The organism is Stutzerimonas xanthomarina DSM 18231 (genome assembly GCF_900129835.1).
Taxonomy (GTDB): Bacteria; Pseudomonadota; Gammaproteobacteria; order Pseudomonadales; family Pseudomonadaceae; genus Stutzerimonas; species Stutzerimonas xanthomarina.
This window is the reverse complement of record NZ_FQXA01000001.1, coordinates 1-230686: the sequence shown is the minus strand read 5'-3', so window position 1 is coordinate 230686 and position 230686 is coordinate 1. Positions and strand designations below refer to the sequence as shown.

General features: G+C 60.1%; 211 protein-coding genes, 3 tRNA genes, 1 other RNA gene and 3 pseudogenes (1 of these 218 cut by a window edge). 115 read left to right on the top strand and 103 right to left on the bottom strand.

All coding sequences use genetic code 11. From position 1 onward, the window contains the following. The 7 genes from rpsF to BUE09_RS01045 form a co-directional block, all read left to right on the top strand. Positions 1-178 carry the 3' end of a 30S ribosomal protein S6 gene (rpsF, locus tag BUE09_RS01075; RefSeq protein ID WP_073298879.1) on the top strand. Its footprint begins 245 nt before the window's first position, so the window shows 178 of its 423 coding nt (coding positions 246-423); the start codon falls outside the window, past its left edge; its stop codon occupies positions 176-178. 28 nt (positions 179-206) lie between these two features. Next, a complete protein-coding gene (gene rpsR, locus BUE09_RS01070) occupies positions 207-437 on the top strand; it encodes a 30S ribosomal protein S18 (protein ID WP_019340128.1) in 231 nt (76 codons plus the stop codon). A 34-nt stretch (positions 438-471) separates the two neighbouring features. After that, a complete protein-coding gene (locus BUE09_RS01065) occupies positions 472-1365 on the top strand; it encodes a YybS family protein (RefSeq protein WP_073298878.1) in 894 nt (297 codons plus the stop codon). 20 nt (positions 1366-1385) lie between these two features. After that, complete coding sequence (rplI, locus tag BUE09_RS01060) at positions 1386-1832, top strand: 50S ribosomal protein L9 (RefSeq protein ID WP_073298877.1); 447 nt, start codon at positions 1386-1388, stop codon at positions 1830-1832. Positions 1833-1942: 110 nt separating this feature from the next. Further along, a complete protein-coding gene (gene dnaB, locus BUE09_RS01055; protein ID WP_019340131.1) occupies positions 1943-3337 on the top strand; it encodes a replicative DNA helicase in 1395 nt (464 codons plus the stop codon). 80 nt (positions 3338-3417) lie between these two features. Next, a complete protein-coding gene (alr, locus tag BUE09_RS01050) occupies positions 3418-4497 on the top strand; it encodes an alanine racemase (protein ID WP_073298876.1) in 1080 nt (359 codons plus the stop codon). Positions 4498-4607: 110 nt separating this feature from the next. Further along, positions 4608-6899: a YgiQ family radical SAM protein gene (locus BUE09_RS01045; protein ID WP_073298875.1), complete on the top strand. Its 2292-nt coding sequence runs from the start codon at positions 4608-4610 to the stop codon at positions 6897-6899. 49 nt (positions 6900-6948) lie between these two features. On the opposite strand, the gene BUE09_RS20740 is transcribed toward BUE09_RS01045, so the two are convergent. Both BUE09_RS20740 and BUE09_RS01035 read right to left on the bottom strand, forming a co-directional pair. Beyond that, positions 6949-8913 carry a methyl-accepting chemotaxis protein gene (locus BUE09_RS20740; protein WP_073298874.1) on the bottom strand — a complete coding sequence of 655 codons (1965 nt, stop codon included), beginning with the start codon at positions 8911-8913 and terminating at the stop codon, positions 6949-6951. Between the two features lie 47 nt (positions 8914-8960). Further along, positions 8961-10574 carry a GGDEF domain-containing response regulator gene (locus tag BUE09_RS01035; RefSeq protein WP_073298873.1) on the bottom strand — a complete coding sequence of 538 codons (1614 nt, stop codon included), beginning with the start codon at positions 10572-10574 and terminating at the stop codon, positions 8961-8963. A 217-nt stretch (positions 10575-10791) separates the two neighbouring features. On the opposite strand from BUE09_RS01035, the gene BUE09_RS01030 reads away from it, so the two are divergent. Then, positions 10792-11847 carry a DUF2333 family protein gene (locus BUE09_RS01030; protein WP_073298872.1) on the top strand — a complete coding sequence of 352 codons (1056 nt, stop codon included), beginning with the start codon at positions 10792-10794 and terminating at the stop codon, positions 11845-11847. A gap of 101 nt (positions 11848-11948) precedes the next feature. Here BUE09_RS01030 and BUE09_RS01025 read toward each other — a convergent pair whose 3' ends face one another. The 4 genes from BUE09_RS01025 to BUE09_RS01010 all read right to left on the bottom strand — a co-directional run bounded on the left by BUE09_RS01025 (position 11949) and on the right by BUE09_RS01010 (position 16282). Then, positions 11949-13289 (bottom strand): sigma-54-dependent transcriptional regulator, encoded by a 1341-nt coding sequence (locus BUE09_RS01025; RefSeq protein WP_073298871.1) that lies wholly within the window; start codon positions 13287-13289, stop codon positions 11949-11951. 109 nt (positions 13290-13398) lie between these two features. Next, a complete protein-coding gene (locus tag BUE09_RS01020; RefSeq protein WP_073298870.1) occupies positions 13399-14991 on the bottom strand; it encodes a sensor histidine kinase in 1593 nt (530 codons plus the stop codon). Next, positions 14981-15220, bottom strand: coding sequence for a PP0621 family protein (locus BUE09_RS01015; protein WP_073298869.1), 240 nt, complete (start codon positions 15218-15220; stop codon positions 14981-14983). Before BUE09_RS01015 ends, BUE09_RS01020 begins: the two co-directional genes overlap by 11 nt. A gap of 60 nt (positions 15221-15280) precedes the next feature. Beyond that, positions 15281-16282 (bottom strand): outer membrane protein assembly factor BamD, encoded by a 1002-nt coding sequence (locus tag BUE09_RS01010; protein ID WP_073298868.1) that lies wholly within the window; start codon positions 16280-16282, stop codon positions 15281-15283. A 288-nt stretch (positions 16283-16570) separates the two neighbouring features. Between BUE09_RS01010 and rluD the strand changes: the two genes are divergently transcribed. The 6 genes from rluD (at position 16571) to BUE09_RS00980 (ending at position 21467) form a co-directional block, all read left to right on the top strand. Beyond that, a complete protein-coding gene (gene rluD / locus BUE09_RS01005) occupies positions 16571-17545 on the top strand; it encodes a 23S rRNA pseudouridine(1911/1915/1917) synthase RluD (protein ID WP_073298867.1) in 975 nt (324 codons plus the stop codon). Continuing rightward, positions 17542-18276, top strand: coding sequence for a peptidoglycan editing factor PgeF (pgeF, locus tag BUE09_RS01000; RefSeq protein ID WP_073298866.1), 735 nt, complete (start codon positions 17542-17544; stop codon positions 18274-18276). Before rluD ends, pgeF begins: the two co-directional genes overlap by 4 nt. 179 nt (positions 18277-18455) lie before the next feature. After that, the gene (clpB, locus tag BUE09_RS00995; protein WP_073298865.1) at positions 18456-21020 is read left to right on the top strand and encodes an ATP-dependent chaperone ClpB; all 2565 of its coding nucleotides are present in this window, start codon (positions 18456-18458) and stop codon (positions 21018-21020) included. Between the two features lie 204 nt (positions 21021-21224). Next, positions 21225-21300: transfer RNA gene (locus tag BUE09_RS00990), tRNA-Asn, on the top strand. 9 nt (positions 21301-21309) lie between these two features. Further along, a tRNA-Pro gene (locus tag BUE09_RS00985) sits at positions 21310-21386 on the top strand. 5 nt (positions 21387-21391) lie between these two features. Then, positions 21392-21467 (top strand) — tRNA-Lys (locus BUE09_RS00980). Between the two features lie 163 nt (positions 21468-21630). Here the strand turns inward: BUE09_RS00980 and BUE09_RS00975 are convergent. The 3 genes from BUE09_RS00975 to BUE09_RS00965 form a co-directional block, all read right to left on the bottom strand. Beyond that, positions 21631-22926, bottom strand: a complete 1296-nt coding sequence (locus BUE09_RS00975) for an NAD(P)/FAD-dependent oxidoreductase (protein WP_073298864.1) — start codon at positions 22924-22926, stop codon at positions 21631-21633. 59 nt (positions 22927-22985) lie between these two features. Then, positions 22986-23159, bottom strand: a complete 174-nt coding sequence (locus tag BUE09_RS00970) for a DUF3094 family protein (protein WP_073298863.1) — start codon at positions 23157-23159, stop codon at positions 22986-22988. 161 nt (positions 23160-23320) lie between these two features. Then, on the bottom strand, positions 23321-25609 hold the full coding sequence (locus BUE09_RS00965; RefSeq protein WP_073298862.1) for a DUF1631 domain-containing protein: 2289 nt from the start codon (positions 25607-25609) through the stop codon (positions 23321-23323). Positions 25610-25944: 335 nt separating this feature from the next. Here BUE09_RS00965 and nadC point away from each other — a divergent pair, with 335 nt between their 5' ends. Beyond that, a complete protein-coding gene (nadC, locus tag BUE09_RS00960; RefSeq protein WP_073298861.1) occupies positions 25945-26793 on the top strand; it encodes a carboxylating nicotinate-nucleotide diphosphorylase in 849 nt (282 codons plus the stop codon). A gap of 38 nt (positions 26794-26831) precedes the next feature. On the opposite strand, the gene BUE09_RS00955 is transcribed toward nadC, so the two are convergent. Beyond that, positions 26832-27263, bottom strand: a complete 432-nt coding sequence (locus tag BUE09_RS00955) for a Z-ring associated ZapG family protein (protein WP_073299456.1) — start codon at positions 27261-27263, stop codon at positions 26832-26834. A gap of 246 nt (positions 27264-27509) precedes the next feature. On the opposite strand from BUE09_RS00955, the gene BUE09_RS00950 reads away from it, so the two are divergent. The 3 genes from BUE09_RS00950 (at position 27510) to zapE (ending at position 30852) form a co-directional block, all read left to right on the top strand. Continuing rightward, positions 27510-28145, top strand: coding sequence for an alpha/beta hydrolase (locus tag BUE09_RS00950; protein WP_073298860.1), 636 nt, complete (start codon positions 27510-27512; stop codon positions 28143-28145). Between the two features lie 105 nt (positions 28146-28250). Beyond that, the gene (locus BUE09_RS00945) at positions 28251-29609 is read left to right on the top strand and encodes a tryptophan--tRNA ligase (protein WP_073298859.1); all 1359 of its coding nucleotides are present in this window, start codon (positions 28251-28253) and stop codon (positions 29607-29609) included. 148 nt (positions 29610-29757) lie between these two features. Further along, positions 29758-30852, top strand: coding sequence for a cell division protein ZapE (zapE, locus tag BUE09_RS00940; RefSeq protein ID WP_073298858.1), 1095 nt, complete (start codon positions 29758-29760; stop codon positions 30850-30852). Positions 30853-31044: 192 nt separating this feature from the next. On the opposite strand, the gene BUE09_RS00935 is transcribed toward zapE, so the two are convergent. Then, complete coding sequence (locus BUE09_RS00935) at positions 31045-32037, bottom strand: GlxA family transcriptional regulator (RefSeq protein WP_073298857.1); 993 nt, start codon at positions 32035-32037, stop codon at positions 31045-31047. Positions 32038-32202: 165 nt separating this feature from the next. Between BUE09_RS00935 and nfi the strand changes: the two genes are divergently transcribed. The 4 genes from nfi to BUE09_RS00915 all read left to right on the top strand — a co-directional run bounded on the left by nfi (position 32203) and on the right by BUE09_RS00915 (position 36665). Beyond that, entirely contained in the window at positions 32203-32928 is a 726-nt protein-coding gene (gene nfi, locus BUE09_RS00930) for a deoxyribonuclease V (protein ID WP_073298856.1), read from the top strand. A gap of 69 nt (positions 32929-32997) precedes the next feature. Further along, complete coding sequence (gene ampD, locus BUE09_RS00925; protein ID WP_073298855.1) at positions 32998-33549, top strand: 1,6-anhydro-N-acetylmuramyl-L-alanine amidase AmpD; 552 nt, start codon at positions 32998-33000, stop codon at positions 33547-33549. A 23-nt stretch (positions 33550-33572) separates the two neighbouring features. Beyond that, positions 33573-34409, top strand: a complete 837-nt coding sequence (gene ampE, locus BUE09_RS00920; RefSeq protein ID WP_073298854.1) for a regulatory signaling modulator protein AmpE — start codon at positions 33573-33575, stop codon at positions 34407-34409. A 225-nt stretch (positions 34410-34634) separates the two neighbouring features. Further along, positions 34635-36665, top strand: coding sequence for a methyl-accepting chemotaxis protein (locus BUE09_RS00915; protein WP_073298853.1), 2031 nt, complete (start codon positions 34635-34637; stop codon positions 36663-36665). A 47-nt stretch (positions 36666-36712) separates the two neighbouring features. On the opposite strand, the gene BUE09_RS00910 is transcribed toward BUE09_RS00915, so the two are convergent. From BUE09_RS00910 to ada, 3 genes are read right to left on the bottom strand one after another with little or no spacing between them, the layout of a single operon-like run. After that, entirely contained in the window at positions 36713-37492 is a 780-nt protein-coding gene (locus BUE09_RS00910) for a TatD family hydrolase (protein WP_073298852.1), read from the bottom strand. 31 nt (positions 37493-37523) lie between these two features. Beyond that, a complete protein-coding gene (locus BUE09_RS00905; protein WP_073298851.1) occupies positions 37524-37769 on the bottom strand; it encodes a hypothetical protein in 246 nt (81 codons plus the stop codon). 51 nt (positions 37770-37820) lie between these two features. Next, a complete protein-coding gene (ada, locus tag BUE09_RS00900; protein ID WP_073298850.1) occupies positions 37821-38858 on the bottom strand; it encodes a bifunctional DNA-binding transcriptional regulator/O6-methylguanine-DNA methyltransferase Ada in 1038 nt (345 codons plus the stop codon). Positions 38859-39016: 158 nt separating this feature from the next. Here ada and BUE09_RS00895 point away from each other — a divergent pair, with 158 nt between their 5' ends. Beyond that, positions 39017-39907 carry a PA4780 family RIO1-like protein kinase gene (locus tag BUE09_RS00895; RefSeq protein WP_073298849.1) on the top strand — a complete coding sequence of 297 codons (891 nt, stop codon included), beginning with the start codon at positions 39017-39019 and terminating at the stop codon, positions 39905-39907. 294 nt (positions 39908-40201) lie between these two features. Further along, entirely contained in the window at positions 40202-40669 is a 468-nt protein-coding gene (bfr, locus tag BUE09_RS00890) for a bacterioferritin (RefSeq protein WP_073298848.1), read from the top strand. 67 nt (positions 40670-40736) lie between these two features. On the opposite strand, the gene cueR is transcribed toward bfr, so the two are convergent. Then, the gene (gene cueR / locus BUE09_RS00885; RefSeq protein ID WP_073299455.1) at positions 40737-41162 is read right to left on the bottom strand and encodes a Cu(I)-responsive transcriptional regulator; all 426 of its coding nucleotides are present in this window, start codon (positions 41160-41162) and stop codon (positions 40737-40739) included. 95 nt (positions 41163-41257) lie between these two features. Next, positions 41258-43639, bottom strand: a complete 2382-nt coding sequence (locus BUE09_RS00880) for a heavy metal translocating P-type ATPase (RefSeq protein WP_073298847.1) — start codon at positions 43637-43639, stop codon at positions 41258-41260. 154 nt (positions 43640-43793) lie between these two features. Between BUE09_RS00880 and BUE09_RS00875 the strand changes: the two genes are divergently transcribed. Continuing rightward, positions 43794-43985: a heavy-metal-associated domain-containing protein gene (locus BUE09_RS00875; RefSeq protein WP_073298846.1), complete on the top strand. Its 192-nt coding sequence runs from the start codon at positions 43794-43796 to the stop codon at positions 43983-43985. A gap of 36 nt (positions 43986-44021) precedes the next feature. Here BUE09_RS00875 and BUE09_RS00870 read toward each other — a convergent pair whose 3' ends face one another. Next, the gene (locus tag BUE09_RS00870; RefSeq protein WP_073298845.1) at positions 44022-44651 is read right to left on the bottom strand and encodes a TetR family transcriptional regulator; all 630 of its coding nucleotides are present in this window, start codon (positions 44649-44651) and stop codon (positions 44022-44024) included. Between the two features lie 207 nt (positions 44652-44858). On the opposite strand from BUE09_RS00870, the gene BUE09_RS00865 reads away from it, so the two are divergent. After that, positions 44859-46052: a Bcr/CflA family multidrug efflux MFS transporter gene (locus tag BUE09_RS00865; RefSeq protein ID WP_073298844.1), complete on the top strand. Its 1194-nt coding sequence runs from the start codon at positions 44859-44861 to the stop codon at positions 46050-46052. 16 nt (positions 46053-46068) lie between these two features. Here the strand turns inward: BUE09_RS00865 and BUE09_RS00860 are convergent, their stop codons facing one another. After that, a complete protein-coding gene (locus tag BUE09_RS00860) occupies positions 46069-47082 on the bottom strand; it encodes a zinc-binding alcohol dehydrogenase family protein (RefSeq protein ID WP_073298843.1) in 1014 nt (337 codons plus the stop codon). Positions 47083-47189: 107 nt separating this feature from the next. On the opposite strand from BUE09_RS00860, the gene BUE09_RS00855 reads away from it, so the two are divergent. Further along, positions 47190-48107: a LysR family transcriptional regulator gene (locus tag BUE09_RS00855; protein ID WP_073298842.1), complete on the top strand. Its 918-nt coding sequence runs from the start codon at positions 47190-47192 to the stop codon at positions 48105-48107. Positions 48108-48135: 28 nt separating this feature from the next. Here BUE09_RS00855 and BUE09_RS00850 read toward each other — a convergent pair whose 3' ends face one another. From BUE09_RS00850 to BUE09_RS00840, 3 genes are all read right to left on the bottom strand, one after another. Next, complete coding sequence (locus BUE09_RS00850) at positions 48136-49086, bottom strand: adenosine deaminase (RefSeq protein ID WP_073298841.1); 951 nt, start codon at positions 49084-49086, stop codon at positions 48136-48138. A gap of 521 nt (positions 49087-49607) precedes the next feature. Continuing rightward, complete coding sequence (locus BUE09_RS00845) at positions 49608-49892, bottom strand: hypothetical protein (RefSeq protein ID WP_073298840.1); 285 nt, start codon at positions 49890-49892, stop codon at positions 49608-49610. A gap of 151 nt (positions 49893-50043) precedes the next feature. Further along, the gene (locus BUE09_RS00840; RefSeq protein ID WP_073298839.1) at positions 50044-50634 is read right to left on the bottom strand and encodes an IMPACT family protein; all 591 of its coding nucleotides are present in this window, start codon (positions 50632-50634) and stop codon (positions 50044-50046) included. A 218-nt stretch (positions 50635-50852) separates the two neighbouring features. Between BUE09_RS00840 and BUE09_RS00835 the strand changes: the two genes are divergently transcribed. Then, the gene (locus tag BUE09_RS00835; RefSeq protein ID WP_073298838.1) at positions 50853-51182 is read left to right on the top strand and encodes a four-helix bundle copper-binding protein; all 330 of its coding nucleotides are present in this window, start codon (positions 50853-50855) and stop codon (positions 51180-51182) included. A 225-nt stretch (positions 51183-51407) separates the two neighbouring features. On the opposite strand, the gene zigA is transcribed toward BUE09_RS00835, so the two are convergent. The 3 genes from zigA to BUE09_RS00820 form a co-directional block, all read right to left on the bottom strand. Further along, a complete protein-coding gene (zigA, locus tag BUE09_RS00830; RefSeq protein ID WP_073298837.1) occupies positions 51408-52610 on the bottom strand; it encodes a zinc metallochaperone GTPase ZigA in 1203 nt (400 codons plus the stop codon). 9 nt (positions 52611-52619) lie between these two features. Continuing rightward, positions 52620-53024 carry an RNA polymerase-binding protein DksA gene (gene dksA / locus BUE09_RS00825; protein ID WP_073298836.1) on the bottom strand — a complete coding sequence of 135 codons (405 nt, stop codon included), beginning with the start codon at positions 53022-53024 and terminating at the stop codon, positions 52620-52622. Positions 53025-53438: 414 nt separating this feature from the next. Continuing rightward, positions 53439-54248 carry a helix-turn-helix transcriptional regulator gene (locus BUE09_RS00820; RefSeq protein WP_073298835.1) on the bottom strand — a complete coding sequence of 270 codons (810 nt, stop codon included), beginning with the start codon at positions 54246-54248 and terminating at the stop codon, positions 53439-53441. 88 nt (positions 54249-54336) lie between these two features. Here BUE09_RS00820 and BUE09_RS00815 point away from each other — a divergent pair, with 88 nt between their 5' ends. Further along, on the top strand, positions 54337-54795 hold the full coding sequence (locus BUE09_RS00815; RefSeq protein ID WP_073298834.1) for a carboxymuconolactone decarboxylase family protein: 459 nt from the start codon (positions 54337-54339) through the stop codon (positions 54793-54795). 219 nt (positions 54796-55014) lie between these two features. On the opposite strand, the gene BUE09_RS00810 is transcribed toward BUE09_RS00815, so the two are convergent. From BUE09_RS00810 to BUE09_RS00795, 4 genes are all read right to left on the bottom strand, one after another. Continuing rightward, a complete protein-coding gene (locus BUE09_RS00810) occupies positions 55015-57243 on the bottom strand; it encodes an esterase-like activity of phytase family protein (protein ID WP_073298833.1) in 2229 nt (742 codons plus the stop codon). Positions 57244-57416: 173 nt separating this feature from the next. Beyond that, positions 57417-58541, bottom strand: coding sequence for a PQQ-dependent sugar dehydrogenase (locus BUE09_RS00805; protein WP_073299454.1), 1125 nt, complete (start codon positions 58539-58541; stop codon positions 57417-57419). Positions 58542-58648: 107 nt separating this feature from the next. Next, positions 58649-59941, bottom strand: coding sequence for a PQQ-dependent sugar dehydrogenase (locus tag BUE09_RS00800; RefSeq protein ID WP_073298832.1), 1293 nt, complete (start codon positions 59939-59941; stop codon positions 58649-58651). Then, positions 59938-60387: a DUF2231 domain-containing protein gene (locus BUE09_RS00795; protein WP_073298831.1), complete on the bottom strand. Its 450-nt coding sequence runs from the start codon at positions 60385-60387 to the stop codon at positions 59938-59940. The genes BUE09_RS00800 and BUE09_RS00795 overlap by 4 nt, the downstream gene beginning before the upstream one ends. Before the next feature lie 1025 nt (positions 60388-61412). Between BUE09_RS00795 and BUE09_RS00790 the strand changes: the two genes are divergently transcribed. The 4 genes from BUE09_RS00790 to galE all read left to right on the top strand — a co-directional run bounded on the left by BUE09_RS00790 (position 61413) and on the right by galE (position 67252). Beyond that, complete coding sequence (locus BUE09_RS00790) at positions 61413-63587, top strand: polysaccharide biosynthesis tyrosine autokinase (protein WP_073298830.1); 2175 nt, start codon at positions 61413-61415, stop codon at positions 63585-63587. Between the two features lie 45 nt (positions 63588-63632). After that, positions 63633-64895 carry an MATE family efflux transporter gene (locus tag BUE09_RS00785; protein WP_073298829.1) on the top strand — a complete coding sequence of 421 codons (1263 nt, stop codon included), beginning with the start codon at positions 63633-63635 and terminating at the stop codon, positions 64893-64895. 281 nt (positions 64896-65176) lie between these two features. After that, the gene (locus BUE09_RS00780) at positions 65177-66076 is read left to right on the top strand and encodes a WecB/TagA/CpsF family glycosyltransferase (RefSeq protein ID WP_083380784.1); all 900 of its coding nucleotides are present in this window, start codon (positions 65177-65179) and stop codon (positions 66074-66076) included. 120 nt (positions 66077-66196) lie between these two features. Then, on the top strand, positions 66197-67252 hold the full coding sequence (gene galE, locus BUE09_RS00775) for a UDP-glucose 4-epimerase GalE (RefSeq protein ID WP_073298827.1): 1056 nt from the start codon (positions 66197-66199) through the stop codon (positions 67250-67252). Positions 67253-67294: 42 nt separating this feature from the next. Here galE and BUE09_RS00770 read toward each other — a convergent pair whose 3' ends face one another. Next, positions 67295-68887: a cellulase family glycosylhydrolase gene (locus BUE09_RS00770; RefSeq protein WP_073298826.1), complete on the bottom strand. Its 1593-nt coding sequence runs from the start codon at positions 68885-68887 to the stop codon at positions 67295-67297. Between the two features lie 452 nt (positions 68888-69339). On the opposite strand from BUE09_RS00770, the gene BUE09_RS00765 reads away from it, so the two are divergent. The 5 genes and pseudogenes from BUE09_RS00765 to BUE09_RS20545 all read left to right on the top strand — a co-directional run. Further along, positions 69340-70518 (top strand): cellulase family glycosylhydrolase, encoded by a 1179-nt coding sequence (locus BUE09_RS00765; RefSeq protein ID WP_073298825.1) that lies wholly within the window; start codon positions 69340-69342, stop codon positions 70516-70518. Positions 70519-70785: 267 nt separating this feature from the next. Continuing rightward, on the top strand, positions 70786-71919 hold the full coding sequence (locus tag BUE09_RS00760) for a hypothetical protein (RefSeq protein ID WP_073298824.1): 1134 nt from the start codon (positions 70786-70788) through the stop codon (positions 71917-71919). A gap of 59 nt (positions 71920-71978) precedes the next feature. Continuing rightward, positions 71979-73250, top strand: a complete 1272-nt coding sequence (locus tag BUE09_RS00755; RefSeq protein WP_073298823.1) for a glycosyltransferase family 4 protein — start codon at positions 71979-71981, stop codon at positions 73248-73250. A 79-nt stretch (positions 73251-73329) separates the two neighbouring features. After that, positions 73330-74148, top strand: a complete 819-nt coding sequence (locus BUE09_RS00750) for a glycosyltransferase family 32 protein (RefSeq protein ID WP_073298822.1) — start codon at positions 73330-73332, stop codon at positions 74146-74148. A gap of 65 nt (positions 74149-74213) precedes the next feature. After that, positions 74214-74478 (top strand): annotated as a pseudogene (locus BUE09_RS20545) (IS3 family transposase); the annotation flags it as partial. A 417-nt stretch (positions 74479-74895) separates the two neighbouring features. On the opposite strand, the gene BUE09_RS00745 reads toward BUE09_RS20545, so the two are convergent. The 3 genes and pseudogenes from BUE09_RS00745 to BUE09_RS00735 all read right to left on the bottom strand — a co-directional run bounded on the left by BUE09_RS00745 (position 74896) and on the right by BUE09_RS00735 (position 78877). Next, positions 74896-77034 (bottom strand): TonB-dependent siderophore receptor, encoded by a 2139-nt coding sequence (locus BUE09_RS00745; protein WP_073298821.1) that lies wholly within the window; start codon positions 77032-77034, stop codon positions 74896-74898. Between the two features lie 549 nt (positions 77035-77583). Then, a pseudogene (locus BUE09_RS00740) lies at positions 77584-77952 on the bottom strand (hypothetical protein); the annotation flags it as partial. A gap of 103 nt (positions 77953-78055) precedes the next feature. Continuing rightward, positions 78056-78877 carry an NYN domain-containing protein gene (locus BUE09_RS00735; RefSeq protein ID WP_073298819.1) on the bottom strand — a complete coding sequence of 274 codons (822 nt, stop codon included), beginning with the start codon at positions 78875-78877 and terminating at the stop codon, positions 78056-78058. 228 nt (positions 78878-79105) lie between these two features. Here BUE09_RS00735 and BUE09_RS00730 point away from each other — a divergent pair, with 228 nt between their 5' ends. Beyond that, on the top strand, positions 79106-80518 hold the full coding sequence (locus tag BUE09_RS00730; protein ID WP_073298818.1) for an alanine/glycine:cation symporter family protein: 1413 nt from the start codon (positions 79106-79108) through the stop codon (positions 80516-80518). A gap of 55 nt (positions 80519-80573) precedes the next feature. Here the strand turns inward: BUE09_RS00730 and BUE09_RS00725 are convergent, their stop codons facing one another. From BUE09_RS00725 to BUE09_RS00710, 4 genes are all read right to left on the bottom strand, one after another. Continuing rightward, positions 80574-81680 (bottom strand): catalase family protein, encoded by a 1107-nt coding sequence (locus BUE09_RS00725; protein ID WP_073298817.1) that lies wholly within the window; start codon positions 81678-81680, stop codon positions 80574-80576. A gap of 168 nt (positions 81681-81848) precedes the next feature. Continuing rightward, on the bottom strand, positions 81849-82307 hold the full coding sequence (locus BUE09_RS00720) for a DUF2214 family protein (RefSeq protein ID WP_073298816.1): 459 nt from the start codon (positions 82305-82307) through the stop codon (positions 81849-81851). 18 nt (positions 82308-82325) lie between these two features. Then, positions 82326-83708: an MATE family efflux transporter gene (locus BUE09_RS00715; protein WP_073298815.1), complete on the bottom strand. Its 1383-nt coding sequence runs from the start codon at positions 83706-83708 to the stop codon at positions 82326-82328. Between the two features lie 116 nt (positions 83709-83824). Then, positions 83825-84118: a hypothetical protein gene (locus tag BUE09_RS00710; protein WP_073298814.1), complete on the bottom strand. Its 294-nt coding sequence runs from the start codon at positions 84116-84118 to the stop codon at positions 83825-83827. Positions 84119-84326: 208 nt separating this feature from the next. Here BUE09_RS00710 and BUE09_RS00705 point away from each other — a divergent pair, with 208 nt between their 5' ends. Beyond that, on the top strand, positions 84327-85262 hold the full coding sequence (locus BUE09_RS00705) for an SdiA-regulated domain-containing protein (RefSeq protein ID WP_073298813.1): 936 nt from the start codon (positions 84327-84329) through the stop codon (positions 85260-85262). 20 nt (positions 85263-85282) lie between these two features. On the opposite strand, the gene BUE09_RS00700 is transcribed toward BUE09_RS00705, so the two are convergent. The 6 genes from BUE09_RS00700 to cra form a co-directional block, all read right to left on the bottom strand. Then, positions 85283-85732: a DMT family transporter gene (locus tag BUE09_RS00700; protein WP_073298812.1), complete on the bottom strand. Its 450-nt coding sequence runs from the start codon at positions 85730-85732 to the stop codon at positions 85283-85285. Between the two features lie 70 nt (positions 85733-85802). Further along, a complete protein-coding gene (locus BUE09_RS00695; RefSeq protein ID WP_073298811.1) occupies positions 85803-86363 on the bottom strand; it encodes a DUF4136 domain-containing protein in 561 nt (186 codons plus the stop codon). 30 nt (positions 86364-86393) lie between these two features. After that, entirely contained in the window at positions 86394-87023 is a 630-nt protein-coding gene (locus BUE09_RS00690) for a DUF4136 domain-containing protein (RefSeq protein WP_073298810.1), read from the bottom strand. Positions 87024-87041: 18 nt separating this feature from the next. After that, a complete protein-coding gene (locus BUE09_RS00685) occupies positions 87042-87791 on the bottom strand; it encodes a methyltransferase domain-containing protein (RefSeq protein ID WP_073298809.1) in 750 nt (249 codons plus the stop codon). Then, positions 87788-88093, bottom strand: coding sequence for a nucleotide pyrophosphohydrolase (locus BUE09_RS00680; RefSeq protein WP_073298808.1), 306 nt, complete (start codon positions 88091-88093; stop codon positions 87788-87790). Before BUE09_RS00680 ends, BUE09_RS00685 begins: the two co-directional genes overlap by 4 nt. A 289-nt stretch (positions 88094-88382) precedes the next feature. After that, positions 88383-89372, bottom strand: coding sequence for a catabolite repressor/activator (cra, locus tag BUE09_RS00675; protein WP_073298807.1), 990 nt, complete (start codon positions 89370-89372; stop codon positions 88383-88385). Positions 89373-89628: 256 nt separating this feature from the next. On the opposite strand from cra, the gene ptsP reads away from it, so the two are divergent. The 4 genes from ptsP (at position 89629) to BUE09_RS00655 (ending at position 97727) form a co-directional block, all read left to right on the top strand. Beyond that, positions 89629-92508 carry a phosphoenolpyruvate--protein phosphotransferase gene (gene ptsP / locus BUE09_RS00670; RefSeq protein ID WP_073298806.1) on the top strand — a complete coding sequence of 960 codons (2880 nt, stop codon included), beginning with the start codon at positions 89629-89631 and terminating at the stop codon, positions 92506-92508. After that, positions 92508-93446 carry a 1-phosphofructokinase gene (pfkB, locus tag BUE09_RS00665; RefSeq protein ID WP_073298805.1) on the top strand — a complete coding sequence of 313 codons (939 nt, stop codon included), beginning with the start codon at positions 92508-92510 and terminating at the stop codon, positions 93444-93446. The genes ptsP and pfkB overlap by 1 nt, the downstream gene beginning before the upstream one ends. A gap of 20 nt (positions 93447-93466) precedes the next feature. Then, on the top strand, positions 93467-95206 hold the full coding sequence (locus BUE09_RS00660) for a PTS fructose-like transporter subunit IIB (RefSeq protein WP_073298804.1): 1740 nt from the start codon (positions 93467-93469) through the stop codon (positions 95204-95206). A gap of 130 nt (positions 95207-95336) precedes the next feature. Beyond that, positions 95337-97727 carry a membrane-bound PQQ-dependent dehydrogenase, glucose/quinate/shikimate family gene (locus tag BUE09_RS00655; protein WP_073298803.1) on the top strand — a complete coding sequence of 797 codons (2391 nt, stop codon included), beginning with the start codon at positions 95337-95339 and terminating at the stop codon, positions 97725-97727. Between the two features lie 322 nt (positions 97728-98049). Here BUE09_RS00655 and BUE09_RS00650 read toward each other — a convergent pair whose 3' ends face one another. Continuing rightward, entirely contained in the window at positions 98050-98457 is a 408-nt protein-coding gene (locus BUE09_RS00650; protein ID WP_073298802.1) for an endonuclease domain-containing protein, read from the bottom strand. A 112-nt stretch (positions 98458-98569) separates the two neighbouring features. After that, positions 98570-100153: a peptide chain release factor 3 gene (locus BUE09_RS00645; RefSeq protein ID WP_073298801.1), complete on the bottom strand. Its 1584-nt coding sequence runs from the start codon at positions 100151-100153 to the stop codon at positions 98570-98572. A gap of 520 nt (positions 100154-100673) precedes the next feature. Between BUE09_RS00645 and BUE09_RS00640 the strand changes: the two genes are divergently transcribed. Continuing rightward, positions 100674-101837, top strand: a complete 1164-nt coding sequence (locus BUE09_RS00640) for a type III PLP-dependent enzyme (RefSeq protein ID WP_073298800.1) — start codon at positions 100674-100676, stop codon at positions 101835-101837. Between the two features lie 186 nt (positions 101838-102023). Here the strand turns inward: BUE09_RS00640 and BUE09_RS00635 are convergent, their stop codons facing one another. The 6 genes from BUE09_RS00635 to BUE09_RS00610 form a co-directional block, all read right to left on the bottom strand. After that, positions 102024-103586, bottom strand: coding sequence for a sulfite reductase subunit alpha (locus BUE09_RS00635; RefSeq protein WP_083380777.1), 1563 nt, complete (start codon positions 103584-103586; stop codon positions 102024-102026). Between the two features lie 105 nt (positions 103587-103691). Further along, complete coding sequence (locus BUE09_RS00630; RefSeq protein ID WP_073298799.1) at positions 103692-104567, bottom strand: DUF4198 domain-containing protein; 876 nt, start codon at positions 104565-104567, stop codon at positions 103692-103694. Between the two features lie 16 nt (positions 104568-104583). Then, the gene (locus tag BUE09_RS00625) at positions 104584-105093 is read right to left on the bottom strand and encodes a DUF2271 domain-containing protein (protein WP_073298798.1); all 510 of its coding nucleotides are present in this window, start codon (positions 105091-105093) and stop codon (positions 104584-104586) included. A 9-nt stretch (positions 105094-105102) separates the two neighbouring features. Then, positions 105103-105696 (bottom strand): PepSY-associated TM helix domain-containing protein, encoded by a 594-nt coding sequence (locus tag BUE09_RS00620; RefSeq protein ID WP_073298797.1) that lies wholly within the window; start codon positions 105694-105696, stop codon positions 105103-105105. A gap of 150 nt (positions 105697-105846) precedes the next feature. Continuing rightward, on the bottom strand, positions 105847-108063 hold the full coding sequence (locus tag BUE09_RS00615) for a TonB-dependent receptor domain-containing protein (protein WP_073298796.1): 2217 nt from the start codon (positions 108061-108063) through the stop codon (positions 105847-105849). A 354-nt stretch (positions 108064-108417) separates the two neighbouring features. Continuing rightward, positions 108418-109110, bottom strand: a complete 693-nt coding sequence (locus tag BUE09_RS00610; protein WP_073298795.1) for an SIMPL domain-containing protein — start codon at positions 109108-109110, stop codon at positions 108418-108420. Positions 109111-109260: 150 nt separating this feature from the next. Between BUE09_RS00610 and BUE09_RS00605 the strand changes: the two genes are divergently transcribed. From BUE09_RS00605 to BUE09_RS00595, 3 genes are all read left to right on the top strand, one after another. Further along, on the top strand, positions 109261-110517 hold the full coding sequence (locus BUE09_RS00605) for an ATP-binding protein (RefSeq protein ID WP_073298794.1): 1257 nt from the start codon (positions 109261-109263) through the stop codon (positions 110515-110517). Positions 110518-110549: 32 nt separating this feature from the next. Further along, positions 110550-111110 (top strand): response regulator transcription factor, encoded by a 561-nt coding sequence (locus BUE09_RS00600; protein WP_073298793.1) that lies wholly within the window; start codon positions 110550-110552, stop codon positions 111108-111110. Between the two features lie 142 nt (positions 111111-111252). After that, positions 111253-112194, top strand: coding sequence for an AEC family transporter (locus tag BUE09_RS00595; protein WP_073298792.1), 942 nt, complete (start codon positions 111253-111255; stop codon positions 112192-112194). A 17-nt stretch (positions 112195-112211) separates the two neighbouring features. Here the strand turns inward: BUE09_RS00595 and BUE09_RS00590 are convergent, their stop codons facing one another. From BUE09_RS00590 to gatC, 6 genes are all read right to left on the bottom strand, one after another. Continuing rightward, positions 112212-113303, bottom strand: coding sequence for a calcium/sodium antiporter (locus BUE09_RS00590; protein ID WP_073298791.1), 1092 nt, complete (start codon positions 113301-113303; stop codon positions 112212-112214). A gap of 37 nt (positions 113304-113340) precedes the next feature. Continuing rightward, complete coding sequence (locus BUE09_RS00585) at positions 113341-114423, bottom strand: calcium/sodium antiporter (protein WP_073298790.1); 1083 nt, start codon at positions 114421-114423, stop codon at positions 113341-113343. Positions 114424-114452: 29 nt separating this feature from the next. Next, positions 114453-114833, bottom strand: a complete 381-nt coding sequence (locus BUE09_RS00580) for a septal ring lytic transglycosylase RlpA family protein (protein WP_019342596.1) — start codon at positions 114831-114833, stop codon at positions 114453-114455. A gap of 152 nt (positions 114834-114985) precedes the next feature. Beyond that, positions 114986-116431 (bottom strand): Asp-tRNA(Asn)/Glu-tRNA(Gln) amidotransferase subunit GatB, encoded by a 1446-nt coding sequence (gene gatB, locus BUE09_RS00575; protein ID WP_073298789.1) that lies wholly within the window; start codon positions 116429-116431, stop codon positions 114986-114988. Between the two features lie 10 nt (positions 116432-116441). Beyond that, entirely contained in the window at positions 116442-117893 is a 1452-nt protein-coding gene (gene gatA, locus BUE09_RS00570) for an Asp-tRNA(Asn)/Glu-tRNA(Gln) amidotransferase subunit GatA (RefSeq protein WP_073299452.1), read from the bottom strand. 14 nt (positions 117894-117907) lie between these two features. Then, entirely contained in the window at positions 117908-118195 is a 288-nt protein-coding gene (gatC, locus tag BUE09_RS00565; protein ID WP_073298788.1) for an Asp-tRNA(Asn)/Glu-tRNA(Gln) amidotransferase subunit GatC, read from the bottom strand. Between the two features lie 303 nt (positions 118196-118498). On the opposite strand from gatC, the gene mreB reads away from it, so the two are divergent. From mreB to tldD, 8 genes are all read left to right on the top strand, one after another. Continuing rightward, complete coding sequence (gene mreB, locus BUE09_RS00560) at positions 118499-119536, top strand: rod shape-determining protein MreB (RefSeq protein ID WP_019342600.1); 1038 nt, start codon at positions 118499-118501, stop codon at positions 119534-119536. A 97-nt stretch (positions 119537-119633) separates the two neighbouring features. After that, positions 119634-120650 (top strand): rod shape-determining protein MreC, encoded by a 1017-nt coding sequence (gene mreC, locus BUE09_RS00555; RefSeq protein WP_073298787.1) that lies wholly within the window; start codon positions 119634-119636, stop codon positions 120648-120650. Further along, positions 120647-121135 (top strand): rod shape-determining protein MreD, encoded by a 489-nt coding sequence (mreD, locus tag BUE09_RS00550; RefSeq protein WP_073298786.1) that lies wholly within the window; start codon positions 120647-120649, stop codon positions 121133-121135. The genes mreC and mreD overlap by 4 nt, the downstream gene beginning before the upstream one ends. A 79-nt stretch (positions 121136-121214) precedes the next feature. Next, entirely contained in the window at positions 121215-121805 is a 591-nt protein-coding gene (locus BUE09_RS00545) for a Maf family protein (RefSeq protein WP_073298785.1), read from the top strand. Between the two features lie 89 nt (positions 121806-121894). After that, positions 121895-123352 carry a ribonuclease G gene (gene rng / locus BUE09_RS00540; RefSeq protein WP_073298784.1) on the top strand — a complete coding sequence of 486 codons (1458 nt, stop codon included), beginning with the start codon at positions 121895-121897 and terminating at the stop codon, positions 123350-123352. Positions 123353-123401: 49 nt separating this feature from the next. Then, the gene (locus BUE09_RS00535; protein WP_073298783.1) at positions 123402-127202 is read left to right on the top strand and encodes a YhdP family protein; all 3801 of its coding nucleotides are present in this window, start codon (positions 123402-123404) and stop codon (positions 127200-127202) included. A 44-nt stretch (positions 127203-127246) separates the two neighbouring features. Then, the gene (locus BUE09_RS00530; protein WP_073298782.1) at positions 127247-128092 is read left to right on the top strand and encodes a carbon-nitrogen hydrolase family protein; all 846 of its coding nucleotides are present in this window, start codon (positions 127247-127249) and stop codon (positions 128090-128092) included. Positions 128093-128094: 2 nt separating this feature from the next. Next, positions 128095-129537: a metalloprotease TldD gene (gene tldD, locus BUE09_RS00525; RefSeq protein ID WP_073298781.1), complete on the top strand. Its 1443-nt coding sequence runs from the start codon at positions 128095-128097 to the stop codon at positions 129535-129537. 38 nt (positions 129538-129575) lie between these two features. Here tldD and yjgA read toward each other — a convergent pair whose 3' ends face one another. Then, complete coding sequence (yjgA, locus tag BUE09_RS00520; RefSeq protein ID WP_019342608.1) at positions 129576-130097, bottom strand: ribosome biogenesis factor YjgA; 522 nt, start codon at positions 130095-130097, stop codon at positions 129576-129578. Positions 130098-130203: 106 nt separating this feature from the next. Here yjgA and pmbA point away from each other — a divergent pair, with 106 nt between their 5' ends. Beyond that, a complete protein-coding gene (gene pmbA, locus BUE09_RS00515) occupies positions 130204-131550 on the top strand; it encodes a metalloprotease PmbA (protein WP_073298780.1) in 1347 nt (448 codons plus the stop codon). A gap of 166 nt (positions 131551-131716) precedes the next feature. Here pmbA and BUE09_RS00510 read toward each other — a convergent pair whose 3' ends face one another. The 10 genes from BUE09_RS00510 to BUE09_RS00465 form a co-directional block, all read right to left on the bottom strand. Then, on the bottom strand, positions 131717-131989 hold the full coding sequence (locus BUE09_RS00510) for an HPr family phosphocarrier protein (RefSeq protein ID WP_073298779.1): 273 nt from the start codon (positions 131987-131989) through the stop codon (positions 131717-131719). A gap of 8 nt (positions 131990-131997) precedes the next feature. Then, positions 131998-132855 carry an RNase adapter RapZ gene (rapZ, locus tag BUE09_RS00505; protein ID WP_073298778.1) on the bottom strand — a complete coding sequence of 286 codons (858 nt, stop codon included), beginning with the start codon at positions 132853-132855 and terminating at the stop codon, positions 131998-132000. 131 nt (positions 132856-132986) lie between these two features. Further along, on the bottom strand, positions 132987-133451 hold the full coding sequence (ptsN, locus tag BUE09_RS00500) for a PTS IIA-like nitrogen regulatory protein PtsN (protein ID WP_073298777.1): 465 nt from the start codon (positions 133449-133451) through the stop codon (positions 132987-132989). 6 nt (positions 133452-133457) lie between these two features. Then, complete coding sequence (gene hpf, locus BUE09_RS00495; RefSeq protein WP_019342613.1) at positions 133458-133766, bottom strand: ribosome hibernation-promoting factor, HPF/YfiA family; 309 nt, start codon at positions 133764-133766, stop codon at positions 133458-133460. A 77-nt stretch (positions 133767-133843) separates the two neighbouring features. After that, complete coding sequence (locus tag BUE09_RS00490; RefSeq protein WP_073298776.1) at positions 133844-135361, bottom strand: RNA polymerase factor sigma-54; 1518 nt, start codon at positions 135359-135361, stop codon at positions 133844-133846. Positions 135362-135506: 145 nt separating this feature from the next. Beyond that, positions 135507-136232, bottom strand: a complete 726-nt coding sequence (gene lptB / locus BUE09_RS00485) for an LPS export ABC transporter ATP-binding protein (protein ID WP_073298775.1) — start codon at positions 136230-136232, stop codon at positions 135507-135509. Next, the gene (gene lptA / locus BUE09_RS00480) at positions 136232-136777 is read right to left on the bottom strand and encodes a lipopolysaccharide transport periplasmic protein LptA (protein WP_073298774.1); all 546 of its coding nucleotides are present in this window, start codon (positions 136775-136777) and stop codon (positions 136232-136234) included. Before lptA ends, lptB begins: the two co-directional genes overlap by 1 nt. Further along, on the bottom strand, positions 136764-137336 hold the full coding sequence (gene lptC, locus BUE09_RS00475) for an LPS export ABC transporter periplasmic protein LptC (protein ID WP_073298773.1): 573 nt from the start codon (positions 137334-137336) through the stop codon (positions 136764-136766). Before lptC ends, lptA begins: the two co-directional genes overlap by 14 nt. Positions 137337-137344: 8 nt before the next feature. Further along, positions 137345-137866 (bottom strand): KdsC family phosphatase, encoded by a 522-nt coding sequence (locus BUE09_RS00470; protein ID WP_073298772.1) that lies wholly within the window; start codon positions 137864-137866, stop codon positions 137345-137347. After that, positions 137867-138841 carry a KpsF/GutQ family sugar-phosphate isomerase gene (locus BUE09_RS00465; RefSeq protein ID WP_073298771.1) on the bottom strand — a complete coding sequence of 325 codons (975 nt, stop codon included), beginning with the start codon at positions 138839-138841 and terminating at the stop codon, positions 137867-137869. Positions 138842-139099: 258 nt separating this feature from the next. Here BUE09_RS00465 and BUE09_RS00460 point away from each other — a divergent pair, with 258 nt between their 5' ends. From BUE09_RS00460 to hisC, 11 genes are all read left to right on the top strand, one after another. Next, positions 139100-139915 (top strand): ATP-binding cassette domain-containing protein, encoded by an 816-nt coding sequence (locus tag BUE09_RS00460; RefSeq protein WP_073298770.1) that lies wholly within the window; start codon positions 139100-139102, stop codon positions 139913-139915. Next, positions 139908-140705, top strand: a complete 798-nt coding sequence (gene mlaE, locus BUE09_RS00455) for a lipid asymmetry maintenance ABC transporter permease subunit MlaE (RefSeq protein ID WP_073298769.1) — start codon at positions 139908-139910, stop codon at positions 140703-140705. Before BUE09_RS00460 ends, mlaE begins: the two co-directional genes overlap by 8 nt. Continuing rightward, a complete protein-coding gene (gene mlaD, locus BUE09_RS00450; protein WP_073298768.1) occupies positions 140705-141163 on the top strand; it encodes an outer membrane lipid asymmetry maintenance protein MlaD in 459 nt (152 codons plus the stop codon). The genes mlaE and mlaD overlap by 1 nt, the downstream gene beginning before the upstream one ends. Before the next feature lie 11 nt (positions 141164-141174). Then, positions 141175-141825 (top strand): MlaC/ttg2D family ABC transporter substrate-binding protein, encoded by a 651-nt coding sequence (locus BUE09_RS00445; RefSeq protein ID WP_073298767.1) that lies wholly within the window; start codon positions 141175-141177, stop codon positions 141823-141825. Next, the gene (locus BUE09_RS00440) at positions 141818-142144 is read left to right on the top strand and encodes an STAS domain-containing protein (protein ID WP_073298766.1); all 327 of its coding nucleotides are present in this window, start codon (positions 141818-141820) and stop codon (positions 142142-142144) included. Before BUE09_RS00445 ends, BUE09_RS00440 begins: the two co-directional genes overlap by 8 nt. Further along, positions 142144-142626 carry a phosphate-starvation-inducible protein PsiE gene (locus tag BUE09_RS00435; protein WP_073298765.1) on the top strand — a complete coding sequence of 161 codons (483 nt, stop codon included), beginning with the start codon at positions 142144-142146 and terminating at the stop codon, positions 142624-142626. Before BUE09_RS00440 ends, BUE09_RS00435 begins: the two co-directional genes overlap by 1 nt. Before the next feature lie 99 nt (positions 142627-142725). Further along, positions 142726-142965, top strand: a complete 240-nt coding sequence (locus tag BUE09_RS00430) for a BolA family protein (RefSeq protein ID WP_073298764.1) — start codon at positions 142726-142728, stop codon at positions 142963-142965. Positions 142966-143067: 102 nt separating this feature from the next. After that, the gene (gene murA, locus BUE09_RS00425) at positions 143068-144333 is read left to right on the top strand and encodes a UDP-N-acetylglucosamine 1-carboxyvinyltransferase (protein ID WP_073298763.1); all 1266 of its coding nucleotides are present in this window, start codon (positions 143068-143070) and stop codon (positions 144331-144333) included. Between the two features lie 108 nt (positions 144334-144441). Then, entirely contained in the window at positions 144442-145071 is a 630-nt protein-coding gene (hisG, locus tag BUE09_RS00420) for an ATP phosphoribosyltransferase (protein WP_073298762.1), read from the top strand. 134 nt (positions 145072-145205) lie between these two features. Continuing rightward, a complete protein-coding gene (gene hisD, locus BUE09_RS00415) occupies positions 145206-146516 on the top strand; it encodes a histidinol dehydrogenase (protein ID WP_073298761.1) in 1311 nt (436 codons plus the stop codon). A 195-nt stretch (positions 146517-146711) separates the two neighbouring features. Next, positions 146712-147767, top strand: a complete 1056-nt coding sequence (gene hisC / locus BUE09_RS00410; RefSeq protein ID WP_073298760.1) for a histidinol-phosphate transaminase — start codon at positions 146712-146714, stop codon at positions 147765-147767. Positions 147768-147978: 211 nt separating this feature from the next. On the opposite strand, the gene algW is transcribed toward hisC, so the two are convergent. After that, positions 147979-149136: a Do family serine endopeptidase AlgW gene (gene algW, locus BUE09_RS00405; protein ID WP_073298759.1), complete on the bottom strand. Its 1158-nt coding sequence runs from the start codon at positions 149134-149136 to the stop codon at positions 147979-147981. Between the two features lie 213 nt (positions 149137-149349). On the opposite strand from algW, the gene BUE09_RS00400 reads away from it, so the two are divergent. From BUE09_RS00400 to cysN, 3 genes are all read left to right on the top strand, one after another. Then, positions 149350-150108 (top strand): Nif3-like dinuclear metal center hexameric protein, encoded by a 759-nt coding sequence (locus BUE09_RS00400; RefSeq protein WP_073298758.1) that lies wholly within the window; start codon positions 149350-149352, stop codon positions 150106-150108. Between the two features lie 180 nt (positions 150109-150288). After that, complete coding sequence (gene cysD, locus BUE09_RS00395; RefSeq protein WP_073298757.1) at positions 150289-151206, top strand: sulfate adenylyltransferase subunit CysD; 918 nt, start codon at positions 150289-150291, stop codon at positions 151204-151206. Positions 151207-151218: 12 nt separating this feature from the next. Then, positions 151219-153117 carry a sulfate adenylyltransferase subunit CysN gene (cysN, locus tag BUE09_RS00390; RefSeq protein WP_073298756.1) on the top strand — a complete coding sequence of 633 codons (1899 nt, stop codon included), beginning with the start codon at positions 151219-151221 and terminating at the stop codon, positions 153115-153117. A 152-nt stretch (positions 153118-153269) separates the two neighbouring features. Here cysN and BUE09_RS00385 read toward each other — a convergent pair whose 3' ends face one another. The 6 genes from BUE09_RS00385 to BUE09_RS20735 all read right to left on the bottom strand — a co-directional run bounded on the left by BUE09_RS00385 (position 153270) and on the right by BUE09_RS20735 (position 157421). Beyond that, a complete protein-coding gene (locus BUE09_RS00385) occupies positions 153270-153707 on the bottom strand; it encodes a YtoQ family protein (RefSeq protein ID WP_073298755.1) in 438 nt (145 codons plus the stop codon). Positions 153708-153898: 191 nt separating this feature from the next. Next, on the bottom strand, positions 153899-154795 hold the full coding sequence (locus BUE09_RS00380) for an ABC transporter ATP-binding protein (RefSeq protein WP_073298754.1): 897 nt from the start codon (positions 154793-154795) through the stop codon (positions 153899-153901). After that, positions 154792-155628: a tetratricopeptide repeat protein gene (locus tag BUE09_RS00375; protein WP_073298753.1), complete on the bottom strand. Its 837-nt coding sequence runs from the start codon at positions 155626-155628 to the stop codon at positions 154792-154794. Before BUE09_RS00375 ends, BUE09_RS00380 begins: the two co-directional genes overlap by 4 nt. Position 155629: 1 nt before the next feature. Then, a complete protein-coding gene (locus BUE09_RS00370) occupies positions 155630-156439 on the bottom strand; it encodes an ABC transporter permease subunit (protein WP_167369762.1) in 810 nt (269 codons plus the stop codon). Positions 156440-156755: 316 nt separating this feature from the next. After that, complete coding sequence (locus BUE09_RS20055) at positions 156756-157202, bottom strand: hypothetical protein (protein ID WP_143164606.1); 447 nt, start codon at positions 157200-157202, stop codon at positions 156756-156758. A gap of 33 nt (positions 157203-157235) precedes the next feature. Continuing rightward, the gene (locus tag BUE09_RS20735; protein WP_073298752.1) at positions 157236-157421 is read right to left on the bottom strand and encodes a type IV pilin protein; all 186 of its coding nucleotides are present in this window, start codon (positions 157419-157421) and stop codon (positions 157236-157238) included. Positions 157422-157923: 502 nt separating this feature from the next. Here BUE09_RS20735 and pilB point away from each other — a divergent pair. From pilB to yacG, 5 genes are all read left to right on the top strand, one after another. After that, positions 157924-159630: a type IV-A pilus assembly ATPase PilB gene (pilB, locus tag BUE09_RS00360; RefSeq protein ID WP_073298751.1), complete on the top strand. Its 1707-nt coding sequence runs from the start codon at positions 157924-157926 to the stop codon at positions 159628-159630. 2 nt (positions 159631-159632) lie between these two features. After that, positions 159633-160853: a type II secretion system F family protein gene (locus BUE09_RS00355; RefSeq protein ID WP_073298750.1), complete on the top strand. Its 1221-nt coding sequence runs from the start codon at positions 159633-159635 to the stop codon at positions 160851-160853. Positions 160854-160857: 4 nt separating this feature from the next. Further along, positions 160858-161721, top strand: coding sequence for a prepilin peptidase (locus BUE09_RS00350; protein WP_073298749.1), 864 nt, complete (start codon positions 160858-160860; stop codon positions 161719-161721). Between the two features lie 305 nt (positions 161722-162026). Next, entirely contained in the window at positions 162027-162635 is a 609-nt protein-coding gene (gene coaE, locus BUE09_RS00345) for a dephospho-CoA kinase (RefSeq protein WP_073298748.1), read from the top strand. Beyond that, positions 162632-162829: a DNA gyrase inhibitor YacG gene (yacG, locus tag BUE09_RS00340; protein WP_045424782.1), complete on the top strand. Its 198-nt coding sequence runs from the start codon at positions 162632-162634 to the stop codon at positions 162827-162829. Before coaE ends, yacG begins: the two co-directional genes overlap by 4 nt. Positions 162830-162870: 41 nt before the next feature. Here yacG and BUE09_RS00335 read toward each other — a convergent pair whose 3' ends face one another. Further along, positions 162871-163563: an energy-coupling factor ABC transporter permease gene (locus BUE09_RS00335; RefSeq protein ID WP_073298747.1), complete on the bottom strand. Its 693-nt coding sequence runs from the start codon at positions 163561-163563 to the stop codon at positions 162871-162873. A 92-nt stretch (positions 163564-163655) separates the two neighbouring features. Continuing rightward, on the bottom strand, positions 163656-164693 hold the full coding sequence (locus BUE09_RS00330; protein WP_073298746.1) for an NADP(H)-dependent aldo-keto reductase: 1038 nt from the start codon (positions 164691-164693) through the stop codon (positions 163656-163658). A 398-nt stretch (positions 164694-165091) separates the two neighbouring features. Here BUE09_RS00330 and rplM point away from each other — a divergent pair, with 398 nt between their 5' ends. The 7 genes from rplM to BUE09_RS00295 all read left to right on the top strand — a co-directional run bounded on the left by rplM (position 165092) and on the right by BUE09_RS00295 (position 169936). Further along, on the top strand, positions 165092-165520 hold the full coding sequence (gene rplM / locus BUE09_RS00325; protein WP_019342644.1) for a 50S ribosomal protein L13: 429 nt from the start codon (positions 165092-165094) through the stop codon (positions 165518-165520). Between the two features lie 14 nt (positions 165521-165534). Continuing rightward, positions 165535-165927: a 30S ribosomal protein S9 gene (rpsI, locus tag BUE09_RS00320; RefSeq protein ID WP_021209313.1), complete on the top strand. Its 393-nt coding sequence runs from the start codon at positions 165535-165537 to the stop codon at positions 165925-165927. 264 nt (positions 165928-166191) lie between these two features. Next, positions 166192-166785: a ubiquinol-cytochrome c reductase iron-sulfur subunit gene (gene petA / locus BUE09_RS00315; protein ID WP_073298745.1), complete on the top strand. Its 594-nt coding sequence runs from the start codon at positions 166192-166194 to the stop codon at positions 166783-166785. Next, positions 166785-167996 carry a cytochrome b gene (locus BUE09_RS00310; protein WP_073298744.1) on the top strand — a complete coding sequence of 404 codons (1212 nt, stop codon included), beginning with the start codon at positions 166785-166787 and terminating at the stop codon, positions 167994-167996. The genes petA and BUE09_RS00310 overlap by 1 nt, the downstream gene beginning before the upstream one ends. Then, positions 167996-168805 (top strand): cytochrome c1, encoded by an 810-nt coding sequence (locus BUE09_RS00305; RefSeq protein WP_073298743.1) that lies wholly within the window; start codon positions 167996-167998, stop codon positions 168803-168805. Before BUE09_RS00310 ends, BUE09_RS00305 begins: the two co-directional genes overlap by 1 nt. An 86-nt stretch (positions 168806-168891) precedes the next feature. Then, positions 168892-169509, top strand: a complete 618-nt coding sequence (locus BUE09_RS00300) for a glutathione S-transferase N-terminal domain-containing protein (protein ID WP_073298742.1) — start codon at positions 168892-168894, stop codon at positions 169507-169509. 13 nt (positions 169510-169522) lie between these two features. Continuing rightward, positions 169523-169936 (top strand): ClpXP protease specificity-enhancing factor, encoded by a 414-nt coding sequence (locus tag BUE09_RS00295; RefSeq protein ID WP_073298741.1) that lies wholly within the window; start codon positions 169523-169525, stop codon positions 169934-169936. A 115-nt stretch (positions 169937-170051) separates the two neighbouring features. On the opposite strand, the gene BUE09_RS00290 is transcribed toward BUE09_RS00295, so the two are convergent. The 4 genes from BUE09_RS00290 to BUE09_RS00275 form a co-directional block, all read right to left on the bottom strand. Next, positions 170052-170630, bottom strand: coding sequence for a BON domain-containing protein (locus tag BUE09_RS00290; RefSeq protein WP_073298740.1), 579 nt, complete (start codon positions 170628-170630; stop codon positions 170052-170054). Continuing rightward, positions 170627-171220 (bottom strand): phosphoheptose isomerase, encoded by a 594-nt coding sequence (locus BUE09_RS00285; protein ID WP_019342652.1) that lies wholly within the window; start codon positions 171218-171220, stop codon positions 170627-170629. Before BUE09_RS00285 ends, BUE09_RS00290 begins: the two co-directional genes overlap by 4 nt. A 109-nt stretch (positions 171221-171329) precedes the next feature. Then, complete coding sequence (locus BUE09_RS00280) at positions 171330-171698, bottom strand: YraN family protein (RefSeq protein WP_073298739.1); 369 nt, start codon at positions 171696-171698, stop codon at positions 171330-171332. Then, positions 171695-173461 carry a penicillin-binding protein activator gene (locus BUE09_RS00275; RefSeq protein ID WP_073298738.1) on the bottom strand — a complete coding sequence of 589 codons (1767 nt, stop codon included), beginning with the start codon at positions 173459-173461 and terminating at the stop codon, positions 171695-171697. Before BUE09_RS00275 ends, BUE09_RS00280 begins: the two co-directional genes overlap by 4 nt. Before the next feature lie 91 nt (positions 173462-173552). Here BUE09_RS00275 and rsmI point away from each other — a divergent pair, with 91 nt between their 5' ends. The 18 genes from rsmI (at position 173553) to lpxC (ending at position 192945) form a co-directional block, all read left to right on the top strand. Then, positions 173553-174458 (top strand): 16S rRNA (cytidine(1402)-2'-O)-methyltransferase, encoded by a 906-nt coding sequence (gene rsmI / locus BUE09_RS00270; protein ID WP_167369761.1) that lies wholly within the window; start codon positions 173553-173555, stop codon positions 174456-174458. A 93-nt stretch (positions 174459-174551) separates the two neighbouring features. Further along, an RNA gene (rnpB, locus tag BUE09_RS00265) (RNase P RNA component class A) lies at positions 174552-174910 on the top strand. A 292-nt stretch (positions 174911-175202) separates the two neighbouring features. Further along, positions 175203-175658 carry a division/cell wall cluster transcriptional repressor MraZ gene (gene mraZ, locus BUE09_RS00260; RefSeq protein WP_046164246.1) on the top strand — a complete coding sequence of 152 codons (456 nt, stop codon included), beginning with the start codon at positions 175203-175205 and terminating at the stop codon, positions 175656-175658. Beyond that, on the top strand, positions 175655-176602 hold the full coding sequence (gene rsmH / locus BUE09_RS00255; protein ID WP_073298736.1) for a 16S rRNA (cytosine(1402)-N(4))-methyltransferase RsmH: 948 nt from the start codon (positions 175655-175657) through the stop codon (positions 176600-176602). Before mraZ ends, rsmH begins: the two co-directional genes overlap by 4 nt. Positions 176603-176619: 17 nt before the next feature. Continuing rightward, the gene (gene ftsL / locus BUE09_RS00250) at positions 176620-176889 is read left to right on the top strand and encodes a cell division protein FtsL (protein WP_303622969.1); all 270 of its coding nucleotides are present in this window, start codon (positions 176620-176622) and stop codon (positions 176887-176889) included. After that, the gene (locus tag BUE09_RS00245) at positions 176886-178616 is read left to right on the top strand and encodes a peptidoglycan D,D-transpeptidase FtsI family protein (protein WP_073298734.1); all 1731 of its coding nucleotides are present in this window, start codon (positions 176886-176888) and stop codon (positions 178614-178616) included. The genes ftsL and BUE09_RS00245 overlap by 4 nt, the downstream gene beginning before the upstream one ends. Further along, positions 178616-180079 (top strand): UDP-N-acetylmuramoyl-L-alanyl-D-glutamate--2,6-diaminopimelate ligase, encoded by a 1464-nt coding sequence (locus tag BUE09_RS00240; protein WP_073298733.1) that lies wholly within the window; start codon positions 178616-178618, stop codon positions 180077-180079. Before BUE09_RS00245 ends, BUE09_RS00240 begins: the two co-directional genes overlap by 1 nt. After that, positions 180072-181448, top strand: a complete 1377-nt coding sequence (locus BUE09_RS00235; protein WP_073298732.1) for a UDP-N-acetylmuramoyl-tripeptide--D-alanyl-D-alanine ligase — start codon at positions 180072-180074, stop codon at positions 181446-181448. Before BUE09_RS00240 ends, BUE09_RS00235 begins: the two co-directional genes overlap by 8 nt. Then, positions 181448-182530 (top strand): phospho-N-acetylmuramoyl-pentapeptide-transferase, encoded by a 1083-nt coding sequence (mraY, locus tag BUE09_RS00230; protein WP_073298731.1) that lies wholly within the window; start codon positions 181448-181450, stop codon positions 182528-182530. Before BUE09_RS00235 ends, mraY begins: the two co-directional genes overlap by 1 nt. Before the next feature lie 6 nt (positions 182531-182536). Beyond that, positions 182537-183880 (top strand): UDP-N-acetylmuramoyl-L-alanine--D-glutamate ligase, encoded by a 1344-nt coding sequence (murD, locus tag BUE09_RS00225; RefSeq protein ID WP_073298730.1) that lies wholly within the window; start codon positions 182537-182539, stop codon positions 183878-183880. After that, positions 183880-185112 (top strand): putative lipid II flippase FtsW, encoded by a 1233-nt coding sequence (gene ftsW / locus BUE09_RS00220; protein WP_073298729.1) that lies wholly within the window; start codon positions 183880-183882, stop codon positions 185110-185112. The genes murD and ftsW overlap by 1 nt, the downstream gene beginning before the upstream one ends. Beyond that, complete coding sequence (murG, locus tag BUE09_RS00215; protein ID WP_073298728.1) at positions 185102-186172, top strand: undecaprenyldiphospho-muramoylpentapeptide beta-N-acetylglucosaminyltransferase; 1071 nt, start codon at positions 185102-185104, stop codon at positions 186170-186172. Before ftsW ends, murG begins: the two co-directional genes overlap by 11 nt. Then, positions 186165-187625, top strand: a complete 1461-nt coding sequence (gene murC, locus BUE09_RS00210) for a UDP-N-acetylmuramate--L-alanine ligase (RefSeq protein ID WP_073298727.1) — start codon at positions 186165-186167, stop codon at positions 187623-187625. Before murG ends, murC begins: the two co-directional genes overlap by 8 nt. Beyond that, positions 187622-188566, top strand: a complete 945-nt coding sequence (locus BUE09_RS00205) for a D-alanine--D-alanine ligase (RefSeq protein ID WP_073298726.1) — start codon at positions 187622-187624, stop codon at positions 188564-188566. The genes murC and BUE09_RS00205 overlap by 4 nt, the downstream gene beginning before the upstream one ends. A 3-nt stretch (positions 188567-188569) precedes the next feature. Then, on the top strand, positions 188570-189427 hold the full coding sequence (locus BUE09_RS00200) for a cell division protein FtsQ/DivIB (protein ID WP_073298725.1): 858 nt from the start codon (positions 188570-188572) through the stop codon (positions 189425-189427). Positions 189428-189439: 12 nt separating this feature from the next. Next, complete coding sequence (gene ftsA, locus BUE09_RS00195) at positions 189440-190687, top strand: cell division protein FtsA (RefSeq protein ID WP_073298724.1); 1248 nt, start codon at positions 189440-189442, stop codon at positions 190685-190687. Positions 190688-190734: 47 nt separating this feature from the next. Continuing rightward, positions 190735-191922: a cell division protein FtsZ gene (gene ftsZ, locus BUE09_RS00190; RefSeq protein ID WP_073298723.1), complete on the top strand. Its 1188-nt coding sequence runs from the start codon at positions 190735-190737 to the stop codon at positions 191920-191922. A 111-nt stretch (positions 191923-192033) separates the two neighbouring features. Then, a complete protein-coding gene (gene lpxC, locus BUE09_RS00185; protein ID WP_019342671.1) occupies positions 192034-192945 on the top strand; it encodes a UDP-3-O-acyl-N-acetylglucosamine deacetylase in 912 nt (303 codons plus the stop codon). A gap of 81 nt (positions 192946-193026) precedes the next feature. Here the strand turns inward: lpxC and BUE09_RS00180 are convergent, their stop codons facing one another. The 3 genes from BUE09_RS00180 to BUE09_RS00175 form a co-directional block, all read right to left on the bottom strand. Next, entirely contained in the window at positions 193027-193560 is a 534-nt protein-coding gene (locus BUE09_RS00180) for a ferritin-like domain-containing protein (protein WP_073299450.1), read from the bottom strand. Between the two features lie 105 nt (positions 193561-193665). After that, positions 193666-193797: a hypothetical protein gene (locus BUE09_RS20730; protein WP_254980778.1), complete on the bottom strand. Its 132-nt coding sequence runs from the start codon at positions 193795-193797 to the stop codon at positions 193666-193668. An 11-nt stretch (positions 193798-193808) separates the two neighbouring features. Continuing rightward, positions 193809-194207, bottom strand: a complete 399-nt coding sequence (locus BUE09_RS00175) for a Rho termination factor N-terminal domain-containing protein (protein WP_073298722.1) — start codon at positions 194205-194207, stop codon at positions 193809-193811. Positions 194208-194582: 375 nt separating this feature from the next. Here BUE09_RS00175 and rfbD point away from each other — a divergent pair, with 375 nt between their 5' ends. Together rfbD and BUE09_RS00165 are read left to right on the top strand one after the other, a co-directional pair. Next, entirely contained in the window at positions 194583-195506 is a 924-nt protein-coding gene (rfbD, locus tag BUE09_RS00170; protein ID WP_073298721.1) for a dTDP-4-dehydrorhamnose reductase, read from the top strand. Between the two features lie 134 nt (positions 195507-195640). Continuing rightward, a complete protein-coding gene (locus BUE09_RS00165) occupies positions 195641-196540 on the top strand; it encodes an AEC family transporter (RefSeq protein WP_073298720.1) in 900 nt (299 codons plus the stop codon). Between the two features lie 9 nt (positions 196541-196549). Here BUE09_RS00165 and BUE09_RS00160 read toward each other — a convergent pair whose 3' ends face one another. From BUE09_RS00160 to BUE09_RS00095, 14 genes are all read right to left on the bottom strand, one after another. Next, a complete protein-coding gene (locus tag BUE09_RS00160; RefSeq protein ID WP_073298719.1) occupies positions 196550-197296 on the bottom strand; it encodes a VC0807 family protein in 747 nt (248 codons plus the stop codon). A gap of 88 nt (positions 197297-197384) precedes the next feature. Then, a complete protein-coding gene (locus tag BUE09_RS00155; RefSeq protein WP_073298718.1) occupies positions 197385-198335 on the bottom strand; it encodes a lysylphosphatidylglycerol synthase transmembrane domain-containing protein in 951 nt (316 codons plus the stop codon). A 172-nt stretch (positions 198336-198507) separates the two neighbouring features. Continuing rightward, positions 198508-201297, bottom strand: a complete 2790-nt coding sequence (locus BUE09_RS00150) for a hybrid sensor histidine kinase/response regulator (RefSeq protein ID WP_073298717.1) — start codon at positions 201295-201297, stop codon at positions 198508-198510. 115 nt (positions 201298-201412) lie between these two features. Continuing rightward, on the bottom strand, positions 201413-202702 hold the full coding sequence (gene purD, locus BUE09_RS00145) for a phosphoribosylamine--glycine ligase (RefSeq protein ID WP_073298716.1): 1290 nt from the start codon (positions 202700-202702) through the stop codon (positions 201413-201415). 109 nt (positions 202703-202811) lie between these two features. Continuing rightward, a complete protein-coding gene (purH, locus tag BUE09_RS00140; protein WP_073298715.1) occupies positions 202812-204416 on the bottom strand; it encodes a bifunctional phosphoribosylaminoimidazolecarboxamide formyltransferase/IMP cyclohydrolase in 1605 nt (534 codons plus the stop codon). An 83-nt stretch (positions 204417-204499) separates the two neighbouring features. Further along, a complete protein-coding gene (fis, locus tag BUE09_RS00135; protein WP_073298714.1) occupies positions 204500-204820 on the bottom strand; it encodes a DNA-binding transcriptional regulator Fis in 321 nt (106 codons plus the stop codon). Then, a complete protein-coding gene (gene dusB / locus BUE09_RS00130) occupies positions 204817-205830 on the bottom strand; it encodes a tRNA dihydrouridine synthase DusB (protein ID WP_073298713.1) in 1014 nt (337 codons plus the stop codon). The genes fis and dusB overlap by 4 nt, the downstream gene beginning before the upstream one ends. A gap of 200 nt (positions 205831-206030) precedes the next feature. Next, on the bottom strand, positions 206031-207332 hold the full coding sequence (locus tag BUE09_RS00125) for a DUF3426 domain-containing protein (protein WP_073298712.1): 1302 nt from the start codon (positions 207330-207332) through the stop codon (positions 206031-206033). A gap of 95 nt (positions 207333-207427) precedes the next feature. After that, complete coding sequence (gene prmA, locus BUE09_RS00120; RefSeq protein WP_073298711.1) at positions 207428-208309, bottom strand: 50S ribosomal protein L11 methyltransferase; 882 nt, start codon at positions 208307-208309, stop codon at positions 207428-207430. Between the two features lie 142 nt (positions 208310-208451). After that, positions 208452-209801 (bottom strand): acetyl-CoA carboxylase biotin carboxylase subunit, encoded by a 1350-nt coding sequence (gene accC / locus BUE09_RS00115; RefSeq protein ID WP_073298710.1) that lies wholly within the window; start codon positions 209799-209801, stop codon positions 208452-208454. A gap of 17 nt (positions 209802-209818) precedes the next feature. Continuing rightward, positions 209819-210274 carry an acetyl-CoA carboxylase biotin carboxyl carrier protein gene (accB, locus tag BUE09_RS00110; RefSeq protein WP_073298709.1) on the bottom strand — a complete coding sequence of 152 codons (456 nt, stop codon included), beginning with the start codon at positions 210272-210274 and terminating at the stop codon, positions 209819-209821. A 79-nt stretch (positions 210275-210353) separates the two neighbouring features. Beyond that, positions 210354-210797 (bottom strand): type II 3-dehydroquinate dehydratase, encoded by a 444-nt coding sequence (gene aroQ / locus BUE09_RS00105; RefSeq protein WP_073298708.1) that lies wholly within the window; start codon positions 210795-210797, stop codon positions 210354-210356. A gap of 152 nt (positions 210798-210949) precedes the next feature. After that, complete coding sequence (locus tag BUE09_RS00100; RefSeq protein WP_073298707.1) at positions 210950-212731, bottom strand: protein-disulfide reductase DsbD; 1782 nt, start codon at positions 212729-212731, stop codon at positions 210950-210952. Positions 212732-212802: 71 nt separating this feature from the next. Beyond that, a complete protein-coding gene (locus BUE09_RS00095) occupies positions 212803-213126 on the bottom strand; it encodes a Rieske (2Fe-2S) protein (RefSeq protein ID WP_073298706.1) in 324 nt (107 codons plus the stop codon). A 130-nt stretch (positions 213127-213256) separates the two neighbouring features. On the opposite strand from BUE09_RS00095, the gene BUE09_RS00090 reads away from it, so the two are divergent. The 3 genes from BUE09_RS00090 to BUE09_RS00080 are packed head-to-tail and all read left to right on the top strand — an operon-like array spanning position 213257 to position 215956. Next, the gene (locus BUE09_RS00090; RefSeq protein ID WP_073298705.1) at positions 213257-214294 is read left to right on the top strand and encodes a FecCD family ABC transporter permease; all 1038 of its coding nucleotides are present in this window, start codon (positions 213257-213259) and stop codon (positions 214292-214294) included. Then, positions 214294-215061: a heme ABC transporter ATP-binding protein gene (locus BUE09_RS00085; RefSeq protein ID WP_073298704.1), complete on the top strand. Its 768-nt coding sequence runs from the start codon at positions 214294-214296 to the stop codon at positions 215059-215061. Before BUE09_RS00090 ends, BUE09_RS00085 begins: the two co-directional genes overlap by 1 nt. A 10-nt stretch (positions 215062-215071) precedes the next feature. Continuing rightward, positions 215072-215956, top strand: coding sequence for a ChaN family lipoprotein (locus BUE09_RS00080; protein WP_073298703.1), 885 nt, complete (start codon positions 215072-215074; stop codon positions 215954-215956). Positions 215957-216193: 237 nt separating this feature from the next. Here BUE09_RS00080 and BUE09_RS00075 read toward each other — a convergent pair whose 3' ends face one another. The 4 genes from BUE09_RS00075 to BUE09_RS00060 form a co-directional block, all read right to left on the bottom strand. Beyond that, a complete protein-coding gene (locus tag BUE09_RS00075; RefSeq protein WP_073298702.1) occupies positions 216194-216991 on the bottom strand; it encodes a Crp/Fnr family transcriptional regulator in 798 nt (265 codons plus the stop codon). Positions 216992-217096: 105 nt separating this feature from the next. Continuing rightward, the gene (locus BUE09_RS00070; RefSeq protein WP_073298701.1) at positions 217097-217369 is read right to left on the bottom strand and encodes a TfoX/Sxy family protein; all 273 of its coding nucleotides are present in this window, start codon (positions 217367-217369) and stop codon (positions 217097-217099) included. 8 nt (positions 217370-217377) lie between these two features. Next, positions 217378-218130: a class I SAM-dependent methyltransferase gene (locus BUE09_RS00065; protein ID WP_073298700.1), complete on the bottom strand. Its 753-nt coding sequence runs from the start codon at positions 218128-218130 to the stop codon at positions 217378-217380. A gap of 134 nt (positions 218131-218264) precedes the next feature. Further along, complete coding sequence (locus BUE09_RS00060; protein WP_073298699.1) at positions 218265-219827, bottom strand: bifunctional aminoglycoside phosphotransferase/ATP-binding protein; 1563 nt, start codon at positions 219825-219827, stop codon at positions 218265-218267. A gap of 156 nt (positions 219828-219983) precedes the next feature. Here BUE09_RS00060 and mrcB point away from each other — a divergent pair, with 156 nt between their 5' ends. The 3 genes from mrcB to BUE09_RS00045 are packed head-to-tail and all read left to right on the top strand — an operon-like array spanning position 219984 to position 223396. Continuing rightward, entirely contained in the window at positions 219984-222296 is a 2313-nt protein-coding gene (gene mrcB, locus BUE09_RS00055) for a penicillin-binding protein 1B (protein ID WP_073298698.1), read from the top strand. 54 nt (positions 222297-222350) lie between these two features. After that, entirely contained in the window at positions 222351-223064 is a 714-nt protein-coding gene (locus BUE09_RS00050; protein ID WP_073299449.1) for a tetratricopeptide repeat protein, read from the top strand. Further along, positions 223064-223396 carry a YqcC family protein gene (locus tag BUE09_RS00045; RefSeq protein WP_073298697.1) on the top strand — a complete coding sequence of 111 codons (333 nt, stop codon included), beginning with the start codon at positions 223064-223066 and terminating at the stop codon, positions 223394-223396. The genes BUE09_RS00050 and BUE09_RS00045 overlap by 1 nt, the downstream gene beginning before the upstream one ends. A 38-nt stretch (positions 223397-223434) precedes the next feature. Here the strand turns inward: BUE09_RS00045 and BUE09_RS00040 are convergent, their stop codons facing one another. Continuing rightward, positions 223435-223866 carry a DUF4124 domain-containing protein gene (locus BUE09_RS00040; protein WP_073298696.1) on the bottom strand — a complete coding sequence of 144 codons (432 nt, stop codon included), beginning with the start codon at positions 223864-223866 and terminating at the stop codon, positions 223435-223437. Between the two features lie 403 nt (positions 223867-224269). On the opposite strand from BUE09_RS00040, the gene BUE09_RS00035 reads away from it, so the two are divergent. The 6 genes from BUE09_RS00035 (at position 224270) to msrQ (ending at position 230240) form a co-directional block, all read left to right on the top strand. Next, the gene (locus BUE09_RS00035) at positions 224270-225994 is read left to right on the top strand and encodes an acetolactate synthase 3 large subunit (RefSeq protein WP_073298695.1); all 1725 of its coding nucleotides are present in this window, start codon (positions 224270-224272) and stop codon (positions 225992-225994) included. A 2-nt stretch (positions 225995-225996) separates the two neighbouring features. Next, complete coding sequence (gene ilvN / locus BUE09_RS00030) at positions 225997-226488, top strand: acetolactate synthase small subunit (protein WP_073298694.1); 492 nt, start codon at positions 225997-225999, stop codon at positions 226486-226488. 46 nt (positions 226489-226534) lie between these two features. Continuing rightward, positions 226535-227551 (top strand): ketol-acid reductoisomerase, encoded by a 1017-nt coding sequence (gene ilvC / locus BUE09_RS00025; RefSeq protein ID WP_019342704.1) that lies wholly within the window; start codon positions 226535-226537, stop codon positions 227549-227551. Positions 227552-227700: 149 nt separating this feature from the next. Beyond that, positions 227701-228534 (top strand): CDP-diacylglycerol--serine O-phosphatidyltransferase, encoded by an 834-nt coding sequence (gene pssA, locus BUE09_RS00020; RefSeq protein ID WP_073298693.1) that lies wholly within the window; start codon positions 227701-227703, stop codon positions 228532-228534. A 60-nt stretch (positions 228535-228594) separates the two neighbouring features. Further along, a complete protein-coding gene (gene msrP / locus BUE09_RS00015; RefSeq protein WP_073298692.1) occupies positions 228595-229602 on the top strand; it encodes a protein-methionine-sulfoxide reductase catalytic subunit MsrP in 1008 nt (335 codons plus the stop codon). Next, positions 229602-230240, top strand: a complete 639-nt coding sequence (msrQ, locus tag BUE09_RS00010) for a protein-methionine-sulfoxide reductase heme-binding subunit MsrQ (protein ID WP_073298691.1) — start codon at positions 229602-229604, stop codon at positions 230238-230240. The genes msrP and msrQ overlap by 1 nt, the downstream gene beginning before the upstream one ends. 211 nt (positions 230241-230451) lie before the next feature. Here the strand turns inward: msrQ and BUE09_RS20535 are convergent. Then, positions 230452-230686, bottom strand: a pseudogene (locus BUE09_RS20535) (hypothetical protein); the annotation flags it as partial.

Here is a 230686-nt window from a genome sequence, read left to right as displayed (position 1 = left end):
CGCTGTCATCCGTAATCTGGTCATTCGTCGCGATGAAGCCGAGACTGAACAGTCCGAGATGCTGAAGGCTGAGGAAAACCGTAGCGAGCGCCGTGAGCGTCGTGATCGCCCTGAATCTGACTCTGCCAATGAAAATGACAGTGACAGCGACAGCCGCGACAACAACGCTGACGAGTAATCCACGGACCTATTGAGGAGCCTATTTCATGGCACGTTTTTTCCGTCGTCGTAAGTTCTGCCGTTTTACTGCAGAAAACGTGAAAGAGATCGACTACAAGGATCTCAACACGCTGAAGGCCTACATTTCCGAAACCGGCAAGATCGTACCTAGCCGTATCACCGGAACCAAAGCACGCTATCAGCGCCAGCTGGCTACCGCTATCAAGCGCGCCCGCTTCCTGGCCCTGCTGCCCTATACCGACAGCCACGGCCGTTAATCGAACTGTTGGACAGACGTAAAGGATAAATCGCATGCGCGCCCTGGCTGAGTTCATCATGCGCGGCCGTATGCAGGCAATTGTTGTAGTGGCTGGCTCTGCCGCGCTGCCCATGTTGTTCTGGCTGTCTGCTGCGGCAGGAAGCCTGGTGTTGCTGCGTCGCGGGTTGAATGACGCGCTAGGCGTAGTGGTCTGGGCTTTATTGCCCGCCCTGGTCTGGTGGTACTTCGGTGATCCGCGGACGTTGCTGGTACTGCTGGGATCGTTCGGATTGGCGCTGCTGTTGCGCAGCCAGAGTTCCTGGTCTCGTGTGATGTTGTGCAGCGTTGGGCTCGGGGTGTTGTACGCCTGGGCGCTGGGAATGGTTTTCGGCGAACCCATTGCGGCACTCGCTACCGAGTTGCAGAAAGTGCTGCCTGACATGCTGTCGGATGCCTATCAGCAGCTTTCGGCAGAAGAGCAGGCGCGGTTGGGAGCATTGCTGGCTCCGGTCCTGACCGGTTTGTTGGCAGGGCTACTGCAGATCACCACGCTGCTCAGTCTGATGCTCGGACGGTACTGGCAAGCGTTGTTGTACAACCCGGGTGGCTTCGGTCTCGAGTTCCGGTCGCTGCGTTTTACAGCGTTGCCTGCGGTGGTGTTGTTGATGGGCATGCTGCTGGGGCCAAGTCTCGGTGTGCAGGTCGCGATGCTGGCACCGTTGTGCAGTGTTCCGCTGGTTTTTGCGGGTATCGCGCTGATGCACGGGCTGGTGGCAAAGAATCGGATGTCTCGGTTCTGGCTGGTGGGGCTCTACGTCACGCTGGTGCTGTTCATGCAATTGATTTATCCGTTACTGGCCGTTATGGCCATTGTCGACAGCTTGTTTGATTTTCGCGGTCGGGCATCTCGTGATGATGATGCGGGACCTGCGAACGGTGAAGGTTAAGTTAAAGAGGTAAGACTCAAATGGAAGTCATCCTGCTGGAAAAAGTCGCAAACCTGGGCAACCTGGGCGACAAGGTAAACGTCAAGTCTGGTTACGGCCGCAACTACCTGCTGCCGCAGCGCAAGGCTACTGCTGCAACTGCGACCAACATTGCCGAGTTCGAAGCTCGCCGTGCTGATCTGGAAAAAGCTGCTGCCGAGCGTAAGGCTTCTGCCGAAACTCGCGCTGCTCAGCTGGCCGAACTGGAAGTCACCATCACCGCTACCGCCGGCGATGAGGGCAAGCTGTTCGGTTCCATCGGCACTCACGACATCGCCGATGCACTGACCGCCTCTGGCGTTGAAGTGGCTAAGAGCGAAGTTCGTCTGCCGAACGGCACCATCCGCCAGGTTGGTGAGTACGACGTAGCTGTGCACCTGCACACCGACGTCGAAGCGACCGTCAAGCTGATCGTCATCGCTGGCTGATAGCGGCTATCGTCTGGCACCTCTGGTGCCTGACGGTTACCATCGGGCACGTTTCCACGCGAGTGGGACGTGCCCTTTGTTTTTCTGAATGCCAACGAATTCCGAGTGCCATGAACGACATCAGTGTGCCCCAGCAGTACGACCTGGAAACCGCAGCGCTCAAGGTGCCGCCACATTCCATCGAGGCCGAACAGGCCGTGCTGGGCGGCTTGATGCTGGACAACAATGCTTGGGAGCGCGTGCTGGATCAGGTCTCGGATGGTGATTTCTATCGCCATGATCACCGACTGATCTTCCGCGCCATTTTCACCCTTGCCGAGCGAAACTCTCCGTTCGACGTCGTGACACTCTCCGAGCAGCTGGATAAAGAAGGGCATCTGCCGCAGGTCGGTGGGCTGGCCTATCTGGGTGAACTTGCCAAGAACATCCCGTCTGTGGCCAACATCAAGGCCTACGCGCAGATCATTCGTGAGCGTGCGACATTGCGTCAGCTGATCGGCATCAGCAACGAAATCGCCGACAGCGCTTATGCGCCACAGGGGCGCACGGGCGACGAGATCCTCGACGAAGCCGAACGGATGATCTTCCAGATTGCCGAAGCGCGCCCCAATACCGGTGGGCCGATAGGGATCAATGACATTCTAGTCAAGGCCATCGACCGGATTGACTCGCTGTTCAATGCGGGCGAGGACATTACCGGGCTTTCGACCGGCTTTGCCGATCTGGATGAGGCTACCAGCGGCCTACAGCCGGCAGATCTGATCATCGTGGCCGGCCGTCCTTCGATGGGCAAAACGACCTTCGCGATGAACCTGGTGGAGAATGCTGCCTTGCGTTCCGACAAGGCAATCCTGGTGTTCTCGCTGGAAATGCCCGCCGACTCCATCGTGATTCGTATGCTGGCCTCCCTCGGTCGAATCGATCAGACCAAGGTGCGAACCGGTAAGCTCAGCGACGACGACTGGCCGCGGCTGACCTCGGCAGTCAACCTGCTCAACGATCGCAAACTGTTCATCGATGATACGGCCGGTATCTCGCCTTCGGAAATGCGCGCGCGTACACGACGTCTGGCTCGAGAGCATGGCGAAATTGGCATGATCATGGTCGACTACCTGCAGCTGATGCAGATTCCCGGTTCCAGTGGCGACAACCGGACCAACGAGATTTCCGAAATCTCCCGCTCGCTGAAAGGTCTGGCCAAGGAGTTCAACTGCCCGGTGATTGCACTGTCGCAGCTCAACCGTTCCTTGGAGCAACGGCCCAACAAGCGGCCAATCAACTCGGATCTTCGTGAATCAGGGGCCATCGAGCAGGACGCCGACATCATCATGTTCGTCTACCGAGACGAGGTGTATCACCCTGAAACGGAGTACAAGGGCGTTGCCGAAATCATCATCGGCAAGCAGCGTAACGGTCCGATCGGCACCACACGTCTGGCCTTCCTCGGTAAATACTCCCGATTCGAAAACCTGGCGCCCGGCAGTTATCAATTCGATGACGAGTAACCGGCAGGCGCATACCCGCTTGCGGGCCTGACGGAAAGCGCCGGACAATAACGGCTCACTCCTGTCCTGAAGGGCTTTCCATGCGTCCCCTGGTTGCTACGGTCGATCTTGCAGCGCTTCGTCACAACTATCAGCTAGCCAAACAGTGCGCTCCACGGCGTAAAGCTTTCGCCGTGGTCAAGGCGAATGCCTATGGGCACGGTGCGCCCGCAGCGGTCGAATGCCTGCGCGGATTGGCAGACGGCTTCGCCGTAGCATCGCTGGAAGAGGCGGAGCAGGTTCGGTCGGTCGACGCGAGCGCAAGGCTGTTGCTGCTCGAAGGCTGCTTCGAACCGAACGAGTATGCCGCGGCGGCCGCGCTTGGATTGGACGTTACCATTCAAGGCGAGGCTCAGCTGGACGCACTATTGGCGGCGGACATCGAGCGGCCGCTGAATCTGTGGCTGAAGCTCGACTCCGGCATGCACCGCTTAGGCTTCAGCGCCGATGCGTTGCGTCGCGCCCACGCCCGCCTGCAAGGGGCTCATCAAGTTGCAGAGCTCAACCTGATGAGCCATTTCGCCTGCGCCGACGAGCGGGGGAATCCGCTCAACGAGGCGCAGCTGGAGCAGTTCTCCGGTTTGCTGGATCTCGCGTTCGACAATCGCTCCTTCGCCAACTCCGCCGCCGTATTGACCCTGTCTGCTGCGCACATGGATTGGCTGCGCCCCGGGATCATGCTCTACGGCGCTTCGCCTTTCGCCGAGCTGAGCGCTAAAACCCTGGGCCTGAAGCCCGTGATGACGCTGACTGCTTCGATCATCGCGATCCGCGATGTTGAGGCTGGTGCGAGTGTTGGCTACGGCGCTGGTTGGGTCGCTCAGAGGGCGTCGCGTATCGCCACGGTCAGCTGTGGTTATGCCGATGGGTATCCACGTACGGCACCGCCCGGCACCTGCGTCTCGATCCTTGGGCAACGGGCGCCGCTGGCTGGCCGGGTGTCGATGGACATGCTCGCTGTCGACATCACCGATCTGCCGCCGGCGGGCCTTGGCGATGCAGTGGAGTTATGGGGCAACGAGATTCCCATCGACGAGCTGGCGCAGGCCTGCGGCACCATCGGTTACGAGCTGCTGACCAAGGTGACCCAGCGGGTGCCGCGGCGTTATATCAACGGCTGAGCACCGTTTCGCCTGCGCGGCGATGATAAAAGCCGACCAGCGTGGTCGGCCTTCCTGATCATTTTTTGTGCTATATTCCGCGCCCGTTTACGTTGCCCCGGTTTCTAGCCATGCACGCCGCCAAGCCCCTTTTCGATTATCCCAAGTACTGGGCCGAGTGTTTCGGTCCGGCGCCATTCCTGCCGATGAGCAGGGAGGAGATGGATCAGCTCGGCTGGGATTCGTGCGATATGATCATCGTGACTGGGGATGCCTATGTCGACCATCCGTCGTTTGGCATGGCTATCATCGGACGCTTGCTCGAAGCGCAAGGGTTTCGCGTTGGCATCATCAGCCAGCCGGACTGGCAGAGCAAAGCCGATTTTATGAAGCTCGGTCAGCCAAATCTGTTTTTTGGCATCGCCGCGGGCAACATGGACTCGATGATCAATCGCTACACGGCTGATCGCAAGATTCGATCGGACGACGCCTACACCGCGGGTGGCGAGGCGGGTAAGCGACCCGACCGGGCGAGCCTGGTCTACAGCCAGCGCTGCAAGGAAGCTTACAAACATGTGCCCGTTGTGCTCGGCGGCATCGAAGGTTCGCTACGTCGCATCGCGCACTACGATTACTGGTCAGATAAGGTGCGCCGTTCGATTCTCATGGACGCGACGGCGGATATTCTTCTCTATGGCAATGCCGAGCGTGCCATCGTTGAGGTAGCCCAGCGCCTGGCGCGCGGCGAGTCTATCGAGCAGATAACCGATGTGCGCGGCACGGCGTTCGTGCGCAAGGATTCGCCTGAAGGCTGGTTCGAGATCGATTCGACTCGTATCGACCGGCCCGGCAAGATCGACAAAATCGTCAACCCTTACGTTAATACCCAGGACCAGCAAGCCTGCGCGATTGAGCAGGAGAAGGGCGCGCAGCTGGCGGACGATCCCAACGAGTCCAAGGTGGTGCAGCTGTTGCCCAGCCCCAAGATCGAGCGCGACAGGACCGTGATCCGTCTGCCGTCGTTCGAAAAGGTGCGTAACGATCCAGCGCTCTATGCCCACGCCAACCGTGTTCTGCACCTGGAGACCAACCCCGGCAATGCCCGCGCGCTGGTGCAGCGTCACGATGACCGCGAGCTGTGGCTAAACCCACCGCCGATTCCGCTGACCACCGAGGAAATGGATTACGTGTTCGCCGCGCCCTACGCGCGCGTGCCGCACCCGGCATACGGCGGGGCGAAGATCCCGGCATACGAAATGATCCGCTTCTCGGTCAATATCATGCGCGGCTGTTTCGGTGGTTGTACCTTCTGCTCGATCACCGAGCATGAGGGGCGCATCATCCAGAGCCGGTCTCACGAGTCGATCCTGCATGAGATCGAGGAGATGAGAAGCGTGCCGGGATTCACCGGCGTGGTTTCCGACCTGGGCGGTCCGACCGCCAACATGTACCGTCTGGCCTGCAAGAGTCACGACATCGAGAAGCATTGCCGCAAACCGTCCTGTGTATATCCCGGCATCTGCGAAAACCTCAATACCGACCACAGCTCGCTGATCGAGCTGTACCGCAAGGCGCGTGCTCTTCCCGGGGTGAAAAAGATCCTGATCGCCTCAGGCCTGCGCTACGACCTCGCGGTCGAGTCGCCCGAGTACGTCAAGGAACTGGTCACCCACCATGTTGGCGGTTACCTGAAGATCGCGCCCGAACATACCGAGCGCGGCCCACTGGACAAGATGATGAAGCCGGGGATCGGCAGCTACGACCGGTTCAAGCGGATGTTCGAGAAGTATTCGAAGGAAGCGGGCAAGGAGCAGTACCTGATTCCGTACTTCATCGCTGCGCACCCGGGCACCACGGATGAAGACATGATGAACCTGGCGCTGTGGCTTAAGGCCAACGGTTTCCGCGCCGATCAGGTGCAGGCCTTCTACCCGTCGCCGATGGCCTCGGCCACCGCGATGTACCACACCGGCAAGAACCCGTTGCGCAAGGTCACCTACAAGAGTGAGGGCGTGACCATCGTCAAAAGCGAGGAACAGCGCCGGCTGCACAAGGCTTTTCTGCGCTACCACGATCCGAGGGGCTGGCCAATTTTGCGCGAGGCGTTGATCCGCATGGGGCGCGCCGATCTGATCGGCAACGGCAAAAATCAGCTGATCCCGGCGCACCAACCGGCGGTTGAAGGTTATCAGAGCGCGCGGCGCAAGAATTCAACGCCGGCTGGCAGCAAGAAGGCAGGCCAGGGCGGCAAAATCCTTACCCAGCACAACGGCTTGCCTCCGCGCAGTCACGATGGCAACGCATGGGACAAACGCGAGGAGGCCAAGGCGGCCGCTGAAGCGAGGCGTAAGGCTGCCGTTGGCGGCGGCAAGCCTGGCGGAAAGGGGCGTAAGCCTTCTCAGCGTCCCGCGGTCCCTCGCTGACCGATAGCTGGCGTCCAGCCGGAGGCGCCAGCGTTTGTATAAGCTGTGATCAGCCTCTGAACGCTAGAGTCGCCTGGTCCAGTTCGTTGGCCAGCTGCAGCATCTGCCCGCTCTGTTCGCGGCCACGGCTGATGTGCGCCAGGTTGCTGTCGCCGAGCTGATGGATACGTTCGCTGTGACTACGGATTTCGCTGACCGCTTCGCTCTGCTGGGCGGTGGCCAGCGCGATCTGTGCGGCCATCTGCTCAATGGAACCAATGGTGGTCACGATCTGATTCAGCGCCGAATCTTCCGTCTCGGCCAGCTGGGCTGTTTCTTCGGCGTGATTGACCTGGGTGCGCATGGCTTGGACCGATTGATGTGCAGCGGTCTGCAGGCCCCCGATTAGCAGCTGGATCTCTTCGGTGGCTCCGCTGGTGCGCTGCGCCAGGGTGCGTACCTCGTCTGCAACAACCGCAAACCCTCGGCCTTGCTCGCCAGCTCTCGCAGCTTCGATCGCTGCATTCAGTGCAAGCAGGTTGGTCTGTTCTGCGATCGAGCGGATGACAGTCAGTACCTTGCCGATCGTTCCGGTTTCCTCAGCCAGGCGTTCGATGGCCAAGGCGTTGCTCTGCACTTCGCTAACCAGACCGTGCAGTCCGGTCAGGCTTCTGCCGATGACCTGCTGTCCCTGGGTTACGGCGTGGCTTGCAGCGCGGCCGGCCTCGGCCGTCTGGTCTGCGCTGGTAGCGACATCCTGGATGGTGGCTTCCAATTCACCCAGCGCGTCCCGGATTTGCGCGGTGTCGCTGTTCTGGCGGCTGGCACCTTGGTGCAGATCATTGCTCATGTCCGCGAGGCTCCGACTATTGCCGGTCACCTCTTGTGCATGTTGGCGCAGCGTGCCGACAAGCGTGAGCAGGTAGTTGCGTAGCTGGTTGAGCGACGTGCCGATTTCGACCAGCTCAGGCGTTTTTGAGCGAATATCGATAGGTCTTTCGAAATCGCCGCCGGCCCAAGCGGAGAGCGCCGGAGCCAGTTGCCCAAGCGAGCGTGTGAGTTGGCGCTGCAAGCGATCAATGGCAAGTGCGACCATTAGAATCAACGCGATGATAGTGCCCTGAATCAGCCGTACTTCTGCTTGGATACGGCCATGTTCTGCGCGGATCTCTGGCTCCAGGTCGTCGAGTGCCACTTGTAGGGATGCGACTTTCTGCTCGGTGCTGTCCATCAGTTTCTGGCGTTGCTCGATCAGTCCGCGTGTGCGTTGCAGTTCTCCCGGATATCGCTTCAGCAGGCTGGAGAGGTCGCGCTTGAAGGCGATACCTTGATCTTCAGCTGTCTGCGCTGGGGCTTGCTCGTCGAGGTCCAAGAGCGCAGCGAAAGTGCTTGCACCGGATTTTTGCGCACTCGTAACGCCGAGCAGTGGCAGGGCTTGTAGCGTTTGCGCTTCGTTCGTTATTGCTTGCAGCGCTTGCTCTACCTCAGCCGCCAACTCGCCGTTGCCGCTAGCGGTCAGCTTGGCTCTCGCGTGGCTGAGGCGAAGCAGTTGTCGACTTGATTCGAACAATGGCTGTTGATAAAGAGTGACGGCTTCATGCTGTCCTTGCGCGGCATAGCGATGTAGCTGCTCCAGTACGCCTGCTATCTCACGCTCAGCCTGCAGTAGCAGGCCTAAAGGATCTCCGGCCAGCTTGCCTGCGGCGAGCAGCTCGGTAGCGGCGAACTGGTGGAGCTGTTCCAGGCTCGGCTGCAGACGATTGGCGAACGGGCCGGGAAGGCCACTCACGTCTGCCTCAAGCCCCTCTAGCGCAGTCAGGGCCGCATTGTGTCGTAGGGCGTCGCCACTGCTCAGGTATTCGTGGATATTGTCGGCGACCTGATGCTGAAAACGCTGGGAAAGGCTCAGGTACTGACCCATTAGCTGGTACGGGCGCTCCAGCGCACGCTCCGACCACCAAAGCGTTGCGCCCAGGGCAAAGCAGATGGCGACGAGCAGCAAGGTGTTGAGGGTAGTAAGGGACTTCAGGCGCATCCTGGCCTCCGGAGATTCTGGAGGCTAGAAGATATGGCTATTTGATGTCAGTCCTGTGACGGCCGGAACCACTCCACCCGATTTCTGCCGGCACGTTTAGCGGAGTAGAGCGCTTCGTCTGCCTGCTGAGTGAGCGATTTGATTTCTGCGTCCGGTGTGAACTCGGCGATGCCGCAGCTAAACGTGCAAGACAAGTCGAAGGGTTGTGCTGGATAGCGGATTTCGGCAAAGCGTTCACGAATCTCGTCCAGCACCTTTACGGCGTTCTGCACCGTGGTGTCGGGCATGACCACCGCAAATTCCTCACCCCCATAGCGGCCTATGTGGTCGGTCTTGCGCAGGCGCTGTTTGAGAAACAGGGCGAGGCTCTTGATTACCCTGTCTCCCATTGGGTGGCCGTAGGTGTCGTTGACCTTCTTGAAATGGTCGATATCGATCATGGCGAAACACAGCGGTTGCCCGTCCCTGCGGGCACGTGAGCTGGCGTCTTCGAGCAACTGCAGGCTGTGTGTATGGTTGTATAGGCCGGTCAGGCTGTCTCGCACAATTCTGGCCTTCAGGCTGCGGGCCCGCTCGGCGCGGGTGCGGACTGTCGCAATCAGATGGCTGGGTTTGATCGGTTTGGTCAGAAAATCATCGCCGCCTTCGTTCATGGCGTCGAGCTGCTTGTCGAGATCGTCTTCGGCCGAGAGATAAATGATGGGTACGCTGACGTAGCGCTCGTGCTGCCGGATCACTTTGGCCAGTTCAGTACCCATGCATTCGGGCATGTACATGTCGAGGATGATCAGATCCGGCTGGAATTCAGCCAGATAATTGATCGCCTGGATCGGCTCATTGAGCGTCTGGGTGATGATCCCCGCATTGTTCAGAACCCGCTCGGTGTGGGTCGCCTGGGCACGCGAGTCATCAATGATCAGAACGCGGAACGGTTCGTAATGGGCGGTACGGGTGAAAATCTCGATCTTTTCCAGCAGGCATGAAGCATCGATAGTGCCGGTAAAGAACTCGAGCCCGCCGGCGCGCACGGCCGCCAGTCGCATCGGCGTGTCGGTTTCCTGATGGCTGAAGAAGATCAACGGCAGCTTTTCTTCCAGCCCTTGCTGAATGCGCTCTGCGAGCTGTAGGCCCTCACCGGGGCCATTGAAGTCCACGTCCATGACGATCGCAGCCGGGTGCCGCTCATGCATTGCTGCGCGGAATTCGCTATCACTGGCGAAAGCCTGCGCATTCATGCTGAAGAACTCGAGCTGGCGAACCACGTGCCGAGCGCGCTGATTGTCTCCCAGTGCGATGTAGACGGGTTTGCTCAAAGGCGGTACATAGGCGGACTGCCCGCGCGGGTCGCCGTGACGCAGGCCGGTGCGTGCCAGACGATAGACCAGTTGACTGAGCGTGGCGATGGTGTTGCTAGACAGTCGTCCGCGATTGTCGCTGATATCGCCCAGGCAATCTTCGATGCCAATCGCGAGCAGTTGATGTTCAGTTTGATCGAAGCGCTCGGCGAATTTTCGCAAACGCTGATTGGCATCAGCCAGCGCAGACCGGCAGCTGTCATTCCATTCGCTGCGTTGCAGCTGTTGCCAGACTTCGAGTACCTCCCGCGCCTGGTGGATGACCCGTTGGGCGAAGTGCTGCTTGAGTTCTTCCTGGTCCGACATGTCCGGTTCCCTGGCCCGCTACGGCAGTGCTCTCAGAGCCCACTGTGGTGGCTCAATGCTACCACCTATCAGTTTCAGCGAAGGTTCTGGATAGGCGGCCTGGTTCTCATTATGAGGCTTGCTTTCGACCGGCTGCGTTATAGTGGTTCACATGCCGCACGCTCTGCGTGATCGGCGATCGCATCTTTGAAACTTATGACGAGAAGGACAGACGCCCATGTTGGATTGGAAGAATCGCTTCGGCCGCCTCGGCTTATCGGGAAACTCAGCCAGAGCGGATCGGTCGACTCGCAATCCGCTACTGCTGGGGCTTGCCCTGTTAATCGGGCTCTACCTGCTCGTAGCCCTTTTGATCGGATGGTACTGGAGCTCCGAACCTGACCGATTCCCAGTACAGCAGCAGGTGCGGGAAGCAGCCGAAGCAGCCCAGCAGCAGATCGTCAATGGCTACACCACGGTTGAAACCCTTAAGCAGGTTGCGGGCACCTTGCTTGACAAGCCAGGCGGCTATCTGAGTAACGACATCGCTCCGCCCGGTCTGTGGCTGGACAACATGCCAAGCTGGGAATACGGCGTGCTGGTTCAGGTTCGCGATCTCAGTCGTGCCCTTCGCAAGGATTTTGCGCGTTCGCAATCCCAGTCGACCGAAGATCCGGATTTGTCAAAAGCCGAACCGCTGTTCAACTTCGACAATCGCAGCTGGGCTCTGCCGGCCAGCGAATCGGAGTACCGCAACGGCACCCGTTACCTTGATCGCTACCTGGCGCGTTTGAGCGATCCGAATGCGAAAGCCCAGTTCTATTCGCGTGCCGACAATCTGAATAACTGGCTTGGAGATGTCGGGACTCGACTCGGATCTTTGTCCCAGCGGCTGTCCGCTAGCGTCGGTCGCGTGCGTTTGGATGCGCAGCTGGTGCCGGAGCTTGAGCGTGATGGTGTCCGTCAGGTGGTTGAAGAAGAGCGCGTCGAGACGTCCTGGATGCAAATCGATAACGTGTTCTATGAGGCGCGGGGACAAGCGTGGGCTTTGTCGCACCTGCTGCGCGCCATTGAAGTGGACTTTGCCGACGTGCTGGCGAAGAAGAACGCGGCGATCAGCGTCAGGCAGATCATTCGTGAGCTGGAAGCTGCACAGGAGCCATTGTGGAGCCCAATGGTGCTCAACGGTAGCGGCTATGGAGTGCTCGCCAACCACTCACTGGTAATGGCCAATTACATTTCGCGTGCTAACGCGGCGGTTATCGACCTGCGTAATCTGCTGTCGCAAGGTTAGTCGGTAGCAGCCAGCCTGAAGCCATAGGCTTCAGGTCAGCGCAAAGAGGTTCGGCGGTGCCTGCTGAACGTGGTCAGCGCCGACCCGCTTCCAGCTTTAGCTCAATCCAGTCCGAGCTTCTTCAGCCGATACCGCATGGAGCGGAACGACAACCCCAGCCGTTGGGCGGCGGCGGTGCGATTCCAGCGGGTTTCTTCAAGCGCCTGCATGATCAGTTTGCGCTCGACCTCTTCGAGGTGGTCTTCAAGATTGTCGATCTGCGCCAGGCTTGCTTCGCCATTCTCCGGCATCCCTGGCGTGTCGGACAGACGCAGGTCGCTGGGTTTGATTTCTTCGCCTTCACAGAGCGTGTAGGCACGCTCAAGCATGTTTTCCAGCTCGCGCACGTTGCCGGGGAAGCGGTAACTCTGCAGCTTTGCCAGTGCATCGGGCTGTAGCCTGGCCGGCGTGTCGCCGCATTCCTGGGCGAGGCGGCGCAGCATTACCTCGGCCAACTGGGGAATATCCTCACGGCGTTCGCGCAAGGGCGGTACGCGCAACTCGATGACGTTCAGTCGATAGTAGAGATCCTGACGAAAGCGTCCTGCGGCGACTTCGCTGGCCAGATCCTTGTGGGTGGCGCAGAGAATCCGCACATCAACCACGACTTCCTTCGCGCCGCCAACTGAGCGCACGGCCTTTTCCTGGATGGCTCGCAGCAGTTTCACCTGCATCGGCAGCGGAAGGTCGGCCACTTCGTCGAGAAACAGCGTGCCGCCATTGGCCGCCTGGAACAGACCTGGTTTGTCTTCCATCGCGCCGGTGAAACTGCCTTTCTTATGTCCGAAGAACTCGCTTTCCATCAACTCTGAGGGAATCGCGCCGCAGTTGACTGGAACGAAGGGTTGTTCATGACGCGGCCCTTGTTCGTGGATCAGCCGCGCGACCAGTTCCTTGCCGCTGCCGGATTCGCCGCTGATATAGACCGGTGCCTGGCTGCGCGCCAGTTTGCCGATCTGCTTGCGCAATACATTCATCGGTGGTGATGCGCCAAGCAGACGACTGTCGACCGTCAGTTCGTTGGGATTCGGTGTACGCAATCGCAGTGCAGTATTGACCAGCTCGCGGAGACGGCCGAGGTCCACCGGCTTGGTGAGAAAGTCAAAAGCCCCAGCCTTGAGCGCCCCGATCGCGGTGTCAAGACTGCCATAGGCTGTAATCATCGCCACTGGTAGCTGCGGGTACTGCTGCTGGATGAACTGCACCAGTTCCAAACCGCATCCGTCGGGCAGGCGCATATCGGTGAGGCAGAGGTCGTAATGCTCACGTGCCAGGCACTCGCGCGCCTCTTTAAGATTGCGCGCGCTGCGGGTGTCCAGTTTCATGCGTCCGAGGGTGATCTCCAGGAGTTCACGGATATCGGGTTCGTCATCGATGATCAGCGCTTTCTGGCGGGCGGTCATGGTCTCGGTCTTTGAGAGAGAGGGTGTGGGATACGCAATGTTAACGCCACGGTGCCTGCCTTGTACCCCCACATGGCCGATGTGTGACCCGTTGCGTCTTACGCAAAGCTCAGCTCAGCTTGCGTGGATGCGCAAAGACGATCCGAAAGCAGCTTCCGCCCTCGTCTCGCTCACGGTAATCCAGCCGTGCCTGATTGCTTTCGCAGAGCTCTCGAGAGATATACAGCCCAAGACCCGTGCCCTTGTTTTCTGTGGTGAAGAACGGCTCAAAGATGTTCTGCACTTGTTCTGCTGGCACACCTGCGCCATCGTCGAGCACCTCCAGCACGGGCAAGTCACTCGCCTCGTCACGAAAGACTTTTAGCCACACCTGTGCTTCGCCGTGTTTCTGGCCGCTGTAGCGCAGGCCGTTCTGCACTAGATTGGTCAGCACTTGAATCAGCTGATTTGGGTCCATGCGGGTCTGCAGAGAACTGCCTTGAGTCTCCACGTGGACAACCTGCTGAGGCGGCAGTGTCTGGCGATATTCGCTGGCGAACCGATGCACCCAGTATTTCAGATCCAGCAGTTGCGGTTCGGCCTGGCGACGGCGCGACAGCTGCAGCACATTTTCGATGACCAGATTCATGCGCCGCGAATGATCCTGGATGATCTGGCTAAGGCGCAAATCTGCAGGGTCCAACACATCTGATTCCTGCAGCAGCTGGGCAGCATGGCTGATCGCACCGAGCGGGTTGCGGATCTCGTGGGCAATGCTGGCGGTCAGTCGGCCAAGCGACGCGAGTTTCAGCTGCTGGGCCTTCTGCGCGATCTGCGAGATATCTTCAAGAAATACCAGGGTGTCCTGCTTCATGCCGTGCTGCAGCGTAGCGAAGCTGGGCTGCAGCGTGGCGCCGTCGGGTGTGGCTTTGAAGTTGCGCGGACGGAGGGTGGGGTTCTCGTGCCAGCGTTGCAGGCCTTTGACAATTTCCGGACAGCGTGGCGCCAGCCGTTCTCCGGTCAGGGATGCTTGTCCGAGCAGTTCGAGGGCACCCTGATTAGCAAGCAGCACGCGTTCTTGAGAGTCGAGGACAAGGATGCCGGTGCGCATGCGTTGCAGAATCTGGGCGTTCAAGGCTTCGAGATTGGCGACCTCTTCGGCGCGCTGGCGGGCAAGGGTTTCGCTGACCTGCAGCCGTCTGGTCAGGCCCTGCACCAGTAGCGCGGCGGCGAAGCACAGCGTGCCAAGCGCGGCGGCCTGGATATACTGACTGCTCGCCGCGCTGTCGCTTAAGCTGAGGTAGAACGTCAGATAGATGAGGCCGGTTGCAGCGACTGCGGCGATGAAAAAGCCGACACGGCCGTGCAGCAGGATGTTCGCAATGGCAACCGCGACGATCAGCAGGTTGCCGATGCCACTCGGCGTACCGCCCGCGAAGTAGAACAGGGCGGCCAGCAGGGTGACGTCCAGAAACGCGAGCGCCACCACCGGCAGTTCCCGCTTGGGATTCTGCAGCAACACGGCAGCGAAGATGTTGAGGGTCAGGTAGAGCCAGGCGCCGTAGTAGAACGCCGAGGGGTTGATCATGCGCATCAGCTCGCTGTGCAGATCGCTGCTGATCAGCAGAACCAGCACCAAGCCGATTACGACACGATAAAGATGATAAAGCCGAAGGATTCGTCGACCGGTGTAACCGAAAAACGTCAGGCGTTCAGTTCCCACCCGACTTGCTGTCCTGTTCCAGATGCGCCTGGCTGCAATACCAACGGTCACTGCTCTGCAGTGCTTGCTCACGTGGCAGGTGTACGCCGCATTGAACACAGCGAACGGTCATGACGGTGGTCTGTTGCGGTTTATTAACGGCAGCGGACTTGCTGCTGGTTACGCGGCGCCAAAGCCAGAACGCTGCCGCAATCAGGACGATCCAGAACAACAGTCGAAACAGGCCCATATCTCTACTTCCTGGCTAAGCCGTGCGGGCCTGCCGTTCTGGCAGGCTGCGGTTGGACACTCAGTCGAACAGGCCGAAGGTTAGATAGCTCCACCAGGAACGGTCTTGCTCTTCGTTGGCAGCTTCGGCTTCCGCTTCCCGTAACACAGGGCGCAGTTCATCCGGGAGATCCTGTGCGGCATTTTCATACTGACGCACCACATCGCGGTTGGATTGCGAGCGGTCCGGAGCTTTATTCTCGGTATTGATCAGGCCAAGTGTGGCGCGGGACAGCCAGCTGCGGTTATCGGCCTCCTCCTGGCGTGGCACGAACTCGCCGTCTTCCAGGCTGGGGTGTTGCGGGTAGTTCAGCTTGAGCGTTTCCAGGCTGGTGCCGGCAAGGTCGTCGAGTCCGAGGCGCTGATAGGCTTCGGTCATGACGGCCAGACCGTCACCGACTGCGGGCGTACCCTGGAAGTTTTCCACAACATAGCGACCACGGTTGGCGGCAGCTACGTAGGCCTGACGACGAAGGTAATAGTCAGCAACATGGATTTCGTTCGCCGCCAGCAGGTTACGCAGGTAAACCATCCGTGCCTTGGCATCCGGGGAGTAACGGCTGTTTGGAAAGCGGGTGGTCAGCTGGGCAAATTCGTTGAAGGAGTCGCGTGCAGCGCCGGGGTCACGCTTGGTCATGTCCAGCGGCAGGAAACGCGCCAGCAAACCGCGGTCCTGGTCGAAGGACGCCAGACCCTTCAGGTAGTAGGCGTAGTCGACACTGGGATGCTGCGGATGCAGGCGGATGAACCGTTCGGCAGAGGAACGAGCGGCTTCCGGCTCGGTGTTGCGGTAATAAGCGTAGATCAGCTCAAGCTGCGCCTGTTCGGCGAAACGGCCGAACGGATAGCGGGATTCCAGTGCCTTCAGTTTGTTGATCGCGCTGGTGAAGCTCTTATTGTCCAGGTCGGCTTGTGCCTGCCGGTACAGTTCCGCTTCGCCGAGGTTTTCACTGATGGTTTCGTTGGACGAACAGGCAGCGGTAAGGGCGAAAATGGCGATCAGCAGCAGGTGTTTCACTTGCATGGCGGCTTGCGTCCCTGTGACGGCTGGCTGTCTTGCGCTGAGCCGTCCTGTTATGATGGGCGCCCCGGCTGGCCGGGACAAAGACGCGGTATTTAAACACAAGCGTGTTGCTGAAACCAAAGGCTGCACCCGTGTCGCTGTCGAGGGGCTGCTCAGGCTGAGGATCTGCCCGTAGGCGTCCTGCCTGCCGACCTGGTCACATCCCCCTTCCTCATGTAGCGGCTTATCGCCTGTCGCAACCGGCCGAACCGCACGGTTGCCTCTCCAACTATTGAAGCGCCCTTAATTATGTCCACGATCACCACCCAGGCCATTCATCTCCGCGCCGAGGTGCCATTTGAGCTCGGCGGGCAGCGCCTCGATCAAATCGCCGCACAGCTGTTCTCTGAGCATTCCCGTTCACGTCTCGCTGCCTGGATCAAAGAGGGTCAGCTCACCGTTGACGGTATGGCGCTACGGCCTCGCGATACCGTGCATGCGGGTGCTGTTCTGGAGCTTTCTGCCGAGCAGCAGGCGCAGGGTGAGTGGGTGGCGCAGGACATTCCGCTGGATATCGTTTTCGAAGATGAGCACATCCTGGTGCTGAATAAACCGTCCGGGCTGGTGGTGCATCCAGCCGCCGGGCACGCCGACGGCACCCTGCTCAATGCCTTGCTGCATCATGTCCCGGATCTGATTAACGTGCCGCGTGCCGGCATCGTCCATCGCCTGGACAAGGACACCACCGGCCTGATGGTGGTGGCCAAGACGCTGCAGGCGCAGACGCGTCTGGTTGAGCAGTTGCAGGCGCGCAGCGTCAGTCGTATCTACGAGGCTATCGTCATCGGTGTAATCATCACCGGGGGAACCGTAAATGCAGCCATTGGTCGGCATGGCCAGCAGCGTCAACGCATGGCAGTGGTCGAAGGTGGCAAGCCAGCTGTGAGTCATTATCGGGTGCTCGAGCGCTTCCGGTCGCACACGCATGTTCGGGTCAAGCTTGAAACCGGACGTACGCACCAGATCCGGGTGCATATGACGCATATCGGTTATCCGTTGGTGGGTGACCCACTTTATAGCGGGCGTTTTCGTATCCCGCCGGCAGCGAACCCAACCATGGTGCAAACGCTGCGGGATTTCCCGCGGCAGGCATTGCATGCACGCTTTCTGGAGTTGAATCATCCAGTCAGCGGCGAGCGGCTGAAATGGGAATCGCCGTTGCCGGATGATTTCGTCTGGCTGCTGACACTGTTGCAGCAGGATCGCGAGGCGTTTAGCGGGTGAGCGACTGGCCAGAAGGCTGGATCCGTCCCGACTGGCCCGCGCCTCGGCGTGTGAGGGCGTGCGTCACCACGCGCAGCGGTGGCGTGAGTCAAGCGCCGTTCGATGGCTTCAACCTGGGCGATCACGTAGGCGATGTGCCCGAGCGGGTGTCGGCAAATCGGCAGGACCTGCAGCGGCTGCTCGGTTGCGAACCTGCCTGGATGAGCCAAGTCCATTCATGTAGCGCCGTTGAAGCCGATCCGGGTAGTTGCCCTACAGCCGACGCCAGCTGGACGGGCAAGGCAGGTATTGCTTGTGCGGTACTGACTGCCGACTGCTTGCCGGTATTGTTCTGCAACCTCGACGGCACTCGTGTTGCGGCTGCACATGCAGGATGGCGCGGGCTGGCTGCTGGCGTGCTGGAGGCCACAGTGTCGGCCATGGCGGTGCCTGGCGCGCAATTGATCGCCTGGCTCGGTCCGGCGATAGGACCCGCGGCATTCGAGGTGGGCGGCGAGGTGCGTGAGGCGTTCACGTCGCGCCACCCGGTTTGTTCCGATGCCTTTACCCCCAGTCACAATGCGGGTCGCTTCATGGCGGACATCTACCAGCTCGCTCGAATCCGTCTGGCTGCCTGCGGCATTACGGCTGTGTTCGGCGGCGGTTTCTGTACTGTCGGCGATCCCCGTTTCTACTCCTATCGCCGTGCCGCCTGCACCGGACGTTTCGCCAGCCTGATCTGGCTGGTCTGAGTCCGAACCTCCCGGCTTCGGCGCCTCGCATCTGGCCTGCGTTAAACCAACGACATGACCTGCGTCAAGGTCGAACGGCTTGAATCTCCAACAATCAACCTCATCTAAGGTCCATCTCGCAGGCTTTTGTTCGTAGCGCGGTTCAGTGCACGGCCTGCCTTACCTAGAAAGGTGATTACATGCGTATCGATCGTTTGACCAGCAAGCTGCAGCTTGCGCTTTCCGATGCCCAGTCCATTGCTGTTGGTTTCGATCATTCGTCCATCGAGCCCTTGCATCTGATGCAGGCGCTGCTTGAGCAGCAGGGAGGTTCGATCAAACCGCTGCTGATGCAGGTGGGCTTCGACATCAATGGGTTGCGCCAGGCGTTGACCAAAGAGCTTGACCAGTTGCCGAAACTGCAGAACCCGACCGGTGACATGAACATGTCTCAGGATCTGGCGCGACTGCTCAATCAGGCTGATCGTCTCGCGCAGCAAAAGGGTGACCAATACATATCCAGTGAGCTGGTGCTACTCGCTGCTTTGGATAACAGCAGTCGCCTGGGCAAGTTGTTGCTGGATCAGGGTGTGACCAAAAAAGCGCTGGAAAACGCCATCAGCAATCTACGCGGTGGCGAGGCCGTCAACGACCCCAATGCCGAGGAGTCGCGGCAAGCGCTGGACAAGTACACCGTGGACATGACCAAGCGCGCCGAGGACGGCAAGCTCGACCCGGTGATCGGTCGCGATGACGAGATCCGCCGGACCATTCAAGTGTTGCAGCGGCGCACCAAGAACAACCCGGTACTGATTGGCGAGCCAGGCGTAGGCAAGACCGCCATAGTCGAGGGCTTGGCGCAGCGCATCGTCAACGGTGAGGTGCCAGATGGGCTCAAGGACAAGCGTCTGCTAGCGCTGGACATGGGTTCGCTGATCGCTGGGGCCAAGTTCCGCGGTGAGTTCGAAGAGCGTCTGAAGGCGGTGCTCAACGAGTTGGGCAAGCAGGAAGGGCGCGTCATCCTGTTCATCGACGAGCTGCATACCATGGTCGGAGCCGGCAAGGCCGAAGGCGCGATGGACGCCGGCAACATGCTCAAGCCTGCCCTGGCGCGCGGTGAATTGCATTGCGTCGGGGCGACCACTCTTGATGAGTACCGCCAGTACATTGAGAAGGACGCTGCGCTAGAGCGTCGCTTTCAGCGCGTGCAGGTCGATGAGCCAAGCGAAGAAGATACCATCGCCATTCTGCGGGGCCTGAAAGAGCGCTATGAAGTGCACCACGGGGTCTCCATCACCGACGGTGCGATCATTGCCGCGGCGAAGTTATCGCACCGCTATATCACCGATCGGCAGTTGCCGGACAAGGCCATCGACCTGATTGATGAGGCGGCCAGCCGCATTCGCATGGAGATCGACTCCAAGCCGGAGGAGCTTGATCGTCTGGATCGACGCCTGATCCAGTTGAAGATCGAGCGCGAAGCACTAAAGAACGAAGACGACGAGGCGACCCGTAAGCGTTTGGCCAAGCTCGACGAGGAAATCGTCAAGCTGGAACGCGAATATGCCGACCTTGAAGAGATCTGGAAGTCGGAGAAAGCCGAAGTGCAAGGCTCCGCCCAGATGCAGCAGAAGATCGAGCAGGCCAAGGCCGATCTCGAAGCTGCGCGGCGTAAGGGCGACCTGGCGCGTATGGCCGAGCTGCAATACGGCATCATCCCAGACCTCGAGCGCAGCCTGCAGATGGTCGATCAACACGGCAAGACCGAGAACCAGCTGCTGCGTAACAAGGTAACGGATGAGGAGATCGCCGAAGTCGTCTCGAAGTGGACGGGTATTCCGGTGTCGAAAATGCTCGAAGGCGAGCGCGAGAAGCTGCTGAAAATGGAAGGCCTGTTGCACCAGCGCGTGATAGGGCAGCACGAGGCGGTTGTCTCGGTGGCCAATGCGGTTCGTCGATCACGGGCCGGGCTGGCTGATCCGAATCGCCCCAGCGGTTCCTTTCTGTTCCTCGGTCCGACCGGGGTTGGCAAGACCGAGTTGTGCAAGGCCTTGGCCGAGTTCCTCTTCGACACCGAGGAGGCGATGATCCGTATCGATATGTCGGAGTTCATGGAGAAGCATTCTGTTGCGCGCCTGATTGGGGCGCCACCGGGCTACGTGGGCTACGAGGAGGGCGGCTACCTGACCGAGGCCGTGCGCCGCAAGCCCTACTCGGTGGTTCTGCTCGACGAAGTGGAGAAGGCGCACCCTGACGTGTTCAATATCCTGCTGCAGGTGCTTGAGGACGGGCGTCTGACTGACAGTCATGGGCGGACCGTGGATTTCCGCAATACGGTGATTGTCATGACTTCGAACCTGGGGTCGACGCAGATTCAAGAGCTGGTAGGCGATCCTGATGCGCAGCGCGCAGCGGTCATGGATGCGGTGAGTCATCACTTCCGGCCGGAGTTCATTAACCGTATCGACGAAGTGGTGGTCTTCGATCCGCTGGCCCGCGATCAGATCGCTGGCATCGCCCGCATCCAGCTGAGTCGCCTGCAGCAACGATTGGCCGAGCGTGAGCTGAGTCTGGAACTGAGTGACGAGGCCATGGATAAGCTGGTTGCAGTGGGTTATGACCCGGTCTACGGCGCGCGTCCGTTGAAACGAGCCATTCAGCGCTGGATCGAGAATCCGCTGGCGCAGCAGATACTCTCTGGGGCGTTCGAGCCGGGTTCGAGTATCTCGGGGAGCGTGCAAGGTGACGAGATTATCTTCGCCTGATTTACGCGGTGCCGGCGCGTTCTTTCGGAGCGTTGCCGGCGGCTCCGACTCCAGTGGAGCGGGTAGCGCTGCTGCGTCGTGCAAATCATTGTAGTAAATCGCATTTTTTCTGTTGACAGCCGCGCCGAGAACCGTAAAATGGCGCGCCTCTGAGGGGGGAAAGCAAGCGGTAACGCAGACCACCTGAAGAGCTGGAAATGAAGTTCCGCGATAGCTCAGTCGGTAGAGCAAATGACTGTTAATCATTGGGTCCCAGGTTCGAGTCCTGGTCGCGGAGCCAAAATCCAATCGGGGTATAGCGCAGTCCGGTAGCGCGCCTGCTTTGGGAGCAGGATGTCGGGAGTTCGAATCCCCCTACCCCGACCATTTTTGGGTCGTTAGCTCAGTTGGTAGAGCAGTTGGCTTTTAACCAATTGGTCGTAGGTTCGAATCCCACACGACCCACCAAAATCGTCTCGCAAGAGGCGTGAGAAACCGGGAGATCCGCAAGGATCTCCCGGTTTTTTTTTGCCTTGAGGTTTCTCTGCGCGTTTGCAGGCCTCGTATCGCTAAAACTGGTCGTTAGCCCAGCGCCTCTCGTGGTGAGCTGCGCTGGCGCTGTTTGCGTCAGTTAATGCAGCTTGAGGCGCGGTACTGTGCTGGTGCTGAGTTTGTCTCCAATCATCATCAGGCCCGTACGCGCGACGCCGTACAGCGCGATCTGATGCATCCGATATAGGGAAACGTAGAACATCCGTGCCAACCACCCTTCCAGCATCACGTTGCCGGTGAGATTGCCCATCAGATTGCCTACTGCAGAGAACGTCGACAACGATATTAGGGAGCCGTAATCGCGATAGCGGTAAATGGGCAGGTCCTTGCCCTCCAGTCGCCGGGCGATCGATTTGGCGAGCAGCGATGCTTGCTGATGCGCCGCCTGCGCTCGCGGGGGCACGTTGCGATCACTGTCAGGTTGCGGGCATGCAGCGCAATCGCCGAAGGCGAAGATGTTCTCGTCCCGAGTGGTTTGCAGGGTGGAGAGCACCTGCAGCTGGTTGATCCGATTGCTTTCCAGTCCGTCTATGTCTTTCAGAAAGCTTGGCGCTCGGATGCCGGCAGCCCAGACTTTCAATGTGGCTGAGACAAAGTTGCCATCCTTGGTATGCAAGCCTTCATCCGTCACCTCGCTTACTGCGGCGTCAGTGAGTACGGTGACGCCCAGATCTTTGAGCGTTTGGTGCACCGGCTGGCTGATTCGCTCCGGCAGTGCGGGCAGTACTCGTGGGCCAGCTTCAATGAGTGTGATGTGGACGTTTTCTGGCTTGATGCCGTTCAGCCCGTAGGCGGCCAGCTCGCGTGCGGCGTGGTGAAGCTCGGCGGCAAGCTCGACCCCTGTGGCGCCGGCGCCGACAATCGCCATGTTGATGGTGCTTTGATGGCCTTCAGCGGCATGGGCGCGCATGTAGTGGCTTAGCAGTAGGCGGTGGAAACGCTCTGCTTGTTCACGTGTGTCGAGAAAGATGCAGTGCTCGGCGGCGCCCTTGGTGCCGAAATCGTTGGTCGTACTGCCGACCGCGATCACCAGCGTGTCGTAGCTCAGCGTGCGAGCCGGCACCAGTTCGATCCCGTGTTCATCGAGCGAGGCGGCAAGATGGACGCAGTTGCGCTCGCGGTCCAGGCCGCTCATACGGCCCATCTGGAATTCGAAGTGGTTCCACTTCGCCTGTGCCACATAGTTGAGCTCGTCAGCGGACGAGTTCAGCGAGCCGGCGGCCACTTCGTGCAGTAAGGGTTTCCAGATATGCGTCAGGTTGGCGTCGATCAAGGTGATACGCGCCTTGCCACGCTTGCCCAGGGTTCTACCCAGGCGGGTGGCAAGCTCCAGGCCGCCGGCGCCGCCGCCGACGATTACGATGCGATGTGTCATGGAATGAACTCATAAGGCTTTACGGAATTCGGCTCGGCGCCTGGCGGCAATCGTAGCGGTCATAGGACCAGGCGGCTCAGGAGGCGGCTCAGCAGGCCCAGGCCAAGAACCACCGCCAGAACCAGCGCAAGGAGCAGCCAGGGCCGAAAAGGCCGGCGCTCGACTTGGTGCTGAGGCGCGCTGAGGTAGCGATCAACGCGTTCCTGGTCTTCAGGTTTCAGGCGGCTGGACATACGCACCTCGAAAAGGGGATGCAGGCATTCTAGCGGCGCGAGGGCAAAAGCCAAGCGTGACGACATCGGTGCATTGGCTCAGGTTTGGCGGGGTCGATAGTCGGTGCGGGGTGCTCATGACGATTAGCTAGGTTAGAGGAGGGGCGAGTACCCCTCTTGATCTAGCGCCCGTTGTTGTTTTTCAGACTACGGAGATTGCCGATCACCGATTCCAGCGCCCGATCAAAGAGCAAGGCATCATTGAGCAGGCGGATGGCGTCACGACGGAATTCTATTGCGAGGCCCATGCGGGTTTTTTCCAGAACCTTCATGCCGGTACGGTTGACGAAAATGTACTTGCCTGTGGGCTTGATCACTGCGGCGAGCTTGCAGCGGAGCTTGTGCTCTTCGTCTTCCTGAAACTCGACCCAACTGCCGACTCGCAGGTTGTCGACCTGCGTCAGTGCTTCGTCGTTGTCGTCGAGGTTGATTTCCGGCTCATGTTCGCGGGTTTCACCAGGGGCGAGTAGAACAATCTCCTCGTTGACTTCGACCATCGCCTGGCTCGCCGCCTCGTTGGCAATATCTTCGCGCGGTGGCAGCTCCAGCTTCTGTTCGGCTGCGGTATCGCTGTGATCGAGCAATTCGCCGGCTGGTGCAGGTTTGGTTGGCTGGTTGAGCTGCTGCAGGGTTTGCACATGCAGCGCTTCGAGTCGGGTAAAGAAGTCGCTGGTGGAGAAAGGGTCGAACGCCGCACTGACCAGGCCTTCACGGAGGTTCTTCAGCAGGCTTGGAACCAGCTCCAGCAATTGTGCTCTCGATTCGAGGTCCTCGTGCGGTGCAACGCTCCAGATCAGATCATCCATGGTGGCCAGCGCGGCCTGCCATTGTTCCGACTGGGTGCCGTGTTTCAGGCACGTAAGCAGCAGAACCTTGCTCCACGCCTCTTGCAACAGTCGAACAACCACCTCGGGCAGTGTTTTGCCGAGCAGTCGCTGATTGAGTGCATGCTCGACCTCCTGGCGGGCCATTTCGGCCCTAGCGCGGCCTTCCTCGGCGTCCCGCGTACGCTGCTCCAGCAGCTCGCTTCGGCGCCGCTCGTCGCCAGTGAACGCGAGGAAATCAGCGAGCAGTTCGGAGAAGATGGCGGGATCATCAACGAAGTCGTTCAGTAGGCGAGCCACAATCTGCTCGATCTTCTGGTAAAGGCTGTCGCGTTGGACTTCATCCTGATCGGCCCAGCCCATTGCGGCTGAGGCGATCTCGTTAAGCAGGCGTCTGGCCGGGTGGCTGCCGCGGCTGAAGAAGGTCTTGTCCAGGACTGCGACTTTCAGGACGGGGATCTGCAGCCGTCCAATCAATGCCTTGAATGAGTCGGGTAGGGTGCGGTCGTCGAGAATGAACTCGAACAGCATCGACACCAGATTAATAACATCCTCGTCGACTTCGCCGACGACACGTGATTTGCCGCTCCTGGTACTGACGCGATGCAGCAATTGCTCGAGTTGGCCCTGCAAGTCGAATTCATCGACCTGCAGCGGAGCACGTGACTGCAAATGCGAGAGCAGCCGCATCAGATCGTTGCTGGATATCGGGATGGCGTCGCTGGGCAGGTTGCGTGCCGGCAGCGCACTTCCGCGCAGTTCTGAAAGCAATGCCTGCAGGCTTCCGAAGGCTTCCTGAACGCCACTATCAACGTAAGAGGATGGTTCGCTGAATTCCGCGCCGGACCTTGAAAGGCTGTTTCCTGACGTGGCTGGGCGGCTCGAGCGGCGTGGCTGCGCTGATTGCAACTCCGGCAGAACGTTCGCCGCCACCAGTACCTGGTTGGATTCGGCATAAAGCTGCTCAAGATCTGTCAGCACGTAGCGCTCGAACAGCTTGAGAATGATCAGCTTGACCTTGATCTCAACGCCCAGGCTTCGGCAGGCCTCGAGAAAGTACTGGCAGAGTTGCTGGGGACCCAGTGGGGTGTTCTTGTCGTCCAGTTTCTTGCTCACCAGCACATTCATGCGTGTGGTGAGGTGGCTGAGTGGCTGGCTGGCGCGGCTCATGACTTTGGCGACCATGGTGTCGATTGCAACCGACTCTTCCAGTTCGTCGTTCTGCACCAGCGCCAGGCTTTCAAAGGATGCTTCCTGCGGCGCCGGCTTGCCAATTTCGTACTGGTTGAGCTTGGAAAAAGATTCGAAAACCTGTTGCAGGAAGCTGCGCTCGATCCCGCGGCGCTTCATGCGCAGGTCGCGCATGGCTTCAAAAAAAGCGTTCTGTTCCGCATTACTGGTGGCGCGATCGGCAATCTCGAAAAGCGAGTCGTCAGCGTTGTCGAACAGTGTCTGCAGCGCCAAACGCAGTTGCTGAGCGGCTTTGTCGCGCACACTGATGAGTGCGACAGGAAGTCTGCCTGCCGCTGAGGTCTGCTTTTGCTCAGGGGCAGCCTTGAGGTGCACCACATTCGCATCAGTTCGCATGGATCGCTCCGGTCGCCTGCTTTGAAGGCGCTCAAACAACACTTGTCAGGCCGCTGATAGTGAATAGCGGGAAACGGCTAGTAAAGTAGTGGCAGATAGCCATTTACATGGCGCCAATCTATCGTCTGATTATAGGCGTCTTGTTCGGCAATGAACTCTGGGTTGTGTCTTGGACATGAAGCAGCTCACAGATGCTCCCCGGAATTCGTTCGAGCGGTAGAAAACCCTGCAAACGTGAGGGGTAAATCCTTTTCCGCCTCATACGTTCCCTTCTTTCGCCGCTGCGACAGATCAATGCGCGCCGTATACTTTCGCTAATTAAATGGGAGCCCTTCGTGACCAATCTCACTCTTGCGGATCTTTCCGCCGAAATTGAATCCAATGTCCGTCGCGCGCTGGTCGAAGACCTTGGCGCCGGTGATATCACTGCGCAGTTGATTCCAGCAGAGCGCCTTGCCCAGGCGAAGATCATCACCCGCGAGGCGGCTGTCATCAGTGGCACGGCCTGGGTCGATGCCGTGTTCCGGCAGCTTGATCCGCGGGTAGCTGTGCACTGGCAGGTAGCCGATGGCGAACAGGTTGCCGCTGACCGTGTACTTTTTCAGCTGGAAGGGCCCGCACGTGCGCTGCTAAGTGGCGAACGCACCGCGCTGAATTTCCTGCAGACCTTGTCAGGGGTTGCGACCCGTTGCCGACAGTATGCCGACCTCGTTGAAGGCACCGGTGTGCAGTTGCTCGATACGCGCAAGACTATTCCCGGGTTGCGTCTGGCACAGAAGTACGCTGTCACCTGTGGCGGTTGCCATAACCATCGACTCGGTCTTTACGACGCGTTTCTGATCAAGGAAAACCACATCGCTGCCTGTGGCGGGATTGCCGAAGCCGTTACGGCCGCGCATCGCATTGCTCCGGGCAAGCCCGTAGAAGTTGAAGTCGAGAGCCTTGAAGAGCTGGAGCAGGCGCTACGTGCGGGCGCCGATGTCGTGATGCTTGATGAATTGAGTCTGGCTGACATGCGCGCAGCGGTAGGCATGGCAGCGGGACGAGCGAAGCTGGAGGCGTCCGGAGGAATTGATGACGGTACGCTGCGCGCGATTGCAGAGACAGGTGTGGACTATGTTTCGATCGGCGCTTTGACCAAGCATGTGCGGGCGGTCGATCTGTCCATGCGCTTGACGCAATAGCGCAATAACGAGGCGGCACCGAGTGCCGCCGACCAGGCTCAGTGCTTGCTCTTCAGCCCGAAGTTTTCGTGCAGCGTACCGGGCACGTCCGCGTCCTTGAGCGCGTAATCCTTCGGCGGCTCGGTGAACGTCGGTGAACTGAGACGTTCGCGATGACTGTGGTTTTCCTCGCTATGCAGCGCCGCGAGCAAGCGCTGGCGAGTCTGCTCGTCGAGCGCCAGCTTGTCCGCACCCTCTGACAGGTGATCCTGCATGTCCTGATAGCTGTTGGTCAGCTTGCGCAACAAGCTGGCCGTAGTATTGAAATGGGTAACCACTTCGCTTTGATAGGTATCCAGGCGCTCCTGCAGATCGTCCACCTGGCGCTGCGTGCTATTAGGTGCGCTGTTCCGCGCAATCAGGTAACCAATGACGATGCCGACGATCACGCCGACGATCGGGAGCAACCAGGTCGCGAAGGTCTGTTCCACGAATACTTCCTCTATAAAAACGGCTGTGCTGTTCAGCAGCGAAACCTTGCGCTGGCGGTCGGGCAGGGCGACTGTCGGGCCGGGACGCAGCTGCTTTCCGCGGGCTGCACCGCCTGATGCGGTGGTTTTTCCACGGCTTGATACGTTAACGTCTCGTTCCTGCCCTGTATACCGCAACTCGATCCGGCGATCACCACGCAGGTGCAAGCAAGACGAGTCAACTAGCCCCAAGGTCACGGAGTTATTTTGTTGAAACGTGAAAACCCCATATCCATAGAGGGTCCGGCCGGCGTGCTGGAGGGCCTGTATTTCGATCAGCCCGAAGCATGCGGACTGGCGTTGATCTGTCACCCCAACCCGGTCAAGGGTGGGACCATGCTCAACAAGGTGGTTTCGACCTTGCAGCGCACGGCTCGCGACGCAGGCTATGCCACGCTTCGGTTCAACTTCCGCGGCGTTGGCGGCAGTGCTGGCAGCCATGACATGAATACTGGAGAGGTCGGCGACGCCGAGGCCGCGCTGCGCTGGTTGCAGGCGCAGCACCCGGAGCTGCCGCTGACGCTGTTGGGTTTTTCCTTCGGTGGCTTCGTCGCTGCGGCGCTAGCGGGTCGGGTCGAAGCGCGTGGTGAACCCTTGGATCGTTTGATCCTGGTCGCACCGGCGGTCTCGCGCCTGGAAGATCAGCCATTGGCCGAACGCTGTGAGTTGACCATCATCCAGCCCGATGATGATGAGGTTATCGAGCCAGCCTCCGTGCATGCATTCTCCGCGGGGCTCCAGCGTCCCCACGAGCTGTTGAAAGTGGCAGAATGCGGGCACTTTTTCCATGGCAAGCTGGTGGAGCTGAAAGAGCTGGTCGCGCCACGATTGGGTCAGGTGTGAGCTGACCTGCTGCGCATACCGTGTCGCGAACTGCCCTGGCCTCTCTGCCTTTCAACAAACTGCCAGCTGGCTCGCCGTTTGCGTCGACTGAATCGAGAACAACGTATGAAAACCCGAATCCTGACCGGTATCACGACTACCGGCACGCCCCATCTGGGCAACTATGCCGGCGCCATCCGACCGGCTATCGTGGCCAGCCGGGAAGCCGATGCCGATTCCTTCTACTTTCTTGCCGATTATCATGCGCTGATCAAGTGCGACGACCCGCTGCGCATCCAGCAGTCGCGTCTGGAAATCGCTGCCACATGGCTGGCCTGTGGACTTGATGCCGAACGGGTTACGTTCTATCGGCAATCTGACATCCCCGAGATCCCCGAGCTGACCTGGTTGCTGACCTGCGTCGCTGGCAAAGGCCTGCTGAACCGAGCCCATGCCTACAAGGCATCGGTAGACAAGAATGTCGAGCTGGGTGAGGACCCGGATGCGGGTATCACCATGGGACTGTTCAGCTATCCCGTGTTGATGGCGGCCGACATTCTCATGTTCAACGCACACAAGGTGCCGGTCGGGCGTGATCAGATTCAGCATGTGGAAATGGCGCGTGACATCGGCCAGCGCTTCAACCACCTGTTTGGCAAGGGCAAGGAGCTGTTCACCCTTCCCGCTGCGGTAATCGAGGAAGGTGTGGCGACGCTGCCCGGGCTCGATGGGCGCAAGATGTCCAAGAGCTACGACAACACTATCCCGTTGTTTGCCAGCGCCAAGCAGCTCAAGAGCACGATTGCGCGCATCGTGACTGACTCGAAGTTGCCCGGTGAGCCGAAAGATCCAGACAACTCTCACCTGTTCACGATTTACCAGGCGTTCGCCAGCCCGGCGCAGCTGGCTGAGTTTCGCGCAGAATTGTTCGACGGCCTGGCCTGGGGCGAGGCCAAGCAGCGTCTGTTCGATCTGCTTGATTGCGAGCTCGGCGAGGCGCGCGAGCGCTATCACGCTCTGATGCAGCGCCCCGGAGAGCTGGAGGATATCCTTCAGGCCGGCGCCGCCAAGGCAAGGAAGGTCGCCACGCCGTTCCTCGGTGAACTGCGGGAGTCGGTGGGGCTGCGCAACTTCCGCAGCGAAGTGGCCAGTGCCGCACCGGTGAAGAAAAAAGGCGGCAAGGCTGCTCGCTTCGCCAGCTTCCGCGAAACTGACGGCAGTTTCCGTTTCCGGTTTTTTGCTGCCGACGGTGAAGAGTTGCTGCTGTCACGGCCGTTCAGCGATCCCAAGACCGTTGGCTCGCTCAGCCAACGGCTAGTAGCGCAAGGCGTGGATGCGCTGGAACTCCGAGCCGATGAAGGAAATCAATTCACGTTGTGGCTGGCTGGTGAATGTATCGCTGACAGCCCCAGCTACGCCGATGAACAGACTCTCGAAGCCGCCATGCTGCGCCTGCGTCAGGCATTGGCGACACTTGCTGCGTAATTCCCGCAGTGGATGGGCCGATACAGTGTAGTCGGCGCGTCCCTGCTGATCTCATGCGAGGCTCCCGCGATTGAACGACCTGCGTAAATTGCCAACCACCGAGGGCGCGGCTAAAGTGTCGGCCCCGTTTCACTACCCAGACCCCGCCATGACCCCTCTTGAGCGCTATCAGGCAGACCTGAAACGTCCTGACTTCTTCCACGATGCCGCCCAGGAAACCGCGGTGCGTCATCTGCAGCGTCTGTATGACGACCTGATCACCGATGACCGCAACAAGTCCGGGCTGCTCGGCAAGCTGTTCGGCAAGAAGAACCCGGAACCGGTGAAAGGGCTGTACTTCTGGGGCGGCGTTGGTCGCGGTAAGACCTATCTGGTCGACACCTTCTTCGATGCGCTGCCATTCGAGCAGAAGACCCGTACGCACTTTCACCGTTTCATGAAACGCGTGCACGAAGAGATGCGTACGCTCAAGGGCGAGAAGAACCCACTGACCATCATCGGCAAGCGCTTTGCGGATGAGTCGCGAGTGATCTGTTTCGATGAGTTCTTCGTCTCGGATATTACCGACGCGATGATTCTCGCGACACTGCTCGAAGAACTGTTCAAGAACGGTGTCAGCCTGGTCGCAACCTCCAACATCGTGCCGGACGGTCTCTACAAGGATGGCCTGCAACGTGCACGCTTCCTGCCGGCGATTGAGTTGTTAAAAAAACACACCGAAATCGTCAACGTCGACAGCGGCATCGATTACCGTCTGCGCGCGCTGGAGCAAGCCGAGCTCTATCACTTTCCGCTCGATGCCGATGCCGAGAAAAGTCTGGAGAAGAGCTTCCGCAGTCTGCTGGCCGAGCAGTGCCGGATTCAGGAAAACGAAGCGCTAATGATCGAGAACCGCGAGATCGTCGCGCGCAAAGTGGCCAGTGGCGTGGCTTGGTTCGAGTTTCGCGAACTCTGCGATGGCCCGCGTAGCCAGAACGACTACATCGAGCTGGGCAAGATCTTCGATGCAGTACTGGTTTCCAACATCGAGCGGATGGACGTCTCCAAAGACGACATGGCGCGTCGCTTCATCAACATGGTGGACGAGTTCTACGACCGTAACGTCAAGTTGATCCTTTCCGCTGAAGTCGAGCTCAAGGACTTATACGCCGGCGGACGTCTGGAATTTGAATTCCAGCGCACCCTGAGCCGCCTGCTCGAGATGCAGTCACACGAATATCTGGCGCGTCCGCACAAGCCCTGATGCCGTTAAACCGACAGGCGCGCTGAAGGCTGGAAGGCTGAACGAAAAAAACCACGACGTGTCGGGTGAAACCGCCGAGTTCGCTCCCAGCTCCCAGTGAAGTAGGGCGGGGGAAACCCGCCGCGTGCGCTGGGGAAAGCGACATGGGCGTTCCAAATATTTGCCCGGGCAGGAGCGGACGCTGTCCTTCCTTCAGCTGCTCTTATGCCGGTACTGTTGCCGATATTGATTGGGTGACAATTCGGTGTGCTGACGGAACAGCCGGGCAAAGAAGCTCGCGTCGTCGTAACCCACTTCGTAGCTGATGGTCTTGATGCTTTTGCGGGTGGTGGAGAGCAGGTTCTTCGCCGTTTCGATGCGCAATCGCTGGAGATAGTGCAGGGGCTTGTCGCCAGTCGCCGTTTGAAACCGTCGCATGAAGTTGCGGATGCTCATGCCGTGATCGCGCGCCACGTCTTCGAAACGAAATTTCTCCGCAAAATGCTCCTCGAGCCATTCCTGAATTTGCAGGACGCGGGTATCCAGGTGCAGCTTCTGTCCGCCAAAACCAATTCTCCCTGGGCTGTAGTTGCGTCGGACCTCGAACAGAATGTCCCGCGCCATGCCCTGAGCGATATGTGCGCCGCAAAAGCGTTCGACCAGATGGATATACAGGTCACAGGCTGATGTGGTGCCACCCGCACAGTAAAGATTGTCGCTGTCGGTCAGATGCTTTTCCTGGGTGAACAGCACACGCGGAAAGCGTGCGACAAATTCCTGAGCGAAACGCCAATGGGTCGTGCCTTCGCGGCCGTCGAGCAACCCGGCTTCAGCCATCCAGAAGGCCCCGCTGGCCTCGCCGCAGATAGCGCTGCCGGCCGCATGCCGCTCCTGTAACCAGCGTGACACCTGCGGATAGCGTTGGCTGATCGCGTCAAAGTCGCCCCAGAACGCCGGCAGAATCACGGCGTCTGCGTCATCCAGGGCGCTGTCCACCTCAATGCACGGTCCGCTGAATGTACTGACCGAGCGCCCGTCCGGGCTGACCAATGAGGTCTCGAAGGCTGGGTTGAGATCGAGCCCCAGCTGTTTGCCGTAGCGCAAGCTGGCCATGTGGAAGAAGTCTTTGGCATGCAACAGGGTGGATGCGAACACACCGTCTGTGGCCAGAATGCTGATACGTTTCAATGGAGGGGCGGTGAGCATGCGTGGTCAGGCTGTTCCAGTTGTTATTGTTGGGCTGATGAGGGTGAAACTGCCGCGGTTCGGCGGGAGCGTCTTATTTTTTTACCTGACTGTCCAGTCCCAATCTAGGATGGATCGTGGAACCGCACGTACGGTTGACCGTCTGATCAGGCAAAGAGGGGCACCATGACCGCACATACACCACTACCTCGTGCCGACTTTCGCGGCTGGGATGGAAACACCGCCGCCGCGCGCGAGATCCAGAACCAGCTGGCTGGCAAGGTTGTACTGACCGACGACTTCGGTCCGTTAAAGCTGATCGCCGGCGTCGATGTCGGCTTCGAAGACGGTGGCAAGATTACCCGTGCCGCTGCGGTTCTTCTCGATGCCGAAACCCTCGAGCCGCTGGCACAGGCGCTGGCACGGATTCCGACCTGCATGCCCTACATTCCGGGGCTGTTGTCGTTTCGTGAATTGCCCGCCGTGCTGCAAGCACTCGAATCCCTCGATCAGACGCCCGATCTGATTTTTTCTGATGGGCATGGCATCGCACATCCGCGCTACCTCGGCATTGCGGCTCATCTGGGGGTTGTTACCGGCCTGCCGACTATCGGCGTGGCAAAAAAAATTCTTACCGGCCTGCATCAGCCGCTCGGCGAGCAGCGTGGCGAACAGGTTGATCTTGTAGACAAGACCGGCAGGATTATCGGTACCGTGCTGCGCAGCAAAGACAAGGTACGCCCGTTGATTATTTCACCGGGCAACCGCGTCAGTCTGGAAACCGCACCGCAACTGGTCATGCGGTATGTCACCCGCTATCGCCTGCCTGAACCGACGCGCCTGGCCGACCGCCTGGCTTCGCGTCGGGATGAGAAGCGCGCGGCTCCTCAGCAGGTGATGAATCTGGAATAACCTGGCTGCTTGCAGCGGGGCGGCTGCAAGCGCTAGCCTGCAAGCCCCGCTCAATCAGGTTTCGCCGCGATGCAGTTGGATCATGCGACAGGATGGTGCCGAGGCATTAGCCATTGCCCTTCGCCCAACTTCAACCCGCGTCCGGATGGCGAGATTTCCCTGCTGGTCATTCACAACATCAGTCTGCCACCGGGCCAGTTTGGAACCGGAAAAGTCCAGCAGTTCTTCCAGAACTGTCTGCCCTGTGACGAGCATCCCTTCTTTGCCGAAATAGCGAACCTGCAGGTGTCCGCGCACTTCCTGATCGAACGTGACGGCGCGATTACGCAATTCGTCTCCTGCCTTCATCGCGCGTGGCACGCCGGTGTGTCGTGCTTCGGTGATCGGCAAAGCTGCAACGATTTCTCGCTTGGCATCGAGCTGGAGGGTACTGACGAAATGCCATTCAGCGAAGCCCAGTACGACAGTCTGACTTCTCTGTGCCGCCTGCTTCAGCAAGCCTATCCGGCAATCACGCCGGAGCGGGTCTGTGGCCATAGCGATATCGCGCCGGGTCGCAAGACCGACCCCGGTCCCGCATTCGATTGGCAGCGTTTGCGCGCGGCCTCGATCGTTGCCTGAACGACCCTGACAGGATTCGATAGATGATTTTTCTCGTGGTGTTCCTGGCGCTCGTCATCGATAAGCTTACCGATTGGCGGCGAGTGGTACAGGATGACCAGCCTTGGCTGCGCTTGCTGGCGCGCATCGAGGGCGGTGCCCAGGCCAGACATGGGCCATGGCTGAGCCTGTTCTTTCTGGTGCTGCTGCCTGTGCTGTTGCTTGGCATGCTGTTGCTGGCGCTCGAGCCGCTGGCCTATGGCTGGCTAAGCCTGCCCTTGCATCTGCTGGTGCTGCTCTACAGCCTTGGTCGCGGCCAGAGCAAGCGCGAGCTCGGGCCGTTCCGCGATGCCTGGCGTCGTGGCGATGACGAAGCCGCTGCGCTGGTCGCCGAACGTGATCTGGGGCTCAGTGCGACGGATGCTCCGGGCCTGCTGCGTGCTGTGGAAGCACAGCTGCTCTGGCGCAGCCATCAAGGGTTCTTTGCGGTGATCTTCTGGTACGTGCTGCTCGGCCCCGTGGCCGCGCTTGCCTACAGGCTGCTGGGATTGACCCTGGAACACGCCAAGTCTGGGGCCGTGCGCGAGCGGGCCGGGCAGTTCAGGCATGCCTTCGACTGGCTACCGGTGCGTGTGCTGTCAGCCAGCTTTGGCTTGGTCGGCAATTTCGTCGCGGCCAATCGCGCCATCCTTGATGACTTGTTGCACTGGGGCGTGCCTGCCTCGCAGCTATTGGCCAAGGTCGGTCCGGTCGCGGCCGATCTGGATGAATCCTACGTCGGAGAGGCCGGCGTCGTTCGGCTCGATAGCCTTGCCGCCTTGCTGGTGCGCGCACGTATCCTCTGGTACGCAGCGATCGCGCTGTGGATTCTGTTTCTCTAACGCGTCGATAACGCTCAGCGTCAGCCGCGGACGTCCTGCATAAGTGTGGTGGATATGCCGGAATCGGCGTGTCTTCTGCCAGTTGCCGGGGTGGCACTCTGCCATTACCTTAAGTTACACAAGCCGCGTCCGATATCCCGTATAAGTTTTCTCGCACCATTCTCTGACGAGCCCTGTCGCAGCCTCGACGCTGCCGGCAATACAACAAAAATTGGGAGACGTCTTTTGAAAAGTCTGTTGTATCCGGCTATCGCCCTGATGAACCGTCTGAGCTTCGGCATGAAGTTCAGCCTGATCAGCGTGCTCTTTTTCGTCCCCATGCTGTTGACCAACTTCTATCTGGTACGCGACTCGTACCGAGAGTTTGTCGGCACACGTACGGAGCTGCGCAGCCTTGAGCTGCTGGGCACGGCATTGCAACTGCGCCGGGAAATGGAAGACTGGAAAGATCTGGTCGAGATCGAAGGCATCATCGGCCAGACCGGTGAAGTGCAGGCGTTGGTAACGCGCCTGGCCAATGCGGAACGAGAACTTTCCGCCCGGATGCAGAGCCTGACACCGGTCAGCGACAACCCCGAGCAGGTCGCTGAATTCAACCAACGGCGGGATGAACTGGACGCCGCGCTGCGTGAGGCACAATCGCAGCAGTCGCTGCAGGCCAAGGCTGCGATGGCCCGTGCCTTGCTGGGCAAGGCCCAGGTAATGATCAAGCTGATCGCTAGCCAGTCGGGCTTGAGCCAGGACAGTCAGCGCGACGTACGGCTGCTCTCCGAACTTCTGACTTCGGCGACGCCATCCATCACCGCTGCGCTTGGTGAAGGTCGGGCGGTGGGCTCCTATACCTTCGGCCAGGGTTACCTGAACTCCGATGCCAGCAACAAGCTGGACGACCTCTTGCTTGAGCTGGAGAAGCAGCAGGCGCAGTACGCTGCTCAGCTGCAGGATGTGCTGGGCAGCAGCCCTGCCGCGCAGCGCCAACTGGATGGTCAGGCGAAGGCCAGCCGCGACTCGCTGCAGTCGAGCAGCGACATCTTCCAGGATCAGGTGATCATGGCCGAAGCCCTGGATCAGCCCTGGGATAAATTCTACGACCTGATCAGCGCCGAGATGGCGAAGACCTACGCGCTCAATGACGCCATCCTCAGTTTTCTCGATGACGAGCTCGAACAGCGCCTCGAGCAGAAGCAATTGCTGATGGTGCTGCTGCTGATCGCGCTGGCGTTGGTCTTTGGGCTCGTCGTTTACCTGTACAGCGCGTTCTACATATCGACCCGTGCGTCGTTGCGCAGCCTTGGCGCGACCATGGATAAAGTCGCCGCCGGTGACATGACGGCACGTTTCAAGGTGCAAAGCCGCGACGAACTGGGTGAGCTGGGCCAGGTGTTCAACGAGACGGTATCGAAGATCCGCGAACTTATCGAGCGCGTCGGGCAGACGGTGGGCGAGGTGGAGCGTCAGGCTTCGCGCGTCGAAACCGTTTCTGGCGAGAGCAACCAGACGGTGTCCGAGCAGCGCGGGCAGATCGAGCAGGTTGCCACGGCAATGAACGAGATGTCAGCCACTGCGCAGGAAGTCGCCAGCAGCGCCGAAGCCGCAGTGGGCAGCGCGCAGAGCGTCAACGACGAAACCGTCAGCGGTCGCACTCTGGTCGAAGCGCAGGTAAGCGGCATCGGTCTGCTAGCGGCAGAGATCGAACAGTCGGTCACTGTGATCAATCAGCTGGCAAGCGACAGCAAAGCCATCAGCCAGGTGCTGGATGTCATCAAGGGCGTGGCCGAGCAGACCAACCTGTTGGCGCTCAATGCCGCAATCGAGGCGGCACGCGCAGGTGAACAGGGCCGCGGCTTCGCTGTTGTGGCAGACGAAGTGCGCAGCCTGGCCAAGCGCACACAGCAGTCGACCGAGGAGATCGAGCAGATGATTGGCCGCCTGCAGGGCGGGGTCGGCGCGGCGGTCAAGACCATGCACTCCAGCCATTCGATGGCAGAAGAGACCGTAAGCCAGTCGGCACAGGTTCAGCAGGCGCTTGAGAACATCCTTGGTGCGGTCGGTGTCATCGTCGATCAGAACCAGCAGATCGCTGCGGCCGCGGAGCAGCAGACCGCTGTCGCCCACGACATCGATCGCAACATTGTCTCGATCAATGAGGCTGGGCAGCGCACCGCGGAAGGCGCCGGCCACACCGAGCAGGCGAGTCGCGAACTTACCGAACTGGTTGGCCGTCTGCAGCAATTGATCGGGGCGTTCCGCGTCTGATTCTTTTCTCGGCTCAATCGAGAAACGAATCAGAGCAGATCGATCAGTCAATTCCAGCCAAATAATTCGCAGCTGTTGCGATAGCTCGACTCGGCCAGTTCCTCGGGACTGATGCCGCGAAGTTCGGCCAGTTCACGGCAGATGTCCGGAAGGAATTCCGGGCTGTTGCGCTGGCCAGCGTGGCTGTGGGGAGTGATGTCAGGTGCGTCGGTTTCCAGGACAATGCTGTCGAGTGGCAGCTGCTGCAGCACCCGGTGCATTCGATGCGCCTGAGGCCAGGTTCCTGCGCCGCCCAGTCCAAGTTTGAAACCCAGCTTGATGTACTCGCGAGCCTCTTCCCAGCTGCCGCTGAAGGCGTGGGCGATACCGGTGCGCTTGAGTTTGTGGCGCTTGAGCGTGGCGATCATCTCGGCGTGAGCGCGGCGAACATGCAGCAGCACTGGCAACTCGAATTCGTTAGCCAGTTCGAGCTGCGCTTCGAGTAGCTGCTGCTGGCGATCCTTGTCCGGGTCCTCGATGTAGTAATCGAGGCCTATTTCCCCGATGGCGCAGAGCTTGTCCTCGCCTCGCAACCGCTGCAGCCAGTCACGCAAGGCGTCGATGTGTTCCGGTCGATGATCCTGCAGGAAAACCGGGTGCAGCCCCAGGGCGGCGTACACGGCTGGCTGCTCCAGCGCCATCTGCCAGACTCGGTACCAGTTCGCCTGATGCACGCCGAGCACCAGGATCCGTTCGACACCTACGCTGGCGCAGCGGGCCAGCACCTCACCGCGGTCGGCATCGAAGGGGGCGAAGTCGAGGTGGGTGTGAGTGTCGATCAAGGGCACGGCAGTTGCCTCCTTTTTACGGCGGTGTGGTTCAACGGTGCGATTCTTCTTCGATCTGGATGTTGCTCACGCCCAGCTCGGCCATCCGACTGTGCTCGCTGGCGCGTTCCGGGATTTCCCAGGGCGCGTCGACGCTGGCGCGGGGTTCCTTGACGTGATGCAACAGGATCTCCAGTTCGGCCTGCTCAATGGCAGGTGCCTCGAAGGCGCTCATCGCCAATGACGCAGGCTCGCCATTGATCAGGTAGTGGATGCGGTAGCGCTTCAGTTCGGTCATGGCTGGGCTCTTTTGGGGTGGCATGTCCTGCATGCGACCACTGAAACCTCCTCAGGCTCCCGATTCATCACGCTCCGATTCGAGCAGCGCGCCCTTACGTTCGACGCCCCAGCGATAGCCGGTTAGCGCCTGGTTAGCTCCGACCACGCGATGGCAGGGCACCAAGAGGCCGACGGGGTTGCTGGCACATGCCCGGGCGACCGCGCGCGCGTGGCTGCCGAGCTCGGTGGCCAGCTCGCCGTAGCGGCGGGTCTCGCCCGACGGAATCTGCTGCAGCGCCCGCCACACCTGTTGTTGAAAGGCGGTGCCGCGCAAGTCCAGGGGCAACTGTGCAGCTCGGCTCGGCTCTTTCAACTGAGCCACGATCCTGTCTAGCCACTCGCCCAGTCCTGTCTGATCAGGTGTCAGCTCGGCCGCCGAGAAACGCGAATGAAGCTCGTCAAGCAGGGCTTGTTCTTCATCGCCGAACAGCAGCGCGCAAACGCCTTTGTCGCTCGCGGCGATCAGCAGCAATCCGAGCGGGCATGGGCTGATGGCATATCGCAAGGTTTCGCCCGCTGCCTTTCGCCTGCGCTGGGCTGGGCTGAGTGCCGCGGCGTTTTGATAGGCACCACGCGTGCTGCCGTACCCCGCATCAAGGGCTGCGCCAAGTACCGATTCGGCAGCGGGTAGCTGCATTTCCAGCCGCGCGCGCCGACGTGCGGCTGCCCAGGCGCGCGGCGTCATACCGGTGCGAGTCTTGAAGGCCCGTGCCAGGTGCGAAGAAGACAGGCCGATGCGCCCAGCCAGTTGATCCAGCGTTATCGGCTCGTCGCTTTCATCGAGCAAGCGACAGGCGGCGATGACCAGTTCATCGAGCTGCTCGGCCAGGCTCTGACCCTGCGGCGAACAGCGACGACAAGCGCGAAAGCCGGCGGCTTCCGCCTCACTGACATGCTGGAAGAAACTCACGCCGTCACGCCGCGGGCGACGCGCCGGACAGCTCGGTCGGCAGAATATGCGTGTCGAGTGCACGGCAAACACGAAGCGGCCATCGAAGCTCGCGTCGCGGTCGCTGAGCGCTTGCCAGCAGTGATCAAAATCGAGCATCACAGTGCTCCCTGGGTGAATGGTTCGGATTGTCCGCCGTGGCCGGTTCCATTGCCAATCCACAGTGCGCTTTCAAACTTGCGAGTGAGCATGGAAGCCTGCTGACGATTGCCGTAACCTGCAGATCTGCATAGCCAAAAAGGGTCTGTAAGCCGCTGATGAAAACGCCAAAACGACTCGAGCCGTTGGTCGAGGATGGGCTGATCGACGAAGTGTTGCGCCCGCTCATGAGCGGCAAGGAGGCAGCAGTCTATGTAGTGCGCTGTGGTGAAGAACTGCGTTGCGCCAAGGTGTACAAGGAAGCCAACAACCGCAGCTTCAGGCAGGCTGTCAAATATCAGGAAGGCCGCAAGGTTCGCAGCAGCCGCGATGCCCGCGCCATGGCCAAGGGTTCCAAACACGGGCGCAAGGAAAAAGAGGAAAACTGGCAGAACGCCGAAGTGGCCGCCTTGTTCAGGCTGGCAGACGCTGGCGTGCGCGTGCCCAAGCCGTACGACTTCCTCGATGGCGTGCTGTTGATGGAAATGATCTCGGGCGAGGATGGCGATGCTGCACCGCGCCTGAATGATGTCGATCTGCACCCTGACGATGCGCGTGAATTCCATGCCTTCATGATCGGCGAAGTGGTGAAGATGCTTTGCGCCGGCCTGGTTCACGGTGACCTGTCCGAATTCAACGTGCTGCTTGACGAGCACGGCCCGGTCATCATCGACCTACCTCAAGCGGTGGATGCGGCTGGCAATAACCATGCGTTTGAAATGCTCGAACGGGACGTTGGCAACATGTCGGCCTACTTCGGGCAGTTTGCGCCAGAGCTAAAGTTTACCCGCTACGCCAAGGAAATGTGGGCGCTGTATGAGGACGGCAAGCTGACGCCGGATTCCGAGCTGACTGGGGAATTTGCCGAGCCGGAAGATGCCGCCGATCTCGACGCGGTCATGCGCGAAATCAAGGCGACACTTGCCGATCAGGCGCGCAAGGAAGCGCTACGCAATGCCACGGATGAGCCCAGCGACGAACCGCCGACGCCGCCATGGATGCGTAACTGATCTCATCGACCGGCAGCCTAGGCGTCGTTACGAAGAGACGTTTCGCAGGAGCCAACGTGCTCGCGACCATGGCTCCGCCTGGCGCTCGGTGGGTGGCGGCGAGCAAGATGTCGCGATATTACGGGGCGCTGCGACAGGTTCAACAGAACTACGCTCTGGCTCGGGAATTCGGCCTATGCTGAAGCAACCTCGGGTCAGCCGGTGTTGCTGCGGAAAGGGGGCCGCGGTCAATCAGCCGCGGATTGGGCGTATCATTGCCCGGCGTTCAAACGTCAGGGGCAGGAGAGAGTCACAATGCAAGGTCAGCCACAGGTCATCGAATATCTGAAAGAACTGCTACGTGGGGAGCTGGCCGCGCGTGATCAGTATTTCCTGCACTCGCGGATGTATGCCGACTGGGGATTTACCAAGCTCTACGAGCGGATTAACCACGAGATGGAGGAGGAAACCGAGCACGCCGATGCGCTGCTCAAACGCATCCTGTTCCTCGAAGGCACCCCGGACATGACGCCTGAAGCAATTCATCCAGGCCAGACCGTCCCCGAGATGCTGCGCGCCGATCTGGCACTTGAATACAAGGTGCGCGAAGCCCTGGCCAAGGGCATCACTCTGGCCGAGCAGCACGACGATTATCAGACGCGTGAAATGCTTGAGTTGCAGCTGCTGGACACCGAAGAAGATCACGCCTACTGGCTGGAGCAGCAGCTCGGCATGATCGACCGCATCGGGCTGCAAAACTACCTGCAATCGCAGGCCAGCTGATTGATCATGAGGCCCGGCGCGATGCCTGGCCTTGTGTTTCCTTGGTGGACAAGCGGTGGTGCCCCGTTCAGCTGCGCTTATGGGGTGCACTCGACGAGCAGCACCCACCGGATTCCAAGTCCTTGAGGATGGGACAGTCCGGCCGGTCATCACCGTGGCAGGTGTCGACCAGTTCCTGCAGGGTGTCGCGTAACCCCACCAGTTCGGCAATCTTCTGATTGAGCGCTTCGATATGCGCACCAGCGACAGCTTTAACATCGGCGCTGGCGCGCTGGCGGTCCTGCCAGAGCCTGAGCAACTTGCTCACTTCTTCCAACGAGAAGCCCATATCCCGCGAGCGCTTGATGAACGCGAGGCGGTGCAGGTCTTCCTCTCCATAGTGGCGGTAGCCGTTGGCGCTGCGTCCGGCAGGCGAGATCAGGTCGATGGACTCGTAGTAGCGAATCATCTTGGCTGACAATCCGCTTTTTTTTGCTGCTTGGCCGATGTTCATGCTGAGGTCCAAGGGTGTCGGGTTGCAATTGTCGTTCGAAGAGGCCTTGGTGCCGCTGCACTCAACCGCAGGGCGGGCTGACCGCGGCACACCCATCATTCCTCCGGCTTCCAGCGCTTGAGCAGCAGCGCGTTGCTGACCACGCTGACACTCGACAAAGCCATCGCCGCGCCTGCCACGACCGGACTGAGAAAACCGAAGGCTGCCAGCGGAATGCCCACCAGGTTGTAGATGAACGCCCAGAACAGGTTCTGCTGAATCTTGCGATAGGTGCGGCGGCTGATCTCCAGCGCAGCCGGCACCAGCCTGGGATCACCGCGCATCAGAGTGATCCCCGCCGCATGCATGGCGACATCCGTGCCGCCGCCCATGGCGATGCCGACATCGGCGGCGGCCAAGGCTGGGGCGTCGTTGATGCCGTCGCCGACCATCGCCACCACCGCGCCGCCTTTTTTCAACTCGGCAACCGTGGCCGCCTTGTCCGCCGGCAGCACTTCGGCATGCACGCTGTCGATCTGCAGCGCCTCGGCCACCACGCGAGCGCTGCCGCGGTTGTCACCGGTGATCAGATGGCTGCGAATATGCCGTGCATTGAGGGCGGTGATGGCGTCCGCAGCGCCGTCCTTGAGGCTGTCACCAAAGGCAAACAGGCCAAGCACATGCGGTTGAGGTGCCGTTTCGATCAGCCAGGACAGCGTGCGGCCTTCGCTTTCCCAGGCTTCGGCTTTGCCCGCCAGCTCGCCCGGCTGCAGGCCGCTGTCGTCCAGCAGCCGGTGGTTGCCCAGCGCCAGCGAGCGGCCGTCGAGGTCGCCGGCGATGCCGCGCCCGGTGAGCGACTGGCTCCGATCCACGTTGGCTACTGTCAAGTCTTGCTCCGCGCAGCGGTCCAGCACCGCCTGCGCTAGCGGGTGTTCGCTGCCGCGTTGCAGTGCACCGGCCTGTTGCAACAGCGCGGATTCGTTACCATCGACCGCATGCAGATGAACGATGCGCGGTTTGCCCGAAGTCAAGGTTCCGGTCTTGTCGAAGGCGACCGCCGTCACGGAATGGGCGACCTCCAGCGCTTCAGCGTCCTTGATCAGAATGCCGTGGCGTGCGGCGACACCAGTGCCGGCCATGATCGCAGCGGGCGTCGCGAGCCCGAGTGCACAGGGACAGGCAATGACCAGCACGGCAACCGCGTTGATCAGTGCGACTTCAGCCGGCGCGCCGACAAACAGCCATCCCGCCAGGGTTAGCAGGGCGATGACTAGCACCGCCGGGACGAATACCTGGCTGACTTTGTCCACCAGCTTCTGAATAGGTGCCTTGGCCGCCTGGGCGTCTTCGACCAGGCGGATGATGCGTGCCAGCACCGTTTCGCCGCCCAGTGCCGTTGTGCGTACCAGCAACCGGCCTTCACCGTTGATCGCGCCGCCGGTGATGCTGTCACCCGGCGCCTTCGCTACCGGCAGGCTTTCGCCGCTGATCAGGGCTTCGTCGGCCTGGCTTTCGCCTTCGACCACTTCGCCGTCTACCGGGAAGCGCTCGCCAGGCTTGACCAGTACCAGATCGTCCAACCGCAGCGCGGCGATGGCGACATCCTCTTCACGGCCGTCGACAACGCGTACCGCACGATCCGGCCTGAGCGCTTCCAGTGCCCGGATAGCGGCGCTGGTCTGGCGCTTGGCGCGGCTTTCGAGGTACTTGCCCAGCAGGACGAGCGCGATTACCACAGCGGACGCTTCGAAATACAGATGCGGCATCTGCCCAGCCTCTGCGGCCCACCACTGGTAGAGGCTTAGGCCATAGCCTGCGCTGGTGCCGATCGCGACCAGCAGATCCATGTTGCCAGTGCCGGCCCGTACGGCCTTCCAGCCTGCCACATAGAAACGCGCACCAACAATGAACTGCACCGGTGTAGCGAGCACGAACTGCATCCAGGGCGGCAACATCCAGTGCAGCCCCAGCAGGTCGCCAAACATCGGGATGACGAGCGGCGCGGCCAACAGTAGCGCCGCGATCACGGCCCAGCGTTCACGGCGCAGCCGGCTTTCGCTCCGGTCAGTGGCGGGCTCACTATCGCTGCTGATCTGGGCCTGATAGCCAGCGGCTTCCACTGCCGCGACCAGTACCGCCGAATCAATCGCACCGAGCACCTCGATACGGGCGCGTTCGTTGGCTAGATTCACCGAGGCGCTGCGCACGCCTGGCACTTTCAATAGCGCTCGTTCAACGCGGCCGACGCAGCTGGCGCAGGTCATGCCTTCGATAGCCAGCTCCAGAGTTTGCACCGGCACGCCGTAACCGGCTTTTTCTATCGCCTGCACCAGCCTGGCGAGATCGGCGTCGTCGGCTTCCACCCGCACCTGCTCAGCGGCAAGGTTTACAGTCGCGCTGGCGACGCCGGGCACCTTGAGCAGGGCGCGCTCGACCCGTCCGGCGCAGCTGGCGCAGGTCATGCCGGCGATTGGCAGGGTGTAGGTTGCACTGTTCATCGGTTGCTCCGGATTGGCTGATGTGTCGATACTCAACCTTCACCTAATGGCAAGGTCAAGTCGAGCCATGAAGTGTCGCAGCCAAGCTATTGACCTTCCCGGTGTGGCAAGGTTGAGCATGACCATCGCGGTTTCAAACGGACAGGAGATTTAGATGCAGACATTCAATGTGAAAGGCATGACCTGCGCCCATTGCCAGCGCGCGGTGACTCAAGCAATCCAGTCGCGAGATGGCGCTGCCAAGGTAGACGTGGATCTGGATGCGGGTGTGGTGCGGGTCGACAGCAGTCTCGACGAAGCAACGATCAGCGCGGCAATCAAGGAGGAAGGCTACGAGGTTCGGTAGCTGACCCGCGGCAGCGCTTGCTGCCGCGCCTTCGCTTCATTCGGAGGCTGGGCTCCCCCAGTCCTTCACCAGACCACGGAAAACCGGATCGATCAGTGCGGCGCAATCCTTTTCGGGATCGAACAGGGTCGGGTCACGTGTCCAGTCACTGAACAGCCCTAAGATCAATGCGTGCAGCGTTCGCGCGGCCAGACGGGGCGTCACGCCCGGGTACAGGTTCGCGGCGGCGCTTTCCAGCAGCTTCTCGCACAGGTCGATAAACAGATTGATGAACGCATGGTGGCGTTCTTCGGCTTCGCGGAGTTCATCAGTGAATTCGCAGCGGTGCAGGAGGATCGTCATGACCCGACGTTTCTGTTCGTCCCGGCCCAATGCGCTGATTCCCTCAACGCAGAGCTCACGCAACACCCGCAGCGGTTGCTGCTGGGTGCAACTGCACAAGCGCTCGGCCATCTGCTCCGGTGGGAGGCGAACCTGGTTGAGCATTTCGTGAAACAGGTGCGCCTTGTTCTGGAAGTGCCAGTAGACAGCGCCGCGCGTCACGCCGGCATCCCGCGCGATCTGGTCGAGGCTGGTATGGGCCACGCCTTTGTCCAGAAACAGGCGCTCGGCGGAAGCGAGCAGAGCTACACGGGTCTTTTCGGCGTCTTCTTTGGTTCTTCGCATGTGAGGGCTACGGCAGCCTGACGCTGCATGAATAAGGGCCTTGGCGGCGGGCGATGCGGAGTTCGTCCTTCAACTTCTGCAACTTCTGATGTTTACAATCGTCTGTGTATGTAACAGCATCTCAGCTTCTCTGTAAACGTTCGATCTCGGCCGCCGCTTCGCTGCGCGTCGACGTTTCGGCTTTTTCCGCTTCGCGAGTTTTTGTTCATGCCCCTTCCGATTCTGCTCATTCTGGGCGCGCTTAGTGCCTTCGGCCCGCTGGCCATCGATTTCTATCTGCCCGCATTTCCCGCGATGGCACGTGCTTTTGGCACGGATGTGGAGCACGTACAGCTGTCGCTGGCGGCCTACTTCATCGGCTTGGCTCTCGGTCAGTTGGTCTACGGGCCGCTGGCGGATCGGTATGGACGGCGCTGGCCGCTGCTTGCGGGCGTGACGTTGTTTACCCTGGCATCGCTGGCGTGCGCGTTCGCTCCGTCGCTGGACTTGTTGATCGCGGCGCGTTTTATCCAGGCGCTGGGTGGCTGCGCCGGCATCGTGGTGACCCGCGCGGTGGTGCGTGACTGGTGCGATCCGGTGCAGGGCGCCAAAGTTTTTTCCCAGTTGATGCTGGTGATGGGGCTGGCACCGATCCTTGCGCCGCTGGCAGGCGGGCTGCTGATGAACGCGTTCGGCTGGCAGGCGATCTTCGTCTCGCTGACGGTTTTCAGCGCGCTGTGCGGCGTTGCGGTCGCGCTGCGGCTGCCGGAAACCTTATCGGCCGATGCACCCAGACACGCCTTGCGCGGAACACTTGGCCGCTACGTCACGTTGTTTCGTGACCGCGAATTCATCGCCTTTGCGCTGGCCGGCGGTGTAGCGATGGCCGGAATGTTTGCCTATATCGCCGGTTCACCCTTCGTCTTCATCGAGCTCTACGGCGTTCCGGCCGAGCACTACGGCTGGCTGTTCGGTAGCAATGCGGCAGGATTCATCCTCATCTCGCAGATCAATGCAAGGTTGTTGCGTCTGCGCGGCCCGGGTTTCTGGCTGCGGCGCCTGGTCTGGCTCTACTTCGCCTGCGGCGCGGCGTTGCTGTTGATTGCGCTGAGCAAGCCGGAGGCGCTGTGGCCGTTGTTGATTCCCTTGTTTGCCGGCCTGGCGAGCCTTGGCAGCATCCTGCCCAACGCGACCGCCTGCGCCATGGCGAAGCAGGGCAAGCAGGCAGGCTTGGCGTCGGCGTTGATGGGCAGCATGCAGTTCTGTGTCGCCGCCTTCGCATCGGCAGCTGTGGGGTGGATGCACAACGGCACAGCCGTACCGATGGCCTCGGCCATTACCGTGTGTGCTGGCCTGGCGGCGTGCCTGGCCTGGTATACCGGCCAGAGCAGCCTATCGCGCAGCGAGACCGCCTCGTCCTGAGGCGGTCCCGCATCCGTCAGAATCCTTCGAGGACGATCTTGCCTTTGGCCTTGCCGCTCTCGATGAAGGCATGGGCGCGGCGCAGATTCTCGGCGTTGATGGTGCCGTAGTGCTCACCCAGGGTGGTCCTGAGCACGCCGGTGTCGATCAGCTCCGCGACCCGGTTGAGCAGTTGGTGCTGCGCAATCATGTCAGGCGTCTGGAACAGCGAACGGGTGTACATGAACTCCCAGTGCAGCGACAGGCTCTTGCGCTTGAGCAGGCTGATGTCGAGGCTCGCCGGGTCATCGATCAACGCCAGGCGACCTTGTGGCCGCAGCGCTTCGACAATCTGCGGCAGGTGCGTATCGGTATGGGTCAGGCTCGCGACGTGGGTCACGTCATTGATGCCCAGACGCTGCAGCTCGGCGGCCAGCGGCTGGCTGTGATCGATCACTTCATGCGCGCCCAGTTCGCGCACCCAGGCTTGGGTATCGCTGCGCGAAGCTGTGCCGATGACCTGGAGCCCGGTCAGCTGACGCGCCAGCTGCGTGAGGATCGAGCCGACCCCACCTGCTGCGCCAATGACGAGCAGGCGCTGATCGCGGTCTTGCTTTCCTTCGCCTATCTGCAAGCGTTCGAACAGCAGCTCCCACGCGGTGATCGAGGTCAGCGGCAAGGCTGCTGCATCGGCAAACCCAAGGGTGGCTGGCTTGCGCCCGACGATGCGCTCATCGACGAGGTGCAGTTCGCTGTTGGCACCCGGGCGATCCAGCGCGCCGGCGTAGAACACTTCATCGCCGGGCTGAAACAGGCTGACGTCACTGCCCACCGCGCGCACCACACCGGCGACATCCCAGCCGAGCACCTGATGCCCGCCGGCCTCCGGCTGCACCCGCATGCGGATCTTGGTATCCACCGGGTTCACCGAAATGGCGCAGACCTCGACTAGCAGGTCGCGCGGGCCGGGCGTGGGCTCGGGCAGTTCGATATCCAGCAGTGAACGCGGATCGTCGATGGACAGGCATTGTTGGTAGCCGATGGCTTTCATCGTGGGTCTCCTTCTAGAACTGAGCATTCAATACCGCCATGTTCGGCTTTCGCGCTGCGATGAAAAACCGCATATTTCGCAGAGACTCTTTCAACGGAATATTGAAAATGCTGCGCAGCGATGACCTGCAGGTATTCGTGCTGACCGCTGAACTGGGGAGTCTGTCGGCCGCTGCTCGGCAGCTGGAATTGTCGCCGGCGGTTGCCAGCGCGGCGCTCAAGCGACTGGAAGTGCAATTGGGCTGTCGTTTGCTGGTGCGTTCGACCCGGAGCCTGAGACTGACCGACGACGGCGAGGCCTATCTGCCCCACGCGCGTTCAGCCTTGCAGAGTCTGATCGAGGGTCAACAGCTGCTAGCGGGCGGTAAAGCGAGCATCAGCGGCACGCTGCAGCTGTCGGCACCGTCAGACTTCGGCCGCAATGTGCTCCTTCCCTGGCTGGACGAGTTTCAGCTGCAGCACCCACGTTTAAGCCTTCGGCTGTTATTGGCCGATCGCAACGCCGATCTGTTTCGACAGCCGGTCGATGTCGCGCTGCGCTACGGACTGCCGGAAGACTCCAGCCTGGTGGCGCTATCGGTAGCTGCAACAAACAGGCGAGTGCTGTGCGCCTCGCCGGGCTACCTCGGCGTACACGGATCGCCGCGCTCGCTTGCCGAACTTGCCGACCATAACTGCTTGCGCTTCATGCTGGCGGGACGGGTGCACGAACGCTGGTGTTTCAGTGACGGTCGCCGTCAGTTGGAACAAGCGGTCAGTGGGGATCGCATCAGCGATGACGCCGATGTGGTGCGGCGCTGGGCGCTGACGGGGCAGGGTGTGGTGTACAAATCCTGGCTGGACATCGCTCAGGATGTGCAGATGGGGCGATTAGTCGTGCTGCTGCCGGAGCTGCTGGGCGAGCCGGCGCCACTGAACCTGATCTGCGCCCATCGTGCGCATCTGGGCGAGCGGGTGCGGCTGTTGCGCGAACATTTGGTCGAGCGTTGCCAGGTGCTGATGCAGCTGGCTCCTTTTTCGAGTTAACGGGCCGCGCGGCGGCGGCCCCTATCGATCACTTGGCCAAACGTGCGTCGAGGCTGTTCTGCGCCAAACGGCGCGCCTGTTCTTCGGTCATCCCCAGGCTTTCATGCAGAGCCATGAAGTTTTCGGTGACGTAGCCGCCGAAATAGGCCGGGTCGTCCGAGTTCACTGTCACCTTCACGCCTTGCTCCAGCATCTGCAAAATGTTGTGCTGGCTCATGTCATCGAACACGCGAAGCTTGGTGTTGGACAGTGGGCAGACGGTGAGTGGGATCTGCTCGTCAATCAGGCGCTGGATCAGTTTGGGGTCTTCCGCTGCACGCACGCCGTGGTCGATGCGGCTGACCTTGAGCAGGTCCAGCGCTTCCCAGATGTATGCCGGCGGGCCTTCCTCACCGGCATGAGCCACGGCGAGGAAGCCTTCGGCACGGGCCTTGGCAAAGACGCGCTCGAACTTGCTCGGCGGATGACCCATTTCTGAACTGTCCAGCCCGACCGCAAAGAACGCATCGCGGAACGGCATCGCCTGTTCCAGCGTCTTGAATGCTGCTTCCTCTGGCAGGTGGCGCAAAAAACTCAGGATCAGTCCGCTGCTGATACCGAGCAACTCGCGCCCGTCAGCCAGGGCGTCGCTGATGCCGCGCATGGCGACTTCGAACGGGATACCGCGTTCAGTGTGGGTTTGGGGATCATAGAAGGGCTCGGTGTGGACGACGTTTTGCTCTTCGCACTTCTGCAGGTAAGCCCATGTCAGGTCGTAAAAATCCTGCTCGGTGCGCAGCACGTCCGCCCCGGCGTAATAAAGATCGAGAAATTCCTGCAGGTTGCCGAAGTTGTAAGCGCTGCGCAGCGCATCGACGTTGTCCCAGGGGAGAACGATCTTGTTGCGTTCGGCCAGGCGGAACAGAAGCTCCGGTTCGAGCGAGCCTTCGAGATGCAGATGAAGCTCGGCTTTAGGCAAGGCGTTGAGCCAGTCGTACATGGGGAACCCCCGTCTGGAAAAATTGCATTTAATCATGTTGGGCGAATTGACCCCAACGTCAACTATCAGCAGCCAACAGATCACCCGTTGCGCTGTGCCGCTCGCTTGCTAACCGCTCGGCTTGTTCAAAAAGTGAGCAAATTGCCCCAGGCGAGACCAGACGGGCCTGACAGTCGTCAGCCCAACGGTTATCCACAAACTTGTCCACGGTGATTGCGGATAACCAGATGGATCAATAGTGGCGATTTGAAATCGCAGCTCTGGCGTTCTTGGAATGGTAAAAAAGCTCGAAAAATCAGTAGCTTTAGTAGCCGACGGTGGCCGCCTTATGGCGTTGGTTAAAAAATGAGCGACTTCGCCGAGGCCGCGCCAGGGCTGGGGTTGTCGGTTTGCTCACGTTGTTATCCACAATTTAATGCACATAAACGGTGGAAAACCTGGCGGCAAAAAAAACCGCGCTTTGCTGTCGCAAGCGCGGCCTTTAAAGGAGACGCGCCGTCAGGGCACGCCTCGACTACTTATCAGTTCTGCGGCGCTGGTGCGGGTGCGCTTGGCTCTACCGGCTCACCGACATCAGGCTCATCGTCCTCAGGCATGGTCACGTCGACATCAGGCACGGTGATAACCTTCTCCTTGGAACCAACATCCACTTCTGGCGCATCGACGTCATACTCCGGCATGTTGCCGCCTTCGACTTCCACGTCAGGGAGCGAACCTTCTTCGGTTTTTTCGACATCGCAACCGGCCATGCCCAAGGTGGTCAGCAGCACGGCACCGGGGATCAGCCACTTGTATTTGCTTTTCATTCGTCAGACTCCTGTTCGCAGCGGAATGCGTGTCTGGGCACTTCCACTCGATTGTGTTGGGGTGCATGCGCACGAGTGCGCCCGACCCAACGGCAAGTGCCGCTGTTATAGGGACTTCTCTGGTATCGCGCAGTTCAACAGTGAGCGAAGCTCAAGGGTCAAGCAGGTGCAGTTTTGAGCGGCCGCGGCTGATATCGGACAGCAATTTCTGCACCTGCGGTTGTTGCGCCGCGGGGAAGGCCAGTTGCAGCTCGGCACCTTCAGAATCGAAGATTTCGCTTTCGATCAGCGCGTCATAGTCGCTCAGGCGCGACTTGAGCAGCGCCAGTTCGGCAAAGCGGCAGTGACAGCTGCAGCGAACCCTGGCGACCAGTTCCACGCGTTCGCCTGCCTGCAGGCATTTCGCGGCGGAACCGCCGTAGGCACGGGCCAGCCCGCCGGTACCCAACTGAATGCCGCCGAACCAGCGAATCACCACCACGACCACCTGGTCGCAGTCCTGCCCTTCGATGGCGGTCAACATAGGACGGCCGGCCGTTCCGCCGGGCTCGCCATCATCGCTGAAGCGGTACTGACTGCCCAGCTTCCACGCCCAGCAGTTGTGCGTGGCGCTGGCATCGCTGACTTCCTGGATGAACGCCTGAGCCTCTTCGGGACTGGACACCGGCGCAGCCTTGGCAAGAAAGCGGCTCTTGCGGATGGTTTCCTGATATTCGCAAGGCGTGGCGAGGGTGGAGGTCATGTGCATCGCGAACTGGCAAAGGGATGACGAATTGTAGCGGCAGCGGTCGCCGCGTGGGATCAGATCCGCAACGCCTGTGAGTGCTTGTGAGGTGCCCGTGGGGTGAGAGCGCCGTTGGGTCGATCGAACTGAACTTAGAACGGCGTGACTGGCACGAACTGTATGAGAGGGCGAGCGGCCCTCACCGATTAGCCAACATCGACCCTGGAGGAATCCCAATGCTCAATTCCAAGTACGAGGCTTGCATCCAGGCCTGTTCCAATTGCGCCATCGTGTGTGAAACCTGCGCCGCATCCTGCTTGCGGGAAGATGACGTGAAAATGATGGCGCGCTGTATCGAGCTGGACCGCGACTGCGCCGACCTTTGCGCACTCGCCGCCACGCTGATGACACGCGACAGTACGTTGGCCAAAGAGATGTGCCGTATCTGTGCCCAGGCCTGCCGTGAATGCGGTGAAGAATGTGGCAAACATCAGATGGACCACTGCCAGGCCTGCGCCGAAGCCTGTCGCAAATGTGCTGAAGAATGCGAAAAAATGGCTGCCTGACACTTGCCGTTCGGTCCAAAGGGTCGCGCAGCCACAGCTGCCGGCCCTTTTTCAGGCCAGCCAATCAAGCGTCAAAAGCGGCTGGGCGACACCAGCCAAGCAAGGCGGCAGTTCATGCTGCCAGGCTGCCAAGTTGATGCCGTCCTGTAGCACGTCGCTCAGCACCGCTGGTGTTTTTGCCGCATGCTTGTCGTGGGTTGGCAGTGACCGCAGAAAGCGCCAGCATCACGTGACTTCCTGATACCAGGGACCGAACGGGTCCGGCATCCGCAACCAGTGCTCCGAACCGAGATTCCATTCCGGATCGCTGAGGAGGCAGGCGTCCAACTCCGCACGCAGTTGGGCGAAGTCGATGTTCTGTCCGATGAAAACCAGCTCCTGCCGGCAGTCGCCGCTGTCTTCATGCCACTTCAGGCGGATCGCTGCCCGCGACTCCTCATCAACCGGCCACTGGTCCTCCGCTGTGAAACGCCACCAACGCCCGGCATAGTCGTAGCGCATCAACCCGCCGGCTTGAGACCAGCTACCGGCCTCCTGTGGGCGGCTCGCCAGCCAGAAGTAACCCTTTGAGCGCAGCAGACGGCCGTTGGTCCATTCGCGACTGAGGAAGTCGTGAAACCGTTGCGGATGGAAGGGACGCCGGGCGAGATAGCCGGTGGACGCAATACCGTATTGCTCCGTCTCGGGCGCGTGCTCGCCGCGCATCTCCTTGAGCCAACCCGGTGCCTGGGCAGCTCGCTCGAAATCGAAGCGACTGGTATCGAGGATCTTCGCCAGCGCTACGTTGCCCATGCTCATGGGCAGAATTTCGGCGTGGGTGTTCAGGCGGCTCAGGATCGCGCTCAGCTCCTCGCGCTCGGCGCTGGATATCAGGTCGATCTTGCTGATCAGGATGACGTCAGCGAACTCCACTTGCTCGATCAGCAGCTCTGTAATCGAGCGCTCGTCGTCGTCACCCAGGGTTTCGCCACGGCTCGCCAGACTTTCCGCCTCATGGAAGTCGCGCAGGAAATTGACCCCGTCGACCACCGTGACCATGGTGTCCAGCCTCGCCAGGTCGGCGAGGCTCTGACCTTGCTCGTCGCGAAAGGTGAAGGTCTCGGCCACTGGCAGCGGCTCGGAGATGCCGGTGGACTCGATCAGCAGATAGTCGAAACGGCCTGCTCGCGCCAGCTTGCCGACCTCTTCGAGCAGGTCCTCGCGCAAGGTGCAACAGATGCAGCCGTTGCTCATCTCGACCAGCTTTTCTTCGGCGCGGTTGAGGCTGACGTCGCGCTGGACTTCGCCGCCATCGATGTTGATTTCGCTCATATCGTTGACGATCACCGCCACGCGGAGGCCGTCGCGGTTCTTCAGGATATGATTCAGCAGCGTGCTTTTGCCGGCGCCCAGAAAGCCGGACAGCACGGTGACGGGGAGGCGATTCATGGCGTTCTCTCAGGCGGTTCGTTGGTGTTTTTCGCGTTGTTCCTGACGCTCTTTGGCTTCGATGCACAGAGTCGTGGTGGGGCGTAGCAAAAGCCGTTTCAGCCCGATGGGCTCGCCGGTTTCGGCGCACCAGCCGTAATCACCTTGGGCGAGGCTGTCCAGCGAGTCGTCGATCTTGTCGAGCAGTTTCTTTTCCCGTTCCAGCAGCCTCAGCTGCCATTGGCGTTGTTCTTCAGCCGTGCCGACATCGGATGAATCGCTGCTGGGCTCTTGTTCGCGCAATTGTTGGAACTCGTCAGCGATACGGACCTGCAGTTCGGTGCGCTGACGCAGCAGCAGGTCCCGGAAGAATGCTTGCTGGGCTTCGTTCATGTAGGCATCGGCGGGTTGGGCTAGGAGTTCGGCTTGGGTCATGGTGGAGGGTACGGTAAGTGGTTAAATAATAGTTATAACATAACAATAACATGACACCGCTGCGATCAGCGAGTGCAACTAAACAACGCCCGAATAGATGGAGTTGCGCTCGCCAGAAATCCATGAGGCGGAGGTAAGGCTTGGACGTCGGGGTTGGGGTTAACAGGCGTCCAGTGGCTAGCGCCGAGCAGATCGGCCGTGGCGCTGGATCAATAGCCCACCCCGAGGCAGGCGATTAGCCGGCTGCGCAGCTTGTACTCCAGCGGCTCGGCAATGTGTGCGGGCAAGAACGTGCCGACCATATGCCGGTGGGTTATCTGGCTATTGGTATATCGACCTAGCCTTTCGCCATGTATCGCCAATGGGATGGCGTTCACGACCAGAATCACCGAGCCGAGGTGGTTCGGTGGCGCATCATCCGGGTTTTGTAGTCTCTATTGCACGAAGTCGGTACTGGCCCGGCGTCATTCCGACCACCGATTTGAAGTCGTGGATGAAATGAGCCTGATCGGCGTAACCGCAGCTCAGTGCCGTGTCCAGTAGCGACCCACCGATCCGTAGCTCACCGCGTACCAGCGCCACGCGCTGAATTCGACTGAACTGCTTGGGCGTCAGCCCGACCTGATGACGAAAGAGTCGCTCCAACTGCCGCTGGCCTAGCGGGACTGCCTGCATCAGATCGGACAGCCGCGCGCGCCCCTGGTGGGCCGCGATCTGGCTCAGCAACTGCAGCGCAGGAGATCGCCTCGTCTGCGCATCGTTCAGCCGTGCCAGCAACTCGCGCTCTACCAGCCTCTGCTGCGCATCCCGATCCAACTCTGTCAGTGCGTCACTCAAGCCCGCCAGCCCTAGGCCAGGCCCATCGTCGAGATGGACGCCTGATAGCTCATCCAACCCCACACCGAAAAAGGCTGAACCCATACCGGGACGAAAACGCACCCCCATCAGCTTTACCCGAGCGGCGAGTTGCAAGCGGCTGCTGGTCAATTGCGGCCCAGCGATCAATGCCGCAGCGCTGTGAGCGGCGCCATCGAGTTGCAAGGGCTCGGCAAAATTGAAGATCAGGCCACAGCCGCCATCCGGATGCAGCAGCTGGGCGTCAGGTGCGGCGGCAGAATCACCGTCAAGCCACCAGAAACGCTGCACGTAAGCGGCTAGCGCCGGGCTGGGTGGCCGGGCGGCGAAGCCTGAAATACGGGGCTCGCGCTCGTGCAGTGAGGGCATGGTGGCCGTGCTCAAGATGTCGAATTTCTACAATAGTGCGTCTCAGCGGCTATGTAGGCTAGACCCATCCAAACCGAGGAGACACCCCATGCGCATGAACTACCAAGCCGCTGCTCCAGATGCCATCAAGGCCATGTTGGGCCTTGAAACTTACCTGGCGCGCCAGAGCCGCAGTGAAGACGGTATCGACAAGCCATTGATGGAGCTTGTGAAGATTCGCGTCTCGCAGATCAACCGCTGTGCATTCTGCATCGACATGCACACCAAGGATGCCCGCGCCAGCGGCGAAACCGAGCAGCGCATCTATGCCTTGAGCGCCTGGCGGGAGACGCCGTTTTTCACTGACCGTGAGCGCGCCGCGTTGGCCTGGGCCGAGGCCAATACGCTGCTGCCAAACGGGGTTGAGCAAGCCCTGTTCGACGAGGTGCGCCAGCAGTTTTCCGAGGCGCAGTTGACCAACCTCACGCTGGCGATAGCGACCATCAACGCCTGGAACCGTTTTGGTGTGTCCTTCGCACCGGTGCCGGGCAGCTACCAGCCGGCTTGAACCACAGGCCCGAGCGGTCTGTGGCGGCAAATTCATTGCTTGCTTGGTTGCATCAGCCTGACAAGCCTCGCCAGCAGCTGCCTCTGCCCGGTCGAGGCACTCAGCGTTGCGCTCTGCCTCGTCACGCCGTCGCAGCAGCGCGCTTGCTGACGATAGATCAAGAAGCTGTCCAGACACGGGCGCCGCAACCGCAGCGCCCGTGTCCGGTCGCTTTGCTTGCTACGGCGCAACCGCACCAAGCCGCATGAAGCGCGTCTCGCCGCTGGCATCCTCCACGCCATCGTTATCAGTGACGACGAACAGACGGCCCTGATTATCGACCGCAGCGCCTTCGACCTTGTCCAGCACCCAGCCTCCGGTGCTCTGCAGGTCGGGCAGCAGATCGCGCTCCAGCCGCTTGCTCACCAATGGGAAACGTTGGCCTTCGGCTACGGGCTGCACGCCGTTCAGATCGATGCGGTACAAGCGTTTGACCTTGGCGGCAGGGCCTTGCTGGTTGTCGCGTTCAATGACCAGGAACTGGCCGTTGTCGATGGCCGTCAGCTCGGACAAGCCGACCCAGCCGCCTCCGACAGGCGGGTCGAGCGGGTAATGGACGAAGCCCCATTCGCCGTTGGTCGGATTGAACACGCCGATGCGGGCCTTGCCGGCCGTGTCGTTCTTCCACTCGCGTTGAAAGGCCACATACACGCGGCTGGCGGTGCCTTCACCAGCCACCGCAATGCCCTCGAAACCGTTGCTGGTCTGCTGGGCCGCTACGTCTGCCGGTAGCGCATATTCATTCAGCACCTCGCCGTTGGCATTCGTGTGGATCAGCAGGTTCGGCTTGGCTTTGCCGTTGCCTTCCGAGGCCAGCCAGAAGTCGCCATTGCCGGCCTGGGCGATGCCCTCGAGGTCATAATCGACGGTCTTGCCGGCATTGCGCAGCTCGATCTGCCCATCAATGACGGCCGGCGTCTTGCTCGTATCGACATTGAAGATCCGCGAGGCGTTGTAGTAGCTGTCTGGGACGGCGTAGAGCCGGTTATTCTGCGTATGGTCCGCGACCATCCCGCTGAGCGCGCTCCAAGGAATTAGCTGGCTGTCCGGCGAGCGGATCTCCGGATAGGACGATGCCTTGGCGCCGAACTGGTAGATCGAAATGGTCGAGCGATAGCCGTCCTCGGCCGAGTCTTCCTCACTGCTGACCACCAGTAAGTTGCGCGCCGGGATCGGCAGGATGCCTTCGGGGCCCATGCCGGCCGGTAACAACTGATGCATCACGGGTGCCCACGGACGCGCCATGTCGTACACGGCTACCGCATTGCCGCGCTCGCTGCCGACGAACAGGAAGTCCTGCTTGCGGAAGCTGCCCGAGGCGATCCCTTCCGGCTCGATACCCTTGTTCTCCGAGCGGTTCTCTGGGTAGTGCCCGGCGCGGATGAAGGCGTGCTCCATCGACACGTCGGCGTCATGCCAGACCTGGCCGTTGTAGTCGAACAGGGTGAAGCCGCGGCTGCCGCCTTCTTCCCCGTTTGCATCTTCATAGTCGCCTTCGTTGGCGGTGGCCAGCAGCGGGCCAACCCAGGCGATGGAATCCGGTTCGCGGCGTTTGCCTTTGAGGGCGCCCACCGACTCGATGCGGTCATTCTCTTCCACGTCCACGCCGTTCAGATCAACCTGGCCGGCGCTGAAATGGCGCAGGACCCGGCCGCGGCGCAGGTCGACCAGCACGATGTGGTTGTTTTCCTGCAAGGTCACGGCGGCAACATCCTGATCATTGATGCTGACGTACTCAGGCTCGGGATCGTTCGGCGCCACCTCGGTCAGGCCGGTCAGACTCACGTCTCGGGTGCTCCAGCGCGATGGCTGGCCCTTGAGGTCGACGATGCGCAGGAAGCCGCCCGGAAGCTGTGGAAGCAGGCCATCGTTCAGGTCTTCGTCGCGCTCGTTCTCGATCGCCACTGCGGCGTAACGGCCCCTTGGGCTAATCGCGATGGAATCCGGCTGGCCGCCCATGGGCAGCGTGGCGACGCGCTTGGGCTGTGCCGGGTTACGGATGTCGAACACCGCGAGCACGCCGTCGGGCTGGGCGACACTGAGGGAGGTATTGACAGCCACGAGTGCAAAGTGATGATGCACGGCGACCGAGGTCGGCTCGCCTTCAAGCTTGACGAAGCCTGCAGGCTTCGGCGATTTCGGGTCTTGAATGTCGACCAGACCGATCCGCTCGCCGGGACTATCGGTGTAAATCAGCGTACGGCCATCGCGGCTGACGGCAGTGATTTCAGCGACGGTCTGTTTCGAGGCATCTTCATCGGCGCCGAGGTTGCGGTACACCGGAAACGTCGCGATCCGCTCAAAGTATTCCGCGTTGCGCGACGAGACAGCCTCTGAGGCAAGCGGCAGTAGGGCCAGTGTCAACGCAGTGGAAAGCGCGGTGCGGGTCAGACGGGTCGGTGTTTTCATGCGAGCCTCGGGCGATTGGCGATTTGGATTCAGCCAAAACACGCTAGGCGGGGAGTGTTACGAGGGCGTGACGGGGTTGCGCGGGTGGCGAAGATTGAATCTTTTGATGGATAGAGGCGGCGTAACAGCGTGTTCAGCCTGTCTCGCCGGTTCCGCCTCCTAACCTGTATTGCCTATTTCGGACTGAGCTCCAGCAAACGGCCGCCATCCCCGTCTTCCAGCAGCCAGATGCTGCCGTCCGGACCTTGTTCGACTTCGCGAATGCGTGCGCCCATGTCGTAGCGTGCGGCCTCGCTGGCCGCTTCGCCGTTCAAGGTCACGCGCACCAGGGCCTCGGCCGACAGGCCACCGATAAACGCATCACCTTTCCAGTCGGCAAACCGGTCGCCGTCATAGATGATCATGCCGGCAGGGGAGATCACCGGTGTCCAGGAGATCTTGGGCGCTATGAATTCGGGGCGCGTATCGTGATCGGGAATCGGGCGGCCCCCGTAGTGGTCGCCGTTGGAGACTTCGGGATAACCGTAGTTGCCGGCTTTCTGGATCAGGTTGAATTCGTCGCCGCCTTCCGGGCCCATCTCGTGTTCCCACAGCCGACCCTGGTCGTCGAAGGCGATCCCCAGCGGGTTGCGGTGCCCCAGCGACCAGATCTGCGCGGTTACACCTCCCTTGTCGGCAAAGGGATTGTCATCCGGCACGCTGCCATCAGCGTTCAGGCGCAGGATCTTGCCCATGGTGCTTTCCATGTCCTGCGCAGGCTTGAATTTCTGGCGCTCGCCAGAGGAGATCCAGAGCTTGCCGTCCGGGCCGAATGCGAGACGGTGTCCGTAGTGGCCTTTGCCAGAAACCTTCGGCGTTTGTTGCCAGATTACTTGTGTATCGGAAAGTGAGCCGCCATCGGCGCCCAATTCGAGCTTAGCGCGGGCGACCGCTGCGCCCCGGTTGTCACCGTCGCCATGCTCGGCATAGCTGAGATAGATGATGTTGTTCTGGGCAAAATCCGGATGGAGGACGACATCGCCGAACCCTCCCTGGCCGCCATAGGCCACCTCCGGTACACCATCGATTGCCTGGACCTTGCCGGTCTTCACATCGACGCGCTTGAGTGCGCCGCGTTTTTCGGTAACGAGCGCAGTGCCGTCCGGCAAAAAGGTCATGGCCCAGGGTTCGGAAAAGCTGGCTCGCGGTGTGGCGCTGAACGGCCATTGGTCCTGCTCAATGGCTGCGGGCGCTGCACCCGCGAGCGATGCGGCCCCAATAGCTATGGCGCTGACGATATGTAACGAAAGTCGCTTCATAACCATCTTTTCTCCAAAAGTCAGGCCCCGGCGCTACTGCGCTGGAGCCTTGCGGTTAACGCTGGAGCTGTTCCGGACGCAACAGCCAGCGTGGCCGAGCATCCGTGTTATTGCGTTGGAGCCACGCGCCACACAATGTTGGCCAGGTCGTCAGCAACGATCAGCGCGCCCCTTGGGTCGACCGTTACCCCCACTGGCCGACCATGTGTTCCTTCGGCTGTGCGAAAGTCCGTCATGAAATCAACGGGCTCGCCCGAGGGTTTTCCATTCCTGAACGGAACGAAGACCACCTGATAGCCGGACGGCTGCGCGCGGTTCCAGCTGCCGTGCTCCCCAACGAACACACCTTCGGCGAACCTCTCACCCATGACCGATGAGGAGAAGTCCACACCGAGCGCGGCGACGTGCGGGCCGAGCGCATAGTCCGGCTTGATTGCGGTGGCGACCAGATCGGGTTTCTGTGGCCGAACGCGATCATCGACGTGCTGGCCCCAGTAGCTGTAAGGCCAGCCGTAGAAGCCGTCTTCGCGTATCGAAGTCAGGTAATCAGGGACCAGATTCGGGCCGAGTTCGTCACGTTCGTTCACCACGGCCCACAGCTGGTCCGTACCGGGCCGTATCGTCAGCGCCGTCGGGTTACGCACACCCGTCGCGTAGGGCTTGTGAGCCCCCGTCTCTGCGTCGACCTGCCAGATCACAGCGCGGTCGACTTCAGCCTCCATTCCGCGCTCGGTAATGTTGCTGTTGGAGCCGATGCCGACATAGAGGTACTGCCCATCGGGGCTGACAGTCAGCGCCTTGGTCCAGTGATGATTGATCTCGCGCGGGAGGTCCGTGACCTTGACCGGCTCACCGCTGGCCTCGGTCTGGCCCTCCTGATACTCGAAGCGCACCAGCGCATCCTGATTGGCGACATAGAGATTGCCATCGTGGAAGGCCAGGCCATACGGCGCGTTGAGGTTGTCAGCGAACACTTTCTGCAACTCATACACACCATCACCATCGGCATCGCGCAGCAACGTCAGACGGTCGCCGCTTTTGACGGAAGTGGTGCCCTTGGACTTGATATAGCCGGCGATCACATCCTTCGGCCTGAGCTTGGGCGCGTTGCCGCCCATGCCTTCGGCGACGATGATGTCCCCGTTCGGCAGCACCAGGGTCTGCCGCGGGACCTGCAGATCGGTCGCGATCGCGCTGACGGTGTAACCCTCTGGGACGGTCGGCTTCTTATCGCCCCAGCCGACAGGGTCGGCAATCGTCATGCTGGGCAATAATCCGCGCTCGGGATCGACGAGCTTGGGGTTTTCCCCTTTCACCAAGGCGATGTCCTCATCCGCACCGCCGCACGCGCTCAATAACAGCGCCATGGTCAGCGCGCTTAACAGGCTTGCGTATTTCATGCTTCACCTCCCGAACGCAGATTGGTAAAGCCAAGCCAGGTCGCCGCGCAGACCAGGAGGGTCACGATCACCGAAAGAATCAGGCCTGATGGCATGCTCGCCCAGGCGTCTTTGGCGTGCACGAGCGCATTAAAAAAACCCAGCACCCAGGTAGCGGCCAGGAGCATCAGATAGATCAGTGGCCGCCCTTTCTTGTGGGTAGCTTTGACCAGATTGACCAGCGCGAAGAGGATCGCCAATCCGCAGAAAACCAGGCCGCCAGCAATCAGCCACGACGCGAAATTGGTCCACTGGATTTCATAAGTCTGGAAGTAGGCGATATCACTTAGCAGGCCGCCAAGAAACAGCGGAACGGTGCCCGCGAGCAACGTCGCGTGAACCGGGTTCGGTACATGACGGGAGATACTGTGTGTCGTGTGGTGCGTGCTGTGGGTGATAACGGTCACGGGGGCATCCTCATCGCTGGGAGACCCAGGCCTGATGCGTCGCGCGGATGCGCCTGCTGCCTGGCTCGCTCTGACTGTGCATAAATGGGGATCGTGCCGTTGGGGGGGAAGTTCACTTCGGTTGGTCTTGATTGGCGCGTCTCGAGGCGCATGTGCGTGCTGATCCGCCTGTTAGGTGGCACGCAACCGTATCAGGCTCGCAAGGATTTTTTACGGCTGACGAGTCCAGCTCAGGCAGGCGCTCAGCGAGTGCGTTCGATAATCCAAAAAGTTTCTTCGCTTGTTTTATCGGTAATTAATCCCCAATTTTCTGTGTCTCTTTCAGAGTTCTGGCGATTCTGCAGGGCGTCACGAAAAATTTCTCTAGTTCACTAATAATATTAGTTTCGTGAGTCTATTCGAATTAATCATGGTTCTTTGCGGTAGTATTAATCAGTGCATGAATACTCGCTCTAAAGATTGATTGTTTGGTTTTCCTCTGTTGTTATTCTTCCGCGGGCTGAAAAAGCGTGCACAAAATTGAAACATTATTATTGAAAGATGCACCTTCCTGGCCGCCATTGGCCAATGGCAGTGGCTCTGCAAGGCAGGATTTATAAGGTTCTGGAGTTGGCATTGCACCTGCATGATATTGTTTGAGTTAGGCTGAGGTTGGCGCCTCTTTAATGAAGTGCGGCGCGAATAAAATGTGACGTTTCCCTATTGAGTCGGTCGTGTTTAGACGGGCCCTGCGGTAGCTATGCAATTAGCCTATTGACCCTGAATAGGCAGGTATCCCAAATTCTTTCCTCTAGCGTCCGGATTTTCATAGCGGGTTGTATGTCGAGCTGGCTCGATTCTGACAAGTAATGTCGGAGCGTTGTTTTCGCATATCGATAGCCGGCGAAGATAATTTCTTTGATATCGCAATAAGCGTTTCGTTTGTTTTTAACTGTCCGCGCCGTAACTAGGTCGCGGTCTGGCGGTAGCCTTGCCTGGAAAAGGGCAAATGAACGTTAGTGGCTGGGTTGAAAAAGGAACCTTCTATGCGTACGGAAAACTCTTCAAACAGGAGTGAAGAAGATGGACAGGAAATCAACCCGGTTCAGATACTCGCCATCGTTATAGATAACTGGCGGTTCATAGCGCTCATTACAGGCCTTTTTGGAGCCCTGGCGCTAGCCTATGCGCTGTCTGCGAGACCTTTGTTTGAAGCGGTATCGATGCTTGAGGTCGAGCCGAAGAGCCCCGGCGCTGCGAGCTTCTCCGAGCGTCACGAAAGTGTGGCACTTAATGTCCCGCCCGCCATTGCTCAGACGCATGTGATGAAATCTGCAGCCGTACTCGGAGCGGCAGTGGACGCCTTGCAGCTGGATATCTCGGTTCGGCCGAAGGCAATCCCAATCATCGGTGAGTTTCTTTCACGCCATTTCATATTCGATGCAAACCGAGATGAGCTGCCGCGTATCGAGTTACTGGATGTACCCAAGGTGTTGCGCGATAAGCCGCTCAGGCTGCTGGTCGGTCAGGATGACGCATTTCAGTTGTTAGATCCGAGGGGGCGCGAGCTGCTGTCCGGCATCGCCCCGCATGGGGCACAAAGTTCCGACGATGACGTGCAGTTAAAAATCAGTCGGCTCGACGCCGAGCCAGGCAGCGAATTCGTATTGACGAAGGAGCCGCGCCTGGCAGCGTTGCTGCGACTGCAAAACCAACTGCAGATTGACGAAGTGGAGGAGGGCTCAGGCATCTTTGTCCTCTCGATCACGGATGCCGATCCAGAGCGAGCGGTCAACATTCTTGCCGAAGTGATGAAAGCCTACGTGGCGCAGAACATTGAGCGCGCTGCGGCTGATGCCAGCAGCGGATTGGAATTCCTCACCACAGAGTTGCCCGCCATGCGGGCAAAGCTCGAACAATCGGAACTGGCTCTGAACCGCTTCCAAACACAGGCGGGTTCTGTCGACATCAGTCTTGAGATCGAGGGCAATCTGAATCAGCTGGTCGCGCTCGATTCGAAAATCTCGGTCCTGCGGCTGCAGCAGACGGAGCTAGCGAGTCGCTTTACCAGCGAACATCCGGCTTATCAGACGCTGGTCAACCAGATCGAGAGCCTGACGCTCGAGCAGCAGTCATTGTCCAGGAAAATTGGCACCCTTCCCGAAACCCAGCAGGAGCTGGTGCGTTTGAGCCGCGACGTTAAGGTTAACAATGAGATCTATCTGTTGATGTTGAACCGCGCCCAGGAGCTGGAAGTGATGCGCAACGGGATCGCCGGTAACGTCCATGTGCTTGACCAACCTGTAGCGGATACCATCAGCCCGGCCTGGCCAAATCGCAAGCTGGTCGTGTTGGGCGGTCTGGTTGTCGGTTTCGGTCTGGCGTTAGCGATTGTCTTTATTCGCCGCAAGCTCTACCCGAGCATTGAGAGCATCGATGAGATCGAGCGGCTGGGGTTGCCGGTCCTTGCGGCAGTGCCGATGTTTTCGGCAAAGCAGCTTGAAGGTGTTTTGGGCGACGGTGCGCCGGCGAAACAACCGGCGGTGTTGATGGGCGCAAATGATCCATGCACGGAGGCCCTACGCAGCCTGCGTACCTGCCTGCGTTTGTCCCTGCCGAACCGCCGCAACAACCTGATCATGCTCAGCGGTCCAAGTCCGGCCGTGGGAAAAAGTTTTATCTCGTTAAACTTTGCTGTCCTGGCCGCCCGTGCCGGGCAGCGGGTGTTACTCATCGATGCAGACATGCGGCGTGGGCACCTGCACGAAGCGTTAGCGCTAAGCGAGGAAAATGGCTTCGCTGAAGTGCTGCAAAACCAGAGCAGCGTGACGGCGGCGATCCGCCCAACCGCAGTCGAGAATCTTTCTTTCCTGCCGCGTGGCAAGCCCCCGCTGTGGCCTGCTGAACTGTTGCTCGAGCCGGTCTTGGAGAACGTTTTACAGCGCGTCGGCGAGCTTTTCGATCTGGTTGTAATCGACACGCCACCCCTGCTAGCTGTATCCGATGCGTTGATCATCGGTCAGCACACTGGAATCAATTTGATGGTGTTGCGCTTCGATTTTACTGCTGCACGCGAAGTTGAACTCGTCTTGCGCCGCTTCGAGCAGAACAATACGGAGTTGCATGGAGCGATCTTCAACTCAGTGGAAGAGCGGACGTCCACGCGGTATGGGTACAGCAAGAGCTGCTACCGGCTGGACTACCGCACAGTGCACTCCTGATCGCGCCGGTTGCCCGTCGCTACGCTGGTGAGTCATGGAGGTCTAATGAAGAAATTGTTTGCACGAGGCGCGCAATGGAATTGGGCGCTGCTCGACCAAGCGCTGGTCAGCGGCACCAATTTCCTCATGGGTGTGCTGCTGGTGCGCTACCTCGGTTTCGAGCAATACGGGTTGTTTGTGCTCGCTTGGATGGCGGTGCAGTTCGTCATGGGCGTGCAGAACGCACTGATTGTTTCGCCGATGATGTCCATCGCGCCAAAGTTGAGTGGCGCCAGGCGCAGCGGCTACTACGCCGCGACTCTCAGACTGCAAACGCTGCTGATAGCACTTGCCGCCTTACTGGTCGGGGCGCTGTCATTGATTCCGACCGTTTATCGGCCGCAGTGGCTTGCTGATGGTGCCACTCTGCCTTTGGTCAGCTGCATGGTCTTCCTGCAACTACAGGATTTTCTGCGGCGCAATCTTTTCTCGCGGCTTGCATCGCAGCGGGCGTTCTATGTCGACCTGATTGCCTACGGCGCACAACTGCCGTTAATGGTCATGGTGGTGGTAGTGTATCCGTCATTCCAGGCGGCCCTATTGAGTATCGTCGCGGCCATGCTGGTGTCGATCCTGGTGGGCGGACGCTGGCTGCCTCGAGCTGAAGGGCAGGCGCTGAATACCCGCGACGTGGCCGTTAGACATTGGCGTTCGTCGCGGTGGTTGCTGGGCTCAACACTGTTGCAGTGGCTGTCCGACAACTATTTCCTAATCATCGCTGGCGTCGTGCTGGGCCCGGCTGCGGTCGGAGCGATCCGGGGCGCGCAGAACTTGTTGGCGTTGACTCATATCTTCTTCCTCGGGCTGGAAAACGTGGTGCCGGGCGAGGCCAGTCAACGCTTTCATCACGACGGCATCCCTGCACTGCGTGGCTATCTGGTGAGGATCAGCCTGGTGCTGCTGGCCAGTACGGGGCTTGTCGCGGCGCTGGCGGCCCAATTTTCCAGGCCCTTGCTGAACCTCGCCTATGGTGCCGCCGATCCGATCAGCGTCGAGGCGCTGGGCTGGTACGTCCCGATCTACCTGCTGGTGGCGCTTGCTTTGCCGCTGCGCGCAGGGCTGCGGACGCTGGAGCAAACGCGGGCAATCTTCTTCGCCTATGTGCTGGGTACCGTCTTCGCCCTGCTTGCCGCTCGAACGCTGGTAACAGACTTCGGAGTGGCTGGCGTGATGTTTGGCATCCTGGTCAATCAGGTGGTGATGATAATCGTACTGACAACTTCTCTGGGGCTGGCTTGTCGCAGCGCACGTCCGGCCCTGGAGCACTGATAGCGAGTACTACCCACGCTCGCCTGTAACTCCCTTCTTCCATTGCGCGGAAACCTGCTCGACAACTGACTGTAGCGACGACTGATTGAGTTCATCGTCGGTTAGCCAGGCGTGCGTGTGTCTGCACGCCCCCGCTTTGTCGCTACCGCCAGCACCTCGCCCGGACAGGGCTGATCGATTTCCAACGCAGACGCTTCCTGGCGTGACTCTAGTTGTGTCCGACCGGCTGGTACCTGCCTGGACGCTTGCCATGTGCATCTACAACGCAGAGGGATACCTTCATGGGAAAACAACAGTCGCCCGACGGATCCGTATGTTCGGTGATCGGCCTTCCGATAAACGCACTGAGCTGGCATACGGCATTGTCTCTTCTGGCGCAATGGTCAAGTCGACGTGAAAGCCGATACGTGTGCATTTGCAATGTGCATTCATTAGTGACCGCACGCGGCGACGCGGCGTTCGCCAAGGTCATTCACGAGGCGGATATGGCGACGCCCGACGGTGCGCCGCTGGCCTGGATGTTGCGCCGGCTGGGCATGGTTCGGCAGGAACGAATTAACGGCCCGGACCTGATGTGGCGGTACTGTGCGGAAGCGGCCCATCGCGATGAGTCGCTCTTTCTGTTCGGCGGCCGGCAGGAGACGCTTGACGCGCTGCAGCGCGTGTTGCTGCAGAACTTCCCGTCGCTGCGTATTGCTGGCGCCTACTCGCCACCATATCGACCGCTTAGCCAGGAAGAAGACGATGCAATCGTGACCCTCATTAATGCATCGGGTGCCGGCACTGTCTGGGTCGGTTTGGGCTGCCCCAAGCAGGAGTTGTGGATGGCGGCGCACCAGGGTCGGATTCAGGCCGCGATGATCGGTGTGGGGGCTGCTTTTGATTACCACGCCGGAACCATCAGGCGAGCACCCATGTGGATGCAACGCGGCGGCCTGGAATGGTTTCACCGTCTGTGCAGTGAGCCGAGGCGTTTATGGAAGCGCTATTTCGTCACCAACTCGCTGTTCATCGTCTATGCAGGTCGCCAACTGCTGGGGCTTCTTCCTGCCGCGTCGATTGCGCCGACGCCGGCACCGGCATCAGGGGCGGTTGACCTAGAGCACAAGGCCCGGGAGTGGAAGTTTGCCTTGGGAAACATGCTGTGGGTTGTGCATTTCTCGCGTGTCCGACGGCATTGACCTCACCGACCCGTATTGCCAGCGCCCCGGGGCGAACGTGGTTGTCAGCCGAGGCGGTCATAGCTTTTGCGTTTCACTCAGGTCGCCGAGCCGGCGACACAGCTGGGAAAAGGACTAACGATGAGAGAGACCATACTCGTAACAGGAGGAGCCGGCTATATCGGCTCTCATACCACTCTGGTGCTCATGCTTGCCGGCTATGAAGTAGTAGTGTTGGACAGCCTGTGCAACAGCTCGGCCGAGTCGCTGCACCGGATCGCCACGCTTTGCGGCCGGACGCCCATATTCGTGCACGGCGATATCCGTAACGCTGCCCTGCTGGATAGCCTTTTCGCCTGTTACCCGATTACTGCAGTGCTGCACTTTGCCGGCCTCAAGGCTGTTGGCGAAAGCGTACGCAAGCCGCTTGAATATTACGCGGCCAATGTCGGTGGCAGTGGCGAGCTTTATCAAGCCATGGCTCGGGCGGGGGTTTATCGCCTGGTGTTCAGTTCTTCCGCTACGGTTTATGGCGACGCCAGCCAGATGCCGCTACGCGAAACTACCCCTACCAACTGGCCTACCAACCCTTATGGGCGGTCCAAGCTGATCGTTGAAGAAATGCTGCGTGACCTGGCTGCATGCGACCCGCGCTGGAGCATCGCCCTGTTGCGCTATTTCAACCCGATTGGTGCCCATGAAAGCGGCTTGATCGGTGATGACCCCAATGGCGTACCCAGCAATCTGCTGCCCTACCTCAGCCAAGTGGCAGTCGGTCGGCTGGCGGAGCTTTCAGTCTTTGGCGACAACTACCCGACCCGAGACGGCACCGGCGTACGGGACTACATCCATGTCATGGATCTGGCCGAAGGCCACGTCAAAACGTTGGATGCCCTGCGCGATCGCCGCGGGGTCTCAGTCTGGAATTTAGGCACTGGCGTCGGCCAGAGCGTTCTGGAAGTCATCGCAGCCTTTGAGCGTGCTAGCCAGCGCGCCATACCATACCGAGTGGTCGCTCGACGGCCCGGTGATGTAGCCGAGTGCTGGGCCGACCCGTCGCTCTCGGCTCTGGAGCTTGGCTGGAAAGCCAAGCGTGGTCTTGATCAGATGATGCGTGATGCTTGGCGCTGGCAGTCCGCCAACCCCAACGGCTATGCCTGTTCCGTCGAGGCTGCGGTTGCTGTTGAGGCTGGCTAATAATGCAGGAGTGGATTTGCAGTTGCCCCAGCGCCGCGTCTGTTAGTGACCAGTTACTGGCGGGCCTAATTGTAGAGGCTGGCTACCAAATAGCGCCTCTGTCAGTTCAGGGATAAGGCGGTCGCCGTGTTCGCCTACTGAGTTCTGCTGAAATAGGTTGAAGTCACCGAAGGCCTGATGCACGACCCAACCAGCGAACTGGTTCGCCTGGGTTTGCTCGCGGATCTTGCGCATGAAGTGCGCGCGTGAGGCTACGTCTTTCAGTGCAGGGGTTCCGTTGTAGTTGAACTCGGAGACGACGCCAAATTCACCGGCGATGATCCGTTTGGGGTTGGTACCGCTCGAAACCACCCAACGTTGTAGCTCGGACCAGTCCTCCCAGCGCGAACCATTGTCATACCACAGGTCATTGATCAGTCGGCTGTAACGAGCGATCTCCGATTTTTTCCGTTCTGAACTCAAGTGCGGATCCGCATTCACGCGGGCGCTGACGTCTGCGACCATCTGCGTCTGGCCGCCGACATAACGGGTGATTGGCATCGGGACGTTATACAGATGAGGTTGGCTGCCAATGCCCTGGTGAGTGAACTCGCCCGGTGCGTAGGGGTGAAAGGAGAACATGGTGTTGGCGTCGAAGTCGCTCAGGTTGAAGCGATTCAGTGCGCCATGCCAGCCGGCCTCCGGCTGCAGAATGATGGTCATGTCCGGAGCTTTGGAGCGGCATGCGGAGTGCCAGCCCGGTGCAGCCGAGCGGTAGTAGCCCGGCGTGAGATGCTCTCCCGGTGGTTCGTTGAGCATTTCAAGCGCCACCTGCTGCTTCGGGAAATAGCTGCCCATGGCTGAGCACAGCGTATTGAGAGCGTCATGAAAGCGCACTCGGCTGGCAGGATCATTGACCACGGCGATGCGTTCTTCCCAAGTCGAGGCCCAGGCAACCTGAACGCGGAAGCCGGTTTGTGCGGCCCGATCGATATAGCCGATCCAGCGCGACAGAGTGGCCTCCATGCTGACCGGCGGGGCCAAAAATTCTTCCAGCGAAATCCAGACCCGCAAGGTGTTGAAGCCGGCCGCCGATAGTGCGGTCAGGCGCGTCTGGGTCATGCCGTAGGCGGGCGCTTCCCAGTCATTCACTGGCGGTGTGATGTCGATGCCCTTGATGTCGCCTCGGGCCATGAACGCGGGGTTGGCTTGGGTGATCGTCGTCGAAGTATCTGCTGTAGCAGGGGGGGCGGACCCGCTGCGCGGCGCTGGCACTGTGCTTACCGTGTTTGGGGAGCCGACCTTGTTGCCGTCCAGAAGCCCGCCCTTGACGTAAATGCTGAGGTTGCTACCGACCCGGAACACTTTACTGATCTCGCGCAACTGCCCATCGGCGAAGCGCAGATGCACGCCGGGTTTGAATGCGTCGATGCTCGCCTGAGTGGCAGGAACCGAAAGCCCCGCATATTGGCGCCAGATACCCCGCAAGAAATCTTTGCTGGTGAAAGAGTTGATCTTTGAAACATACGCGGTTTCCGTCGAAACCGAAGTGGCTGCGTGAGCCTGAGTAAGTGCCAGGGGGGTGCAGCACAGGACAGCTGACGCAACGGACAGCAGCAGCGCCCGACGCGTCTGGTTGGAAAGAGTGTTAAGCATGATGGCTCTCAGCGACCTAATACTTCCAAGCGTATGCCGTGGAAAAGTAGCGGGAGTGGATAACAGGGTGTGCGAATCGGAACGGCAATTAGTTCAGTTGATATAACTAGAAATAAGGTTCTCCTGAAGAAACCCTGTGCGGGTTTGGCTTTGGTCGTTTGCGGGCTTGAGAATAGTTGCATTTAAGTCTGTTAGGAATATCCGCAAATTCCCTTGACCACCAGCCTGGTAACAGCTTTAGACCATGCGCCACTGTTTTGATATTCCGTAAGAATTAAGCCTAACGGTGTGTTTAGAGATTTCAGATAAAAATCATGTGTTCGGACGTCATCGAAAGATGGCACTTGAATATCACTTAATTTCCGACGATTGGTGATGCGCCAGCACGTTCAGAGTTTCGTTTCATCAGCACGGTTTCCAACTTCTTATTAATGCGCCTTAGAAACCGAACCATGTTGGCTTTCCGAGAATATGCATACGCCCTGGTCTCGCTGCTCATAAACGTACCGGTCGCCGTTGCGGACACCAGTGAACCTGCATTTACCCGTAGCGGGCCTATCAAGGGAATCGGAGTCAGTCCGCCGATTAGCAACTGGGAAGCGCCCGCCTATGGCCTGACTCAGGCACGGCTGGACGCCCTGGAGCAGGCTGGGTTCAACACGCTGAGGATCTGGATCTCGCTGGAAGAATTCCTGGCCCCGCCGGTCAGTATGGAGGCCAGCCTTTCGCGCTGGACCGGCTATATCAGTCGCGCGGCAGAAACCGGTTTCCGGGTACAGGTTTCCTGGGCTTCTACCTGGGAGCAGCGCATTGCAGTGATTAACGAGCCGACGACAGGTGCGCGCTTTGAGAGGGCTCTCGGTACCCTGTGCGGCGCCCTTCACGGATCATTTTCGGAAGAGCAGGTTGCGCTGGAGATGCTTAACGAGCCTCCGGGCGAACAGCTGGCACCGAGCTATTACACCTCAGTTGCGCCGGGTTGGTATTCGGCCTGCCGCTCCAAGGCACCGAACCTGACCATCATTCTACAACCGGAAGCCGGCTGGCATGGCGCGCTCGGGTACTTCAACCTGAGCCACTACGATGCCAACACCATGTTCGCTTTCCATCCTTACGCACCGGGCGAGTTCACTCATCAGGGCACCGGCAGCCAGCCGCACCTGTACAACGTTCCAATGCCGATTACCCGCTACGCTGGCGGCAAGATGCAGATGCTGGCGGACGTCAGCGCGCGCATAGAAGCGGATACAACGCTGACGCCCGAGCGCAAGGTCGAAGAAATCAGCCGTTACGGGCGCATCATCGATCACCTGTGGTGGAACGATGGAGCGCGCTGGGAGGACTGGACAGAGTTGCAACGTTGGGTTGATTCGAGCGGGATCAATCCCAGGCGGATCATCGCCGGGGAATTCGGCGTTGTTTCCGAGTTCAACTACAACGGAACCCCCGCACTGCCGGATGTCTCTTCACGCGCCTACTTCATGCACAAGATCCGCGTGCAGACTGAGGCAAACAATTTCGCCGGTTGGGTCGTACATCAGGCGTTTGGCGACTTCAACCTGTTCCAGCAAACCTCAGTGGGTGAGCACGGCGAGCACCTTATTCCCGAACTCGTCGAGGCGCTGTTTTAGGGGCGCCGGTGGCTGTTGGTGTGCTTTCCGATGCAGCGGCGGAATGCGTTGAAATATCGCTATTGCGACGGAACGAAGCGCAGCTAGGCAGGACCAAGCTGCGTATGGCACGGACAAGCTTTTGCCCGTAGCTGCTCCGAAGCTACGAGCACCCTGGCACTGGCTTTGCCTGAATGCCATCTGGTTACGGACCAGCCGGGAAAAACCTGGACGGCACATCCGGAAACGGATGTCGGTGCATTGATGCACGACTGAGAGCGCTCAACGATGAAGAAGCTCGGCTACCTGGTAGCACTGTGCCCGATCGGGTTCATTGACTCCGTGATCGCGTTGCGGATCTCTCTGCTACTTTTGTTGCTTTCCGTGGTTATCAACAGGCGTTTGTCGCTGGTTGACTGGCTGCTGATCGGTCTGCTCGGTATCACGGCCTATTCCTGGCTGACGGTAAATGGCTATGAGCGCAGCTTCATCGCGCCGCAGATTTCGTCCTACTTTGTGTTTCTGTTCAGCCTGCGGTTCTTCTACGTCTGTCGCGATGATCTGCTGAACTTCATCACTAATCTGCCGCTGTTCCACTATCTGCTTCTGTGCGTTGTTTACCTCGTTGTTCAGGTCAAGGTCGGCTACACCTACGAAGTTGGCGTATTGGAAGCCTTCATGCTGATTCGCCTGGCGCTCCAGGCGCGCCAGCGCGGCTTGATGTTGGCGATGCTGCTGGCTTATCTGGTGCTGATGTTTCTCATCTCGACCCGCACAACGCCTTTGGGTATCGCTCTGCTGGTTGCCGGCTGCTGTCTCCTGAAACCGCCGAAGCCGGCGCTCAAGGCGATTGTCTTGAGTGTGATCTTGCTAACGCCAGTGGCGGGTTTCTTTCTGATGGGCCTGGATCTGTCTACCAGCATGGCGGATGTCGATGACAACGCGGAGATCCGCCTGGAAATGCTCAAGGGCGCCAGCTCGATGATTGGTGTTGCCGACTTCCTGCATGGGATCGGATTTGGCGGCCCCTATCGCGACGTGAGCTTCGAATATGCCTTCTGGCATCCGCTGCTCGATACACGATTTCTCGCGCATCAGGTGTCTAATCACAACTCGTTGTTCGACGTGTTCTTTCGCTTTGGGATCTTCGTTTACGCACTGTTTGCCGTTGTGTTCCTGCGCGTCATCTGGCTAGACAAGACGACCAACCATTACGTCTACGCCCTGTTGTTCGTCACCCTGTTCTCGCTATCGGTGAATGCGTATCTGGACTCAACGCGTCTATCGCATGCCTTCGCCGCTTTCATTATCGGACTTATGCTTCTGATACCGCGCAGGATCTTGCGGCACCAGCGCGCGCCCAATGCCGCAGTGGTGCGGGTTCGTTCGCGCACTGCTGATGTTGCGAAGTCGCCAGGCTGACAACTCTCCTAACGCTCACCCGCTGAATTCTCATCCGCATGTCAGTACAGGAAGTGCCCATGAAAGATTGCGTTTTGATTTCCGCGTTTGCCTGCGACCCGTCCATGGGTTCAGAGCCCTACGTAGGTTGGAACTGGCTCAAACAGATCCTGACTGTCTCCGACGGAAATGTCGTGCTACTCACTCGCCGGATGCATGAGCGGCCAGTGCGCGAGGCGCTCGAACCGACCAGCCGCGCGCGTCTGGATATCGTTGCTTTCGATTTGCCCGGCTGTGCCGGTATGGCTCACCACCACAGCCTGATGAAGCCGTACTACGTGTTCTGGCAAGTAGCCGCATTGTTTGTCGTGCTGGTCTACCAGCTGCGTCATCGTTCGCTCGCGGTGATACAACAGTGCACGTACAACGTGGTGGATATGCCTGGGTTGCTATGGCTGGTACCTGGAACGCGGTTCATCTGGGGGCCAGTGGGTGGTGGTCAGATACCACCTGCCTGGGCGAAACCGCTCTATGGGCGGGGTTGGATCAAGCAGCGCTGGCGCACGCTGATGAAACGCACGTTGCGGTTCAACCCGTATATCTGCCTAGCATCGTACTGCTCATCGTCAATCCTGGTGGCCAACCAGGACACCCTCGAGATGCTGCCTCGCTTCGCGCACCGCAAATGCATCAAGACGCTTGAAACAGCGGTGAGCGGCGTAACCGCTAGCCCTGCGGCTCAGGAGTTGAAGGAAAGTTTCACGTTGCTCTGGGTCGGTCGGCTGGAGCCCCGCAAGGCTCTCAAGCTGTTGCTCGACGCCATCGCACAGATCAAGGCAGATCAGCCTCAGGCTTACGAGCGATTGCGGATCAAGGTACTCGGTACTGGGCCGGATGCGCAGAAGACTCAGGTGGAAGTAGCTGCGCTAGGGTTGGCCGGCAAAGTCGAGTTGCTCGGCGCGCTGCCTTTCGCCGAGGTCCAGCCGCTCTACGAGGGCGCTGACCTTTTCGTCTTCACCAGCGTTCAGGATACCTCCGGTAACGTGCTGCTCGAATCGCTGGCCAGCGGCCTGCCAGCTATAGCGCTCAATCACCAGGGCCCCCGAGAAATCCTGCAAAACGGGGGCGGACGGTTGATCGATGCGCACTCCTATAACGAGGCGGTCAGAGAGTTTGCACGCGCCATACTTGAGCTGATGGATGCGCCGCAATTGCTCAAAGCATACGCACAGGCGGGACTGGAGAATATTCAGAAGCATTGCCTGTGGGAGCAGAAGGGAGAATTGTTCCGTACGCTGCTGGATGCGCGCGGCAAGTCTGCGAAAAGCCATCTCGCCTCAGATCAAGCTTGAGCGAACGCCTCAGGTTTCCTCGTATTTCTGCTCGCGCTACGGGCGCGGGCGATCTATCTAATGCATGAAGGAGGCGAATATGATTCCAAAGATCATTCATTACGTCTGGATCGGCGATGCGCCAAAGAATGAGCTGCTTCTGCGCTGCATCGAGAGCTGGAAAAAATATCTGCCGGACTACGAATTCAAGGAATGGGGCAACTCGCAAATCGACGGAATCGACATTCCCTATGTCCGTCAGGCGCTGGAACACCGCAAGTGGGCGTTCGCATCGGACTACATGAGGTTGTACGCACTGCACCGCTATGGCGGCTTTTACTTCGACTCCGATCTAGAAGTCACAGCCGATATAGAGCCGTTCCGCGAACATGACTTTGTTGCTGGCTTCGAGGAGTATCAGGGCAACCGGTATCCGATGTCGGCGTTCATCGGCGCGGTTCCTAATAACGCAATTATTGGTGATCTGCTAGCCGAGTATGCGTCGCTGAGTCTAGTGGATCGCAACGGCAATCTCGACCTTACGGCCAATACCAAACGCATGACGCTGTATTACGCGCGCAGGTTCGGCCTGAAAAAGCCCTATAAGACCGATGAGCCAACCGCGTTAGATAGTTGCTCGTTTATCTATCCGGTTCATTACTTTTGCACGCCTGCGCCGCACAAAAAAAACTTCACCATTCACCATTTCAACGGTTCGTGGCTGGACGGCTATGCGCGACGCAATGTTCTAAACATGTCCGGCTATACGCTGTGCGTTTTCAAGGACCGCAAAAAGGCCAATCGCAGCTTGCCCCTCACCTACAACGAAAGCTTGGCAATGATGCTGCCGCTTGGCTTCGACCTGAGACTGGCGCTCCTGCGCAAAGGCACGTCCCGGCAACCTTTTAAAGTGTGCTGATCACATCCAAGGAAGCTGAACCGCCCTGCTTTCCCAGAGGCTCTGACTCTTGGCAGGGTAGGGCCATGAACACAACGACGAAGCATTCCCAAGAAGTCCATGAGCGAGCGGTTCGACCAGTACTGGAGCATCAAGACCACCATGAGTCGGAGCGTGAAGCGATCTGGTCTATTTCTGCCAAGATCGGTTCTTACTGCCGAAACGTTGCGCAGCTGAGTGCGTCGAGCGTGATAGCGGTAAGCGTGAACGCCAGACCAGCAGCGAACGCGAGCGGAGACCCTGGAGCGAGAAATACGTGAGCGGCGCCAGGCCAACGAGATCCGGCAGCGTGATCCATCAATGGCCGCGGCGTCAGTGCGCGTTGTTTAGCTACGCCCAGCGCCTGCTGAGGCTGGCGTTGGGCTCTCAGTAGGTAGCGTGTCGATTCCTGTGACAGTGCTGGTCGAAACCATCTATGGCTTCAAAAGGTCGAGGTGAGCCATCGCCATGCGTCGCAGAGCGGGAGGCCGTGGAGCTAGCAACGCCGAAATGGTTGGACTGGTCTAATCCCTGAGGACGATTAGAGCCCACCGGGAACGTTCCGCCGGCATCAGACGAAGTGAACTCCTATCAGCAACTGACCGAGTCCGCCCAAGCTGCATGACTCACGCCAAAGAGCTTTCGGAATTTCCCGGCGGTTCAATGTGTCGTGACGCGGCCCTCTCGGGACGTGCTTGAACCACGTCCCGATATCTGGGCGAGGCGTGGTTACAGCTCGATGGAAATGCCGGCCTGCAGGGTGCGCAGGGCGCCCGGGTAGGCCCAGATGTTCCAGGCGCGCTCTTCGTATTCCTCGTCGAACACGTTGTCGAGGTTGAGGTTGAGGCGAATGCGGTTGGTGAGCGGGTAGTAGGCCAGCAGATCGACCACGGTGTAGGCGCCCATGTCGTAGGCAGTGTTCGAAGTGCTGCCCTTGCGTGAACTGACGTACTTCACGCCAACCCCAAGGCCCAGCCCATCCAGAGCGCCGTTGTCGAACTCGTAGGTGTCGAGCAGGTTGAAGCTGTGCTCCGGTACGTTGGCCAGGCGGCTGCCCACCGGCACGGCGGCGCTGTTGCTCTCGGTGACTTCCGCGTCAACGTAGGCGTAGCCGCCGATCACGCGCCATTGCGGCGTGATGTTGCCGGCGACGCTGAGGTCGAAGCCGCGGCTGCGGATCTCGCCTGCAGCCACCTGGAAGGCCTGGGAGCCAACGTTTGCCGGATCAGCCGTCAGCACGTTCTCCTTGGTGATGTGGAACAGTGCGGCGGTCACGCTCAGATTGTGTTCGGGCAGGTCGTACTTGATGCCGGTCTCGTAGGCGACGCCTTCTTCCGGGTCGAACGCCTGGCTGCTGCGGTCGGCGCCACGGTTGGGCTTGAACGAGCGGGAGGCGTTGGCGTAAACGGCCAACGCTTCGGTCAGGTCGAAGATTGCGCCAATGCGCGGCGACACGGCGTTATGCGCCTGCTCCCAGCTGCCAGCAGCCGAAAGCTTGTTGATGTAGTTCTGCTCGAAGCGTTCCAGGCGCGCGCCCAGCTGCAGGGTGAAACGGTCGGTCAGTTCGACCTGATCCTGCATATAGAAGGCATAGGACTTCAGGTCTTCGTCGTCCCAGTAGTTGGGGCCGACAATCACCGGGAGTGGCTGGCCATAGACCGGCTCGTAGATGTCGATTGGGAAGTCGCCCACGCCACCCGCGGAACGGTCGATTCGGGAGTTGTAGTTAAAGTCGTCGTACTCGATGCCGGTCAGCAGCGTATGCATGAAGCCCAGAGCGCTGAACCGGCCTTCGAGGTTGGCCTGAACGGCGGTATCGTTCCATTCCAGCCGTCGTTCGCTGTAATTGCGCCCCACGGTGCGGCCGTCAGCGGCCAGGCCATTGTTCTCCACGGCGCCACCGTCCAGGCTGCCGTCGAGGTATTGCGTGCCGCCGCGCAGGGTCCATTGGTCATCCAGCAGGTGCTCGATTCGCAGCTGGGTCATGGCGTTTTCATTGGTGAACTTGCCAGCGCTTTCCTCACCGAGAAAGCGCTCACGCGGCAACTGGCCTTGCTGGCCGCCGTAGCGCGTCACACCGCGGTCGAGCGGGTGACGGTTGTGCAGGTAGTCACCTTCCAGAATGATCGCGGTGGCGTCGCTGAGGTCCCAGCGCAGCACCGGGGCAAGGTTGTAGCGTTCGCTTTCGACATGATCGCGAAAGCTGTCAGCGCCTTCAGCCACAACGTTGAAGCGATAGGTGAATTCGGCCTGCTCGTCCAGTGCGCCGGTGGTGTCCAGCGTGCCGCGGCGCAGCCCCTCGGTATTGAACTGAGTGCCCAGCACCGTGCGGCGCTCGGCCTGCGGTTGCTTGCTGACAATGTTGAAGGTGCCGCCGGGGTCGCCCCGCCCATACAGCATCGAAGCCGGGCCGCGCAGGACCTCGATTCGCTCGATAGTGGCGGTGTCCGGCATGTTGGGGTAGCCGCGGTTGATGGCGAAACCGTTGCGGTAGAACTCCTGGGAGCTGAAGCCGCGTACCAGGAATTCGGTCAGGCCCTGGCCGCCGAAGTTGTTGCCGCGCTCGACGCCGCCGGCGTAGTCCAGTGCATCTTCCAGACGCGTGGCGCCAATGTCTTCCACGACCTGTCCCGGCACTACGCTGATCGACTGCGGAATTTCGTGTATCGGCGTGTCGGTGCGCGTCGCGCTGACCGAGCGGGTTGCTCGATAGCCGTCCACCGGACCGTCGCCGCGCTCGGCCCCAGTGGTGGTGACTTCCATCTGCTCAAGCGCGATGGGCTCGTTGTTTGATTCCGGTTGTTCGGCAGCGTAAGCGGTGGAAGCGAGTGCCTGTAGCGAGAGCACAGACACGAGAAGTCGACGCATTGCGGCAGTTCCTTTTGAAGGCTTCGAGCGGAGGGGCGCAGATGCTATAGATGTTGATAATTATTATCAATTGAGTCGTTCGAGTGTGTCGTTAGTCGTGCTGGTTTTGCCGTTATCGACAGCCATTGCGGCGCCGCTCAGCGCGGCGATGGTGCTGGGCAGGTTTTGTCGAGGCGGACAATTAGGGGCGCAGGCAGGGCGGCATGCTGCGCGCATTAGACGAGCAGCCGGAACTCAGGGAGCGTCGTTGCGCTCGAGTGAGGCTCTTTTTGAGCCTGGGAGAGGCGGGTTACAAACGCTCGGTGGACAGACTTTCTGTTATCGAGGCGTCGCCGTCGCCCATTGATTGCCGTGAGGATGCGCCACTCCTGCTAGGCGCATCGCAACGGCCTACTCGGATCAGCGATCCCGGCTCTCGCCCCCGCGGGACCGCGTCGAGTCGGCTGGCGTTTCAGAGTCGGGCATCGTCGAGGATTCGGTATGGGGTTGGGTCTCGTCAGTGGGCTCGGCTTCAGGCTCGCTGGACGGTACGACTGTTGGCGCTCCGATGCTTTGCGAGGCGCCGCGGCAGGTCAGCTCGGCAAACGGCTGGTCAGGCGAGTACTCGCCTGGCACCCGCTCTACCCGCTGAGTGTTGGGGCTTACGGTGAAGACGGGCGGGGCGGAGGTGTCGGCACGTGCATCCTCGGACACGTGGAATTCGCAGGTCACGGTGTCACCGGTATTGTTCATTACCTTCACCGCGCGTATGCCGACCAGCTCGCCACCCGCCTCGGTAGTCGAGGTCGGCACGCCCATGGCGCTGACCTCGATATCCAGGCCGTTCAGGTGTGTAATCACGTCGGGCTTGGGTGTCTGGGCAAGCGCAACAGGTGCGCAAAGGGCTAAGCCTAGGGTCGTGAGCAGTGCCTTGGTCATGGAAACCTCCTTGAGTCGATGACTGCTTAGAAGGGTTCGAGGGGTGAGGGTTCGGTCTGCTCTCCGATTTGCTTGACCCTTGCTTCGCAACAGCGGTTGAGCGCTACTTCTGTGGCTTCAGATTGCGCGCATAAAGCGCTTTCCCGCCGGTGGAGGTGGTGCCTCTGGCCTCCAGCTCGAAGCGTTTGGAATGGGATTTGATCAGGTCGCTGAGTTTCTTGAAGCCATACAGCCGCGGATCGAAGGCAGGGCGGAGCTTGCTGATGTTGGAGCCAAGCTCACCGAGCTGCACCCAGTCATCCTCGTCATCGGCAATGTCGCTAAGCACCTTGGCGATGAACTCCACCGGAGCCTTTTGCGCTTTGACGCCTTTCTCGCTGGTTTTGGCCTCGTCGGACTTTTCTGCAGGCTCCGGCGCGGGCGTCTTGTCCCCGTTGCTTGGGGGCTCCTGTGAGGTCTTGGGTGCGTCGGCGCGAAGGATTTCGGTGTAGATGAACTTGTCGCAGGCTGAAACAAAGGGCGAGGGTGTTTTCTGTTCGCCAAAGCCGTAGACGGTCAGGCCTTCTTCACGGATGCGTGCGGCCAGACGGGTGAAATCGCTGTCGCTCGAGACCAGGCAGAAGCCGTCGAAGCGGCGCGTGTAGAGCAGGTCCATCGCGTCGATGATCAACGAGCTGTCGGTGGCGTTCTTGCCGGAGGTATAGGCGAACTGCTGAATCGGCTGAATCGAATAGTCCAACAGCACCTTCTTCCAGCTGCCGAGGTTAGGCTTGGTCCAGTCGCCGTAGATGCGCTTGACGCTGGCGACGCCGTATTTGGCAATTTCCTCGAACAAGCCTTCGACGATGGCGGCGGGGGCATTATCGGCGTCGATGAGTACAGCGAGATGGATCTGCTGACGGGTGTTGCTGGGCTTCGCGGCCATGGTTCGTCCCTGGATGGATAGGTGCCGACCATAGCGCCAGTTGCAACTTGGAACCAGGGTGGCGCTGCAGCGGTTGCGATAACAGGCTTTGCCGTTCCGATTGAACCCTCGTGGCCGAGTCGGTTCCGACCTTGCGTCCAGGCTGCTCGACGCGCTCTGGCTGGTACTACCCAGCGTAGCGACTAGAGTTAGCCGTACCCCTTACGTTTCTCACGAAAAGGCGCCTTCATGACTCCCATCGTCGACTTTCTCAACAACATCTTCTGGGGCTACATCCTTATCTATGGGCTGCTTGCGGTCGGTGTGTTCTTCACCATCCGCCTGGGCTTCCTGCAGTTTCTGCATTTTGGCGAAATGGTTCGGGCGATCAGAGGCGCGCGGCAAAGCGATGCGTCAGGTATTTCACCGTTCCAGGCGTTGTGTACCAGCCTCGCGTCGCGGGTTGGCACCGGTAACCTGGCCGGGGTAGCCGTTGCGCTTTACCTGGGCGGTGCCGGCGCGATCTTCTGGATGTGGGTTGTCGCGCTGGTGGGCATGGCCACGGCCTATGCAGAAAGCTCACTCGCGCAGCTGTACAAGGTGCGCGACGGGGAGGGGCAGTACCGGGGCGGTCCGGCGTTCTACATTGCCAAGGGTTTGAAGGCGCCATGGGCTGGCGGCGTGTTTTCAGTGGCGCTGATCATCTCGTTCGGGTTGGTGTTCAATGCGGTGCAGGCCAATTCCATTGCCGACGCCATGGAGGGCGCGTTTGGTGTCCCGAAACTCTGGGTTGGCATCGCCATCGCCATCCTCGCCGGGCTGGTGATCTTCGGTGGGCTGCGTTCCATCGCGCGTTTCGCCGAACTGGTGGTGCCGTTGATGGCGGGCCTGTACGTATTGATGGCGCTGATCGTGCTGGTGATGAACATCACCGAGGTGCCTGGCGTGCTGATGAGCATCGTCCGTAGCGCCTTTGGCCTCGAAGAAGCCGCCGGTGGAGTCGCCGGCTCGGTGACCGCGGCGATGCTCAATGGCATCAAGCGCGGCTTGTTCTCCAACGAAGCCGGCATGGGCTCGGCGCCCAACGTGGCGGCGACCGCGACGCCTGCGCCGCATCATCCATCCTCTCAAGGACTGGTGCAGGCGATGGGCGTATTCATCGACACCATCGTCATCTGCACCGCGACCGCGGTGATGATTCTTCTGTCGGGCGTCCTGGAACCCGGTTCGGGGGTGACCGGCACGCAGCTCACCCAGCAGGCAATGGAAAGCCACATCGGCGTGGCAGGGACCTACTTCATCGCCATCGCCATTCTGTTTTTCGCCTTTACCTCGATTGTCGCCAACTACGCCTATGCGGAGAACGCGCTGATCTTCCTGGGCGCCGGTAACAAGCTCGGGCTGACTCTGCTGCGCCTGGCGGCATTGGGAATGGTGATATGGGGCGCTTACGAGGCGGTCACGACCGTATTCAACGCGGCGGACGCGTCCATGGGGCTGATGGCAACGATCAACCTGATCGCAATTACGCTGCTCTCCGGCACGGTGGTGAAGCTGACCAAGGACTATATGGCGCAGATCAAAGCTGGCGAGGTGCCGACGTTCAAGGCCGCGGACTACCCGGAACTGAAAGCCAAGATCAACAACAATATCTGGCGCTGATGTGAAAACGCCCCGGCAGTCATGCCGGGGCGTCGGCGCGTTACGGCTCGGTGGGTCAGCTTGGTAGCCGGTCCAGTGTTTTTGGCTCATGCATCGGGCAGCCGTTGTGACGGGCGCGGAACTCGGATGACATCTCATAGGCCGGTTTGCGCGAGCGCATGACGCCGCCGAGTGGACGATGGGCCGCGAGACCGTGCCACGGGCTGAAGGACATCTGGTCATCCACCACCGCTGCGCGGGCTTCGCTCCAGGCCGATTGCGGCTGCACCTCGATCCGCGCCACCGTGACGTAAGGGCTGGCATCTTCCGGCCAGACGACGCTGGCGTCCTCGATAGGCATCTTCTCGATGTCGGTAGCCAGCTGCACACGTAACTCCCAGGTACCGCCGTTCTGGGCGAAATGGTCGTTGATCGCCTCGCGCAACCCGTTCGGCTTGTCCTTGAGGTCGACGTTCTGATCGGTCAGCGCCGTCAATTCCGGCGAGACGGGCACCACCGAGAGCTTGGCGAAGTAGCGGCCATAGAGCAGCGGAACCACGCTGTAATAGGTCTCCCCGAGCAGGTTGGTGGTGGGATGGCCGCCCATGCCTTTGAGCGTCGCGCTTTCGCCGCCGGCCTTTTCCACCAGACTCTCGGCACCGCGCAGCGCGGCAGACAGTGCTTGCTTGGCGCGAGGCGCTCGGTCGGTAGTCTTGGCGATCAACTTCACCGACTTGAGAAAGTCCTTGGGCGTCGGCGCCATGAACGCCGGCGCGTTGACCATGACGAAATCCTGGGTGACCTGGTCGTCCGCATTCGGCAGGCGTTCGCCTTCAACGCCGATGAGCTTGATCGCCAGCCCGCGCGGAGTGGAAACCTTGTCATCGAGGATGTCGCCCGGATTGGTCGAATAACGCATCACCACCGGCATCTTCCCTGGCTTTGCAAAAGCACCTTGGGCCAGTTGCGGCGGAAGGTCAGGCAGGACCTCGATTTCGCCCTGTAGCAGGCCGTGGCTCTTGGCATGCACGCTGCGAATGGCATGGCCGCCGTCAGCAAAGGTTGTCTCGGCGATGTCGCGCATCGCCTGGATCAGGCCGGAGATGGTTTCGGCTTCGTCGTCTGGCACCTGCTCGAAAGCGGGATCGAAGGGTAGGGGCGTTACGGTCAGGCGATCGGTCATCGGCTCGGCTCCGTCTGATGATGCGGACTTATGGACTGCTGCGCCGCGGTCTGCAGTCGACAGTCGAGGTCCGAGATCGTTTTCGAAGAGCGAGGCAACCGTTGCGAATAGCGTTGGCGCAGGATCAGTTCACAGGCTTGGTTTGCCCAGGCCCGGGATTGGGCCGGTCTACTGTGGAATTACGCCAAGACCGCGCGCCATAAACGTTGCCAGCAGCGGGATCAGCAACAGCGCGAGCAGCTCGATGCGGATCACCGTTTTCACCCAGCGCGCTGCCGAAGGCGTGATTGACGGGACCTGGCCGGCCTTCAACGCCGGACGCCATTTGAGAAAGGTCACAGTGGGGTAGATCGACAGCAGCGCAACCGCGACGAACAAGCCGACCTTGGCATGAAAGAAGCTGTTGTTGAGGTAGTAGTCCAGCCCCTTGCCATAACGCATCGCCCGCGCGGCGCCGGTCACCAGGACGAACCCGGCGGCAATGCCAAAGGCCAGATCAACGCGAAACAGGCTGCGGGCGCGCTTGAAATTCAGCGGCAGGCGGAACAGCTGGTGCTCGAGCACCAGCAGGGAGAACAGCAGGAAGATCGCCACGAAGTGCAGGTAGGCGGCGACGGCATAGGCCATTTTCTAAAGGTCCTTTGGTTAGGGTTGTTGCGGTGCGGTGGTGACAGCTGCCGCCGCATGGGTCGAAGCGAACCATTGCCCTTGGCGTTGCAGGCGTCTGGCGATGCTCCCCAGGCACAGGCCCCGCAGGAGCATGAAGGCGAGAAAGGCCAACCACAATCCATGATTGCCCATCCCGCGCAACAGCCAGCCCAATGGTAGCGAAATCAACACGGCAAGCAGCATGGCGTTTCGCATTTCCCGCGCGCGGGTGGCGCCGATGAACAGGCCATCGAGCAAATAACTCCAGACCGCGACCAGGGGCAGCGCGGAGAGGTACGGCAAATAAGTGAGGGCGGTTTCGCGCACCGACGGGATGTCGGTCTGCAGGCTGATGAACAGCTCGCCACCGAGCAGGAAAAATAGCCCGAACGCCAGGCTCGCCAGTAAGGACCAGCCGCCGGCGACGGTGAGGATCCGGCGCAACTCGGTGCGGTTCTGCGCGCCAATGGCATGCCCGCTCAGCGCTTCCACTGCATGGGCCAGGCCGTCCAGTGCATGGGCGGTGAGCATCAGGCCGTTGAGCAGCAGCGCGTTGGCGGCGACCGTCGCATCGCCGAGGCGTGTGCCTTGTACGGTCACTAAAAAGAACACCAGTTGCAGCGCCAGCGAGCGCAGGAAGATATCGCGATTGACCGACATCAGTGGTTTCCAGCTGGCCCAACGGCGCATGGCCTGGCCGTTCAACCGGCCCGGATAGCGAAGCAGCGCGCCGCGAGTCAGTGCCAAGCCGACCAGCACGCCGCTCCATTCGGCGATTACCGAGGCGCGTGCGGCTCCGACGACGCCGCATTCCAGGCCGATGACGAACCACAGGTCCAGGGCGACGTTGATTAGATTGGTGGTCAGCAGAATGGCCAGCGGGGCTCGGGCGTTCTGGGTGCCGAGGAACCAGCCGATCAGCGCCAGGCTGGCCAATGCGGCGGGGAGGCCGAACAGACGTGTGTGGAAGTACGCTTGCGTGAGGCTGTCCAGTTCGGCTGAAGGTTGCATCAGTTGCAACGCAAAGCCCTTGAGTGGTTGCGCCGTGACGCTCAACAGCAGAGCGAATCCCAGCGCCAGCAGTAACCCTTGCAGCAACACCTGGCGCAGCGCACCGCCATCCTCGCGCCCGGCGGCCTGAGCGGCGAAGCCGGTGGTGCCCATGCGTAGAAAGCCCATGACCCATACCAGCAGGGTATAGAGGCTGCCGCCGACGGCGACCGATGCCAGCTGGTGCGCATGGGGTAGATGGCCGATCACTGCGCTATCAAACAGCGCCACCAGCGGCACGGACAGGTTGGACAGAATCATCGGCGCAGCCAGCGCCCAGACCCGTTTATGGGTGGGGGCGTGCTGCCAGGCGGTCAATAACCGTGACATGAAGGGCTCCAGAACAGCCGGACATGATACGTCGCGATGGTCCGGAGCGCAGCCGAGCGATGGCGCTGGTGCCATGCTCGGCCGGGTTGTCGGAGGAGTAGGGCGCTACGAATGGCTCAGTGGATCAGCCAGCTCAGCAGCCAGAGCCCGAGGAACAGATAGATCACCCCAGCGATGATCGAGCGGCGGAAGAACGCGCGAAACGCGCCGACCAGCAACATCAGGCCGATGGCCAGTGCAATCAGGCTGATCAGTGAACGGTCCATGCCGAGGGTCCGCGACAGACCCTCAATAAAGTTGGCGCCGGCATCGGCGAACAGCCCGAAAAAGCCGCTGAGCGCATCGACGATGTAACGAATCACAGTACCGAGCGCTTGGCCCAACCATTCGAAAAAGCTTTCCACCTGCATGTTGCACTCCTGCCGGACTGTCCTAGGCTACAAGCGCAGCCGTTTCTGGGGCATTGGGCTATCAATCCGTCCGGCAGTTCCCATGTCGGATTGAACCCGCGTTCCGGCAGTGGGTCTGTACTGGGCTAAATGATGCCGTCGCGCGTCGTCATGCAATTGCAATCCTTCCCGAGCAGTCTGTCAGTCAGCGAATAAACGAGAAAAGACGATGCCGATTGTTACCGATCCGCGGCCGCAGTGGCTGTCGGGGATGCGCCCCCGAATCTGGGCGCTGGGCATGCTGGCTGCCGGCTTGTTGTATGCCGCCGCCACACTTCATCTGGATGAGCGGGTGTTCTATTCCCTGCAATCGGCCTGGCACGAAAACCGTTGGGAGGCGCGTAGCCTGTGGCTGCCGGAGTACAAGGTGCGGGTCGATGCGATGCCGGTGGCAACGGTGTCCAACAATCTTTCCGGGCTGACATTCGATGAGCAGCGTAACCATCTTTGGGCCGTGGTGAACAACCCCGAGCAGCTGGTTGCGCTGGATCGGGACGGCAACTTCCTCGCACGCTATCCCCTGAAGGGCTTCAGCGATGTCGAGGGCATTACCTACCTGGGTGACAACCTGCTGGCCGTGACCGAAGAGCGCAGCCAGTCGCTGGTAATCTTCCCTGTGCCTGATAAACCCGGTGCGCTTCAGCGCGAGGATTATGCGTCGGTCACGCTGGGGCTGGGTGATGCGGATAATGCCGGTTTCGAAGGGGTTGGCTACGACCGCGCCGGTGATCGGCTGTTCGTGGTCAAGGAGCACTCGCCGCGCAAGCTCTTCGAGATTCAGGGCATCAAGGCCAGCCTCAATGGGCAGTTGAACCTGAACATCATCGACCGCGAAGCCTGGATTGAAGACAAGGACATGGCCAGCGATCTGGCATCGGTGCATTACGATGAGCGCACCGGTCATCTGGTGCTGCTGAGTGACGAGGCGAAAATGATACTCGAGCTCGACGGTGAGGGTGAGCTGGTCAGCTTCCGCTCATTGTGGAGCGGCTTCGCCGGTCTCGACAAAAGTGTGCCTCAGGCTGAAGGCATGGCCTTTGACGACCGTGGCGATCTGTATCTGGTCAGCGAGCCCAACTTGTTCTACGCCTTCGAGCGCGAGTAGCTGCTCTCGATCCGTCGCCATCAGCCGCGGCGGATCATCCACACGCCGCCGAAGATCAGCAGCAGTCCGGCAATCTTTCCAAGGCTGATCGACGACTGACGAAAACCCGCCCAGCCGAAGTGATCGAGCAGCAGCGCCATGCCCAGCTGCCCGGCCAATACCAGCGCCATGAATAGCAGTGCGCCGATACGCGGGCCGGCGAAGGCCGCCGTGGCAATGAAGAACATCCCCAGCAGGCCGGCGCACCAGTGATACCAACTGAGGCCCCGCAGCGCCTGGATGCCCGGCATGTCTCGCTGGAACAGGACGACACAGATCAACGCCACGGTGCCCACTGCAAAGGAGAGCATTGCCGCGCCCATGACGCTGCCGAAGTGCTTGGCCACTTGCCCATTGATGCCGGCCTGTAAGGGCAGGAATGCTCCGGCAATCAAGGGCAGAACGAGCAGCCACCAGGCTATGACGGGCATGCAAATGTCTCCAGAAAGTAACTAAAAGCCCGCCAGAGCGGCGGGCTGAAAGGGTTGCGGGCCGACAATGCTAGCGCGGCGGGTATTGCGAGAGAACCTTGTTGACGGTTTCACGAAACATCCCGGCCCGCTCTTGAGGGCTGCCCGGATCGTCGCGCAGAACCTGTTCGGCACTGCCGCGCCAGACCAGTTTGCCGTCGTCAGCGTCATACATGTCGAGTTGTAAGGTGCCGACCTGATAGTGGATGGTGCGGGTGTCGGTGATCGTCGGCCCGCCCCAGAATCCGTGCCACGGGCCGCCCCAAGCGCCGATCGATGAGGTGGTGTATTGCTGGCTGCGCTCATCGACAAGAAACCAGGTCTGAACCAACAGATCCGGTTGTGCGCCTGACTGAGCCTGGCGCAGGCCGCGCTGGTCGAGCTGCTCGCTGACGGCACTGCGAATGCGTTGCTCGGTCAGGTCGCTTTTGATGCGCGGATCATCGGGGCGGTACTGCAGGGCCGGTTCCTTCCAGCTCCAGGTCCGATAGGCGGAAAAATCGCGCTCCGGATCGAAGTCGCGTTGTACCTGGGTGCTCTGACAGGCAGCCAGTATCAACAACAGGGGTAGCATCAGCAGTGAACGGAACATTTCGGTTCTCCTTGCCTCAAGTACGCGATCTCAGCGCGGCGGATAATCGGCAAGCGCACGGTTTACCGCGTCTCGCGCGGCGTCCTTGCGCTCGGCCTGGCTAGCGCCACTGCGGGCTTCGGCGCGATTGCTCCAGACGGTCTGGCCCGAAGCGCTGTCGATCATCTCGATGCGCACCGTGACCACCTCCTCTTCGTAGTTACGCACTACCGGGGCGCTGCCGCCAATGCCGTAACCGGTGTTGTAGCCCGGGCCGTAGCCGCCATAGCGGCCGGCACCGACGCCTACTCGGGAACCATAGTCATCGTAGACCTGCCGCACGCGGGTCTCCATCTGTGCGCTGGCGCTGATCTGCACATCGCCCTTGGCGCCAGTCGGTGCCGGACGCAGGCCGCGTTGATCGAGCGCGCCGGAGATCATGTCCTGCAGCTCCTCGGTGCCCAGCGAAGCTGTGCCAGCCGGTGGATTGCGCCAGCTCCAGTTCTGGTAGCTGGAAAAATCCTGCGGTACTGCCGGGTAAGTCGGCGACTGGATACGTTCGATAGGTGGGGCTGGCGGGATCGGCGCCGAGTCGCTGGTGTACGGGTTGCTGCTTTGGCACGCCGCGAGGCTCAATCCGGCCAGCGAACAGAGCAAGGGTAGTGCAGGGCTGATCGACATCGGGGCCTCCCGGTCGGCTCAGAGCGGCCGACACAACCAGTGCAGGTAACGCCCGAGGCCGGCGAAGCTGGGATGGCGGCGGTAGGCCAGTTCCATCTCGATCAAATCGGCAGGCTCGGTACGGGCCTGGAAATCGGCGGGCATGTAGTCATGGAATACGCGCACGCCACTGGTTGATTCGACCTGCCAGTGCGGTGCGAGTTGCGCGGCCAGCTCACGCGGGTCGAGTGGCTGTTGCGGCGTCAGGCTCTGACGCTCGCCCGCATAGGTCTGGCTACGCAGCTTCTTGAAATGGCCTTTGAGCAAGTTGCGGTAGATCAGCGCGTCGCGATTGTAGAAGGCCAGTGACAGCCGGCCATCGTCGGCGACCAGGCGATGCAGTACCGGCAGGATCGCCTGGGGCTCGGCGAGCCACTCCAGTACGGCGTGGCAGATGACCAGATCGAAACGGCCTTCGATCTGACTTTCGATCTCCTGCCAGGGCGCTTGTATAAATGTGGCGCTCTGACCGGCTCCGGCAAACTGTTTGCGTGCTCCTTCCAGCATCGGCTCGGCGGGTTCGGCCAGCGTGACCTGATGGCCCTGCTGAGCCAGCCACAGGCTCATATGACCGAGGCCGGCGCCGATATCCAGCACCCGCAGTGGGCGTTGCGGCAGAACTTCGGCTAGATCGGCCTGCAGCACCGCAAGGCGGATTGCGCCCTTGGCGCCGCCGTAGATCTTCTCGGCGAAGCGCGTCGCCAACTCATCGAAATGGCGGTCGGTCATTGCGCGAACCGCCGTTCGTTGTCGGCAAGCTTGGCCTGCAGCGCCTGTTCCATGTCGATGCCAAGCTCGCTGCACATCAGCAGCAGGTACATAAGGATGTCGCCGACTTCCTGACCGGCGTGCTCAAGTTTGTCGGCTGAGAGCTGGCGCGACTCGTCTTCGGTCTGCCACTGGAAGATTTCCACCAGCTCGGCCATTTCCACGCTGGCGGCCATGGCGAGATTCTTGGGGCTGTGAAAGCGCTGCCAGTCGTTCTGGTCGCGGATGGCATGCAGGCGTTGGGTGATCTGTTCGATGTTCATGTGGAAAAACGGGCTCGTTGTTTTGGGCGTGGGCCGGAAGCAGGTGGCAACAGGGCACGTTCGCGTCCGGCGCGGCAGGGTCTCGTAGGAGCGAGCTTGCTCGCGATCGGCTTCTTCAAGTTACGGCTGCACTTGGCTGGCGTGACAGCTTTGTTCGCCAGCAAGCTGGCTCCTACAAAAATCGCTGCAACTCGCGCAGGTCGCGCCTGGTGAGCTTCCTCGCGGGTCCGGTCGCTAGATAGGCCGCAAGCTTCCTTCAGCCAAACAACGGCCGCAAGGGGCAGATTGATCAGAGCCGGCGATTCTTCAGCTCACGCTCGATGGCGATCACCCCGGGACGGTAATCGCCTTGCTCGATCGCACGAATGGCCTGTTCCAGGGTTCGCTCGGCGATGTGCTCGTGCTGCTGGGAAATTGCGTTGACCCGGATCGGAAGGAAATCCAACAGCTGCGCGTCACCAAAGGTCGCCAGCCGCAGCTGCTCTGGCCACAGCAGATCGCGTTCGCGCAGTGCATCGAAGACGCCTTCCAGCAACACGTACGCGGTGGTGATCAAGGCATCGGGCAGCGGGCCACGGTCCAGCAGGGCGAGCAGCTGTTCGCGGCCACAGGCGCGGCTGAACTGCTCGGCCTGCAGCACGCTGACCTGGCCCCTGTGCCCGGTTAAAGTCCGGTTAAAACCTTCCTCACGCTGCTGGCTGATGCGAAGGGCCGGCCGCGCGCTGATCAGCGCGATATGCGCGTCGGCAGGAATGTCCAGCGAGCGGGTCAGCTGCGCCGCTGCCTCGCGGTCATCGCTGACCACTGAACAGAAGTGCTCGGCATCCATAGCCCGGTCGAGGGCAATCACCGGGGTGCCGCTCGCTTGAAGCTTGCGATAGCTCTGATCATCAGCCGGCAGGCAGCTGGCAACGATCAGCGCATCGCAACGGCGCGAGCGCAGGACCTGAATGACCTGCCGCTCGGTGTCCGGCTCGTCGTCGGAACCTGCGATCAGCAACTGATAGCCGCGCAAGCGGGCGCGCTGTTCCAGCAATTTGGCCAGGCGGGCGTAGCTCGGGTTTTCCAGGTCCGGAACGATGAAGCCAAGGGTCCGCGACTGCCCGCGGCGTAGCCCGGCCGCTTGTTGATCAAGCTGAAAACCCTTCTGTTCGGCGACGGCCATGACGCGCTCGACCGTGGCTGGGCTGATTCGCCGTTGCGCAGCCTTGCCGTTGAGCACATAGCTGGCGGTGGTTACCGAAACATTGGCGAGGCGGGCGAGGTCGGTCAGTTTCAACGAGAAATCCTTGGTCTGTTCCGGTTTGCAGTGACGGCGGAACACGTTCTACGGAGAGGCAAGTGGATCCCCGAGACGGGTGGTTTGAACTCGGGCTTCTAGAGTCACCCAAATTTGCGTAATGTGCCAAGGGTTGGTGAAACGTTTCAGCAGCTGTCCGGTCATAAGCGCCAGCCCAGGATTCGGGTCATGCCGGCGCGCTGTCGTTCGCACGCCGCCGGTATAAAAACAATCGCGAGCCCGCAAGGAGTTCTCCATGCTTGAGTTGAATGCCCAGCACATCCACATGCGTCAGCACGCGGCGGACAAGCCCGCGGCCCTCGCCCTGCTCAGCGAGGTACTGGTGGCCGACGGGCTGGTAGCGCCCGGTTATCTCGACGGCCTGCGTGCGCGCGAAGCGCAGGGTTCGACCTTTCTCGGGCAGGGCATCGCGATTCCCCATGGCACGCCGGAAACCCGCGATCAGGTGTTCACCACCGGCGTGCGCCTGCTGCACTTTCCGGCCGGCGTCGACTGGGGCAACGGCCAGTTGGTGTATCTGGCGATCGGTATTGCGGCGCGGTCGGATGAGCACCTGCGGCTGTTGCAGCTGCTGACCCGAGCATTGGGCGAGGGCGATCTGAGCGGTGCGCTGCAGAAAGCCGAAAGCCCGGAAGCCATCATCGATCTGCTGCAGGGCGCGCCGCAGGCGTTGGCGCTGGATGGCGAACTGGTTGGCCTGGGTGTCGCCGCCGATGATTTCGACGAATTGGCCTGGCAGGGTGTGAAGCTGCTCAAGCGCGCGCAGTGCGTGGAACCGGGCTTCAACGCCAGCTTGCCGCTGAGCCAGGCGCTGCCGCTGGGTGACGGGCTCTGGTGGTTGAGCAGTGAGCAGTCGGTGCAGCGGCCGGGACTGGCATTCATCACGCCAACATCCAGCCTCGAACACCAGGGCCAGCCCCTCAATGGTCTCTTCGTGCTGGCCAGCCTGGGCGAAGCGCATCGGGCGATGCTTGAGCGCCTGTGCAACCTGTTGATCGAAGGGCGCGGCCAGGAGCTGAGCCAGGCGACTTCCAGTCGCACAGTGCTCGAAGCCCTGGGCGGAGAAGTGGCTGCAGACTGGCCGAGTGTCCAGGTGCCGCTGGCGAATGCCCATGGCTTGCATGCGCGTCCGGCCAAGGTGCTGACCGAAATCGCTCAGGCCTTCGATGGAGAAGTCCGTGTGCGGCTGGCTGGCAGTGAGAGCGCCGGGGTATCGGCCAAGAGCTTGAGCAAATTGCTGGCCGTGGGTGCGCATCGCGGTCAGATGCTGGAATTCATGGCCGAACCTTCCATTGCCGACGATGCGTTGCCGGCGCTGGTGCGCGCCGTGGAAGACGGGCTGGGCGAGGACGTCGAGCCCTTGCCGGCTGCGGGTGAGATGGAGCAACCGGTCATCGCCATGCAACCTGATGAATCGGCCATCGAGCATGCCGCCTTGCGTGCCGGCGACCAGCTGAATGGCATTGCTGCCTCGCCGGGCATTGCCATCGGCCCAGTGCTGGTGCGTAAACCACAGGTGATCGACTACCCCAAGCGGGGCGAGTCGCCGGCGATCGAACTGCAACGTCTGGATGCGGCTCTGAACAAGGTCCATGCAGAAATCGGCAAGCTGATCGAAGCGAGTCAGGTCGCCAGCATCCGCGACATCTTCACCACCCATCAGGCCATGCTGCGCGACCCGGCGCTGCGAGAGGAAGTCCAGGCGCGTCTGCAAAAAGGGCTGAGCGCCGAAGCAGCCTGGATGGAGGAAATCGAAACTGCGGCGCAACAGCAGGAAGCTTTGCACGACAAATTATTGGCCGAGCGTGCCGCCGACCTGCGTGATGTTGGCCGCCGTGTGCTGGCCTGCCTGACGGGCGTTGAAGCCGAGCAGGCGCCGGACGAGCCTTACATTCTGGTGATGGACGAAGTCGCGCCTTCGGACGTCGCCACGCTAAACGCCCAGCGGGTCGCAGGCATTCTTACCGCTGGCGGCGGTGCGACCTCCCACAGCGCCATCATCGCCCGCGCGCTGGGCATTCCGGCCATCGTCGGTGCCGGGCCGGGTGTGCTTGGGCTGGCCCCAAACACACTGTTGCTGCTCGACGGCGAGCGCGGTGAACTGCTGGTCGCCCCGACCGATGCGCAGCTGGAGCAGGCCCGGAACGAGCGCGCCACCCGCGAGGAGCGCAAGCGCCTGGCAAATGAGCGTCGCCTGGAGCCGGCCATCACCCGTGACGGCCATCCGGTAGAGATCGCTGCCAACATCGGCGCTGCTGGCGAAACCCCGGAAGCGGTGGCGATGGGCGCCGAAGGCATTGGCCTGCTGCGTACCGAACTGGTGTTCATGAACCATTCCCAGGCGCCGGATCAGGCGACTCAGGAAGCCGAGTACCGCCGCGTGCTGGAAGCCCTCCAAGGGCGTCCATTGGTGGTACGTACGCTGGATGTCGGCGGGGACAAGCCGCTGCCGTACTGGCCGATGCCAGCCGAGGAAAACCCCTTTCTTGGCGTGCGCGGGATTCGCCTAAGCCTGCAGCGTCCGGACATCCTCGAAACCCAGTTGCGCGCCTTGCTCGCCTCGGCCGATGGCCGCCCGCTGCGGATCATGTTCCCCATGGTCGGCAACATCGACGAGTGGCGCACCGCCAAAGCCATGGTCGACCGCCTGCGCGTTGAGCTGCCGGTGGCCGACCTGCAGGTCGGCATCATGATCGAGATCCCGTCCGCCGCGCTGATCGCGCCGGTGCTGGCGCAGGAAGTCGACTTCTTCAGCATCGGCACCAATGACCTGACGCAGTACACCCTCGCCATCGACCGCGGGCATCCGACGCTTTCAGGGCAGGCCGATGGGCTGCACCCAGCGGTGCTGCGGCTGATCGGTATGACGGTCGAGGCCGCCCATGCCCACGGCAAGTGGGTCGGCGTTTGTGGCGAGCTGGCCGCTGATGCATTGGCGGTACCGATGCTGGTGGGCCTGGGCGTGGACGAACTGAGCGTTTCGGCGCGCAGCATCGCCTTGGTGAAGGCGCGCGTTCGCGAGCTGGATTTCGCGGCCTGCCAGAGGCTGGCCCAGCAAGCCCTGATGCTGCCCGGCGCCCATGAAGTCCGCGCCTTCGTCGGGGAGCACTGCTGATGGCTCGCGTGCTGACGGTCACCCTCAACCCGGCCCTGGACCTGACCGTACAGCTGCCCGCGCTGCGCCTCGGCGAAGTAAATCGCAGCGAAAGCCTGCAGGTGCATGCCGCCGGAAAGGGGCTCAACGTCTCGCAGGTGCTGGCCGACCTCGGCCATCAGCTGACCGTCACTGGCTTTCTCGGCGAGGGCAATCCTCTGGCTTTCGAGCAGTTGTTCGCCGCGCGTGGATTAGCCGACGAATTCGTCCGCGTTCCGGGCGATACCCGCAGCAATATCAAACTGGCCGAAGCGGACGGGCAGGTCACCGACATCAACGGCCCGGGGGTGAAGGTGAGCGAGGCGCACTGCACGGAGTTGCTGACACAGCTCCTGCGGCTGGCGCCCGCTCATGACCTCGTGGTCGTCGCCGGCAGCTTGCCTCGTGGCATCGATAGGCAGTGGTTCGTCCAGCTCTTGCAGACGCTCAAGAGTCTCGGCGTGCGGGTGGCTCTGGACACCAGTGGTGCCGCGTTGCGTGACGGGCTGGCCGCCACGCCCTGGTTGATCAAACCCAACGAGGAAGAGCTGGCCGAGGCCCGTGGCATCGAACTCACCGAGTCGGCAGCGCTGACTGCCGAAGCACGGCGACTACAAGCCGAAGGCATCGAACACGTGGTTATTTCGCAGGGCGCCAATGGCGTCAGCTGGTTCTCGCCAGGCGCCACGCTGCATGCCAATCCGCCAAAGGTTCAGGTCGTCAGCACCGTTGGTGCGGGCGACTCACTGCTCGCCGGCGTGCTTCACGGTCTGCTGGAAGGCTGGCCGGCCGAACGCACCCTTACACACGCCACCGCCATTGCCGCGCAGGCGGTTGGGCAGGTCGGCTTTGGCATCACCGACACGGATGGACTTGCGGACCTGGAGGCCAGGGTCCGGCTCCAACCGCTGAGCCAATAAATCGAACAAGAGGTGAAGGAATGAATCTTCTCATCGTTACGGCCTGCCCCAACGGAATGGTCACCAGCGTGCTGACGTCACGCCTGCTCGAAGCGGCCGCCCATCGTCTGGGCTGGTCGACCGCCGTGGAAGTCCACGATCCCAAGGCCATCGGCTCGCCGCTGACGCCCGCACAGATCGCCAATGCCGATCTGGTGGTCGTGGTGAAAACCGGGCCGTTGTCATTGCAGCGCTTCGTTGGCAAACGCGTCGCGCAATCAACGCCATCCGAGGCGCTGCTCGATCCGGAAGCCTTCCTGCGCAGCGCGGCTGACACGGCAAGCGAGCTGCAGCAGGACGACGGAGCGGATGCTGCGCATACCAGTGGCAAGCCCAAACTTGTCGCCATCACCGCTTGCCCGACCGGCGTGGCGCACACCTTCATGGCGGCTGAAGCCCTGCAGCAGGCCGCGATCCGCAAGGGTTACGACCTGCAGGTGGAAACCCGCGGTTCGGTGGGTGCGCGCAACGTGCTGGAAGCGGACGCCATCGCCGCGGCCGACGTGGTGCTGCTGGCCGCCGATATCGAAGTGGATGTCGCCCGCTTTGCCGGCAAACGCGTGTTTCGCTGCGGCACCGGCGTGGCCCTCAAACAACCCGACGCGACGCTGGATCGCGCGCTGGAAGAAGGCGCTGTGCTAGCCGGAGGCGCCACAGCCAATACCGGCGGCGGCGAACAGAAGGGCGAAAAGACCGGTGTCTACAAGCACCTGCTGACCGGCGTGTCCTACATGCTGCCGATGGTGGTGGCGGGCGGTTTGCTGATCGCGCTGTCGTTCGTATTCGGCATCGAGGCGTTCAAGGAGGAGGGCACGCTGGCCGCCGCGCTGATGAAGATCGGTGGCGAAACGGCCTTCCAGTTGATGGTGCCGCTGCTGGCGGGATACATCGCCTATTCCATCGCGGATCGCCCGGGGCTGGCGCCCGGCATGATCGGCGGCTTGCTGGCCGGCACCCTGGGGGCAGGCTTTATCGGCGGCATCATCGCCGGCTTCGTCGCCGGTTACGCGGCCAAGGCCGTCAATCGCTGGATTCCCTTGCCGGCCAGCGTCGAATCGCTCAAGCCGATCCTGATCATTCCGTTGCTGGCCAGTCTGTTCACCGGCCTGGTGATGATTTACGTGGTCGGCACGCCGGTGGCGAAGATGCTCGCCGGGCTGACCGAATTCCTCGACACCATGGGCACCGCCAACGCCATCCTGCTCGGGCTGCTGCTTGGCAGCATGATGTGCGTCGACCTCGGCGGACCAGTGAACAAGGCCGCTTATGCCTTCTCCGTCGGGCTGCTCGCGTCTCAGAGCTACGCACCGATGGCTGCCACCATGGCGGCTGGGATGGTGCCGCCAATCGGCATGGGCATCGCCACGCTGATCGCCCGGCGCAAGTTCGCGCAGACCGAGCGCGAAGCCGGCAAGGCCGCGCTGGTGCTGGGCTGCTGCTTCATTTCCGAAGGCGCGATTCCGTTCGCTGCGAAAGACCCGTTGCGGGTGATTCCAGCCAGCATCGCCGGTGGTGCGCTGACCGGCGCGCTGTCCATGGCCTTCGGCGCAAAGCTGCTGGCGCCCCATGGCGGTCTGTTCGTGCTGCTGATCCCGAACGCCATCAACCATGCGCTGCTGTATCTCGTCGCGATTCTCGCCGGCAGCTTGGTGACGGGGGTGATCTATGCCGTGATCAAGCGGCCTGAGGCGCAACCCCTCGCTGTTGGCGCCACGGCCTGACCATCGGACTGGAAACGCTGAACTAAGGCCCTCGCGCCGCATCCACTACAAGCCAGCCGAAACTTTGTGACACAAGGTTTCGCTGGCTTTTGCTTTTCTGTTCTAAGTACGAATCGCTGGAGACTGTTGCATGAGCATCGACTACGGGCCGCGACCCTTGAGAGTCACCCTGACTGCCGTGGTGGTCCTGGTGCTGGGCGCGCTGATGGCTATTGGTGGCGGCTATCTCGCAATATTAGGCGGGTCCTGGTACTACCTGGTCGCCGGTGTGGGACTGCTTGTTGTCGCCGGTCTGCTGTTTGCTCGGCGTCGCGCGGCGATCTGGTTGTACGCGGTGCTGCTGCTGGCGACGCTGGCGTGGACGCTGTACGAGGTGCGGTTCGATTGGTGGCAGATGGCGCCACGCATCGATCTTTGGTGCGTCCTGGGCCTGTGGCTGATTTTGCCTTTCGTCAATCGCTACGTGAGCGACCGGCTGGTCTGGCGCGACGGCGCCAGTGGTTTGCTCGGGCTCGGCCTGCTGGCCGGTGCGCTGATGGCGGGCTACTCGTTAACGCAGGACTATCACTCGATCACGGGTGAGTTCAGTGATGCGCAGATGCAAGGCCTGAACCCGGAAGGGCAGGCCGGCCGACAGGCCACCGAGTGGACGGCTTACGGGGGCTCCGGCAGAGGCGACCGCTATTCCACGGCTGACCTCATCACGCCGGAAAATGTCGGGAGCCTGCAAAAGGCCTGGGAATATCACACCGGCGATTTGCCGGGCGAAGGCGATCCCGGCGAAATCACCAATCAGGTTACGCCGTTGAAGATCGGCGATAGCCTGTTCATCTGCACCCCGCACAGCATCGCCATTGCGCTGGATGCCGACACTGGCGAGGAGCGCTGGCGCTTCGACCCGAGCATCAACCGCGATGCCGAGTACTACCAGCACATGACTTGCCGCGGCTTGGCTTTCCATGACGCAACCCGCTACGCCGTCCCGGTCGCAAGCGCCGATCAGCCGGCGGCGCGCTGCGAGCAGCGCCTTTTTCTGCCGACCAATGACGGCACGCTCATCGCGCTGGATGTGCAGGATGGCAAGCCCTGTGAAGACTTCGGCGACGCCGGCGTGGTTGATCTCAAGGCGGGCCTGGGCGAAGGCGCGCTGGGCGTCTATCTGCCGACGTCGCCGCCCGTGGTGACCGAGAAACTGGTCATCGTTGGTGGGTCCATTACGGATAACGGCGCGGTGGATTCGCCCGGTGGCGTGATCCGCGCCTATGACGTTCGCAATGGTCGACTGATCTGGAATTTCGACCCGGGCAATCCGGACGCCACCGAGCCGCTCGCACCGGGTGAGACCTATGTGCGCAGCACGCCGAACTCATGGACCATCGCCACAGCGGATGAATCGCTTGGGCTGGTGTACATCCCGACGGGTAATCAGACCCCCGACCAGTGGGCCGTGCCACGTACGCCTGAATCGGAGCGCTTCACGGATACGCTCGTGGCGCTGGAGCTGGACACCGGTAAGGTGCGGTGGGAGTTCCAGACCGTCCATCACGACCTGTGGGACCGTGACCTGCCCTCGCAGCCGACGCTGGTGGACATTGACGGGCCGCAGGGCACGGTGCCGGCTATCATCCAGCCGACCAAGCGGGGTGATCTTTTCGTACTGGATCGCCGTACGGGTGAGCCGATTGTCCCTGTCGAGGAAATTCCGGTGCCCCAGGGCACCGTGGAAGGTGATTACGCGGCGCCTACCCAGCCAATTTCGGCGCTCAGCTACGCGCCCGACGCGCCGCTGTACGAGAAGGACATGTGGGGCGGCACGCCTCTGGATCAGATGATGTGCCGCATCCAGTTTCGCAAACTGCGCTACGACGGTGACTTCACACCGCCGTCCGAGCAGGGCTCGCTGATCTATCCGGGCAACGTCGGCACCTTCAACTGGCCATCGGTGGCGGTGGATCCGAGCCGCCAGCTGTTATTCGGTGCGCCAAATTACCTGGCGTTCATCTCGACCATGGTCAACCGCAACGACGTCGATCCGGAGGAGCGTACCGGTGGCGGCGAAACCGGGTTGCAACCGAACCTTGGCGCGCCCTGGATGGTGAGACTGGAACCGTTCATGTCCGTGCTCGGCCTGCCATGCCAGACCCCGCCATGGGGCTACGTGACGGCAGTCGATCTGCGCACCATGAAGAAAGTCTGGATGCACAAGAACGGCACCAGCCGCGACAGTGCACCCTTGGGTATCCCGTTCCCGGTGGGTACGCCAGCGCTGGGCGGGCCGATCGTGACGGCCGGTGGAGTGGCCTTTATGAGCGGTACGCTGGACTACTACCTGCGCGCCTATGACCTGCGAACGGGTGAAGAACTGTGGAAAGCCCGCCTTCCTGCGGGTGGCCAGGCGACGCCGATGACCTACGTGTCCGAGCAGACCGGCAAGCAGTACGTGGTGCAGATGGCCGGTGGGCATGGATCGTTCGGGACGAAGATTGGGGATTCGGTGGTGGCCTGGACGTTGGAGGAGTAGGTGAAGCGGCCGTTGGTATGGGCCGTTGAATCGGCGCTCGACATAGCGCCCGCCCCTCACCCTAACCCTCTCCCCGGAGGGGTGAGGGGACTGGACCGAGTTGGGGTTTCGGCATCGGTATAAGGCGATGCGCAGCGATTCAATTCGTGCGATTCCCCTGCGCACTGTGACGCCAACTGCGGTGTTGCTGCATATATCCCCTGCGAAGACTTGAACGGGTCCTGGGGCTACGTGAAGCGATACATCCTGGTGAGAGTTTGCCAGTACATGTGCTGCGTGATGACCTTATGGTATCTGGCCGATCACCGATGATTCGATAACTTCAGTCCAGCTCCCTCTCCCCGTTGGGGAGAGGGTTGGGGTGAGGGGGGCGGGCCTCAATCCTGCGCAAGATTTCCGCCAGGACACCTTCGAGATTCCGCATTACATCCAGGTTGCTGAAGCGAAGAACTTCCAGCCCCTGACGCTGCAGATAGGCCGTGCGCAAATGGTCTTTCGCCAAGCCAGCTACGTCGTAGTGCTGCCCGCCATCGAGCTCGATGACAAGCTGCAACGCTGCGCAGTAGAAGTCCAGAACGTAAGGCGGCCACGGATGTTGCCGACGAAATTTGAATCCGGCTAAACCGCGATTGCACAGCTTGCGCCACAGCAGGCGTTCGCAATCGGTAAGTTGGAATCGAAGGTGTCTGGCGAACTGGCGCTGTTCGGGTGAGGCGCGTTCAGTGGGCATTCACGGTCCTTGTGAAAAGGCGGTCTCTCGCTTCCTTACGAGAGTGCTTTCAGATGAGCGCAGTGGCATGCGGCGCAAAATCAACTACGCCTGCAGCAGGCGCACCCCTATGTCAGTGATGCTCGCGCGTCGCCCTGAATTTCACGTCCGGCCAGCGCTCTTCCATCAGGCTCAGATTCACCCGGGTTGGCGCCAGATAGGTCAGGTGTCCGCCACCATCGACCGCCAGGTTCTCGTAGGCCTTGTCGCTGAATTCCTTGAGCTTCTTCTCGTTATCGCATTCGATCCAGCGGGCCGACCAGACGTTGATCGCCTCGTAGGCGCACTCGACCTTGTATTCCTCTTTCAGGCGGCTGGCGACGACGTCGAACTGCAGCACGCCGACCGCGCCGAGGATGATGTCGTTGTTGCGCTCGGGGAAGAACACCTGGGTGGCGCCTTCCTCGGCCAGTTCCTGAAGGCCCTGGCGCAGTTGCTTGGACTTCAACGGGTCCTTCAGGCGGACGCGGCGGAACAGTTCTGGGGCGAAGTGCGGGATGCCGGTAAAGCCGAGGTTTTCGCCTTCAGTGAAGGTGTCCCCAATCTGGATGGTGCCGTGGTTATGCAAACCGATGATGTCGCCGGCCCAGGCTTCCTCCAACTGCTCACGCTCGCTGGAGAAGAAGGTGAGGGCGTCGGCGATGCGGATGTCCTTGCCGATGCGTGCGTGGCGCAGCTTCATGCCCTTTTCGTATTTGCCTGAGCAGATCCGCATGAAGGCGATGCGGTCGCGGTGCTTGGGGTCCATGTTCGCCTGGATCTTGAACACGAAACCGGTGAATTTGTCCTCGACCGGCTCGACCACCCGCTCGTTAGCGGCGCGTGGCAGCGGGCGTGGTGCCCAGTCGACCACGGCATCGAGCACGTGATCCACGCCAAAGTTGCCCAATGCGGTACCGAAGAATACCGGGGTCAGCTGGCCTTTGATGAACTCGTCCTGGTCGAACTCGTGGCAAGCACCCTGGACCAGCTCCAGCTGTTCGACGAAGCGGTCGTACTCGTCGCCGATGTGCTTGCGCGCTTCGTCGGAATCGAGCTTCTCGATGATTTTGACGTCGGTGCGCTCGTGTCCGTGGCCCGGCGTGTAGACGATGATGTAGTCGTCCTTGAGGTGATACACGCCCTTGAAGTCACGGTAGCAGCCGATCGGCCAGGTGATGGGCGCGGCCTTGATCTTGAGGACCGCTTCAATCTCGTCGAGCAGCTCGATGGGGTCACGGATGTCACGGTCGAGCTTGTTGATGAAGCTGACAATGGGGGTGTCGCGCAGCCGGCAGACGTCCATCAGCGCGATGGTGCGTGGCTCGACGCCCTTACCGCCGTCGAGAACCATCAGCGCCGAGTCCACCGCCGTCAGGGTGCGATAGGTGTCTTCCGAGAAGTCTTCGTGGCCGGGGGTGTCGAGCAGGTTGATCATGTGCTCGCGGTAGGGGAACTGCATCACCGAGGTGGTGATGGAGATGCCGCGCTGCTTTTCCATTTCCATCCAGTCGGAGGTCGCGTGACGGTCGGATTTACGCGACTTCACGGTACCGGCCACGGCAATGGCCTTCCCCATCAGCAGGAGCTTTTCGGTGATGGTGGTCTTGCCCGCGTCGGGGTGGGAAATGATGGCGAAGGTGCGGCGCTTCGCGACTTCGGCGGCCTGAGAGGTCATGGCGGTCCCGGTATAGAAAGCGTGTCGGAAAAAGCCGGCGATTATAGCGCAATGCCGTGTGAGCGATGGCAATAGCCGGACGGATCCGTAGTGTTGCTGGTCACGTATTGGATGCGGACGCGAGCTGCAGACGCGGGCGGTGATCGTGCGGCTATCGGGGCGGCGACTGGCGCCCGTCCGCCTGGTTTAAGGAACATCCCCGCGTCACATCGGTCGGTTTGAGTACGGTAGGTTTGCCGAAGGGTCAAAAAAAGGAGTGAGCGCGGATTTTTCGTTGATCTCAATCAGCAGTGGTTCTAAAGTTCGCGCCCGAACGTCCATGCTGGCAACGATCCATCCGGCTCAAGTACTGACGACGAGAGATCACGATTTTCACCAGACCGCTGCGGCAGTTGCCGCGGACCTGGCCGTGATGCTCGGCGACATGCCTTGGGAAGTAGGCGAACCAAAGTGGGGAAACTGATCAGGCGTTCTTGCTCACCCCTAATCCGACTTTACGTTTCCCGATTTGGAGCCATGCATGTCGATCAAGATTGAAGACTACTATTCCCGTCCCACCTTCCAGAAGATGAAGGATTTCGCTGACCAGCACGAAACCCCGTTCGTGGTTATCGATACCCAAACCATCGATAAGGCGTACGACGATCTGCGCGCCGGGTTTGAATTCGCCAAGGTTTACTACGCAGTCAAGGCGAACCCGGCCGTTGAAATCATTGATCTGCTCAAGAACAAGGGTTCGAGCTTCGACATCGCGTCGATCTACGAGCTGGACAAAGTCATGTCCCGCGGTGTCGGCCCGGAGCGCATCAGCTACGGCAACACCATCAAGAAAGCCAAGGACATCCGCTACTTCTACGACAAGGGTGTGCGCATGTTCGCCACCGACTCGGAAGCGGATCTGCGCAATATCGCCAAGGCCGCGCCGGGTTCGAAAGTCTACGTCCGCATCCTGACCGAAGGCTCGACCACTGCCGACTGGCCGCTGTCGCGCAAATTTGGCTGCCAGACCGACATGGCGATGGATCTGCTGATCCTGGCGCGTCAGCTGAAGCTGGAGCCCTACGGCATCTCCTTTCACGTCGGTTCGCAGCAGCGCGACATCTCCGTGTGGGACGCCGCGATCGCCAAGGTCAAGGTGATCTTCGAACGTCTGAAGGAAGAAGACGGTATCGAGCTGAAGATGATCAACATGGGTGGCGGTTTCCCGGCCAACTACATCACCCGCACCAACAGCCTGGAAACCTATGCCGAGGAAATCATCCGCTTCCTCAAGGAAGACTTCGGTGACGACCTGCCGGAAATCATCCTCGAACCAGGCCGTTCGCTGATCGCCAACTCGGGCATTCTGGTCAGCGAAGTGGTGCTGGTGGCGCGCAAGTCGCGTACTGCCGTTGAGCGCTGGGTCTACACCGACGTCGGCATGTTCTCCGGCCTGATCGAAACCATGGGTGAAGCCATCAAGTTCCCGATCTGGACCGAGAAGAAGGGCGAGATGGAAGAAGTGGTCATCGCCGGCCCGACTTGCGACAGCGCCGACATCATGTACGAAAACTACAAGTACGGACTGCCACTGAACCTGGCCATCGGCGACCGCATGTACTGGCTATCTACCGGCGCCTACACCACCAGTTACAGCGCCGTGGAGTTCAACGGCTTCCCGCCGCTGAAGGCCTACTACATCTAAGCGCCCCAGCCATGCAGAACGCCGCGGACTCCGCGGCGTTTTTGTTTACGGTTTCGTACATTCCGCGCCCATGACCCTCTGAGCGCAAGATCAACGGCTCCTTTGCCGATTTGCCTGCAGGTTAGCTGCAAACTGGCCCGGCCTGGCCTGGCCTGGCCTCGGCTGTAGTCGCCTCGTGCGCCGGAGTCAGTACAGGTCGCGGCGATAGCGCCCTTGCTCGCTCAAGGTATTGAGCTGGGCCTCGCCGAGCAGCCCGACTAAAATCTGCTGCACGTCGCGGCCCATGCCCTCAAGGCTGCCGCATACGTACAGCGCGGCGCCCGCGTCGATCCAGCACCGCAGCTCGTCGGCGGCGTCACGCAGCGCGTGCTGCACATAACGCTTCTCAAGCTGGTCACGGGAGAACGCCAGGTCCAGTCGTTGCAGATGGCCGGTGCGGAGCCAGTGCTCGATTTCCTGCTGAAAGAAGTAGTCGATGGACTGGTTGCGCTCGCCGAACAACAACCAATTCCGCGAGCCAGGCACCGCGGCGCGCTCGCGTAGGTGAGCGCGCAACCCAGCCAGACCCGTGCCATTGCCGATCAGGATCATCGGCGTGCTGTGCGCCGGCCCGTGGAAGTTGGGGTTGCTGCGAATGCGCAGGGCTAGCTCGCCGCCGAGCACGGCGTGCTGACACAACCAGCCAGAACCCAGGCCGAGTCGGCCATCGGCATGGCGAGCCTCGCGCACCAGCAGTTCCAGCGTGCCGTCAGCGGGTACCGAGGCGATGGAATACTCGCGGTGTGGCAGCAGCGGTAAGGACAGCAGGGCGTCGACGTCGTGGTCCGCCAGCGTTGTTTCATCTGAGCTCAGCCGGCGTTTCGACAGAGCCAAGGCCAACGTCTGTCCGCCGGGGATTGGCTGGTGTGGATCGTGACCAAGCCGGAGCAGCAGCGCTTCGATTTCCCGAAGCGGATGCTGCGGTCCAATTTCGGCGATGTCACCGGCCTGCCAGAACGCGGTGGCCGGTCCGCCAAGCGTGAGATGAAAGACCGGCGCGCCTGAGCTGCCAGGGTTGAGGCGGGCGCGGGTATCGAGACGCCAGGGTTGGTACGGTGCCGATTGCCAATCTGAATAATCGCTACGGCCACTGAGGTGGCCCAGCTGATGCTGCCAATGGCGGAGTATTCCGGAGTCGCCGCGGTCGGCGCAGAGCAGGTCGAACAGCGGTGCCGCCTGTCGCTCGCGTAAACGGGCATCAAGGCGTTGGCCAAAGCCGCAGAAGTGCGAATACCGGGCGTCGCCCAGCGCCAGTACGGCAAATTCCAGGTGAGACAGGTCCATGGCCTGGCTCGACAAACGTCGCTCGAATCGCGCCGCGTTGTCCGGCGCTTCGCCCTCACCGTAGGTGCTGACAATGAACAGCGCGCGGCGGATGCCTTGCAGGGTGTCCAGGCGATTCAGGGGCAATACATTGCACGTCAGTCCTGCTTCATGCAGCTGCGCGGCGCTGCGTTCGGCCAATTCCCGGGCCTGGCCACCTTGACTGGCATAGGCGATCAGCAGCGCGTCTGGCGCCAGGCTCTGTATCGCCTTCGAGTGGCGATGGTGTCGCCAACTCACCAGGCACAGCGTGAGATAGGCGACCGTCACCAGCGCTGCGGTCAGTTCTCGCGGCGGCTGCCACTCGAGCAGTGCCGCGCCCAGCAGCAGGCAGGCGGCCACGACGGCTTGGCCGAACGACACGAAGCGGACTGAAGGGGAAGGCAATACAGGACCCTTTCCAGAGATGTTGGCGGCAGGGCAAGGAAGCGCACGGACCACAGGGCCAGCCGATTCATTTCTGGTCAGCTCGCCCTGGCTCCGCTTGCAGACTTACAGCGCAAGCACCTCGAGCGTGGCGCTGTAACTGTCGCGGCGCTGGCTGGCCGGCTTGCTGACGCCTTCGTCACTGGTTAGCTCGGCTTCCAGCCAATACATCCCAGGCGTCGGCCAGGTGATGCTGACCTTGCCGTTCTCATCGGTGGTGGCCTTGATCTCGCCCAGTTCGTCGCGGTAACGATTGCCGCCGGGAATCACGCTGATCTCCACGTCTGCGGCCGGCTTGCCGTCAAGCAGGAAGACGAACTCCGCGGCTTCGCCGGCATAAAGGTCGTTGGGATGGGTGACCGGAGCCAGCTCAAGACCCTCGCCGGTGGGCTCAAGCACTGTCTTGGTCGGAGCGCCCGACGTCGCAAACACTTCCATGCGGCTGCTGTTCTGGGTGACCTTCAGCGCCTCGGCCTTGTCAGGAACGTCCGTGGCGAAGGTCTGTGCATTGCCCATCCACCGGCGCGTTTCGCCATTTTCTTTCCAGCTGGCGAACAGGCCGCTATTGGCGACTGCCAGCTTGTAGGTCCCTTTCTGGGTCAGGTGCACATCGAATGTGCTGCGATACCGGCCGATGCTGCCGTTCTCGGGCTGGGCCTTGGTGCCATCCGGAGCGATCACCTGCAACTGTGCGGCAGGACGTGGGCGCATGCCCGGTGGGCCGCCAGCGGGGGCCTGATCCACTTCGCCGATGCCCTGCAGGCGCAGCGGGAAATGCTCGAAATAAAAGAGGTCGTTGGACACCGCGGCATCCACCGTAATCCACGGATCTTCACCGGAGAGGACGGTCGCGGAAGGTAGCATCCAGGCGCGGTGTGCCTGGGCGGACAGCGGCAGACAGATGGCCAGAGCCACGGCGGTCCATTTGATGACAGGTTTCATGCTGGGCTTCCTTGGATCATGGATTCAGTTGGACGGTGACCGAGCCCAGTTCGCTTTCGCCCTGAGCCTGTTGTTTTTCGGCGTTTTGCGGCGGCCAGGTGAACGGCAGGCGCAGCAACTCGCGCCCGCCCACTTCACGAGCGGCTTCGACCACCAGGCGATAATCGCCTGCGGGCAGATCCTTGAGGGGCGCCTTGGTGTCGTCGAAGGTCAATTGATGGGTGCCGACCGCGCGCGTCGCACCGCTCACCCCATCTACCGGCATTTGCAGGCTACGGCCGCTGCGACGCCACCATTCACGCATGTCCTTGAGCCACTTCTCGCCTTCGTTGTCCTTCAGCTTGAGGTCGTACCAGACGGCGAGGTTGGCGACGTGGCGCTTGTCGGGCTCTTCCAGCCACAGCGCCACATAGGGGCGGTGGTATTCAGCGACCTGCAGGCGAGGGATTTCCACGTCGACCACCAGCTCCGCGGCCATCACGGGCGCCGTGAGCAAGGCAAGGGATAACAACAAGGGTTTACGCATTGAACGTCCTTAATGAATGAACAGCAGCGCGAGCAGCAACGGGATCACCAGCCCAGCGCCGACCAGGGGCCACGTCGTTGGGCGACCACTGGCGTGACGCTGCAAAAGCAGCAGGCCAGTGATGCTGAACAGCACGCAGACCCCGGCGAAAATATCGATGAACCAGCTCCACGCGCCGCCCGTATTGCGGCCTTTGTGCAGGTCGTTGAGGTACGCGAACCAGCCGCGGTCAGTGGCCTCGAACAGCAGCTCGCCGCTGTTCAGATCCAGACTCAGCCAGGCGTCGCCACCGGGGCGGGGCAGGGCGACGTAAAGCTCGCCGTCGCTCCACTCGGCTTCGCGACCGGCCAGCTCAAGCTTCAGCTCGCTTTCGAGCCAGCCCTCCAACTCGGCGGGCAGACCTTCGCTCGGTTGTTTGGCTAGCAGCGTTTTCTGCAGCGAAGCCGGCAGCCGCGCCTGGCGCTCGACAATGTCTGGTCGGGCTTCGATTTGCGCCGCGTGGTTGAGCGTGATCCCGGTAACCGCGAACAGCAGCATGCCAACCAGACACAGCGCAGAGCTGATCCAGTGCCATTGGCGCAGGGTGCCGAGCCAGAGGTGCATGGTGGTCCTTGAAAGCGAGGGAATAGATGGCAGGATTCTAAAGGCGGGGCGCGCGCGGATGGTAGGAATTTACAGAAGACATACATTCGCGTTTGGCGCTGGGATCGTCACGGCAAAAGACGCGTACGTCTTTTGCCGTATGCGAGATGATCAGAACGTGATGTTCGCCGAAAGCCAGAGACGGCGGCCTTCTTCGATGGTGCCTGCGCCGGCCGCGCCTCGAGAAATGTGAGCGTAGCTGGATGCCCATTGGGTGTCGCCAGCGCTGTCGGTGTAGTAATCGCCTTCGAGGAAGTCCTTGTTGAACAGGTTATAGATAGTCGCGTTGAGGGTCAGGTTCTCCGAGGCGCGGAATGAGCCGCCGAGGTGAAACACTTTATAAGCCTCGAGGTCGCCAACCTGTTTCTGCAGCGCCTGGTCGTCTGCGGCGAGGTTTGCGAATGTGTCGGTGAATCGGGTTCGTTCTCCGCGGTATTCGCCCTTAAGCCACAATGTCAGGCGGTCGCTGGCGTTCCAGTTCAGCCGCGCGTGGGCCATATGTTCGGGAGTATTGGTCAGGGGAGCACCCTTGTTAGCACCGCTTTTCTGTTCGCTATCGCTGTAGGTGTAGTTACCGCTCAGCGTCCAGCGCGGCGCGAATTCCCAGCTGGCCGCCAGCTCCAGGCCCTGGGTTTCGGCTTCGCCGATGTTGAGCTCCTGGGCAAAGCTGTCTTGGGTAAAACCGCTGCCATAGGCGACGCAGCCCGCCTGGTTCGGATTGGCCGCAGAAAAGCAGTTCGGAACTGGCGTGCCGGTATCGATCTTGTCCTTGAAGTCGTTATGGAAGAGCGTCGCGTTGGCGTTGAAGCCGACGAGGTTATCGAAGTAGACGCCCAGCTCAGTGTTGGTTGTTTCCTCTGGCTCAAGATTCGGGCTGCCGATGGTCAGGATGGTGCCCTGACCGGTGACGCCATTGATGCCGTCGTGCAGCTGGTTGAGGCTTGGCGTTCGGTAACCCTTGCTAACGCCGCCTTTCATGGTCCAGCTATCGGTGGTGTTCCAGACCAGATAAGCACGCGGGCTGACATGGCCGCCGAACGCCTCGTGATCTTCGTAACGGGCGCCCAAGGTCAGAGCCAAATCGTCGCGCAGACGCCACTCATCCTCTACGAACAGCGCCCAGGAGGTCTGCTGGAAGTCTTCACCGGCGATGCCGTCAGTCAACTCAGCGTCCCAATACTGACCGCCAACCGAAAGCAGATGAGCGTCGCCAAGCGGCGCTACCAGTTTCGTATCGAATATCAGGTCGGTGGATTCGAGCTCACGGTCACCACCGCCAACAATCGAGGCGTAAGGCGGCGCGTAGGGAACACCAACGGTTCCGGCAATGGTGCGGCCGATGGTTTCGGTGGTGTTGTGGGTCACGCTGCTTTCGAGCGTGCCGAAATTAAGGCGCGCGTTATGGCCCAATGCGAACTGGTCGCGCTCGAAGCGAAGCTCGTCCGCGTAGCCGTTTGCCGTGCCGGGTGAATCGGCGCAATTTCTATCCCTGCCATCGAGCGTGCCTAGCTGACATTCGTCGTTGTTGTAAGCCTGGCGACCACGTTCGAGGTCCAGATAGAAATCATGGTCTTCATGAGGCGTAAGGCTCAGACGACCACCGATATTGTAGTTGCGACCCTCTACCGGTGAGGCGCCTCGCTTGGTGACCTCGGTGTTGTTGTCGAACGTGAGATTGGATGCGTCCCGGTCGTACAGACTGCCGCGAAGGGTCAGCCCGGCTAGGTCGTCTATCAGCGGACCACTGGTGTAAAAGCTGGTGTTACTGGAGTCTCCGTAACTACTCTCTTCCTGGAAAGTATGGTCCAGGCTGATTGAAGCACCCCATTCGGACGCAACCTTCTTGGTGATGATATTGACCACGCCGCCCATTGCATCCGAGCCGTAAAGGGTGGACATCGGGCCGCGGATCACTTCGATTCGCTCGATGGCTGACATCGGCGGCATGAAGCTAGTGGATGTATCGCCAAAGCCGTTCGGGGTAACGCTGCCGGCAGGGTTTTGTCGGCGGCCGTCGATCAGAATCAGCGTGTATTCGCTGGGCATGCCGCGAATGCTGATATTCAGGCCGCCTGTCTTGCCAGTGCTTTGCCGGATATCCACACCCTCGACCCCGTCAATCGCCTGCGCCAAGTTGCTATAGCGATTCTGCTGCAGATCTTCTTGGCTGATCACACTGATGCTGGCTGGTGCCTCGGTAATCTTCTGTTCGAAACCCGAGGCGCTGACAACGGTGTCGCTTAGCGTGACAGGATCAGCTGCGATGACATCGAGGCTAAAAACTAATACGGCGCTGGCGAGCGCGGTGCGGGCGAAGGGGGCGTACATCCATGGCTCCTGCTATCAATAATTATTCGCAGCCGGCATGATAGCGATTCTCGCCCGCGGATAAACATTATTCGCATCAGAGTTACATGTACAACCGCGTTGAAGCGCCTCGATGTCCAGACGGGCCAGGCTTTTTGGTTATGTGTCAATTTGTTGCGATTGTTCCTGGCGGGCTGCGGAGCGATTTCAGGCTGTAGCGAGCAGGGAAGGCGGGCGTCGCTTCTCCGTGCGCAGCGCGATAGCGTGAAGTCGCGGCGCCAGAGCGTGACGCTCGGGGCGCATGACTCGCCCCGAGCCGGTGCATCTGACGCTTCTTTGGCGGGTGTGCAGCGCTACCAAAGTGGCGTTCTCAATTCAGGGCATTTGCACTTCAATGACCCCGTCGGCACTGATGCTGACCTGGCGGGTCCCGGCCTCGACCTCCGGGGTGGGCATCGAGTCCATGCGCTTCATGGCGAAGTTGCGCATTACCGGCTGATAGCCGCCACCGCTACCCAGGTTGAGATTAACGATGCGGTAGTCGGAACCGCCTAGCGCCTCGGTGGCCAATTGGGCGCGCGCGCGGAAGGCGTCGACGGCGTCCTTCAGGAGGGCATCCTCGTTCTGCTTGCGGATGGCATCGGAGACGCTGAAGTGCATGCTGGCCATCTTCAAGTCCCGCATCAGCTCGCCGGTCAGTTTGGACAGAGCGGCAAAGTCGCCGCTCTCCAGGCGCAGTTCGGCACGCTCGCGCCAGGCAGTGATCTGCTGGCCCTTTTCCTCATAGACCGGATAGCTGCTACGGCTGCCCTGGCTGACCTCGACGCCTTTTGCCTGCCGGGCGGTTTGCAGTGCTTTGTTCATCGCGCTAGTCGTCTGTGCTGCCAGTTGGGCCGGGTCTTCGTGCTGCGACTCGGTGAACAGCGTGACATGCATGCGGTCCTGAGCGACCTCGCTGCTGGCCTCGGCGCGCAGCGAAATCTGGTTGTAGCGGGGCTCGTCGGCAACTGCCGGAAGGCAGGCAATGCAGGCCAGCAGTGCAATGCTGCGGGGGGCGGATACGAACATGAGGGCTCCTGAGTTCGATAGCACCAGCGGTGCGGCGCAGAGACTTTAGCTTTTCGGCACGAGCGACGCAGGTTTTCCGTGCGTCGCGTTGCCGCAGATCAGCTGTCTTAACAATGGCTTGGTTATACTCGCGGCTCCTTTGGAGACCCCATGCACGCATCCGTTCACCTGCTTTCCGCCAGTCGCCAGAACCTTCGTCTGCTGACCTTGATTCGCGTCCTCGTACTCGCGGCTCAGGCGGGCGCGGTAGGGCTCGCCTTCGCGACCCAGCTGTTCGGTCTGCCATGGTTTCATCTGGGGGTCACGCTTGGCGTTTCGGGTTTGATCTGCCTGGGTACGGCGCTGCGGCTTCGCCGACCATGGCCGGTCACTGAACTTGAATACGCCGGGCACCTGGCGACCGATCTGTTGATCCACAGCGCCCTGCTCTATTACTCGGGCGGTTCGACCAACCCATTCGTTTCCTATTATCTGGTGCCGCTTACCATTGCGGCGGCAACCCTGCCGTGGCTGTATTCGGTGGCATTGTCCGGACTCGCGCTTGCCGGGTACACCTTGATGCTGGTGTGGTACGACCCGGTCATCGTGCCGCCGGTCGATCGCACCACGCTGCTGGTCTATGGCATGTGGCTGAGTTTCGCGCTGGCGGCCGCGCTGATCACCTTTTTCGTGGCGCGAATGGCTGAACAACTGCGGCGTCAGGAGCAGCTTCAGGCTCAGCGTCGAGAAGAAAGCATGCGCGACCAACAGCTGCTGGCGGTGGCAACCCAGGCCGCCGGTGCCGCGCATGAGCTGGGCACGCCGCTGGCAACCATGAGTGTGCTGCTCAAGGAGTTGCGTCAGGACTACAAGGAGCCAGCGGAGCTCAGCGAGGACCTGGCATTGCTGCAATCGCAGGTTCAGTTGTGCAAGGACAGCCTGCGCCAGTTGGTCCGCGCGGCCGAGGCCGATCGCCGCCAGGCCATCGTCGAGCAGACCGTGCGGGAGTGGGTCGAATCGGTGCTGCAGCGTTGGCACCTGATGCACCCGGAGGCCACCTACCGTTTTCAGTGCCTGGGCAAGGGCTCGCCGCCGCGCCTGATGCCGCCGGCGGACCTTGGCCAGTCGCTGCTCAATCTGCTGAACAACGCCACCGATGCCAGCCCGGATAATCTGGACATCCGGCTGGACTGGGACGCGCAGTGGATCAAGTTGACCATCCGCGACCACGGCGCGGGTGTACCTCTGGCCATCGCGGAACAGATCGGCAGACCGTTCATCACGACCAAGGGCAAGGGATTCGGCCTCGGCCTGTTTCTCAGCCAGGCCAGCGTCACGCGCGCCGGAGGCACCGTGAAGCTTTACAATCATGAAGCGGGTGGCACCCTGACCGAGCTGCGCCTGCCGCATGGCTCGGTACGGGCCTGACCAGACGCGATCATTACGCGAGGAATGCAAACATGACCGAAGAAATGCAGCACGAAGGCGAAGAACAGCCTCATCTGCTGCTGGTAGACGACGATCCGACCTTTACTCGCGTCATGGCGCGCGCCATGAGCCGCCGCGGTCTGCACGTCAGTATTGCCGGTTCGGCGGAAGAGGGCCTGGAAATGGCCAAGCAGGAACTGCCCGACTACGCCGTGCTGGACTTGAAGATGGACGGTGATTCCGGCCTGGTGCTGCTGCCCAAGCTGCTCGAGTTGGACCCGGAAATGAAGGTGCTGATTCTGACCGGTTATTCGAGCATCGCCACCGCCGTCGAAGCCATCAAGCGTGGCGCGTGCAATTACCTGTGCAAACCCGCTGATGCTGACGATGTGCTGGCCGCGCTGCTCTCCAAGCATGCCGACCTCGATACGCTGGTGCCGGAGAACCCGATGTCGGTGGATCGCCTGCAGTGGGAGCACATCCAGCGCGTGCTTGCCGAGCACGATGGCAATATCTCAGCCACGGCCCGTGCGCTGGGGATGCACCGGCGGACGCTGCAGCGCAAATTGCAGAAGCGCCCCGTGCGGCGCTGATCGTCTTGCACGTCAGCGTCAATGGTCTCGGCTGTTAGCGCAGCACTCTTCCTATGCCGGATCGATAAGCCTATCGAAAGCTCGATCCGGCATCTTCCTTTACCCTATCGTCCTTTGCTGACTCCTCTCTCGAGCCTCGCCCATGCTGCCCGTGGTTCTGCAGACCCTGAGCGTTACCGCTCCGGTATTCGTGATGCTGTTTATCGGCCTCGCCTTGATGCGCCTGCGCTTGATCGATTCGACATTCATCCACACTGCATCGACGCTGGTGTTCAAGGCGACGATGCCAACGCTGCTGTTCCTTTCGGTCATCAAGGCTGACCTTAGCGCCGCGCTTCAGCCAACACTGCTCATCTATTACGTTGCCGCTACGGTGGGAGGATTTCTGCTGGCGTGGGCCTGGGCGCTTTGGTGCTGTCCGGTCGCCGACCGCGGCGTCTATGTGCAAGGCGCCTTCCGCGGCAACAATGGAGTGGTGGGGTTGGCGTTGGCGACCAGCCTCTACGGAGACTATGGGCTGTCCCTCGGCGGCGTGCTGGCCGGTTTGGTGATCCTGTTATACAACAGTCTGTCCGCGGTCGTGCTGGCCATCTATAGCCCGGACGGGGAGGCCGATGCGGGCGCGATCATTCGCAGCATCTTGCGTAACCCGTTGGTCATCGCAGTGACTGCGGCGATACCTTTTGCTTACTGGCAGATCGCACTGCCTGATTGGCTGGAGACGTCTGGGCAGTATTTCGCTCAGCTGACGTTGCCGCTGGCGCTGATCTGCATTGGCGGCACGCTGTCGATTTCCGTATTGCGCGAGAGCAGCCGCGTCGCGATGAGTTCGAGCCTGATGAAGATGGTCTGGTTTCCGGCGTTGGCAACGCTGGGTGCCTGGCTATGCGGTTTTCGTGGTGCGGAGCTGGGCATCCTGTTTCTCTACTTCGGCTGCCCGACGGCATCGTCCAGCTTCGTCATGGCACGCGCCGTCAATTCCAATCACCAGTTGGCCGCTACCATCATCGCCATCACCACGCTTGGCGCGGTGCTGACGATCAATCTGGGGTTGTTCCTGCTGGGCTGGGTCGGCTGGATCTGACCAGCCGCCCCAGAGCATCAGGTGCGCTGGGTCTTCCAGGCCCGACCGGAGATGACCAGCAAGGTCACCATAGTCAGCGGCACCACGTAGCCGATCATGGCGTCGCCGAATACTTCAGCCAAAGGCCGGCCGGTGCTGACCAGCACCAGATAGACGGTATAGGCGACGTAGTACGCGAGGAAAAGCAGGCCTTCCCAGCGTTTGATGGCGTAACCGCTGAAGAAAATCGGAAGGCATGCCAGGGCGACGGCGATCATGACCGGGAAGTCGAAAGCCAACGCATTGGCAGCCACGCCGATCGCGTCGGGTGATACCAGCGAGGCCAGCCCCAGCACGCAAAGCAGATTGAAGATATTGCTGCCGACAATGTTGCCGACCGCGATATCACGTTCGCCGCGTATGGCCGCGAGGATCGAGGTGGCCAGTTCCGGCAGCGAGGTGCCGATGGCGATCACCGTCAGCCCGATAACCAGTTCCGACAATCCCAGTGCGCGAGCCAGGGAAACGGCGCCTTCCACCAGAAAGTTCGAGCCGGTGACCAGCAGAACCAAACCGGCAACGATCAGGCCGGCATTGATCAAAGAAGCATAGGGCTTGGGTGTTTCATCGAGGCCGAACTCCTTGGCGAACTCGTCGTCGGCTGTTGCCTCTGCATTGGCGCGGCGGCTGCTAATGATCAGAAACAGCGTGTAGCCGATCACCGCTGAAAACAGCAATGCGCCGTCAAGTCGGCTGAGCGAGCCGTCCCACGCCAGGGCGTAGGTGACCAGACTGGCGCCGATCATGATCGGGACGTCGAGTCGAATCAGCTGGCGGGAGACGATCAGCGGCGCGACCAGCGACGTCACGCCGAGGATCAGCAGAACGTTGGCGATGTTGCTGCCGAGCACGTTGCCGATGGCGATGTCACCACTGCCGTTGAGAGCGGCCTGCACGCTGACTGCGGTTTCCGGTGCGCTGGTGCCGAAAGCTACCACGGTAAGGCCGATGATCAGCGGCGGGATGCCGAACTGAGCGGCCAGTTTCGCGGCGCCACGGACCAGCACCTCAGCCCCAGCCACGAGCAATACCAGACCGGCTATCAAATAAACAAAGGTCATCGCGGACACGATGGTGGGCTCCAGATGAAAGGGAAACTAGGGGCGGTTAGCGCTGGTGTTTCCAGGCGCGCAGAAAGATCACCAAAAGCGTAATGGCGGTCAAGGGCAATACGTACCAAGTCATTGCGTGACGCAGCAGGTTGATTGCCGGCAGGCCGGTGGAAAACATCACCAGATACAGCGTGTAGGCTATGTAATAGCCAAAAAACAGCGTGCCTTCCCAGCGGTTGATGCGGTAGCCGGAAAAGAAAATCGGTAGGCACGCAGCAAAAACCACGAGCATGACCGGGATATCGAAGGCCAAGGCATTTGGCGAAACGGACAGGCCTTCGGGCGAAATCGCAGCACCGGCACCCAGCACCAGCAGCAGATTGAAGATGCAACTGCCGACGATATTGCCCACGGCGATGTCGCGTTCACCGCGATAGACCGCCAGCAGCGAAGTCGCCAGTTCCGGCATGGACGTCCCGACGGCTATCACGGTCAGACCGATGACCAACTCCGACAATCCCAACGCCCGAGCCAGGGCCACCGCGCCCTCGATGAGCAGATTGGAACCCAGGATCAGCAAACCCAGGCCGACCAGCACCAGGGTCAGCTGGAGAATCCAGCCGAGCGGCGTCGCGTTACGGTCCGCGCCGTATTCATCGCTGAACTCGTCAGGCTGCACCGGCGCTTCCCGCTTGCTCGCAATCACCAGGAAACCTGTGTAGAGCAGCAGCAGCACCATCAGGATTAGCCCGTCAATCTGGCTGAGTCGGCCATTCCACGCCAGGGCGAACGTCAACAGGCCAGCGCCGATCATCACTGGTACGTCGAGGCGAACCAATTGCCGAGACACCACCAATGGCGCGACCAGCGCCGAAAGGCCGAGAATGAGCAGAATGTTGGCAATGTTGCTGCCGATCACATTGCCGACGGCGATATCCCCGCTGCCGCTCAGCGAGGCCTGGATGCTCACCGCTGTTTCTGGTGCGCTGGTGCCGAACGCGACGACAGTCAAGCCAATGATCAGCGGCGAAATGCCGAAGCGTGCAGCCAGTTTGGCGGCGCCTTGTACCAGCGCTTCGGCGCCGGCGACCAGCAGCACAAGGCCGCCGATCAGGTAGGCCAGGGTCATAAAACTCATCAGTGGTCCTTTGGAAAACAGTCTGGCAATCAGTCCAGCGTTTCGATCCTTACCGGAGCGATGCCCTCTTCGAGCAGGTCAATGCGATTCGCAGCCACTCGTGAGAGATCGATGATTCGGCCCGGTTCAAAAGGTCCGCGATCATTGATGCGCACGGTGACTTGCTTGCCGTTCTCCAGGTTGGTGACTTGCACGCGCGTGTCGAAGGGAAGCGTCTTATGTGCCGCCACCAGTTCGTTCTGGTTGAAGGTTTCGCCGCTGGCCGTTTCCTTTCCTTGAAAACTGCGAGCGTAGTACGAAGCCTCGCCTTTCTGGACGACAGTGCTTTCAGTGGCATCCGCCTCTGGCGACTCGGTACAGCCGGCGGCGAGGGCAAGCAGGATCGGGGCGGTCAGTATTCGGGTTTGCATAAGCAATCCTTCCTGAACGGATCAGGCTGCGGTTACTGGTTCGGTTTCGTCAGCTTTGGATCGTCAACGGGCGCGGCCGTTCACTCGCTATGAAGTTGCGGCGGGCGAGGTTGGCTTCAGTAAAGGAACGGGCCCTGTCGGGCCCGTATCGGTCAGCCTTCCAGCTTGCTCTTGAGCAACTGGTTGACCTGGGCGGGGTTGGCTTTGCCTTTCGAGGCCTTCATGGCTTGGCCGACGAAGAAGCCGAACATCTTGCCGCGTTTGGCTTCGTCGCTGGCGCGGTACTGTTCGACCTGCTCGGCGTTCGCGGCGAGCACCTCGTCGAGCATCCTCTCGATCGCACCGCTATCGGTGACCTGCTTGAGGCCTTTTTTCTCGATGATCTCGTCGGCCGAGCCTTCGCCCGCGGCCATGGCCTCGAAGACCATCTTGGCGATCTTGCCGGAAATGGTGTTGTCCTTGATGCGCTGAATCATACCGCCTAGCTGCTCAGCTGAGACTGGCGACTGCTCGATGTCCAGGTTGTCCTTGTTGAGCAGGCTGGACAGTTCACCCATCACCCAGTTGGCGGCCAACTTGGCATCGCCGCAGACGCGCTGCACCGCTTCGAAGTAATCGGCCATCTCGCGGCTGGCGGCCAGCACGTCGGCGACGTACACGGACAGGCCGAACTCGCGCTGAAAACGCTCGCGTTTCTCCACCGGCAGTTCCGGCAGGCTGGCGCGCACTTCGTCGAGGAAGTGCTGCTCGATGACCACCGGCAGCAGATCGGGGCAGGGGAAGTAGCGGTAGTCGTTGGCTTCTTCCTTGCTGCGCATCGAGCGCGTCTCGTCCTTGTTCGGATCGTACAGGCGGGTTTCCTGCACCACCTTGCCGCCATCCTCGATCAGTTCGATCTGCCGCTGCACTTCGTGGTTGATGGCTTTCTCGATGAAGCGGAAGGAGTTGACGTTCTTGATTTCGGCACGGGTGCCGAACTCGGCCTGGCCCTTCGGCCGAACCGAGACGTTGCAATCGCAGCGCAGCGAGCCTTCAGCCATGTTGCCGTCGCAGATGCCGAGGTAGCGCACCAGCGCGTGGATGGCCTTGACGTAGGCGACCGCTTCCTTGGCTGAGCGAATGTCCGGTTCGGAGACGATCTCCAGCAGCGGCGTACCGGCGCGGTTCAGGTCGATACCGCTCATGCCCTGGAAGTCTTCGTGCAGGCTTTTGCCGGCATCTTCCTCCAGATGCGCGCGGGTGATGCCGATGCGCTTCTGCGTGCCGTCTTCCAAGGTAATGTCAAGGAAGCCCTTGCCGACGATGGGATGGTCCATCTGGCTGGTCTGATAGCCCTTGGGCAGGTCCGGGTAGAAGTAATTCTTGCGCGCGAAGACGTTCTTTTCAGCGATCTCCGCGTCGATGGCCAGGCCGAACTTGCAGGCCATGCGCACGGCTTCGGCATTGAGCACCGGCAGCGTGCCGGGCATGCCCAGGTCAACCAGGCTGGCCTGGGTGTTGGGCTCGGCGCCGAAGGTGGTGGCGCTGCCGGAGAATATCTTCGACTGGGTTGCGAGCTGTGCGTGAATTTCCAGCCCGATCACGGTTTCCCATTGCATGTGTTCGTCCTCAGAATCCGCTCGGTGCTTGTTTGTGCCACTCGATGACCTGTTGGTACTTATGAGCAACGTTGAGCAAGCGGCTTTCCTGGAAATACGGCGCCAGTAATTGCACGCCCACCGGTAAGCCGTCGATGAAGCCGGCCGGCATGGAGATGCCCGGGATGCCGGCGAGGTTGGCCGTGATGGTGTAGATGTCTTCGAGGTACGCCGAGACCGGGTCGTTGTTCTTCTCGCCAAGCTTCCAGGCCAGGTTCGGCGTGGTTGGGCCGAGGATCACGTCGACCTCCTCGAAGGCGCTGACAAAATCGTTCTTGATCAGGCGACGAATCTTCTGTGCCTTCAGGTAGTAGGCGTCGTAGTAGCCGGCGGACAGGGCATAGGTGCCGACCATGATTCGACGGCGGACTTCGTCGCCGAAGCCTTCGGCACGGGAGCGCTTGTAGAGGTCGGTCAGATCCACCGGGTTCTCGCAGCGGTAGCCGAAGCGAACGCCGTCGAAACGCGACAGGTTCGAAGAGGCCTCGGCCGGCGCGATTACATAATAGGAAGGGATCGCGTGCTGCATGTTGGGCAGGCTGATGTCCTTCACCGTGGCGCCGAGCTTCTTCAGCTCTTCGACGGCCGCCATCACGGCATCGGCAATCTTGGCGTCCAGGCCGCTGCCGAAATATTCCTTCGGTAGGCCGATGCGCAATCCTGAAAGCGGCTTTTCCAGCGCGGCAAGATAGTCATCCAGCGGCTGATCGACGCTGGTCGAATCCTTCGGGTCGAAACCGGCCATGGCGCCCAGCATCAAGGCGCAGTCTTCTGCCGTGCGGGCAATCGGGCCACCCTGGTCGAGGCTGGAAGCGTAGGCGATCATGCCCCAGCGCGAAACGCGGCCGTAGGTAGGCTTGAGGCCCGTCAGGTTGGTCAGCGCTGCAGGCTGGCGGATCGAGCCGCCGGTGTCGCTGCCGGTGGCGGCAGGCAAGAGGCGCGCCGCCACCGCGGCGGCCGAACCTCCAGAGGAACCGCCGGGTACGCGGCTCATGTCCCAGGGGTTTTTCACTGCGCCGTAGTAGCTCGACTCGTTGGCAGAACCCATGGCGAATTCGTCCATGTTCAGCTTGCCTAGCGAGACCGCGCCAGCCGCTGAGAGGCGCTCGACGACCGTGGCGTCGTAGGGTGCTTGAAAGTTGTCGAGAATCTTCGAGCCGCAGCTGGTGCGAATGCCCTGCGTGCAGAACAAGTCCTTGTGACCGATAGGCGCACCAAGCAGCGTACCGCTCTCACCGCTGGCGCGGCGTGCGTCGGCGGCCTTGGCTTGGGCGATGGCCTGCTCTTCGGTGACGGTAATAAAGCTGTTGAGCTGTGGGTCGACCTGCTGGATTCGCGTAAGCAGTGAGCGGGTCAGCTCTTCGGCGGAGAACTGCTTGGCGGCCAGTGCGCGGGCAATCTCGGCGAGGGTCAATTGATGCATGTTGGCGTCCTTCATTACTCGATCACCCGCGGAACCAGATACAGGCCGTCTTCCACGGCCGGGGCGATGGCCTGGTAGGCGTCGCGCTGGTTGGTTTCGGTGACCGCGTCGGCACGCAGGCGCTGGCTGGTTTCCAGGGGGTGAGCCAAGGGCTCGATGCCCGTGATGTCCACGGCCTGCATGCGATCGATCAGGCCGAGGATGTTGTTCAGGGTCTCGGTGGTGCGGGGCAGATCGTCTTCATTCAGACCCAGGCGGGCCAGATGAGCAATCTTTTCCACCTCGGAGCGTTCAAGCGCCATCGGGATTCTCCAGCGGGAAGCGAGTCGGGTGCGCCTTTCGTCGGCAAAGGCCGACGAGGGGCGGCGGGTTCGAGCCGCAGCGGTGGGCATTCGAGCCCGGAAAAGCCGTCAATCTTACATGCCTGAGGGGCTTCTCGGTAGCACGGCTGCGGCTTGCGGGGTTTTTCAGAGATGCCAAGCATTTCGCGCAATGGCTCACGTATAGCCCGATGACCGCGGACTCTCGCCTTGCCCTAACTTCGCACCATTGTTAGAGTTTGCGGCACTTTTTTCCCCACGCGTTTGCCCCAGGGCCCTTTTCCCATGTTCAAGAAACTGCGTGGCATGTTTTCCAGCGATCTGTCGATCGACCTGGGCACTGCCAATACCCTTATTTATGTGCGCGATCGCGGCATCGTCCTGAACGAGCCCTCGGTCGTTGCCATCCGTACCCATGGCAACCAGAAAAGTGTTGTCGCCGTGGGTACCGACGCCAAGCGCATGCTGGGTCGTACGCCAGGTAACATCAACGCCATCCGCCCGATGAAAGATGGCGTCATCGCCGACTTCAGTGTCTGCGAAAAGATGCTCCAGTATTTCATCAACAAGGTTCACGAAAACAGCTTCCTGCAGCCCAGCCCGCGTGTGTTGATCTGCGTCCCCTGCAAATCCACCCAGGTTGAGCGTCGTGCGATTCGCGAATCCGCATTGGGCGCGGGCGCGCGTGAAGTGTTTCTGATCGAAGAGCCCATGGCTGCCGCCATCGGTGCCGGTCTGCCGGTAGACGAAGCACGCGGCTCCATGGTCGTGGATATCGGTGGCGGCACCACCGAAATCGCCCTGATTTCGCTGAATGGCGTGGTCTACGCCGAATCCGTTCGCGTCGGTGGTGACCGTTTCGACGAATCCATCGTGACCTACGTGCGCCGCAACTACGGCAGCCTGATCGGCGAGTCCACCGCCGAGCGCATCAAACAGGAAATCGGAACTGCCTTTCCCAGCAACGACATCCGTGAAGTCGACGTCCGTGGCCGCAACCTGGCGGAAGGCGTGCCGCGCAGCTTCACCCTCAATTCCAATGAGGTCCTCGAAGCACTGCAGGAATCCCTGGCAACCATCGTCCAAGCGGTCAAGAGCGCTCTGGAGCAGTCCCCGCCGGAACTCGCTTCCGATATCGCCGAGCGCGGCCTGGTCCTGACCGGCGGTGGCGCGCTGCTGCGTGACCTGGACAAGCTGCTGGCACAGGAAACCGGCTTGCCGGTCATCGTCGCTGAAGAGCCGCTGACCTGCGTGGCGCGCGGCGGTGGCCGTGCATTGGAAATGATGGACCGTCACGCCATGGACCTGCTGTCCACCGAGTGAGCCAGAAGCGGTAAGCTCCAAGCGACAAGCCGATAGCAGGATGCTGCTCTCGGCTTGTCGCGTTTAGTTTGAAGCCTGCAGCTGCGAGGATTGCTCAATCAAACCACTATTTGCCAAAGGACCCTTGCTCGGTGTGCGCCTGCTGGTGCTTGCTGTGCTTTGTGTCGTACTGATGGTGGTGGATGCGCGCTTCGATACGTTGAAGCCTCTGCGCAGTCAAATGGGGCTAGTTCTCACGCCTTTCTATTGGCTAGCCGATTTGCCGGTGCGTACCTGGCAGCGGGCGACCGAACAGATCAGCAGCAGCACCAGCCTGGTGGCCGAAAACGAGAAGCTGAAGGCCGAAGCGCTGCTCATGCAGCGACGGCTGCAAAAGCTGGCGATGCTGACGGAGCAGAACGTGCGTCTGCGCGAGCTGCTCAACTCTGCCGCGCTGGTCGATGACAAGGTGATCGTCAGCGAGCTGATCGGCCTGGACCCAAATCCTTTCACCCATCGCATCCTGATCGACAAGGGCGAGCGCGACGGCGTATTTCTTGGCCAGCCGGTGCTCGATGCCAGCGGCTTGATGGGGCAAGTCGTCGAGGTCATGCCCTACGCCGCACGGGTGTTGTTGTTGACCGATGTGACCCACAGCATCCCGGTGCAGGTCAACCGCAACGGATTGCGTGCCATCGCGGTCGGTACGGGCAGCCCGGACTACCTCGAGTTGCGTCACGTCGCCGAGACGGCGGACATCAAGGAAGGCGATCTTCTCGTCAGTTCCGGTTTGGGGCAACGGTTTCCCAGTGGCTATCCGGTCGCCCAGGTCACTGAGGTGGTGCGGGGCTCAGGTCAGCCCTTCCTGATCGTTCGTGCCATTCCCACCGCCATGCTCAATCGCAGCCGTTACCTGTTGCTCGTGTTCAGCGACTCGAGAACGCCTGAAGAGCGGGTCACGGCTGCTGCCCAGGCCCAGGAGTCCGCCGACCGCCAGGCAGAAGAGGGAGCAGCTGCCGAAAGTCCCGCATCGGAGCCGCCGGCTTCCGTCGAGCCCGCCGCATCAACATCGACCGATGCGCCGACGCCAGCTCCAGCGCCAGAACCGGAACCGGAACCGGAGGAACGGCCATGATCCACGGTCGTTCAAACAACGGTTGGGTTATCTGGCTGTCGCTATTGTTCGCGCTGCTGCTCAGCGTGGCCCCCATGCCCCAAAGTTTCGGCCTGGCACGTCCGCTCTGGCTCGGCATGTTCATCGCCTATTGGGCAATTGCCCTGCCGCATCGCGGCGGGATGGCCGCGGCCTTTTTCTTTGGGCTGATGCTGGACGTGTTGTCTGGGACTCTGCTTGGGCAGAACGGCTTGCCGCTGCTGCTGATCACGTTTCTGGTGCTGAGTCTGCAGCAGCGCCTTCGCATGTTTCCCCTACTGCAGCAAAGCTTGGTGCTGCTGGTGATTCTGGGTATCGGCCAATTGGTGCAGTTGTGGCTCAATACACTGACTGGCAATCGTCCACCGACGCTCCTATTCCTGGTGCCTGTGCCGGTGAGTGCACTCTTCTGGCCTTGGGTTTTCGTTGGCCTGGAATGGGCGCGGCGGCGCTTCAACGTTTACTGAGCCTTCCGTCCACGCTGGGCGGCTTTCGGTCGTTGTCCGGATGTGTGAATCTGCTGCGCTCGTCCACCAGGGAGCCAGCATGTCCACTTTGTTTCTCGCCTCCGCGTCGCCACGACGCCGTGAATTACTGACCCAGATCGGCGTTCCATTCTCCCTTCTGTCTGTTTCCATCGACGAAATGCCCAGCGCGGCGGAAACGCCTGACGACTATGTTCAGCGCTTGGCGCGGGAGAAGGCCTTGGCCGGCCTGTCGCTCGTCAGCGACGACTCGGCCTGTGTACTGGGAGCAGACACCACGGTCGTACTGGATCAGCGAATCCTGGGTAAACCAGTCGACAAGGCGGATGCGCTGGCAACGCTGCAGGCATTATCCGGACGTGAGCACCGGGTCATGACGGCCGTTGCATTGGCCAATCGGTCGGGCTGCGAGGTGCGTCTGGTTACCAGCCGGGTGCGATTCCGTCCGATCAGTCTCGACGAAGCTGAGGCGTACTGGGCCAGTGGCGAACCGCAGGATAAGGCCGGCAGCTACGCGATTCAGGGCTGGGGCGCGGTCTTCGTCAGTGCGCTGGAAGGCAGCTATTCGGCCGTGGTCGGTCTGCCGTTGTGTGAAACAGCCCAGCTGCTCGAAGCATACGGAGTTCCGTACTGGTGTAAAAGCTCGGTATAGAGCCTGTGGCTTGGCTGCTTATGCCGTTAGAATCGAGCCAACTCGTCAGCTTCGGCTGCTATCCCCACCGCCATCGGCCGAGAATAATAATGAGCGAAGAAATCCTGATGAACATCACCCCCATGGAGTCACGGGTGGCGGTGGTGGAAAACGGTGTCCTGCAGGAGGTGCATGTCGAGCGCACCCAGCGCCGGGGCATCGTTGGCAATATCTACAAAGGCAAGATAGTGCGGGTGTTGCCCGGCATGCAGGCGGCTTTCGTCGATATCGGCCTGGAGCGTGCAGCCTTCATCCATGCGTCGGAAATCTCCAGTCGCGAAGGCAACGCGGTCGAACCTATCAGTGCCTTGGTCCATGACGGGCAGGCGCTGGTCGTGCAAGTCACCAAGGACCCGATCGGTACCAAGGGCGCGCGGCTGACGACCCAGTTGTCGATCCCTTCGCGCTACCTCGTGTACATGCCCAAAACCAGCCATGTCGGGATTTCTCTGCGTATCGAGGATGAAGGCGAGCGCGAGCGACTCAAGCAAGTTGTCGCTGAGTGCGTTGCGGCAGAAGGCATCAAGGAAACCGGTGGCTTCATTCTGCGCACGGCAGCGGAGGGGGCCGGCAGCGATGAAATCCTGATGGACATCCGTTACCTGCGCCGCTTGTGGGAACAGATCGACGGGCAAATGAAAACCGCCGGCGCGCCTTCGGTCATCTATGAAGACCTGTCGCTGGCCATGCGTACTCTGCGGGATCTGGTCAATCCGCGTATCGAGAAGATTCGCATCGACTCGCGGGAGAACTTCCAGAAAGTCAGCCAGTTCGTCGGCGAGTTGATGCCTGAGCTGGGTGAGCATCTTGAGCATTACCCGGGTGAACGGCCGATCTTCGACCTGTACAGCGTGGAGGACGAGATCCAGAAGGCGCTCGAGCGCAAGGTCATGCTCAAGTCCGGCGGCTACCTGATCATCGATCCGGCCGAAGCGATGACCACCATCGACGTCAACACCGGAGCCTTCGTCGGGCATCGAACCCTCGAAGAAACAATCTTCAAGACCAACCTCGAATCCGCGACAGCAATTGCACGCCAGCTGCGGCTGCGCAATATCGGCGGCATCATCATCATTGATTTCATCGATATGGAAGACGAGGAACACCGGCGCCAGGTGCTGCGTACGCTGGAAAAGCAGCTGGAGCGCGATCACGCCAAGACCAACATCATCGGCATCACTGAGCTTGGTCTGGTGCAGATGACCCGCAAACGCACCCGCGAAAGCCTTGAACAGGTGTTGTGCGAGCCCTGCATGTGTTGCCAAGGACGGGGCAAATTGAAAACCCCGGAAACCGTCTGCTACGAGATCTTCCGCGAGATCCTCCGTGAAGCGCGCGCGTACCAGCCCGAAGGCTATAGGGTACTGGCGAATCAGAAGGTCATTGACCGGCTGCTAGACGAGGAGTCGGGCAACGTCGCCGACCTCGAAAGCTTTATCGGGCGCTCGATCAAGTTTCAGGTGGAGACGATGTACTCCCAGGAACAGTACGACGTGGTGCTGCTCTGACTAGATACAAGCCTGACCGTTCGGGCGTGAGTCTGCGAGGCGTTTCCGTATGAGTCGTCTCTTGGCGTTCGTACTCGCCGCATTGCGCCGCAGTCTCTGGCTGGGTGCAATGGGTCTGATATTGCTCGCGCTCTATGTGAGCCTTGGTCGGCAACTGGTGCCGCTGGCGGCTGAATATCGCCTTGAGGTACAGGACGCGGCTCGCGACCTACTCAATATGCCGGTTACGCTTGGCCAACTGGAAGGCCGTTGGCAGGGTTTATCTCCGCAGCTGGTGGCACACAACGTGATGCTAGGTGCGGGCGACGGGGCGGTACGGCTGGATCGCTTGGCATTGGTCCCTGACGTTTCCGGCAGTCTTGTGACGCGACAGCTGAAGCTGGATAGCGTGGAGTTTGCCGGCCTTCACCTCGGGTTGGTGCAAACAGCTGACGGTAAATGGCAGGTGGACGGGCTGCCCGAGCGTGGCGATCAGCCACCGCCGGATCTGCAGAAACTGGTGGGCCAGTTGCAAAGCATCGGGCACCTTCGACTGCTGGACAGCCAGATCACCCTCGAGGCGCACAACGAACCGCCGCTGACCTTGACCTATGCCAACCTCGAAGTGCGAACCCTGGGGCAGCGTCTGACGCTGGATGGCCGTCTGCTGCTGCCCGACGGCCAACCTCTGAGCTTGCATGGCGAGGCGCGTGTGCAGCAGACCGACTGGGCGGCCAGTGAGGCTGAGCTGTACCTCAGCCTGCCGCAAAGTGATTGGGCTGTCTGGTTGCCGGCGAGTCTGACCCGCAGCTGGAATCTCGAACAACTCCAGGCGGGTGGGGAGGTGTGGCTCGACTGGCGCAATCGCGGCCTGTCCCGGGCGGTGGCGCGGCTGAATGCACCGGCGTTGCGGTTGGCTCGGCTGCCACATGATCCGGTGCAGATAGAGGATCTGGTGGTGAACACTTACCTTGATCGGGCGAACGATGGCTATCGGCTCCAGCTTGACGGGTTGGCCTTCACCTTCGAAGAAAAACGTTGGTTGGATACGACGCTGGTCGCCAAGCAGGGCATGGCTGATGGTAGCTGGCAGCTACTGGCTGACCGCATCGCTGTCGCCCCGGTGGCTGAACTGGTCCAGGCAATGATGCCGCTGCCCGAGCGAGCCCGCGAATATCTGAGGGGTCTTGCGCCCAGCGGAACGCTCCGCAATCTTCAGATCGACTACCGGCCAGCGGTGGCCGGCGACGAGCGTCTGGCATTCACTGCCAATCTCGATGCGATCAGTATCGCTGCGCATCAATGGGTTCCGGCGATACGCAATGTGAGCGGCGCGGTAAAAGGCAATCTGGGCGGTGGAGAGCTGCGTTTCGATAACCGTGATTTCAAGCTGCATCTGGCCAAGCTGTTTCCACGTCCCTGGGACTACCGGCGTGCCCGTGGGACCTTTCGTTGGACCCTTGATGATAAGGCGGTCACCCTTGCTGCTCCTTACTTGCAGGTGGAGGGCGACGAAGGCGATATCGCCGGCGATTTCTTGATACGTCTGATGCACGACCCCGCGGCCGAGGACTACATGGATCTGCGTGTTGGTCTCACGGACGGAGATGCGCGCTATACCGAGAAATACCTGCCGACACGTTCGCCGGCGCTAAGCCCGGCGTTGACCGAGTGGCTCAATACGGCGATTCGAAGCGGCACCGTTGAGCAGGGTTATTTCCAGTATCAGGGGGCGCTGGCCGGTGGAGCAGCCGCTACAGCGCGCAGCCTGAGCCTGTATTTCAAGGTGAAAGACGCCGAACTGGCGTTCCAGCCCGGTTGGCCGGTGTTGCGCGAAGGGCGCGGAGAAGTGCTCATCGAAAACAGCGGCGTGCGGGTTCGCCTTGCCGAGGCGCGCATGCTCGACAGTCGTGTCCACGACGCCACGGCTGAAGTCCTGCACAGCCACGACGGTCAGCCGCCAAAGCTGGATATCGACGGTCAGGTGGACGGCCACGTTCGGGATGCATTGACGCTGATGCAGGTGGCGCCAATCGGCACGAGTACGTTGTTCGCTGGCTGGCACGGCGATGGGCCGCTGACCGGCACACTCAGGCTGGGTATTCCACTGGCCAAAGGCGAACGACCTCAGGTTGATGCCGAGTTCTCCACCACCGCTGCTTCTCTATTTATTGCACAGGCGGATTTGCAGTTTGATGCGCTGGCGGGCGACTTCCGCTATGAAAGCGAGCGTGGATTCAGCGCAAAGGCGTTTAGCGGCCGTATTTTGGGCAGTGCAATCAAGGGCCGGGCGACCGCGACCGGCGCGCCGGATACGCCATCCACACGAATCGAGGCGGCAGGAACAGTAGGTGTGTCACCCCTGTTGGCATGGCGAAAGATCGAACAGACCGTCCCCGTTTCGGGGCAATTACCTGTCCGCTTGAGTCTCTTTCTGAGCAGCGCCGACAATCATCTGCAGGTTGATTCTTCGCTATTGGGAACCTCGCTGGCGTTGCCTGCACCCTTCGGTAAATCAGCTGGAGATCGGCGCGACACCACATTGAGAATGACGTTTGGCGGTGAGCGACAGCGCTATACGCTCCGATATGACGCGCTTGCAGCTCTCACCTTTGTTGCGCCAGGTGAAAACTGGCGCGAGGGGGGCGGCGAGCTGGTGCTCGGTGGCGCCGCAGCGAACCTGCGCACCGACCAAGGATTCTACGTGCGTGGCAGCGTGCCGCGGTTTGATCTGAGCGAGTGGCAGGCGTTGAGCGATCAATATGCGGGCGCGGCGACAAACCCAGGTAGCTCGATGTTACGACGAGCTCAGCTCGAGATAGGCGTTTTTTCCGGATTCGGTACACAAGTCGACAATCTCAGTGTCGATTTGCGGCGTCGTTCTGCGGGATGGCTGCTTGGCTTGCAGAGCGAGACCGTGGCGGGGAACGTCCGCTTGCCAGATGCCGAGGACAGGCCGATCGTGCTGGACCTCTTGCGTTTGCGCTTTCCCGCAGCCGAGCCAAAGGAAGGTGACGCGCCGCCGCAGGATCGCCTGGCTGGTGTCGATCCGAAGGACCTGCCTGCAGTGGATGTCTCGGTAGACGAATTGTTTCGAGGCGACGAGTTGTTGGGCTCGGGCACATTGAAGATGCGGCCCGGCGCCGACGGGGTCGCGTTTCAGGACCTCGATCTGAATCTCAAGGGGCTTGAGTTCAGAGGTGGCGGCGGTTGGGATGGCGCGCGCACCTGGTACAAGGGGCGCCTGGAGGGTGGCAATCTTGCTGATGTGCTGCTGGCATGGGGCTTCGCTCCTTCGACCACCAGCGAGGATTTCAGGCTGAATGTGGATGGCGGTTGGTCCGGCTCACCGGCATTCTTCGCCTTGAATCGGTTCTCCGGTCGGCTCGATGCAAGGTTGCGCAAGGGGCAGCTCAGAGAGGTGGACGGTGGCGCGCAGGCGCTGCGGGTCTTCGGTCTGCTGAATTTCGATTCGATTGGCCGGCGGCTACGGCTGGATTTTTCCGATCTGTTCAGCAAAGGCCTGAGCTACGACCAGATCAAGGCTGAAATGCGTGCGACAGAGGGCGTCTACGTAACGACTGAGCCGCTGACAGTTGTCGGGCCCTCCAGCAACCTAGAGCTGAACGGTCGGCTGGATCTGGTCGAGGATCGCATCGACGCCAAGCTGCTGGTGACACTACCGGTCAGCAACAATTTGCCTTTGGCTGCGCTGATTGTCGGTGCGCCGGCTGTCGGCGGAGCGTTATTCGTAGTCGATAAACTGCTCGGCGATAAGGTCGCTCGTTTTGCGACTGTCCAATACAACGTCGAGGGGCCGTGGAAGTCGCCAAAAATCACCTTCGACAAGCCCTTCGAAAAGCCTAACTGATCCCCGTTCTGATAAATGGGCACAGGCTGAAGTGAGAATCGAAAATGACCTTAGCGGTTATCCAGATGGCCAGCCAGGCCGACATCCAGACGAATCTCACCAAGGCCAGAAGGCTTCTGGAAAGGGCGGCTGAGGCGGGAGCGCAGCTTGCGGTGCTGCCGGAAAACTTCGCGGCCATGGGCCGCAGCGATCTCCCAGCGGTCGGGCGTGCCGAAGCCGAAGGCGTTGGGCCAATACTCCCGTGGTTGAAACAGGCTGCGACAGACCTCAGGTTATGGATAGTGGCCGGCACCTTGCCGTTGCCGGCCGATGGGCAGCCGCGTTCAAAGGTCAGGGCTTGCTCTTTGCTTTTCGATGATCAAGGGCAGCGGGTGGCGCGCTACGACAAGCTGCATCTATTCGACGCGCAGGTCAGCGATGCACGCGGTCGCTATCGGGAGTCGGATGATTACGCTGCGGGCGATCGCCTGGTGGTGGCCGATACGCCGGTCGGTCGGCTGGGCATGAGCGTCTGTTACGACCTGCGCTTTGCTGAGTTGTATACGGCCCTGCGTCTGGCCGGAGCCGAACTCATCAGCGTTCCCTCGGCGTTTACTGCCGTGACCGGTCAGGTGCATTGGGAGATGTTATTGCGCGCGCGGGCCATCGAGACGCAATGCTATATGCTGGCGGCAGCGCAGGGTGGCGAGCACCCAGGCGGGCGGTTGACCCACGGCCATTCGTCTATCCTGGATTACTGGGGGCGCGTGATGCGCGAGCAAGCAACCGGCGAGGCTGCATTGGTCGTTGAGCGAGACACGGCTGGTCAGGCCGAGACGCGCCAACGTATGCCGGTGCTGGATCATCGTCGTTTTACTGCGCCCTGTATCGTTTCGGGGACTTTGGAGTAGATATGAGTGAACTGTTGTTACCTGTCACCGAGCGTTTGCTGACGCCGGGCGGGCTGGGTCTCGATGATCTGCCTGCGTTGCTTGGCGAGTTGGCTGGCCCCGGCATCGACGCTGCCGATCTATATTTCCAAGATCAGGTGACCGAGTCCTGGGTGCTGGAAGACGGAATCGTCAAAGAAGGCGGTTTCCATCTCGAACAGGGTGTGGGTGTTCGCGCACTCTCCGGTGAGAAGACCGGTTTTGCTTACAGCAATGCGATCACTACCGAGGCGCTACGGCAAGCCGCTGAGGCGGCGCGTTCAATCGCCAGAAGCGGCCAGCAGGGGCGTGTCAAAGTGCTGTCAAAAGCCGCCTTTTCGCCACTGTACGGACAAGACAATCCGCTGGATGGGCTTGGTCGGGCAGAAAAAGTCGAGTTGCTCAAGCGTATCGATGTTGCCACACGGGCATTGGATCCGCGTATCAAGCAAGTCACCGTAAGCCTGGCGGGTGTCTGGGAGCACGTCCTGGTAGCCGGCCTGGATGGTGGTATGGCGGCGGACATACGGCCCCTGGTGCGCTTCAATGTCAGCGTCATTGTTGAACAGAACGGACGACGCGAGCGCGGCGGTCACGGTGGTGGCGGGCGCACTGGCTATGAGTATTTCCTCAGCGACGATCGGGCGATGGGCTATGCCCGCGAGGCCTTGCGTCAGGCGCTGGTGAATCTGGACGCCATCGCCGCACCCGCCGGTACCTTGCCGGTGGTATTGGCGCCGGGCTGGTCCGGTGTGTTGCTGCACGAGGCAGTCGGGCATGGATTGGAGGGCGACTTCAACCGCAAGGGCAGTTCGGCCTACAGCGGTCGGATGGGCCAGCAGGTCGCGTCCAAGCTGTGCACCATCGTCGATGACGGTACGCTGGCCAATCGTCGCGGCTCGCTGAGCGTCGATGACGAGGGTACGCCGACGCAGTGCACCACGCTGATCGAGAACGGGATACTCAAGGGCTATATTCAGGACAAGCTCAACGCGCGCTTGATGGGCGTTGCCCCCACCGGAAACGGGCGGCGCGAATCCTATGCGCATTTGCCCATGCCGCGGATGACCAATACCTACATGTTGGCGGGCGAAAGTGACCCGGAAGAAATCATCCGCTCGGTAAAAAAAGGCATTTACTGCGCGAGTCTTGGGGGCGGACAGGTGGATATCACCAGCGGCAAGTTCGTGTTCTCGACCAGCGAGGCGTATCTGATCGAGGATGGGAAAATTACCGCACCGGTTAAGGGCGCGACCCTGATCGGCAACGGGCCGGAAGTAATGAACAGGGTTTCAATGGTGGGTAACGATCTGGCCCTGGACAGCGGCGTCGGTACCTGCGGCAAAGACGGCCAGTCGGTACCGGTCGGCGTGGGTCAGCCGACCGTGAAGATTGATGGAATCACAGTCGGAGGAACCGGAAGCTAAAGACGCTTGCTGGACCTCATGAGACTTGCGGCTATTGGTTAGCGCAAGCCTCGTTGGGTTTCGTCTAGCTCGCGGATGTACTTGAAAATCTTGCGGCTGGCCGCTGGCGGTTTGTTTCGCGCTGCTTCGTGCTGGGCATGACGAATCAAGCTGCGCAGGTGCTGACGGTCGGTCTCGGGATATTCGATGACGAACGCTTCGAGGGTCTCGTCATTGCCAGCAATCAAGCGGTCGCGCCAGCGTTCGAGGGCGTGGAAGCGCTCGTTGTACTGGCGGGTTGAGGCATCGAGCTGGTCGACCAGGGCGAGGATGGCGTCGACATCCTGATCACGCATCAGCTTGCCGATGTATTGCAGGTGGCGTTTGCGGGCGATATGCGCGGTGTGTTTCGGCGCGTCGGCGAGCGCCTTGCGCAGTGCGTCGGTAAGCGGCAGACGGTCTAGCACATCAGGTTTGAGGGTAGAGAGGCGTTCACCCAGATCCTGGAGAGCATGCAGTTCGCGCTTGACCTGGGTTTTGCTTTTTTCCTCGAAACCGTCGAGATCGGAAATATCAGACATGGGGCTGGTCCAGTAGGTAATGCCGCCATGATAACAGCAGCCTGGCGACGGAGCTCAGCCGAGCACCGCGGGTTGCATCTTGATCGAATCAGTTGTTGGAGTACGTATGAGTGAAGTCGAGGGGATCGGTCCGCACGCGTTGCCAGGCTTGCGTGAACAGGTCGCGAAGATCTTGGAAGAGGCCAGCCGACAAGGGGCCAGTGCCTGTGAAGTCTCAGTCTCTATGGAGCAGGGCCTGTCCACTACGGTCCGTCAGCGGGAAGTCGAAACGGTCGAATTCAATCGCGACCAGGGCTTCGGTATCACACTTTATGTCGGCCAGCGCAAAGGTTCAGCGAGCACCACCGGCAGCGGCGACGAAGCGGTTCGCGAAACCGTAGCGGCCGCCCTGGCCATCGCCAAGCATGCGTCTGCCGACGAGTTTGCCGGGCTCGCCGATCCAGCACTGATGGCTAAGGATGTGCCGGACCTGGACCTCTATCATCCCTGGGGAATCTCCCCTGACGAAGCCATCGAGCTGGCGCTCAGTTGCGAGGCATCGGCCTTCGCTACGGACAAGCGCATTCTCAACGCTGACGGCACTAGCCTGAGCACGCACCAAGGTTGTCGTGGTTACGGCAACAGCAATGGCTTCATCGGGGCTTACTGCAGCTCTCGTCACAGCCTCAGCTGCGTGATGATCGCCGAGTCCGATGGACAGATGCAGCGCGATTATCACTATGACGTCTCCCGTGTCGCAGGCGACCTGGCCTCCTCCGAGTCGATTGGCCGGCGTGCCGCTGAACGTGCTGTTCGCCGCTTGGGCGCGCGTCCGGTGCCGACCTGCGATGTGCCGGTGCTGTTCTCTGCGGAACTCGCCACCGGGCTGTTCGGGCACTTTCTCGCAGCGATTTCCGGCGGTAATCTCTACCGCCAGTCTTCCTACCTCGAAGGCGCGCTGGGCGAGGTGCTGTTTCCTGAATGGCTCAATCTCGACGAGCGACCACATCTGCCTCGCGGACTGGCCAGCTCAGGGTATGACAGCGATGGTTTGGCGACTTATGCCAAGCCGTTCGTCGAGAATGGCAAACTGGTTTCCTATGTGCTGGGCACCTATTCGGGTCGCAAGCTGGGCATGCCCAGCACAGCTAACGCGGGTGGGGTGCATAACCTCTTTGTCACCCAGGGTGACGAGGATCAGGCCGCCCTGATTCGTCGCATGGGCCGCGGTTTGCTGGTGACCGAATTGATGGGGCAGGGCTTGAATCTGGTCACGGGCGACTATTCGCGCGGTGCGGGTGGCTTCTGGGTCGAGAACGGCGAAATACAGTTTCCGGTTCAGGAAGTCACCATTGCCGGCAACCTGCGAGACATGTTCCGCCAGATCGTTGCGGTGGGTAACGACGTCGAGCGGCGCAGCAGCATCCACACCGGCTCGGTGCTGATCGAGCGGATGAAGGTCGCGGGGAGCTGAGTGGAGTTGCTGCTGAAAGAAGGGTACTTGTTACGTAGCGGCGAGTTTCTGTGGGAGCGGCCCATGGCCGCGAATGAGGTTCGCCGCGGTGTTCGTGGCGGGTCCGCGGGCGTGGCCCGCTCCTACGGGTGTCGGGTTTCGTACAGCCTCCAGCCTTAGCGCAGCTTTACTCCCCCTCTTCGAAATAGTCTTCAATCAGGGCGATAAGCGCTTGGAGTGCTTCATGCTCCTGCTCGCCCTCGGTCCGTAGGTGCAAGCAGGTGCCTTTGCTGGCGGCGAGCATCATCACGGCCATGATGCTTTTACCGTCTATGACGCTGGACGGGCTGTGCCCCAACCGGATGTCGCAGGGGAACCGGTTGGCGACGCCAACAAACTTGGCGGCTGCGCGGGCATGCAGGCCGAGTTTGTTGATGATGGTGATTTCACACGAAGGCATCTGTCTTCCTAAGCCAGATCGCGATGGCGGACCTGGACGTTCTTCAAGGGTTCGCGCAGCGCTTGGCCCAGCCGCTCGGCCAGATACACCGAACGGTGATGCCCACCGGTGCAGCCAATGGCCACCGTGACATAGGCGCGGTTGCTGGCAGCGAAACGCGGCAGCCATTTGCTCAGGTAGCCCAGAATGTCCTGGAACATTTCCTCGACGTCCGCTTGGCCAGCGAGATAGTCGATCACGGGCTGGTCCAGCCCGGAAAAATCGCGCAGATCCGCCTTCCAATAAGGGTTGGGGAGGCAACGCACATCGAATACCAGGTCGGCATCTACCGGCATGCCGCGCTTGAAGCCGAAGGACTCGAAGAGAAAAGCCGTACCCGGTTCGGGCTTGTTCAACAGGCGCAGCTTCAGCGTGTCTCGCAGCTGATAGAGATTCAGGTGTGTGGTGTCGATCTTCAGGTCGGCATGATCGATGATGGGTGCCAGCAACAGCTCTTCGTCACTGATAGCTTCGGCCAGGGAGCGGTTCTGGTTTGTCAGCGGATGCCGCCGGCGGGTCTCGGAAAAGCGTTTCAGCAGTGTCTCGTCGGCGGCATCGAGGTAAAGCACATCGCATTGGATATAGCGTGCGCGTACATCCTCAAGCAGTTCGGGGAAGCGCTTCAGCTGACTTGGCAGATTGCGCGCGTCGATGGATACCGCGACTTGAGGCTGCAGCAGTTCGGTGTGCAATAGTGCCCTTTCCGCCAGTTCGGGTAGAAGCCCGGCGGGAAGGTTGTCGATGCAGTAGAAGCCATTGTCCTCAAGGACGTCCAGCGCAGTGCTCTTGCCTGATCCAGAGCGCCCACTGACGATGATCAGGCGCATCGGGCAGCGCCGTAGGGCCGGGGTCGACCACGAAGAGTTTGCTGTTCGTAGCCGCAGCGGAGCGTGTGCAGGCAGATAGGGGGCACGTCTCTTTCCTCACTCAGCGTCGGGCGATGGAAGGTTGTTCCACCCTATTGACCGTTCTGGATGTCGACCACGGCCTGGTACAGCGCCTGACCTGACGTGGCTCGGCGCAGCCGTTCACGGACTTCCTCCCGATCCAGCATGCTGGCAATCTGACGAAGCAGCTCCAGATGCTCATCGGTGGCTGCCTCTGGCACCAGCAATACGAACAAGAGGTCGACGGGGGCGCCGTCGATTGCGTCGAAATCCACCGGTGTATCGAGTCTCAGCACTGCGCTAAGCGGTGAGGTGCAGCCCGGCATTCGGCAATGTGGGATTGCAATACCGTTGCCGAAGCCCGTGGAGCCTAGTTTTTCGCGGGCGATGAAGCTTTCATAGATTGCTTGGCTGTCGATGTCAGGCAGGTCGCCGCCCAATACCTTGGCAATCTGTTCCAGGACACGCTTCTTGCTGCCACCCGGAACGCCAACCAGGGCGCGTCCGGGGGTCAGAATATTTTCAATTCGGATCATGATGGGTCAGCGAGCCAGGACGCCCTGATGGTGGTCGAGCTGCTTTTCTTTATGTTTGATCAGTTGTCGGTCGAGTTTGTCGGCAAGCAAGTCGATGGCAGCGTACATATCCTCGTGCTCGGCGTTGGCAACCACCTCGCGCCCCGCTACATGCAGCGTGGCCTCGGCTTTTTGTCTGAGTTTTTCGACTTGAAGGATGACTTGCACAGCAATGATGCGGTCAAAGTGGCGCTCCAACCGCTCGAATTTCTCCTCGACGTAGTCACGCAGGGCTTCAGTGATTTCCAGGTGAAGGCCAGTGATGTTGACTTGCATACTGCATCTCCTATTGCCACGTGCGAATTGACGGGCTGACACCCGTCGCCGGAACAAATCCACCAGGTCGTCTGGCGTTACATCAACCGCTTACGCTCGCTCGATGGTGCGATTCCGAGTGACTCGCGGTACTTGGCTACGGTGCGGCGCGCGACTTGAATCCCTTGTGCCTCCAGTAAACCAGCGATCCTGCTGTCGCTCAATGGCTTTTTCTGGTTTTCCGCAGCCACCAGTTTCTTGATGATTGCGCGAATGGCGGTGGACGAACACTCGCCGCCTTCAGCAGTGCTCACGTGGCTCGAGAAGAAGTATTTGAGTTCGTAGATGCCCCGAGGCGTGTGCATGAACTTTTGCGTGGTGACCCGTGAAATGGTCGACTCGTGCATCCCCACCGCCTCGGCGATGTCGTGCAACACCAGTGGTTTCATGGCTTCGTCACCATGCTCGAAGAAACCGCGTTGGTGTTCGACGATCTGGGTAGCCACTTTCATCAGCGTTTCGTTGCGGCTGAGCAGACTTTTGATGAACCAGCGGGCTTCTTGAAGCTGGTTGCGCATGAAGGTGTTGTCGGCGCTGGAGTCAGCACGTTTGACGAACCCGGCGTACTGAGCGTTCACCCGTAGGCGCGGCATCGCTTCCTGATTTAGTTCGACCAACCAGCGACCTTTGTCTTTGCGTACGATTACGTCAGGAACGACGTATTCCGGCTCGCCGGCTTCGATCTGCGAGCCTGGCCTGGGATTGAGCGATTGAATCAGGTCGATGATCTGGCGCAGCTCGTCTTCTTTGAGCTTCATACGGCGCATCAGCAGGCTGTAGTCGCGCCCGCCGAGAATATCCAGGTGATCGCTGACCAGTCGCATCGCTTCGCTCAACCACTCGGTGCGTTCGGGCAGTTGGCGAAGCTGCAGCAGCAGACATTCGCGCAGGTCTCGCGCGCCGATGCCTGCGGGCTCGAATTGCTGGATACGGTGCAGCACCACCTCGATCTCATCGAGTTCGATTTCAAGTTCCGGGTCAAACGATTCGAGGACTTCCTCGAGTGTTTCGTCGAGATATCCCTGAGGATTGATGCAATCGATCAGGGTGGTTGCGATGAGCCGGTCGGTGTCACTCATCGGTGCGAGATTGAGCTGCCAGAGCAAATGGCTTTGCAGGCTTTCTCCGGACGATGTGCGGCTGGTGAAATCCCAGTCATCATCGTCGCTGCTGGGCAGACTGCTGGCGCTGGTCTGGTAGATGTCTTCCCAGGCGGTGTCTACTGGAAGCTCATTGGGGATGCGGTCGCCCCAATCGCCGTCCTCGAGGTTCTCCACCGTGTTGATGGGCTCCTCGTAATGATTGTCCGGCTCGTTGTGCTCGGGCGAGTCGTTGGACGGGCTGTCGGTTTTCTTATCGACCGACTCGGCCATCGGATCGGAGTTGTCGAAATCGTCTCCGTCTTCTTCACGCTCGAGCATGGGGTTGGAGTCCAGCGCTTCCTGAATCTCCTGCTGGAGATCCAGCGTGGATAGCTGGAGCAATCGTATGGCTTGTTGCAGCTGCGGTGTCATCGTCAGCTGCTGGCCCATCTTCAAGACTAGCGATGGTTTCATGGCAGAGGACTTCGAACCTTGTTTGCCGGCGCAACCGCGCCTGTTCCGATTTCGCTGGCGCCGCGCGCCAATGTAAGCAAATTATATGCCTGCCAACGAAGCCTTTGCCTAGTCCTGTAGGATCGTCGGCGCAGAATAACCGCTATCAAAGCCGGAATTCGTGTCCCAGGTAAACTTCCTTGACCAGTTGGTTGGCCAGGATGGTCTCTGCATCGCCTTCGGCAATCAACTGGCCGTCATTCACGATATAGGCGGTCTCGCAGATATCCAGGGTTTCGCGGACATTGTGATCGGTGATGAGGACGCCGATGCCCTTGGCCTTGAGGTGATGAATGATCTGCTTGATGTCACCAACCGAAATCGGATCGACGCCGGCAAAGGGTTCATCAAGGAGGATAAATTTGGGTGCGGTAGCCAGGGCTCGGGCGATTTCAACGCGGCGCCGCTCACCACCTGAAAGACTCATGCCCAGGCTGTCGCGGATGTGGTGGATGTGGAATTCCTGCAGCAGACTTTCCAGAGCCTGTTGGCGACCGCTGCGATCTAGGTCCTTGCGCGTCTCCAGGATGGCCATGATGTTGTCGGCGACCGAAAGCTTGCGGAAGATCGAAGCCTCCTGCGGCAGGTAGCCGATGCCAGCACGGGCGCGGCCGTGCATGGGCAGGTGTGTCACATCCTGATCGTCGATCAGCACCCGACCCTGATCGGCCTTTACCAATCCGACAATCATGTAGAAGCACGTGGTTTTGCCAGCACCGTTAGGCCCCAGCAACCCGACGATCTGTCCGCTTTCGATGGACAGGCTGACATCACGTACGACCTGACGGCTCTTGTAGCTCTTCGCTAAGTGCTGGGCCTTAAGAATCGCCATTACTCGGGCTGCTCCGTTGCCGGCTCTTTCTTGCGCGGCTGGATGACCATGTCCACGCGCGGGCGTGGTGTGGTGACATCGGTATTGGTGGCGCGCCCGGCATTGACGATCTGCCGCTGGGTGTCATAGACGATCTTCTCGCCTTCGAATGTATTACCTTCCTGGACGACCTTGGCCTGGTCGATCAGTACGATGCGTTCGTTCGCGGCAAAGTACTGAATCGTCAAACCATAAGCTTTGACGATCTCCTTGTCGGCAGCAGGCTTCTGTTCGTAGTACGCAGGCTTGCCGATGGAGGTGAACACCTCGACATCACCGTTCTCGTTCTGGGTGATGGTCACCGTGTCGCCAGTAATCTTCATCGTGCCCTGAGTGATGACCACATCGCCGCGATACACGGCTACGCCCTGCCGGTCGTCCAGTTCGGCGGTGTCGGCCTGGACCCGGATAGGCTGGTTGCGATCCTCAGGAAGTGCGTGGGCATTCGCGCCAAGCAGAAATATGCCTAAACCGATCAGAAGGGGGAGGGTCTTAACGCAGCTCATGCTGGCCTCTTACGTTGGATAGCAGGAGCATCCTGCCTTCGTCTAGATACGCTTTCATGCCCGTAGCGGTCGTTACGCCGTTTGCGGCGACGATTCTAACGGGTTGGCGGGTCTCGGCATAATCCTTCTCCGGAAGGACGGTCATCCGGCTGGTCGTGATGATGGTCGGACGCCCCTTGGCGTCGTTACGTTCGATCCTGACGTTGTCGATCAACTCGACTTCCTGGCCTTGCGGCCCGACCTCGCCGCGCTCGCTGGTGACATGCCACGGCAGCTCGGAACCGCGAAAGGAACGCAGATCCGGGCGGGTCATCAAGCTGACATCGCTGGCCTTGATATGCTCCACCTTTTCCGCGGTCAGCTCATAGTTACGCTTGCCATCCGGCTGGTATTGCACGGTGCGGGAATTGGTAACGTAGAAGTCAACAGGCGACTCATGGCCCTGGGTTGCCGGCGCCTGTTGCATGAAGCTCTCGGGGCGAATGTTCCAGTAGCCGATCGCGACAAGAAGCAGGGCGATCAGCAGCAGAATGGCGGGGAAACGGAGTCTGCTAAGCATGGGTGCCTCTAGAGGTAAGCGGCCTGAGCGGCGTCGAGACTGCCCTGGGCACGCATGATCAGTTCGCAGAACTCTCGCGCCGCGCCGTCGCCACCACGGGCGGCTGTAACGCCGTGGGCATGCTGGCGAACGAACGCGTCGGCACTGGCGACCGCCATGCCCAGGCCAACCCGGCGCATTACCGGGAGGTCAGGCAGGTCATCACCCAGGTAGGCGACTTCAGCGTAGTCGAGACCGAGTTCGCCGAGCAGCTCGTCGAGCACCACAAGCTTGTCCTCACGGCCCTGATAGAGATGTTGAATGCCCAGGTTTTGCGCCCGGCGCTCGACGACCGGCGTCTTGCGGCCGCTGATGATTGCGGTGCGTACGCCGGAGTTGATCAGCATCTTGATGCCGTGGCCATCCAGCGTATTGAACGTCTTGAATTCGCTGCCGTCGATGAGGAAGTACAGCTTGCCGTCCGTGAGCACACCGTCGACATCGAATATGGCCAGGCGAATGTCGCGGGCACGCCTTAACAGGTCGTTCATTTACATCACTCCTGCGCGCAACAGATCGTGCATGTTCAGCGCGCCGACGGGTCGATCGTTTTCGTCAACCACCACCAGCGCGTTGATCTTGTTGTCTTCCATGATTTTCAATGCTTCGGCGGCAAGCATATCGGCATGCGCGGTCTTGCCGTGAAGCGTCATCACCTGATCGATGCTGGCCTGACGAACATCGATGCCCTTGTCCAGCGTGCGGCGTAGGTCGCCGTCGGTGAAGATCCCTGCCAGTCGGCCATCTGCTTCAACTACCGCTGTCATGCCGAGGCCTTTCTGCGTCATTTCCAGCAAGGCGTCGCGCAGTGATGTGCCGCGGCTGATCAGCGGCAGGCGATCACCGGCGTGCATCACGTGTTCGACCTTGAGCAGCAAGCGTCGGCCCAGTGCGCCACCCGGATGCGAGAAAGCGAAGTCTTCGGCGGTGAAACCGCGCGCTTCCAGCAGGGCAATCGCCAGCGCGTCACCCAGGACCAGGCTGACGGTGGTCGATGAAGTCGGTGCAAGGTTCAGAGGGCAGGCTTCAATGGCGACGCTCGCATCGATATTGACCGCTGCTGCCTTGGCCAGCACCGACTCCGGATTGCCCGTCATGCTGATCAGGGTGATGCCAAGGCGCTTGATCAGTGGCAGCAGCGTCACAATCTCGTTGGTCGTGCCCGAGTTAGACAGGGCCAGTACCACGTCGTCACGGGTGATCATGCCCATGTCGCCATGACTGGCTTCGGCCGGATGGACGAAGAATGCCGTGGTGCCAGTGCTGGCCAGCGTGGCGGCGATCTTGTTGCCGATGTGGCCGGACTTACCCATACCTACGACAACCACTCGGCCACTGCACTGAAGGATGAGCTCGCAGGCCTTTACAAAATGTTCATCGATGCGGGTGCTGAGCTGCTCCACCGCCTCAATTTCCATGCGGATGGTGCGCTGGGCAGTCTCAATCAGCTGGCTGCTCTGGCTCATGTCTGTGTGATCGCCTGGATGAAAACGCGCGATTATAGCGGTAAACCGGGCGCTGCCCACTGAAAAGCGTCGCACTGATCGCTGCGCCTGAGCCGAACCCAGGCCGAACAAAACGTGCGCTCGCTCATGCATCGATACAGAGACCGGCTTGGGACGGCCATGGTGCAGTGCTATAGTTCGCGCCGCCAAAAACAGCTGCGAAGTATCTCCGAAAGCACGGAGGGCGTCTGATTCGCACGCTGTATCCGAGGAGAGCCAATGAGCGCCGCCAACGCTAACGCCGTCGAGCTGAAGGGTGTCACCTTCAAGCGCGGTGAGCGGAGCATTTTCAACAACGTCGACATTGTCATTCCCCGCGGCAAGGTGACGGCCATCATGGGCCCTTCCGGCTGCGGCAAGACTACCTTGCTGCGCCTGATTGCCGCCCAACTCAAGCCGACCCAGGGTGAAGTCTGGGTGGCCGGGACCAATTTGCCGACGCTGTCGCGTCGCGAATTGTTCGACATGCGCAAGCAGATGGGGGTGCTGTTCCAGAGCGGCGCGTTGTTTACGGACCTGGATGTGTTCGAGAACGTCGCCTTCCCGCTGCGTGTCCACACCAAGCTGCCCGAAGAGATGATCCGCGACATCGTACTGATGAAGCTACAAGCGGTTGGCCTGCGTGGTGCTGTCGAGCTGATGCCAGAAGAACTGTCGGGCGGGATGAAGCGGCGCGTGGCGTTAGCGCGTGCAATTGCGCTGGATCCACAGATTCTGATGTACGACGAACCTTTCGCTGGGCAGGATCCGATTGCCATGGGCGTTCTGGTGCAGCTGATTCGATTGCTTACCGACGCGCTGGGGATCACCAGCATCGTCGTCTCCCACGATCTGGCCGAAACGGCGAGCATCGCCGACTACATCTATGTGGTCGGAGACGCCCAGGTACTGGGGCAGGGGACCCCAGCAGAGCTTCACGAGTCGACCAATCCGCGGATTCGGCAGTTCATGAAGGGGGCCGCGGACGGTCCGGTGCCTTTCCACTTCCCGGCGCCGGCGTACGCCGATGATCTGTTGCGAGGCTCCGATGCGTAAGCGTTCCTTGATCGAACGGATCCGTCTGGTTGGTGAGGCTGGACTGAACGTGGTCGCAGCGCTGGGGCGCGCGACGCTGTTTCTTTTTCACGCCTTGTTCGGTCCCAGCGGTCTGGATAATCGATTTTCGCTGTTGGTGCGGCAGCTTTATTCGGTTGGTGTGCTCTCGCTTGCGATTGTTGTGGTCTCTGGCGTGTTCATCGGCATGGTGCTGGCCCTGCAGGGCTATAGCATTCTCAGCAGCTATGGCTCTGAACAGGCCGTTGGGCAGATGGTAGCGCTTACGCTGTTGCGCGAACTGGGGCCGGTGGTCACGGCACTGTTGTTCGCCGGTCGCGCGGGATCTGCGTTGGCAGCCGAAATCGGCAATATGAAGTCCACCGAGCAGCTTTCCAGTCTGGAGATGATCGGCGTCGATCCGTTGAAGTACATCGTCGCACCGCGGCTATGGGCCGGCTTTATCTCTCTGCCATTGCTGACAGTCATTTTCAATGTCGTCGGCATCTGGGGAGGTGCAATGGTTGCCGTGGACTGGCTTGGCGTATATGAAGGCTCGTTCTGGGCCAACATGCAGAACAGTGTTGTCTTTGCCACTGACGTGCTCAACGGCGTCGTCAAAAGTGTGGTGTTTGCCGTCGTGGTGACCTGGATCGCGGTATTTCAAGGCTATGACTGCGAGCCGACGTCCGAAGGTATCAGTCGCGCCACCACCCGAACCGTTGTCTATGCCTCGCTGGCTGTGCTCGGCCTCGACTTTATTCTGACCGCCTTGATGTTTGGAGATTTTTGATGCGAATCCGCACCCTGGAAATAGGTGTTGGTCTGTTCCTGCTGGCGGGCGTTCTGGCCTTGCTGTTGCTGTCGCTGCGGGTCAGCGGCCTGAACGTCGACAGTACCGACACCTACAAGCTATATGCCTATTTCGACAATATTGCCGGTTTGAGTGTCCGATCCAAGGTCACCATGGCAGGCGTGACCATCGGCAAGGTAACGGCGATCGATCTGGATCGCGAAAGCTATACGGGACGTGTCACGCTGGAAGTCCAGAAAGACGTCGACATCCTGCCGACCGACTCCACGGCTTCGATCCTGACGGCTGGATTGCTCGGCGAGAAATACGTCGGCATCAGTGTCGGTGGTGAAGAGGAAACCTTGGGTGAAGGCGACACGATCCGCGACACCCAGTCGTCTTTAGTACTGGAAGAGCTGATCGGCAAGTTTCTACTCAATTCGGTCAATAAAGAGTGAGGTGTAACCCCATGATGACTGCCCTGCGTCGCGGCTTGCTGGTTTTGCTGGCGTCTTTTCCCTTGCTGGTTCAGGCGGCGCCTAGCGCCCATGAGGTGATCCAGCAGACCACCGACGAACTGCTTGCCGATCTCAAGACGAACAAGGAACAGTACCAGCAGGATCCGAGCGCCTTCTACGAGTCGCTCGATCGCATTCTAGGGCCGGTGGTGGATGCCGAAGGCATTTCGCGGAGCATCATGACGGTGAAGTACTCGCGCAATGCCAAGCCAGCGCAGATGACGCGCTTCCAGGAAAACTTCAAGCGCAGTCTGATGCAGTTCTATGGCAATGCGCTGCTGGAATACAACAATCAGCAGATCAAAGTGCTGCCTGCGAGCGGCAAGCAGGACCCCCAGCGCACCAGTGTCGGCATGGAAGTGACCGGCCGCCAAGGCGAGATCTACCCGGTCTCCTACACCATGGTCAACCATGATGGGAATTGGATGGTCCGCAACGTAATCATCAACGGCATCAACATCGGGAAGCTGTTCCGTGATCAGTTTGCCGACGCCATGCAGAAAAATAACGGCGACCTGGACAAGACCATCGATGGATGGGCCGAAGTGGTGGCTCGAGCCAAGGACACCGAGGCGGGCCAGCAGGCGGCCGGCGATGAGTGACGGACGGATCGAGGGGAGCGCTGGCGGTGAGCTTCGCCTGGCTGGCGTGCTTGACTACCAGTCCGGCCCGGCTCTGCGACGGCAAGGCCAGGCGCTGATTCGTCAGGCCAAGGGCACGCGTATCTCAGCTGATTGCAGCGAGGTTGAGCGATCCAGCAGTGTCGGCTTGTCATTGCTGCTGGCCTTCACCCGCGATGCGCAGAAACAGGGCGATGAGCTCGTCGTCACCGGTCTGCCCGAAGACATGCGGGAGCTCGCGCGGGTGTCCGGCTTGCTGGATGTATTGTCGCTGGCGAGCGAAACAGAGGGAGCTGTCTGATGCTGCTGCGCTGGGCGGAATCGACGCGGGCCAAGGTGCACTCGGCCGCTGAGTCGTTGGGTAATCTTCTGGTCGAGACCTTTCACTACCTGTCGCTGTTCGCGATTGGAGCTGTGACCGCCTGGGCCGGGCTGGTCGCATTTCTGGGCATGGTGGAAAAGGGCAGCATCAGCGTTGATGACATCTTGCTGCTGTTTATCTATCTAGAACTCGGTGCGATGGTCGGTATTTATTTCAAGACCAACCACATGCCGGTGCGGTTCTTGATCTATGTGGCGATCACCGCATTGACCCGGCTGCTGATCTCCGACGTGTCGCACCACCATCGTCCGGATATGGGTGTCGTCTATATTTCCGGAGCGATCCTGCTGCTGGCGGTGGCTATTCTGGTGGTGCGCTTCGCGTCATCCCGTTTCCCCGCGGTGGCGCCAACCAGTCGACATCCGCAGCGGCGTGACGCCGATGCAGAAACACTCGACTGAGTGGGGCTTCGTCAGCCCGCGTGGCTTCGGGGTTCGCAGTCTCCGGGCTTTTTTGTATGATGGCCGGCCGTGCGCGTCCGGCGCCGATCGAGGTTGAACATGCAGGCCGTAGAAGTTAAGAATTTCCTGGAAGAAAAACTTTCAGGCGCTCAGGTGGAAGTCGAAGGCGAGGGCTGCAACTTCCAGTTGAATGTGATCAGTGACGAATTGGCAGGCCTGAGCCCGGTCAAGCGTCAACAGCAGATTTATGCACATCTGAATCCGTGGATTGCCGACGGCAGCATCCACGCCGTGACGATGAAATTCTTCAGTCGTGCCGACTGGCTTGCGCGCAGCTGATCGCCGGTCATTACAGGCATCTCTCCGTCCGCGCGCGATTGCTGATATCGCGCACGGCTCTTCTTCGCCAGCGCTTCGAGCCTGCGGGTTACGGGAACATTCATGGATAAATTGATCATTACCGGCGGTGCGCGCCTCAATGGCGAGATTCGCATCTCCGGCGCGAAGAACTCGGCTCTTCCTATTCTGGCCGCTACCTTGCTGGCGGATACGCCAGTGACCGTTTGCAATCTGCCGCACCTGCATGACATCACCACCATGATCGAGCTGTTCGGTCGCATGGGCGTGCAACCGGTTATCGACGAGAAACTCAGCGTTGAAGTCGATGCCAGCAGCATCCAGACGCTGGTCGCGCCGTACGAGCTGGTCAAGACCATGCGTGCTTCGATCCTCGTTCTTGGGCCAATGGTGGCTCGGTTCGGTGAAGCCGAAGTCGCCCTGCCTGGCGGTTGTGCCATTGGCTCGCGTCCTGTGGATCTGCACATCCGCGGTCTGGAGGCGATGGGCGCACAGATCGATGTCGAGGGCGGCTACATCAAAGCCAAGGCGCCAGCCGGTGGCTTGCGCGGTGCACATTTCTTCTTCGACATCGTCAGCGTAACCGGTACCGAGAACATCATGATGGCCGCGGCACTGGCCAACGGCCGTTCGGTGCTGGAAAACGCCGCGCGCGAGCCGGAGGTGGTCGACCTGGCCAACTTCCTAAACGCCATGGGTGCACAGATCTCCGGCGCCGGCACCGATACCATCACCATCGACGGCGTGAAGCGTCTGGGTGGCGGCCGGTACAGCGTGATGCCCGACCGCATCGAGACGGGCACCTATCTGGTGGCCGCTGCTGCCACCGGCGGCCGTGTAAAGCTCAAGGACACCGATGCAACTTTGCTCGAAGCGGTGTTGCACAAGCTCGAAGAGGCAGGTGCCCACATCGATACCGGCAGCAACTGGATCGAGCTGGACATGAAGGGCAATCGGCCAAAAGCGGTGAATATCCGCACAGCGCCTTATCCTGCGTTTCCGACCGACATGCAGGCGCAGTTCATTGCCATGAATGCGGTCGCTGAAGGCACCGGGACAGTGATCGAGACGGTGTTCGAGAACCGCTTCATGCACGTCTACGAAATGAATCGCATGGGTTCGCAAATTCTTGTCGAAGGCAACACCGCTATCGTGACCGGTGTACCCAAGCTCAAAGGTGCGCCGGTCATGGCGACCGATCTGCGCGCGTCGGCGAGCCTGGTTATCGCCGGCCTGGTGGCAGAGGGCGATACCTTGATCGACCGCATTTACCACATCGACCGTGGTTACGAGTGCATCGAGGAAAAGCTGCAATTGCTGGGCGCCAAGATTCGCCGCGTACCAGGCTAGCAGCCGGAATAAGCCGCCGGCTCGCTGCTGGCGGCCCGGGCCGAGACCTTCACCTGCCCGGGTCGATGTCAAGGTCGCCATCAACAGGCTTCAAGGAATACACCGTTCATGCTCACCATCGCCCTGTCCAAAGGTCGCATCCTCGACGATACCCTGCCGTTGCTTGCGGCGGCCGGTATCGTTCCCACCGAGAACCCGGAAAAAAGCCGCAAGCTGATCATTCCGACTACGCAGGATGATGTGCGTCTGCTGATCGTGCGGGCCACGGACGTGCCGACCTATGTCGAGCACGGCGCAGCGGATCTCGGCGTCGCGGGCAAGGACGTGCTGATGGAATACGGCGGCCAAGGGCTGTATGAACCGCTGGATCTGCGAATTGCCAACTGCAAGCTGATGACAGCCGGAAAGGTCGGTGCGACAGAACCCAAGGGGCGTCTGCAGGTTGCGACCAAGTTCGTCAACGTCGCCAAGCGTTACTACGCCGAGCAAGGTCGACAGGTCGACATCATCAAGCTTTACGGCTCGATGGAGCTTGCGCCGCTGGTGGGATTGGCAGACAAGATTATCGACGTGGTCGACACCGGTAATACCCTGCGCGCCAATGGCCTGGAACCTCAGGAGCTGATCGCCATGATCAGCTCGCGCCTGGTGGTCAACAAGGCGTCGATGAAGATGCAGCATGCGCGCATTCAGGCCTTGATCGATGCGCTGCAGAGCGCCATTGCACATCACGATTGATCATCGCTGCCGGCCGTTGTACGGCCGGCCAAGTCTATCCGCGTCATAACCTAAATATTCAGGTGCCCGCGCGGTCGGCTTGTTAGTCTAGGGCGCCTGACCATCGCTGTACTCATCCCTTCATGAGGCCCGTTATGACCGCTCCCATCGACATCCGCCGACTCAATGCTGCTGATCCGGATTTTGCGCGACACCTGGATCATCTGCTGAGCTGGGAAAGCGTGTCTGATGATGGCGTCAATCAGCGTGTGTTGGAGATCATCAGGGCGGTACGCGAGCGTGGCGATGACGCGTTGGTGGAGCTGACCCAGCGCTTCGACGGCCTTGAAGTCGCCTCCATGGCTGACTTGATTCTGCCGCGCGAGCGGCTTGAACTGGCGCTGACGCGGATCAGCCCGGCTCAGCGTCAGGCGTTGGAAGCGGCCGCTGAGCGTGTTCGCATCTACCATGAAAAACAAAAGCAGGTCTCCTGGACCTACACCGAAGCTGACGGCACCGTGCTTGGGCAGAAGGTGACGCCGCTTGATCGTGCGGGGCTTTACGTGCCGGGTGGCAAGGCGTCGTATCCGTCTTCTGTCTTGATGAACGCCATTCCGGCAAAGGTTGCCGGGGTGCCGGAAGTCGTGATGGTGGTGCCCACGCCTCGCGGTGAAATCAACGAACTGGTCTTGGCGGCGGCGTGCATCGCTGGTGTCGACCGGGTATTCACCATCGGTGGCGCTCAGGCCGTCGCGGCGCTGGCCTACGGCACCGAAAGCGTTCCGCCAGTCGACAAGATCGTCGGGCCTGGCAACATCTATGTCGCGACGGCCAAGCGTCACGTATTCGGCAAGGTCGGCATCGATATGATCGCGGGCCCCTCTGAGATTCTGGTGGTGTGCGACGGCCAGACCGATCCCGACTGGATCGCCATGGATCTGTTTTCCCAGGCCGAGCACGATGAGGATGCGCAGTCGATCCTGGTCAGCCCGGATGTAGCCTTTCTTGATCGTGTTGCCGAAAGCATTTCCCGTTTGCTGCCCAGCCTTGAGCGTAGCGAGATCGCTCGCGCCTCGCTGCAGGGGCGCGGGGCATTGATTCAGGTTGCCGACATGCAGCAGGCGATCGATGTCGCTAATCGCATTGCGCCGGAGCACCTCGAGCTGTCGGTAGCTGATCCCGATGCGTGGCTGCCGCAGATTCGCCACGCGGGGGCGATTTTCATGGGGCGCTACACAGCCGAGGCGTTGGGCGACTATTGCGCTGGGCCGAATCACGTCCTGCCTACCTCGGGTACCGCACGCTTCTCGTCACCCTTGGGCGTGTACGATTTCCAGAAGCGCTCGTCGATCATCAACTGTTCGGCTGAAGGCGCATCTGAGTTGGGCAAGGTCGCTTCGGTCCTTGCACGCGGCGAGTCGCTTACCGCGCACGCGCGCAGTGCCGAATATCGGATAAAGCGGTAGAGACGAACAAAGCGCTGCGGGCTTGAAGACAGGACGTGTAGGAGTGAGTTTGCTCGCGAACCGCCTTCAGAAGCTTCGCCAGCAAGCTGGCTATACGGTTGGGTGGCGCAGCCAAGGCTGGTTCCTGCTCGCGTGCTCTTTCGTTCAGCCTCCAGCGTCTAGCGATCAAATCATTCGAATCAAGGAAAAAGGCCGATGAGCAAATTCTGGAGCCCCTTCGTCAAGGCGCTGGTTCCCTATGTGCCGGGTGAGCAGCCAAAGCTGACCAATCTGGTCAAGCTCAACACCAATGAGAACCCCTACGGCCCGTCACCCAAGGCGCTTGCAGCGATGCAGGCCGAGCTGAATGACAACCTGCGGTTGTATCCCGATCCGAATGGCGAGCGCCTCAAGCGCGCTGTTGCTGATTACTATCACGTTCGCCCTGAGCAGGTCTTCGTCGGTAATGGCTCCGACGAGGTGCTTGCCCACGTTTTCCACGGGCTGTTCCAGCATGGCAAGCCGCTGCTGTTCCCCGATGTGACATACAGCTTCTACCCGGTCTATTGCGGCCTGTATGGCATTGACTACGAGACCATCGCGCTGGACGACCGTTTTCAGATCGAGGTAGCCGATTACGTCCGGCCCAACGGGGGCATCATTTTCCCCAATCCCAACGCGCCGACGGGTTGCCTGCTGGCGCTTGAGGCGATTGAGCAGCTGCTGCAGGCAAACCCCGATTCGGTGGTTGTGGTCGACGAGGCCTACATCGACTTTGGCGGTGAGTCAGCAATCGCGCTAGTGGACCGCTACCCGAACCTGCTGGCCACCCAGACACTCTCCAAATCGCGCTCTCTGGCAGGGCTGCGCGTTGGTCTGGCAGTCGGGCATCCGGATCTGATCGAGGCGCTGGAACGCATCAAGAACAGCTTCAACTCGTATCCGTTGGACCGTATCGCCATTGCTGGCGCTGCGGCTGCATTTGAGGACCGCGCTTATTTCGAGCACACCTGCCAGCAGGTGATCGCCAGTCGAGAGGCCGTGACGGTTGCGATGCAGGCGTTAGGCTTTGAAGTGCTGCCCTCGGCGGCAAACTTCATCTTCGCGCGGCATCCACAACGCGACGCAGCTGCGCTGGCGGCGGGGCTGCGCGAGCACGGCGTTATCGTGCGGCACTTCAAGCTGGGGCGAATCGAGCAGTTTCTGCGGATCAGTATCGGCGCACCGGAGCAAAATCAGGCGTTGCTCGATGCGTTGAAACGCATTGTCTGATTGGGTTCGCTACGAGCCGGCGGCCGTCTCTGGTCGCTGGTAATAGCAGCACACGCGGATCGTATCGCGGGTACCCGAATACCCTTGCTTGGCACAGGCCGGGCAGCGTATTTCGCTTCTCTGGTGGTCGCTCCGCTTAGCTGAATCTCCGCTCGGTTTGTGCCTCACGGCGCGCGCGGAGCAGCAGCCCGCTCTAGCTTCGACAACCCGACTATTGAGGCGTTTTCTCGACCAATGGCCGCATGCCCACTTCGGCTGTCAGCGTCAGCGGCTTGCCGTTACGCAGAATATCGATATCAATCTTGTCCCCAGGCCGCACGCGGGCCACCTGGTTCATTGAACTGCGACCGTCGCTGGCTTGCGCACCATCGATGCTGAGGATAAGGTCGCCCGGCAGCAGGCCGGCGCGTTCAGCCGGTCCATCCCGGTAGACGCCGGCAACGACGATCCCGGGTCGGCCGGCCTGACCGAAGGATTCCGCCAGCTCCGGTGTGAGCGATTGCACCTCCACGCCGAGCCAGCCGCGAATGACCTGACCGTGCTCGATGATGGATTTCATCACGTCCATGGCGAGCTTCACTGGGATGGCGAAGCCGATGCCTTGCGATCCGCCGGACTCGGAAATGATCGCAGTGTTGATGCCAATCAGTTGGCCGGCGGTGTCCACCAGTGCACCACCCGAGTTGCCGCGGTTGATCGCCGCGTCCGTCTGGATGAAATCCTCGTAGGTATTAAGACCGAGCTGGTTGCGGCCGGTCGCGCTGATGATGCCCATCGTCACGGTTTGCCCAACGCCGAACGGGTTACCGATTGCCAGCGTCACGTCCCCGATACGGATGCCATCCGAGTGGCCAATGGTGATCGCAGGCAGATTTTCCAGGTCGATCTTGAGCACCGCAAGATCGGTTTCCGGATCACTGCCGATCACACGGGCAAGGGTCTCCCGACCATCGCGCAGGGCCACGACGATCTGCTCGGCATTCGCCGTGACGTGGTTGTTGGTTAGCAGGTAGCCCTCCGGGCTCATGATCACTGCCGACCCCAGGCTCGATTCCATGCGACGTTGGCGCGGCAGGTTGTCCCCGTAGAAACGCCGGAACAGCGGATCGTCCTTGAGCATCGGCGGCTGGCTGGCGCTATCGATCACCTTGGTGGTGTAGAGGTTGGCCACTGCCGGTGCAGCGCTGCTCACCGCATTGGCGTAGGAGTAGGGGCCTTGCTGCGGTATGCCGATCAGCGGTGCTTGCTGCAGGCTGTATTCCGGCTCGGCGCCAAGCCCAACCAGATGTGGGTAGCGCTGAATGATCAGCAGGGCCACCAGCAGGCCTACCAGCAACGGCCAGCCAAAAAAACGCAGGGCATTGATCATCGCGATGGGAAGTCCGGACAGGTTGCGGAAGGCGAGAGCGCCTCTTAAGGTGGCGGCATTATACGAAGCTGGCCGTGAAATGCAGCCTTGCCAGCGGCAAAACTGCAACGCGACCTCTGGAATGCTTAATCCGCAACCTTTCTGCTGTTTGTCCCGTCTGTTATTCGCCGATGAACCGCTTTCGACTCACTGATCTCATAGGAGACTGCTTGCATGGCTGTGGCGCTCACCACCCTGGTCGATGAAGCTGACCGCTTCCTGAATGCCGCGAAGATTCCTGACTATTGTCCTAACGGCCTGCAGGTAGAAGGACGCCCCCAGGTGCGGCGCATCGTCAGTGGCGTGACCGCCAGCCAGGCACTGCTTGATGCCGCGGTCGAGGCGCAAGCCGATGTGGTGCTGGTGCACCATGGCTATTTCTGGAAGAACGAAGACCCACGTCTGGTGGGTATGAAGCAACGCCGGCTTAAAACGCTGCTCAGCAACGACATCAGCTTGCTCGCCTACCATCTGCCGCTCGATGTCCATCCGGAGGTCGGCAACAACGTGCAGCTGGCTCGCCTGCTTGGGTTGACTGTCGAGGGTTCGCTGGAGCCGGATAACCCTCGTTCGGTCGGGCTTGTCGGTTCCCTTGAAACGCCGCTCGCGCCTGCCGAGTTTATGCAGCGCGTTCAAATCGCGCTCGGGCGTGAGCCGGTGATGGTCGAAGGCCCAGGCCTGATCAGGCGGGTTGCCTGGTGCACCGGTGGCGCACAGGGCTATATCGATCAAGCGGTAACCGCAGGCGTTGATGCCTATCTGACGGGAGAGATTTCGGAGCCCACCGCGCATATCGCGCGCGAAAATGAGCTGAGCTTTTTTGCCGCCGGCCATCACGCCACTGAGCGTTACGGCGTGCAGGCGCTGGGTGAATATCTGGCGAAGCGGTTTGCCATCGAACATCTGTTCATCGATTGCCCGAACCCCGCGTAACGAGGCGTTTTCGCATGGTGCGGCGCTGGGTGAAGCGGAACTGAGAGGAGGTTTTGCCCGGCATAAAGCTAGAGCATTTAGATCTAAGCGGCGTCCTGATTAGAATCTAACGTCGTGTTAGAGTTGCGCCCTCGTTCCGGCCGTGCCGGCCGTCCCACCTGCAAAAATTCGTGAGTAGCCATGGTCGACAAACTGACGCATCTGAAACAGCTGGAGGCGGAAAGCATCCACATCATCCGTGAGGTGGCCGCCGAGTTCGACAACCCGGTGATGCTCTATTCCATCGGCAAGGATTCGGCCGTGATGTTGCATCTCGCGCGCAAGGCCTTCTACCCGGGGCGTCTGCCGTTTCCGGTGATGCACGTCGATACGCGCTGGAAATTCCAGGAGATGTACCGCTTCCGCGAGCAGATGGTCAACGAGATGGATCTGGACCTGATCACGCACATCAACCCGGATGGCGTGGCGCAGAACATCAACCCGTTCACTCACGGCAGCGCCAAGCACACCGACATCATGAAGACCGAGGGTCTCAAGCAGGCGCTCGACAAGCACGGCTTCGATGCCGCTTTCGGCGGCGCCCGCCGCGACGAAGAGAAGTCTCGTGCAAAGGAGCGTGTCTACTCCTTCCGTGACAACAAGCACCGTTGGGACCCAAAGAATCAGCGCCCGGAACTCTGGAATGTCTACAACGGTAACGTGAAGAAGGGCGAATCCATCCGCGTCTTCCCGCTGTCGAACTGGACTGAGCTGGATATCTGGCAATACATCTATTTGGAACAGATCCCGATCGTGCCGCTGTACTTCGCCGCCGAGCGCGAAGTCATCGAGAAGAACGGCACCCTGATCATGATCGACGACGAGCGCATCCTCGAGCACCTCACTGACGAGGAGAAGGCGCGCATCGAGAAGCGCATGGTTCGCTTCCGTACGCTTGGCTGCTACCCGCTGACCGGCGCGGTGGAATCCACAGCGTCAAGCCTGCCGGAGATCATCCAGGAAATGCTCCTGACGCGAACTTCCGAACGTCAGGGCCGTGTCATTGACCATGATGGCGCAGGTTCGATGGAAGAAAAGAAACGTCAGGGCTACTTCTAAGGATTCCGCACCATGTCTCATCAGTCTGATTTGATCAGCGAGGACATCCTCGCGTACCTGGCCCAGCACGAGCGCAAAGAGCTTCTGCGCTTCCTGACTTGCGGCAACGTCGACGACGGCAAGAGCACCCTGATCGGGCGCCTGCTGCACGACTCGAAGATGATCTACGAAGATCATCTCGAAGCGATCACCCGCGACTCGAAGAAATCCGGCACCACGGGCGATGACGTCGACCTCGCGTTGCTGGTCGACGGCCTGCAGGCCGAGCGCGAGCAGGGCATCACCATTGATGTTGCTTACCGCTATTTCTCCACCGCCAAGCGCAAGTTCATCATCGCCGACACCCCCGGCCATGAGCAGTACACGCGCAACATGGCGACCGGCGCCTCGACTTGCGACCTGGCGATCATCCTGGTCGACGCCCGCTACGGCGTGCAGACCCAGACCAAGCGCCACAGCTTCATCACCTCGCTGCTGGGCATCAAGCACATCGTCGTGGCCATCAACAAGATGGACCTGATGGACTTCGATCAGCAGGTATTCGAGCGCATCAAGGCTGATTACCTGGCCTTTGCCGAGCGTATCGAGCTCAAACCGTCGTCGCTGCACTTCGTGCCGATGTCCGCGCTCAAGGGCGACAACGTGGTCAACCGCTCCGAGCGCGCGCGTTGGTATGAAGGCCAGTCGCTGATGGAGATTCTCGAAAGCGTCGAGATCGCTGGCGACCGCAACTTTGATGACCTGCGCTTCCCGGTGCAGTACGTCAATCGTCCCAACCTCAACTTCCGCGGCTTCGCTGGCACACTGGCCAGCGGCATCGTGCGCAAGGGTGACGAGGTGGTGGTCTTGCCGTCCGGCAAGCGCAGCACCGTCAAATCCATCGTCACGTTTGACGGCGAGCTGGAGCAGGCGACCCCGGGCGAAGCAATTACGCTGACGCTTGAGGACGAAATCGACGTGTCGCGCGGCGACATGCTCGTGCACGCCGACAACCAACCGCGCATCACGGACAGCTTCGACGCCATGCTGGTCTGGATGGCCGAAGAGCCCATGCTGCCGGGCAAGAAATACGACATCAAGCGTGCCACCAGTTATGTACCGGGCTCGATTGCCAGCATCACTCATCGGGTTGACGTGAATACGCTGGAGCATGGCCCGGCCAGTAGCCTGCAGCTGAACGAGATCGGGCGGGTCAAGGTCAGCCTCGACGCGCCGATCGCGCTGGACGGTTATGCGAGGAACCCGGCTACCGGCTCGTTTATCATCATCGATCGCCTCACCAACGGTACTGTCGGTGCGGGCATGATCATTGCCGACCCGGTCGCCCACGGCTCATTCGGACACCACGGTGCGCTGGCGCACGTATCCACCGAAGAGCGTGCAAGCCGTTTCGGCCAGCAGCCGGCAACCGTGCTGTTCACCGGCTTGTCCGGTGCCGGCAAGAGCACCCTGGCCTATGCGGTCGAGCGTAAGCTGTTCGACATGGGCCGTGCGGTTTACGTGCTGGACGGCCAGAACCTGCGCCATGACCTGAACAAGGGGCTGCCGCAGGACCGCGCAGGTCGCACCGAGAATTGGCGCCGTGCCGCCAATGTGGCACGTCAGTTCAACGAGGCAGGCCTGCTAACGCTCGCCGCCTTCGTCGCTCCCGATGCTGAAGGTCGCGAGCAGGCCAGAGTGCTGATTGGCACTGATCGGGCTATAACCGTTTATGTGCAGGCTTCTCCGCAGGCCTGCCAGCAACGCGATCCGCAGGGGTTGTACGCGGCAGGCGGCGACAACATCCCCGGCGAGTCCTTCCCTTACGACGTGCCGGTGAACGCTGATCTGGTGATCGACACGGAGTCGCTTACGGTCGAGGAGAGTGTCAAGCAGGTGATTGATCTGCTGCGCAAGCGTGGCGCTATCTGATCAATGAAGTAAGCCATTCCGCCTTGGGCAGTCAGGGCGTTCAGGCTGATGATCAACCCCGCCCAAGTGGCGGGGTTTCTTTTGGGGGCCGGCAAATCGCTTTAAGAGTAAATCTCGCATTTGATATGTGCCAGTTGCAACTCCCCCGGCACTTACTGCACCACGTATTTCAGAATTTCCACGACCTGTTCGGTAGTGGTGGCCCATGCCATGGCAGCCGCATCGACCTCCTTCAGCGGGTGCACAATATCGTCGTCATGCAGCGTGACATAAGGCTTGCCCAGCGCCGCGCAGTAACCGGCATCGAACGCCGCGTTCCACTGCTTGTACTTGTCGCCGAAACGCACCACCACGAGGTCCGCTTGCTGGATCAGCGTCTTGGTGCGGATTGCATTGACTTTGGACGACTTGTGGTCGCGCCAGAAGGCATTGGACTCGGCGCCCAGGCAATCACCGGCGGCATCGCTGGCTTCGTGAGCGGTGACGGCTGAAGTGAATAGCACATCCAATCCGGCTGCGGCGGCGCCATGCTTAATCTCGTCGCGCCAGTCGGTGTGAATTTCGCCGGACAGGTAAACGGTAAAACTCATGAATCCTCCTGAGGTGTTGGGCTTGGCAAATAGGGTCGGATGCTAGCCCGGTAGGCGCTTCAAGACCAGCCACTGGCGGAGGTTCAAGTGGCGATCATGCTTTCTGTAGGTGGCACGCCGTAATTGGGAACACAGCGCTGGGCCGGTCCAATCAGGTGCATTCCGCTAAGTGGCGGCCTGTACGAATACGTCTAGGAGGCCTCAGCGAGTATGCGGAAGAACACAGTCTCCAGCGATACTGCAGGCTTGACGGTCAGCAGGTGGCCGCCGGTGTTGCCCAGCTGCGCAATGGCGGCCGGTAACTCGCTTTGTGCAAGTTCGCACTCGAACTCCCCGGGACGAAGCGCGATGCACGCTGGCGTCAGCGACTGATCCGCTTGGTAACGCAGGATAAAACAGTCAGCGCGTTCGGCAGCCAGTTCGCGAGGTGAGCGGACGGTGACCAGCTGGCCTTTGTTGATAAATCCGAAGCGGTCGGCGATTCGTTCCACGTCATGCAGCACGTGAGAAGTGAAGAAAATCGCGCCACCTTGTTTCTTATACTCATTGAGGATCTCAACCACATCCTTGCGGCCCACCGGGTCAAGGCCGGACAGCGGCTCGTCGAGAATCAGCAGGCGTGGCTCGACAGCCATGGCATGGGCCAGCGCGACCCGCTGTGCGTTGCCTTTGGAGAGCTCGCGCATCCGCCGTTTACCGGTGCCGTCCACAGAGAATCTCTCCAGCCACTGCAAGCACCAGGCATCCGCATCGCTGCGTTTGATGCTATACATGGACAGCCCCATGCGCAGGATTTCCAAGGGTGTGAACTGGTCATACAGAGCCGGCGCTTCCGGCACATAGGCCATGCCCTGTCGGGCTTCGGCCCGGCGGGCATCAATGCCATAAAGCGTCACCTGACCCTGATAGTCATTGATGATGTCCAGCATGATCTTGATCGTGGTGGACTTGCCGGCGCCGTTGGGGCCTACAAAGCCGAACACTTCGCCTTCGGACAGGCTGAAGCTCACGTCCCGTACAGCTTGAACCTGCTTACCCTTGGCTCGGTAGGTATGGCTGACACCCTTAAACTCTACGGCTGCGCTCAAGGCTGTTCCTCCAATCCGGCGATTTTCAGTTTCTTTAGTTCGATGCGCCCGTCACGAATCTCATAGCCGAGGCGCAAGGGATCGGTTGGCAGACTCTCGATCAGGTGCCGAGCGACCAACTGATCAAGAGTTGTGAGCGGGCCATGTTCTTGCTCGTAGCGTCTCTGCGCCTCGCGTAGCGCGATCAAACCCTGCAGGCGAATGACGCGCTTGTCGAGCATGTCCTGCAGTTTAGGATCGGCGGCGCTGTCGCGCTGCTGGATCAGGTAGTTGAGCGCAAGGCGCTCATCGGCGAACTGCTCGGCGCGTAGCATTACTGCCAGTTTGCGCATTGCGGCGGCGTTCTGCGGAGATCGCTGCGCACCGATTTCCAACACCCGTGCGGCTTCTTCATTGTTTCGCTGAAAGAATGCCAGGTTGATGCCATAGAAAAACGGTGGAATCTCATCCCAGAAGCGACATTCAACGGCCGCACGCAAAACGTCATTGCCTTCTTCTACCGCTCCGCCCCAAGTCAGCAAGCCATTGGCCAGATAGTAGTTGTCTTCGTGGCAAGGGTTGAGTCGAGCGACCTCGCGCTGGGCGCGGACCAGATAACCCGTGTCGACGCCTCGGTCATCCAGGCCGGTCGCGGCCAGACGCATGGTTTCGAGGTCAGCGGCCAGAAAGCGGTCGCCGCCATGCAACGCTACCAGCAGGGGCGCTGGAATCACTACCCGATCAGAAAAAAACTGTGGCGTCAGCGTCACCGGTTGCTGGGCACGCCACGCGGCAATCCCTACAAACAAGGCTAAGCCCAGCAGGGCGACCGTCAATGCATGCCGTGAGCGCATATCAGGCGAAACGCTTACGTTGCAGGGCCCATACCGCCAATCCGAGCAGCCCGAGCGTATAGGTGATGCTCGACAGGATCAGCCAAGGCCAGGCAGGCGGGAGCAGATCCATGCGCCCGTACAATGCGATCATTCGTACATCGAGAGTCCCCAAATCCGGGAGCAAGTAGCCCAGCAGTCCAACACTCGATCGGTAGGTTTCGGCATCGCCGACCACCGCAGCGTTGCGGCTCAGCAGTTCGACAATGGCGCCGAACGAGCGAGCAACGAGCATAAAGCCGAAGGTGCCAATCAGTACGAAGCTTGGCGTGGAGGCGACCACCGCGAGAAGCGTGGCGATGGCTGTCAATACCAGCAGGTCGAGCCCGATAAAGCCGACAGTGACCAGATACTGATGACCCAACGCAACCGGTGTGCTTTGCGTGTAACCCTGGCTAGCCAGGCGGACAAATAGCGCCAGTGCGCCGGCCAGAACCAGCAATAGCCCGAGCGTTAGGGCTGCGATAGCAAAAAAACGACCTAGCAAAAGGCTGTGACGGGGATGTGGATAGGAAAGGGTGTTGAGAAAGTAACGCCTGTCGAACTCGCGCGAGATCAGTTCCTGTGTCATCAGCACCAGAACCAGCGGCAAAAGCAGGCGCATTACCGACAGGCCGATATCCAACGCCACGGTGGCGGGTTGGCGACCACTAAACTGGGCGGCCAGCAGGACGGACAGCGCCAACACCAGCAGCGAGCAACCTGACAGGCAGAGATAGCGAGCCCTCAAGGCGAGACGAACACCAACCAGAAAGTCAGAGGGATGCGTCATAGGGCGGCCATTAAATAGTTTTCGGGAAGCGAAGTGGTAGCGGTAGGTGGCTATGGATATATCCGAATGGGTGTGGAGCAGTTTCGCAACAAAAGCTGTCGCAGTAAACGACGGAAGCGCCTGCGCCGATTCCAGCCTAACGGGCTAACCACAGTGGTTAAACGTTCGGGTACAAATTGTATAAGCGTGCAGCAAATGTGCGGTCTGCCGATTAAGCAATGAGGCTGCAGGGCTAAGGGCAAAGATTTTATTCGCGCGGGTTGCAACCCTACTAAAGGTTCATTCCCGCCCTGTTAGGCGGGAATGACTGAACTGCTTAGATGTTCAGATCGGGAATCTTCGACTTTACTGATGCTGCATCGCAGACAGTGCCGTTCGCGAATGCTGCGGGCTGAACTTTGCCACCGTTAGAGCGGGCAGTGAAAATGCTTGCTCCGGACGTCACTTGAGTTGCGAGCGGGTCAGTACATGCTGGGATGGCTGTGGTTGTATCGTCGTCATCGCAAGGTGTCTGCACTGTCCGCTCAGCAGTACGCCCATCCGTATGACAAGTGGCTACTTGAATAGCTTTTGCAGTTCCTCCGCAGTTGTAAGCTACCAGCACGTTGTTAGAAGGACTGATACGAACGTCCTCAGCTAGTAGCGTGCAGTCTAAGATCGTAACGGCACCGTTTGCCAAATCCTTTGCTGCAGCGCTGGCGCCAGTGGAGAACATTACATTGGCTGCTACCAAGCCCAAGCTAAACAGTAGTTTGTTTTTCATACTTATCTCCGAAATAGTTGACTATGCAGTTCGTTACTTCTGCGCGGCCGTAAGAGCGGTAATGCTGTTTTTCGCATCGGCCAGCGCTGTGGAATCGTTCGCTTTGGCTCGGTAATCATTGAATTGCGGAATAGCAATGGCAGCCAGAATCCCGATGATCGCAACCACGATCATCAGTTCGATCAGAGTGAAACCTTTTTGCTTCTTGATGGACTTCATTGAAAAGCTCCTTGTTGGTGAGGTCGTTGGACCTGGTGAGACAGGAGCAGCTTCTGTGCCAAGCGGGGTGGGATGGTTGTGTGAAGTGCTGCAGCTGTGCGGCGTGTCACTTTCCGCGGTTGAATTGGCTTAGTGGTGGGGGTAGGTTTTGACCAGCTTGGAGCTAGCTTTCGCCCCGGGGCGCGCCTCCTGCAGGGGAGGCTAGCTTTGTCTGAGGCCCCGCTGCGCTTGGGTTTTTGGTGCTTGGGCGCAGTAGCGTCGGTCGAATGCCTTCGCCTGTATAAGAGATGCTCGGCATCGCATCGCCGCGGGGCGCGCCACCTACAGTTTGTGCGGCGGGTAAGTTAGTTGAACTACAGGATATGGCGGGGTAGCTCGGTTAGACAGCAACCTCCCCAGTCAACAAGTGACAATAATTGCCACCTCTCGTTGGCGCGTTTGGCAGGCCTTTGTAACTGCGATATAAGGGCGCCACATTTCTCCAGCCTTTATAGGCAGTTCAATGAACGAAAACGCTCCTCTCGGTGGGTTGGCGCGCCAGTTAGTACTGGTCGGGCAGCTTGATGAAAAGATTGCGCTGCAGGCGCAGCAGCAAGCCCAGCGCAACCAGGTGCCACTGGTTTCATGGCTGGTGCAGAACAAGCTGGTGAAAAGTCGGGCCATAGCCGAGGTCGCGGGGGAACAGTTCGGCGTTCCATACTTCGATCTGACGACGCTGGATAAAGAAACTCAGCCCCAAGATCTCGTCAGTGAAAAGCTGGTTCGCCAGCACCGGGTCCTGCCGCTGCAGCGCCGTGGCAATAAATTGTATGTGGCGGTGTCCGACCCAACCAATCACCAAGCCATCAGCGATATCCAGTTCAATACCGGGCTCTCGGTCGAGTCGGTGCTGGTTGAAGATGACAAGCTGGGTGAAGCCATCGAAAAGCTCTTCGAGTCGGCCAATACCGCCCTGGATGGGCTGTCCGATTCCGACCTGGACGATCTGGATATCGAGGTGGGTGGCGGTGCGGCCGAGAAGGAAGAGGGGGAGCATAACGAGGCTGATGACGCGCCGGTTGTCCGTTTCGTCAACAAGATGCTACTGGATGCCATCAAGCGCGGCTCATCCGACCTGCACTTCGAGCCCTACGAAAAATCCTACCGCGTCCGCTTTCGTACCGATGGCGTGCTACATGAAGTGGCTCGGCCTCCAGTGCAGTTGGTCAGTCGGATTTCTGCACGGCTCAAAGTGATGGCGGCGCTGGATATTGCCGAACGACGCAAGCCGCAGGACGGTCGGATCAAGATGAAGGTCTCCAAGACCAAGTCCATCGATTTCCGCGTCAACAGCCTGCCCACGCTGTGGGGCGAAAAGATCGTGATGCGTATCCTCGATTCCTCCAGCGCCAAGATGGGCATCGATGCGCTGGGTTATGAGGAAGACCAGAAAGCGCTGTACATGGCCGCGCTAAAGCAGCCGCAAGGGATGATCTTGGTCACTGGGCCTACCGGCTCGGGCAAGACCGTTTCCCTGTACACCGGGCTGAACATTCTTAACACCGTCGATGTGAATATCTCTACGGCTGAAGACCCGGTAGAGATCAACCTTGAGGGCATCAATCAGGTCAACGTCAATCCGCGGCAAGGCATGGATTTCGCCCAGGCGCTGCGCGCCTTCCTGCGCCAGGATCCGGACATCATCATGGTGGGGGAGATCCGTGACCTGGAGACTGCGGAGATCGCCGTCAAGGCCGCCCAAACCGGCCATATGGTTATGTCGACCCTTCACACCAACAGTGCTGCGGAGACGCTCACCCGTCTGCGTAACATGGGGGTACCGGCCTTTAACATTGCCACATCAGTCAACCTGATCATCGCTCAGCGGCTCGCTCGTAAGCTTTGCTCTAGCTGCAAAACAGAAGTGGAGGTGCCACGCGAGGCGCTTTTGAAGGAAGGCATCCCGGAAGACCGGATTGGCACGTTCCAGCTCTACGGGCCGGTGGGTTGTGATAATTGCAACGGCGGCTACAAAGGCCGTGTCGGTATTTATGAAGTGGTTAAAATCACGCCAGCCCTGCAACGGCTTATCATGGAGGAAGGTAACTCCATCGATATCGCCCTCCAGGCGCGCAAAGATGGTTTCAATGATTTGCGCATTTCCGGTTTGGTCAAAGCCATGAGTGGCATTACCAGCCTGGAAGAAGTCAACCGCGTGACCAAGGACTAACCATGGCGGAAAAAGCGTTGAAAACCAGTGTGTTCACCTGGGAAGGGACTGACCGCAAGGGCAGCAGGATCAAGGGTGAGCTCTCTGGTCAAAGCCCGGCGCTGATCAAGGCGCAACTCCGCAAGCAGGGTATCAATCCGCTCAAGGTGCGCAAAAAGGCTGTCTCGCTGTTTGGGGCAGGCAAGAAAATCAAGCCGATGGACATCGCTCTTTTTACGAGGCAGATGGCCACCATGATGAAAGCCGGCGTGCCGCTGCTGCAGTCCTTCGACATCATCGGTGAGGGCTTCGACAACCCCAACATGCGCAAGTTGGTGGACGAGGTTAAGCAGGAGGTGGCGGCGGGTAACAGCTTTGCAGGCTCGCTGCGCAAGAAGCCGCAATATTTCGATGATCTCTACTGCAATCTGGTCGAGTCAGGTGAGCAATCGGGTGCGCTTGAAACCCTGTTGGACCGCGTTGCGACTTATAAAGAAAAGACCGAACAGCTCAAGGCCAAGATTAAAAAAGCAATGACCTACCCGATTGCAGTAATCGTGGTGGCGATCATCGTATCGGCGATTCTCTTGATCAAGGTCGTGCCGCAGTTCGAAAGCGTGTTTCAGGGCTTTGGTGCCGAACTGCCTGCCTTCACTCAAATGGTCGTCGGGCTTTCGAGATGGTTGCAGGAATGGTGGTATTTGGTGCTGATCGGGTTATTCGCCTTTGCCTTCACCTTTAAGCACTTCTACAAGCGTTCCCAGAAATTTCGCGATGCACTGGATCGTGGGCTGCTGAAGACCCCGATTGTTGGCGACATATTGTACAAGGCGGTGGTGGCTCGCTATGCGCGCACCCTTTCGACCACATTTGCTGCTGGCGTGCCGCTGGTAGATGCGTTGGACTCAGTTGCTGGGGCTACTGGCAACGTGGTCTTTCGCAATGCTGTAGCCAAGATTCGCAATGACGTTTCCTCCGGGGTGCAATTGAACTTCTCCATGCGCACCACGGGCGTATTTCCCTCTATGGCGATTCAGATGACCGCAATCGGCGAGGAATCCGGGTCGCTGGATGAGATGCTGGACAAGGTTGCCAGCTTTTACGAGGAGGAGGTCGACAACATGGTCGACAACCTGACCACTCTGATGGAGCCTATGATCATGGCGGTGCTGGGTGTGCTTGTTGGCGGTCTGATCATCGCCATGTACCTGCCCATCTTCCAGCTGGGCAGCGTGGTCGGATAAATCAATGATTTTTGATATTTTGGCCAGCAACACGCTGGCCTTTGTTTTATGCGCACTGGTATTGGGCCTGCTGGTAGGCAGTTTTCTCAACGTGGTGATCCATCGCCTGCCGATCATGATGCAGCGAGACTGGCGCGCCCAGGCGCGTGAGTTTCTGGAGTTGCCGGTCGAGCCGTCTACGACCTTCAATCTGATTCTGCCTAACTCTCACTGCCCGCAGTGCGACCATGAGATCCGTCCTTGGGAAAACATTCCCTTGGTCAGCTGGTTAGCGCTGCGCGGCAAGTGCTCGTCGTGCAAAGCGCCGATCAGCCGTCGCTACCCGACGGTCGAGCTGCTCTGCGGCCTGTTGTCCGCCTATGTGGCCTGGCACTTTGGCTTGACCTGGCAGGGCGGGGCGATGCTGTTGCTGACCTGGGGGCTGCTGGCGATGAGCTTGATCGATGTCGATCACCAATTGCTCCCCGACTCCCTTGTGTTGCCACTGCTTTGGCTGGGTTTGATTGTTAACCACTACGGCTTGTTCGCCTCATTGCCGGATGCAGTGTGGGGGGCAATCGCTGGATATCTCAGCCTGTGGTCGGTGTACTGGCTATTCAAGCTGGTGACCGGCAAGGAAGGCATGGGCTATGGCGATTTCAAGCTGCTGGCAATGCTGGGCGCTTGGGGGGGATGGCAAGTCTTGCCGCTGACCATTCTTCTCTCGTCAGTCGTGGGCGCAGTGCTGGGCACCATCATGCTGCGTATGCAAAAGGCGGACAGCGGCACAACCATTCCCTTCGGCCCGTATTTGGCGATTGCAGGTTGGGTTGCGTTGCTCTGGGGTGATCAGATTACGTCGGCCTATCTTCAATTCGCCAGGTTCTGACGGTCTGGGTAGGAGGTGATTCGCTTTAGCGGGTCCTAGCGCTAGCCCGGTTCAGCGTAGGGTGAGCAGCTGGTTCCATTGTTGAGCAGTCGGTTCGAAGCTGTTGCGCTTTCCTGGCGGCTGTTTGTCTCTTCAAAGCGGGCAGATGGCTCCGTCGAGACCAGCCCTCCCGTCGTGCGCCTCCGCAGCAATTCAAGCGTGCTAAACCCTAAGGGGATCGATTCGATCAAGCATCGATCTGCTCTTGCATCCTCGCCAATCAGACGTTACTACTGCGCGTCGTTTTATTGTCTGGACGGATCGTGATGAAGCCTTGGGTGCTTGGTTTGACCGGTGGTATCGGTAGCGGCAAGAGCGCCGTGGTGGATGCTTTCGGTCGCCTCGGGGTGCATTGGGTCGATGCTGACCATGCCGCACGCTGGGTTGTCGAGCCAGGTCGACCAGCGCTGGGGCTGATTGTCGATCGGTTCGGCGAGGCTGTCCTCGCGAGCGATGGCAGTCTGGATAGAGCCGCGCTGCGCGAACGGGTATTCCGTGAGCCGGAACAGCGCAAATGGCTTGAGCAGCTATTGCATCCGCTGATACGCCAGGAGACCGCCGAGCACCTCGCTCGGGCAACCTCACCGTACGCGATCATGGTTTCGCCTTTATTGGTGGAGTCCGGTCAGCACCACCAGGTTGCGCGCGTGTTGGTGGTCGATGTGCCGGAGGCGTTGCAGTTGGAGCGCGCCATTCGGCGTGATCAATCCAGCGAAGCGCAGATCCGCGCCATTCTCAATGCGCAGGCCAGCCGCGAAGAACGCTTACGCCATGCCGATGATGTGCTGGTCAATGAACGAGATCGGGCCTGGCTGGAAAGCGAGGTCAAACGTTTACATGAGTTTTATCTGACGCTACGGGGAGGTCAGGAATGAGTACTGCAGTTGTTGAATGTCCCACATGCGGCGCGCCAGTCGAGTGGAGCGTGAAGAGTGCCAATCGGCCTTTCTGCTCGGAGCGGTGCAAGTTGATCGACTTGGGCGCCTGGGCCTCGGAAGAGCATGCGATCCCCGGCAACGAGCTTGAGGATGATCTGTTCTCGGATGATATGCCGCCGCGCCAGCACTGACTGGCGGTTGGGGGGGCGCCTCGGTGTGCTAGCGCGCTTGCTCACGCCTCGTCACTGCCGTCATCTTTCCATGGGGCTTGCAGATAACGGCTGCGATTGAAGGTTTCCATCCAGTCCGGATAGAAGACGACCAGGGCGCTCACGACCGTACCGTTGATGAAGGCCTCGGGAAACATCACCAGCCAGATGTAGCCGGAAAAGTCCTCAAGCCAGGGTGGCATTGGGTAGCGACCATCGATCAACAAGACCCCAAGCCCTGCAAGGATGCAGAACAGTGCCGCGAGACCAGCGGCAAAGAAGCCAGAGAAGAAGATATACACGAAGAGGTTGCGTGGCTGGGTGCGTTCGACTGCGATCGCGCAGAGCTCGGTTACCGTAACAGGGATCAGCACCAGCAAGACGCCATTCAGGCCAAGGGCAATCAATTGCTGGTGGCCTGTGATCGTCAAGCCAAGCTGGGCGATAAACGCCGCAAGAATCGCCAAGGGCCAGTCGAGCAGTAGCGTAACGGCAGTCAGGCCGATGAAATGGAAAGATAGGCCCGAATCGAAGTCCCGGCGAACCAGCCAAAGCAGAAAGATCGCAAGAACCGCACCAAACAGCAGGTGCTGTCGGCGTGTGTCGCTAAACAGCTCGATCCAGGGTGCCCGCAGGCACGCCCAAATCAGCCCGGCGGCATACAGTAGCCAGCCCAGCACAAGGCTGGTCGGCGCGAGCAGTTCGGCAGCGATCATCTACGAGCTCCTAGCGCCAGAGGCTGATTGGTGATAGCGCGGACAAGGCTTGCGCCTTTCTGCGGTCACCGGATGCTTGGCTCAAGATTTCCTCAAGGGGCAGGGTTGGGTTGTTCGGTGTGAATTGCCTCGATGGCTTCGAGTACCTCTGTTGATAATTGCAGTTCGGTGCTGGCGAGATTGCTTTCAAGCTGTTCGATCGAAGTAGCACCGATGATGTTGCTGGTCACGAAAGGCTGTTGGGTCACATAGGCAAGGGCCATTTGCGCAGGGTCCAGGCCGTGCTCTCGGGCAAGCGCCACATACCGGGAGCATGCCGCTCGCGATTGTGAGTTGCCGTAACGAGCGAAGCGGCTGAACAGCGTCAGGCGTGCTCCGGCTGGTCGCGCACCTTGCTCGTATTTGCCGCTGAGCATGCCGAATGCCAGCGGCGAGTAGGCAAGGAGTCCGCATTGCTCGCGCATGGCGATCTCGGCGAGGCCGACTTCAAAGGTCCGGTTAAGCAAGTTGTAGGGGTTCTGGATCGAAACGGCGCGGGGCCAGCCTCGGGCTTCGGCAAGCTGCAGGAACTTCATGGTGCCCCATGGCGTTTCGTTCGACAGGCCGATATGGCGGATCTTGCCGGCTTTTATTTGCTCGTCGAGCACCTCGAGGGTTTCCTCTATCGGCGTGAAATCCTGATCCTGATGACGGTAGCCAAGCTGGCCGAAGAAGTTTGTGCTGCGCTCAGGCCAATGCAGTTGATAAAGATCGATCCAGTCCGTCTGCAGGCGCTGCAAGCTGGCGTCCAGTGCTGCAACGATGTGCTGGCGATTCATTTTCAACTGGCCGTCGCGGATGTGGTTGATGCCATTGCCTGGGCCGGCGATTTTACTGGCCAGAACCCAGTCGGCGCGGTTGCCGCGTGTCTTGAAGTAGTTACCTATGTAGCGCTCGGTGGAGGCATAGGTATCCGGCTTGGGCGGTACCGGGTACATTTCGGCGGTGTCGACGAAATTGATGCCTGCGGCTTTAGCGCAGTCAAGCTGGGCGAAGGCCTCGCGCTCGCTGTTCTGCTCGCCCCAGGTCATGGTGCCCAGGCAGAGCGCCGTGACATTAAGTTCGGTACGGCCTAGTCGGCGCTGTTCCATGCGGTGTCCTTGCGTTTGGAGGGTTCTCGGACTGGGATGGTAGCGCAGGCGATAAGTTTCTTGTCTTCCCTGCTGGCCTGGAGGCATCCGTCACGGGCGGGTGGTCGGCGGCATCGATCTGATTGCGCCTTGAGGCCCCGACGGAGTGGAAGGATAAGAAGCTGCTTGCTATTTCGCTGGTAATCCGGATAATTCCGCAGCCTGTCGCCGGGGATGCCTAGCCCGTTGACGCACAAACAAGGTAGGGGATGCCTAGCCTACCGAACACTGCCGTAGCGGACGCGCTGACCCGAGCCCCCGATAGCGTCTGTTTCCGGCTGTCCTGGTCTTGCCAGGGCGAGCACCATTCAGTAAGATTCGCCGTCTTATTTTCAGGGCGGCCCCTGAGGCTATAACGAATGAAGACTTTTACTGCTAAACCGGAAACCGTCAAGCGCGACTGGTTCGTCGTCGACGCTGCCGGCCAGACCCTGGGTCGTCTGGCAACCGAAATCGCTAGCCGCCTGCGTGGCAAGCACAAGGCGGAATATACCCCTCACGTCGATACCGGTGATTACATCGTCGTTATCAATGCCGAGCAAGTGCGTGTTACCGGTGCGAAAACCACCGACAAGATGTACTACTCTCACTCCGGTTTCCCGGGTGGCATCAAGTCGATCAACTTCGAGAAGCTGATCGCCAAGGCGCCAGAGCGTGTGATCGAGACCGCGGTCAAAGGCATGCTGCCTAAGAACCCGCTGGGTCGCGACATGTACCGTAAGCTGAAGGTGTATAAGGGTGCCAATCATCCGCATACCGCTCAGCAGCCCCAAGAACTGAAGATTTAACGGAATAGTTCATTATGTCGGCGACTCAAAACTACGGCACTGGCCGTCGTAAGACTGCAACCGCACGCGTATTCCTGCGTCCGGGTACTGGCAAAATCTCCATCAACAACCGCGAGTTGGACAACTTCTTCGGGCGTGAAACCGCTCGCATGGTCGTTCGTCAACCTCTGGAACTGACCGAGACTGTCGAAAAATTCGACATTTACGTTACCGTTCTCGGTGGTGGTGTGAGTGGTCAGGCCGGTGCGATCCGTCACGGCATCACTCGTGCGCTGATGGAATATGACGAGACTCTGCGTCCTGCTCTGCGTAAAGCTGGCTTCGTTACTCGCGATGCTCGCGAAGTTGAACGTAAGAAAGTCGGTCTGCGTAAGGCGCGTAAGCGTCCGCAGTACTCGAAGCGCTAATTCAGGCTTCGCAAAAAGAACGCCCAGCTTCTCACGGAGCTGGGCGTTTTTTTATGCTCGTCGTTTCTCTCCTGCGACAGCATGTCACGCGTCAAGCCCCGACTTTCGGGGCCTGACGCAAGGATGTATCCGGTTATTACCTTGTCATGAGAGGGGGTTTTCTTTACCATTTGGCGAATTTTTTCGCGGCCTCGTTTTACGGTAGACGCACGTAGTAGACGCCTGCTTTCGGTAGGCCATAAGAAACTGATGGGAGACGACTGAATGAGCAATGACGGCGTGAATGCTGGCCGGCGTCGCTTCCTCGTAGCCGCTACTTCGGTAGTAGGTGCTGCAGGAGCGGTGGGTGCCGCGGTCCCGTTCGTGGGATCGTGGTTCCCAAGTGCCAAGGCCAAGGCAGCCGGTGCACCGGTTAAGGTAAATATCAGCAAGATCGAGCCAGGCCAGCAGATGGTTGCCGAGTGGCGCGGTCAGCCGGTATTTATCCTTCGTCGGACCGAGGAGGCGATGACGAACCTGGCTAAGTTGACTGACACAGTAGCGGATCCCAATTCCGAGGCTTCGGTACAGCCGACCTATGTCGATCCGGCGGTTCGCTCGATCAAGCCAGAGGTGCTTATTGTCGTCGGACTCTGCACGCACCTCGGTTGTTCCCCGTCTTTCCGGCCGGAATTAGCGGCGCCTGATCTGGGTGCTGATTGGCTCGGCGGCTACTTCTGCCCGTGCCACGGATCGAAGTACGACTTGGCTGGCCGCGTCTACAAGGGCCAGCCTGCGCCCTTGAACCTGCCGGTTCCCCCACACACATACGAGACGGACTCCATTGTCGTCATCGGCGTGGATCAGGAGAGCGCATGATGAGCAAGTTCATGGAATGGGTCGATGCGCGCTTCCCCGCGACCAAGATGTGGGAAGACCATCTAAGCAAGTACTACGCACCGAAGAACTTTAACGTCCTGTATTTCTTCGGTTCGCTCGCCTTGTTGGTTCTTGTCAACCAACTGCTTACCGGCGTTTGGTTGACGATGAGTTTCGAGCCGTCTGCAGAAGGTGCATTCGCCTCAGTCGAATACATCATGCGCGACGTCGAGTATGGCTGGATCATTCGCTACCTGCATTCCACGGGTGCGTCGGCGTTCTTCGTCGTGGTCTACCTGCATATGTTCCGCGGGATCCTCTATGGCTCCTATCAGAAGCCGCGCGAGCTGGTCTGGATCTTCGGCATGATGATCTATCTGGCGTTGATGGCGGAGGCCTTCATGGGCTACCTGCTGCCGTGGGGCCAGATGTCCTACTGGGGCGCCCAGGTAATCATCTCGTTGTTCGGTGCTATCCCGGTTATTGGCGACGATCTGACCCAGTGGATTCGCGGCGATTACCTAATCTCCGGCATCACCCTGAACCGCTTCTTTGCACTGCACGTCATCGCACTGCCGATCGTGATCCTCGGGCTGGTCGTGCTGCACATCCTCGCGCTGCACGAGGTGGGCTCGAACAACCCGATGGGCGTCGACATCAAGAAGACCAAGGACGAAGCAGGCGTGCCGCTTGATGGCATTCCGTTCCATCCGTACTACACGGTGAAGGATATCGTGGGTGTCGTGGTGTTCCTGTTCGTGTTCTGCGCCATCGTGTTCTTCTTCCCGGAAATGGGCGGCTATTTCCTAGAGAAGCCCAACTTCGAAGTGGCGAACGCCTTCAAGACGCCAGAGCATATCGCGCCTGTTTGGTATTTCACGCCGTTCTACGCGATCCTTCGCGCGATTCCAGACAAGCTGCTCGGTGTCATTGCGATGGGCGCTGCGATCGCCGTGCTGTTCGTACTACCCTGGCTTGACCGCAGTCCGGTCAAATCGATGAAGTACAAGGGCTGGATGAGCAAGATCACGCTGCTGGCGTTCTGCGTCTCCTTCATCATTCTCGGTGTGCTTGGCGTACTGGCTCCGACTCCTGAGCGCACACTTCTCGCGCGGATCTGTACTGCTATCTACTTCGGCTACTTCATCCTGATGCCGTTCTATACCAAGCTCGAGAAGACCAAAGTAGTTCCGCAAAGGGTGGCTGGCTGATGAAAAAGCAATTTGCTGCATTGATTCTTGCACTGGTGCCGGCCTTTGGTTTCGCGGCTGGTGGTGGCGTTCATCTGGATGAAGTCGATGTCGATCTGACTGATAAGGTCGCGTTGCAGGATGGTCTTCAGACCTTTACCAACTACTGCATGGGCTGCCACAGCGCGCAGTACCAGCGGTACGAGCGGGTTGCAACGGATCTGGATATTCCCGCAGAGATCATGCTCGACAATATCGTCTTTACTGGCGCCAAAATCGGCGATCACATGAAGATCGGCATGACTCCGGACGACGCCAAGACCTGGTTTGGTGCAGCTCCGCCGGACCTGACACTGGTCGCGCGAGTGCGTGGAAACGACTGGTTGTACACCTACCTGCGCAGTTTCTACGAAGATCCTACTCGTCCTTATGGGGTCAACAACACGGTATTCCCGAACGTGGGCATGCCGCATGTGCTGGCGCCGTTGCAGGGGCGTCAGGTGTTGCCTGGTACGCTTCCTGAGGGCGAGTCGGTGGCGTGCAAGCAGGTTCAGGTTGTCGAGGACGGGCGCAAGCAGTTCGATCCGCTGACCGGCACCCCGATCACGCATGAAGACTGCCATGCGATGACGGTCGTCCCGGGTACCGGCGAGCTTAGCGAGGCCGAATACGACGAGAAGATCAAGAATCTTGTGAGCTTCCTTGCGTACTCGGCAAATCCGGTCAAGCTGGAGAGCCAGCGCATCGGTACCTATGTACTGCTGTTCCTGGCGTTCTTCTTCGTATTTGCCTATCTGCTCAAGCGGGAATATTGGAAAGACATCCACTGATTCCTTGCTCGTTTGCTGTACCCCGCGCGCGCCCTTAATGGGCGCGCGTTTTTTTCTGCCACCGTATATTTTTAAGGAGGGACCCTATGGCCGCTACCAATCGGTTGGCCTGCTATTCCGATCCCGCCGACCACTATTCGCATCGAGTGCGTTATGTGCTTGCTGAAAAAGGTGTCAGCGTCGAAATAATCGACGTTGACTCGGCGCATTGTCCGGTCAGGTTGACCGAGGTGAATCCGTACGCCAGCGTGCCGACGCTCGTGGATCGCGATTTGGCGCTTTATGAGCCGTGCGTTATCACCGAGTACCTCGAAGAGCGTTATCCGCACCCGCCGTTGCTTCCTGTCTATCCGGTAGCTCGAGCGAATACCCGGCTGCTGGTGCATCGAGTGCAGCGGGATTGGTGTGCGCTGGTGGATCGGATCGGCGACCGCCGTACAGCTGAAGCGGCCCGTGCGCTGGCGCGCAAAGAGCTGCGCGAGAGCCTGACGGGCGTGTCGCCCGTGTTCGCTGAGAAGCCGTTCTTCATGAGTGATGAGATCAGTTTGGTGGACTGCTGCCTGTTGCCTATCCTGTGGCGTTTACCCACACTCGGAATCGAATTGCCACGAGCGGCGAAACCACTGCTCGATTACATGGAGATCAATTTTGCTCGCGAGGCCTTTCAGGTCAGTCTATCTGCCGTTGAGCGCGGCATGCGCTAAGAAGGGGTTTTATATGACATCGAGCCGACCTTATCTGGTACGGGCGCTGTACGAATGGATCGTCGATAACGACTACACGCCGCATCTGCTGGTCAACGCTGATTACGTAGGCGTTCGGGTGCCTGATGGCTTTGCCAGTGATGGCCAGATCGTATTGAACGTGGCGCCCAGTGCGGTGCGCCAACTGCAAATGGATAACCAGGCAATCAGTTTCGAGGGGCGCTTTGGTGGTGTTCCGCATAGCTTGCACGTCCCGTCTGCAGCGATCATGGCAATCTACGCCAGGGAGAACGGGCAGGGGATGGTCTTTGAAGTTGAGCCGACTCCGCCGGATGACGAGACGCCCTCCGATGAGGCTTCAGCCGGCACGGGCACCGCGTCACGTCCGACCTCCGGTGGGCGCCCGAGTTTGAAGGTCGTCAAATAATAGAGACCGAAAGGCGCTTCTGGTTGCGAGGCCGGAGGAAAGATCGGTCAAGGCGGCCAGGCGCGTCGATGGAATACAAGGCTCCATCCACCGCTGCGCTTTTCGGCCTTGAGCCTTAATCGATATATTCGAACAGCTTGACGATGCGCTGCACGCCGGACACGCCTTGCACCACGCTCGTTGCGCGGTTGCCTTCCTGGCGCGTGACGAGGCCAAGCAGATAGACAATGCCGTTCTCGGTGATGACTTTTATGCGAGAGCCGGGAACGGAAGCGTCTGCCAGCATCTGTGCCTTGATCTTGGTTGTTAACCAGGAGTCATTGCTGCGGGCCAGGCCGGATGAGGGTTTCAGCACCTGAACTTCGTTGTGTACGCGCTTGACGCGCTGCACGGAGCTGGCGGCTTGTTCGGCTAGCTGCTTTAGTTCTGCGCGTGGCGTTTGCCCCGCCAGCAGCACCACTCCGTTGTAGCTGGCAACGACGATATGGGAGGCCTGGTCCAGGTCCGGATGGGCTTTGGCGATGTTCACGGCAGCTTTCGTTTCGATCAACGAGTCATCAATCGTGCTGCCGATCGTGCGAGTGCCGCGATTATCGTCAATCGGATCGTCGCGTGTGGCGGTGAGCACTGAGCTGCAACCGGTAACGGCAAGGCATAGTGCGAGCGTAAGCGCGTGCAGATGAACCGAAGTCATTCTTCACTCCCAAAGAGTTGGTTGTCGATCAGGTCGCAGAGGCAATGAATGGTCAGCAGGTGCACCTCTTGAATGCGGGCCGTCACCTTTGCCGGTACACGTATTTCAACGTCTTCTGGCAGCAGCAGCGAGGCCATACCGCCGCCGTCGCGGCCAGTGAGCGCGACCACCACCATCTCCCGGTCATGTGCGGCCTGAATCGCCTGAATGACATTGGCTGAATTGCCACTGGTGGAAATCGCCAGCAGCACATCGCCCGGCTGACCCAGGGCGCGGATCTGCTTGGAGAACACTTCGTTGTAACTGTAGTCATTGGCAATGGACGTTATCGTCGAACTGTCCGTGGTCAGCGCGATTGCCGGCAGGCTAGGTCGTTCCCGCTCAAATCGGTTGAGCAGCTCAGACGAAAAATGCTGAGCATCGCCAGCGGAGCCACCGTTGCCGCAGGTCAGAATTTTGCCTTCGCTGAGCAGCGTGTTGACCATTACTTGCCCGGCTTGCTCGATGCTTGGTGCGAGCACTTCCATAGCGCTTTGTTTGGTTTCGATGCTGGCTAGGAAGAGCTGACGTATACGGGATTGCATATCCATCGGAAATAAACCTTCAGGTGACGGGCTGGGCTGCTTAGGCCGTGCCGCAAGGAATCTTTGGTGCAGATGTGATGTTCATGAGATGTCGCAAATCCTACGAAGCTCATCTTTAACTATCGAAGGCATTTCGAATCCAGCTGGGTTTCGCATCGCCGTCGGTCGCGCCTATGGCGACGACATCGAAGCGACAGGGATGCCTTGCCCAGCGATTCTCCTTCAGCAGGAATAGCTGGGCTGCCTTGATCAGCTTCTGCTGTTTGCGCAGGTCTACGCTCTCGAGCGCGCCGCCCCATGCGGCGTGACGCCTGTATCGAACCTCGACGAATACTACTGTATCGCCATCGAGCATGACCAGATCAAGCTCGCCGCTACGGCAGCTCCAGTTCCGGCAGAGCAGGCGTAGCCCGTGCGCTTGGAGGTGCCGTAGTGAGAAGTCCTCGGCGAGCTTTCCGCTGGTCTGCCTGCTGGTCGCTGTCAATCGGGCGTTTCCATGAGGGGATGAACTTCGCCGTCTCGGAATTCGGCCCAGGGCAAGCGCCGCTCGATCCGCTGTTGCGGCGTTAGGCTAAGCGTGCCCGAAAGGCCGTCGAGCCGCGTGTCGGGTAATGCCAGAAGTTGATTCAGGCGTGGCGCCAGCTGGTAGGCATCCGCGCCCATGGCGTACAGCCTGCCGAGGCTGCCGCGGGCTTGCGGCCACTTGCGCTCGATTTCCTGGCGCAGCGGGAGCTGCGGATCGAGCAGCCAGGGGGTTTCGGTGAAGCGGATGCCCTCCAGATCCAGATACTGCGTGCGGTTGTCGGTGGCGGCGTGAAGGTGCGAAGTGGCGTAGACAGGTAGGTCTCCGGCGTACTGAAAAATCAAGGTTGGCTTGACTTGTTGCGCCTGCTGCGGCGTGGCGGCAAGAAAGAGGAAATCGATATCCTGACGACGCGATGGCTGTGCGTCACCGCCAGTTCCGTTGCTGCGTATCTGAAGTAGATCCGCTATCTGATTGGCCAGCTCGATGGGTTCGGCCAACGGCTCTGCGGCGATCACTGTGCCGCCTAGCTCCTGCCATTCCTGGCGGAAGGCCTCGAACACACGATTGCCCCAATCACCACGAGGTGTCAGAGCTACCGCCCGGCGGTGTCCGTCGGCCCAGGCGCGGCGAGCGACGTCACGTGCTTCGTCCTCCGCAGCAAGGCCAAATTGGAACAGTTGTGGTGGCACCTTTTGGTTCGCGTCGCTGTAGTTAAGCGCGAGCGTGGTGATGGGTAGCTGGTCACGGTCGGCCAGCTGGCGGACCATATCCTTTTCCAGTGGGCCGATGACCAGCTCGACGCCTGCGGCAGACGCTTGTCGATAAAAATCATCGAGTGAGGACAGGCGGGTGCTGTCGAACAACTCGATCTTTAGATCTTGCTGGCCCGCGAGGTGAGCGGCTAGAAAGCCATCGCGCAGCGCGCGCGCGACGCTGGCCAGCGGGCCATCCATCGGCAATAGCAGCGCCACATGTGACAAGGGTTTATCAGCCAGCTCGCTGAGTTTCTTCAATGGGTCCGGCAGTCGCTTCGCGGCGGGATGATTGGGATTTTGCTGTAGCCATGCCTCAATTGCGCGTTGCTGCTGGCTGATGGTGCCGGCCTGTTTGACGGCTGCTGCCAGGGACATCCAGCCGGTCAGATCGGTGTCGGTTGTCGGTTGCAGTTGCTCTATCGGCAGGCCTGAAACAAGCGTCCAAATAGATTCATGGTTTGCTTCGGCCGGCTCGCCGCTTAGTAGAGGCGCGATGAAGGTGCGCTCGCGGGCTGCGTCCAGGGGTTGGCTGTTCGCTTCGAATGCCTTGGCGCGGGCCAGTTGGGTTCGTAGCTGCTGGTCGATGGGCAGCTCTGCGAGGCGTTCGAACGCTGGGTGCTGAAGTGCCTGCAGCGCGCTGTTGGGCTCGTCGGCAGCCAAGGCCAGCTCCGCTTCCAGGGTTTTCGCGAACATTTGCTGGGCAGGCATCAGTTGATTGATGTCGATCTGACCGAGGATCTCTCGAGCTTGAGCCTGGTTGCCCTGCTGCATGCTCTGGTCAGCGGCAGACAGTCGCAGCGATGCTGCCTTGGCGGGGTCGCTGGCATCGGCTTCTTTCAGCAACTGCTGTGTCGATGCCTGTGGGGTACGAGGCAGTTCGCCGAGGGTGGACGATGGCGAGCTGGCACAGGCCGACAGCAAGGCGGCAATGCATAAGAAGATAAGCGGGCGAAAGCGGGCCGTCATGTGTTCATTCCTGAAAGGCGCTGGCGGGTGTCGGCGGATTGTACCCAAGCGTTGGCGGGGTCGCGATGTTACCGCCCGTAAACGGGCTACAATGCGCGTTTTAGTGACCGAGGTACGCTCTGTGACTGCGACAGGTGATGTGAATTCCGCGGCGGGCACGCTCTATGTGGTTGCCACGCCCATCGGCAATCTCGAAGATATCACCGCACGGGCTTTGCGGGTGCTCTCTGAGGTGGCTCTGATTGCAGCGGAAGATACCCGTCATTCGTCTCGGCTGCTTCAGCACTTCGGCATCACTACACCCTTGGCTGCGTGTCATGAGCATAACGAGCGAGACGAGGGTGGGCGCTTTATCCGGCGGCTGCTGGCCGGGGACGACGTGGCCCTGATTTCCGATGCCGGCACGCCGTTGATCTCCGATCCGGGCTACCACCTTGTCCGGCAGTCGCGGGCGGCGGGTGTGCGGGTCGTTCCGCTGCCTGGCGCCTGTGCACTCATCGCGGCGCTGTGTGCTGCAGGCCTGCCGTCTGATCGGTTCATCTTTGAGGGCTTTCTGCCTGCCAAGCAGGCCGCGCGTGTTGCTCGCCTGGAGCATCTGCGGGTCGAGCCGCGTACGCTGATCTTCTATGAGGCGCCGCATCGTATTCTTGCTGCGCTTGTTGATCTTGAGCTGGTGTTCGGTCCTGATCGGCCTGCAGTGTTGGGGCGGGAGCTGACCAAGACCTTCGAAACGCTGAAGGGTCTTCCATTGGGCGAGCTGCGCACCTGGGTTGCGTCAGATACCAACCAGCAGCGCGGCGAGTGCGTGCTTGTGGTGGGTGGCTGGCAAGCGCCGAATGAGGACGAGACGGTCGATGCAGATGCCCGCCGGGTTTTGAATCTGTTATTGGCTGAGCTGCCGGTCAAGCGCGCCGCGGCGCTTGCATCGGAGATTACCGGGGTCAGGAAAAACCTGCTTTATCAACTGGCCTTGCAGGGAAAAGATGCGGGGCATTGAACCTGCCGGATGGCCTGTTCAGCAGCTTCTAGTGCTTCGGCGGGCTGCGATCAGCTTGCAGCGGGCGGTCTAGGCAAGTACTCTGGCGGCCGGAGAGTCGATCGGACAGTCGCTGTCTCTTTTTGTTCCGCAAGAAGGGAGGGAGGAAAGTCCGGGCTCCATAGGGCGAAGTGCCAGGTAACGCCTGGGAGGCGTGAGCCTACGGAAAGTGCCACAGAAAATAACCGCCTAAGCGTTTCGGCGCCGGTAAGGGTGAAAAGGTGCGGTAAGAGCGCACCGCACGGCTGGCAACAGTCCGTGGCTAGGTAAACCCCACTTGGAGCAAGACCAAATAGGGATCCATTGGCGTGGCCCGCGCTGGATCCGGGTAGGTTGCTAGAGGCAGTCAGTGATGGCTGTCGTAGAGGAATGACTGTCCTCGACAGGACCCGGCTTATAGATCGACTCTCCGAACTCTTCTGAAATATCCCCCGCTTTTTAGTCCAAAAAATTCTTGCTCTTCATAAAGTACTTTAACTTTGAAGTGCAGGCTTCTGCGTTTGCTGAATATCTCTTGCGGCGCCCCTCTCTGGTTTGCCGTTTATCTCCGTATCGCTTGCTAAATTCCCGTCACATAAGGGTTTTTCCCGTCAGGCGTACCTTGACGGTGGGGCTGCTGCATTTCTATAGTGCGCACAAGTGGTAGAAAGTGGAACGAAGTGGATATTTATGGGCATGGATAGCTAATTCAGGGGAAGCGCAGCCGTGTTTCGCGGAGCAAACGCCATCAGTCTCGATGCCAAAGGCCGGCTAGCGATGCCCAGTCGGTATCGTGACGAGCTCGTTTCGCGTTGCGAAGGCCAGCTGATCATCACCATCGATGCCGTCGACCGTTGCCTTGGAATTTATCCGTTGCCTGAATGGGAGCAGATCGAAGCCAAGCTGCGTGAGCTGCCTTCCCTACGAGAAGAAAGTCGTCGGCTGCAGCGCTTGCTCATCGGTAACGCAGTCGATCTGGAAATGGACGGCAATGGTCGCGTTCTGGTGCCGCCGCGCTTGCGCGAATACGCCGGGCTGGACAAGCGGGCCATGCTGGTCGGTCAGCTGAACAAGTTCAGCTTGTGGAACGAGGACGACTGGAACGCGCAAGCAGATGCGGACCTGGCGGCCATCAAACAACCCGGCGCTTTGCCGGAAGAATTGCGTGATCTAATCCTGTGAGCCAGACCAGCAGCTATAACCATGTAACCGTTTTGCTCGACGAGGCCGTTGCGGCGCTCGGCGTGCGTCCGGATGGTCGCTATCTGGATGGCACCTTTGGGCGTGGCGGACATAGCCGCCTGCTGCTACGGCAGCTTGGGCCTGATGGCTGTTTGCTAGGTTTCGACAAAGACCCGCTAGCAATCGCTACGGGGCAAGCACTGGCGGCCGAGGATGGCCGCTTTGTCGTTGTGCAGAGAAGCTTCGCAGAGCTTGGCGTAGAGCTTGCGCAGCGCGGCTGGACCGGCACGTTGAGCGGTGTGCTGCTGGATCTTGGCGTATCTTCGCCGCAGCTGGACGACCCCGAGCGCGGCTTCAGTTTTCTGAACGACGGCCCGCTGGATATGCGCATGGATCCCAGTCGAGGGATCAGTGCCGCTGAGTGGATCGCAGTCGCCAGCGAAGACGACATCGCCCGAGTTCTCAAGGAGTACGGTGAAGAGCGCTTTGCCAAACGTATGGCGCGGGCCGTGGTACAGCGTCGGGCGGTGCAGCCTTTCGAGCGTACGGCCGATCTTGCCCAAGTCTTAACCGTGGCCAATCCCGCTTGGGAAAAAGGCAAGAACCCAGCTACCCGCGCCTTTCAGGGGTTGCGCATTTTCATCAATAACGAGCTTGGCGACCTGGAGGCTGGACTGGAAGCCGCTCTCGAGGGGCTTGATGTTGGCGGCCGGCTGGTGGTGATCAGCTTCCATTCGCTAGAGGACCGCATCGTCAAACAGTTTATGCGCCGGCATGCCAAAGGCGAAGCCGACACCTTGCCGCGCGACCTGCCGATCATTCCTGAAAAATTCGTGCCTCGGCTGAAACTGCTGGGCAAACCGCAATATGCATCTGCCGAAGAGGTCAAGGCGAATCCCCGTTCGCGCAGCGCGGTGATGCGTGTGGCGGAGAAGTTGCGGTGACTCAGTTGCGTCGCGCCATGCCCAACGGCAGCTTGTTGATGCTGGTGCTATTTGTTGCCGTGCTTGTTTCGGCGATTGCTGTCGCCTATAGCGCGCACTGGAACCGCCAGTTGCTCAACGAGCTGTACGGCGAACTCAGTGTACGTGACAAGGCGCAGGCTGAGTGGGGGCGCCTGATTCTTGAGCAGAGCACCTGGACTGCCCACAGCCGGATCGAGACCTTGGCTTCCGAGCAGTTGAAGATGCACATTCCTGAAGCGGCCGCTGTCAGGCTGGTGGCGCCATGAAGCTCCAGGGCGCGCTCTATCCATGGCGTTTTCGCATCGTGCTGGCGTTGCTGGCACTGATGGTCGGCGCTATTGCATGGCGAATCGTCGATTTGCAGGTGCTGGATCAGGGGTTCCTTAAGGGGCAGGGCGATGCGCGCAGCGTGCGCCATATTCCAATCCCCGCCCACCGCGGCCTCATGACCGATCGGCATGGCGAGCCCCTGGCAGTGAGCACGCCCGTCACTACGCTTTGGGCGAACCCGCGCGAAATGCAGGCCGCACAGGCCCGCTGGCCAGAGCTCGCCGAGGCGTTGGGGCAGAACTCCGCCGAATTGCATCAGCGTCTCAAGGAGCAGGCCGAGCGGGAGTTCATGTACCTGGTGCGCGGCCTGACGCCTGAGCAAGGGCAGCGCGTGCTGGATCTAGATATACCGGGCGTCTACTCGCAAGAGGAATTCAGGCGTTTCTACCCCGCCGGGGAGGTGGCCGCACATGTCGTGGGTTTCACCGATATCGACGACCACGGTCGTGAAGGTATGGAGCTGGCCTACAACGAGTGGTTGGCAGGTGTTCCGGGCAAACGACAGGTGCTCAAGGACCGTCGCGGTCGTCTGATCAAAGATGTTCAGGTCGTCAAGAATGCCAAGGCCGGTAAGGCGCTTGCGCTGTCCCTTGACCTGCGCCTGCAGTATCTGGCGCATCGCGAGTTGCGTAACGCGTTGCTGGAGTTCGGTGCCAAGGCCGGCAGCTTGGTCGTGCTCGATGTGAAAACGGGTGAAGTGCTGGCCATGGTCAATCAGCCGACCTATAACCCGAACAACCGCCGGAGCCTGCAGCCTGCGGCGATGCGTAACCGGGCAATGACGGACCTGTTCGAGCCGGGTTCGACGATGAAGCCCTTCTCTATGAGTGCGGCCCTCGAGACGGGACGTTGGAAACCCAGCGACCTTGTCGAGGTCTGGCCGGGGTCGCTGCGCATCGGCCGCTATACGATCCGCGACGTCTCCAGAACCCAAGGCCGTGAGCTTAGCCTGACAGGCATCCTGATCAATTCTTCCAACGTCGGAATGAGCAAGGTCGCCTTTGATATCGGTGGCGCTACGATTCATGACGTCATGCGCAAGGTCGGCTTCGGGCAGGACACTGGCTTGGGCTTTCCGGGCGAGCGAGTCGGCAATCTGCCGACCTACCGCGAATGGCGCCAGGCTGAAACTGCCACGCTTTCATATGGCTACGGCCTGTCCGTGACGGCCGTTCAACTGGCTCACGCCTATGGCGCGTTGGCTAACGATGGCCGCTTGGTGCCGATGTCCTTGACCCGGGTGGATCACAAGCCAGAAGGCGTGTCGGTGGTGTCGCCTGAGGTCGCCAAGGCAGTCCAAGGCATGCTCCAAGAGGTCATTGAGGCGCCGCGTGGCGTCTTCCGTGCTCAGGTGCCGGGTTATCACGTGGCGGGCAAGAGCGGTACCGCGCGCAAGGCCTCGGTTAACAGCCGCGGCTATCAGGAAAATGCCTATCGGTCGATGTTCGCCGGTTTCGGGCCTATGCGCGATCCGCGCATCGCCATAGCAGTGGTCATCGACGAACCCAGCAAGAGCGGCTATTACGGCGGCCTGGTATCGGCCCCCGTGTTCAGTCGCGTGATGTCCGGGGCGCTGCGTCTGATGAATGTCGCCCCTGACAATTTACCTCCGGAAGACGTCAAGACCGCCGACGCTGACAAGACCAACGGAGGGCGTATCTGATGCCGATGCCGCTGAATCAGTTACTGCCTCAAGCTGCCAGCGATAGCCTCATTCGCGAGCTGACGCTGGATAGCCGCAAGGTCCGCCCTGGTGATCTGTTTCTGGCTGTGCCCGGTTACCAGCAAGATGGCCGCGTGCACATTGCCGATGCGGTTGCCCACGGTGCGGCTGCCGTGGCCTACGAGGCTGAAGGTGCTGCGAAAATGACCGCGGCAAGCGCCGAGTTGGTGCCGGTTCGCAACCTGGCGGGGCAGCTTTCAGCCATTGCCGGGAGGTTCTACGGTGAGCCAAGCCGCAGTCTGCACCTGGTCGGTGTCACCGGAACCAATGGCAAGACCAGCGTGACCTACCTGATTGCCCAGGCGCTGGATCGTTTGGGTGAGCGCTGCGGGATCATCGGAACCCTCGGTACTGGCTTTCATGGAGAGTTGATTCTCGGTCAGCACACCACGCCTGATGCAATCGGCGTACAGGCCAACCTGGCAAGCCTGCGCAAGCAGGGCGCGCGCGCCGTCGCGATGGAAGTTTCCTCGCACGGCTTGGCGCAAGGCCGGGTGGCGGCGCTGGCGTTCGATGTGGCTGTGTTTACCAATCTTTCCCGGGACCACCTCGACTATCACGGCTCAATGGAAGCCTACGGTGAGGTCAAGGCGCGGCTGTTCAATATGCCAGAGCTCGCCTGTCGGGTGATCAATCTGGACGATGCGCTGGGCCGGTCGCTCGCGCAAGAACACCCAGAGTCACGCTTGATCACCTATAGCCTGGAGGATGCTTCGGCTTATCTCTACTGCCCAGAGGCGCGACTGGACGATAGCGGAATCCATGCGCGGTTGGTCACTCCCCAAGGAGAGCGCTCGCTGCGTAGTCCGCTACTCGGCCGCTTCAACGTCAGCAATGTGCTTGCGGCAGTAGGTGCCTTGCTGGGTATGAATTATCCACTCGACGAAATCTTAGTAGCGCTGCAGGAAGTTGACGGTCCTGCCGGTCGCATGCAGCGGCTCGGCGGCGGCGACTGCCCGTTGGTCGTGGTCGATTACGCCCATACGCCGGATGCGCTTGAAAAGGTTCTTGACGCTCTACGCCCGCATACCCGCGGCAAGTTGCTGTGCTTGTTCGGCTGCGGCGGTGACCGTGACCGTGGCAAGCGCAAACTGATGGCTCAGGTTGCCGAGCGTTTGGCAGATCACGTCACGGTCACTGATGACAACCCGCGCAATGAAGATCCGCTGCAGATCCTCGATGAGATTCGTGCTGGTTTCAGCGCGCCCGAACAAGCGCTATTTGTGCCGGGGCGCGCCGCAGCCATTGCTCGCTGTATTGAGCGCGCGGGCATTGATGATGTGGTGTTGCTGGCCGGCAAAGGCCATGAGGACTACCAGGAAATAAACGGCGAGCGCCTGCCATTCTCCGACCTCGAACAGGCCTCGACGGCCCTGGCTGCCTGGAGGCGTTCCCATGCTTGAAGCCAAGCGTCTTAGCGATCTGCTTGAGCCGCTGTCAGCCACGCTGATCAACGCTGATGCAGCCTTTGGCTCCGTCAGCACCGACAGCCGGGCAATCGAGCCTGGACAGCTTTTCATCGCGCTCACTGGGCCTCGCTTCGATGGCCATGCCTACCTGGCAGAAGTTGCGGCCAAGGGCGCCGTCGCCGCGCTGGTTGAGCGCCATGTACCAGAGGTTTCGTTGCCTCAGCTTGTTGTTGCCGATAGCCGCATCGCGCTCGGCCGGCTGGGCGCGCTGAACCGCAACGCGTTCAACGGTCCGGTTGCAGCGATCACCGGCTCCAGCGGCAAGACCAGCGTCAAGGAGCTGCTTGCCAGCATCCTGCGCGCTGCCTATGGCAACGATGCGGTTCTCGCCACGCGCGGCAATCTCAATAACGACCTGGGCGCGCCGCTCACGCTGCTGGAACTGGCCCCTCAGCACAAGGCTGCGGTCATCGAGTTGGGTGCTTCGCGTGTTGGCGAAATTGCCTATACCGTCAGCCTGACCCGGCCAGATGTCAGCTTGATTACCAATGCGGGCACTGCTCATGTTGGCGAGTTCGGTGGGCCGGAGAAGATCGTCGAAGCCAAGGGCGAAATCCTCGATGGTCTCGGCACGAATGGCGTCGCCGTGCTCAATCGTGACGACCGTGCGTATTCCGTGTGGGAGCGCCGAGTAGCAGGCAAGCGCGTGGTGAGCTTTGCGATAACGAGCCCGCTCGCCGACTTCCACCCCGCCTCGGTTGCTTATGACCTGCGCGGCTGCCCCAATTTCGTTCTGACCGGACCGACTGGGTCCGTGCGGGTGCAGCTGAACTTGCTAGGGCGCCATAGCGTGGCCAATGCCCTGGCTGCCGCCGCGGCCGCCAGCGCCATGGGCGTGGCGCGCGAGCACATCGTCGCTGGGCTCGAGAGCCTGCAGCCAGTGAAAGGGCGAGGCGTGGCGCAGATGCTGACTAACGGGGTACGCCTCATAGACGACACATACAACGCTAATCCCGCGTCCATCTGTGCCGCCATCGACGTGCTGGCCGGCTTTGCCGGGCGCACGGTGCTGGTGCTGGGGGACATGGGAGAACTGGGTTCCTGGGCCGAGCAGGGCCACCGTGAAGTAGGCAGTTATGCGGTAGGCAAAGTGGACACCTTATTTGCGGTCGGGCCGCTGATGAAACATGCCGTAGAGGCCTTCGGTCATGGTGCTCGCCATTTCGCCGATCAGCAGAGCCTGATCGAGTCGCTGCGTCTGGAGCAAGGCAATGCGACCACCATTTTGATCAAGGGATCACGGAGTGCTGCGATGGATAACGTCGTCGCAGCGCTTTCCGCGTCCGGCATGGAGAAACATTGATGCTGCTGCTACTCGCCGAGTACCTGCAACAGTTCCACACGGGCTTCGCAGTCTTTCAGTACCTGTCGCTGCGTGGAATTCTCGGCGTGCTGACCGCGCTGGTGCTTTCGCTATGGCTGGGACCCTGGCTGATCCGCACGCTGCAGCTGCGCCAGATCGGCCAGGCGGTGCGTATAGACGGACCGCAAACGCACCTGTCGAAATCCGGCACGCCGACCATGGGTGGCGCGCTGATCCTGAGCGCGATCTCCATCAGTACCTTGCTCTGGGCCGACCTGTCCAATCGCTATGTGTGGGTGGTGCTGGCCGTGACGTTGCTGTTCGGCGCAATCGGCTGGGTCGATGACTATCGCAAGGTCATCGAAAAGAACTCCCGCGGGCTGCCAAGCCGTTGGAAATACATGTGGCAGTCGGTCTTCGGCCTAGGTGCAGCGATCTTCCTTTACATGACTGCGCAGACCCCGGTCGAAACCACGTTGATCCTTCCGCTGCTGAAGAACATCGAAATTCCGCTGGGGATCGGTTTCATCGTGCTGACCTATTTCGTCATCGTAGGCTCCAGCAATGCGGTGAACCTCACTGATGGACTGGATGGGCTGGCAATCATGCCGACGGTAATGGTGGGCGGCGGTCTGGGTATTTTCTGCTACCTGTCGGGCAACGTGAACTTCGCTGATTACCTGCTGATTCCATACATTCCGGGAGCCGGTGAGCTGATTGTGTTCTGCGGTGCGCTGATCGGTGCCGGGCTCGGCTTTCTCTGGTTCAACACCTATCCCGCACAAGTCTTCATGGGCGATGTGGGTGCGCTGGCTCTGGGTGCGGCGCTGGGCACCATTGCCGTGATCGTCCGCCAGGAAGTCGTGCTGTTCATCATGGGTGGCGTATTCGTGATGGAAACCCTGTCGGTGATGATCCAGGTCGCCTCATTCAAGCTGACCGGCAAGCGGGTGTTCCGCATGGCGCCGATTCATCACCACTTCGAGCTCAAGGGCTGGCCAGAGCCCCGCGTGATCGTGCGCTTCTGGATCATCACCGTGATCCTTGTACTGGTGGGTCTTGCCACATTGAAGTTGAGGTAATACAGAGTGCTTATCGCTTCCGATCAGTTCCGCATCGTCGTAGGTCTCGGCAAGAGCGGCATGTCCCTGGTTCGCCATCTGGCGAGCCGTGGGGTGCCGTTCGCCGTCGCCGACACGCGTGTGAACCCACCGGAGCTGGCCACTCTGAAAGCGCAGTACCCGAATATCGAGGTTCGTTGTGGCGAACTCGATCCCCAGTTCCTCAGCCGCGCCAGTGAGCTATTGGTAAGCCCGGGCCTACCGATCAGCTTGCCAGCGTTGCAGGCAGCCGCTGCGAACGGAGTGAAGCTGTCCGGTGATATCGAACTGTTCGCGCGCGAAGCCAAGGCCCCCATCGTGGCTATCACCGGATCGAACGCGAAAAGCACGGTAACCACCCTGGTCGGCGAAATGGCTGCCGCGGCCGGTCGTAAGGTGGCTGTAGGCGGAAATCTGGGAACGCCAGCACTGGATCTGCTCGACGATGATGTCGAACTCTACGTCCTAGAGTTGTCAAGCTTCCAGCTGGAAACCACGGATCAACTGAATGCCGAAGTCGCAACCTGTCTGAATATCAGCGAAGACCACATGGATCGCTACGATGGTCTGCCGGCTTATCACCAAGCCAAACATCGCATATTCCGCGGCGCGCGCCAGGTTGTAATCAACCGTGACGATCGACTCACACGTCCGCTGATTGCCGACGACCTTCCGACCTGGTCGTTCGGCCTTGGCAAACCCGATTTCAAAGGGTTCGGGCTGTTCGAAGAAAGTGGGGAGAAGTACCTCGCCTTCCAGTTCGACGCTTTGATGCCGGCCAACCAGTTGAAAATGCGCGGGGCTCATAATCAGTCCAACGCACTGGCAGCCTTGGCGCTCGGCCATGCCGTTGGCCTTCCGTTCGAGCCAATGCTCGCCACCTTGCGTAACTTTGCCGGCCTCGCCCATCGCTGCCAGTGGGTTGGAGAGCGCAAAGGCGTGACCTACTACGACGATTCGAAGGCGACCAACGTCGGTGCTGCTTTGGCAGCCATTGATGGGCTGGGTAGCGATATCGCAGGCGAATTGGTGCTCATCGCCGGCGGTGACGGCAAGGGCGCGGATTTCTCAGCGTTGCACAGTCCGGTATCACATCAGTGCCGCGCGGTCGTCTTGCTGGGGCGCGATGCCGAGCAGCTCGCGACGGCGCTTGAAGGGGCCGCGCCGATTCACCACGTCCAGACCCTTCAGGACGCCGTGCAGCTTGCGTCCAAGCTTGCCCAGCCAGGCGATGCGGTCCTGCTGTCGCCGGCCTGCGCCAGTCTCGATATGTTCGAGAACTTCGAAGATCGCGGACGCCAGTTCGCCGCCGCAGTGGAGGTGCTCAGCTGATGATCGCTTTCCTGCGCAGCGCGCCGTCACCCTTGTTCAATCGGCGCGGCATCGACCTCGATTTCCCTATGCTCGCCGGCTGTCTGGCGTTGCTGGGTCTTGGGTTGGTCATGATCACTTCGGCCTCTTCGGAAGTCGCGGCGGTGAATGCCGATAATCCGATGTACTACATGATCCGCCATCTGATTTACGTCCTGCTCGGTCTTGGCGCAGCGGCACTGGTTCTGCTGGTGCCACTGTCTATGTGGCAGCGGCTGGACTGGATGTTGCTGATTGGCGCGTTCGTGCTGTTGATTCTGGTACTGATTCCTGGCATCGGGCGAGAAGTGAACGGCTCCATGCGCTGGATCGGCTTTGGTGCCTTTAACGTACAACCCTCTGAATTGGCCAAGCTGTTCGTCGTGGTCTACCTCGCTGGCTATCTGGTGCGTCGCCAGCAAGAGGTGCGCGAAAGCCTGTGGGGCTTCCTCAAGCCGTTTCTTGTGTTGCTGCCAATGGCCATGTTGCTTCTGCTCGAACCCGACTTCGGTGCGACCGTGGTGATGATGGGCGCAGCGGTGGCCATGCTGTTTCTTGGCGGCGTCGGCTTGATCCGATTCAGTCTGTTGGTGCTGTTGGCGGTCGGCGCTGTGTTCATCCTGGTGCAGACGCAAGAGTATCGACTGCAACGGTTGATCACCTTTACCGACCCCTGGGCTGATCAGTATGGCGCGGGCTATCAGTTGACCCAGGCGCTGATCGCATTTGGCCGCGGCGAATGGCTGGGTGTCGGTCTCGGTAACAGCGTCCAGAAGCAGTTCTACCTGCCCGAAGCGCATACCGATTTCGTCTTTTCTGTCCTGGCTGAGGAGCTGGGTATGGTTGGCGCGCTGATAACCATCCTGCTGTTCGCTTTCGTGGGTGTACGCGCCCTGTACATCGGGCTCGCAGCTGAGCGGGCGCGGCAGTTCTTCGCTGCATATATAGCTTGGGGCGTTGCGTTCCTTTGGCTCGGTCAGTTCCTGATCAATGTTGGGGTAAATATTGGCTTGCTGCCGACCAAAGGCCTGACCCTGCCATTCTTGAGTTATGGCGGCAGCTCGCTTGTGGTGACCTGCGCCAGCATGGCGTTATTGCTGCGCATCGAGTGGGAAAGCCGCACGGTGCTGGGCAGCGAAGATGCCGAATTCAGCGAAGACGATTTTGCCGAAACACCTGCGCCGCAAGGCATGGGGGTCGCGCATGGGCGGTAATGTGCTGATCATGGCGGGCGGAACTGGCGGGCATGTGTTCCCGGCGTTGGCTTGCGCTCAAGAGTTCCAGAATCGCGGCTATAACGTGCATTGGCTGGGTACGCCGCGGGGGATTGAAAACGAAGTGGTTCCGGCGGCAGGTTTGCCGCTGCACCTGATTCAGGTAAGCGGGCTGCGCGGCAAGGGTCTGGTGTCCTTGCTCAAAGCACCATTTCAGCTGCTTCGCTCGCTGGGTCAGGCTCGCCGGGTCATTCGAGAGCTCCAGCCGGTCTGCGTGCTGGGACTCGGCGGTTACGTGACGGGCCCTGGCGGATTAGCCACGAAGCTGGCCGGGGTGCCCTTGATCATCCACGAACAGAACGCTGTCGCCGGAACTGCCAATCGCAGCCTGGTGCCGTTTGCGCAGCGCGTGTGCGAGGCGTTTCCGAATACCTTCGCTGCGGGCGACAAGCGGCGTACCACCGGTAATCCAGTGCGTCATCAGCTGTTTCTCGAGACGCCGCGGCAGACCCTGCTCGGTCGCCGCCCTCGGCTGCTGGTGCTGGGCGGCAGCCTGGGCGCCGAGCCTTTGAACAAGCTATTGCCAGAAGCGCTCGGCCAGTTAAGCCAGGAGCTGCGTCCTGAAATATTCCATCAGGCCGGCAAGCAACACGCCGAAATCACGCGGGAGCGCTATGTCGCCGCGGGTGTCGAGGCCGAAGTGGCACCTTTCATCAAGGATATGGCCCGTGCTTACGCCTGGGCCGATCTGGTGGTCTGCCGCGCCGGTGCGCTGACGGTGTGCGAGCTGGCAGCCGCGGGCTTGCCTTCGTTTCTGGTGCCGCTGCCCCACGCGATCGACGACCACCAGACCCGTAACGCCGAATATCTGGCGAAGGAAGGCGCCGCCGTTCTTCTCCCTCAGGCAACGACCGATGCTGCCGCGCTGGCCGCGCAGCTGACCGAGGTAATGATGCAGCCGGAAAAACTCAAGGCCATGGGGGCCACGGCACGCCGCCTGGCTCGGCCGGACGCCACTCGAACCGTCGTCGATATCTGCCTGGAGGTGGCGCATGGCTAAATCCCCCGCAGCGGTCAAGGCAGAAGTTCGGCGCATGCGCCGCATACGCCGGATTCATTTCGTCGGTGTCGGCGGCGTCGGGATGTGCGGCATCGCTGAGGTGTTACTGAACCTCGGGTACGACGTCTCGGGCTCGGATCTGAAAGCCTCCGCAAGTACCGAGCGTCTGCAGAATTTCGGTGCGCAGATCTTCATCGGGCATCAGGCCGGCAACGTAGCCGGCGCCGATGTGCTGGTGGTTTCCAGTGCGGTCAACACCACCAACCCTGAAGTAGCGTTCGCCCTTGAGCAGCGGATTCCGGTGGTGCCCCGCGCCGAGATGCTCGCCGAATTGATGCGCTATCGTCACGGCATCGCCGTCGCAGGCACCCACGGCAAGACCACCACAACCAGCTTGCTGGCCTCTGTGTTCGCTGCGGGTGGGCTCGATCCTACGTTTGTCATTGGTGGTCGTCTGACCGCGGCGGGTACCAACGCGCAGCTGGGGACCAGCCGCTACCTGATTGCCGAAGCCGACGAGAGCGACGCCAGCTTCCTGCACCTGCAGCCGATGGTTGCAGTCGTGACCAACATCGATGCCGATCACATGAGCACCTATGACGGTGATTTCGGCAAGCTCAAGCGCACTTTTGTCGAGTTCCTGCACAACTTGCCGTTCTACGGACTGGCAGTGCTCTGTGTCGATGACCCGATAGTGCGCGAGGTGATTCCTCAGGTGGGCCGGCCGATCACGACTTATGGCACCCACGAAGATGCCGACGTACGCGCCATCAACATCCGCCAGGAAGGCATGCGCACCTACTTCACCGTGCTACGCGATGGTTTCGAGGCACTTGATGTTTCGGTCAACATGCCGGGCAACCACAACGTGCTCAATGCCTTGGCCACCATTGCCATCGCCACCGATGAGGGCATCGACGACGACGCCATCGTCCAGGGCCTTTCGCAGTTTGGTGGTGTCGGTCGGCGCTTCCAGGTCTATGGCGAGTTGCCAGTGGGCGGCGGCAGCGTGATGCTCGTTGACGACTACGGCCATCATCCGCGTGAAGTCGCAGCCGTGATCCAGGCCGTCCGGGGCGGGTGGCCGGATCGTCGCTTGGTCATGGTCTACCAGCCGCACCGCTTCAGCCGAACCCGCGACCTGTACGACGACTTCGTTCAGGTGCTGAACGAAGCCAATGTGCTGCTGTTGATGGAGGTGTACCCGGCCGGCGAGGAGCCTATTCCGGGCGCAGACAGCCGCCATCTTGCGCACAGCATCCGTCAGCGCGGCCAACTCGACCCGATCTATATCGAGCGTGGCATTGACTTGGCTCCGCTGGTCAAACCGCTGCTACGACCGGGCGACATCCTGCTTTGTCAGGGCGCCGGCGATATCGGTGGGCTGGCCCCGCAACTCATCAATAGTCCCCTGTTTGCTGGCGCTGCGAGCGCCACGAGGAAGAGCGAATGACCGCCCTCCAATCGACTCGTGATCCCCGGGCGTTCGGTCGGGTTGCCGTGCTCTTCGGCGGCAAGAGCGCCGAGCGTGAAGTGTCGCTGAAATCCGGCGCTGCGGTGCTGGCGGCGCTGCAGGCAGCGGGCGTCGATGCGTTCGGTATCGATGCCGGTGATGACCTGCTGACGCGCTTGAGCAATGAGCACATCGACCGTGCATTCATCGTGTTGCACGGTCGTGGTGGTGAGGACGGCAGCATGCAGGGCTTGCTCGAATGCGCCGGGATTCCCTATACCGGCAGTGGCATTCTCGCGTCGGCGCTGGCCATGGACAAGTTGCGCACCAAGCAGGTCTGGCAAAGCCTTGGCCTGCCAACACCGCGACATGCCGTGCTGGCGAGCGAGAGCGATTGTCGTGATGCCGCCGAGCGCCTGGGCTTTCCGCTAATCGTCAAACCGGCCCATGAGGGGTCCAGCATCGGAATGGCGAAGGTCGCAGGCGTCGACGAGCTGATCGCAGCCTGGCGCGCGGCGAGTACATACGACTCGCAAGTTCTGGTGGAACAGTGGATCCATGGCCCGGAGTTCACCATCGCCACGTTGCGCGGCGCGGTGCTGCCACCGATCGGTCTCGGCACACCGCATACATTTTATGACTACGACGCCAAGTATCTGGCCAACGATACCCAGTACCGCATTCCGTGTGGCCTGGATGCGGCGAAAGAGCAGGAGCTTAAGGAGCTCTCCGCGCGCGCCTGCGAAGCCGTGGGAATTCAAGGCTGGGCGCGTGTCGATGTCATGCAAGACAGCAGCGGTGCGTTCTGGCTGCTGGAAGTGAACACCGTGCCAGGGATGACCGATCACAGTCTGGTGCCGATGGCCGCGAGGGCAGCAGGGCTGGATTTCCAGCAACTGGTGCTAGCGATCCTTGACGCCAGCATGGCGGCAGGGAACTGACCGATGATCACTACGCTGCGTCACTCACAACCCGGAACCGGACGCGCATCGCGCAAGCCGGCACAGCGGGGTGCGAGCCGCCTGGTGCAGCGCGAGCCGCTTTCGGCGCGCTTGCCGCGGCCGAGCCTGGGTTCGCTCAAGCGTGTCCTGTGGCCGGTACTACTCGTGGGGTTGGCTGTGGGGCTTTACCAGCTGAGTAACTATCTCGCGCCCTATGCCGATCGGCCGATCGCCAAAGTCAGTGTTCGGGGTGAGCTGACCTATGTCGATCAGCAAGCGGTGCAGGCGCGCATGGCACCGTTCGTCGAAGCGAGCTTCTTCAAGGTGGATCTCGATGCATTGCGTCGCGACCTTGAGCAAATGCCGTGGATAGCCCATGTCGAAGCGCGTCGGATTTGGCCGGATGAGGTCATGGTGCGTCTTGACGAGCAATTGCCCATCGCTCGCTGGGGTGACGAATCGTTACTCAACAATAACGGCCAAGCCTTCGCGCCGGACAATCTGACCGGATATGAACACTTGCCGCAGTTATATGGTCCGAAGCGGGCCCAGCAACGGGTCATGCAGCAATACCAGGTGCTCAGTCAGATGCTGCGGCCACTCGGTTTTTCCATCGCTCGCCTGGAATTGCGAGCACGGGGCAGCTGGTTTGTGACGACCGGACAGGGCGTTGAGCTGCTGCTGGGAAGGGATCAGATAATCGAAAAAATGCGGCGCTTCACTGCCATCTACCAGCAAGAGCTGGCGCAGGAGAGCGACAAAATTGCGCGGATCGACCTTCGCTACGCCAATGGCCTCGCCGTTGCGTGGCGGGAGCCGAGTCCGTCCACGACGGACGAATCCGTCGTAGCGAAGAATTGAGGAATGAAACACATGTCTAGCGTGCAAAGCGGCAAGATGATCGTCGGTCTCGATATCGGCACCTCCAAGGTGGTGGCGCTGGTCGGCGAAGTGACGCCGGATGGCGAGTTGGAGATTGTCGGGATCGGCACGCATCCGTCGCGTGGCCTGAAAAAGGGCGTAGTGGTCAATATTGAATCCACCGTTCAGTCGATCCAGCGTGCCGTTGAAGAAGCACAGCTGATGGCGGGCTGCCGCATTCACTCGGCATTCGTTGGTCTGGCCGGCAACCATATCCGCAGTCTGAACTCGCACGGGATCGTCGCCATCCGCGATCGTGAAGTCAGCACTGCCGACCTCGAGCGTGTGCTTGATGCTGCCCAGGCCGTAGCTATTCCGGCCGATCAGCGTGTGCTGCACACCTTGCCGCAGGACTATGTGATCGACAACCAGGAAGGCGTTCGCGAGCCGTTGGGTATGTCTGGCGTGCGTCTGGAAGCCAAGGTTCACGTCGTTACTTGTGCGGTCAATGCAGCGCAGAACATTGAAAAGTGCGTACGCCGTTGTGGTCTTGAAGTTGACGACATCATCCTCGAACAGCTGGCCTCGGCCCATGCCGTGCTGACTGATGATGAGAAAGAGTTGGGCGTCTGCCTGGTGGATATCGGTGGCGGGACGACCGACATCTGCATCTTCACCGAAGGCGCTATCCGGCATACCGCCGTCATTCCGATTGCGGGCGATCAGGTCACCAACGACATCGCCATGGCGCTGCGTACCCCGACTCAGTACGCGGAGGAGATCAAGATCCGCTACGCCTGCGCGCTGGCCAAACTGGCAGGGCCCGGCGAGACCATCAAGGTACCGAGCGTCGGAGATCGGCCGCCGCGGGAACTCTCGCGCCAAGCTCTGGCCGAAGTCGTGGAGCCGCGCTATGACGAGCTCTTCACCTTGATTCAGGCCGAGCTGCGTCGCAGCGGCTATGAGGATCTGGTCCCGGCTGGGATCGTCCTTACTGGCGGTACCGCGAAGATGGAAGGCGCCGTCGAACTCGCCGAGGAAATCTTCCACATGCCGGTGCGCCTGGGCGTACCACACAGCATCAACGGACTTACGGACGTGGTCCGCAATCCCATCTATTCAACGGGCGTGGGCCTGCTGCTCTACGGGATGCGTAAGCAGACCGAGGGCACCTCCATGTCCGGTCTCGGCAACTTTGCCGAAGAACCCAAGACGTCTGTCGTGGACCGGCTCAAGAGCTGGATCCAGGGCAATTTCTGAGCAGTGCGGCTGTACCTAAAACTAGAAAGCTGGAAGGAGAGAGGGAAATGTTCGAACTCGTAGATCATACCCCGCAAAGTGCAGTGATCAAGGTCATTGGCGTAGGCGGAGGTGGCGGCAACGCCGTCAATCACATGGTGCGCAACAGCGTTGAAGGCGTGGAGTTCATCTGCGCCAACACCGATGCCCAGGCGTTGAAGAAAATCGAAGCGCGGACCGTACTGCAGTTGGGTTCCGCCATTACCAAGGGCTTGGGCGCAGGCACCAATCCCGACATCGGGCGTCAGGCCGCGATGGACGATCGTGAGCGCATCGCCGAAGTATTGCAGGGCGCTGACATGGTATTCATCACTACGGGTATGGGCGGTGGCACCGGCACTGGCGCTGCGCCGGTGATTGCTTCGGTGGCCAAGGAGATGGGCATTCTCACCGTTGCCGTGGTGACCCGTCCGTTCCCATTCGAAGGCCGTCGCCGTATGCAGGTCGCCGACGAAGGCATTCGTCAGCTGTCCGAGTGCGTCGACTCGCTGATCACCATCCCCAACGAAAAGCTGCTGACCATTCTCGGCAAGGATGCGAGCCTGCTTTCTGCCTTCGCCAAGGCTGACGACGTGCTGACCGGCGCCGTGCGCGGCATCTCCGACATCATGCAGCGTCCGGGCCTGATGAACGTCGACTTCGCTGACGTCAAGACCGTCATGGGCGAGATGGGCATGGCCATGATGGGGACCGGATGTGCCACAGGTCCTAACCGTGCTCGTGAGGCCACCGAGGCTGCGATCCGCAACCCGCTGCTCGAGGACGTTAATCTGCAGGGCGCTCGCGGCATCCTGGTAAACATTACCGCTGGTCTGGATCTCTCCCTTGGCGAATACGCAGCGGTCGGCGAAATCATCGAGGCCTTTGCCTCTGACGAGGCAACCGTCAAGGTCGGTGCAGTGATCGATCCGGACATGCTCGACGAGCTGCACGTAACCGTGGTCGCGACTGGTCTCGGCCCGCGTAATGAAAAGCCGGTCAAGGTTGTCGACAATACGCTGCAGACAGCTGCCGTGGCTCCTCAGGCCGCACCAGCGCCGCGCCAGGACCAGGCGGCCGTGAACTATCGGGACCTTGACCGCCCCACCGTGATGCGTAATCAGGCACACGCAGCGGCTACCGCAGCGAAGATGAACCCTCAGGAGGATCTGGATTATCTCGATATTCCGGCGTTCTTGCGTCGTCAGGCTGATTGATCCGGTGTATCAGGACTATCGGGGTGATTGGTATTCAGCAAAGTGGGGTTCTGCTATGATCGCCACCTTTGTTGGAAACCATTCGCAACAGCGCACTAGCGAAAACGAGCCATGATCAGACAACGCACCTTGAAGAACATCATTCGCGCCACTGGCGTCGGCCTGCATTCGGGGGAAAAGGTTTACCTGACCCTGAAGCCGGCTCCCGTGGACACGGGAATCGTGTTCTGTCGCACCGATCTCAACCCGCCTGTGCAGATTGCCGCACGGGCCGAGAACGTTGGTGAGACGACCATGTCGACTACGCTGGTTAGCGGTGACGTCAAAGTCGATACGGTTGAGCACTTGCTGTCAGCGATGGCTGGGCTGGGCATCGACAACGCCTATGTCGAGCTTTCCGCTTCGGAAGTGCCGATCATGGACGGTAGTGCTGGTCCTTTCGTATTCCTGATTCAATCGGCCGGCCTGCAGGAGCAGGACGCCCCGAAGAAGTTCATCCGCATCATCCGCGAAGTTTCGGTGGAGGACGGCGACAAGCGCGCCACTTTTCTGCCGTTCGAAGGCTTCAAGGTGAGTTTCGAGATCGATTTCGACCATCCGGTTTTTCGCGGTCGTACCCAGACGGCCAGTGTGGATTTCTCCAGTACTTCCTTCGTCAAGGAAGTCAGTCGTGCTAGAACCTTTGGGTTCATGCGTGACATTGAATTCCTCCGCTCGCACAACCTGGCCCTAGGCGGAAGCGTCGAAAACGCTATCGTGGTCGACGAAGATCATGTGCTCAACGAAGACGGCCTGCGCTATGAGGACGAGTTCGTGAAGCACAAGATTCTCGATGCAATCGGTGATCTTTACTTACTGGGCACCAGCCTGATCGGCGAATTCCGCGGCTTTAAATCCGGACATGCCCTGAACAACCGTCTGCTGCGCACCCTGATGGAACAAAAGGATGCGTGGGAAATGGTGACGTTCGAAGAGTCCCAGACCGCACCGATCTCCTATATGCGCCCGGCAGCAGCCGGCTGAGCTGTACTCTCTTTCCTTTCAAGGCCACCTTTCGGTGGCCTTTTTTTCGCGAATTAACAGACCGGTGAATGAACCAGTTCGTCAGTTCATGCCGTCCAGCAGGCCGGCCATGTCATCGGCATGCTCTTCTTCCTGTGCGAGGATGTCCTCGAAGATGCGCCGAGTGGTCGGGTCTTTGTCCCCGATGTACTGGACAATCTCCCGGTAGCTGTCGATAGCGATACGTTCGGCCACCAGATTTTCGAACACCATGTCACGCAGCCCGTTTCCCTCCGCATATTGCGCGTGAGCGCGTTCGGTTAGGCTGTCGGGGTTGAAATCCGGGGCGCCGCCAAGCTGCACGATACGCTCCGCCAAACGGTCGGCGTGTTCCTGTTCTTCGTTCGCGTGCTCAAGAAACTCGTCGGCCGCGACGCTAGATTTCAGGCCTGTGGCCATATAGTAGTGGCGCTTGTAGCGCAGGTAGCAGACCAGTTCGGTCGCCAGCGCCTCGTTGAGCAGGTTGATCACCATATCGCGATCAGCCGAATAGCTTTCAGTCACCGCGCCATTTTCTACATGCTGGCGCGCGCGCTCGCGCAAAGTCTGTTTGTCACTCAATTGCACATAACTCATCACGGCTTCCTCCATTTGTGGCGTGCGGTATTGCGCCGCCATGGCTGTCGCGCCTGTCGGCGTCTCGCTGCGCCATAAGCTGGGATAGGCGAGGGCGCGGAAAGTTTAGCCGCGTCCGTCGCTGGGGCGCTCCGGCTTGCCCGGCTCTTCGATTGGGACTGGTTCGCCGGGTTCACGGCGCTCAGGCTCTGGCACCGGGCTCGGCGTGCCGTCGTCCCGCGGATCGGGTTCTTGCATACTGTGCTCCATCAACTGAGGGCCTTTATCAGCTCGTCCTTGCGCATCTTTGAACGACCCCGCACGTCACGCTCCTGCGCTTTGTGCATCAGTTCGTCGCGGGTGAGGTCGCTGAGTGAGGTACTGCCTGATCGGTCGTTACGTGCTGAACCCTTGTTGGGTGACTTGCCGGAGCGAGCCTCAGCCGCTCGATGTGCTGAATCCTTGCGGTCGGCTCGCTTGGCTGTCTCGCTCTTCTCTTGCCCCGAGCCACCCTTGCGTTCACCGCCGCCGGATTGCTTGTTGACGGTGGCCCACGCGCGTGCTTCCGCCTCTTTAGCTGGTACGCCGCGCTCTTCGTAGCTGTCTTCGATATGTTCGGCTTTACGTTGTTGTTTATCGGTGTATTTGGATTTCTCACCTCTGGGCATGACGGCGTCCTCTGGTGATTTGACGATGCGAGCCTAGTTGGGGTGACGTCTGGGCGAGATTGGCCACGACGCTTATCCTGTTTGATCCGCACAACGGGTCTTGAGTTTCACTCGTGTTAGCATTGCCGGCTCGTGCAATCGGCCCCTGAGGGCAGAATGATTCATTCTTTTCGCTCGCAAAGCGACGTGTCAGGTCTGCACACACACACAATAATTTCTACTATGCCCCAATCGGGCGGAACAAAACCCATTTATGCTGGCCTGAACCAAGCGCGGGCTGCGCTATCTCGGTAGTTACAGCGTGATGTGTGTATCGAGTCTGTTACAAATCCATGCCTTCCGTTTACGGCGGGCCTTGAACGAGGCGCTAACCAGATGCGAATCCTAGTATGCGGAGCCGGTGGCCAGGTCGGCCACGAGTTGATGAACCGTGCCGGCGGGTACGGTCTCGAAGCGCTCGGCATGACTCGCGACCATCTTGATATCACCGACGCGGGGCAGGTGGCCGAGGTCGTCGGCCGACTCAAGCCGGGGCTTATCATCAATGCGGCCGCTTACACGCATGTCGACAACGCCGAGACGCACAGCGAACAGGCGTACAGCGTGAACTGTGATGGCGCTGAACGGCTGGCGCAAGCGGCTCGTCAAGCCTCCATTCCGCTATTGCACATCTCCACCGATTACGTGTTCTCCGGTAATGCCCAGGCGCCTTACAAGGAGGTCGATGAAGTTGCACCAACGGGTGTTTATGGTGCAAGCAAGTTGGCTGGCGAAGCGGCCATCCAGGCTGTGCTGGACAAGCATCTTATTTTGCGTACCAGCTGGGTTTATGGGGCGCATGGCCACAACTTCGTAAAGACCATGCTGCGCCTTGGCGGTCAGCGTGACGCGCTATCAGTGGTTGCCGATCAGTTCGGCTGCCCCACGCAGGCGGGCAGCATTGCCGATGCGTTGCTGGAGCTGGCGCAGCGTTATGCCCAGAACGGCGTATTGGAGTGGGGGCTCTATCACTACAGTGGACGATCCCCGTGTACCTGGTTCGACTTCGCCGTAGAAGTCTTCCGTCAAGCAGAAGCCAAGGGCATGCTTGCTGCTCGTCCGAAAGTATCGCCTATCAGTACCGCTCAGTACCCCACCCCCGCGCGCCGGCCGGCCTGGTCGGTGTTTGATTGCTCGAAGTTCGAGACCACGTTCGGTATCGACACCAGAGACTGGCATGACGACCTTTCCATCGTTCTCGACTCCCTGGCCAGGGCTGCAGCAGTCGCAGCTGGCGCTGCGCAGCATTCCCAGGCTTAAGCAGCCAAAGCAGTCATACCGACTCAGGCATGTATGCGCCTGGGCTTGATCTGGTGATCTGACGCGAGACTCGGGTATTCTGCGCGGTCTTTTGCGGGGCGGCATGAGGTCGCAACGTTTGCTGGAGAAGCCGCGTGGTGGTGTTTCAGGCGATATTACCGATCTTTGGCTTGATCATGCTCGGCTACCTGCTGGGCTGGCGTAAATGGCTGGCGGGGGAAGCGGCAGCCGGGCTCGCCAACATCACTTTCAAGCTCTTCATGCCGGCGGTCCTGTTCACCGGTATCGCTCGCGCCCAGCTGAGTGACGGGATGTCGCCGACGCTGTTGCTGGCCTACTTTGGGCCGGTGCTCACCGTTTTCGCACTGGTTGCGCTAGTGGCTCACCGCTGGCTCGGCCGAGCTTCACCTCTAGGCTTGACGGCGGCGTACTCAAACAATGTGCTGGTCGGTATCCCTCTGGTGACCACCTTGCTCGGGTCGGAGAGTCTGGTATACGTGTTTGCCATTCTGGTATTTCACAGCCTGATCCTGTTTTCGCTACAGAGCTCCTATAACGCGTTCGGCTCAGGGCAGAAGGTCAGTGCCACCGGGCTGCTGAAGAATCTGGCCAACCCGCTGATCGTCGGTCTCTTGCTTGGCGCTTTGTTGAACGTATCCGGCTGGGAACTGCCTGTGCCGATCTGGCGTGTTGCCGACTGGCTCGCCCAGGCTGCATTGCCTTGTGCGCTGATGGTGTTGGGCATCAGCCTGTCACGTTATCGGCTGCGACCCAGCGCTACGGCGCTGGGTCTGGCGCTGGTGAAGTTGGGTCTGTTTCCGTTGCTGGTCTGGTATGCCGGCGGATGGTTGCCGGGCCTCAGTCACGAGGCCCGGAGTGTGCTGGTGTTGTTGGCCGCTTGCCCGAGCGGTGTCAACGTGCTGGCATTCGCAGTCACTCCGGAAGACACTCGCGTCGTCAGCTCGACGGTGTTTCTGTCGACGCTGCTGGCAGTGATCAGCTTGCCGCTGTGGATGCTGCTGCTGTCGTCCTGAGGGCGTTTGTCAGGTTTGCTTATCGGTGTGCGCATGGTTGGCGATGATGTCTTCCAGACGCAACCCGGTCAGGCCGTGGATGGTCTTCCAGAGGTAGTAGAAGATTGCCATCATCATCACCATGCTCGGGATCGCGATCATCGGGTAGCTGAGCAACGTCATGCGGCCGAGTTCGGCGTTGAACGCTTCGCTCCCGGCGGGACTGTTGACGATCCATTTGGCTAGTACGTAATTCATGAACGACGAAAAAAAGAAGGTGGCGCTGAGGAAATAGGTGGCCCGCAGCAGTCGCGTTTCGAAATGGGCGGTTTGCCCGTTGCGCTCAAGTTGTTCATGAACCTTGTCGACGTTTAGCACCTTAGGGTTGTACAGCAGGGTGCGGATCAACGGAAAGCGTGTGCGAGTGGAGGCCAGCACGGCGATGCCAATGACGCCCGGAATTGCAGCCTCTTTGATCGCCAGCCATTGCGGGTCGAGCTGCAGCAGACCGATACCTCCGGTTAGCAGCACGCTTATCAGGCCCAGCAGTGCGATCCAATTGAACTTGCGATATTTCGCCAGTTCGAACAGCCCCCAGCCCAGCGGAAAGGCCAGCGCCAGCAGCAATGCGCCATCTGCCCCAAGGCGATCATCCCCGCTGAGCTTCATCAGGATCAGCGATGGAATGACGATACTGATGGCCAAGTCCATTAGAGGGCGCGGTTTATGTGCAGCCGGTTGATCAGAACCGGGGCGGTTGGTACGGGTATTGATCATGTGATTCGACTTCGTCTCGTAAGAGGGCGAATGATCGCGCGGTCAAGCGCGTGTGGCCATAGGGCAATGGTGTCGTTTCGTGACCCGTTCAGCGGCTGCTTGAGCCGGTGCGTCGTCGCTGCGACCACTGCCCCGCTTCAAACAGCGCGACCACCAGGATTGCCAAGGCAAGCGGCAGTAGCAGGTAGAACCCTCGGAATACGATCAGGGCGGCCAGCACGTCAGCGGTGGGTAGTTCCGGCATCGCGGCGAGGAAGGTCACCTCCAGCACGCCCAGTCCGCCGGGTGCATGTGACAGCAACGCCAGTGAAAACGAAGCAAGGAATACGCCGAGCACGACCAGATAGCCCGGATTATCCGCCTTGGGCAACGCAAAATAGATGATCGCCGCGGCGCAGGCGAGCTCCAGAGGCGCGGCAACCAGTTGTTTCCCGACGATAGGTAGGCGCGGATAGGTGATGTGCCATTTGCCGATATGCATGGGCGGGAAGTGTCGCCAGGCGCCGATCACATAAAGCCCGATCACACCCAGCAGCGATGCGCCTATCGCTCTCGACAACCATGGCTCGGCATCGACGAGCCGGTTGAGCAAATCCGGCCTGAAGATCAACACCAGGCCGCCGGCTAACAGCGTGCCAAGAAGAAAGGTCAATGAGCAGAACACGATCACTACGCCAATTTCGTGTGGCGTCAGTCCTTTGCTGCGATACGCGCGGTACCGCACCACCGCGCCGGAAAACACCGACGCGCCAACGTTATGAGCGAGGGCATAGGTCGTGAAGGAGCAGAGCGTGATGAACCACCAGGAGATGTGCTTGCCAAGGTGCGAGACGGCGATGCGGTCGTACCAGGCTAACGCAAAGTAGGCGCCCAGCGTTGCCAACCCGGCCATAACCCAACTGGGTTTGCTGATTGCGTCGAGGCTGTCGGTAAGTTCGGCGAGTGAAAGATTGCGGATTTCCTGATAGAGCATGTAGCCAGACAGCACTACCGCCATGATGCCCACAAGGGTCCAGGCGACATCGCTCCTCTTCATCATTGCGTGGGCTCCTTGGCGACGGCTTATGCCTCGACGCGAAGGTTCGGACACTGAGTAATGTTTCGTCGCGGAATAATTCGGCCGGTCTTTTATCGGCAGCGGACCGGGCGTTTTGTTCAGTGTCGGGCTAAAAGGCAGGTATGCCCATCAACGCGGCAGGCATGACCAGAGGTTAGTAATCCGCCGCGGCTGCTCGAATCCGGACCCAGTGTTCGATCAGCTCGCGCAACTGCGACATTTCGACTGGTTTGGCCATGTGGCCGTCCATCCCGGCTTCGCGGGCTCGCTCGCGGTGCTCGCTCAGAATATGCGCAGTCAGGGCGACCACCGGCGTCCGCCGGCGGGCCTCGGACGCTTCCCACGCACGCAGCTGTGCAGTGGCCTCGAAGCCGTCCATCACCGGCATCTCACAGTCCATCAGCACCAGGTCGTAGGGGTGCGCCTTGATCAGTGTGAGCGCCTCCGCCCCATTGCTGGCCGTATCCGGTTTAAGGTTGAGCTTGCTCAGCATGCCGCGGATGACCTTGGTGGATATGCTGTTGTCCTCGGCAACCAGAATGCGGAAATCGTCCGGCACTGACAGCGGTGCGTTGGGTTGCATCGCTGACGTCTGCGCAATCGCGCTGGTGCGGCGGGCAAGCTCGTCCGCCAGGGTGGTTTTCAGCGTATAACCGGCAACGGGTTTGGCCAGGATGCGTTTGATGCCGGCGTTGCGTGCGATGATCTTGCTCGGCGCACTGCTCATGCCGGTCAGCATGATCAACAAGATGTCGTGATTGAGGCTGAAGTCTTCCTTGATTCTGCTCGCCAGCTGCATGCCCGTCATACCGGGCATGTCCTGATCGAGCAATACCACGTCGAAATAGTCGCGCAAGTGCGCCTTGGTGCGCAGCAGCGCCAGCGCCTCTTTGCCTGAGGCTACCGCGCTGACGTCCATGCCCCAGCTGCTGCACTGCTGGCCGAGCACTTTCCGGCAGGTATCGTTATCATCCACCACCAGCAGCCGTGCACCTTTGAGCTGATTGTCGAGATTGCATGCGGGCTCGGCGATTTCGGCGGACAGTGGCAGACTCATCCACAACGTGTTGCCAGCAATGCCGCCCGTCTGAATGCCGAACTCGCCATTCATCAGGTGGATCAGCTGGCGCGCGATGATCAAGCCGAGGCGACCACCAAGGCGGGTCGCGGCGAGAAAGTCGCGGCTATCCAGCGCAGCGTTGAGCAGGGCATCGCGCTCCTGCGTCTCCAGCGGACGACCGCTGTCCTGAACGGTGATGCGCAGCCGGGGCTGTCCCTCGCGATCATCCACCGTTGCGGTCAGTAGCACCTCGCCTTCTTCGGTTTGCTTGAAGGCATTCTCGAGCAGATTCAACAGTGCCTGGCGCAAGCGAGTCGGGTCGCCAGCAACCACGTACGGCATCTGGGGTTGAACAAAGCTGATCAGCTCGACCCGTTGCTGTTCGGCCTTGGCGCGGAAAATACTGAGGCAATCTTCGATGAGCGCGTTGAGATCGAACTGCACGTCGTCCAGCTCGATCTGCCCGGACTCCAGTTTGGAAATGTCCAGAATCTCGTTGATCAAGTTGAGCAACTCGTTGCCGGAGCTATGAATCGTCTGGACGTAATCACGCTGTTTCGCCGACAGCGAGGTGCTGAGCAGCAGCTCACTCATGCCCAGCACACCGTTCATTGGAGTGCGAATCTCGTGACTGATCTTCGCCAGGAAATCCGCTTTGGTTCGAAGTTCGGCGCTATTAACGGCTTCGGCTGTATGTTGGTTGCGGCTGTCTGACTGAATCTGTCGCTGCCGCTCGAGTAGTGCAAAGCTGAGGATCAACCCGGAACAGGTGGCTACGCTGAACATGATGCCGGTCAGCCAATCCGGATCGAATTGATTGAAGCCCAACAGAACGGGCAGCACCAGGATGAAGCCGCCATCGAACAACAGCATGCCAGCAACCAGCAATCGGGCCGGTTCGTAGCGCTGCCGCCAATGATGAATAGCCACGACGGTAACGCTGACGGCAGTGCCTAGCACCAGCGCGTATATCAACCAGCTAAACCAGAGGTGGCCGGTGAACAAGATGGTCGCTGCGACCGCGCTCACCACACCTGTTTCCAGCGCAAGCACCCCGGTCACCCAGGGTATCTTGCGGTTATGGAAGAAACCGTAGGTGAAGGCCAGCAAGGAAATACAGGTCAGCAACGCGGCCATATCGGCAATCAGCGGTTGGCTATAGATCAGCTTGGGCGACCAAACCGCAAGCAGGCCCAGATTCGTGATCGCACCAGTGAGAAGGGAGCCGTGCAGCAAGGCAAGCCACACATGGCTGTAGCTCAAGGTGTAGGCGAAACGCAGCAGGTTGTAGATGGTCAGTAGTGCCAAGGCACCAAACAATGCGCCGAACAGGTAAGCCGGGCGCGCCAGCCCAACCAGCCCTACCTCATCAACGGTGCTGAACCACGCCATGATCGGGTGGGATGATTGCAGGCGGATGTAAGCCTCGCGAGGCGTATCGTCACTGGGTAGAGTAAACAGATAGGCGCGGGTGGGCAGGGGGCGCGACTCGAGCGGTCTGAGCTCACCAGTTTCGATATGACGTTCCAGCCGCCCGTCACGCAGCAGGTAAAAATCGAGGTACTGCACGCGTGGCGCGAAGATCCACAACCAGTTCGGATCGGCGAACGCGGGTAGGTTCACCTGCAGCCAGATGGCATTCTCACTCGCTGGAGCGGCATAGGCATGTTTGTCGATGCGCTGGAACAGGCTGCGCTGGGCGATAACCTCATCAAGCGTGAGCAAGCCGGATTGGTCGACGAGCAATCGCCAGTTGGACTCTGTCGCTGCTATGGCGTCTGCGGATACAGGAACGGGAGCGGGCTCTGTAACGGCGCCCAATGCAGGCCATGCAGTCAGCAACAGACTGAAGGTAAAAGCAATGGCGACCCGGAGTCGACGCACGATTGAAGTCCCTTCATGTGTGTGGCGGTGGATTATAACCACCGCACGGTCGCTCAGTAACGCGCGCAACGACCTATAAGAGTTGCCGCCGCGCACATTACCGCAATTCTCGCGCTCAGCTTTCGCCCTGCTCGCGTGCAATTGCCCGATAGCCGATGTCATGGCGGTAGAAATGTTCATTCCAGTCGATTCGGGCCGCCAGTGCATAAGCATTTTGCTGCGCCGCAGAGACCGTTTCACCAAGCGCCGTAGCGCAGAGGACGCGACCGCCTGCGGTGGTTACCGCTCCGTCGACCAACAGGGTACCGGCATGGAAAACCTTGCCCTGCAGTTGGGCAGCAGCGTCCAGGCCGTGGATCGTGGCGCCTTTGCCATAATCCCCCGGATAGCCTCCCGCAGCCATTACCACGCCGAGGCTCGGCCGTGGGTCCCACTGTGCTTCGATCTTGTCCAGCGCTTTGGCCAGGGCTGCTTCCACAAGCAGTACCAGACTGGACTGCAGGCGCAACATGATCGGCTGGGTTTCCGGGTCGCCGAAGCGGCAATTGAACTCGATGACTTTGGGCGCACCGTTGTGGTCGATCATCAAACCGGCGTAGAGGAAGCCGGTATAGACGTTGCCCTCGGCAGCCATGCCCTTCACTGTCGGCCAGATCACTTCGTCCATCACGCGTTGGTGGACGTCGGCCGTCACCACGGGCGCTGGGGAATAGGCGCCCATGCCCCCCGTATTCGGGCCGGTGTCGCCATCGCCGACGCGCTTGTGGTCCTGGCTGGTCGCCATCGGCAACACATTGGCGCCATCGACCATGACGATAAAGCTGGCTTCCTCGCCGTCGAGAAATTCCTCAATCACCACTCGTGCGCCCGCATCACCGAATGCGTTGCCGGAGAGCATGTCGCGCACGGCCTCTTCCGCTTCGGCCAGGGTCATGGCGACGATCACACCCTTGCCAGCTGCCAGACCGTCGGCCTTGATCACGATCGGCGCGCCCTTTTCTCGCAAATAGGCGAGAGCCGGTTCGACTTCAGTGAAGTTCTGGTAGTCGGCGGTAGGGATCTTGTGGCGAGCCAGGAAGTCTTTGGTGAACGCCTTGGAGCCTTCCAGTTGTGCTGCAGCAGCGGTCGGGCCGAAGCAGTCGAGTCCGCGCGAGCGGAACAGGTCGACTACACCTTTGACCAGCGGCGCCTCGGGGCCGACGATCGTCAGCTGCACGTTCTGCTCGGCGAAGTCCGCCAATTGCTCGATGGCCAGTACATCGATAGCGACATTTTCACATTTGGCTTCAGTTGCCGTGCCGGCATTGCCGGGCGCGACAAAGACTTTCTTGATGCGCGGGTCCTGCGCGACCTTCCAGGCCAGGGCGTGCTCGCGGCCGCCGCTGCCGATGATTAAAACGTTCATTTGTCTCTCCTTCGGAGAGAGCTGCAAGCTTCAGGCTTCAAGCCGCAAGTGAAGCGGGCGGGTACCTGCTCTTGCTTGCGGCTTGCGGCTTGCGGCTTGCGGCTCGCTGTTAGTGCCTGAAATGGCGCATGCCGGTGAATACCATGGCGATGCCGGCTTCATCGGCTGCGGCAATTACTTCGGCGTCGCGCATCGAGCCACCTGGCTGGATCACTGCAGTAATGCCCACTTTGGCGGCATTATCGATGCCATCACGAAACGGGAAAAACGCATCGCTGGCCATCACTGCGCCGGGCACCGGCAGGCCGGCATGCTCGGCCTTGATCGCGGCGATACGTGCGGAATTGACCCGGCTCATCTGACCGGCGCCGACCCCGACGGTCTGCCGGTTCTTGGCATAGACGATGGCGTTGGATTTGACGAACTTGGCCACCTTCCAGGCAAAGATCAGGTCGTGGATTTCCTGCTCGGATGGGGCGCGCTGGGTGACGACCTTGAGGTCGGCTTCGCTGATCATTCCGATATCGCGGCTCTGAACCAAGAGCCCGCCGTTGACGCGCTTGAAATCCCAGCCCGGCGCACGCTCGGCCGGCCACTGGCCGCATTCGAGCAGCCGAACATTGGCTTTGCTTGCGACGGCTTCGCGGGCTTCGGCGGAAATGCTTGGCGCGATGATCACCTCGACGAACTGGCGTTCGACGATGGCTTTCGCGGTCTCGCCATCAAGCTCGCGGTTGAAGGCAATGATGCCGCCAAACGCGGACTCGCTGTCGGTGGCATAGGCCAGTTCATAAGCTTGACGGATGCCGCCCTCAGCATCCGGAACCACGGCGACGCCGCAGGGGTTGGCGTGCTTGACGATAACGCAGGCTGGCTTGACGAAGCTCTTTACGCACTCAAGTGCGGCGTCGGTATCGGCAACGTTGTTGAACGACAATTCCTTGCCTTGCAGTTGGCGGGCAGTGGCAACGCAGGCTTCGTCGGCGGTTTCGACGTAGAACGCCGCGATCTGGTGCGGGTTCTCGCCGTAGCGCATGTCCTGCGCCTTGACGAACTGGGTGGTGAAGGTGCGCGGCAGCAGACTGCGGCCTTCAGTGGAAAGGGTTTCAGCGCTCTGATCAACCGTGCCCAGGTAGTTGGCGATCATGCCGTCGTAGGAGGCTGTGTGCTCGAAGGCTTTAAGCGCCAGATCGAAGCGCTGTGCATAGGTCAGGCCGCCGGTCTTTAGGTTCTCGATGACGCTGGCGTAGTCATCGGCATTGACGATAATGGCAACGTCCTTGTGGTTCTTCGCCGCGCTGCGGACCATGGTCGGGCCGCCGATGTCGATATTCTCAATCGCGTCCGGCAGCGTGCAGCCAGGCTTGGCGACGGTGGCAGCGAACGGATAAAGGTTGACTGCAACCAGGTCAATCGGGTTGATGCCTTGCTCGACCATGACCTCGTCGTCCAGGTCACGCCGGCCGAGAATGCCGCCGTGTATCTTCGGGTGCAGGGTCTTGACCCGACCGTCCATCATTTCGGGAAAACCGGTGTAGTCGGCGACTTCGATCGCGGCGATTTGGTTTTCGCGCAATAGTTTGAAGGTGCCACCGGTTGAGAGAATTTCGACGCCTAGAGCGACGAGCTCGCGTGCGAATTCAATGACGCCGGTCTTGTCGGACACGCTGATCAGCGCGCGGCGGACGGGAAGGCGGGTGCTTTGATCGGTCATAGACATTTCCTAGGAGCTACAGGCTGCGAGCGGACAAGCCCTTGGGAGACGGCTTGCACCGTTCCATCGGAGCGCGCCGCTGTTCAGAGAAGGTCGTACTGCTTGAGTTTCTTGCGCAGGGTGCCGCGGTTCAGACCCAACAGCTCCGAGGCCTTGGTCTGGTTGCCTTTAACGTAGTTCATTACGGTTTCCAACAGTGGAGCCTCCACTTCGGAGAGCACCAGGTTGTAAACGTCGGTAACGTCTGCGCCTTCCAGACGGGCGAAATAGTTGTGCAACGCGTTCTCTACACTGCCTCGCAAGGTCTGGCCTGCTTCGCTTGGCGTGTTGAGGTGTTGCTTGAGGTTCACGTTGTCGCTCACGGATGTTGTTCCAGTTAACAAGGTTTCGTTCAACAGCGTCATGCAGCCACCCCTTTTCCTTCCCCCGAAACAGGGCCTGTACGGCGCTCGGCGAAAAATCTCCGAACGCTGGCGCATTGCGCATCCCTGTCTTCCAAACCGTTGAACCGGCCGCGGTATTCCTGCGCGCCGGGTAGTGTTGCCAGATACCAGCTGACGTGCTTGCGGGCGATACGTACACCCATCACATCGCCATAGAACGCATGCAGCGCCTCGAGGTGCTGCAGCAGAATGTCCTCGACTTCGACCAGCGTCGGCGGCGCCATCAACTCGCCTGTGGCGAGGTAGTGGTTGATCTCGCGAAATATCCACGGCTTGCCCTGGGCGGCACGACCGATGAGCAGTCCGTCCGCTCCGGTCTTGTCGAGTACTTGGCGGGCTTTTTCTGGTGTATCGATGTCCCCATTAGCAAACACAGGTATCGAAACGGCCTGCTTGATCGCAGCAACGGTCTCGTATTCCGCGTCACCTGTGTAAAGGTCGGCACGGGTACGACCGTGCACGGCCAGTGCAGCGATTCCTGACTGTTCGGCGATTCTCGCCACCGAGAGCCCGTTCTTGTTCTGTCTGTCCCAGCCGGTTCGGATCTTCAGCGTCACCGGCACATCAACCGCGCCGACCACAGCCTCGAGTATCTCCGATACCAGTTTTTCATCCTTCATCAGCGCCGAGCCGGCGGCCTTGTTGCAAACTTTCTTGGCTGGGCAACCCATGTTGATATCAATGATCTGCGCGCCGAGCTCGACATTGCGAGCAGCCGCTTCGGCCAGCATTTGTGGATCGCCACCGGCGATTTGCACAGAGCGTGGCTCTGGATCCCCTTCGTGCAGCAAGCGCAGGCGCGATTTGCGGCTGTTCCACAGGCGCACATCACTGGTCACCATCTCCGACACCACCATGCCAGCGCCCAGGCGTCGACATAACTGGCGGAACGGCTGATCGGTCACGCCAGCCATGGGCGCGAGGATCAATCGATTCGAAAGGATATAGGGGCCGATGCGTACCGCTGACATGAAGATTCCCTGCTTGGAGCCTGCTTGTTAGGTCGATCGGGACAGCAAAAAAGGGTGTGCATAATACCCGCTACGGGTGACGGGTTAAAGGCTGTTTTGAACAAAATCTGAACAGCTCCGGCCTTATAACCAACCGTAGCAGGCTGCCCTGAAACGGGGCGCGGCAACGCCGCTCATCGTCTCAGGTGCAGCAGCGGGTATCAGTCGGGTGAGCGAAAGGCGAGGCTGTAATTCACCGCCGTAATGCCAGGGTCGAGGATATCCAGGGCGATGTGGATAGGAATCTGCGACGGCATTTCCCGCTGTCCTGCGAGTTCTCCGGAAAGGTATTCGCCAGGCTTGAACGTCCGCTGCGCCAGTGTCTGGCCCTGGATGTCAGCGAAACGCACTTCCAGCAACGGGAACGGTTGGGCGAAGGGCGCGCGGTTGTAGATGATCGCGTCGACTACCAGTGCCCCTGCGAAATCCGGATGGCTGCGCACTACGAGATTGCTGCTCTTGATCTGGCTGATGTCGACTCTAGGGGGTAGCTTGCAGCCCACCGCAGGGCAGACTTTCTCCAGCCATGGGCGGTACTCATCCTGTCGCGCGAGCTCATCGAAGTTATAGATCACGTATTGGGTCGCCAATCCAAGCAGGGCGATCAGGTTCAACAAACCCCAGCCCAACCAGCGGCCCCAGGGCCGACGGCGCGCCTGCCAAGCGAGCTGCAACGGTTCATCGTCCAGTTCGAATAACCGTTCCTCACGGTCTTGGCGCGTTGACTGCGTCGATTCGCGCTCGGTGCCGAACCTGTCTCGGCCTGTCAGCGTTGTGCGAGCACTGTTCTCGCCCGAATCAAAGGGCAGATCGACTACCGGTTCGGCGCGCTCCGTTGGGTTGACCTGTTGGATCACCGGATCAGGCGCCGCGAGTGGGCTCGGCGGGGCGGGATGCTCGACACTCACCGGGGTGAGGCGAATATCCGCGGCGTCGACAGTGGCTTCGCCCGTGTGTTCTGGTTTCGCCTCGGTTGGTTCGTTGTTGGCCTGAGGCGTTGACTCCGCGCTCAGCAGCTGCTCTGCCCACGCTTCGTCGTTGTCACTCGTAAGATCGGAGTGGGCGTAATGCTGTTGCTCACCGGGTTGCGGCTCCAGTTCGAGAAACTCGCGGGACAGTTCCAGCTCCTGCCGCTCAAGCTTCGCCAGCTCTTCGTCGAGGTCCAGGCTATCGAGATCCAGATCGTCATGGATCCATAGTGTCTCGTCTCGATCGGCCGATTTGGCTGGTTGTGCCCGCTCGCTTGGCACTTGGCTGACGGCGGGCACGCCAGTGGAGAAGCTCGTGGCATCCGGCCCCGTTTCCCTGGTGCCTGTAGTGTCTGCGTCTTGCAGGTAACGGGCGGCATTGAACAGCTCCATGCAGGCGCCACACCGCACCACACCCTGAGCAGCGGCGAGCTGGGCACGGCTGACGCGGAAGCTGGTCTGGCAATGGGGGCATTGGGTGACGAAGCTGGTCATGCGTTGGTCCGGCGTAAATGGCCCTAGTCTAGCGTATGCACGTTAATGAGCAGCAGCGGAGGACGGCGAGTTGATGGCTGGATCTGAAACTTTATTCAGAGCCGACGAATGCCGGTAATTCGCACCCAGCCGTCTTTGTCCGCCGTTGGGTCAAGGTCGAACTGGTTGGCATAGGCGGTGCGTACCTCTTCTGCCTGTTCGGCCAATATTCCCGACAGGGCGAGACGGCCGCCGGGCTTGACCCTTTCGATGATACGCGGCGCCAATGCCACCAGCGGGCCGGCAAGAATGTTGGCGACCACCACGTCAGCCTGACCCTCGGGTAGCTGCTCGGGCAGATACAGCGGGAAGCGTGCCGGGTCGATGCCGTTGCGCCCGGCATTGTCGCGTGATGCTTCAAGGGCCTGCACGTCGATATCGGTTCCGACTGCTTGCTTCGCGCCCAGGAGCAGGGCAGCAATAGCCAGAATGCCCGAGCCGCAGCCAAAATCGAGTACTTCCAGATCTTTCAATGGCTGGGCGTCAAGCCACTCCAGGCAAAGCGCCGTGGTTGGGTGAGTGCCGGTGCCAAAGGCCAGCCCGGGGTCGAGCAACAGGTTTACTGCTCCCGGTTCTGGTGCAGCGTGCCAGCTCGGTACTATCCATAGACGGCTGCCGAAACGCATCGGGTGGAAATTGTCCATCCAGCTGCGTTCCCAATCCTGGTCTTCGATGCGCTCGAGTTGGTATTCAGGTAATTCTCCGCCCGTTAGTAACTGCAGGTGGGCCATGAGATTGCTTTCATCCGTATCGCCTTCGAACAATGCCAGCAGGTGGGTGTGCGACCACAGCGGTGTGGTATTGAGGTCTGGTTCGAATATCGGCTGGTCTTCTGCGTCCATGAAGGTTACCGACACTGCACCGACGCCCAGAAGCGCGTCTTCGAGGGTTTCTGCCTGTTCGGGGGAAATCGCAAGACGGAGTTGTAGCCAGGGCATTGGGGCCTCTCGGAGCGAACGACCGGTATAGCCGGTCGGAAAAGTCGGAATCTTACTGGAGCCTGTGATTGGCATCCATCCTGCTGATACCAGAAACGACAAGGGCTGCCGGTTGGCAGCCCTTGCTGATGTCCGCACTGGATCAGTGCTTGTCCATTCCCAGCTTCTTCTCCAGGTAATGGATGTTCACGCCGCCTTTGCGGAAGCCGTCATCACGAACCAGATCCCGGTGCAGTGGGATGTTGGTCTTGATGCCGTCGACAACGATTTCATCCAGGGCGTTGCGCATGCGTGCCATGGCTTCTTCACGAGTGGCGCCGTAGGTGATCAGCTTGCCGATCAGCGAATCGTAATTCGGTGGTACCGAATAGCCGCTGTACAGGTGCGAGTCGACCCGGACACCGTTGCCGCCAGGCGCATGGAAGTGCTTGACCTTGCCTGGGCTCGGCAGGAAGTTCGAGGGGTCTTCGGCGTTGATCCGGCATTCCAGTGAATGGCCGCGAATGACCACGTCTTCCTGCTTGATCGACAGCTTGTTACCTGCCGCAATGCTGAGCATTTCCTTGACGATGTCGACGCCAGTCACCATCTCGGTTACTGGATGCTCGACCTGAACGCGGGTGTTCATCTCGATGAAGTAGAAGCGGCCGTCTTCGTATAGGAACTCGAAAGTGCCGGCGCCCCGGTAGCCGATCTCGACGCAGGCATCGGTGCAGCGCTTGAATACTTCGGCGCGGGCTTTCTCGTCGATATACGGAGCCGGTGCTTCTTCCAGCACCTTCTGATGGCGGCGTTGAAGCGAACAGTCGCGGTCGCCCAGATGCACGGCGTTGCCCTGCCCATCGGACAGCACCTGAACTTCTACGTGGCGCGGATTGCCCAGGAACTTCTCGAGATAGACCATCGGATTGCCGAACGCCGCGCCCGCTTCGGTGCGGGTCAGCTTGGCTGACTTGATCAGGTCTTCTTCGTGATGGACCACGCGCATACCACGACCCCCGCCGCCCCCCGCCGCTTTGATGATGACCGGATAGCCGACCTCACGGGCGATACGCAGAGCTTCGTTCTCATCTTCCGGCAGTGGGCCGTCGGAGCCGGGAACCACCGGTACGCCGGCTTTGATCATTGCCTCCTTGGCCGAGACCTTGTCGCCCATCAGGCGAATGGTGTCGGCTTTCGGGCCGACAAAGGCAAAACCGGATTTTTCCACTTGCTCGGCAAAGTCTGCGTTTTCTGCGAGAAAACCATAGCCGGGATGGATTGCGGTGGCGCCGGTCACTTCCGCCGCGGCAATGATCGACGGGATGTGCAGGTAGGAACTGGTCGCGAGGGCCGGGCCGATGCACACGGACTCGTCGGCCAGGGCTAGGTGCATCAGCTCCTTATCGGCGGTGGAGTGAACCGCGACGGTCTTGATCCCCAGCTCTTTGCAGGCTCGCAAAATCCGCAGGGCGATTTCACCGCGGTTGGCGATTAGTACTTTTTCCAACATCGCTGGCTCTCCGCGGTTCAAACGATGGTGAACAGCGGCTGGTCGTATTCGACCGGCTGACCATTCTCCACCAGGATGGATTCGATGGTGCCGCTGGTTTCGGCCTCAATGTGGTTCATCATCTTCATGGCTTCGACGATGCAGAGGATGTCGCCTTTCTTAACGCTCTGGCCGACTTCAACGAAGCTTGCCGACTCCGGCGAGGAGGCGCGGTAGAAAGTGCCGACCATCGGCGAACGGACTACGGTGCCATTGAGCTTTGGCTGTGCCGGCGCGGCATCGGCGACGGGTGCGGCGGCCGGAGCGGCTGCGGGCGCTGGCATCGGTGCCGGAGCGTAATAAGGCTGTTGCATGGCTGCTTGCTTGCTATGACGGCTGATGCGAACGGACTCTTCGCCTTCGTGAATTTCCAGTTCGTCGATACCGGACTCTTCCAGCAGCTCGATCAGTTTCTTGACTTTGCGAATATCCATGAAGCAGTGACTCCCAGGTAAGTTCAAAGGGCATTGCTGCTCGCTTCTTCAAGGCCGGCGCGTGTTGCGCGCGGTCCTGTCAGGAAGCAGCGAGTTGTTCCAGGGCGGCCTCCAATGCCAGGCGGTAGCCGCTGGCGCCAAGACCGCAGATCACCCCTACCGCGACATCCGAGAAGTAGGAGTGATGGCGGAAAGGTTCACGCTTGTGCACGTTTGACAGGTGCACTTCGATGAATGGGATGCTCACCGCCAGCAGCGCGTCACGTAGCGCAACGCTGGTGTGCGTGAAGGCGGCGGGATTGATCAGGATGAAATCCACGCCTTCGCTGCGTGCGGCATGGATGCGCTCGATCAGCTCGTACTCGGCATTGGACTGCAGGTGTAACAGGTGGTGTCCGGCATTGCGGGCTCGCTGCTCCAGATCTTGGTTGATCTGCGCCAGCGTCGTGGCGCCATAGACGCCGGGTTCGCGGGTGCCGAGCATATTCAGATTCGGGCCGTGGAGGACCAGAAACGTCGCCATGAGTATTCCTTGTTGTTCTGTCCAAACGGGTGCCTGAGCGAGCGCCCATCGGTGAGGGGAAAAACTATGCACGAAGCGAGGGCTGACTGTCCAGTCATGTCTTGATCGGCGTAAATACCGACATTATGGCTGGAGATTGCTGCAGGGACTGTCTAGAGAGAGGCTTCGGCGCGGTCCAGTCGTTCCGTGAACTGACCGGCATCGATTTCGCCGACGACCCTTACGTCGGTCAGCTCCTTGCCGGTGCGATCGAAGAACAGAACCGCTGGCGGACCGAACAGCTTATAGCGATCGAGCAATGCCCGTTGCTCCGGGTTGCTGTCGGTAATGTCGAAGCGGACCAGACGGTAATCTGCCAGACGGGGGGCGATTTCCGGAGCGGCGAACACTTCACGCTCAATCACCTTGCAGCTGATGCACCAATCGGCGTACCAGTCGAGCATCAGCGGCTGACCGGCTGCGTGTGCTGCGTTGAGCTGGGCATCAAGCTCAGCCGGGGTAGATATTGTGTGCCAGACCTCTGCCTCGCTGGCTAAGCTGCCGGCTGAAACTGGGGCCGAGCGAGGCAGTGGCCGCAGCGGATCAGAGCCTCCCTGTAGTGCACCGACCCAGGCCGCCAGGGCATACACCAGCAGCACCAGGCCCAGCAGCTGTGCGAGTTTTTGCCGGGAGGTTTTGGGGCCGAATTCCAGGGTGCCCAGGAACAGTGCGGTGCCGGCAGCCAGCAAGCCCCAGAGCGCCAGTGCTAGCGGGCCTGGCAAGACTCGCTCGAGCATCCACACGGCAACTGCCAGGAGCAATACACCAAAGACGTTGCGCACCGTGACCATCCATGGACCGCTCTTGGGGAGCAGGGCGCCGCCGCCAATTGCGAACAGAACTAGTGGGGTGCCCATTCCCAGGCCAAGTGCAAACAGTTTGAGGCCGCCACCCAGCGCATCACCGCTCGCACTGATATACAGCAAGGCGCCGGCAAGCGGCGCCGAGACGCACGGCGAGACCAGCAAGCTGGAGACAGTGCCGAGCAGTGCGGCACCGATGAACGAGCCACCTTTGGCATTGCCAGCGATGCGCTCGAGGCGGTAACCCATTGCTTGCGGCAGGCGTAGTTCAAACAATCCGAACATCGCTAAGGCGAAGGCGACGAAAAACAGGGCGAATGGGACCAGGATCCAGGGCGACTGCAAGCGTGCCTGCAGATTCAGTTCGGCGCCGAACATGCCCATCAGTGCACCCAGCACAGCGAAGCCGGCGGCCATCGGCAGGACGTACGCGAGTGATAGGCCGAAGCTGCGCATCCCTCCGATCTGCCCGCGCAAAACAACCCCGGAAAGAATCGGCAACATGGGCAAGACGCACGGCGTGAATGTCAGCCCCAGCCCGGCGAGAAAGAACAATGCCACTGAGCGCCAGGAGAGTCCGGTAGTGGTGTCGGTCGCGCTGCTTGAATCCGTGGCTGCAGATGCCGCTATCGGCGTGCCGCCAATATCGAAAGATTCGGTTTCCGGCGGATAGCACAGGCCTTTGTCGGCGCAGCCTTGGTAAGTCACCTGCAGCGTAAAGGGCTGGTTCTGTGGGTTGCGAATCGGAAGCTCGACGTCGAGCACGCCGTAATAGACTTCGACCTCGCCGAAATAGTCGTCGGTCTTTTGCTCGCCTGCCGGCAGCTTCGTTTCTCCGATGACGACCCCGGACGTATTGGTCTTGAATTTGAACTGGTGCCGGTAGAGGTAATAGCCCTCCGCTGCGACGAAACGCAGCTTGACCTGTTCTGGCGAGGAGTCGACCAGATTCAGGCGAAATGCCTCCCGTACCGGCAGGAAGTCCGCGCTGTTGTTCAGCCCTCCAAGCGTCGAGCTGGGGCGGCTATCAAACAGGCCTGCGGCAGCGGGGAGGGCGAACAAAAGGATCAGCAGACTCAGCAAACGGCGCATGGTCATCTCACAGGAAGCAGTGGCCGCATGATACCCAACGCGGCCAATCGCCGCTCGTACGCAACGTCGCACTAGCGCACGTTCTGTAACCAGATGGTGCCGTCTTGCTCGATCCATTGCAGAGCTTGCAGCGCTTGCCCTTCGCAGGGGCCAGCGACGCACTCACCGCTATCGATAAGAAACAGCGCGCCGTGGGTTGCGCATTGGATGAGACTGCCGCTGCTGTCGAGAAACTGGTCTGGCAGCCACTCCAGCGGGATCCCTCGATGGGGGCAGCGGTTCATATAGATGTACAGCGTGCCATCCTTGCGTATTGCCAGCAGGCGCTGCCCTTCTCGTTCGAAACCCTTGCTCTGTCCTTCCATCACGTCGGTGGCTTCACACAATCGAATCATCCGGCCTCCTTAATTTCGGCCAGATTATCGCCCAATCCGCTGTTGTCGGGTCGACAACAGCGGATAGCGCTGGCGGAGCCAGTGGCTGGCTTTTATCCTTCTGCTCGAACTCTAACTGGCGAAACTTTTGATGAGCCCAGTGCTATCCGCGCGCCCGCTGTTTATTTCGCTGGGCCTCGTGTGGCTGATCGCCTTCTGGCTGTCGCTGGCGCTTGGGCCAGTCCATCTACCGCTGGTCGACATTTTTAAAGCCATGCTGCAGCTGCTTGGCTTATCGGCTGGAGGCGAGCGCGCCGACCAGGCTGTGCTGATCCTCGGGCAGATACGCCTACCGCGTGCCTTGCTCGGGTTGAGTGTGGGGGCGATGCTGGCCTTGTCCGGCGTTGCCATGCAGGGGTTGTTTCGCAATCCGTTGGCTGATCCGGGGCTGGTCGGTGTTTCCAGTGGGGCCGCACTCGGCGCCGCCGCTACCATCGTCGGTGGTGAGCTGGTCAGCGGAATTTCTCCGCTACTGGAACCCTATCTCCTCTCGATCAGCGCGTTTCTCGGCGGCTTGGCTGTCACCTGGATGGTTTATCGCCTCGGTCGTCGGGACGGCCGCACTCATGTCGCCACGATGCTGCTCGCCGGCATTGCGCTGACTGCTTTGGCGGGCGCGGTAATTGGGCTCTTCACCTACGTGGCGGACGACGGTGCGTTGCGTAGCTTGACCTTCTGGAATCTGGGCAGCCTCAATGGCGCGAGCTACGCACGGCTCTGGCCGCTATTGCTGGTGACATTGGCGGTGACATTCTGGTTGCCTCGCCGGGCCCGTGCGCTAAATGCGCTGTTGCTGGGTGAATCGGAAGCGCGTCACTTGGGCTTTGATGTCGAGCGGCTCAAGCGCGAACTGGTGTTTTGCACAGCGCTCAGTGTCGGTGCAGCGGTAGCTGCAGCGGGCATGATTGGGTTCGTTGGTTTGGTGGTTCCACATCTGGTGCGTCTGCTGGTTGGTCCCGACCACCGTTTGCTATTGCCAGCGTCGGCGTTGGCTGGGGGCAGCCTGTTGTTGCTTGCTGATCTTCTTGCCCGGCTTATGCTGGCGCCTGCAGAGCTGCCGATCGGGATCGTCACGGCGCTGCTGGGCGCACCTTTCTTCCTTTATCTGTTATTGCGGCGGCCTCACTGATGCTCAGTCTTCTAAAGGGCTCCGTTCGGCGAGGCACTTCCGACATCCTCACCGGTGTCGACGTCAAGCTGGTGCCGGGCGAGGTTTTAGGCGTGCTAGGGCCGAACGGAGCCGGTAAAAGCACCTTGCTTGGCGCGATGAGCGGTGAGCTACCCATCCGCGCTGGTGAGTTGCTGTTGCAGCAGAAACCGCTGCACGACTGGAGTGGTCCGGAGCGCGCACGCTGCCTGGCGGTGTTGCCACAGAGCTCAAGCTTGAGTTTTGGCTTTCGCGTCGACGAAGTGGTTGGTTTGGGGCGCCTGCCTCATGACAGCGGTCTCGAAGCCGATCGGGTGATCGTCTCGGCTGCATTACACGCTGCAGATGCGCAACATCTGGCCCAGCGCAGTTACTTGTCACTGTCCGGAGGCGAACAGCAGCGCGTGCATCTCGCTCGGGTATTGGCGCAGCTGTGGCCTGGGCGTACCGGGCAGGTCTTGTTACTCGACGAACCTACGGGGATGCTCGATCCGCTGCATCAACACAGCATCTTGTACGCGATCCGGCAGTTCGCCGAACTGGGCGGCGCGGTACTGGTTATCCTGCATGATCTGAACCTCGCGGCACGCTACTGTGATCGTCTATTGCTGCTGGCGGACGGGTGTGTGCGTTTGGCCGGCACGCCCGAACAGGTGTTGCAGGCCGAACCACTGAAATCGGTTTTCGGCCTCGACGTGTTGATCCAGCGACACCCGGAGAGAGGCCATCCGCTCATTATTGCCCGCTGAGGATTCCCGTATGCGATTGCTGTTGCCTCTGGTCATGATTCTGCTCACCGCCTGTCAATCGCAGCCGCACTTGCCGACCTGGCAAAGCCCGGAGGGTCGCGGCCATCGCGATCTGGGGCAGATTGTAGATCTGCGAAGCGGCGTGCAGATCTCGCCAAAGCAGTTGGTCGATAACTTGGTCGAGGCCGATCAGGTCTTGGTTGGAGAGCGGCATGACAACCCGGACCATCATGCACTCCAGCTTTGGCTTCTCCAGGCTTTGGCGCAGCGCCGAGCGCAGGGCAGCCTGTTGCTGGAGGTGCTGAATCCAGATCAGCAGGACAATGTGGTTCAGGTGCAGGCATCAATTGAGTCCGGGCAGTGGCCAACTGATCTGGCCGCTGCGCTGGACTGGCAAAAAGGCTGGGAGTGGAGTCAGTACGCGCCGTTGCTCAAGCATGCACTGGCTCAACCCTATCCTGTGATGTCGGCCAATCTCGACCGCCCGGAAATAATGCGAGTCTATCGTCATATACCCACGCTGGCCGGTGCTCCGGCTGACAGGCGAGTGCAGCGAGCCTTGCTCGAGCAAATTCGAATATCCCATTGCGACATGCTGCCAGAGACGCAGCTGCCGGCCATGCTGGCGGTTCAGCAGCAGCGCGATAGGCGAATGGCTGACCAGTTGGGCGCAGCGCCGAAGCCGGCACTGCTATTGGCGGGTGCTTTTCATGTTCGGCGGGATCTCGGCGTGCCCTTGCATCTGCCAACTCAGAACGGCAAAGCCTTGACGCGTGTACTGATACTTGCGGAAGTGAATGACGCGGTAAGCGCCGATCAGGCCGATTTCGTCTGGTTCACGCCGGCCCAGCCGCAGCAGGATCATTGCGCGGGGCTTCGCAAGCCGATGGAGTAGCGTCAATAGTGCCTGAAGAAGCTAACCGGCTTTTGTGCAGGCAAAAAAAGACCCGGCAAGAGCCGGGTCAAAACCGTGATTAGCCTGATGAGGAGATAACCTGAAAGGCCGGCTGCCCGTCCTTTCAACCTATCGACTGGCCTCGCGGCCAGTGGTGCTAATAATAACAATTCTCATTCGCCAGTCAACAGGGGAACGTAAATATATTTCACGGTTTCAGTATTGGGGCGCGAATCGCTAGGCGGTGAGGGGCATGCGCAGCTGTGTGACCTCTTTGTTCAGCAGATCGATGCGTCTGGCCATGCTTTCGATGAGGCTGTGAGCAATCTTGGGGTTGCTCTGCATCAAACCGAGAAACTGATCCTTGGGGATAAGCATGACGGTGCAGGCGACCGTGGCGATGACGGTCGCGCTGCGTTTCTCTTGAGTGAATACTGCCATCGCGCCGAAAATTTCGTCACGCTGCACGTCGCCAACCTTCTGCCCGTCTACAAACGCCTCGGCGTGGCCTTCGATGATGATGAACACATTGTCCGCATCGTCGCCCTGGTGAATCAATTCTGCACCCGCAGTAAAATGCTGGAAGCCGGTCGTAGGGTGTATCTCCGGTTGCTTCAGGCGCGCCAGTGCATCCGATAACAGCGTCGTCTGCCCAATCAGGTACTGGGTATAGAGTTCCTGCCGCCGCTGATCCGTATGAATGTGGCGAAAAACTTCGCTGCGCGAATAGGGGACCAGGCGAATCGATTCTTCGCTGCGATAACGGCAAAGCGGCAATTCAATTCCTTGGCGCAGTCCAAGCAGGTCGCCTTCCTGCATGTAGAACAGCGGTCGTTCGTCGACCAGTGCATGCAGCAGGCCACTCTCGATGATGAACAGTTGCTGCTCGGGTAGGTCTTGCATCAGATCATCGGAACTCTTGAGCTCAATGCTGGAACTCGACGGGGCGAGGCCTTCAAGTAGCTGCGCGGGGATCCCCTGCAAACGGTTGATCAGTTGATCGGCATAGGCCGGTTGTTCCCCGAGTAGATACATGTCAGCAATCCTTGGACGAGCGGGCTCACAGAGGTGGAGCGAAGCGCGTGCTCACGATAAGGCCGCGTTGGGCGAGAGTAAATCTTGTCTAGCGGGCATTGTGAGCTAGCTCTTGTCTCGGTAATCGCTCCGGGCCAGGTGCTGGTTCAGCTCAGTTTTCAAGGTGTCTGGCAGTTCCTTCCAGCTGACGTCACGCAACGCGCCTTCAATGGCGTAGAGGAGTACTCTTGATGCGCTGAATCCGCGTGACTTGACCGCCTGGTAGGCATTGACCGCACCGAGTCGGCGCAGGTCATCGGCCGTATGGATGCCCGAAGCGTGCAGCCACTGCGCGGATGTCTTGCCGAGATTTCTCAAGGTCAACAGTTCGTCGTGCATGAATGCTCCTATCGGCCTGGGTAGCCAGCGATGAAGTGAAGCGGCCAGCGAACCCGACGTTGCAGTTCTGGGTTTCCCCACACACCTCTGAACTCAGGTTCCAGCTGCGTCACCGGATCCCGACCATGGGTTTGCTGCCACCGCTTCACGGCCGACCACGTCCGCAGGTAGCCAAGCAGCTGCGACAGGTTCCAGTGGACCTCGATAGCAAATGCGGGCGGTTGGAAGGTTTCGAATGGCGCCTGGATATCTCGGTAACCCGCATCAACGCTGGCGCGTCCCTGTGGCCAGTACCCGCTTAGGGCTTCGTCGTGCAGCTGCCCGATTACGGCATCCAGCGACGGTTCGATACGAAGCAAGCTGTAGCACCACGCGCAGAACAGGCCATCTGCTGACAGCACCCGCTTCGCTTCGGCAAAGAAGGCAGGCGTCGCGAACCAGTGCAAAGCCTGTGCGACGACGATCAGATCGACCACGCCATTGCGTAGCGGTAACTGCTCGGCCTGGCCGGCGAATCGCTCCGCAGGTCGCCAATCGGTACTGCTGGTCAGCTGATCAGAACTGGCATCACACGCCACAACACGGTGGAAGTGGTCCAACAATGGCCGTGTCGCTTGGCCGCTACCGGCCGCAACGTCGAGCGCACAGCGGGTCGCCGGACACTGTTCAGCGAGCCATTTGAACAGGCTGTTTGGATATGTTGGGCGGAACTGAGCGTAATCGTCAGGACGAATCGAAAAGAGCTGGACACTATCACCCATGGCAACGGTCCAGCGGAATCAAAGGCAGAACACTGTGAGACATGGCCGACTTCCGCTGACAGACATGCTCAGTATAGAAGCACCGCCGGGTTCTGCCCTTAGCGGTGCCTGGGTGACGCTTTTGCGTCTGAGTATCAGAGGCCCGGCAGGCGTTGGCGAATCGCACTGACCAAGGCGTCGAGGCTTCCAGCCTCGGGTGTGCTGATCTGCCGGTTCAGCAATTGCTCGCTCTCGCTTAGCGGCTCGCGAGATGACTGTTGAGCATTAATCACCGCCATAGTGGCATCGGACGGATCGCCACCCTCGGCCTGGCGCTGCGTGAGCCACTGTTCGATGACTGCGTTGGGCGCCTCGCAGCTGAGAATCACAAAGGGCACACCGGTCGATTCTGCGACCTGCCAGGCGGCCTGGCGATACTGATGTCTGAGATAGGTCGCGTCGATCACCGCCGAGAAACCTGCGTTAAGCGCGGTCTCGGCCAGCGAGTGCAATCGCTTATAGGTCGCATCGCCGGCCTCGGCGTTGTAAATGCCAGCGTTTAGCTCGGAAGCTTGTGACTCTGCCTGCTGGCCGTAGAGTCGCTTGCGTTCGACATCCGAGCGTATCCGGATCGCGCCCAGAGCCTCGACCAGGCGCAGTGCAACCTGACTTTTGCCAACTGCCGACACGCCGTGAGTGATGGCAAGGAAGCGGGAGGGGATGGCGCTGTAGCTCTCGGCCAGATTGGCGTAGCCGCGATACTGACGCAGGACGATTCGGCGCTGAACAGCGTCCTCTTCCTGGTGCAATCGGAACAGGCTGACCTTGGCCCGAACAAGCGCGCGATACGCCTTGTAGAGGTTGAGCAGAGGAAGTGCGGCGTAGTCGCCAGTGCGTTCCAGCCAGCCGTTGATAAAGCGCCGTGCCTGGCATTTCAATCCTCGATCTTCCAGGTCCATTGCCAGGAAGGCTGCGTCGGAAGCGATATCGATCAGGCGAAATGGCTCGTTGAATTCGATACAGTCGAACAGCACCACCCTGTCTTCGATGATGGCTGCGTTGCCCAAATGCAGATCGCCGTGGCATTCACGGATGAAACCTTGCTGGCTGCGCTGCTCGAGCAATGGCTGTAAGCGGGCAATGCTGGTTTCTGTCCAGTCCAGCAGGGCATCGAGTTGCTGCAGGTCTGCTTGTTCGGAGAGCAAAGGACGAATCTGCTCGAAGTTCTGCCGCATCGGCGCGACTATCGCCTCGGCACTGTTCAGCGCATGGTCGGCCGCCACCTGCGGAACGCTCAGGTGGAACTCGGCGATTTGCTCGGCGAGGGCATCGATGTGATTGTCCGTCAACTCACCCCGCGCCTGTACCTCTGCCATCAGCTGCGTTTGTGGAAACTCACGCATTTGCAGCAGGTATTCGATGGGCTCGCCTTTGCCACCGATCTCCGGTTGCTCGACATTGCCGGTGACAGGCAGGACCTGGAGGTACAGGTCCGGCGCCATGCGCTGGTTCAGGCGTAGCTCTTCTTCGCAATAATGTTTACGTGCGGCGAGGTCGGTGAAATTGAGGAAGCCGAAATCAACCGGTTTCTTCATCTTATAGGCGTACGTACCGGTAAGGATGACCCAGGAAATGTGGGTCTCGATGACTTTGAAGCCGTCGACCGGGTGAGGGTACAGGGCCGGATTCTGCAGTGCAGCAATCAGTGCTTGGCTCACGGTCACTCCTTGGAGGTTTGTTGGACGGGTGTGTGAGCACGTTCGGGAGACAGTTCACACAGTCGGAAAACGCCCCATTATGTCCATCCAGGGTTGACGTGCAAACCGCCAAGAGGCCGTCTTCGGCGCAAATCAAAGTGCGTATAATGCGCCGCCATGACTAAATCACGCTCGTCTCGCTCCCGCTCCAAACGCCGTTCCGGTGCTTCTCGCCCCTGGTTAGGTTGGATTATCAAACTCTCCATCGTCGCACTGGTCCTGCTGGCTGGCGTCGCGGTGTATCTCGATGCGGTGGTGCAGGAGAAATTCTCCGGCAAGCGCTGGACGATCCCTGCGACGGTCTACGCCAGGCCGCTGGAGCTGTTTGTCGGACAGAAGCTCGATAAGGATGACTTTCTTACCGAGGTCGATGCGTTGGGCTACCGCCGAGAAAAATCGGTGAGCGGGCCGGGGACAGTTTCGGTCGCCAGTAATGCGGTTGAAATGCATACACGCGGCTTCCGCTTCTATGAGGGTGTGGAAGAGTCGCAGCGAATTCGTGTGCGTTTTTCCGGGGACTTCGTCGCGGGGCTTGTCCGTATGGACGGCGGCGAACTGCCGGTCGCGCGTCTGGAGCCGCTGGTTGTGGGCGGGCTATACCCCGCGCACAACGAAGACCGCATTCTGATCAAGCTCGATCAAGTGCCACCGTATCTGGTGGAGACTCTGGTTGCGGTCGAAGATCGGGAGTTCTTCGATCATTTCGGCGTGTCACCTAAGTCCATTGCGCGTGCCGTCTGGGTGAACCTTACCGCTGGGGAAGTACGTCAGGGCGGCAGCACACTGACGCAGCAGTTGGTGAAGAACTTCTACCTCACCAACGAGCGCAGCCTGAGCCGCAAAGCTACCGAAGCCATGATGGCGGTACTGCTTGAACTTCACTATGACAAGCCGGAAATCCTCGAGGCGTACCTGAACGAGGTCTTTCTTGGTCAGGACGGTCGTCGCGCCATTCATGGCTTCGGTTTGGCGAGCCAGTATTTTTTTGGACGACCACTGGCAGAGCTCAAGCTGCAACATGTGGCTCTGTTGGTCGGCATGGTCAAGGGGCCGACCTACTACAATCCCCGCCGCCATCCTGAGCGCGCCTTGGAACGACGCAATCTGATCATCGATTTGTTGGCTGAGCAGCAGGTCGTCAGCGCGGAGGAAGCTGCTCAGGCGAGGCAGGCGCCGCTTGGCGTAACGAAGCGTGGCAGTCTGGCTGACAGTTCTTACCCGGCATTTCTCGATCTGGTAAAGCGGCAGTTGCGAGAGGATTATCGCGACGAAGACCTTACTGAGGAAGGCCTTAGGGTTTTCACCAGCTTTGACCCGATCATCCAGTCCAAGGCCGAAAAAGCCATGACAGACACGCTTAAGCGGCTGGGCAAGGCAGCAGAGGGCGTTGAAGCCGCGATGCTGGTCACCAATCCGGAAACTGGCGAACTGCAAGCCATGTTGGGCAGTCGTCATCCAGGCTTTGCCGGTTTCAACCGGGCGCTGGATGCATCACGTCCGATTGGCTCGCTGATCAAACCGGCGATCTACCTCGCTGCGCTGGAGAAGCCCAGCCAATATACGCTGACCAGCCTGCTGGAAGATGAGCCGTTCTCCGTCAAAGGGACAGATGGCAACGTCTGGAAACCACAGAACTACGGACGTACCGCTCATGGCACCGTCTATCTCTATCAGGCCCTGGCCAACTCCTACAACCTGTCGACTGCGCGGCTTGGCCTGGATCTGGGTGTGCCACAGGTGCTCAAGACGCTGGCGCGCCTGGGCGCGTCGCCCGACTGGCCGGCTTATCCCTCAATGCTGCTGGGCGCGGGCGGATTGCGCCCGATCGAAGTGGCAGGGGTCTACCAAACGATCGCTAATGGTGGCTTTAACACTCCATTGCGGGCCATTCGCAGTGTCGTTGCAGCCGATGGCGAACCCCTTAGCCGCTATCCGTTCAAGATCGAACAGCGTTTCGATCCTGGCGCTATCTACCTGACGCAATACGCCATGCAGCGAGCGATGGTCGAAGGGACTGGGCGTTCTGTCTACAATCACGTCCCGAAATCACTGACACTGGCCGGCAAGACCGGTACCACCAACGATTCGCGTGACAGCTGGTTTGCTGGCTTCAGCCAGGATTTGCTGGCGGTAGTCTGGTTGGGGCGCGATGACAATGGCAAGACATCGTTGACCGGTGCCACGGGCGCATTGCAGGTATGGGCAGACTTCATGCGTCGCGCCGATCCATTACCGCTGCAGATGCCCATGCCGGACAATGTGTCGATGGCCTGGGTTGACGCGCAAACCGGCGAGGGGACGCTGGAAAATTGTCCCGGCGCCGTCCAGATGCCTTATATCCGCGGAAGCGAGCCTGCTCCCGGTGCAGGTTGCGGCCTGCAGGCCCCGGCTGAATCGGTCATGGATTGGGTTCGTGGCTGGTTGCCATAGAAGGCAGCGGGCCGGTTGGTTTATCAAGAGGTTTAAATTGTGAGCAAGCAATGGATGATCGTATTGGTGGCGGCGGCACTGCTGCCGGGCTGCGCGTCGGTCAAGCGCGGCGCAATTCCCGTCGTCGATTCGGGCGCGCCGGTATCGGAGGAGGTTTCGGCGCGTCAGCCCAATCGCCGCGCTAATGCACCTGCGACTGCTGCGCAGTCTGTACCAGCGGACTCGGGCGTGATGGTGATGGTGCCGCAGCAAAGCTCTGAGCCGTTGCAAACCTATGGTGCGCCTGATGCCCCGTTTTCTGGGAGCTCTGCGCAACCGCCGGCTGGTGGCGCTGGTCAGTGGACGCCGCCTGCTCAGTCTGCGCCAATGCCCGCGCCGGCGCAGCGACAGCCAATGCCCAGCGGAATCCCGTCGAATAGTGGGATCTTGTCAGCAGATGAACAGCTTGATGGGCCGGTGCTGGCACTGCTTACCACAGCGCAGCAGCAACAGGGCGGAGGTGACCTGAACGGAGCTGCTTCCAGTCTCGAGCGTGCCCAGCGCATTGCCCCGCGCGAGCCTCAGGTGCTCTATCGTTTGGCTCAGGTACGCCTGGCGCAAGGCGATGCCATTCAGGCTGAACAGCTGTCTCGACGTGGGCTGAGTTATGCTAGCGACCGGCCAGCGCTGCAGGCAAGTCTCTGGGAATTGATCGCGCAGGCACGTGAGCGTCAGGGAAATGCTGCCGGCGCTGCACAAGCGCGCGAGCGTGCCAAGGTCTCGATGTGATGGATGATCGAGTGCCAGCATTGGCTGACCAGTTGCTGTTGATCGAGCGCGAGCTTCGAGCGCTTGGAGTTTGGACATCTTCGCCGCCTGCGCCAGAGTCGCTCGCCAGTCAGGAGCCGTTTTGCGTCGATACACTGGCGTTCGATCAGTGGTTGCAGTGGATTTTTCTGCCGCGCATGAAACACATTCTGGAGCACGACCAACCGTTGCCAACCGTGTCGGGGATTCTGGCGATGGCCCACATGGTTTATCAGCATCAGCCGCAGCGAATGGCCGGGCTGTTTGAGACGCTTGAAACCTTCGATCGATTGATCAGTGTGGGTCGAGGCTAAGCAACACCGGCCATATAGGCTGGTGTTGGTTGCTGCGTTCAGTTACAGCTATCGGCGATCTTCTGTTGGGTTTCGCCAATACGCGCCTGGCGTTCTTCTTCATTCAGGCGCCGGATGCCGCCTTCTTCTTCTACGCGCACGCGAGGATTGTTCTGCAGTTGCGCCAGGTTGGTGCGCAAAGTCGTGCAATAGCGTTGCCGCTCGGCTTCCTGCTTTGCGACCTGACGTTTTACTTTGCGGTCAATGTCGCGCTGCTCGGCCTCGCCTGATAATTCTGGCGCGGCGTTTTCAGTCACGGTTGGCTTCGGCGGGGCTATGGCCGTATTGAGCGTTTCGGCCTGCTGGCCTTGCGGTGGCTGTGCTCCGAAATGTGTAACGCCGTCAGCATCGACCCACTTGTAAACCTGGCCGGCCATGATGCTGCTGCTCAGTGCAAGCAGCAGTCCGCCTGCGAGAATGGTCAAACGCATGCTTTTCCCTTCAGTGGATGCAAAACCAAGCCGGTACTATACGCAAAAGACAGGGGGCTTCATTCTGCGCTGGATCACAGCTGAATGCAGCCGAAGGGCAACAGCAGGCTTGACTTGAACAAGCCTAATCCGAACAATTCCATGCTTGCTGTTCTGAGAGGCCGCCGCAAGCGAGCCTTTCGCTCAATCATGAGGTGCATACCCGCGCCGACCTGCAACATCCGCAACGCGTTACCTCGCGCTGGGAGGGGCGCCCCGCAACACTTTGGGGCTTCCCTAGTACTCGCTTTGACAGTAGCTGACGTAGTCGGCGACCACCGTCGCTCATGCACTGCTTAGTAGTAAACCTAATTCTGGCCGGTCCGACGCGGAGCGGCTATCTGGCGTTCTAGAGGTGAATAACGTGGAACTTTTATCCGGCGCTGAAATGGTCGTCCGCTTCTTGCGCGACGAAGGCGTTAAGTACATCTACGGCTATCCGGGCGGCGCCTTGCTGCACATCTATGATGCGCTGTTCAAGGAAAAGGAAGTCACGCATATCCTTGTCCGTCATGAGCAGGCTGCCACCCACATGGCCGATGGCTATGCGCGTGCCACCGGTAAGGCCGGTGTAGTGCTGGTCACCTCCGGCCCGGGCGCGACCAATGCCATCACCGGTATCGCAACGGCCTATATGGACTCAATCCCGATGGTCGTCATATCGGGGCAGGTTGCCAGCAATATGGTCGGCACCGATGCGTTCCAGGAAACCGATATGATCGGCATTTCCCGCCCCATCGTTAAGCACAGCTTCATGATCAAACATCCTTCGGAAATTCCCGATGTGATGAAGAAAGCGTTTTACCTGGCCCAATCTGGGCGTCCCGGCCCGGTGGTCGTCGACATTCCGAAGGACATGACCAACCCTGCGGAAAAGTTCGAGTACGTCTATCCGAAAAAAGCCAAGCTGCGCTCATACAGTCCGGCTGTTCGCGGCCATTCCGGGCAGATTCGCAAGGCGGCCGAGCTCCTGCTGGCGGCCAAGCGTCCAATCATCTATGCCGGTGGCGGCGTGATCATGGGCGGCGCTTCTTCACAACTGACTGAACTCGCCAAGATGCTCAATCTTCCGGTCACCAACACGCTCATGGGTTTGGGCTGCTATCCAGGCAGCGACCGCCAGTTCGTCGGCATGCTGGGTATGCACGGAAGTTACACAGCCAACCTGGCGATGCATCATTCCGATGTCATTCTGGCTGTGGGAGCGCGCTTCGATGACCGTGTGATCAACGGCGCAACGAAGTTCTGCCCGAACGCCAAGATCATTCACATCGATATCGATCCGGCGTCGATTTCCAAAACCATCAAGGCGGACATCCCGATTGTGGGCCCGGTCGACAGCGTGCTCACCGAGATGGTGGCAATCGTCAAGGAGATCGGTCAGGCACCCAACGCCGAGACTGTTGCCAGCTGGTGGAAGCAGATCGAGGAGTGGCGCGGCAACCGTGGCTTATTCCCTTACGACAAGGGTAACGGCACCATCATCAAGCCACAGGCTGTTATCGAAACCCTGTGTGAGGTGACCAAGGGCGATGCGTATGTGGCTTCGGACGTTGGTCAGCATCAGATGTTCGCAGCGCAGTATTACCGGTTCGACAAGCCCAATCGCTGGCTCAACTCCGGTGGCCTGGGCACCATGGGCTTCGGCTTCCCGGCTGCGATGGGCGCCAAACTAAATTTCCCGGATGCCGATGTCGCCTGTGTTACTGGCGAGGGAAGTATCCAGATGAACATCCAGGAGCTGTCGACCTGTCTGCAGTTCGACTTGCCAGTCAAAATCGTTAACCTGAACAATGGTGCGCTCGGCATGGTTCGCCAATGGCAGGACATGATGTACAACAGCCGCCACTCGCACTCATACATGGAATCGCTGCCGGACTTCGTCAAACTGGTGGAGGCGTACGGGCATGTTGGAATGCGCATCACCGAGCTGAAAGACCTGAAGCCGAAGCTGGAAGAGGCCTTTGCCATGAAAGATCGCCTGGTCTTTCTGGATATCGCAGTCGATACCAGCGAGCACGTCTACCCGATGCAGATTAAAGACGGCACCATGCGCGACATGTGGCTCAGCAAGACGGAGCGGACTTGATCATGAGACACATCATTTCTCTGCTGATGGAAAACGAACCTGGTGCGTTGTCCCGTGTGGTCGGACTGTTTTCGCAGCGCAACTACAACATCGAAAGCCTCACCGTCGCACCGACCGAAGACCCGACGCTTTCGCGGCTGACGCTGACGACGGTGGGTCACGAGGAGGTAATCGAGCAGATCACCAAGAATCTCAACAAGCTGGTCGAGGTTGTCAAACTGGTTGACCTGTCCGAAAGCGCTCACATCGAGCGTGAACTCATGTTGATCAAGGTGAAGGCAACCGGAGCACAGCGCGCCGAGGTCAAGCGTACTACCGACATCTTCCGTGGGCAGATCGTCGACGTGACCTCCAATGTCTACACCATCCAGTTGGCCGGCACGACCGACAAGCTGGACAGTTTCATCCAGGCCATCGGTACGGCATCGATCCTGGAAGTGGTGCGCAGTGGCGTTACGGGTATTTCCCGTGGCGACAAAGTACTGAGCATCTAATACGACTTATCGAATGGCCCGATCGGCCAGCAACAGGGGTAATTCCATGAAAGTTTTTTACGATAAAGATTGCGATCTCTCCATCATTCAGGGCAAGAAAGTCGCTGTCATCGGCTACGGCTCCCAGGGCCACGCACACGCATGCAATCTTAAAGATTCCGGCGTAGACGTAACCGTTGGCCTGCGTGCCGGCTCCCCGTCGGTCGCCAAAGCCGAAGCCCATGGTTTGAAAGTGGATAACGTGTCTGCCGCCGTTGCCGCCGCTGATGTCGTTATGATCCTCACGCCCGACGAATTCCAGGGCCGTCTGTACCGCGACGAGATCGAGCCGAACCTGAAGAAGGGCGCTACGCTGGCTTTCGCGCACGGTTTCTCCATCCATTACAACCAAGTCGTGCCGCGTGCGGATCTCGATGTGATCATGATTGCACCGAAGGCGCCGGGTCATACCGTTCGCTCCGAGTTCGTCAAGGGCGGTGGCATTCCTGATCTGATCGCCATCTACCAGGACGCCTCCGGTAACGCCAAGAACGTCGCGCTCTCGTACGCGTCGGGCGTCGGTGGTGGCCGTACCGGCATCATCGAAACCACTTTCAAGGACGAGACCGAAACCGACCTGTTCGGCGAGCAAGCTGTTCTGTGCGGTGGTTGCGTCGAGTTGGTCAAGGCCGGTTTTGAGACACTTGTGGAGGCTGGATACGCGCCGGAGATGGCTTATTTCGAGTGCTTGCACGAGTTGAAGCTGATCGTCGACCTGATGTTCGAGGGCGGTATCGCCAACATGAACTACTCGATCTCCAACAACGCTGAGTATGGCGAATACGTGACAGGTCCGGAGGTTATCAACGCGGAATCCCGCGCCGCGATGCGTAATGCTCTGAAGCGCATTCAGGACGGTGAATACGCCAAGATGTTCATCACCGAAGGCGCTGCGAACTATCCTTCGATGACAGCTTATCGCCGTAACAACGCTGCACATGGCATCGAAGTGGTCGGTGAGCAGCTTCGCTCCATGATGCCGTGGATCGCCGCCAACAAGATTGTCGACAAGAGCAAGAACTGATATCCGTTTTTACCTGAAAGAACGCGGCCTAGGCCGCGTTTTTTCATTATGGCCGCGTGTCTCTGGTATAAACCGATCCTTGGCCGAGGGTGAACCCGTCGTGCCATGGTCTGTCGAAATTATTCAAACCTGCTGCAAGGTGAATTTGCATGAGTGAGCTTCCCGAAGAGCCGAACAAACCCACCGAACCTGAAAGCCTTCTGCCGATCGATGAGCACATCGAAGAAAGTCAGGACGCCGAAGGTCGTAAGGTTCGCCATCGGGGCATCTATCTGCTCCCCAACCTATTCACTACGGCCAATCTGTTTGCCGGTTTTTTCTGCATCGTCACGGCTATCAACGGCAACTTCTATGTCGCTGCTGCTACAGTCTTTGTCGCTATGGTGCTTGATAGTCTGGATGGCCGGGTTGCGCGTCTGACCAATACCCAGAGCGCATTCGGTGCGGAGTATGATTCGCTATCGGATATGGTCGCTTTCGGTCTGGCGCCAGCGATACTCGCTTATCAGTGGGCGCTGTCCAGCCTTGGAAATGTCGGGTTGACTGTAGCCTTTATTTACGTCGCCTGTGCAGCCTTGCGACTTGCGCGTTTCAATACTCAAATAGGCAAAGTGGACAAAAAGTGGTTCATTGGCCTGGCAAGTCCCGCGGCTGCGGGGGTTGTGGCTGGCTCGGTCTGGGCAGTTTGGGCGCTTGATGAGCCGGGAATTCGCGGTCTCGATCTGCCGCTGGCGGTGATCATGTTGTTTGCGCTGCTGGTTGCTGCTGCGGGCCTGCTGATGGTCAGCAACATCAAGTACTACAGCTTCAAGGATCTCGATCTGAAAGGGCGGGTGCCCTTTGTGGCGATACTGATCGTAGTCCTGGTGTTTGCCGTGGTGTTCAGTGATCCGCCGCGTATTTTGCTTCTGATCTTCCTCGCCTATGCCATTTCTGGACCGGTACAGTTTCTGATGCGTCGCCGCAAACGCGCCGAAAGTTGATTTTTGAAATGATCCGCTGTCTAGTGCTTCTTCATATAGCCTCAGACAGCGGAGCACATCATGCTTATCAGAACGCCGCGTCGCAGTGATTGTCTCGAATCAGAGGTAACTCCCGAAGCGCTCTATCTGAATCGCCGTCGGTTCATGCAAGGAGCAGCTTTCTCCGCTGCGGCCGCTGGGCTGCCTGCGTTCGCTCAAGCCAACCCTCGCTACGCAGACGTGGAGCGGGCTAAGGCTTCCGCGTGGTTTGACGAAAAGCTACGTCAAGCAAATTGGGGCGCGGTCACGGTTAAAAACGAAGCCATCACCCCTTATCCTGACGCTACGCATTACAACAATTTCTACGAGTTCGGGCCGAATAAAGGCGATCCGGCGCGGCATGCGTCGCAGCTTGTTACTGAGCCTTGGGTTGTAACAGTAGATGGAGAAGTGGCGAAGCCGGGAAAGTACTCGATCGAAGATCTTGTTTCGGATTCCGCGCTTGAAGAGCGAATCTACCGCCTGCGTTGCGTCGAGGCCTGGTCAATGGTTATACCTTGGCTTGGCGTTTCTCTGGCTGATTTAATCACTCGGTTGGAGCCCACTACCGACGCTAAATATGTCCGCTTTGAAACCTTGGCGCGCCCCGAGCAAATGCCTGGCATGCGTACTGGGTTTTCTCTCATCGATTGGCCCTATGTCGAAGGTTTGAGAATGGACGAGGCCATGCATCCGCTGAGCTTGATCGCTGTAGGGATGTACGGACGCGTGTTGCCAAACCAGAATGGCGCGCCATTGCGCCTTGTGGTGCCCTGGAAGTATGGATTCAAAAGCATCAAGTCTATCGTTCGGATCAGTTTCGTTCGTGAGCAACCTGCGACTACGTGGGAATCGATGGCTCCTCAAGAATATGGTTTCTACGCTAACGTCAATCCCAACGTTTCCCACCCTCGCTGGTCTCAAGCACGTGAGCGACGCTTGCCAGGGAGCCTGTTTAGCCCGAATGTGCGAGAGACTCAGATGTTCAATGGATACGAGAAAGAGGTCGCGCACTTGTATGCAGGGATGGATTTGAGAAAGAACTATTGATGCGCTATCCCTGGTGGAGGTTGCTGCTTTTTTGCTGTGTCGCCAGCGTGCCATGCTATTGGCTCTATCTCGCTGCGGCCGCCGCGTTAGGACCGGATCCGGGCAAAGTGTTGGTTGATAATCTTGGACAGGGTGCGTTGTTCCTTCTTCTATGCTCAATGGCAATGACGCCTCTACGATCCCTGACCGGATGGTCCGGCTGGATCGCGTTTCGACGGCAGATCGGGCTGTGGGCATTCGGTTACGCCTCGCTTCACTTAGCTGCTTATCTATATTTCCTATTGGGTTTGGAATTCAGCGACTTCGCTGCTGAGTTGGTTGAGCGTCCTTACATAGCTGTGGGTGCCATTGCTCTGATGGGATTGTTGACGCTAGCAATGACCTCGACGCGCTGGAGCATGCGTAAGCTTGGTAAGCGCTGGAAGAAGCTGCACCGCATTGTCTACCCGACTCTACTGGTCGTATTGCTTCATATGCTTTGGGTCGTGAGGTCCGATGTTGGCCAGTGGAGCCTCTACGCAACAGTCGCAGCCATTCTGCTTGCTGCACGTGTGCCAGCTATCGAAAGAAGACTGGTGCGAATCAGTGCGAAATGGCGTGATGAACAAACAGCGAAGAAAGCGGAAAACAACGGTTGACGTGAGTTTCTGAGTGCCTATAATGCGCACCTTCTCCGGCGCAGGCCTTTGGCTAAACCTCTTGAAAATCAAGAAGTTAGCAAAATTAAGGGCTTGCACGGACGGCGAATTCGAGTAGAATGCGCCGGGCTGGCAGGGTGGTGGTTTCGCGCTGTTGGCAGCTTCGGTCAGGTTGATCGGAAGCGGTTGAAAGAGGTGGTTGACAGCGGTTTTAGACGCTGTATGATTCGCCTCCCGCTAACGAGAGACGCTGGGTTGATCGGAAACGCAAGCGGTTGAGAAGAAAGAAAAACTTCTTCAAAAACAGCTTGACGAGACACAAGGCTGCTGTAGAATGCGCGGCCTCGGTTGAGACGAAAGACTTGATCGAAACGCTCTTTAACAACTGAATCAAGCAATTCGTGTGGGTGCTTGTGAGGTAAGACTGGTAGTCAGCAAGATTATCA

Coding starts and splice junctions, on each gene's coding strand:
- BUE09_RS00870 (WP_073298845.1), bottom strand. CDS start 44,651: ATGCGAAGAACCAAAGAAGACGCCGAAAAGACCCGTGTAGCTCTGCTC.
- BUE09_RS00615 (WP_073298796.1), bottom strand. CDS start 108,063: ATGTACGCCCCCTTCGCCCGCACCGCGCTCGCCAGCGCCGTATTAGTT.
- BUE09_RS00580 (WP_019342596.1), bottom strand. CDS start 114,833: ATGCAAACCCGAATACTGACCGCCCCGATCCTGCTTGCCCTCGCCGCC.
- BUE09_RS00585 (WP_073298790.1), bottom strand. CDS start 114,423: ATGAGTTTTATGACCCTGGCCTACCTGATCGGCGGCCTTGTGCTGCTG.
- BUE09_RS00430 (WP_073298764.1), top strand. CDS start 142,726: ATGCAGGCCGTAGAAGTTAAGAATTTCCTGGAAGAAAAACTTTCAGGC.
- BUE09_RS01010 (WP_073298868.1), bottom strand. CDS start 16,282: ATGCAAGTGAAACACCTGCTGCTGATCGCCATTTTCGCCCTTACCGCT.
- yjgA (WP_019342608.1), bottom strand. CDS start 130,097: ATGTCTGATATTTCCGATCTCGACGGTTTCGAGGAAAAAAGCAAAACC.
- BUE09_RS00050 (WP_073299449.1), top strand. CDS start 222,351: ATGATCGTATTGGTGGCGGCGGCACTGCTGCCGGGCTGCGCGTCGGTC.
- pmbA (WP_073298780.1), top strand. CDS start 130,204: ATGAGTGAAGTCGAGGGGATCGGTCCGCACGCGTTGCCAGGCTTGCGT.
- dksA (WP_073298836.1), bottom strand. CDS start 53,024: ATGACCCAAGCCGAACTCCTAGCCCAACCCGCCGATGCCTACATGAAC.
- coaE (WP_073298748.1), top strand. CDS start 162,027: ATGAAGCCTTGGGTGCTTGGTTTGACCGGTGGTATCGGTAGCGGCAAG.
- ftsL (WP_303622969.1), top strand. CDS start 176,620: ATGCCCAACGGCAGCTTGTTGATGCTGGTGCTATTTGTTGCCGTGCTT.
- BUE09_RS00095 (WP_073298706.1), bottom strand. CDS start 213,126: ATGATTCGATTGTGTGAAGCCACCGACGTGATGGAAGGACAGAGCAAG.
- nfi (WP_073298856.1), top strand. CDS start 32,203: ATGACCGCACATACACCACTACCTCGTGCCGACTTTCGCGGCTGGGAT.
- BUE09_RS00750 (WP_073298822.1), top strand. CDS start 73,330: ATGATTCCAAAGATCATTCATTACGTCTGGATCGGCGATGCGCCAAAG.
- msrP (WP_073298692.1), top strand. CDS start 228,595: ATGCTTATCAGAACGCCGCGTCGCAGTGATTGTCTCGAATCAGAGGTA.
- BUE09_RS00355 (WP_073298750.1), top strand. CDS start 159,633: ATGGCGGAAAAAGCGTTGAAAACCAGTGTGTTCACCTGGGAAGGGACT.
- BUE09_RS00645 (WP_073298801.1), bottom strand. CDS start 100,153: ATGACCTCTCAGGCCGCCGAAGTCGCGAAGCGCCGCACCTTCGCCATC.
- accC (WP_073298710.1), bottom strand. CDS start 209,801: ATGTTGGAAAAAGTACTAATCGCCAACCGCGGTGAAATCGCCCTGCGG.
- BUE09_RS00080 (WP_073298703.1), top strand. CDS start 215,072: ATGCGATTGCTGTTGCCTCTGGTCATGATTCTGCTCACCGCCTGTCAA.
- algW (WP_073298759.1), bottom strand. CDS start 149,136: ATGATCAATGCCCTGCGTTTTTTTGGCTGGCCGTTGCTGGTAGGCCTG.
- BUE09_RS00330 (WP_073298746.1), bottom strand. CDS start 164,693: ATGGAACAGCGCCGACTAGGCCGTACCGAACTTAATGTCACGGCGCTC.
- BUE09_RS00935 (WP_073298857.1), bottom strand. CDS start 32,037: ATGCTCACCGCCCCTCCATTGAAACGTATCAGCATTCTGGCCACAGAC.
- BUE09_RS00745 (WP_073298821.1), bottom strand. CDS start 77,034: ATGCGTCGACTTCTCGTGTCTGTGCTCTCGCTACAGGCACTCGCTTCC.
- BUE09_RS00970 (WP_073298863.1), bottom strand. CDS start 23,159: ATGTCCAGCCGCCTGAAACCTGAAGACCAGGAACGCGTTGATCGCTAC.
- rplM (WP_019342644.1), top strand. CDS start 165,092: ATGAAGACTTTTACTGCTAAACCGGAAACCGTCAAGCGCGACTGGTTC.
- rluD (WP_073298867.1), top strand. CDS start 16,571: ATGTCCACGATCACCACCCAGGCCATTCATCTCCGCGCCGAGGTGCCA.
- ftsW (WP_073298729.1), top strand. CDS start 183,880: ATGATCGCTTTCCTGCGCAGCGCGCCGTCACCCTTGTTCAATCGGCGC.
- BUE09_RS00755 (WP_073298823.1), top strand. CDS start 71,979: ATGAAAGATTGCGTTTTGATTTCCGCGTTTGCCTGCGACCCGTCCATG.
- pfkB (WP_073298805.1), top strand. CDS start 92,508: ATGGCTCGCGTGCTGACGGTCACCCTCAACCCGGCCCTGGACCTGACC.
- BUE09_RS00445 (WP_073298767.1), top strand. CDS start 141,175: ATGATGACTGCCCTGCGTCGCGGCTTGCTGGTTTTGCTGGCGTCTTTT.
- BUE09_RS00690 (WP_073298810.1), bottom strand. CDS start 87,023: ATGTCGATCAGCCCTGCACTACCCTTGCTCTGTTCGCTGGCCGGATTG.
- BUE09_RS00075 (WP_073298702.1), bottom strand. CDS start 216,991: ATGTATCTACTCGGGGAACAACCGGCCTATGCCGATCAACTGATCAAC.
- BUE09_RS00715 (WP_073298815.1), bottom strand. CDS start 83,708: ATGTCACGGTTATTGACCGCCTGGCAGCACGCCCCCACCCATAAACGG.
- dusB (WP_073298713.1), bottom strand. CDS start 205,830: ATGTCAGCGGTACGCATCGGCCCCTATATCCTTTCGAATCGATTGATC.
- rpsR (WP_019340128.1), top strand. CDS start 207: ATGGCACGTTTTTTCCGTCGTCGTAAGTTCTGCCGTTTTACTGCAGAA.
- BUE09_RS00290 (WP_073298740.1), bottom strand. CDS start 170,630: ATGACTTCGGTTCATCTGCACGCGCTTACGCTCGCACTATGCCTTGCC.
- BUE09_RS00860 (WP_073298843.1), bottom strand. CDS start 47,082: ATGAAAGCCATCGGCTACCAACAATGCCTGTCCATCGACGATCCGCGT.
- BUE09_RS00595 (WP_073298792.1), top strand. CDS start 111,253: ATGCTGCCCGTGGTTCTGCAGACCCTGAGCGTTACCGCTCCGGTATTC.
- BUE09_RS00835 (WP_073298838.1), top strand. CDS start 50,853: ATGCTCAATTCCAAGTACGAGGCTTGCATCCAGGCCTGTTCCAATTGC.
- BUE09_RS00335 (WP_073298747.1), bottom strand. CDS start 163,563: ATGATCGCTGCCGAACTGCTCGCGCCGACCAGCCTTGTGCTGGGCTGG.
- BUE09_RS00205 (WP_073298726.1), top strand. CDS start 187,622: ATGACCGCCCTCCAATCGACTCGTGATCCCCGGGCGTTCGGTCGGGTT.
- mreB (WP_019342600.1), top strand. CDS start 118,499: ATGTTCAAGAAACTGCGTGGCATGTTTTCCAGCGATCTGTCGATCGAC.
- rsmI (WP_167369761.1), top strand. CDS start 173,553: ATGCGCGTTTTAGTGACCGAGGTACGCTCTGTGACTGCGACAGGTGAT.
- BUE09_RS00175 (WP_073298722.1), bottom strand. CDS start 194,207: ATGCCCAGAGGTGAGAAATCCAAATACACCGATAAACAACAACGTAAA.
- BUE09_RS00530 (WP_073298782.1), top strand. CDS start 127,247: ATGACCTTAGCGGTTATCCAGATGGCCAGCCAGGCCGACATCCAGACG.
- rapZ (WP_073298778.1), bottom strand. CDS start 132,855: ATGCGCCTGATCATCGTCAGTGGGCGCTCTGGATCAGGCAAGAGCACT.
- yacG (WP_045424782.1), top strand. CDS start 162,632: ATGAGTACTGCAGTTGTTGAATGTCCCACATGCGGCGCGCCAGTCGAG.
- murC (WP_073298727.1), top strand. CDS start 186,165: ATGGCTAAATCCCCCGCAGCGGTCAAGGCAGAAGTTCGGCGCATGCGC.
- BUE09_RS00850 (WP_073298841.1), bottom strand. CDS start 49,086: ATGTACGACTGGCTCAACGCCTTGCCTAAAGCCGAGCTTCATCTGCAT.
- ilvN (WP_073298694.1), top strand. CDS start 225,997: ATGAGACACATCATTTCTCTGCTGATGGAAAACGAACCTGGTGCGTTG.
- BUE09_RS00160 (WP_073298719.1), bottom strand. CDS start 197,296: ATGATCAATACCCGTACCAACCGCCCCGGTTCTGATCAACCGGCTGCA.
- lptC (WP_073298773.1), bottom strand. CDS start 137,336: ATGCTTAGCAGACTCCGTTTCCCCGCCATTCTGCTGCTGATCGCCCTG.
- BUE09_RS00630 (WP_073298799.1), bottom strand. CDS start 104,567: ATGAAACCTGTCATCAAATGGACCGCCGTGGCTCTGGCCATCTGTCTG.
- BUE09_RS00815 (WP_073298834.1), top strand. CDS start 54,337: ATGCGCATGAACTACCAAGCCGCTGCTCCAGATGCCATCAAGGCCATG.
- BUE09_RS00680 (WP_073298808.1), bottom strand. CDS start 88,093: ATGAACATCGAACAGATCACCCAACGCCTGCATGCCATCCGCGACCAG.
- BUE09_RS00090 (WP_073298705.1), top strand. CDS start 213,257: ATGAGCCCAGTGCTATCCGCGCGCCCGCTGTTTATTTCGCTGGGCCTC.
- BUE09_RS00640 (WP_073298800.1), top strand. CDS start 100,674: ATGTCGATCAAGATTGAAGACTACTATTCCCGTCCCACCTTCCAGAAG.
- BUE09_RS00685 (WP_073298809.1), bottom strand. CDS start 87,791: ATGACCGACCGCCATTTCGATGAGTTGGCGACGCGCTTCGCCGAGAAG.
- BUE09_RS00275 (WP_073298738.1), bottom strand. CDS start 173,461: ATGACGGCCCGCTTTCGCCCGCTTATCTTCTTATGCATTGCCGCCTTG.
- BUE09_RS00070 (WP_073298701.1), bottom strand. CDS start 217,369: ATGCACGACGAACTGTTGACCTTGAGAAATCTCGGCAAGACATCCGCG.
- BUE09_RS00820 (WP_073298835.1), bottom strand. CDS start 54,248: ATGCCCTCACTGCACGAGCGCGAGCCCCGTATTTCAGGCTTCGCCGCC.
- BUE09_RS00350 (WP_073298749.1), top strand. CDS start 160,858: ATGATTTTTGATATTTTGGCCAGCAACACGCTGGCCTTTGTTTTATGC.
- BUE09_RS00285 (WP_019342652.1), bottom strand. CDS start 171,220: ATGGATATGCAATCCCGTATACGTCAGCTCTTCCTAGCCAGCATCGAA.
- BUE09_RS00765 (WP_073298825.1), top strand. CDS start 69,340: ATGTTGGCTTTCCGAGAATATGCATACGCCCTGGTCTCGCTGCTCATA.
- BUE09_RS00805 (WP_073299454.1), bottom strand. CDS start 58,541: ATGAAGCGACTTTCGTTACATATCGTCAGCGCCATAGCTATTGGGGCC.
- BUE09_RS00435 (WP_073298765.1), top strand. CDS start 142,144: ATGCTGCTGCGCTGGGCGGAATCGACGCGGGCCAAGGTGCACTCGGCC.
- BUE09_RS00965 (WP_073298862.1), bottom strand. CDS start 25,609: ATGCGAACTGATGCGAATGTGGTGCACCTCAAGGCTGCCCCTGAGCAA.
- purD (WP_073298716.1), bottom strand. CDS start 202,702: ATGAACGTTTTAATCATCGGCAGCGGCGGCCGCGAGCACGCCCTGGCC.
- BUE09_RS00710 (WP_073298814.1), bottom strand. CDS start 84,118: ATGCAGGTGGAAAGCTTTTTCGAATGGTTGGGCCAAGCGCTCGGTACT.
- hisG (WP_073298762.1), top strand. CDS start 144,442: ATGCTCACCATCGCCCTGTCCAAAGGTCGCATCCTCGACGATACCCTG.
- prmA (WP_073298711.1), bottom strand. CDS start 208,309: ATGCCCTGGCTACAACTCCGTCTTGCGATTTCCCCCGAACAGGCAGAA.
- petA (WP_073298745.1), top strand. CDS start 166,192: ATGAGCAATGACGGCGTGAATGCTGGCCGGCGTCGCTTCCTCGTAGCC.
- BUE09_RS20730 (WP_254980778.1), bottom strand. CDS start 193,797: ATGCAAGAACCCGATCCGCGGGACGACGGCACGCCGAGCCCGGTGCCA.
- BUE09_RS00460 (WP_073298770.1), top strand. CDS start 139,100: ATGAGCGCCGCCAACGCTAACGCCGTCGAGCTGAAGGGTGTCACCTTC.
- mrcB (WP_073298698.1), top strand. CDS start 219,984: ATGACTAAATCACGCTCGTCTCGCTCCCGCTCCAAACGCCGTTCCGGT.
- BUE09_RS20735 (WP_073298752.1), bottom strand. CDS start 157,421: ATGAAGTCCATCAAGAAGCAAAAAGGTTTCACTCTGATCGAACTGATG.
- lptA (WP_073298774.1), bottom strand. CDS start 136,777: ATGAGCTGCGTTAAGACCCTCCCCCTTCTGATCGGTTTAGGCATATTT.
- BUE09_RS00375 (WP_073298753.1), bottom strand. CDS start 155,628: ATGCGCTCACGGCATGCATTGACGGTCGCCCTGCTGGGCTTAGCCTTG.
- BUE09_RS00730 (WP_073298818.1), top strand. CDS start 79,106: ATGACTCCCATCGTCGACTTTCTCAACAACATCTTCTGGGGCTACATC.
- BUE09_RS00780 (WP_083380784.1), top strand. CDS start 65,177: ATGGGAAAACAACAGTCGCCCGACGGATCCGTATGTTCGGTGATCGGC.
- BUE09_RS00700 (WP_073298812.1), bottom strand. CDS start 85,732: ATGCCCGTCATAGCCTGGTGGCTGCTCGTTCTGCCCTTGATTGCCGGA.
- rpsI (WP_021209313.1), top strand. CDS start 165,535: ATGTCGGCGACTCAAAACTACGGCACTGGCCGTCGTAAGACTGCAACC.
- BUE09_RS00620 (WP_073298797.1), bottom strand. CDS start 105,696: ATGCACCTCTGGCTCGGCACCCTGCGCCAATGGCACTGGATCAGCTCT.
- BUE09_RS01045 (WP_073298875.1), top strand. CDS start 4,608: ATGCACGCCGCCAAGCCCCTTTTCGATTATCCCAAGTACTGGGCCGAG.
- BUE09_RS00465 (WP_073298771.1), bottom strand. CDS start 138,841: ATGAGCCAGAGCAGCCAGCTGATTGAGACTGCCCAGCGCACCATCCGC.
- BUE09_RS00440 (WP_073298766.1), top strand. CDS start 141,818: ATGAGTGACGGACGGATCGAGGGGAGCGCTGGCGGTGAGCTTCGCCTG.
- BUE09_RS00650 (WP_073298802.1), bottom strand. CDS start 98,457: ATGCCCACTGAACGCGCCTCACCCGAACAGCGCCAGTTCGCCAGACAC.
- lptB (WP_073298775.1), bottom strand. CDS start 136,232: ATGGCGATTCTTAAGGCCCAGCACTTAGCGAAGAGCTACAAGAGCCGT.
- BUE09_RS00065 (WP_073298700.1), bottom strand. CDS start 218,130: ATGGGTGATAGTGTCCAGCTCTTTTCGATTCGTCCTGACGATTACGCT.
- ilvC (WP_019342704.1), top strand. CDS start 226,535: ATGAAAGTTTTTTACGATAAAGATTGCGATCTCTCCATCATTCAGGGC.
- BUE09_RS00975 (WP_073298864.1), bottom strand. CDS start 22,926: ATGACACATCGCATCGTAATCGTCGGCGGCGGCGCCGGCGGCCTGGAG.
- BUE09_RS00545 (WP_073298785.1), top strand. CDS start 121,215: ATGTCCACTTTGTTTCTCGCCTCCGCGTCGCCACGACGCCGTGAATTA.
- ampE (WP_073298854.1), top strand. CDS start 33,573: ATGATTTTTCTCGTGGTGTTCCTGGCGCTCGTCATCGATAAGCTTACC.
- BUE09_RS00855 (WP_073298842.1), top strand. CDS start 47,190: ATGCTGCGCAGCGATGACCTGCAGGTATTCGTGCTGACCGCTGAACTG.
- ftsZ (WP_073298723.1), top strand. CDS start 190,735: ATGTTCGAACTCGTAGATCATACCCCGCAAAGTGCAGTGATCAAGGTC.
- murA (WP_073298763.1), top strand. CDS start 143,068: ATGGATAAATTGATCATTACCGGCGGTGCGCGCCTCAATGGCGAGATT.
- cysD (WP_073298757.1), top strand. CDS start 150,289: ATGGTCGACAAACTGACGCATCTGAAACAGCTGGAGGCGGAAAGCATC.
- cueR (WP_073299455.1), bottom strand. CDS start 41,162: ATGAACATCGGCCAAGCAGCAAAAAAAAGCGGATTGTCAGCCAAGATG.
- BUE09_RS00310 (WP_073298744.1), top strand. CDS start 166,785: ATGAGCAAGTTCATGGAATGGGTCGATGCGCGCTTCCCCGCGACCAAG.
- BUE09_RS01035 (WP_073298873.1), bottom strand. CDS start 10,574: ATGTCGGACCAGGAAGAACTCAAGCAGCACTTCGCCCAACGGGTCATC.
- gatB (WP_073298789.1), bottom strand. CDS start 116,431: ATGCAATGGGAAACCGTGATCGGGCTGGAAATTCACGCACAGCTCGCA.
- BUE09_RS00385 (WP_073298755.1), bottom strand. CDS start 153,707: ATGAGTTTTACCGTTTACCTGTCCGGCGAAATTCACACCGACTGGCGC.
- tldD (WP_073298781.1), top strand. CDS start 128,095: ATGAGTGAACTGTTGTTACCTGTCACCGAGCGTTTGCTGACGCCGGGC.
- BUE09_RS00655 (WP_073298803.1), top strand. CDS start 95,337: ATGAGCATCGACTACGGGCCGCGACCCTTGAGAGTCACCCTGACTGCC.
- BUE09_RS00400 (WP_073298758.1), top strand. CDS start 149,350: ATGGCTGTGGCGCTCACCACCCTGGTCGATGAAGCTGACCGCTTCCTG.
- dnaB (WP_019340131.1), top strand. CDS start 1,943: ATGAACGACATCAGTGTGCCCCAGCAGTACGACCTGGAAACCGCAGCG.
- murG (WP_073298728.1), top strand. CDS start 185,102: ATGGGCGGTAATGTGCTGATCATGGCGGGCGGAACTGGCGGGCATGTG.
- ampD (WP_073298855.1), top strand. CDS start 32,998: ATGCAGTTGGATCATGCGACAGGATGGTGCCGAGGCATTAGCCATTGC.
- lpxC (WP_019342671.1), top strand. CDS start 192,034: ATGATCAGACAACGCACCTTGAAGAACATCATTCGCGCCACTGGCGTC.
- BUE09_RS00895 (WP_073298849.1), top strand. CDS start 39,017: ATGAAAACGCCAAAACGACTCGAGCCGTTGGTCGAGGATGGGCTGATC.
- BUE09_RS00905 (WP_073298851.1), bottom strand. CDS start 37,769: ATGACCGAACTGAAGCGCTACCGCATCCACTACCTGATCAATGGCGAG.
- BUE09_RS01065 (WP_073298878.1), top strand. CDS start 472: ATGCGCGCCCTGGCTGAGTTCATCATGCGCGGCCGTATGCAGGCAATT.
- pssA (WP_073298693.1), top strand. CDS start 227,701: ATGAGTGAGCTTCCCGAAGAGCCGAACAAACCCACCGAACCTGAAAGC.
- BUE09_RS00180 (WP_073299450.1), bottom strand. CDS start 193,560: ATGAGTTATGTGCAATTGAGTGACAAACAGACTTTGCGCGAGCGCGCG.
- ptsN (WP_073298777.1), bottom strand. CDS start 133,451: ATGATCCGAATTGAAAATATTCTGACCCCCGGACGCGCCCTGGTTGGC.
- BUE09_RS00100 (WP_073298707.1), bottom strand. CDS start 212,731: ATGCGCCGTTTGCTGAGTCTGCTGATCCTTTTGTTCGCCCTCCCCGCT.
- mlaE (WP_073298769.1), top strand. CDS start 139,908: ATGCGTAAGCGTTCCTTGATCGAACGGATCCGTCTGGTTGGTGAGGCT.
- BUE09_RS00245 (WP_073298734.1), top strand. CDS start 176,886: ATGAAGCTCCAGGGCGCGCTCTATCCATGGCGTTTTCGCATCGTGCTG.
- BUE09_RS00295 (WP_073298741.1), top strand. CDS start 169,523: ATGACATCGAGCCGACCTTATCTGGTACGGGCGCTGTACGAATGGATC.
- BUE09_RS00790 (WP_073298830.1), top strand. CDS start 61,413: ATGCGTACGGAAAACTCTTCAAACAGGAGTGAAGAAGATGGACAGGAA.
- cysN (WP_073298756.1), top strand. CDS start 151,219: ATGTCTCATCAGTCTGATTTGATCAGCGAGGACATCCTCGCGTACCTG.
- rng (WP_073298784.1), top strand. CDS start 121,895: ATGAGCGAAGAAATCCTGATGAACATCACCCCCATGGAGTCACGGGTG.
- BUE09_RS00865 (WP_073298844.1), top strand. CDS start 44,859: ATGCCCCTTCCGATTCTGCTCATTCTGGGCGCGCTTAGTGCCTTCGGC.
- msrQ (WP_073298691.1), top strand. CDS start 229,602: ATGCGCTATCCCTGGTGGAGGTTGCTGCTTTTTTGCTGTGTCGCCAGC.
- rplI (WP_073298877.1), top strand. CDS start 1,386: ATGGAAGTCATCCTGCTGGAAAAAGTCGCAAACCTGGGCAACCTGGGC.
- BUE09_RS00725 (WP_073298817.1), bottom strand. CDS start 81,680: ATGACCGATCGCCTGACCGTAACGCCCCTACCCTTCGATCCCGCTTTC.
- BUE09_RS00875 (WP_073298846.1), top strand. CDS start 43,794: ATGCAGACATTCAATGTGAAAGGCATGACCTGCGCCCATTGCCAGCGC.
- BUE09_RS00800 (WP_073298832.1), bottom strand. CDS start 59,941: ATGAAATACGCAAGCCTGTTAAGCGCGCTGACCATGGCGCTGTTATTG.
- BUE09_RS00945 (WP_073298859.1), top strand. CDS start 28,251: ATGAAAACCCGAATCCTGACCGGTATCACGACTACCGGCACGCCCCAT.
- BUE09_RS00720 (WP_073298816.1), bottom strand. CDS start 82,307: ATGGCCTATGCCGTCGCCGCCTACCTGCACTTCGTGGCGATCTTCCTG.
- BUE09_RS00810 (WP_073298833.1), bottom strand. CDS start 57,243: ATGAAAACACCGACCCGTCTGACCCGCACCGCGCTTTCCACTGCGTTG.
- BUE09_RS01025 (WP_073298871.1), bottom strand. CDS start 13,289: ATGACCGCCCGCCAGAAAGCGCTGATCATCGATGACGAACCCGATATC.
- BUE09_RS00535 (WP_073298783.1), top strand. CDS start 123,402: ATGAGTCGTCTCTTGGCGTTCGTACTCGCCGCATTGCGCCGCAGTCTC.
- BUE09_RS00625 (WP_073298798.1), bottom strand. CDS start 105,093: ATGCGTAAACCCTTGTTGTTATCCCTTGCCTTGCTCACGGCGCCCGTG.
- BUE09_RS00695 (WP_073298811.1), bottom strand. CDS start 86,363: ATGTTCCGTTCACTGCTGATGCTACCCCTGTTGTTGATACTGGCTGCC.
- BUE09_RS01030 (WP_073298872.1), top strand. CDS start 10,792: ATGTTGGATTGGAAGAATCGCTTCGGCCGCCTCGGCTTATCGGGAAAC.
- hisD (WP_073298761.1), top strand. CDS start 145,206: ATGACCGCTCCCATCGACATCCGCCGACTCAATGCTGCTGATCCGGAT.
- alr (WP_073298876.1), top strand. CDS start 3,418: ATGCGTCCCCTGGTTGCTACGGTCGATCTTGCAGCGCTTCGTCACAAC.
- BUE09_RS00305 (WP_073298743.1), top strand. CDS start 167,996: ATGAAAAAGCAATTTGCTGCATTGATTCTTGCACTGGTGCCGGCCTTT.
- fis (WP_073298714.1), bottom strand. CDS start 204,820: ATGACGCTGTTGAACGAAACCTTGTTAACTGGAACAACATCCGTGAGC.
- bfr (WP_073298848.1), top strand. CDS start 40,202: ATGCAAGGTCAGCCACAGGTCATCGAATATCTGAAAGAACTGCTACGT.
- mreD (WP_073298786.1), top strand. CDS start 120,647: ATGATCCACGGTCGTTCAAACAACGGTTGGGTTATCTGGCTGTCGCTA.
- zigA (WP_073298837.1), bottom strand. CDS start 52,610: ATGAATCGCCTCCCCGTCACCGTGCTGTCCGGCTTTCTGGGCGCCGGC.
- BUE09_RS00760 (WP_073298824.1), top strand. CDS start 70,786: ATGAAGAAGCTCGGCTACCTGGTAGCACTGTGCCCGATCGGGTTCATT.
- BUE09_RS20055 (WP_143164606.1), bottom strand. CDS start 157,202: ATGAAAAACAAACTACTGTTTAGCTTGGGCTTGGTAGCAGCCAATGTA.
- mraY (WP_073298731.1), top strand. CDS start 181,448: ATGCTGCTGCTACTCGCCGAGTACCTGCAACAGTTCCACACGGGCTTC.
- gatA (WP_073299452.1), bottom strand. CDS start 117,893: ATGCATCAATTGACCCTCGCCGAGATTGCCCGCGCACTGGCCGCCAAG.
- BUE09_RS00040 (WP_073298696.1), bottom strand. CDS start 223,866: ATGCGTTTGACCATTCTCGCAGGCGGACTGCTGCTTGCACTGAGCAGC.
- BUE09_RS00845 (WP_073298840.1), bottom strand. CDS start 49,892: ATGAAAAGCAAATACAAGTGGCTGATCCCCGGTGCCGTGCTGCTGACC.
- mlaD (WP_073298768.1), top strand. CDS start 140,705: ATGCGAATCCGCACCCTGGAAATAGGTGTTGGTCTGTTCCTGCTGGCG.
- BUE09_RS00085 (WP_073298704.1), top strand. CDS start 214,294: ATGCTCAGTCTTCTAAAGGGCTCCGTTCGGCGAGGCACTTCCGACATC.
- BUE09_RS00125 (WP_073298712.1), bottom strand. CDS start 207,332: ATGACCAGCTTCGTCACCCAATGCCCCCATTGCCAGACCAGCTTCCGC.
- pilB (WP_073298751.1), top strand. CDS start 157,924: ATGAACGAAAACGCTCCTCTCGGTGGGTTGGCGCGCCAGTTAGTACTG.
- rfbD (WP_073298721.1), top strand. CDS start 194,583: ATGCGAATCCTAGTATGCGGAGCCGGTGGCCAGGTCGGCCACGAGTTG.
- hisC (WP_073298760.1), top strand. CDS start 146,712: ATGAGCAAATTCTGGAGCCCCTTCGTCAAGGCGCTGGTTCCCTATGTG.
- clpB (WP_073298865.1), top strand. CDS start 18,456: ATGCGTATCGATCGTTTGACCAGCAAGCTGCAGCTTGCGCTTTCCGAT.
- BUE09_RS20740 (WP_073298874.1), bottom strand. CDS start 8,913: ATGCGCCTGAAGTCCCTTACTACCCTCAACACCTTGCTGCTCGTCGCC.
- accB (WP_073298709.1), bottom strand. CDS start 210,274: ATGGATATTCGCAAAGTCAAGAAACTGATCGAGCTGCTGGAAGAGTCC.
- BUE09_RS00605 (WP_073298794.1), top strand. CDS start 109,261: ATGCACGCATCCGTTCACCTGCTTTCCGCCAGTCGCCAGAACCTTCGT.
- BUE09_RS00235 (WP_073298732.1), top strand. CDS start 180,072: ATGCTTGAAGCCAAGCGTCTTAGCGATCTGCTTGAGCCGCTGTCAGCC.
- BUE09_RS00370 (WP_167369762.1), bottom strand. CDS start 156,439: ATGACGCATCCCTCTGACTTTCTGGTTGGTGTTCGTCTCGCCTTGAGG.
- BUE09_RS00300 (WP_073298742.1), top strand. CDS start 168,892: ATGGCCGCTACCAATCGGTTGGCCTGCTATTCCGATCCCGCCGACCAC.
- BUE09_RS00200 (WP_073298725.1), top strand. CDS start 188,570: ATGATCACTACGCTGCGTCACTCACAACCCGGAACCGGACGCGCATCG.
- BUE09_RS00470 (WP_073298772.1), bottom strand. CDS start 137,866: ATGAACGACCTGTTAAGGCGTGCCCGCGACATTCGCCTGGCCATATTC.
- BUE09_RS01015 (WP_073298869.1), bottom strand. CDS start 15,220: ATGGGCCTGTTTCGACTGTTGTTCTGGATCGTCCTGATTGCGGCAGCG.
- BUE09_RS00610 (WP_073298795.1), bottom strand. CDS start 109,110: ATGTTCGTATCCGCCCCCCGCAGCATTGCACTGCTGGCCTGCATTGCC.
- ada (WP_073298850.1), bottom strand. CDS start 38,858: ATGCTCGATTTTGATCACTGCTGGCAAGCGCTCAGCGACCGCGACGCG.
- BUE09_RS00155 (WP_073298718.1), bottom strand. CDS start 198,335: ATGATGAAGAGGAGCGATGTCGCCTGGACCCTTGTGGGCATCATGGCG.
- BUE09_RS00490 (WP_073298776.1), bottom strand. CDS start 135,361: ATGAAACCATCGCTAGTCTTGAAGATGGGCCAGCAGCTGACGATGACA.
- BUE09_RS00735 (WP_073298819.1), bottom strand. CDS start 78,877: ATGGCCGCGAAGCCCAGCAACACCCGTCAGCAGATCCATCTCGCTGTA.
- BUE09_RS00045 (WP_073298697.1), top strand. CDS start 223,064: ATGGATGATCGAGTGCCAGCATTGGCTGACCAGTTGCTGTTGATCGAG.
- BUE09_RS00840 (WP_073298839.1), bottom strand. CDS start 50,634: ATGACCTCCACCCTCGCCACGCCTTGCGAATATCAGGAAACCATCCGC.
- ptsP (WP_073298806.1), top strand. CDS start 89,629: ATGCTTGAGTTGAATGCCCAGCACATCCACATGCGTCAGCACGCGGCG.
- BUE09_RS00510 (WP_073298779.1), bottom strand. CDS start 131,989: ATGCCTTCGTGTGAAATCACCATCATCAACAAACTCGGCCTGCATGCC.
- BUE09_RS00705 (WP_073298813.1), top strand. CDS start 84,327: ATGCCGATTGTTACCGATCCGCGGCCGCAGTGGCTGTCGGGGATGCGC.
- BUE09_RS00660 (WP_073298804.1), top strand. CDS start 93,467: ATGAATCTTCTCATCGTTACGGCCTGCCCCAACGGAATGGTCACCAGC.
- galE (WP_073298827.1), top strand. CDS start 66,197: ATGAGAGAGACCATACTCGTAACAGGAGGAGCCGGCTATATCGGCTCT.
- hpf (WP_019342613.1), bottom strand. CDS start 133,766: ATGCAAGTCAACATCACTGGCCTTCACCTGGAAATCACTGAAGCCCTG.
- BUE09_RS00240 (WP_073298733.1), top strand. CDS start 178,616: ATGCCGATGCCGCTGAATCAGTTACTGCCTCAAGCTGCCAGCGATAGC.
- zapE (WP_073298858.1), top strand. CDS start 29,758: ATGACCCCTCTTGAGCGCTATCAGGCAGACCTGAAACGTCCTGACTTC.
- purH (WP_073298715.1), bottom strand. CDS start 204,416: ATGACCGATCAAAGCACCCGCCTTCCCGTCCGCCGCGCGCTGATCAGC.
- BUE09_RS00880 (WP_073298847.1), bottom strand. CDS start 43,639: ATGAACAGTGCAACCTACACCCTGCCAATCGCCGGCATGACCTGCGCC.
- gatC (WP_073298788.1), bottom strand. CDS start 118,195: ATGGCGCTTGAACGCTCCGAGGTGGAAAAGATTGCTCATCTGGCCCGC.
- BUE09_RS00770 (WP_073298826.1), bottom strand. CDS start 68,887: ATGCTTAACACTCTTTCCAACCAGACGCGTCGGGCGCTGCTGCTGTCC.
- aroQ (WP_073298708.1), bottom strand. CDS start 210,797: ATGGCGACGTTTCTGGTCCTCCACGGCCCGAATCTGAATATGCTCGGC.
- BUE09_RS00785 (WP_073298829.1), top strand. CDS start 63,633: ATGAAGAAATTGTTTGCACGAGGCGCGCAATGGAATTGGGCGCTGCTC.
- ftsA (WP_073298724.1), top strand. CDS start 189,440: ATGTCTAGCGTGCAAAGCGGCAAGATGATCGTCGGTCTCGATATCGGC.
- BUE09_RS00600 (WP_073298793.1), top strand. CDS start 110,550: ATGACCGAAGAAATGCAGCACGAAGGCGAAGAACAGCCTCATCTGCTG.